The sequence below is a fragment of the Methylovorus sp. SPW-M1 genome (genome assembly GCF_053848825.1).
Genome location: NZ_CM132626.1, coordinates 920,815 through 1,151,500 on the forward strand (window position 1 = coordinate 920,815; position 230,686 = coordinate 1,151,500).

Here is a 230,686-nt window from a genome sequence, read left to right on the forward strand (position 1 = left end):
GCTGGATAACACCGCCAACGCGAGTGAAACCAACGCATGGACGGCATTTGTGCTCACCATTGGCTATCTTGTCGCCGCGACTGGCCCGCTGGCATTCGGCTATCTGCGCGATGTAACAGGCAGCTATGCCAGTTCGCTCTATATGCTGATTGGCATTTCCGGGTTAATGATAGGCATGGCCTGCTGGCTCAAGCCTGCCAGTGCTACAGCAGGATAAAATTCTCGGGCTTCTTCAACGGCGGCAACTCTTGCACGCCCATGGCCTGCAGCAGGTTGATTTCTATCTGGCGCGACAGCGCGTCGATGGGCAATGCATTGGGTTGCATGCTAAAGGGGGCTTCCAGCTCATCGCCCAGCGCATCCAGCCCAAAAAAGGTATACGCCGCCAGCGCGGAGGCAAAAGGCGTTACCCAGCCCAGGCTGTCAGCGAATCCAAATGGCAGCAAAAAGCAGAAGGTGTAGGCCGTGCGGTGCAGTAGCAGCGTGTAGCCAAATGGTACCGGTGTTGTCAGCAATCGCTCGCATCCGCTCTGGATGCGGGATAAATGGGCAATGGTCTGGTCAAGCAGCGAATAGGGGATATCGGTCAGGATGCCCTGGCCGCGCAAAGCGATGATTTCCCGCTGCATGTCTTCCAGGAAAGCTTCGGGCGAACCTGTCAGACTGCGGGTGGTGAGTTGTGTTTCCAGATCTTCGCTGGCCCGCAGCTGCTGGCGTAGCGCATGGGTGAAGCCGATGGCCATGCGGAGCAATCGATCGCGGGCTTCCGCCGAGGCGGCGGTGATGATCATGCTCTGCCGCGCCAGGGTACGGGTGGTGCTTACCAGCTCGCCCCATTGCTTGCGCGCTTCCCACCAGCGGTCGTAGCAGGCATTGTTTCTGAAGGCCAGAAACACCGACAGCGCGATACCCAGCAGGGCAAAAGGCGCGCTCTCGAAAGTGGGCAGCCAGTCGGGCCGCAGCCTGTGCGTCAGCACAATCAGCGCAGACATCACGGTAATCACCACAATACGCGGCAATATGCGCATCACGATGGAGCCGCGCACAATGAAAAACAGATGAATCAGGCTGGGGCGGTTGCGGATGATCATGGTTAGCGGCTCATAAAGATTCCATAAAGGCGAGCAAGTCGGCCAGTTCCTGCTTTTGCAGGCGTTCAATATAGGCTCGCGAAGCGCGGGCCTCACCATCATGCCAGTAAATGGCCTCAAGAAGACTTCTTGCGCGCCCATCATGCAAAAAACCGGCGCGTGGCTCGACGATGTTGGCGAGCCCTATGCCCCACAGCGGCGGCGTGCGCCATTCCGAACCGGATGCCATGAAATCGCGCCGGTGGTCTGCCAGGCCGGGGCCCATATCATGCAGAAGCAAGTCAGTGTAGGGGCGTATGGTGTGATTGGCGAGGGGCGTCAACACGTCCTTGCCGGTTTTAAGCTCAGGCACATGGCAAACCGAACAATGCGCCCGGCGAAAAATGCGGGCCCCGCGCATGACGGCGGCATCTGCGGTATTGCGTTGTGGCGGCACCGCCAGCATCTGCTGGTAAAACACCATGTCATCAAGCTGCGCCGCTTGCAGCTCAACAGTGGAAGACTGTGCCTGCAGGCACGTGGTCTGCAAGCGTCCGCAATTGCCGGTGGGGAACACCTGGCTGGTAATGCCCATATCACCCACCAAGGCGCTGGCAGTTTGCAGCCGCAAGCTGGCGGTGTTGGCTTTCCAGCCGAAGCGCCCGGCGACCATGCGCTGGCTTTCCGGGTCCCACACTCTATTCAGCCGGCCTTTGATGCCAGCGGGTTTTTTCTGCCTGGTCAATGCCTGCAAGGTGCTTATCGGGATAGCTTCCAGCAGGCCTGCGCCATGCAGCGGCGGGGCAATGCGGGCCGAGGTAAGAACGCCGGAGTTTGGGCCTGCGTTTGTCGGTTCCATCATCAGGGGTTCAAGCGCACCGTATGCCGGGTGCACAAATCGGATATGCGGCTGCCGCAGTTCCAGATTGCCAAGGGGTGTTGCCACGTGTCTGAAGGAATAGTGAAGGCTGGCCTCGCCTTCGCCGGGTAAACCCGGTACGCCAAACTCGTTCAGCTGATCGCCATAGAGTGGATGTGCCACCGGGCCGCCGTGCATGCCCACGCCGGGCACGCTCAATCGTACCAGCATGGTTTTGAGTGACTCCTCCGGACCATCGGGTGCATAGCCTCGTCCGTTTTTGGTGTGGCAGGCAATGCAGGCATTGCGGTTATAGAGCGGGCCCAGACCTGCGATGGCGGTGTCTTCTGAAGGCGGGATCACCCAGCTTTGCCGCACCAGCTGCCTGCCACGGTAAAAACGTTCGAGCTCGCTGGAGCTGAGTTGAGGAAGAGGCTGGGTATAAGCTTCCCGCAGATAAGCTGGTGCAGGCGCACGGGTCCGGTTATCTGTAGTGTCGGCAAGCGCTATGCCTGTCCAATATATCCCCAGGCATGTGCCCCACAACAAGACCCAGCGCTTCATGGACTTGCTTGTACGGTTGCCTGCTGTATCAGCGCCAGTGCGCGTGCATGGCGTTGCTGTATTTGCTGATCCCAGCGTGCTTCATATTGGGCGGCTTCCGCCTCATAGTCCGCGTTCTCCCGGCGGGCGCGGAACACGGTTTGCAGATGGGTATCTTCGGCTTCATGTTCACTGATTAATGGCATGGCGGCGAGGGACCTGGCTTCTATCAGGGCTGGGTTGGCGGCTGTTTGCTTGGCTTCGGCCCGGCGTAGCTGTTGCCACAGGCTATCCAGCGTGGCTTTGGGGCGCGTGATGCAGGCATCAAAGATGGCCGATGTCAGCGCCTGACGGCTTAATAATGCTTCCAGTGTGATCTGGTTGGCGGGACTCACCGCTTGCGCAAACGGATTGAAATATCCCGCTGGCGCCTGCCGATAGGCCGACGCCCTGACCGGCAGTTTGCGAATATCCGGATGAAACAGCAGCGCCTGACCTGTATCTGACAGCACGAACGCCACAAACGCCTCGGCTGCCGCCAGATGGCGTGAGGACTGCAGTATGCCGATATGCGCAGGGGAATATCCCACATGGTGCGGGTAAACGAAGTTGAGCGGCTGCCCATTGGCGATAGCGGCATTGGCGAAAAAGTCGATAGTCAGGCCGACAGCGAAATGGCCACTGCTGACATCGTCGGTCACGAAGGTGGAGCCTGCTGTGGCTAGCTTGGCCTGCGCGGCCATCTGCGTGATGACGCGCCAGCCTTCATTCCAGCCCAGTGCGCCCAATATGGACTCATACAGCCCGGGCGCAAAGCCCACCAGGGATGGAATGGGCAGAGTGACCTTGCCTGCCCAGGCAGGGGAGGCAATATCCGGCCAATCTGTCGGCAGTGGCAGTCCGCTCGCCTGTAACGTTTTTGGATTAACCACCATGCCATAGCCGGCAATCTCGGACGCGAAGACGCCATGGTCCGGGTCGGCGATCTGCGCGCCATTGATGCGCTCGGCGATGCCATCAACCGCTGGCAATTGACGCAATTGCGCCTGCTGGCGTAACTGCAGGAAGTTGCGCAATGCCGGGCTCCAGTAGACATCGACGCCACCATTGCCGGGCTCGGACAACAGTTTCTGCGCATCTGCCGATTGCCGCCAGATGACCTCCAGCCGGTATTCCGGATGCGCTTGCTCAAACGCCGCCTCAAACTGGCTGACCATCTCCTGCGGGTAACTGGTCAGCACCACAAGACGCTCTTCGGCGCGAGCTTGCAGGCTGATAGATGCGATGCCTAGCGCCAGCAGCCAAAGGCCAATTGGTTGGAATTGTTTGATCAAGCGCATATCCGACCTCAGAAACGACGGGTGACGTTAAAAAACATATTGCGGCCAGGCATGGGGTAGCCTTCAATGTAGGTGTAGTTGCGATCGAACAGATTGTTGATGCCGAACTCCCCACTCCAGAGAGCGGATGGCTGGTACACCACTTTGGTATTGGCAATGCCAAAGCCGCCCGAAACCCGGGTGCCAGTGGTGGAGCTATAGCGCGAGGAGTTAACTTCAGTGCTGGCTACCAGCGACCACATGTCATTGGCCTGCCATTTGCCATAGCCAAACAACTTCTCACGCGGGATGTCCGTCAGCTTGTCATCGCTGCTTTTGTTATCCCGGTCCAGATAGGTGTAATTGGCGCCGATTTCCAGAGCATCGGTGGGGAAGACGGCAAAACCGAGTTCCGTTCCCGAGGTAAGGACTTTGCCCACATTGCGGAACTGAGAGCACTGGCTGCCGCTAGAGCAGGCGCTATTCGGGAGGTTGACTGCCTGAATAAGGTCGGTGGTGTCGTAATAGAACACGCTCGCCATTAGTTTGAGTTTCGATGTCACAAAGCCGGAAGCCCCCAGCTCGTAGTTGGTGGAGAATTCCGTGTCGAGATCAGGATTGGGCACGGCACGGCCAAAGCGGCCAGAGTAGCGATCCTTCATGGTGGGGAAGCGGCTCTTGCGTGCGATGGTGGCGTGGACTTCATCCGTTGCATTGGGCTTGTAGAACAGGCCTGCTTGCGGATTCCAGGAATCGGCGTCGCCTTTCTTGAAATCGTAAAGCTGGTTGGCATTGTTCAGGCCTTCGGCCTCGAGTGTTTCGCGACGGTCGCGGCTCACCCCCAGCACCAGGGCCAGTTTTTCCGTAATCTGGTGCGTGTCTTCCACCGCCAGCGAGGTCGTTCTGTCTTCAAAATTCTGAACCGGGTTGCCCTTGTTGTGTTCCTCGTGTTTGTCCTGTTTGATGTGTAGCGCAAACTTCAGGGTGTTCTGCTGGTTGATGGTGGTGCCGAATTCGGTGCTGGCGCCATAGCTGTGGTCGTTGTAGATGCTGGTGAAGGCATAACTGCGCGTCATGGACGAGTAACGGGCATCGTCGTAGCTGTTCAGCACATTGCTGAATTTGTCGTAAAACGCGCGCACTTTCAGATAAGACGATTGGCCGATAGCGGTACGTGATATGAAGTAAAGGCTGTCTTTATCCCACTCGGGCCAGCGCCAGTAGCGGATGGACTGTGTGCTGTCTGAGCCGGCATATACCGGATTGCCTTTTGAGCCGCGCTGGCTGATGTAATTCAGGCTGTATTCATCGCCCTCACGCGGGGTAAAGCCGATTTTGAGGTTGATCTTGCCATCCTGCGTGTAGGAGTTATCGCGCACGCCGCCGTCCTCATAGGTGGTGGGCTTGAAGTCGGATGACATGCGGTAGCGGTTGGTGTCCAGCATGGAGCCACTGGCTTGCCAGTACCAGGTGCCATAGTTGCCCCCGGCATTGATGTCGGTGCGGTAACCGTTGTATTTGAAATCCTTGTCGGTCTTGAGCCCAACCGTAACATCACCTTCAAACTCTCTGGAGGGTTTGCGGCTGACCAGATTGATGGCTCCGCCCAAGGTATTGGGGCCATATAGCACCGAGCTGAAGCCTTTGGCGACCTGCACGCTGGCAAGGTCAAAGGTATTGAAGCGCGCCAGGTCCACATAGCCGTCATACGAGACATAGACCGGAACGCCATCAATGAAAACAGGCACTTGTCTTAAGTCAAAGCCACGCAACTGCAAGGTTTGCTCGTTGCGTGGACCGCCCTCGGAAAGAGCCACGCCGGGCAGGGTATTGACGGCGGTTCCCACGGTTTCGCGGTTCAGCAGACGCATCTGACTTTGAGTGACGGTGTCGCTGGAGCCGTTGACAGCGCTGTCGTTCGGGGCGGTGACCAGGACCTCCCCCAGGTTGAAAGTATTGATGTCTGCGGCTTGCGCTGTCAGCGCCATACCTCCCAGTATGGCGGCGGTCAGCCGTGCATGCTTGTTTCTGTTGAGCTTCATAGGATCCCCCTTTAAAAGTGACGTCATTCTAATAGGAGGTCTTTCGTTATGTCCAATTGAATATAACGAGTGATGTAAAGAGGGGTGTTTCAAGCTGTTTGCGATCGACATGCTGGGTCTGTCTTGGTCAGGGCGACATGATGGCATGCCGCCCCGATGACAATCAGTAGCTGACTTCGGCGGTCAGTTCCAGACTACGTGAGGGGCCGAAGATGAACTGGCTGGTGTCGTAATAGGTGCTGGCGTAGAGCTTGTCACCCAGATTGCGGGCGTTGAGGCGCAGGGTGGTGTGGCGGTTGGCACGCCAGGCAATGTTGGCGTCATACACGGTATAGCCGGGCATGACCGAGGTGTTGGCCGTGTCGGCGTAGCGTTGCCCTGTCAGTCGGGCCCCCGCGCCCATGGACCAGTCACCCAGCTGGTAGTAAACCCAGGCGTTGGCGACTTTCTCCGGTACATTGGTCGGCGTATTGCCTGCGCGTGAGGCACCGCTTTCCAGCAATTCGTCATAGCGCGCCTTCAGCAGTGCCACATTGGCGTCTACACGCCAATGTGCGCTTGGCAGCAGCAGGGTGGAAAGCTCCACACCGCGTGAAGACTGCTTGCCGCCTTGCACTGTCAGCCGCTGATCGGCAGGGTCGCGTGTCAGGATGTCGTCCTTGGCGATGTGGTACAGCGCCAGCGTCACTTCGCCTTTGCCCTGATCCAGCATGTGCTTGATGCCGACTTCGGCCTGCTTGGCGGTGGTCAGCTTGTAGGCTTTGCTGCCGGGACGTAAGGAGACGATGGATGATACCGGGTCCGAGCCCTGGCTGTATTGCCCATACACGGCCAGGCCAGGAGTAGCGGTGAACACCGTGCCCAGGCGATAGGAAAAGGGCGAGTAATCCTTGTCGAACGAAGCGCCGGTGATCAAGTTCTGATGATCGACATTGATCCAGTCCTGGCGCAAGCCTGCGGTGAGCTTCAGCTGCTCGGTCAGGTCCAGCGCATCTTCCACAAACAGCGCGTTTTGCAAGGTGCGTGCCTTGAATTCGGGGATGGTCGGGTCCAGCGCGGCATCGGAGTAGTAACCCGGCGCAAAACCCTTGGCCGGCACGGTGTTACTTCCATCCGTGCCATCATAAAAGTTGTCGATATAACGCAGATCCACGCGCGTGGTTTCCCAGCCCATGACCCAGCGGTTCTTGTGGCCGAAGGCATCGGCCACGCTGGCCAGTTCAAGGCGGTTGCCCAGCTGCTTGAGCTGGTGTTTGATCTCGGTATAGCCAGATCGCGTTACGGTATTGCTGGCACTATCGAGAGCATAGTATTCCAGGTTGCGCCAGTGGCGGCGGCTGTTAAACCAGTAGCTGATGTTGGTGAGTTTCAGGCTATCTGAAATATCCCATTCCACCTTGGCGCGCAGGCGGTCATCGGCAAAATCCATGGCACTGTCTTGCACGTTGTAATTCTGCTTGCGCAGGCTGCTGTCGATGCGGCCATCGCGCAAAGGGATGCCGGTGTATGTGGTCGGGGAGTCTTCGCTATGATCAAAGGTGAAATCGACGCGCAGATGATCGCTGGGCACCAGTTGCAGGCCGCTCATGAGCTTGCGGCTCTGATGCTCGCCACGGTCCACATAGCCATTGCCGCCGGTGGCGGAGGCATCAATGCGGAATGCGCCTATCTCGCCCACGGCCCCGGTGCCTCCCACGCCAGCGCGGTATTCGCCGCGGCTGCCCCAGCCGGTCAGTGCTTCAAATGAAGCATCCCGGCTCGGCGCCTTGCGTATGCTGTTGATGATGCCACCTACGGTGCCGGTGCCAAACAACACCGAAGCTGGCCCGCGCAGCACCTCGATGCGTTCATAGCCCCAGGTGTCGGAGGGAAACGTGATCGTGCTGGCGGCGGTCAAGAGCCGTACGCCATCTTCTGCCTGACCGATGGAATCATTGCCACTAAAGCCGCGCGCTGAATAGGCATTGCCCACGCCGAGATTGCTGATGTCGCTGATACCGGTGCTGCGTGATATGGCTTCACGGATACTGGTATCGCCGCGGCGGCGTATGGTGTCGGCATCCACGGCCTCAATGCTGGCGGGCGTTTCAAATGGCGTCAGGCCGAGGCGGCTGCCGGTGGAAAGTGGCTGTTTGAGGCGGGATTCGGGTTTGAGGCTTTGTGCGGATACTTCGACTTCTTCCAGCGGCTGAATATCTTCAGCGTAAGCGGACAAAGAAAAAAGCAAGCCGGTCAGGCTCGCCATGGCAGTACGTTTCATGGGCGTTTCCTAAATGTTCGCATGCGACCCCGCATGCCGATTCATCATGGAAAAACCACAGAGCCAGAGTATGAGATGGCTGACCAGCCTTGCCCAAACACCGCGCCCCGCGGTAGTTCCTTCGTGACTGGCAGGCCGGTCTCCGGGCTCGCGAGGCTTGATGCACCGCCTTCCCAGGCACAAGGCCCAGTGGCGTCGATGGCACATCCATACTCGCTTACCGTTGCGGGGGCAGCACAGGCATTTCACCTGTTTCCCGTTTCACCTTTCCCCTCGAGCGAGAGGGCAGGCACCTGGCAGTGTGCATAGATTATAAAGGGGAAGCTTGAATAAGTATTAAGAAATGTTAAGAGGTGCGCGCAGTGGGCCTTTGGCAGGAGAAGGTGACAATTCTGTCACCCCTGGATCGACGGATTTTGCATGGGCTGTATACTTTCTGCATAAGTCTTGATCTGGCTGCATGAGGCCTTTCAGCTCGTGAAACTCTCTTAATTATTGGGCGCATGAACCTTCTGTTTATATCCGCGAAGCTTGCCCGGCTGGTGCCGCTATTTGGCGCTGCCGGACTCCTGTTGACGCTATCGGCCTGCGACAAACTGCCCGGCTGGGCGGCTGCCTTGTTGCATACTGAGGTCAAGACCAGCCCACTCTCGGGGCCAGACAAAAACCGGGATGGCATACGCGATGATATTGAGCCGCTGATTGCGCAATCCTCCAGCTTGCCGCAGGTGGTTTCGGTCAGAACGACCTATGCGAAATCGCTGCAAAAGATCGTGGAGTTTGATTTTGAGCATGCCCAGATGCTGTCCGTGTTGAAGTCGGAATACTCCCGCAGCCTGGCTTGTGCCATGCTGGTGGACGATGGCTTTATCGACAAGCTGAATAGCGCGACTTTCAACACCCCGCAGCGGATTCAGCAGCAGGATGTATTTCAGAAGAGCATCAGCGGGCAGGCTTTTGATTTTGATTCTCTGTCCCGCTTGTGCAGTTAGCCGGGATATTGCATGGTGACGATGGCAGCGCTTAGCGCGCCAGCGCCTGATAGATCTTCTCCAGCGTGGCCTTGTTGGCTTTGATCAGTTTTTTAGCTTCCGCTTTCAGGTTTTCAATATTGCCCTTGGTGGCGTTATCCATGTCATCCGAGGCGATGCTCAATTCCGTTTGCAGCCGGTAGTAATGGTCGCCCAGTATCATCTGCATCTGATAATTGGCGGCATCGGCCACTCCATCAAACATGCAACTCAACAGCGGTAGCACCCAGCCAGCCTTGCCCCAGTCTTTCGCCTCATCAAAGGTAATCGGCCTGATCAGCTCGCCAGTGCCTAGCGAGACCAGCAGAAACTCGGTTTCATCCGGGAAAATGCGTTTGGCTTCGGCATAGGCCGATACCGAGGGCGAATTGATAAATACGCCACCATCCACCAGAGTTTTCAGCGAGCCCGCCACCTCGATCTGAGTCGGTTCAAAATAGGTAGGCGCGGCTGATGTGGCACGCGCCACGTGCTTAAGCAGCAGCGGTTTGTGTTCGTCTTTCCAGCTCTTGAAAAAGATAGGCTCGCGGTTTTGCAGGTCATAGCTGGTGATCAGGGTGTTGGTCAGGCAGTCCTGCAGCGCGTCATCTTCAAAATACTCCTGCAGCACCTGCTCAATGCCATCGGCGGAGTAAAGCTCATCGGCAATCCCGCCTATGGAGGACACGCCTTTCCACAGCGAACGCGAGAAGATCTCCTTGCCGCGGGTTTCATAGATATTCACCAGGTCTTTCGCCGCATATCTGGCTTTGCCCGAGGCATCTTTTCTGGCGCAGCCTATCGCCAGAATGCCGCCGGTCGACGTGCCCGCAATCAGGTCAAACAATTGCCAGACCGGCTTGCCCAGATGGGCCTCGATATCGGTCAGTATCAGTGCCGGGATCAAGCCGCGGATACCACCTCCATCAATGCTTAAAATTGTTTTCATCTCAATCCTCCTGAAAGTGTTGATCTGTAAAGCAGCTTCAAGTCTTGCGTATCGTTTTGCCCGGTGCGGTGCAACTTCTGTGCGTGTGCGGAAATGAGGAATGCAATGCATGCGCGCGCCCGGTTTATTTTTATATTATTCAGTTGCTTACTGCTGGTTGCCAGATGCATATTAAGCCTGTTTTGCAGCGAAGGGGAGTCAAATTATCCAGACCTTCGATATGCGGCCCTCAGGCTGCAAGTCTGGTCACCCCATATGCGATAAGTCATTGCTATTATTTGAATCGGCAATACAATCCTCCCATCCTTCAAATGTGATTCAAGACACAATTATTCAGGGTCAAGATTTAATCCTGCGGACCGTAAATTCATCACACGCCAGCGTGTTATGTAGCCAAAGTTGACTCGCGGTCTTAACGGCAAAACAAGAACTATTGAGTGCGGGATGCGACTAGCTAAATTCAAATATTCAGGACAGGCCATCACGGCAGGCTTTGCACTGCGCATGCTGATACAGAGCCTGCTGGCACTGGTATGCATTTCGGCCGCAGTTTATGCGGTCAGTGCAGAGCAACTGGAAAGTGGCGGCTTGCCCTTTGCCAGCAAGCCTTTGACCTCAGATACACTGGAGCTGACAACCCAGGAGTTCGCCTGGCTGAAGGCGCATCCGGTCATCAAGGTAGGTGTGCATCACGGCTGGATGCCGATCGAGTTCCTGTCGGAGGGCAACGAGTTTCGCGGCATCACCGTGGATTACCTCAAGCGCTTCGAGCGGCTTCTGGGCGTGCGTTTTCAACGCAGCGAATACTCCGAAAATCCGGCGACCGAAACTGCCGACATGCTATCCGGTATCGCCAGCGTCAAGTCGCTTAATGGCAGCCGCTTTGTGGCGCTGCCTGAGCCTGTGATTTCGGTGCCTTACACCATCTATATCCACAAGAAAAACGACACCATCCGCACCTTTGCCGACCTCCAGCACAAGCGCGTCGCAGTATTCAAGAATGGTCCCCTGGCTGGCTTGTTGACCAAGGATCAGCAGGGTATCGAGTTATTCAAGGTGGATATCGCCGAAGAGGCCTTTGTGGCGCTGGAAACCGGCAAGGTAGATGCCTACATAGGCAATCCGCTGGTGGTGGATTATGTCTCGAATGTGCAGGGCATACGCTATCTGGCCAAAGCTGGGTCCACGCCTTACAAAGCCAGCGTGAACATGGCGGTGCGCAAGGACTGGCCAGAGCTGGCCAGTATCCTGCAGAAAACACTGAAGCATCTGGAGCCAGAGCGTAGCGACATTCTGAATGACTGGCGCCTGCAGCCCGGCAGCAAAACCGGTTTATTGCCTTTTCTGCTGGCAGGCCTGCTGTTGCTGGCGACCATCATTGTGCTGCGCGGCTATCGGCTCAAGCGTGAAGTGGCAAGGCAAGCGGCAGCCTCGCAAAAACTGATCTGGAAACAGGCCAATTACGATTTTCTGACCGGCTTGCCCAATCGTCCCATGTTCCACAAACAGCTGGCGGAAGAAATCCATAAATCGCTGCAACACCAGCAGCCGCTGGTGCTGATGTTTCTGGATCTGGATAACTTCAAGCAGATCAACGATCAGCTGGGGCATTCCATCGGTGACAAGCTGCTGGTGGAAACCGGCGCGCGTATCGCCGCCGTCGCCCGCGATTGCACACTGCTGGCACGTCTGGGTGGCGATGAATTCACCATTGTGCTTTCCAATGTGCAAAACCAGCAGCAGGTGGAGTGGCTGTGTGAGCGCATTCTGCGCCAGGTATCGCTGCCATTCACCATTGAAAACCACGTGGTGTATGTGACCACCAGCATAGGCATTGCGTCTTTCCCCGAGCACAGCCGGGATGTGGAAACGCTGATGAAATATGCCGACCAGGCCATGTACGAGGCTAAACGTCTGGGCCGCAACCGTTACCAGTTTTTCTTGCCATCCATGCAGGAGCTGGCCGCACACAAGTTGCAGGTCAGCAATGATTTGCGGCATGCGCTCAACCGGCACGAGCTGGTGATGTACTACCAGCCGATTGTCGATCTGGCGACCAACGAGATACACAAGGCCGAAGCGCTGGTGCGCTGGCAGCACCCTGCACGCGGACTGGTGCCGCCCTTCGAGTTTATTCCGGTGGCGGAAGAGACCGGCATGATCAATCGCATGGGCGACTGGGTGTTCCGCCAGTCAGCACGCGATACGGTGACGCTGGTGCAGGAATCGCTGGCCTCGCGCCGTACGCCGCCTGATGGCAATGTGGTGGATGCGACCATCTTCCAGGTCAGCATCAATGTGTCGCCGCTGCAATTCCAGAGCAGCCAGGAGTTGCAGACCTGGCAAGCCTATCTCGACCAGATAGGCCTGCCTGCGGAGTGCCTGGCCATTGAAATCACCGAAGGCCTGCTGCTGGATGCGTCTGATCAGGTGAAAGCCACCCTGACCCAATTCCGTGATGCCGGTATTGCCACCTCAATTGATGACTTCGGCACCGGCTATTCCTCGCTGGCCTATCTCAAGAAGTTTCATATCGACTTTGTCAAAATCGACCGCTCCTTCGTGCAGAACCTGGGTGCCGGCAACGACGACATGGTGCTATGCGAAGTGATTGTGGATATGGCGCACAGACTGGGCATGCGCGTGATTGCCGAAGGCGTGGAAACCGAAGCCCAGCTGGAACTGCTGAAGCGCGCAGGCTGTGACTTTGCCCAAGGCTATCTGTTCTCGCCCGCCTTGCCGTTTGATCAGTTCATGACCTTTGTGCAGGACTGGCGCAAAGACGCTGCTAGTTGGCCTCGAGTCCATTAATGAAGCGAAGGAAAACATCTGATAATAGTGGTGTTATTGAGATTTTATCGCGTGAGCAACATCTAGACTTGCTCTTAAATTAATGCCAAAGCATTTACCCACTTGGATTAACTTTTGGTGTAAGTTGGAAACTTAAGAAGTCAAATTGTATTGATGTATGCAAAAGACTCTTGTCTTCGGTTTTTTTAAATGGGGGGATTTATGGTTACTACGCATTCCTGTATTGCTCTCTGCTTACATTGGCTTTCGCTAATTATATTAATCTTTTCATCAGGCTTTTGGATATACGCATGTTTCGCAAAAGTAATCGCAATAAATGATGAGTCAGTTAAGCCCTTTGACAGACAATTTAAAACTGATACAGATTTGTTAGGTGTTCAGACTGATTTAAATCGTCCTGAAGGTGAACGCCGTACTATTTACTACAATGCTTCATACCAGAAGCAAAGTTATTTCAATGCAATCGCGGCTTTTTTAACAGGCATAGGTATCTTGCTCCAAGTGTTATCAGAAATTATTTAAATTTGATGATGTGGTAAGAGCGGCTTGAAATAACAACTTTCCCACTACCGTTTAAAGCGAATGTCTAAGCTTGACGCGCTTGGTGTCGAGGTAATGCTGGTTATGGGGTCCGGCGACCATGCGCAACGGTTGCTGGCTGGGGGCAAAGCCGCTTTCTGCCAGGCATTGCAGTTTGTCCGGGTTGTTGCTCAGCAATTGTACCGAGCGCACTTGCAGGTCATGCAGTATGGCAATCGCCGCATCATAGCGGCGGCTATCCACCGGCAAGCCCAGGGCCAGATTGGCTTCTACCGTATCCAACCCCTGATCCTGCAGATGGTAAGCGCGTATCTTGTTCGCCAGGCCAATTCCACGGCCTTCCTGCCCGCGCAGATAGACCACCACGCCTAGTCCGGCATCGGCGATAAGCTGTTGCGAGCGTTGCAGCTGTTCGCCGCAATCGCAGCGGCTGGAGCCAAACACATCGCCAGTCAGGCATTCCGAGTGCAGGCGCACTAACACTTGCTGCTGACGTGCCACCTCGCCCGCCACCAGGGCCACATGCTCGATCCCGCTATCCGCTTCGCGGTAGACATGCAAATCAAACTGGCCATGCCGCGTGGGCAAAGGCGCGCTGGCGATGCGTTCCACGCGCTGGCCGGCGACAGGGGGAAAGCGCAGCGCCTCACTTGAGCGCATTGATCGCCCCCATCTTGATCAGCTTGGCCCGCACGATATTGCGGCTGATGCCGAGCAGCTTGGCGGTTTGTACCTGGTTGTTGTGGCAATGCTGGTAGGCGGTGCGGACGATGGTATCTTCCAGCTGCTCAAACAGGTCAGGCGCGCCGGTCTCAAAGTAGGCATGCAGCACTTCCTGCAATTGCGACTGATGGGCATCCCGCCCCGTGCTTTCGGCTTCGCGCGGGCGATGCAGCGAAATCGACGACAACTGCAGGTCTTCGCTGCGCACAATGTTGTTTTTGCAAATGAGCAGGGCGTGGTGAATGATGTTTTCCAGCTCGCGAATATTGCCCGGCCAGGCATGGCTCAACAGCTTGGCCTTGGCGTGCTCATCCAGCGTGATCTCGCCGTAGCCGAGTCGACGGCGGTATTCCGTCACAAAATATTCGGCCAGCGGCAGGATATCGCCGGGGCGGTTGCGCAGGGTGGGCAGCTCCAGATGGGCCACGCGCAGGCGGTAAAACAGATCCTCGCGGAAATGCCCGGCCAGCACGGCTTCTTCCAGCCGCACATTGGTGGCGGCTACCAGCCGCACGTCAATCGGCGTCGCCTTGCGGGCGCCGAGTCGTACCACTTCACGCTCTTGCAGCACACGCAGCAGCTTTACCTGAATGCTGGGTGGCAGGTCGCCGATTTCGTCCAGAAACAGGGTGCCGCCATTGGCCGCTTCAAACCAGCCAGCCTTGGCGCTGAAGGCACCGGTAAAGGCGCCTTTTTCATGGCCGAAAAGTTCGCTTTCGACCAGGCTTTCTGAAAACGCCCCGCAATTGACGGCAACAAAGGGCTTGCCCTTGCGCTGGCTCAGCTCATGCACATAACGCGCAATCAGTTCCTTGCCGGTGCCGGTTTCGCCGATGATCAGCACATTGGCGTCACTGGGCGCAATCATCTTGATGCGGGCCAGCAGCGCCACGGATTTGGGGTCTTCAAACACCTGGGCCGTCGCTCGAATCGAGGTGGTCAGCGCCTGCGAGTTCGGGAGTGTCAGTAAATTCATCGAGTCGTCCTTTACAGCCGTTTCTATCGGATCGTCCGGGAAATATTCAAAATGTCGTGTATTCAGCATATTCATGAGTAAAACGTGGGGGTGGGATACTGCTGTTTCAGTGCCCATTGCCCCAGCTCCTTTATCTTGTAATCCAGAGGGTCATGCAGGGTATGCGTGCGCAGGTTGCGCCAGTGGCGGTCCAGTCGCAATCCGGCATGCGTGGCACGTGAGCCTGCGACTTCAAACATGCGGCTGGTGATATCCAGCCCCACGCGGGTCGCCATCACTTTGGCCGTGCTGATGCTGACAGCCACATGGCCGCGTTCAACATCGCTTAACAGGTTTCCTTTGCTCCATGCTTCATCCAATCGTGTGGCGGCCAGATCGCACAAGGCGCGCGTGCTTTCCAGCCCGACCCAGAAATCGCCGTAATGCCCGAGGATATAAGGGTCGGCATCCGTGCTGGCAACATCAGCCCCTTGCCAGGGGCGTGCTTCGTGCAGGGTGTATTGTCTGGCGTCTTCAAACGCGCCTTCGGCAATGCCCAGGTAGATATTGGTCAGTATCAGCTGCGCGACCAATGGCCGCAGACACGAGAAAGGCGTGCTCAAGGGACCGGGGTCAGCCAGCACCTCGTGGGTTTCTACCCGCACCTTTTCAAAGTTGACGCTGCCGCTATCGGTCTGGCGCTGGCCGATGTTGTCCCAGTCCTGAATCACGGTGATGCCGCTGCGGCCGGTAGGCAGGGCGGCAATCACCAGCGCGCCGTCTGATTGCTCAATGGCCGAGGCAATCAGCATTTCCGAATCCAGCGCGCCCGAGCAAAAGCTCTTCTTGCCGGAAAACTCGCGCCAATGGCTGAAAGGGCGGCTCACCGTGCGGGTATCCAGCGGATTGAGCGCATTGCCCCAGAACCATTGCAGGCGGGCGGTTTGCTCAAACCAGCGTTCCCATTGCTCCTGCTGTGAAAACAGCCTGACCGTGGCCAGCATCAGATGCTGAAAGCCAAAGACGTGGGCGAGCGAGCTATCGGCCTTGGCAAATTCGCGTATGGCCTGCAGGGTTTGCTGCCAGTCGGCACCCAGACCTCCATATTGAGCAGGGATCGCCATGGCGAGCAAACCGCTGGCGCGGATAGCGTCGCGTTGTTCTTTCGGGGTGCCGCCAAGGTGGTCACGCTCAATGGCCGTCAGGGCGAATTCCTTCGCCAGGGCACGGGCGATTTCCAGCGGCGTTCTGGGTTCCAGCTCAGGGTAGAGCGCATGTACAGAAGGTTGATGTATAGCCAAAAGTTATATTCCTGCTTGCTGTTATATAAACCATACAGCACATAACATGCCAGCCCAAAATACTTGTTCGTCATATCGATATGCTGCTGTGGCAGCAACGTGGTCCGCATGCAGACTTTTCATCCTGTGCCTGGCAAACCCAGACGTGGCGCGGGTTGGCCTGCTGTGTCGCCAGAGTGGCCGTGTTTTTTACGCGACGGTCACATCCCTGAGCGCTGCAGGCAAATCCTGCCGAGTTGCTGCTCAGTCAGCACACAAGTCAATCCGCTGCTGATTTAGCAGCACATTTGCAACAGTTCTGCCTGAAATCCCCCATAAAACCGCGCTTATCCCCAATGGCATGCTCTTTGCTGAACACTGTGCAGCCATCCTGTTTTCGGATGTGCCCGGAATTCCCCATCATTTTGTATAGCCATACTTGTAAAGAAAGACACGCGATGCAGATATTCTGGTTTTTGCCCACGCATGGCGACCAGCGTTACCTGGGTACCTCTTACGGTGCCCGGCCCGCCACCTACAGCTACCTGAAACAGATCGCCCAGGCTGCCGATCGCCTGGGTTATGAGGGCGTGCTGGTGCCCTCGGGGCGCTCGTGCGAGGACCCGTGGGTGGTGAGCGCGTCGCTGGTGAACGAAACCCGTGATCTGAAATTCCTGGTGGCGGTGCGCCCGGGGTTCACCTCGCCCACCGTGTCTGCCCGCATGGCTTCCACGCTGGATCGCATCTCCGGTGGCCGTCTGCTGGTGAATGTGGTGGCCGGTGGCGACCCCGCCGAGCAGCAGGCCGATGGCAGCTTTTTATCGCACGACGAACGCTATGCCGAAACCGCCGAGTTCCTGCAGGTATGGAAGTCGGTGCTGCAAGGCGAGACCATCAGCCTGGAAGGTGACTATATCCATGTGAAGGATGCCAGCCTGCCGACCGGCGCTTTCCAGAAACCTTACCCGCCGCTGTTTATCGGCGGCTCATCGCAAGCGGCGATTGATCTGACGGCAGAACATATTGATGTCTATCTGACCTGGGGCGAACCACCTGCCGCCGTGGCCGAGAAGATTGCGACGGTGCGCGCCGCCGCTGCCGCCCGGGGCCGCAGCGTGAAGTTTGGCATACGCCTGCATGTGATCGTGCGCGAAACCTCCGAAGAAGCCTGGCAAGCCGCTGACCAGCTGATTTCGCATGTGACGGACGAAACCATTGCTGCCGCCCAGGCGGCGGTGGCGCGCTTTGATTCGGTCGGCCAGCAGAAAATGAGCGCCCTGCATGGTGGCCGCCGCGACCGTCTGGTGGTGTCCCCCAACCTGTGGGCTGGTGTCGGCCTGGTGCGCGGTGGCGCGGGCACCGCGCTGGTGGGCAGCGCACAGGAGGTGGCAGATCGCATCAAGGAATATGCCGATCTCGGCATCGACCATTTCATTTTCTCGGGCTATCCGCATCTGGAAGAGTCTTATCGTGTGGCGGAACTGTTGTTCCCCCTGCTGCCACTGTCCGTCAAGGCAGGCAGCGAGGCCGCCATCAAAACCAATCTGACCGGCCCGTTTGGCGAAGCACTGCCCAATCGCGGCCCTCAAGTCTCCGCTTCCTGAAAGATCTGCATGAATACGATAGCCAATGAAGTCAGCGTGCCCCCTGTATTTGAGGGGACGCCACAACATCGCGCCGACCAGCTTGCCGCCTATCTGGCAAAAACCGCGGCTGAACGCGATGTACAAGGCGGCACGCCCTACGCCCAGCGCGAGGCGGTGCGCCAGAGCGGATTGCTCAAGCTGCTGATCCCGGTGGAGTGGGGCGGCCTGGGCGGCGACTGGTCGCAGCTCTACCGCATTATCCGCACCATTGCCCGGGCCGATAGCTCCATCGCCCAGGTGTTTGCCTTTCAGTTTCTGATGCTGGCATCGGTGCGGCTGTATGCCACCGAGGCCCAGTGGCAACACCTGTGGCACGAAACCGCCGAGAAAAACCTATGGTGGGGCAATGCGCTCAACCCGCTGGATAACCGCACCATCGCTACCCCGCAGGGCGAGCATTACCTGTTCAGCGGCCAGAAGAGTTTTTGCTCAGGCGCGACCGATTCAGATCGCCTGATCGTGTCCGCCATTGAGGCGGATACCGGCCGGTTCCTGGTGGCGGCGGTGCCAACTGGCCGCGCTGGCATCAAACTCAATAACGATTGGGACAACATGGGCCAGCGCCAGACCGATAGTGGCAGCGCGGAATTTACCGAGTTGCGGGTGGAAGCCCATGAGCTATTGATGAATCCCGGCCCCTTGAGCTCGCCTTTTTCCAGCCTGCGATCGCTGGTGGCCCAGCTGATATTTACCAATATCTATCAGGGCATCGCCGAAGGCGCACTGGCCGAAGCCAGCCAGTACACGCGCCAGAGTTCGCGGGTGTGGTCGGGCTCCCTGGCCTCGTCCGTGCAGCAGGACCCCTACACCCTGCTGCATTACGGTGAATTCTGGGCCAGCCTCGAAGCCTCGCGGGTGCTGGCAGACCATGCCGCCAGCTTGCTTGATGCCGCCTGGGCCAAAGACCTGACGCTGGGCGATGAAGAGCGCGGCCAGGTGGCGCTGGCGGTGTTTGCCGCCAAGGTCAACATCACGCGCAGCGGGCTGGATGTCACCTCGCGCATCTTTGAGGTGGCGGGCGCACGCGCCACCACCGCACGCCTGCGGCTGGACCGCTACTGGCGCAACCTGCGCGTATACACCCTGCATGATCCGGTGGATTACAAACTGAAGGATCTCGGCGACTGGGCCTTGAACGGCCAGTACCCGACGGCGAGTTTTTACTCCTGATGCCTGCCCCATAAAACGAACCAGACCCGAAATCAAAGAAAGCACCATGACACAACCCATTATCGATATGCGTAGCCGTCCGGCGTACCTGCACGACTTTTTTGGCGCCACGCCCGACACGCCCGCCTATGACACGGCCAAATGGCTGAATCGCCGCGTCGGCTCTCACGACCCGGAGCACTTTCGCCGTTCTTACACCATAGAGGGCTATCTGGCCGAGATTGAGGCGGCCGGAGTGAGCAAGGCGGTGGTGGTGGGGCGCGAAACGCCCAGCCTCACCATCAGCAACGATGAAATCGCCACGCTGGTCGGCCATAGCGACAAGCTGATCGGCCTGGGCTCAGTGGATATTCAGCAGCGCGGCGAGAAAAGCGCGATTGAGGAAATCAACCGTGCCATCAATACCTTTGGCTTTCGCGCCATCAATATCGAGCCCGGCTTTGGCGAACCTGCCTTGCAGGCGGATGACCCGGTGTTTTTTCCGGTGTATGAAGAGTGCCTGCATTTTGACGTGCCGGTATGCCTGATGTCCGGCCCCACCACGCCCGATTTTGCCTATGCGCAACCGGCGGCGGTGGCCCGGCTGGCGCGGCGTTATCCGCTGCTCAAGATCATTTGCTTTCATGGCTATTACCCGTATGTAAATGAAATCGTTGGCGCGGCCTTCCGCTACGACAATATCTACCTGGTGCCGGATATGTATATCTTCCAGCCGGGGTCACAGTTGTATGTGGAGGCGGCTAACAGTTTCCTGGCAGACCAGCTGCTGTTTGGCTCGTCTTACCCGTTCCGCGCCATGCAACAGACCGTGCAGGACTTTGCAGCGCTGGGTTTCAAGGACGAGGTGCTGGACAAGGTGTTCTACCAGAACGCTGCCCGCCTGCTGGGAGTGGATTTATTGGCGGCATCGGCGCCGCGCCAGAAGACTGCAAAAGCAGCGAGCGCGGCGACGGCCTGATATGCCGATACCGGGCCGCATTTCGGCCCGGCATGGTGGGGTTAACTTGCTGTCTTGCTACGCTTCTGCCAGCGGGTTCTCAGCCACTGCTCGGCATCATCCACAAAGGTATACACGGCGGGAATCACGATCAGGCTGAGGATGGTGGATGTGATCAGGCCGCCGATCACCGCAATCGCCATCGGCGAGCGGAAGCTGGGGTCGGCCCCCAGTCCCATGGCAATCGGCACCATGCCAGCACCCATGGCCAGCGTGGTCATGATGATGGGGCGGGCGCGTTTGCGGCATGCATCAATCAGGGCCTCCAGCCGGGATGGCGGATGCTGGCCATCCTGCCGCTGCCCGCGCGCCATGATGGCGTATTCCACCAGCAGAATGGAGTTCTTGCTCACAATGCCCATCAGCATCAACAGCCCAATCAGCGATGGCATGGAGAAGCTTTTCCCGGTCAGCAGCAACAGCACAAAGGCGCCGCCTATGCTGAGCGGCAAGGCCATGAGGATGGTCAAGGGCTGCATGAAGTCGCGGAACAGCAGCACCAGCACGGCATAAATGCACAGCACGCCAATCGCCATCGCCAGGCCAAAGCTCTGGAACAGGTCATTCATGTTCTCGGCATCGCTGGAGGGGACGATGTGCACGCTGGGCGGCAGATTCTTGATGGCGGGCAATTGCATGGCCTCGGCATATACAGCGCCCAGTTCGCGCTGCCCCAGCTCCACCTCGATCGACACATTGCGCACGCGCTTGAAGCGGTCAATCTGCGCCGGGCCGCTGCCCAGGTGAATGTCGGCGATGTTGCCTATGCGCACCGGGCCATTGGTACCGCTGACAGTCAGGCGTGCAATCGCATCTATATCCGTGCGGAAATTCTCGGGAAACTGGATGCGGATAGGCACTTGCCGATCAGCCAGATTCAGCTTGGGCAGATTGATGTCGTAATCGCCCGCGGTGGCAATGCGCACCACATCGGCAATATCGCGAGTCGTCACGCCCAGGGCCGCTGCCCGTGCCGTATCCGGGCGTATGATGACTTCCGGCTGCACCAGGCTGGCGTTGGAATACACATTGCCGATATTGCGCAGGGTGCGCAGGCCGCGCATGACCTCGGTGGTGGCCTCGCTCAGCGCCAGCGGATCGTCACTTTGCAGGTTCAACACCATCTTGACGCCGGTATCCAGCGACCCCACCTTGATGCGCATGCCGGGCAACGCGCCCAGGGCCTCGCGCAACTCGCTTTCAATCTTCTGCTGGGTAATGCTGCGCTCCTTGCGGTGCACCATTACCACGGTCAGCACGGCCTTGCGCGTTTCGGCGGTGGAGCCTGCCGAAAAGCCCTGGCCTGAGGTGCCATTGCCTATGCTGCTGTATACATGGCGCACATTGGGGTTTTTGCTGACGAGCGCACGCACCTGTTCGGCCGCCTGGGCGGTCTCCTGCAGGTGGGCGCCCGGCGCCAGTTCAATATTCACCAGCGTCATGCTGCGGTCTGCGGGCGGCACAAAGCCCTTGGGCAGCAGTGGAATCAGCATGAGCGAACCCACGAAAAACAGCAGGGCCAGGCTGACCGTGATCCCGCGATGGCGCACCGACCACGCCACCAGCGCCAGATAGCGGCGGGTGATCCAGCCATCGGTTTCGGCTTTTTCTGGCTTGGGCTTGAGAAAGTAAGCGGCCATCATCGGCGTAATCAAACGTGCGACGGCCAGCGAGGCGAAAATGGCGAATACCGCGGTCCAGCCGAACTGCTTGAAAAACTTGCCAGCGATGCCCGACATGAACGCCGTCGGCAAAAACACCGCGATCAGGGCAAAGGTGGTGGCAATCACCGCCATGCCGATCTCGTCCGCCGCTTCCATGGCGGCTTCACGCGGCGATTTGCCCATGTTGAGGTGGCGGGCGATATTCTCGATTTCCACAATCGCGTCGTCCACCAGTATGCCCACTACCAGCGCCAGTGACAGCAGGGTGACGGTATTGATGGTGTAGCCAAACACGCTCATGCCGATAAAGGTTGGCAGCACACTGAGCGGCAGCGCCACGGCGGCAATGAAGGTTGCGCGGAAATCGCGCAGGAACAGCATGACGACCAGCACTGCCAGCACTGCGCCTTCATACAGCAGGTGCATGGAGCCATCGAAATTGTCCTGCACTGGGGTGACGTTTTCCCAGGCCGGGGTGATCTTGACGCCGGGGTGGCTGTCATTGAATTCGGCCACGGCCTTGTCGACCCGCGCCTTGAGGCCGGTTTCGCTCTCGCCCTTGCTGCGGGTGATTTCAAAGCCGATCACCGGCTTGCCATCCATGAGCGCGATATGACTGCGTTCGGCAATGGTGTCCTGCACATCGGCCACTTGTCCCAGTGTGACGTAAGTACCGGTCAGCGTGGGCAGTTGCAGATCGCGCAGCTGGCGGGCTTCCTTGACCGTGCCCAGTGTACGCACCTGCTGGCGTATGCCGCCAAGGTCGGTGCGGCCGCCCGAGCTTTCCAGCTGCATGCGGCGCAATTCTGAGGAGACGGTGGACGCGCTGACACCCAAGGCCAGCATTTTGTCCGGATCCAGCGAAATGCGTACCTCGCGATCCACACCGCCGACACGCTCAAACTTGCCGACGCCCACCACCGACAGCATTTTCTTGGCAATTTCATTATCGATCAGCCAGCTCAGGTCCCTCTCGTCCAGATCCTTGGCGGTGACGCTGTAATTGACGATGGCCGAGCCCGAGGTGGTGATGCGCGAGACGATGGGGTCCTTGGTATCCGCGGGCAGCTCGGAGCGCACCCGCGAGACGGCCGAGCGCACATCGTTTTCAGCGTCCGAGACGGATTTTTCCAGCTGGAATTGCACCGAGATTGTCACCTGGCCATCCAGTATCTTGGTGGTGATGTGCTTGACCATATCCACCGAGGCGATGGAGTCTTCGATCTTGCGGGCGACGTCGTTTTCCAGCTGGCTGGGCGAGGCGCCTTCCAGCGTGGCGGTGACGCTGACGGCCGGTAATTCGATATCCGGAAAATCCTGCACCTTGGTGGTTTTGAACGCAAACAGGCCGACGATGCTGAGCAGGCCAAACAGCAGGATGGCCGGAATCGGGTTGCGTATGGAATAGGCGGAAATATTCATGGCGGCCCCGTTATTGCGCTACGCGCACGATGTCGCCATCAATCAGGAAGCCCACGCCACTCTCAACATAGCGGGCCTTGGGGTCTATGCCTTCGCGAATGATGATGCGGTCACCGACATGGCCGCCGCTGACGACCTTGCGGCGCTCCACATGCTGCTGGTCACTTAGCGTGAACACATATTCATAGCCATCGCGGTTGAGCACGGCGCTGCTGGGCAGGCTGAGCCCGCGCTGCTCACCGACGGCAAAGCTGCCGCGCGCAAACATGCCGCTCTTGAGCGGGCCATCCACACCTTGCGGAATATCCACATACACCAGGGTGTTGCGGGTGTCCTGGTTCATGGTGGGGGCAATCACACGTACCTTGCCTGTTACCTGGGCCTGGCTGCCAGTCGGCGTCAGGGTCACGGCCTGGCCAGGCTTGACGCTGGCAAGCTCGGTGGCGCCGACTTCGCCGCGCCATTCCAGCCGGTCCTGCATCACCAGGCGGAACAGCTCCTCCCCGGCGTTGACCACGCTGCCCACGGTCGCCGTGCGGCTGCTTATGGTGCCAAACTCGGGCGCCACGATACGGGTGCGGCGCAAGCGCAGGCGCTGGCTTTCCAGCGCGGCCACGGCAGACTCAAACTTGGCCTTGGCGGTTTGCTCTGTGGTGAGGTATTGCACGACCTGCTGCTCGCTCAGGGCGCCTTTGGCCAGGCCTTTTACCCGGTTGGCATCCAGCTCGGCCTGGCGCAGATTGGCTTCTGCTTCGAGTGCGTCTGCTTCTTTCTGGGCGAGGTCAGCCTTGACCGTTTCATCGTCAAACTCGGCCAGCAGCTGGCCTTTTTTGACTTTGTTGCCAACATTGACGTACACCGCTTTCAGCCGCAAGCCGCTGACTTCGTTGCCGATAATGGCTTCTTGCCAGGCCAGGATGTTGCCATTGGCGGTGATGCTGGTGGCGGCTGCCGTTTCCTGCGGGCTGACCAGCCGTACGGTGAGCGCGGGTTTGGTTTCACCGGCCTCCGAGCCGGATTTGCCAGGCTGGCAGGCCGTCAGCAAGGCAGTGGTCAGCAACAGGGCCAGGGAAAGGTAAGGAGCGCGGTTTTTCATGGTTGTTTCTCGGTGGAATCGGGAGTGTTGGCGGCAAGTGGCGTATCAGCACCTTGCCAGCCACCACCCACGGCAATGTAGAGTTCAATCAGGGTAGTAATGCGGTTCTGGTTCAGCTGGGTGAGCGCATAGTCGGCTTCCAGCGCATTGCGCCGCGTGGTTTCGAGGTCGATGGCATTATCAAACCCCGCTTCATAACGCTGGCTGATGGCCTGCAAGGCTTGCGCGTAATTGTCGGCGGCCTGCTGCAGGCTGGGCTGGCGTGCGTTATAGCTTTGCAGTGTCAGCAGTTTCTGCTCGACTTCCTTGATGGCGGTGCGCGCCTTGCTGCGGTAATTGCTGTCCGCAGCACGCAGGCTTTCCCAGGCCGCGGAGACATTGGCCTTGCGCTGCCCCATGTCAAACAGCGGGATATCAATGGTGGGGCCGAAAGACCAGGTCAGGGCATTATTGGTGACACCGGAATTGAGGTAGCGCACCGGCGTGATATTGCCGCTGAGGGTGATCTTGGGGTATCTGTCGGCTTCCTTGACGCCCACCTGGGCGCTAGCGGCGGCCAGATCGCGTTCGGCGGCCAGCAGGTCGGGGCGCTGCTCCAGCAGCACAGCCGGTACCGAGGGCACATCAAAGCTGCCGGGTTGCAGCACCGTAAAGTCGCGCGGCGCCAGGCGTTCGCGCAGCTGTGGCTCGGCCATGCCGGTCAGCGCCACCATGGCCTTGATCTGCAATTCGCATTGCATCTGCTGGTCATTGAGGTCGCTGGCGGCCTGGGCCTGCGTGGCTTGCGCCAGCGCATTGTCCGAGTCGGACTTGAAGCCGTGTGCGGTGGCCGAGGCCGTCAACTCTGCGCTGCGGGTCTTGGATTCCAGATAACGCTCGTACAGCCGCACCTTCTGCTGGCAGAAGCGGTAGTCGTTATAAGCCTTGGCACTCTCCGCGGCGACGGACAGCCGCGCATCCTGCAGCAGATTGCGTTTGGCATCGTAATCGGCCAGTGAGGATTCGCGTTCGCGGCGCAGGCCACCAAACAGGTCGATCTCCCACGAGGTATCAAAGCTGATCTGCTGCTGCGTGAGCAGGGTGGGATCGCCGCCGAAGGAGAAAGCCTTGCGGCTGATCGATGGCGTGGCACTCAGGCCATCAAAACCCATGGCACGCGCCGCCACCAGATTGGCACGGGCAGACGCGATATTCTTGTAGGCATCGGCCACACTGGCGCTATTGCGCTCGGCAGCAGTGATGATCTCCAGCAGCACATCGTCATTGAATTGCCGCCACCAGTCCGCGGTCTGGGCGGCTGGCACGGGAGTCTGTACCTGCCAGCTATCGGGTGTCACCGTCTTGGGTTTCTGGTAATCGGGCCCCACCATGGGCCAGCCCTGGCAGCCTGCCAGCAAGCTCGCCATGAGCGCCGACAGGAGAATCTTGCGTGATGTCGTGCTCATGATGCTTGCTCCCCGGCGCCCGCGCGGCGGGCCTTTTCGTCCAGCACCATGGCCAGCGCATAGCGGCCATAGCGTTCCGCCATGCGGTCCAGCGCGGCATGGTTTTCCACCAGCTGTGGCGACATATGGCGAATGACCTTCTGCCCGATATACATATGTACGGCCATGCCAAAACAGGCCATCACCAGGCTGCGAATCTCATCATCCGGCTCATTTACGCCCAGGTGCTGGCAGAGCAGCTTCGCCATGGCGAGATGATGTGGTTTCACTTCGCATTCTATTTCCTGCTCCCACACGCCGGTCGGCTCCAGCATCTCGCGGTGGCGGAGTTTCACCACATCGTGCACCACATCGCCCATTTTCAGGGGCTGGAAGAACTCCACAAAGAACTGCTGCAAAGCGCTAGCCAAGGACAGGCCGGGGGCAGAAAAGGCAAATTCGCAGGGACGCGCAATCAGATCCGGCATGGAAAACACCGTGCGATACAAGCCCGCTTTATCCGTGAAGTAATAGCTGATGGCAGATACATTGACCTGCGCGGCCTGCGCAATCTGCCGCACGCTGGTTTTGGCATAGCCTTTTTCGGCGAACAGCTTGAGGGCGCAGAGCAGGATTTTCTGCCGCGCTTCCGCACCGTCGGTGCGGCTGGCTGTTTGAGGGGTGGGGGGTGACATGAGGCATCAACCAGACAATAGACGAGCTGGGATCATACATCAAACAAACGTTTGATCAATAAACTTTACAAAGATTTAAGTGCGGCCTTATGCAAGGCAGGTTTCCCCGCGTCAGCAAAAAAAACGCCTGGCCGGAATATCCCGCCAGGCGTCTGATCAGCCAGGGTTGCAGAACTGATGACGATGTTAAATCCAGGGGTGCCGCGGCGGATTCACTTTGTTCAGCACATAGTTGCCGACGGCATAGTATTTCCAGCGCACCGGATCATGCAGGGTGTGCGTACGCGCATTGCGCCAGTGGCGATCCAGGTTGTATTCACCCAGCGTGGACCGCGTACCCGCCAGTTCAAACAGCTTGCTGCCGGCGAGCAGGGCGGTTTCGGTGCTCAGCACCTTGGCTTCAGCCACGGCGATGGAGGCGGCGGCCACGGTGTCTTCGTTGGGGTTCTTCTGGGCAGCGTCAATGAATTCGCCTGCGCGCTTCAGCAGCGCATCGGTGGCATGCACGCGTATCTGGATATCGCCGATATCCTTGAGCGTGAGCGGGTCTTCGTAGCCATGCTCGAGGTCGGTATCTATCCATGGGCGGGTGTGGTTGCGCACAAAGTGCAAGGTATCGCGCAGGGCCGCGCGGGCAATGCCGGTATCCACCCCGGCCTGGATGATCTGCGCAATCGGGCCCATGGGGGTGGGGCGATCAAACGCCAGATGGTGCGGCAAGACGTATTCGCTGGGCACGAAGATATTTTCCAGCACCGTGGTGCCGCTGGCGGTGGTGCGCTGGCCAAAGCTGGACCAGTCGTCAATGATGGTCAGGCCCTTGCTGCCTTTCTGCACGAAGGCGACCACGGTGTTGTCATTTTCATCCTTGGCAACGACGGGAACCCAGTCCGCCAGCAGCGCACCGGACGAGTAAAACTTCTTGCCCGAAAGCAGGTAGCCGCCTTCGGTCGGGGTCAGGCGGGTTTTGACATCATTCACCGTGCGGGTGCCGATCTCGGAGAAGGCATTGCCGAAGCGCACGCCTTGCAATACCAGATCAAAGAAAAACTTCTTTTGCCATTCCGTGCCATCCAGACGCAGGCCTTCCACCATATAAAGATGGTTTTGCGGGATCTGGCCGATGCTGGGGTCGGCTTCCGCCACGATGGCAATCACCTCTGCCAGCGTGTTGTTGGAGACAAACGCGCCGCCGTATTCCTTGGGCACGGTAATGCCCCACAAGCCGCTTTGCGAAAAGTAATCCAGCTCTGCGCGTGGCAGGCGGCGCTCGGCGTCACGCACGGCGGCCTCTTTGGCAATGTGCGCGGCGACCTGGTGGGCGACGGCAATCGCTTCCTCGTCGGATTTAATGATATGGGCAAGGGGGCGAGACGCTATCGCGGCCTCTGTTTCCTTGTGCAATACCGATGCTGTTGTCATACAAACTCCTGATCATGAATAAACATAAGATAAAAATGTGGCTGTGAGGCCATCTGCATCAGGAATTGCACAGAGCGTGCCAGCAATTATGTCTATGATTTATAATGAATATTTTTGCAGGCGATGCTGTGAAGCGCGGCTGTAGCAGCAGGCTGCTGTCCGGGTGCTGCCAGATCAGCAGATTTCCCCGCATCCAGGGCGTTAAACCGCCAAATCTCTCCCGAAAACGCCAGAAAGTCCCCAGCCTTTGATCAGATTTCAGCAAAAACCTGCTGATTGAGCAGCAGCCGGTCAGCATGCAGGCGGCATATGCAACAGGTCAGGCAGCGCCGTATTTTTATTAAGTATATGAATTTAATAAAAAAATTAAGGTGGCACGGTTGCTGCTATTAGCTAGGGGAGTGTGGCTCTTTGTTGGAGCCGCGAACCTGACAATAGGAGTCACCATGAGCAAGAAACTGAAAGTCACGGCTGTTGCAGGCAGTACCAGCCGTCCCTCCCGTACCCTGACACTGGTCGAGGAGATCGCCGAGCGGCTGGGCAAGCACCTACCGATTGAACTCAAGCTGATTGAGTTGGGCGAACTGGGCCCCGACCTTGGTGCTTCGCTCAACTATGACAGCATCAAGCCCGCTGTGCGCAAGGCCATTGACGATATCGAGAGCGCCGACGTGCTGATCTTTGCCACCCCGGTCTACCGTGGTTCATACACCGGCCTGCTCAAGCATTTGTTTGACCTGGTGCATTACGAATCCCTGATTGATGTGCCCGTGCTGCTGGCCGCTACAGGCGGCAGCCTGCGTCACTCGCTGGTGATCGAGCACCAATTGCGCCCCATGTTCAGCTTCTTCCAGTCGCTGACCTTGCCAGTGGGCGTGTATGCCATCGAGAGCGAATTCACCAACTACAAGATCAGCAACGAAGCGCTGGACAAGCGCATCGACCTGGCCATTGAGCGCGCACTGCCTTTTTTGAAGCACCGCGAGCTGGCCACGCCTGAAGCGGCCGAAGCCACCGCCAAGCTGGTTGCCAGCGCTTCCTGATTTATTCGCATATCACGACCTTATTTACGAAAGGAATTCATTGTGAGCACACCTTCGCAACAAGCCCCCATCAAGTTCGCTTACTGGGTACCCAATGTCAGTGGCGGCCTGGTCGTCAGCAATATCGAGCAGCGCACCAGCTGGGATTTTGAATACAACAAGAAGCTGGCACAGATTGCCGAAAAAGCGGGGTTTGACTATGCCCTGAGCCAGATCCGCTTTACCGCCGGTTATGGTGCGGAATATCAGCATGAGTCCGTGTCGTTTTCGCATGCCTTGCTGGCCGCGACCGAGAAGCTGAATGTGATTGCCGCCATCCTGCCGGGACCGTGGGACCCTGCCGTGGTCGCCAAGCAGATTGCGACTATTGACCACCTCACCGGTGGTGGCCGTATTGCCGTGAACATTGTCTCTGGATGGTTCAAGGGCGAGTTTGTGGCGATTGGTCAGCCATGGCTGGAGCATGACGAGCGCTATCGCCGCTCGCAGGAATTCATCGAGGCGCTGAAAGGCATCTGGTCCAGGGATGATTTCAGCTATCACGGTGATTTCTACCGTTTCCACAATTACTCGCTGAAACCCAAGCCACTGAAGCAACCTGAAGTGTTCCAGGGTGGCAGCTCGCGTGCGGCACGCGACATGGCCGCCAAGGTATCCGACTGGTACTTCACCAACGGCAATACGGTGGAAGGCATCAAGGCGCAGGTTGACGATATCCGCGCCAAGGCTGCGGCCAATAACCACAGCGTCAAGATCGGCGTGAATGCCTTTGTGATTGCACGCGATACCGAAGAAGAAGCCAGGGCCGTGCTGGCCGAGATTATTGCCAAGGCCAACCCCGAGGCGGTCAATGCCTTTGGTGATGCTGCAAAGCAGGCAGGCAAATCCAGCCCTGAAGGCGAAGGCAACTGGGCCAAATCGACATTTGAAGACTTGGTGCAATACAACGATGGTTTCAAGACCAACCTGATCGGCACCCCACAGCAAATTGCCGAGCGCATTGTGGCACTGAAGGCCGTGGGCGTGGATCTGGTGTTGTCCGGTTTCCTGCACTTCCAGGAAGAGGTTGCCTACTTCGGTGAGAAGGTCTTGCCGCTGGTGCGTGAGCTCGAAGCTGGCAAGGTCGCCCTGGCCGCGTGAGCAGAAAAAGGCAGGCCTATTCCATGAGCAACGATACGCTACCCAGCCTGCTGCGGGCGCAGTCCGAGCAGCGCGGTGCCGATGTCGCCATCCGCCACAAGCAGCTGGGCATCTGGCATGCCTTGCGCTGGCAGGATGCGCAGCGCGAAGTGCTGCAGCTCGCTGCCGTCTTGCGTGAGCGCGGTTTCAACAAGGGCGATGCGCTGTTTCTGCTCAGCCATCCACGGCCGCAGGCCTTGCTGTTGCAGCTGGCGGCGCAATGGCTGGGCGGCTTTGCCGCGCCAGTGGACTTGCTGGTGGAGCGTGCGGTGACCGTACAGCTGCTGCAAAAGCTGCGTCCGGCCTTTGTGTTTGCCGAGGGCGAAGATGAAGTGGCGCTGCTGGCGGAGGCTGAGCTTGCTCCGCGGCTGGTGATTTACGCTGACCGTCGTGGGCTGGCGGGCGATGCGCAGGCGTCGCGTCTGGATTATGCCGATGCACTCAAGCTCGCGGCAGCGTCCTTGCACGAGGCACCGCTGGTTGCCCCGGTGGATCATGCCTTTGCCTTTCACCGGCTGGATGCGGGAGGTCTGGTGCACTTGCAGACCATCAGCCATCACGAGCTGCTGAATGAAGGCCGTCGCCTGCTGCGGCAGGAGAATCTGAGCGCAGCGGATGAGGCGCTGGCCGCGCGAGCATTTGCTGCCAGCGGTCACGCGCGCTATTTGCTGGCCCCCTGGTTGCTGGCCGGGTTCAGGTTGAATTTCCCGGAAAACCTGGCAACGCGCGATAACGACCGCCGCGAGCTGGGCCCCACGCTGGTGGCTGGCACGCGCGAAACCTATCAGCGGCTGGAATCACTGGTGCAGCAGCGCTTGCCGCAACCCGGTACCTGGCGGCGACGCCTGGTGGATTGGGCCCTGCGCACCTCAAGTGCCGCGCGCAATCCGCCGCCCATCTCGCTGAAGCCTGCAGCGAAGTCGAACCGACGCTTCAGTCTGTCGCTGACGCTGGCGAATTGGCTGGTGATCAGCCCGCTGCGCGATGTCATCGGCTTTAGCCGCACGCGCGTGCCCTTGCTGGTGGGCGAGCCTTTGCCGGAATCTTCACTGCGCTTTTTCCGTAGCCTGGGCATCGAGATTCGCAACTGGGAAGAGCATGCCTACTGGTATGTGCTGGAAGGCGGCCGGGCGCGCGTGGTCAAACGTGGTCCCTCATCGCTGCAAGTGCAAGCCAGTCCCAGCCTTGCGGCGGCTGCCATTAATACTGCGGGGATTCCATCATGAGCAGCCCTTTGCTTGAGCTGAACCATATCTCTCTGTCATTCAAAGGCGTGAAGGCGATTACCGACATCAGCTTTGCCGTGCGAGAGGGCGAGATTTGCGCCCTGATCGGCCCCAATGGCGCCGGTAAAAGCTCGCTGTTGAATGTGATCAATGGCGTGTATCAGCCGGATATCGGCGACATTACCTATGCCGGTACCCGTTTGCGTCGCATGCAGCCGCATGCGGCGGCGCGTCGCGGCATCGCCCGCACCTTTCAGAACATCGCCTTGTTCAAGGGCATGAGCGTGCTGGATAACGTGCTGACCGGGCGCAACCTCAAGGTACGTGGCAGCTGGCTGGAGCAGGCGCTGCATATCGGCCGGGCGCCGGGCGATGAAGTGATCCAGCGCCAGCGCGCCGAAGAGATCATTGATTTTCTGCGCATACAGCCCTGGCGCAACAGCATCGTCGGCACCTTGCCCTATGGCCTGCAAAAACGGGTGGAGCTGGCGCGTGCGCTGGCGGCCGAGCCCCGGCTTCTGCTGCTGGATGAGCCCATGGCCGGCATGAACCACGACGAAAAGGCCGACATGAGCCGCTTTATCCTCGATACCCAGCGCGAGTTCGGTACCACCATCGTGTTGATTGAACACGATATTGGCGTGGTGATGAATCTCTCGGACCACGTGGTGGTGCTGGATTACGGCAAGAAAATTGGCGACGGCACGCCGCAGGAAGTGCGCGAGAACCCGGACGTGATCGCGGCATATCTGGGGACATCGCATTAAGCAGGTTCATACACGATTGGTCACCCTCAGGGGAAAGTAAAACGAAATGGAATTTTTCTTTGAAGTATTGCTGGGCGGGCTATTGGCGGGCGTGATGTATTCGCTGGTCGCCATTGGCTTTGTGCTGATTTACAAGGCCTCGGGCGTATTCAACTTTGCCCAGGGCTCCATGGTGCTGTTTGCCGCGCTGACTTTTGTCAGCCTGCTGGAGCGTGGCATTCCGTTCTGGCTGACCTTTGCCATCACCCTGCTGACCATGGTGGTGCTGGCCTGGGCGATTGAGCGCTTCATGCTGCGCAAGCTGGTTAACCGGCCGCCGATTACGCTGTTTATGGCAACGCTGGGGCTGAGTTACATGATCGAAGGGCTGGCGCAGGCGGTGTGGGGCGCACAGGTGCACGGGCTGGAACTCGGTATCAGCGATGAGCCACTGGAACTGGGCGGCATGCTGCTGTCGCAGTTTGATATTTTTGCGGCAGGCGTGGCTGGCGTGCTGGTGATCTTTTTATCCTGGCTGTTCAACAAGACCCGCACCGGGATTTCCCTGCGCGCCGTGGCCGATGACCAGCTGGCGGCGTTGGCGGTGGGCATCAAGCTGCAGCGTATCTGGCTGATCGTGTGGGCGGTGGCCGGGTTTGTCGGGCTGGTGGCGGGCTTGTTATGGGGCGCGCGCCTCGGCGTGCAGTTCTCCTTGTCGCTGGTGGTGCTCAAGGCCTTGCCGGTGCTGATTATCGGCGGGTTTACGTCGATTGGCGGGGCGATTGTGGGTGGCCTGATCATCGGTGCCTCGGAAAAACTGGCGGAGGTCTTTATCGGCCCCATCATCGGCGGTGGCATTGAAAACTGGTTCCCGTATGTCCTGGCCCTGGTGTTTTTGCTGGTACGGCCGGCGGGTATTTTTGGCGAACGTGCCATCGAGCGCGTGTAGGAGAGCAGCATGCTGTATAGAGAATCCGGACAATTCATCAGCGATTACCGCGCCGATCGCCGCATCTTCCGCTTGTGGCAGGAGCGCCTGGGCTTTTACCTGCTGCTGGTGTTTGCCTTTGCCGTGGTGCCTTTCATTGCCAACGATTACTGGTTCAGCGCCATCCTCGTGCCTTTTCTGGTGCTGTCGCTGGCTGGGCTGGGGCTGAATCTGCTCACCGGTTATGCCGGGCAGTTATCGCTGGGCTCGGCGGCCTTCATGGCAGTGGGGGCCTTTGCTGCCTATAACTTCCATCTGCGCATTGAGGGCCTGCCCTTCCTGCTCAGCTTTGTGCTGGGCGGTATCACCGCCGCCGGGGTAGGCATACTGTTTGGCCTGCCGAGCTTGCGCATCAAGGGCTTTTATCTGCTGGTGTCGACCCTGGCAGCGCAGTTTTTCGTGCAATGGGTGTTGACCAGTTTTGGCTGGTTTTCCAATAACAACTCCTCCGGCGTGATTACCGCCCCGCCCTTGCTGGTGTTTGGTCGCGACTTCAGCTCGCCAGCCGGGCGTTACCTGCTCACGCTGGCCGTGGTGGTGGCCTTGGCATTGCTGGCGCGCAATATTGTGCGCAGCGAACTGGGCCGCCACTGGATGGCAGTGCGCGATATGGATACGGCAGCAGCGGTGATCGGCATTCCCATCCTCAAGACCAAGCTGCTGGCCTTTGCCATCAGCTCGTTCTTCCTCGGGGTGGCGGGGGCCTTGTGGGCGTTTACCTATCTGGGCACCGTGGAGCCGCATGGCTTTGATCTCACACGCTCGTTCCAGATTCTGTTCATCATCATCATCGGCGGTATGGGCAGCATACTGGGCAATTTTCTGGGGGCGGCGTTTATCGTGCTGCTGCCGATCCTGCTGTCGAATCTGTCCGGTACGGTGCTGGCAGGGCTGATCGACCCCGGCCAACTGGAAAACCTGCAAAAGATCATTTTTGGCGGGCTGATTGTGTTTTTTCTGATCAAGGAGCCGTTTGGTCTGGCCCGTCTGTGGCAGAACTTCCGTGAGCGCAGCCGCGTCTGGCCGCTACGGTACTGATTCCCGCGCTGGTGGCGCCGGTGATGTCAACATCTCCCGGCGCGGCCACGCACATACTTAGTCAATAGGGGGCATAGCATCATGTGTTGAATTCCGGCATTTGTGCGGTCTTTTATATAACTAAAAACGCTGTTGATTTATTTAATTAAAACCAAGGAGTCTATCTGATGTTACGAGTTGTCCAACAAGGCCTTAAGCTGGCCGCGGCCATTGGCCTGGGATCCAGTCTGTTAAGTGCGAGTCTGTTTGCAGGCAGCGCCCAGGCGGCAAATGAGCAGTATTTTCCCTTGCAGAGCTATCGCGTAGGCCCTTACGCCGCTGGCGGCACCGGTTTTTTCGGTGGCTTTATCGATTACCTGCAATACGTGAACACCAAGGAAGGCGGCGTTAACGGCGTCAAGTTCACCTGGAGCGAGTGCGAAACCGAATACGTGGTGGAAAAAGGCGTGGAGTGCTACGAGCGCCTGAAAAAAGGCCTGAACGGCGCTCCGGCTGCCGCGACCAATCCGCTCTCCGTCGGCATTGCCTATGCTACGCTGGAGCGCTCGGCTGCCGACAAACTGCCGCTGATCACCATTAACCATGGCCGCACGGATTCTACCGATGGCAGCGTGTTCCCTTATGTCTTCCCGCTGCAGTTGAACCCGTATAGCGAAGTGTCCGCCATCATCAACTACATCGCCACCAAGTCTGGCGGACTGGACAAGCTCAAGGGCAAGAAGATCGTGACGCTGTACCACGGCTCGCCCTATGGCAAGGAAACCAACCCCATCCTGGAATTGCTGGCCAAGAAATACGGCTTTGAGCTGACCCTGCTGGAAGTGCCACACCCTGGCAACGAGCAGCAATCGCAATGGCTCAACATCCGCCGCATCAAGCCGGATTGGGTGATCCTGCGTGGCTGGGGCGTGATGAACCCGGTAGCGCTGAAAACAGCCCAGAAGACGGGCTTCCCGGCGGATCACATCATCGGCAACATCTGGAGCAACTCGGAAGAAGATGCCGCACCTGCGGGCTCCGCTGCCAAGGGCTTTATCTCGATTACCACGCATCCTTCCGGCACCAACTTCCCGGTATTGCAGGATATCGACAAGGTCGTGCTGAAGGCGGGCAAGGGCAATCTGCAGGATCCCAAGCGCTTTGGCACCGTGTATTACAACCTGGGTGTGGTGAATGGCATTCTGAACGTGGAAGCCGTGCGCGTGGCACAGGCCAAATTTGGCAAACGTCCGCTGACCGGCGAAGAAGTGCGCTGGGGCTTTGAAAACATCCGTCTGGATGAAAAGCGCCTGAAGGAACTCGGTGCCTATGGCCTGGTGCAACCACTCAAGCTGTCTTGCTCTGACCACGAAGGCGGCGGTGCCGTGCGCTTCCAGCAGTGGGATGGCAGCAAATGGAATGTGATCTCGGATTGGGTGCAGGCAGACCGCAAGTTGCTGCGCCCTATCATCGAAGAGTCGTCGCACCAGTATGCCAAGGAAAAAGGCATTACCCCACGCGATTGCTCCAAGGAATCTTGATCGCCTGAGCTGAAAGGCACTGCGTGAGCCCCGCAGTGCTGTTCATGAAACAGGCTCGCGACGTGATCCCCCTTGGTTGCGTGACGTGAGCCTGATTCCGGTTGCGCCTTTGTTGCCGATGGCAATGAGGGCGCCTCCGAAATCATTACCTGATGGAGTGCGCCATGACGGCCCCTTTGCTGCAACTTGATAATATTGAAGTCATCTACGACAAGGTGATCCTTGCCGTGCGCAACATCTCGCTCAAGGTCGCGCCTGGCAGTATCGTCGCCTTGCTGGGCGCCAATGGCGCCGGCAAGAGCACCACGCTCAAAGCGATTTCCGGCCTGGCCAATGCCGAGCGCGGCGAGGTGGTCGATGGTCGCATTTATTACCTTAATCGCGACATCACCAGTGCCACGCCAGATAGCCTGGTGGAGCTGGGCCTGGTGCAGGTGCTAGAAGGCCGCCATTGCTTTGCGCACCTCAGCGTGGAAGAAAACCTGCTGACCGGCGGCTATGTGCGCCATCGCTCCCGCGCCAGACTCAATGAATCGCTGGAGAAGATTTACCATTACTTCCCCCGTCTCAAGCTGCTGCGGCGCAACCAGGCTGGCTATACCTCGGGTGGTGAACAGCAGATGGTAGCGATAGGTCGCGCGCTGATGGCCGAACCCAAACTGGTGCTGCTGGATGAGCCTTCCATGGGGCTGGCGCCGCTGGTGGTGGAAGAGATTTTCGAGATTGTGCATACGCTGAATCGCCAGCAGGGCGTGAGTTTTCTGCTGGCCGAGCAGAACGCCAGCATTGCCCTCAAGTATGCGGATGTGGGTTACATCATAGAAAGTGGCCGCGTGGCGGCGGAAGGTACCACGGCCGACCTGAAAAACCGCAGCGATCTGCAGGCGCTGTATCTGGGGCTGGAAGCCGCCTAGGCGCAGATGCCGTGCATGCTTGCATGGCTGGTTAAACGGGGGCTGGCTTGAAACGGGCTGGCTAAGTGGATACGGCAGGGGGAGGCCGCCTGGTTGGCATGGCGGGCTTGCTGGCCTGGGGTTCAGGCCTCAGACATACACATCAATAGGTGGATTCTGGCTGCGATCCACCTCTGAGCTGGTGGCTTTCTGCTTCAGCTCTTCGCGCATCTGATCCAGCAGCTTCTGCTTGTCTTCCGGGCTCATGGCCTCAAACTCTTCCTTGCTGATGCCGTGCGCGTTCATCCATGACCACTGCAGCTTTTCCGCGTACGACATCTTCATGTAATCCTGCAACTCCTGGGCGGGATCACTCTTGACTTGACTGTTCTCCAGTGGCTTTTCGGAGGCCACCACGCTGCTGGTGCTCTGCTGGGTACTCTCTTCGGCAGTCTGCGTGCTCAGCTCCAGCGCTTTCGCCTGGCTGCTCTCCACGCGCGTGCGATAAGCCGCCGCTGCTCCCAGCGGCGTGGCAGTGATGAATGGGCTGATACTCATGCAGGACTCCCCGACCTCTTGTTATTGGCTGATCGCATACATCATGCGTCAGCCTTGCATCATAGTCAGCGAGGCGGTCGGGCAAAGGCCGGAACAGAACGGATTTTGGCGGTTTGTTTGCGCGTATGGAGTGTGGGGCCCCGCCAGCGGCCCCGGGGTGGCTTACTGCGGATGACGGGCAGGCTGCGGCGTGTAGCTCCACTTGGGTATCCATAGCAGGGCCAGTAGCGACACCAGCGCGATGGCAATGCTGATCCACAACATGAGCGGATAGCTTGCCATGCGTTGCGGGTAGATATGCAGTACCGCGCCCAAGCCAATGGCATTGCCGCCCGCCACCAGCACGGCGGCGGCGTAATCCTGAAAGCGGCGGGCACGGTTGGCACCCTGCGCCCATTGGGGGTCGGTGTTGTAGCTGGGCAGGCCGTGGTCATCATTGCCCAGTTGCTCCAGCTGCGAGAGGAAACGGCGCAGATTGGTGATGGCACGCTCGGTTTTGTAATTCAGAAATGCCAGGCAGGTGGACGCCACGGGAAAGCCCAGCACCAGCCACTCTACCGGCAGGGTATCCGTGCCAGCGCCTGGCTTGAGCGCAACCAGCGCTGCCAGCAGGCTGACCGTGAGGGTGACATACAGCGTAAGCGCCTGCTGGCGCTGGTTGATGCGGGCATTGACCTCCTGATAGGCGGCAATAAAACGGTAATTGGCGTCTACATGATGCGGTTTGCTCATGCGATCTCCTTGTGATGTTAACCCGGACGGGCAGGGCGATGGTTTGCGCTTGCCCGCCGGGTGCGGATGGAATGGCTGGGTTTAAACCTGGCTCAGCGCTTGTTCCAGATCGGCAATCAGGTCATCCACGTGCTCAATGCCGACGGACAAACGCACCAGGTCTTCGCTCACGCCGGCTTTTTTCAGCTCTTCCGGGCTGAGCTGTCTATGCGTGGTGGTGGCCGGGTGGCACGCCAGGCTCTTGGCATCGCCGATATTGACCAGGCGGGTGAACAGCTGGAGCGCATCAATAAAACGTGTGCCACCTTCCCGGCCATGCTCCACCCCAAACGACAGAATGCCGGAGGCGCGGCCGCTCAGGTATTTGTCGACCAATGCGCGGTCAGGATGATCCGGCAAGCCGGCATAATTGACCCATTTCACCTTGGGGTGTTGCTGCAGGTATTGGGCAATGCGCAAGGCATTGTCGCTATGGCGCTCGATGCGCAGCGGCAGGGTTTCCAGCCCTTGCAATATCAGGAAGCTATTGAACGGGCTGATGGCGGCGCCGGTATTGCGCAGCGGTACCACGCGGGCGCGGGCAATATAGGCGGCGGCGCCCAGCGCTTCCACGTAATTCACTCCATGGTAGCTGGGGTCGGGCGTGTTCAGGCTGGGGAAGCGCTCGGCATGCTCACCCCAGGGGAATTTGCCGCTATCGATAATGGCACCGCCAATGGAGTTGCCATGCCCACCGATGTATTTGGTCAGCGAGTGCACCACGATATCCACCCCGTGCTCAAAGGGCCGCGCCAGAATAGGCGTGGCGACCGTGCTGTCGACGATCACCGGCACGCCATGGCGATGCGCATGGCGGCTGATGGTCTCAAGGTCGACCACATTGCCCAGCGGATTGCCTATGGTTTCGGCAAACACCAGCTTGGTTTTGCTATCGATCAGCTTTTCCAGCGAAGCCGGGTCGCGATAATCAAAAAAGCGCACTTCTATACCCTGCTTGGGCAGGGTGTGGGCAAAATAGTTATAGGTGCCGCCATACAGCGTGGAGACCGAGACGATGTTGTCGCCCGCCTCGGCGATGGTCTGGATGGCATAAGTAATCGCCGCCATGCCTGAGGCCAGCGCCAGCGCGCCTATGCCGCCTTCGAGCTGGGCCAGGCGTTCTTCCAGCACGGCGGTGGTCGGGTTCATGATGCGGGTGTAGATATTGCCCTGCACTTTCAGGTCAAACAGGTCAGCGCCATGCTGGGTGTTATCAAAGGCATAGGAGCTGGTCTGGTAGATCGGCACGGCCACGGCCTTGGTGGTGGGGTCGGGCGTGTAGCCAGCGTGGATGGCAAGGGTTTCCGGTTTCATGGTTTCTCCTGTTGCGTCGTTGTTGTGGCGTTACTATAAACCCGGCGTAAGGGCGGGGTTATAACGTTTGGTCAGATGCTTATAACCGGCCTGAGCGGGGATGTCTTACGGTGCCGATCAGTTGCCGGGTATACAAAAAGGCATATAAAAAAAGCCCGTTGCGTACAACGGGCAGTGAGAGGCTCGGTAATATCACAGGCGCCATGGCGTCCGGGGTTCGAATCCCCGTGGGGACGCCAATTAAGCGAGGGCGCCAGTGAATGTTCTAGAAAAAGTGCGCGACGTGGAAGATGACTTTCACACCGTCGATATCCGGCTGGTTATTGTCCTGCTGCTGCTTGAACCAGAAAGTATCAATACGCACATTGCTGCCCTTGATCAGGTAGCTGGCACCCAGGTCCAGGCGGCGGGTGTTGGTATTGGTGGTGTCATTATCAAAGTCCTGATACACGAACTTGGGCTGGATCTTGCCGATGCCTACCGTCTGCGCAAAGGCATAGCTGCCAGTGACAAAGTAGCCTTTGCCTTGTGGCGCGAGGGTATCGCCAGTGTTGTCATTGTTGTAGTTGTAATAGGAGGCTTCGGCACCGACGACGGCGCCATTCTCCAGGGGTTTTTCCAGGCGGCCGTCTACGTTCCAGTAACGGTAATCACCGGGATTGGTAATGGTGCCCGCGCCATCTTTCTGGAAGCGGTAAGAGCCCCCGACCGACAGGATGGATTTCGAGCCATCATAGCTCGCCAGATTGTAGAAACCAGGCTCGGTATCCCAGAAGTTGTACTGCAGGCGTCCGGCAAATGACAGGTTGTCTGACTGGTTGGAACCGCCATCGCGGCCCTTGAAGGCACCGATCTGGTATTTCAGTGCCTGGCTTTCGTTGGAACCCCAGACGGTAGCGCCATCATCACGACCACCAAAGCGGTTGGGCGCCTGCTCGACTAGCGGGAAGTCGAAGGTGGGCGGATACATGGGGGCCGACGCGGAAGCACGGCTGGCTGGCGGCAAAAAGCGGCCCACCCACACGTTGAAATACTTGTTCAGCTCCAGGCCAACGTGCGCATCCAGAATTTCGATCTGGTTATCGGCGGAATTGCGCGCAAAGTTGAATTCAAACGAGACATTCTCATGCACCTTGCCGTTGGTGTAGAGACGCGCTTCTTCCGTCTCAAAATCATTGGAGCGATCTTTGCCGTTAGGCGCAGCATCCTTGATCGAGCTATAGCTGCCACGGTAGGCCACGCCGATGTTGATGAACTGATCTTCATCGCGTTGAAAAGTGGGCGCCGCCAGTGCTGCCGCGCTGCTCCCCAGCAAGACTGCCGAAACTGCCAGTGTCGTCCAGTGTGATGTAAATAATGAGTTTTGCATTGTTATATACCCTGATAGTGATAGTGAAAACGTCATCGCCGCGGCCTGCAAATGCTGCGTTGCAGGCAAGCTGGCAAATCGAGGGTATATAGGCACGGAGCGTGCCATGTTTAAGCTTGTTTTAAATCAATAAGTTATTAATTTTTATGCAAAAATGACTTGCTGGTTGACCAGCAGGATGACGAATGGGTGCTGATGGGAAAGCAATGTTCTGCATCAGGCATATGCGTAAATAAACGGGATTGGGAATTCACTCCCAACCCCGTTCTTTGATGGGTAAGATTTCTGGTCCGGATTACTTAGCAGATGTATTCAGGTTCCAGTCCAGTGCCATTTTGCATTCCAGCACACCTTTCTTGCCTTCATCTTCACTCACGGTCTTGAGACCGGCACCACCTACGAATGCACCCAGTTTTATATATTGCTGAACAAAGTAATTGTTACCTTTTTCGACTACCAGAGACAGCTTGTTATCACTAAATTCCGATTCAGTGGACAGTTCGTGACTACCTGGTGTCAGTTCTCTGTAAAAATAAGTATTAGGGGCGCTCTCTCCAATGGGAACCCCGTCAATGCTCACTGTCTTTTTCAAGGCAGCGCCGAACGAAGAATTACGATAGATATATACGCCTGCTTTCCCTTCCGATGGAGCTGCAAATTCTTTTTTTGCTTTATCTGTCTCTGCAGGTGCCATTTGAACTGAGGCACAGCCACCCAGATGCAGAGATGCGAGTACGGCGATAGCACTTATTATTTTTTTAAACATGATGATGCAGACCCTTATGGTTAAGTTTTTTTGATTGGCCGTGATAGACCTTTACTCGGTCGTGAAGCGCCGCATAGAATCCCCTCTGCATCGTCACGACCCGGCTACATCATACTAAAAGTTGTTTAAACTGGCATGCCAGAACTTTGCCTGTTTCAAGTCAGAGATATCAGGCATCCAGCAGAACTCTTACCCACTTATACCAATCCCCCGTGCCATCAGCACTGCTAGCAAGGGAATAATCAGCAGCAGTAACATTTCCAGGCGGATGACCATGATGATGCTTTTGGGCACCACGATACTGGCCGCCGTGCTGTTTCGATGGCGCAACAGGAACAGCGTTGGGTGGATGGACAGCAGGCCGATCAGCACGAACAGCGTCACTTTGGCATGGAAGACGGGGTTGGCGGTGTAAAACGCCGCGGGCTTGCCGACGGCAAAGGCGAGCAGCAAGCCCGTCACCAGAATCACCCCGGCGGATATGCCGTATATCAGATCAATCAGGGCGACCTTTTTCAACGCTTCGGCGGACATGTCGGCCTTGAGCTGCACATGCTCGACCATGAGGGATGAAGCGAGGACCAGAATGCCGATGAAGTGCAGGTATTTGACGATGACGTAACTCATGCTGAGGGCCTTTTGCGTAAATGAATGTTGCGAAAAAATCAGGTGTCATTGATCTGAAGGTGATCGTACTGGGCAATGTGGCAGCTTAATGCAAACACCAGCGCGGTTGATGGTTTTTACACTAGGGGCAATAACGATTGAGCAGGTCATTCATGGGGCTGCTAGCCGTGATGGCTGTGCCCATGATGGCGTTCTCTGCCTGCTCTTGGCCAGTCACTGGCACGCCCTTGACGGTATGCGGGCCTGACCATATTTCCCTGCCGGTCTGGTCAAAATAGCGATGCCATTCCGGCCACCATTCTTCTTCACCACAGCTTAAAAACACACGCATTTCGTTGGTGTAATAGCGGTAGTTTTTGCCTTCGATGATTTCGGTCTGTGGCGCTTTGCACTCAGTGCGAAAGGTGATGCGCAGGTATTGATCCTTATCCAGGGTGACCTTTTCTACCATGGTGTTGCTGAAGACCTGGCAGCCATCCGGATTCTGGCCAAACGCCTGCCAGGCGGGTCCAGCGGCGAGAAGCAGGGGGCTGAAAAGACACAGGCAGAGCAGGGCAATGACGCGCATGACAGGTTTCCTGATACTGGTAGGCAATTTTAAATGGGTGTCTGGCGGCTCAATCGCCAGACATGTTCTTGCGCCGGAACGCGGCCTTTGAAGCCACCGGCAACTTCCGGGCTTTCTAAAAGATCAAGCGTGTAGTGCGACTGGTAATGCTGTTTTACCTCGGCATCCTCCATGGAAAACGGCGGGCCGGATAATTGCGACTGCTCGTAAACGTAGCAGATGAGCAGTTGCGGCGCGGTGTGGCTGATGGCCATGAGATGCGCGGCGTATTTCTCCCGCAGGGGCGCGGGCAGGGCAACCAGGGCAGCGCGGTCATAAACGGCATCTACCTGGCCCAGGATATCAGCCGTGAGATCAAAAATATCCCCGACAAAAATATCGATATGCTTCGCGTGGTAGTGTCTGAGTTGGCCGCGTTGCGTGATTTCCGGGGTGAGGCCTAGCTCGGCAAATAATTGCGTCACGGCAAGTTCACTCAGCTCGGCGCCAGCCACGCGTAAGCCCTGATTCAGCAGCCAGTGAATATCCAGCGTTTTGCCACATAGCGGGATAAATACGCGCGATTGCGGGGCCAGCGACAGGCTGGGCAAATGCTTTACCAGCAAGGCATTGGCGCTTGCTTCATGAAAGCCGATCTCGTTTCTTTCCCAGCGCTGATGCCAAAAGCTGGCTTCCATATCATCCCTTTGTGGTGGTGGCGGGTGTGATGGCCGCTTGATCAGGCCTTTTTAACAAATTCCGATTTCAGTTTCATGGCACCTACGCCATCAATCTTGCAGTCGATATTGTGGTCGCTATCGACCAGGCGGATGTTCTTGACCTTGGTGCCGACCTTGACCACCAGTGAGGAGCCTTTGACTTTCAGGTCCTTGATCACGGTGACAGTATCGCCATCTGCCAGCAGATTGCCATTGGCATCATGCACGACCAGGCCATCGGCCGCCGCTGGGGCTGCCTCACCGGGCGTCCATTCATGGCCGCATTCCGGGCAGACCAGCATATTGCGGTCTTCATAGCCGTAGATGGAACTGCATTGGGGACAGGGAGGGATTTGACTCATGTTGGATCTCTTATCGTTTTGATTTTATGGTGTTGATGGTGTGTGGCATCTATGCAGTCATTAGAGCGAGGACAGGGATGGCACGGTACAACGGCCCCCCTGTTGCCAACATGCCTACATATTCACATAGTTGGGCCCGCCGCCGCCTTCCGGCGTCACCCACACGATATTCTGCGTCGGGTCCTTGATGTCGCAGGCTTTGCAATGGATGCAATTGGCGGCGTTGATCTGCAGGCGCGGATCGGTGTTTTCTTCCACGATCTCATACACCCCCGCCGGGCAATAGCGTTGCTCCGGGGCGTCGTATTTGGCGAGGTTGACGGTGATGGGTACCGAAGCATCTTTCAGCGTCAGGTGAACAGGCTGGTCTTCATCGTGCTGCACGTTGGAGAGGAAGATGGACGACAGGCGATCAAAGGTCAGCACGCCGTCGGGTTTTGGATAAGCGATGCGCGTGGCCTGGTCTTTGGTTTGCAGGCATTCGTTGTCGGCCTTGCCGTGCTTGAGTGTCCATGGCGTGCGTATGCCAGCGCGGGCGAGCCACATTTCAAAGCCGCCATAAGCCGAGCCGAGCAGGCTGCCAAAGCGCGAGAGTGCGGGTTTGACATTACGCACGGCGTCGAGGTCTTGCCAGATCCAGGAGGCGCGCAGTTTTTCCTGATAGCTGCTGAGAATGTCGTGCGAGCGTTCGCTGCCCAGGGCTTCAAATACGGATTCGGCGGCCAGCATGCCGGATTTCATGGCATTGTGGCTGCCCTTGATGCGGGGCACATTCACCAGGCCCGCGGCGCAGCCGATCAGCGCGCCACCGGGGAACACCAGCGTGGGCAGCGATTGCAGGCCACCTTCGTTGATGGTGCGTGCGCCATAGCTGATGCGCTTGGCGCCTACCAGCATGGGGGCAATTTTCGGGTGCGTCTTGAAGCGCTGGAATTCCTCAAATGGGCTCAGATAAGGGTTGCTGTAATTCAGATGCACCACATAGCCGATGGCGGCGATATTGTCTTCCAGGTGATAGATGAAGGCGCCGCCACCGGTGTCGTTGTCCAGCGGCCAGCCTTGTGCGTGCATGACCAGCCCGGCCTTGTGCTGGCTGGGGTCAAGCTGCCACAGCTCCTTGAAGCCGATGCCGTACTTTTGCGGCTCCGCCTTGTCGCGCAGCTTGAATTGCTGCTCCAGCTTGCGGGTGAGCGAGCCGCGGGTGCCTTCGGCAATCAGGGTGTAATTGGCATGCAACTCCATGCCGGGCGCGAAGCCGGGCTTTTCGGTGCCATCGCGTGCCACGCCCATGTCGCCGGTGACAACGCCTTTAAGCGCGCCGGATCCGTCATAGAGGAGATCGTAGCCGGTAAAGCCAGGGTAGATTTCCACGCCCAGCGCTTCGGCCTGTTCGCCCAGCCAGCGCGTGAGGTTGCCCAGGCTGATGATGTAATTGCCGTGGTTGCTCATGAGCGGCGGCAGCAGTTTTTCCGGAATGGTAAAGCCGCCTTTTTCCGTCATAAACAGAAAGTGATCTTCGGTCACTGGGGTGTGCAAAGGTGCCCCCAGGGCTTTCCAGTCGGGGAAGAGTTCATTCAATGCGATGGGGTCGATGACCGCGCCTGAAAGAATATGGGCGCCCACTTCGCTGCCCTTTTCCAGGATGCAGATACTGATTTCGCGTTCTTCGGCGGCGGCCAGTTGCTTGAGGCGGATGGCGGCGGAGAGCCCGGCCGGGCCTGCGCCAACTATCAGTACATCGTAATTCATGACATCGCGTTGCATGGTGGTCTTTCAGTTAAATCAGTATTTAAATCAAAATGCTATTTGATAATGGGTAAGGCAATCTGGTCGCTGCGCCCCGCATCCACGGTAAACGCCCGACAGTAATCCAGAAAGGCGCGGATGCTGGCGGTGAGGTACTTTTTGCGGTGCCAGACAAACATGAACTGGCGACGCAGATCCAGCTCGGGCATCTCAATCGGCACCAGGCTGCCACGCCGGAAAGCATCGCGCAGCGCCAGGCGCGAGATGCAGCCTATGCCAAGGCCGGATTCCACCGCGCGTTTGATGGCTTCGGTGTGTTCCAGCGTCAGGCGTATTTTAAGCCTAGATTGATGATGGCGCATCGCATGGTCAAAAGTTTCGCGGGTGCCGGAGCCGACCTCGCGCAAAATCCAGGTCTCTTGCAGCAGGTCTTCCAGACTGACACCGGGCTTGTTTGCCAAGGGGTGATCGGGCGCGCAGAACACCACCAGTTCGTCATCCAGCCACGGCTCCACGGCAAGGTCAGGGTGCTGGCAATTGCCCTCGATGAGGCCCAGATCGAGGTCGTAATTGGCGACTTGCTGCAAAATTGCATTGGTATTTTGTACGTGCAGCTCAATTTGGCACTCATCATGTTGTTTCATAAAGGAACCGATGAGCAGAGTTGCGATATAATTGCCGATTGTCAATGTGGCGCCCACCCTGAGCAGACCCAGTGTGGTCTTGCCTTGCAGAACATGCTCGATTTCCGAAGCCTGATCGAGCAATGCGGCCGCCATTGGCAAAAGGCTACGCCCCAGATCGTTCAGCTTGAGCAATTTGCCAAGACGATCAAAGAACTGGCAATCAAACTGGCGCTCCAACTCGGCCAAGGCCGTGCTGGCAGCCGATTGCGACAGCGATAGCGCCTCTGCCGCCCGGGAGACATTCTCCAGGCGCGCGATGGCGACAAATACTTCCAGTTGTCTCAGGGTATAGCGCATATAGGTTTTGCAGATATAGATTATTAATATAATCAATTTAATAGATATTTTAGTGTCGTTTAAAATACACGGCAATATAGTCCAGGAGTATGTGCATGAAAATTATGGTGGCAGTGAAGCACGTGGTGGATTACAACATCGTGCCTCGCGTCAAGCAGGATGGCTCCGACGTCGAGATCAGCGGCGTCAAGATGGGCATCAATCCCTTCGATGAAATCGCAGTGGAAGAAGCGCTGCGCCTCAAGGAAAAAGGTATCGCCACGGAAATCGTGGCCGTGTCCATCGGCGCTGAAAACAGCAAGGACACCTTGCGTCACGCGCTGGCGATGGGTGTGGACCGTGCTGTGCTGGTGCAAGCCGAAGGCAAGCTGCAGCCACTGGGTGTGGCCAAGCTGCTGAAGGCAGTGGCAGGTCGCGAGCAGCCTGACCTGATTCTGCTGGGCAAGCAGGCGATTGACGACGATGCCGGTCAGGCAGGCCAGATGCTGGCCGCCTTGCTGGGCGTGGGCCAGGGCCTGTTCGCTTCTGAAATCAAGGTCAATGGCAACGAAATCGAAGTGAACCGCGAAGTCGATGGCGGTACCGAAACCGTGGCCTTGCAACTGCCCGCGATTGTGACGGCAGATTTGCGCCTCAATGAGCCTCGCTTTATCAAGCTGCCCAACATGATGATGGCCAAGAAAAAGCCGATTGACGTGATTGCAGGTACTGAGCTGGGCGTGGACTTTGCCTCGCACCTCAGCCTGCTGAATGTTGCCGAGCCTGCCCCGCGCAAGCCTGGTTTAATCGTCAACAGTGTGGCTGAGCTGGTCGAAAAACTGCGTATTGAAAAGGTATTGGCATGAGCGTATTGATTTTGGCCGAACACGATGGCCAGCATATTAAGCAATCCACCCGTCAGGCCGTGACCGCAGCGGCGGCGTGGCAACACCCCATCCACCTGCTGGTGGCCGGTGCCGATGTATCGGCCGTGGCTGCAGAAGCGGCCACTATTGCCGGTGTGGCCAAGGTAATCAAAGTGGAAGCACCGCACCTGGTGCACCTGCTGGCGGAAGATGTGGCGGCTGCTGTGCAACAGATCGCCGCTGAGTATCAGGTGATTGTGGCTGCGCACAGCACGCTGGGCAAAGGCGTGCTGCCACGCGTGGCGGCCCTGCTGGATGTGGGCATGGTGTCGGACGTGGTCGAGATTCAGGCGCCTGCTACCTATGTGCGCCCGATCTATGCTGGCAATATTCTGGCAACCGTGCAAAGCAGCGATGCCGTGCAGGTTGTCACCGTACGCGCGACCTCGTTTGAGGCTGCTGCAAATGGTGCCAATGCGGAAATTACCAGCGCTGCTGCGCCGGTCGCATTTGGCAAGGTGCGCTGGGTGAGCGAGCAACGCAACCTGTCGGACCGTCCCGAGTTGGCCACGGCAACCGTGGTGATTTCCGGTGGCCGTAGCCTGGGTGAGCAGTTCAACACCCTGCTGGAACCTGTGGCCCACAAGTTGAATGCCGCCATTGGTGCCACCCGCGCCTGCGTGGATGCCGGCTTTGCCCCCAACGACCTCCAGGTTGGGCAGACCGGTACTGTGGTTGCGCCTGAGCTGTATATTGCGGTCGGTATTTCCGGCGCCATGCAGCATCTGGCCGGTATCAAGGATAGCAAGGTGATCGTCGCCATTAACCACGATCCTGACGCCCCGATCTTCAAGCATGCGGATTACGGCCTCGTGGCCGACCTGTTCAAGGCCTTGCCTGAACTCAATGCCGCCCTTGGCTGATCGTTAATCAATTAACCATTTGAAAGATAAAGAACTATGAGCGCGTTTAATACCGAAAAAGTGTTGTCGGTAAAGCATTGGAATGACAGTCTGTTTTCGTTCACCACCACGCGTGACGCTGGCCTGCGTTTTGAAAACGGCCAGTTCGTCATGATCGGCCTGCAAGTGGATGGCAAGCCGCTGATGCGTGCCTACAGTATCGCCAGCGCCAACTACGCCGAAGACCTCGAATTCTTCAGCATCAAGGTGCCGAATGGTCCGCTGACCTCGCGCCTGCAACACCTGAAAGTCGGTGATGACATCCTGGTTGGCCGCAAGCCTACCGGCACGCTGCTGTTGTCTGACCTCAAGCCCGGCAAGAACCTCTACCTGTTGTCCACCGGTACTGGTCTGGCCCCCTTCATCTGCCTGATCCAGGATCCTGAAATCTACGAGAAGTTTGAAAAAGTGATTCTGGTACACGGTGTACGCCGCGTGAATGACCTGGCCTACGAAGACTTCATCACCAAGGAATTGCCAGAAAACGAATACTTCGGTGAGCAGGTCAAGAACCAGCTGATCTACTACCCCACCGTGACGCGCGAGCCTTTCCGCAACGAAGGCCGCCTGACCGACCTGATGGAAAACGGCAAGCTGTTTGCCGATATCGGTCTGCCACCGCTGAACCCCGAAACCGACCGCGCCATGCTGTGCGGCAGCCCGCAAATGCTGGAAGACACCTGCCGCATTCTGGATGCCGCTGGCTTGCAGGTTTCCAAGCGTATTGGCGATCTGGGCGATTACGTGATTGAGCGTGCGTTTGCTGAGAAGTAAGCTGCGACCAGTACTGACTTCCGTGAGCTGGCAATCTCAGTAAGCGGACAAGAATAAAAAAACAGGCCTTCAAGGCCTGTTTTTTTTATGTCTGCATCGCCATGTTTCACCAGTTGCACTAACCATTAATCTTAATAATATGATGGAATCCTGCCTATGGCAGGCAAGATCCCATCATCTCTTAAATGGTTAATTAAAAAGCATTCAAGGCTTTCTGGTGAAATGGCCAAAGTAAAAAAGGCTCTTTCAAAAGTTCAGCACCTGGTTGATAGGCTTAATGAATTGGAGACGTCACTGGATGCAGTCAATAACGCGCTAAAACTGCATGAAATCCAGATTGATACCCAGAGCATTAAGCCTATCAGACCTCACAAGGCACGATTAAAGTTCGGATACGGTGAAATCAACAACCTGATTCTGAGCTACCTCCGGTCAAGGATGGATGAGTCCCCAGTCTCAAGACTGGAAATTACCGAATATATCCGCCTCAAGCACTTAGAGATTGATCCGGCGCCACTTAACTCAGCACAACTTTCTCATTCCATCCAAGCTGGACTGAACAGGCTACATCAGTTGGGTTGCGTTTCCAGATGTCACGAGCCGGCCACAAACCAGATTGGCTTTTGGCAAGCAAAGAAGTGAACCTTGCTTTAACTAATACACATATTCGAAGCCTAATCTGTGCCCATGGTTATAGTTGCAGAACGCTTTAGACGTTTCACGCGTAAAAATACGTTTGAAGACATCTTCAAATTTCTGCCTCAGTGTCATATGCCGTGTGTCATTTCTCCATACAAACTCGGCTGCATAAAAAGCAAAATATTGGGGGCGCATCCCATTGTAAGTGCCAAATTCCCCTCGACGAATTCTTGAGAAGAAACACTCCGCCATGTTGTTGTTAACACCGTCAAAGCGAACATACTCTTCTGAGTGATTTACGCGTGCATGGGCAATACCCAGCTCTCGATACAATGGCTGAAATGCACTTCCACTGTCAGTCATGATCACGGCGTCCTGCGTTACATATTTTTTAATCAAAGGTAAGATCGATGCGGCGTTCTCAACCTTGAGCACGAACGTAATCGTACGATGTGAGCCGTGTCCCCTCGGCGCGTATGGATCAACCTCTGACATTGCTAACAATATCCTACGATTCTTTAGTTTCTCGAGGTTCCATGATTCCATATGCGTTCGCTTGTCTGGAACGATTGCATCTTTACGGTTTCGCAACCAATGATTCGCAACGAATGAATCTGTTTTTTTTCGTTGGTTTGCCCTTCGCGGTTTTCCGCAGAAATGTGCGCAATCTATGTGTACGATTCCTTGCAGCTTGGTTCGATTCATGGTCTCGAACAAGACCTCCCGGATTTTGGCAAAGTTATGGAAGGCAGTCTTAAGCGTAATTCCTACCCTGCAGTGAAACGAGTTAGAAGATTCGCCTTGCGCCCCCGAAATGAAAAAATACACTACCATTAGCAGCTTGCCATATGACATCTTACGATTACTGAATGGTGTGCCTGATGTGACGTTGAACCGATGTTGGCACTTCTTACAGGTCCATCGCTTTTGGTTTTTTATAAAGTGATGCTCGTCTTTTGCTGAACAGTCCGGGCACACGACTTCGTCGCCTTTACCCCATCTCATGGACTTTAGCATTTCCCACGCCTCTTGTTCGGACAAGCGGGCAATATCAAAAACAGTTAAGTCTCGGTATGCCTTTGTTTGTTGAAATCTGGTTGACGTTTTACTCCGTGATAGGTTTTTCTTGGTGTTTTCCATCATAAGTCCTTAAATTTTTGGGCGAAACATGCCCCTGCCGAAATCCGGCATTTGATTTTCAAGAGTGATGGGAACCCACACTGTCGGTATTGACAGGTGCTTTGGGAAAGCTGACAATGGTATTTCTCGAGTACCGAGTCAAGGCCGCTTCCATTCGTGGATGCGGCTTTTGGCTTTCTGGCTCCCGCTAATTGCAGCGGTCCAACTTCTTCTGTGTTTTCTTCCTGCTCGTCTCCTTCCTCAAGTTCAAATAAATCAAAAAAAATCCGAGAAATCGCTCTCTCGGAGGTCATAAACTCGGTAATCTAACCGATTTTTTATGGATGTACAAACCCCAAGAATGAGATGTATGATACTGATTTTAAATAGATATATATCATTTTAAATTTATGAAGATTCGCACTTTAATAGGCGCCATCTATAGCTGAGTTAAGCGAGTCAATTTGTCCGAAGGAAAGCAAAAGTGTCTTCTAGAAAAGTAAGCTGAATTATTCACATGAAGGCAAAATTGCGCCAATATCCCATGCTCCTAATATCCTGATGCTTCAGGAAATGTTAGATTTCTTTATTCGAAAGGAAAGTAAAATTCATATCCTGAAGTGCTGATTGGGTTAGACCTACTTACTAAGCGCTGGCAGACAGCGAAGATTGTCATTATCACTGCAGAAAAGGAAGTCGATGCAGTAGTGAGCATTAGAAAGAGGGATCAGCTCCCAACCAAGTTCGCTGCTAGGCTGGATGCTAAATCAAATATGAATTCAAGAGATTGAGAACTATTAATGAGTGATGCTGGAGCGTATTCAGATCGTGGGGATGATTACCAACGTGCTATTGCATTAAAGTTAATTATGCAAATGCTAGAGAGTAACGATATTTCGAGCATAGAAATACAAGCCACCTCACTAGCCTCTAACAATACTGAAATCACTATTGATGATATTGTCGTTTTCTATGCTGATGGAAAAACGAATTATATTCAGTGCAAAAAGAATCAGACCGATTGGAGAGAGTGGCGGACTTCGGATCAAACAATCAAAGACGAGCTTTTAAAAGCCAAAGAACAGCTTAATAATGATGTCGATGGTATTGTCAAATTTTTTTCTGAGTCTGAATTCGGTAAATTAAAGAAGCTTGCTGTCTACATATCTATTCGCCCTGACTATCAAGCATATATTGCTGGAGCAGCTACTGAAGTAAAAAAAACCTTAAAGGAAATTTCATCTTTATGGAATGAGAGAGATGAAACTACTTTCCAGCTGCTGAAAAGAGTGGAGTTTTCAAGGACAGATGGCTACAAGGATATCCTACAAAACGCTCATAGCCATCTACGTCGCACTTTTACTGGTAATGAAACCATCGTTCCCGTTTTACTGCATTTCATTAGTGAGATGTCTAGCAAAAGTTTAAACGTTCCTCATCGGTTTAGCGTTGCAGATGTAAAAGGTTTTTTATCTTCCAAAGGTATTCACCAAGCACCTGAATATAACGAACAAGAACTCCTTGATGAATTTCAACGAGCCTCTTTGATAGGTCGGCATTGGATACGGGAAATTGATGGGAAACGAATCTATAGAAAATCTCTTGATGTCCTTTTGGAGTTAATTGCTAGTAAAACAAAAACAATTCTGCTAACAGATGATCCTGGGAGTGGAAAGACGTGTGTCTTGCTAGATCTTGTCGAGCATCTTGAAACCTCAAGTTGCGCTTTGAATCGCCCCTACTATGCTAGACAGTCGCCAGCCCCTCGAAATAACGCTTCTCATACTCTACTGGCGATAGGCCATTATTGAAACTGTACCGACGCCTAGGGTTATAAAACATCTCGATGTAATCAAATACATCCCGACTAAAGAATTTATCGATCAAATTATAGTGCCTTTTCATTTGTGATGAATTCAGTACGCACGGTTTGCGGTGTTTTTCCCGTCCACCCTTGGAATGCTCTCGTAAATGAGTTCGCATCCTCGAACCCCAATAAAAACGATATCTCAGGGCCCGACATTTCTGTATGTCGCAGATAATGATGCGCTAGTGAATTACGCAAACTATCAAGCGTTTGCTGAAAGCTGGTACCTTCATCTTGAAGTTTACGTTGCAGCGTTCGCGTGCTTACAGCTAATTTTCGACTAATTGATTGCATTGAAACATCACCTGCTGGCAGAGCCTCAATCAATATACTGCGTACACGATCAACAATTGCGGCACTGCGATCAAGATCTGCTAGCCGTTGACGTAGAGACGGCTCAAAGAACAGCCACATCTTGTGGTTCTCAGTTAAAAATGGCTTTTCAACATCTGCGTGAGTGAACACCAGGGTTGTGAGAGGTGTACAACTGACCGGCACACCGAAAAACGTCTTATAAAGCTCTAAATCTGCCTCATGCCCAGACTTTAGTGGCAAGCCTACCTGGAGTGGCTGAATATTGCTACGAGTCGCCAACCGAGCTAGTTGGACAAAAAATACAAGCTTGAAGGCGAGAAACACATTTGGCGGCGTCTGCGTATTTTCTATAAAGTCTAAAGTTACTTTGGTTTGGCTTGCCGTATGCTCCACCCTGATGACCATCGGGGCAATGAGTTTGACATACTTAGCCAATCTCTCAAGCGCACATCGCATGTTCTCGCTGCAAAGTGCCGCAAACAATTCTGGTTCAAACCAGTCTGAAGTCATCACTTTCGCGATTCGCAAGGGCGTTGGCACGTCGGGATCAATCGAAGCAGACTCCGCATCAATCGCTTCCCACAACTTAAAGAAGTTTGTCGAATTCAAACGCACATTTTGACGCGCAAATAAATCACCTGGTAACTGCGCTCGACGAAGGACAGGTGCCGTTTGAATACCTGCATCTTGCATCACTAAACGCCAGCCGGGCCACACGGCATACTCTAAGGTATAGGGTTTACGTGAATTCTCTTTAGGTAATCGTTGATCGCTCATGGTAACAGTCTATCTTGCGAAACGCGCCACAGCAATCGCTAATACCGCCAAATTCAAAAATCCAAGGTTGGCGCGTTTCGCTGTTATGTTGGCGCCTTAAGCTAGTGATCTTGGCGCTTTTTGCAGGCAAAGTACGGCCTAACTCAGTTGCGGAGTTGTTGAGCAGTGCAGTAACAACCCTGAGTAATTAACCCTTATTTGCTTTCGGAGAACCGTCAATGATGAAGAACCTTAAACTAGCCGCAGCTTTGCTGGCTGCATCAGTCCTTACCATACCCAGCGCCTACGCTGACACAGCAGGTCCTAACAAAAATGCATCTGGTCAAATAGTGAGCAAAGTGGCGCAAAAAAGCACCATCAGTGTGGAAGTGGTATCGCCCGAAATTCGCAAAGTGAAATTCGCTAACCCACCATTGAATTTGATTGTGCCCGAGACATTGTCCTCTCTCAATGAGGTTGTGAAAACCTTGAGCGAGGACGAAAACGTAAAGGTGGTGGTTTTCACAAGCGATGTGGCGGGTTTTTTCTTCAATCACTTCGATATGAATGAATTTCCCAACTTTCTAAGTCAAGTTGGTGCGAATTCAAAACCATTGTGGGTTGAGCTGATTTCAAACTTGTCTAATGCTCCTTTTATCACCATTGCTTCTATCAATGGCCGCACGCAAGGGGGCGGTGATGAATTGGCATTGGCTTTTGACCTGCGTTACGCCAGTAAAGAAAAAGCCATTTTTGGTCAGCCTGAAGTGGGTGTGGGACTATTCCCAGGTGGGGGTGCCACCTATCATTTAACAAGACTTGTTGGTAGGGATCGTGCTCTGGAAGTGTTATTGAGTGCCGATGATTACAGTGCAGAAACCGCAGAAAAATTCGGTTGGGTTACTCGTGCAATGCCTGAGGCCCAGCTCGATGGCTTTGTTAACAAAATTGCCAGCCGTTTGGCAACCTTTGATAAAACTGCGCTGATCACCACCAAGAGACAGATTACCGCGATCACTTCTCCAACTGAGGCTGAACTGACCAGTTCTTTTGGGGAATTCACCAAATCGTTAGCTTGGCCGGGGTTGCAACAGCGTATGCCGCTATTTGGCAAAGTTATTCAAGAAATGGGCCCATTAAAGGTAGAAAACAATATGGGTTACTTCATAGGTGAAGGTAACAAGCAGTTATATCAGCAACAGCAGGCTGGTAAAAAATAATCCGCGCTCATTACATGTAACGCTGCCCGGTTCGGGCAGCTTTGATCAAAAAGGTGACCATATGAAAAAGACCGTTTTAATTACAGGGGCGTCGTCAGGCTTTGGGCTGATGCTTGCCAATCAGCTCCATCAAGGAGGTTACGAAGTGATCGGCACCAGCCGCGAACCAGAAAAGCATGCTGACAAAGTCCCGTTCAGGTTAATCCGACTGGATATTGGAGATGACGACTCCATCAAAGCCTTTACAACAGAACTATTCAAACATATCTCTAAGTTAGATGTCCTGGTTAACAACGCCGGCTACATGCTGACTGGCTTAGCTGAAGAAACGCCGATTGAACTTGGTCGCGAGCAGTTTGAAACCAATTTCTGGGGCACTGTGAAGGTGACCAATGCACTGTTGCCTCATTTTAGAGCACAAAAGAAAGGACAGATCATTACTGTCAGTTCAATTGTGGCCCTCATTGGACCGCCAAATTTATCTTTCTATACCGCATCAAAACATGCAGTTGAAGGTTACTTCAAATCTTTACGCTTTGAGTTGAGTCAGTTCAATATCAAGGTAAGCATGGTAGAGCCAATGTGGTTTAAAACTAATCTTGGCAACCATGCGGTGACAGCAGGAAACAACAGCATCAGTGACTATAACGCCTACCGCATACGTGCAAATGCCGCTACAAAGAAAGGCATGGATGATGCTGAAGCACCTGACGCCGTTGTAAAAATGATTAGCTGCTTAATCAAGGCAAAACACCCCCGATTCAGCAATCCCGTTGGGAAGATGACCGGTATGGTGCTTTTCTTACAAAACTACATACCTTGCATGTTTGAAAGTGCGATCCATAAAAGCGTGAAAACAGCTAGTTAGAAAGCGCCTGGTGTCAGCCCGCGTGGTCTTTCAATATAGCTGTTTTTAAGGAGAGATTATGAAGTATTACTTATGTAAGTTTATCCCCCCCAGAGATGACTTCTTGCCAACGTTATCTGCCGATGAGCAGCGTTGGATGCAGGAGCATGTTGTGTATCTAAACAAACTGTTGGATCAGAATATCATCGTTGCACATGGTCCCGTTATGGATCCGTCTGGAGGATACGGCGTTTCTTTATACCAAATAGCGGATGACCAAGACATTGCAGCTTTTACCTCAGAAGACCCCATCGTCAAAAATGGCGTTGGGCACTATGAACATCATCCCATGTTGCACCTAACGTTCAAGAGGGACATCGCTTAATTTAATTACAAATCCATTTGCATTCGATGCTATTCATTGATTGCAGCATAATTTAGGAGAATTTGAATGACAACCACCCTTATCACAGGCGCATCAAGTGGTATTGGCGCCGTTTATGCTAAACGTTTTGCTGCTCGTGGCCACAACCTTGTTCTGGTGGCGCGTGCAACTCATCGTCTCGAACTACTTGCGTCAGAACTGCGTAGCTCATATGGAATAAATACAGAAGTTATCACAGCCGATCTTACCGATGGTGCTCAACTAGAATCTGTACTAAACCGCCTTAAAGATAACCCAGCCATTGATATTCTTGTTAACAATGCGGGCGCGGGCTTGATTGGTGAGTTTGCCAGTGCAAATATAGCCGCATTGGGCAGATTGATAGAAATTAATGTGTTGGTTCCAACATTACTCGCATCCGCAGTTATCGGTAAGATGGTGGAACGGGGTAACGGCGCCATTATCAATATCGCCTCTGGCCTAGCTATTGCTCCTGAATATTCGCCCGGCATTTATGCTGCCACCAAGTCCTACGTGATGACCCTCTCACAAAGCCTGTCTGCAGAGGTCAGTGCGAAAGGGGTTTATATTCAGGCTGTATTGCCAGCTGCAACCCGTACTGAGATCTTTGAGCGTGCTGGGGGTGATATCAGTTTGGTGCCCGATGTCATGGAAGTTGAGGACATGGTTGATGCTGCTCTAGTTGGTTTTGATCGAAGAGAGCTGATTACTATGCCATCCCTGCATGACATTACACTGTGGCAAAATTTTGAACATGCCCGTGGACACCTAGCGCAAGGGTTTAGTAGCTCTCAACCGGCCCCAAGATATAAATAGCTTTTGTCTCTAGCAAACTCTTAAATAATCTGACTTTTATTTATAATTATCATAGGATTTGCATGGTAATTTCATAATGTTCAATTATTTTATGGGTTTGCTTTTAAGTTTGATTGCTTACTTTTTTGAGTGCAATGCTAATCTAGAGTTGATTTTTAGCCTGAAATTGGGGATATTACTTCACTTTTAGAATTCTTTAGTCGCCTGAGAAATTGTAACAACTCTTTATCTAGCCTGTCTTCGTAGTATTAAAGATGTGTAAATATTTTTGTGTAAATGGTCATTTGGCAGCGCCGTGAAAGTTCGCGGTTCCATGAACAGACGGTAGTAGCTAAAGACCTTGTCGCGTTAAACTAGTTTTCGTCTTATTCGTGTAATAAAATTATGACTTTAAAGAGCTTTATTATTTTCCTATTAAGTGCTTTTGTAATCGTAGGATGTACTACTGGCAAAATTGCCATGCAGGAAGACAACATAGATCAGAAAGTTGCTGGCTCACCCTTCATTAAACGTTATCCAAATAACAACTATTCTGTGAGAACTCCATCAGAGAGTATTGAGGTTTATTACAAAACCTGGAATGCACTTAATAGGCCTGAAGCTATAAGAGATTGGAAAATGCATTTTCAAATAGCAGAAGGTTCCGATCCAAAAAAGCGATATATCGAAATTGGAGAAATAACTTATTATCAAAAGGATCTGGATGATAAGAAAGCTATAGACTTTCTGAAAAATGCGGCCTCACAAGAGGGGGGCGATGCAATAGCTGATGCTTGGAGAAGACCGGTTATTGATCAAGTGCTTTCACCCTCCCGAATTGTGGGGTATCGCTTCAACGCTCTTATCATTAGGTATACAGAATTGTAGAATTGGTGCTGGGTTCAACTCCCAGAGCTGCCACCATTTACACAGAGACTCTGGATTAACACCTTGAGTCTTTTTTGTATTAGGGACAATGTCGTGGTTATTTCTTCTAGGCTTCTGGCCGAGCTTGTTGTTGAGCTTGATCCTGACGGTAGTGCTTTTTGCAATAATACGTTGATACTCAAGAATGGTATTGAGCTTACACAACTTAGCAATCAAATCCAACAACCTCATGATGCTTCTCAGATAAGCGCTTGCCTCATATAAATCCGATACGAGTACTTTCATTATTCCCAATAGGGACGTCTTTGATACAAAGATAGTCCCTGGCTGCAATTGCGGCTTGGCCGAATGCACTAAGCAGGCAGACTTTCATTCGTCTGGGATGCATACCTGCTAGTTTTTCTGCTACGTCAATACCTAGGCCTGGACTAAAGTGATCTCCCCATGGCCGGCTCTTCCTAATCGAGTTATAAATACTCTGCGCAATGGGGATTGATTCTTCCCGGGTAGGTGGTCGAATATAATGAACCATGGCACGGCTCAGGATAGGCTCAGGAATCAACCTTTCATCGTTGGCCGTCATCACCCAGATAATTCCTGAGGCATCAATAGGAAGTCCCCTAATCGATTGGTCTTCAAATCGTTTTGCCGTTTCCCGCTCCAGCAAACTATACAAGCCTCCTAAAGGATCAAATCGGGAATCTTTTGCTGCTTTGTCTAACTCATCGACTAGGACTACCGGATTGGCTGTTTTTCCGCTCGTCAGCGCCCTGAAGATCAGGCCAGTTTGGGTGTTGCCCCAGAATTCGCTACTCCCAGCAATTGTGGCTCCATTTTGCTCGGATTCAATGTGAACTTCTAAGAAGTCCGTTTTAATTAATGAAGCAATTTCGTTGGCGACTTGTGTTTTCCCAATGCCTGGTGGACCAATAAGTAGTAGTGGCGGGATTTCAAGCCGGCCGTCCCCAAGCTTAGCCAGTGCAACAGAGCTACACACTAACTCGATTGTTTCTTTGAAGTTAGGAAAACGTTGAATGAGATCAATGAATACTTTAGGTTCAGGCAGCTGGCAATATGGCCGGTAGCCTCCACGTTTGATCATTTCCTCGCATATGGCTTTAAGTCGATTGCGGCAGTCAGAATCTGCTGATCTGGTATTAAGAGAATCTTTTATACGGATGACATCTTCGACATTATAAAGGTGCATCAATGGGCCATCCGTCTCTGTAGGCAACACATTGATTGGAGCGGTCGCAGCTTTCTTGTCCTCCTCCGTTGCTTTAGTATCATCCTCTTCATCTAGTCCCTTGGGATCAAATTCATTTTCCTGTTTTTTCAAATTAATGTAGCGCCGTTGATCCTCGGAAAAATCACCGTCAAATTCGCGATGAGCTTCGCATGTGTATGCGGATCTAAAGAGCCCACGGCTGATATATACATGACCACATTTGGGACATGTGAGCTCGCTATCCAAGGCAGCGCTATCAATTAGATGATCAATCAGTTTGAGTCGACGTGGCGAGAGTTTTACTCCCTCAACAAAGATTTGGAGTTTAGAGCGAGTACCTGTATATAAAAACACCAAACGCGATTCCTCAATATCCTCTTTATTTAGAGAACTCTTTATTTTCGTCAATGTGTTATCGAGGAGATGGATCCAACCAGGCCGAATATCGAAAGAGTTGTCCTTAATAAGCCATGCATGCTTTTCCTGCAGGGCAACCTTGCGGCGATTGAACTCGCGTTTACTGATCAATTTTGGAGTTGTATTCTTAGATTTCATGGCAGCACCTTTCCTAGCTGCCATCAATAAAATTAGGCAGCCGGTATATAAGCGAAATAGTTGTAGAAACTTAGTGGACCGGTCGGAGTAGATCGACCGGTCGCACCGATTCGCTTCAGGTAAAGCGCTGGATGTTTTGGCATGTAAGTACACATGCCGGAAATGTTAGAGGATTATTGAAGATGTGACTTGTGCAACTGGTGAAACAGGGCGGTCTGCATGCACAAGCTAATGCGACTATTAAAGATAGTGCCCCAGCTTGGTCCGCTTGGTTTGCAGGTATTCGGCGTTATTCTGGTTGGGGGTGATCAGCAGCGGTACGCGACGGCTGACGGAAATGCCTGCTGCCTGCAGGCGGGTGACTTTTTCAGGGTTGTTGGTCAGCAGCTGGATGCGTTGCAGCCCCAGGTCGCGCAGCATGGCGGCGGCCAGTTCGTAGCTGCGGGCATCAATCGGCAGGCCTTGTTCCAGATTGGCTTGTACTGTGTCGCGCCCCTGGTCTTGCAGGGCATAAGCCTTGATTTTATGGGCTAGGCCTATGCCACGGCCTTCGTGTCCGCGCAGGTAGAGAATCACGCCGCAGCCGGCTTTTGAAATGGTTTCTTGCGACTTGGCGAGTTGTTCGCCGCAATCGCAACGTCTGGACCCCAGGACATCGCCGGTCAGGCATTCGGAGTGCAGGCGTACCAGCACTTCTTCCTGGCTTGGCTTCAGTTCGCCAGCAACAAGGGCCACCTGGTCTTGCAGGCCTTGCGGATCATTGTCTGATCGATAGATATGTAAGGTGAAATCCCCATGCGAGGTGGGCATGCGGGAGGTGGCGATTTTCTTGACGGTTTGCATAATGAAAAAAAGATGGGGGCTCAGCGGCTGGATTCAAGCTTGGCAAGCGAGCGACCAACGGCGACATAGGAGCCTAGCCAGCCCAGGGCGACCGGGATCAGGACGATGGCCAGACAAACAAACGGCTGTGGCATGCCGAGATGAAAATCACTGGCATACAGGGCGGCGATGTCGGCAATCGAATAATTAAAGAGCTCAATCACGCCCGCCAGCAGCAGCAGGGCGGCAATGCCGCCGCCAAGGCCATATACCATGCCTGCATACAGGAATGGGCGACGGATGAATCGATTGGTGGCGCCGATGAGCTTGCTGACTTCGATCTCCTCGCGTTGCGTGACGACTTGCAGGCGGATGGTGTTGCCAATAATGGCGAGCAGGGCAAAGCCGAGCAAGCCCACCAGCACCAGCAAGGCCTTCTTGCTCAGCTCCAATATCGCGTACAGGCGCTTGATCCAGGTGGCATCCATCTGCGCCAGTTCTACACTGGGCTGCTTTTGTATGCGGGATTGCAGGGCCTCAATTGCGGCCGGATCATGGTTGCGCGGAGCGACCTGGAAGGCATCAGGCAGGGGATTTTTCTCCAGATTGATGGCGCCAGCTGTTTCCTGCTGCAGCTGTTTCCAGGCGGCATCCTTGCTGATGAACGTAACGCGGGCTACATCCTTCTGCTGGGTGAGCCATTGCTGCAGGCGTGTAACGCTGCCCGGCTCGGCATCCAGTTTCATGAAGACGCTGATTTGCGGTTCGGTGCTGATATTGCCGGTCAGGCGGTTCAGGTTATCCACGATGACAAACAGGATGGCGGGCAGGCATACGGTCACGCCCATCACGCACCACATCACCAGCGTGGCGAGCAGGCGGTGACGCATGCGACCAAATACCAGGCGCAAAGCCTGCGTGTGCTGATTTATCCAATGTTTCATGCTGTCAGGGTTCCTTGCTCCAGGCGCAGCACGCGTGCCCCTGAGTTCGCGATTTCATGCTGGTCATGTGTCGCCACGATCACGGTGACGCCCACCTGCTGAAAGGCGTAGAAGATCGCCATGATTTCTTCGGCATAGCCTTCATCCAGGTTGCCGGTCGGTTCATCGGCAATCAGGATCGACGGCCGACTGACCACGGCGCGGGCAATCGCCAGCCGCTGCTGTTCGCCACCTGACAGGGTAATGGGCATGGCTTTTTCCTTGCCCAGCAGGCCGACTTTGTCCAGCGCGGCGCGTATGCGCTTGCCGGCTTCATGACCGGTAATGCCATTGATATAAAGCGGCAAGGCGACATTTTCAAAGCAGTTGCGGTCGTAAAGCAGTTTGTGATCCTGAAACACCAGGCCGAATTTGCGGCGCAAAAAGGGCAGCGCTGCGGCACGCAGCTTGCTGACATTCTGGTTGCCGATCAGGACGGTGCCTGAGGTTGGCCGCTCGGTGGCGGCGATCAGCTTGAGTAATGTACTTTTACCGGCACCTGACGCTCCCGCAACAAATACCAGTTCGCCTGGCTCAATACTGAAACTGACATTGCGCAGGATTTGCTCACTGCCGGGGTAGCGTTTGCTGACCTGGTCAAATTTAATCATCTCGGCTCCTGCGCAGCGTGTATGAAAAGCGCATCACGAAAACAGCGCATCTACAAATTCCTCTGCCTTGAACGGCCGCAGGTCGGCGATGCTTTCGCCCACGCCGATATAACGGATGGGGATGGGCCGCGCCTGGGCAATCGCCGCGATCACACCGCCCTTGGCCGTGCCATCCAGCTTGCTCAGCACCAGGCCGGTCACACCCAGGGCATCATCAAACGCCTTGACCTGGCTGATGGCGTTCTGGCCGGTGTTGGCATCCAGCACCAGCAGGATTTCATGCGGCGCGCCCGGCAATGCCTTGCCGATCACGCGCTGCACCTTGCGAATTTCTTCCATCAGATTGAGCTGGGTTGGCAGGCGGCCGGCGGTGTCGGCCAGCACGATATCAATATTGCGTGCCTTGGCGGAGTTCACTGCATCAAAAATCACTGCTGCCGGATCGCCACTTTCCTGGGCAACCACATGCACATTGTTGCGATCACCCCAGGCCTGCAATTGCTCGCGAGCGGCGGCACGGAAGGTGTCGCCGGCTGCGATCAGCACGGATTTGCCTTGCGCCTGAAACAGATTGGCCAGCTTGCCGATGCTGGTGGTTTTGCCTGCACCATTGACGCCGGCCAGCATGATGACAAACGGCTGGTGGGTGGTGGTTACCAGCGGTTTTTCCAGCGGGGCCAGTAATTCCAGCAGGGCGTCTTTCAGGGCCTGTTTCAGCTGGGTGGTGTCGCTCAGGCTCTGGCGCTTCACGCGCTGGCGTATCTGTTCCAGCAGGGCTTGCGTGGCGGCGACGCCAACATCAGAGGTGAGCAGGATGGTTTCCAGCTCTTCGTATACATCTTCATCGATCTTGCCGCCACCAAACAGGCTGGCCAGCTGATTGCCCAGCTGGCTGCGTGTTTTTGCCAGGCCGTTTTTCAGGCGCTCGGTCCAGCTCAGCTTGTTTTCAGCGGCAGATTCCGTGGGGGCTGGAGCGGCGGGAGTCTCGGGCGCAGGGGTGCTGGCTGGCACATCTGGCGTGGGAGGGGGGGTCTTGTCTTTTTTGAAAAAATCGAACATACGCTTCAACTAGAATTTCGCCTTATTTTAGTCGTATTCCGCCGCCCATGCACGAATCTATTCATGCCATCGCACCGCGAAACTAAGTCCCGGGGCATGGGTCAGACGCCTGTACGTTGCATGGCACAAGGCACGTCGGCTTGAAAGTTGGTCGGGCCGCCGGGTGCCTTGGCTATAATGATGCTGAAGAGCAAGGAACAGGTTCGCGCGAGGGGATAATGCCATGCATGCATGCATCGCGAGGCGTGTTCGCTGCTCTAATCAAAGGAGAACAATAAGGTGTTGAGTCGCAAATTAGTCAGGATCGTCATGCTGCTGGGCCTGGTGCCCAGTGTCACATTACCCGGCGTTGCCGCCGCAGAAACCCAGGAATTCAAGCTTAGCAATGGCCTGCGTCTGATCGTGCAGGAAGATCATCGCTCCCCGGTCGTGGTGTCGCAGGTGTGGTACCGCGCTGGTAGTATTGATGAAGTGAACGGCAAGACCGGCGTGGCCCACTTGCTGGAACACATGATGTTCAAAGGCACCAAAAACGTGAAGCCAGGCCAGTTCTCCCGCCTGGTGGCCGCGGCAGGTGGCCGTGAAAATGCCTTTACCAGCCGTGATTACACCGCGTATTACCAGCAGCTGGAAAAATCCAAGCTGCCACTGTCATTCAAGCTCGAATCTGACCGCATGGCCAATCTGCAATTGACCAAGGAAGAGTTCTCCAAGGAAATCAAGGTGGTGATGGAAGAGCGCCGCTGGCGCACGGAAGACAAGCCGCAATCCACCGTGGCCGAGCAATATCAGTCTGTGGTGTTTCAGGCGCACCCCTATGCCCGCCCGGTGGTGGGCTGGATGAATGACCTTGAAAACATGACCGTGGAAGATGCACGCGAGTGGTACAACAACTGGTACGCCCCCAACAATGCGACCGTAGTCGTGGTCGGTGATGTGAAGGCGCAGGAAGTCTACAAGCTCGCCCAGCAATATTTTGGCCCGCTGAAGCCGCGCAAATTGCCGGTACGCAAGCCGCAGCTGGAACCCGCACAAAAAGGTGAGCGTCGTCTGATCGTCAAGGCGCCAGCCCGCTTGCCTTATGTGCTGATGGGCTACCATGTGCCAGCCCTGCGTGATCCGGTGAATGACTGGGAACCCTACGCGCTGGAGATACTGGCCGGTGTGCTGGATGGCAATGCGTCGGCCCGCCTGACGCAGAATCTGGTGCGCAACCAGCAGATCGCCGTGGATGTGGGCGCAGGCTATGATCTTACCCAGCGCGGTGCGACCAGCCTGTTTGAGCTGGATGGCTCGCCCAGTGAAGGCAAGACGGCCGCTGACATTGAGGCTGCGCTCTTGCAGCAGATCGAGGATATCAAGCAATCCGGTGTTACCGAGGATGAGCTGAACCGCGTCAAGGCGCAGGTGATTGCGGCGGATGTGTACCAACGCGACTCCATGTTCAACCAGGCCATGCAGATTGGCCAGCTTGAAACCATCGGTTTCTCATGGCGCTTTCTCAAGGATTACCCCGAGAAGCTGAAGCAGGTGACACCGCAGCAGGTGCAGGAAGTGGCGCGCAAATATCTCACGCGTGACAACCTCACCGTGGCGACGCTGGATCCGCAGCCGATTGATCCTAACGCCAAGCCCAAGGGCCGGCCCAGCGATCATTAAGCCTATAGCGCGGACTTGGCGGTTTTCACGCCAGCCCGGACACTGAACTTACGGAATTCAAAGGTAACCCCATGTTGATCAAAAAACTTTACGCAAAATGCCTGACAGGCATGGCCGCCGTGCTGTTGAGCGTCTCTGCCCAGGCGGCGGTGAATATCCAGCAATGGAAAACCGCCAATGGCGCCGATGTTTACTTTGTTGAAAATCACGATTTGCCCATCATTGATCTCAGCGTCAATTTTGCTGCGGGCAGCGCGCGCGATGTGGCCGATAAATCCGGCCTGGCAGGCATGACGCGCTATCTGATGACCCTGGGCGCGGCCGGGATGAGCGATGAGGAAATCTCGCGCAAGATGGCTGATGTCGGTGCCATCATGGGCGGCGAGCTGGATGCAGACCGTGCCGCCTTCAAGCTGCGCACCCTGAGTCAGGCCCGCGAGCGCGAGCAGGCGCTGGATATCTTTGCCAAGGTACTGCAACAGCCGGATTTTCCACAGGCGACACTGGAGCGCGAGAAAGCCCGCGCCATTGCCGGTCTGCAGGAAGCGGCGACCCAGCCTGAAAGCATCGCCAGCAAAGCCTTCATGAAAGCCTTGTACGGCAAGCACCCTTACGCGCTGGATGACGGTGGTGAGCCGGAAACCATTGCCGCCCTCAAGCGGGATGATCTGCAGGCGTTTTACCAGCAGCACTACGGCGCTAAAGGCGCGGTGATTGCCATGATAGGTGACATGACCCGTGAAGAAGCGAACCAGATTGCCGAGCGCCTCACCGCCAAGCTGCCTGCCGTGGAGGCGCAACCGGCTTTGCCCGCAGTGACTTTCCCTGAGCGTGCCGTCGATGAGCGCATCCAGCATCCGGCCACCCAGTCCCATATTCTGCTGGGTTACCCTGGTGTCAAGCGCGGCGATGCGGATTACTTTCCCCTCTATGTCGGAAATTACATTCTCGGTGGCGGCGGCTTTGTTTCACGCCTGACCGAAGAAGTGCGCGAGAAGCGCGGGCTGGTCTACAGCGTGTATAGCTACTTCATGCCCATGGCCGAGCTGGGGCCATTCCAGATCGGTTTGCAAACCAAGCGCGAGCAATCTGCGGAAGCGATGAAAGTGGTGGAGCAGACCCTGGACAAGTTCATGCAGGGCGGCGTGACCGAAGCCGAGCTGGTGGCTGCCAAGCAGAATATCACCGGTGGTTTTCCATTGCGCCTCGACAGCAACAGCAAGATTCTGGATTACCTGGCAGTGATCGGCTTCTACAAGCTGCCGCTGACCTATCTGGAAGATTTCAACAAGAATATCAATAGCGTGACCACGGCCCAGATCAAGGATGCATTCAGTCGCCGTATTGATACCCACAAACTGGTCACGGTGGTGGTCGGTGGCAACTAAGGCTGTCAGCAAAGCGGGCGGAGTCAACAAGGTACGCATAGGCGGTGGCACCTGGCGCAGCCGCCTGTTGAGTTTCCCCGATGGCCCCGGTTTGCGCCCGACGCCAGATCGCGTGCGGCAGACCCTGTTCAACTGGCTGGGGCAGGATCTGCATGGCATGCGTTGTCTGGACCTGTTTTCCGGCACCGGTGCGCTGGGCTTTGAGGCGTTGTCGCGTGGCGCCCGTGAAGTGGTGATGGTGGAGAAATCCCTGCCCGCATTTCGCGCCTTGCAGGCGAGCAAAACCCTGCTAAGCGCCGATGGCGCCAGCCTGCTCAATGCCGATGCCGCGCAGCTGCTGAGTGCGCCATCCGCCAAACTGGAGGCTGGCAGTTTTGATGTGATTTTTCTGGATCCGCCCTACAACCAGGGCTGGCTGGACAAGCTGTTGCCAGCGGTTGCCACTTTGCTGGCACCCGATGGCCGGGTGTATGTCGAAGCCGAGTACGTGCTGGCAGACAGCGCGCCGTGGCAGGTGCTGAAAAGCGGCAAAGCGGGCAATGTTTGCTATCACCTGTTAAAATTGGCGGATGCAAACGAATGAATCTTCTGGCGGCCTGACCGTCGTCTACCCTGGCACGTTTGATCCCATCACCCGCGGTCATGAGGATATCGTGCGCCGCGCGGCGGGCCTGTTTGACCGGGTGATTGTGGCCGTGGCGCAAAGTCCGGGCAAGTCACCTTTCTTTGGGCTGGACGAGCGCGTCTCCATGGCCTCTGAGGTCTTGCAGGATTGCTCCAACGTCCACGTGATGGGCTTTTCGGGCTTGCTGATGGAGTTCGTGCAGGCGCAGGGTGCCCGTGTGGTGATACGCGGCTTGCGCGCGGTGTCTGACTTTGAATACGAGTTCCAGCTGGCGGGCATGAATCGCAATATGTTTCCCCAAGTGGAAACGCTTTTCCTGACACCAGCTGAGCAATACATGTTTATCTCTGCCAGTCTGGTGCGGGAGATCGCCCGGCTCAATGGCGATGTCAGCAATTTTGTCTCCCCGCTGGTGCAGGCGCATATCCAGCGCAAACTGGACCACGCGGCGGGTCGATAGGGTTTTTTTCCATGGCATTAATGATTACCGATGAATGCATCAATTGCGATGTGTGCGAACCGGCTTGCCCAAATGGCGCCATTTCCCAGGGCGCTGAAATCTACGTCATCAATCCTGCCCTTTGCACCGAGTGTGTGGGGCATTTCGATAAACCGCAGTGCCAGGATGTCTGCCCGGTCAGCTGTATTCCCCTGGATCCGGATGTCGTGGAAAACCGCGATCAGCTCTATCAGAAATACCTGAAGCTGGTCGGCAAAGCCTGAGTTCCTCCGTTTTATCCAGGCGGGAATTTTTCATAGAAGTAAACATTGTTAATCTTCAGGCATAATTTTTGCCTGCATACAGCCATATCGTCCATTGCACGGACTTCATTGCCTGGGATTAACATGACGCCGGTTTCCTCTTCGCTTACCTCTTATGAGGCGCCTGATCGCAGCGTATCTGCTGCGCCAGCGACGTCTGCCATGTCGACACGCCCGCCAGATGCCAACATCAGCATTGCCGGCCTGGGTGCGCGGCTCTCGCATCTGATGCGCCAATTGCTCAATACCGAAAGCACCCAGTCGGCGCGTTTTGTCGAAGTGGAGAACCGTGTTGGTGCAATGAGCATGGAAGTGGAGGCGGTCACCGAGCGTATGCAAACCAGCATGCACGAGGCCGAACAGCTGCGCGAGCAATCCCAGCAGGATTTCTCGCAAGCCAGCAGTGAGTTGTCGCAAGGCCTGTGGCAACTGGAGCAAAGTTTGTCAGAAAAACTGACCAAGGTGAATGAGGTGGTGCGTGGCCTGGAGCGCGTGGGCCGCGAACTGGAGCTGATTGCCGTCAATGCCGCCATACAGGCCGCGCACGCCGGCGAGGCCGGGCGCAGTTTCAGTGTGGTGGCGGATCATGTGCGCCAGCTGGCGCGGCATACCGTCCAGAATGCGAATGAAGTCTCGCAGATGCTGGATTTCAAGGATTTTCAGCAGCAGCTGATTGGCTTCGGGCATTCCAGCCGCGAAAACGTCGACCAGGTGGACAAGCAGACGGTGGCGGCGTTTTCCAAGGTGCAGCAGGCGTTTGGCGAGATACGCACTTCCATGCAGACACTGGTGGAGCATGGCAAGGTGATCGAGACCATGCACCATCTGGATCGCGGCAGTTACCAGGGGCAGCGCGTCAAAGTGGCCTGGGCCAGGGAGCTGGCTGAAGATTTGCAGAAAAGCGCTGGCGTCACCGAGCTGCAACTGCCCCTGCATCTGGCGCGTGTACTGCGCAAGGACGGCGGCTACAAACCTCAGGCTTATGATCGCCTGAACGATATTTTGCAGCGCGGGGTTTTGCGCGTGGCGATTGAGCCTTCATTCAAGGGCTTGTCGTTCCGGCTGCGCCCCGGCGAAGCATTGCGCGGACTGGATGTGGAATATGCTACGGCCTTTGCGCGTTACCTCGGCGTGCAGATCGAGTTTATCGAGCATGCCTGGGATCAATGCGTGGATTTGCTGCATATCGGCCGCAGTCGCGGCGAACCGGAGGCGGATCTGGTGTGGAGTGCCTTGCCGCCCAGTGCCAGCTATTACAAGGTCGCCTATTCCGATGCCTATACCTATCTGCATTACATGCTGGCGCGGCGGGCAGGGGATGAGCGCATCAGCGGCCTGGGCAGTCTGCAGGGCAAGGTGCTGGGCTGCATCAATGACCCTGGCGCCTTTGCCACGCTGGAGGCGGCAGGCCTGCGCTGGAGCAAACACAAGCGCGAGGAGCGCGGCACCATACGGCTGGCCAACCTGATTGCCTACACCGATCAGTCCATCATTCACGATGCGCTTGCCGACGGCAAGATCGACGCCTTTGCCGTAGACCAGCCCATCTTTGCCTGGGCCTGCAATGGCAAGGACAGTCCCTGGCATGGCCGCATTGAGTTGCTCAATGGCAATATCGCGCCCAGCCCCTGGTATTACACGGTGGCTGTCGCCGATGATCCGGCCAGCTATACCTTGCTGCAGCATGTGAATGCCTTCATCCGTGACTTCAGCCGCACGCGGGAGCGCGAGACGCTGGAGCTGCGCTGGCAGTTCTATCCCGTACATGGCACGGCAGGCTATCAGGGGGAAGCCGGAAGTTTGCGCGGTGAGCCTGAGCTTTATCGTGACTGGCTTCAGCAGCAGACCGCATAGGCCTATAAGTCTGCAAAGGCCTATAGCGAAGGCTTATAATAGGGCAGTTAATTCAACAATAAACTGCCATGAGGAGAGACCATGCGACTGTTACACACCATGCTGCGCGTCGGCAATCTTGATAAATCCATTGCGTTTTACACCCAGGTGCTGGGCATGCAGGTGTTGCGCAAACACGAATACCCGGACGGCAAATTCACCCTGGCGTTTGTCGGTTACGGCAACGAACAGGACAACACCGTGCTGGAGCTGACCTATAACTGGGGCACCGAAAGTTACGACAAGGGCAATGCCTATGGCCATATCGCCATCGAGGTGGACGATGCCTACAAAGCCTGTGAAGCCGTGAAGCAGGCAGGCGGCAAGGTTGTTCGTGAGGCTGGTCCCATGATGCACGGCACCACGGTCATTGCCTTTATTGAAGACCCCGATGGTTACAAGGTCGAGTTCATCCAGAAAGGCACTTTTTAATACGCCCTGATGGCGGATCGTCCGCCATACTGAAAAAAGGCTGGCCCGGCATGTGGCCAGCCTTTTCATTTCATTTACCACCTAAACGGCAAGATACGCCTACAAGCAAATCAGCCAGCGGCGGGCACCGCCTCGCGTTCAATGCCGCCACAATATCCCGATGCACCGCTACAAAAGCGGTTTTTCACCCTGTGATGGAGAGATATTGTGAACATACTTGATCCCTTGATTAAACCCTTTACACAAGACCCATACCGCGGGATGGACCCTGAAACGCGTGCCTTTTTGCAAACATTGGCCGATGCTGATAGCACCCCCATGGAGAAGCTGAGCCCAGCCGAAGCACGGCAGGTGCTGGAACAGGCGCAACAGGAAACCGTGGTCGACCTCAGCGGCATCGACACCCGGCAACTGACGATCGATTGCGAAGGCCACGTCATCGAGCTCGATATCGTACGCCCCGCGGCCTCCGGCACGGCGCCTTTGCCGGTGGTGATGTTCTTTCACGGTGGAGGCTGGGTGCTGGGCGATTTCCCTACGCATAAACGCCTGGTACGTGACATTGCCGTGCTGTCAGGCTGTGCGGTGGTGTTCGTCAATTACACACGGTCGCCCGAGGCGGAGTATCCGACAGCGGTGATTCAGGCCTATCTCGCTACCAAATGGATAGCTGAAAATGGATACGAGGTAGGGCTGGATGGTCAGCGGCTGGCCGTCGCTGGCAATAGCGCCGGCGGCAATATGGCCACCGCAGTCTGCCTGATGGCAAAAGACCGTTTCGGCCCGACCATTCGGCATCAAACCTTGTTCTGGCCGGTGACCGATAGCAATTTCGATACCGGCTCATACGACGATTTTGAAGATGGCTATTTCCTCACGCGCAACATGATGAAGTGGTTCTGGGACAATTACACGACCAATGAGGAATCGCGCGCCGAGGTCTATGCATCGCCCTTGAGGGCTGATCCGGAGCAGTTGCAGGGCTTGCCGCCTGCCTTGATCCAGACCGCAGAATGCGATGTGCTGCGCGATGAAGGCGAAGCCTATGCCCGGCTGCTGAATGAGGCGGGTGTAAAAGTCACCGCCACCCGTTATATAGGCACCATACATGATTTTGGCTTGCTGAATGCCCTGGCCCTGACGCCACCAACCCGTGCTGCCCTTAATCAGGCAGCGCAGGAAATCCGCAAGCATCTGGCCTGATAGCGTTTTTTGCTGTTTGACGCATGGCGGCAGATTGATTAAGATGCTGCCATGCGTCAAATTTTGAACATCTCCGCACTCTCCTTGCAGCTGGCCGACCTCCTCGGCCTGCGACTGCTGCGCGTCGCGCGCATCTAAATTCTCCCCCTATTGTTGGCTTTACCCGCTGCCCGTCTCGTGTGAGACCGGGGCTGATCCATCGCTATTTCAGAAAGAGCGACCCCATGTTGAATATTGTGTTTTTGCTTTGCGAACGACTAATGACCGGTTGTCAGGCCATGTGCCGGTGGCTGCCTGACAACCTGTGTGCCACAGACTACGTCTTTGTCTAGTAACGAATTATCAAGAACAGGAATGACCATGATGTTGAAGCAACCAAATAAGAAATACCGGCCATTTACGCCGGTGGCACTGGCTGACCGGCAATGGCCAGGCAAGACCATTACCCATCCTCCCATCTGGATGAGTACCGACCTGCGCGATGGCAACCAGGCCTTGTTTGAGCCCATGAACGCCGAGCGCAAGATGCGCATGTTCAAGATGCTGGTGCAGATCGGCTTCAAGGAGATTGAAGTCGCCTTTCCCTCGGCCTCGCAAACCGATTTTGACTTCGTGCGCAGGCTGATCGAAGAAAAGCATATCCCGGACGATGTCACCATTGAAGTGTTGACGCAGGCGCGTGAAGACCTGATTCGCCGCACTTTCGAGGCCTTGCGTGGCGCGCGGCGTGCCATTGTGCATGTCTACAACGCCACGGCTCCTGAGTTCCGGCGCATCGTGTTCCGCATGGATAAGCCACAGGTCAAGCAGCTGGCGGTCGACAGCGCTCGCCTGATTCGCGAATTGGCCGAGCAACAGCCGGAGACGGAATGGGTATTCCAGTACAGCCCGGAAACCTTTACCGCCACCGAACTCGACTTTGCCAAGGAAGTCTGCGACGCCGTGACCGAGACCTGGGGCGCCACGCCCGAGCGCAAAGTGATCCTGAATCTGCCCGCGACGGTTGAAGTCGGCACGCCGAATTTCTACGCAGACCAGATTGAGTGGATGCACCGCAACCTCGCCCGCCGCGATAGCGTGATTCTGAGCGTGCACCCGCACAACGACCGTGGCACGGCCGTCGCCGCTGCCGAGCTTGCCGTGATGGCTGGGGCGGACCGTATCGAAGGCTGTTTGTTTGGTCATGGCGAACGCACGGGCAATGTGGACTTGGTCAGCCTGGCCTTGAATCTCTACACCCAGGGCGTGCATCCCGGGCTCGATTTCTCCAATATCAATGCCATTGCGCGCACGGTGGAAGACTGCACCCAGTTGCCGGTGCATCCGCGTCATCCTTATGCCGGTGACCTGGTGTTTACCGCGTTTTCCGGATCACATCAGGATGCGATCAAGAAGGGTTTTGCCGCGCAACAACCGGATACCTTGTGGGAGGTCCCATATCTGCCGATAGATCCGCATGATGTCGGCCGCACTTATGATTCCATCATTCGCGTCAACAGCCAGTCCGGCAAGGGCGGCATTGCCTATCTGCTTGAGAGCGGTTACGGCCTGTCCATGCCGCGCCGCATGCAGGTGGAGTTCAGCGCCGCGGTGCAAAAGCTGACCGATGCCACCGGGCAGGAAGTGTCAGCCGAAGGGATCTGGCAGCTGTTTGAAGCCGAGTACCTGTTTGCCAGGGAGCCCTTGCATTATGTCGGTCACGAATTGACCGAGCATGCTGGCCGGCAACATATCAAGCTCACCGTGCGCCTGCATGGCGAAACCGTGGTGCGTGAAGGCGAGGGCAATGGGCCGATAGATGCACTGGTGCATGCCTTGGGTTACCCGGTGAATATTCTGGATTACGAAGAGCGTGCCATGACCGGTGGCGCCGATGCCCAGGCTGTGGCATTTGCTGAACTCGGCATGACAGGCATCGCAGGCAGCGTCTATGGCGCAGGCCTGCACCAGAATCTCGTCACCTCATCCATACTCGCCGTGGTCAGCGGTATCAATCGCATGTACGGCAAGCTGGATGCGCAGGGGCGCCAGCAGTTGCTGGACAACGTTCAGTAGAAATAGCGCTAATGTCCCTGAGCTAACAGAATCCCGAATCGTGAACGCGGTTCGGGATTTTTTTATGTGCTGTCTTTGTCACTTCCAGCCCGCCATCACGCGGCTGTCATCTTTCTGACGTCAGCCCGCAATAAAGCCTGCCTATAGTGTGCGGCAGTCGTGCGCAGGTCGATGTCTAGTGTCGGCCTTGTTCACATGCTGACCATGCATATCCAAGGCACCCATGAAATGAGCACCTCCGTTAATCCCATCGTCGTCTGGCGTCTGCTGGATGGAAAGCCCGGGCACGAAACCCAGACGCTGGGCTTGGTCAAATCCCTGCAGCGCCATCAGGCCTGCGAGTCGTTTGATATACGGGTGAGCGGGCAAGTGGAATCGCTGTTCAACGTTGCCAGCGCGACCTGGCCATTTGCGCGTGGCTTGCCTTTGCCGGATCTGATCATCGGCGCCGGGCATCGCACTCACCTGCCCATGCTGGCGGCGCGACGCGCTTATGGCGGCAAGGCCGTGGTGCTGATGCAACCCAGTCTGCCGGTTGCCCTGTTTGATCTGTGCCTGATTCCCCAGCATGACCGTTATCGTGGCGGCGGCAATTACATCGAAACACGCGGCGTACTGAATCCCTTGCATGCCGAAGGCCGGCATGAGGAAAACAAAACCCTGATCATGATAGGCGGGCCCTCGCGCCATTACGGCTGGGATACTGTGAACATGTTGTCCCAGATTCGCCAGTTGCTCGCCCATCGCCCATGGATGCAGTACACCTTGACCACCTCGCGTCGCACGCCGGCGGATTTCATCGTCGGTCTGCATAGCCTGTCAGCCCCCAATCTGCGCGTGGTGCCTTTCAGCCAGACCCAGCCGGGCTGGGTTGCCGAGCAGCTGGCGCAGTCTGCCACCGCCTGGGTCTCGGAAGATTCGGTTTCCATGGTCTACGAAGCACTGACGGCGCAAGTGGCGGTGGGGCTGCTGAACTTGCCTCTGAAGCAGGAAAACCGGGTATCGCGCGGCGTGGAGCACTTGCTGCAGCAAGGCATGATCGTGCGCTTTGATAGCGATGCCCACTATCAGCAGCGCCTGCACCCGGTCGCCGGTTTTACCGAAGCGGACCGCTGCGCCAACTGGATACTGCGTCGCTGGTTGCAGCCAGTGCCAGCCTCCGTGCCACAGGTGGCGACAGCAACCATCGCCTGAGCTGTTTCGCATGACCCACAAAAGACTCACCGTGCTGCAAGTGCTGCCTGCGCTGGAATCTGGCGGCGTGGAGCGCGGCACGCTGGAGCTGGGGCATTACCTGGTGCAGCAGGGCCACCGTTCGCTGGTGATGTCCGCTGGCGGCCGTCTGGTAGAGCAGCTGGAACAGCAGGGCAGCGAACATGTTCAATGGCCGGTCGGCCACAAATCCTTTTTAAGCCTGCGTCTGGTGCGGCCATTGCGCCACTTTCTGCGCGAGCATGCCGTGGATATTCTGCATGTGCGTTCGCGTTTTCCGGCCTGGATCTGCTATCTGGCATGGAAGGGCATGGACCCTGCCAAACGCCCGCGCCTGGTGACCACAGTGCATGGCACCTATTCGGTGTCTGCCTATAGTGCGGTCATGACCAAGGGCGAGCGCGTGATCGTCATTTCCAACATGATCCGCGATTATGTCTTGCAGCATTACCCGGTGGATGCGGGCCGATTGCGCCTGAATTACCGGGGCGTGGACCCTGACGTGCATCGCCATGGCTATCAACCCAGGGCCGATTGGCTGGAGGCGTGGTATCGCGATTATCCTGAAACCCAGGGGCGCCAGCTGCTGACCTTGCCTGCCAGGCTCACCCGCTGGAAAGGCCAGGAGGATTTCATTACCTTGCTGGCGCAGCTCCGGCAGCAAGGTGCCAATGTGCACGGTCTGGTGGTGGGCGATGTGCAGGCGGGCAAGGCAGCGTATCTGGACGAGCTGAAGCTGCAGGCCCAAGGTCTGGGTATCGCAGACTGCATCACCTTTACCGGCCATCGGCAGGATATCCGCGACATCATGGCGATGTCGCATATGGTGTTTTCCCTTTCCCGGCAGCCGGAAGCGTTTGGCCGGGTGAGCATGGAAGCACTCAGCATGGGCGTGCCGGTGATTGCCTATGCGCATGGCGGCGTGGCCGAGCAGCTGGCCGCGTTGCTGCCACAGGGCGCGATAGCCGTGGGCGATCTGGATGCGGCGCTGAGACTCAGTCTGGCATGGCTGCAACAGCCACCGCAGGTGCCGGAAAACCGGGTGTTCCGCTTGCAGACCATGCTGGAAAACACCTTGGCGATTTATCACGAACTCACCAGCTTGCCACAGCAGGTAGCGCCCGCATGAATATCTGCATGGTCATGGCAAGCCGTGGCAATGGCGGGCTGGAAAAGCATGTGCGTGAACTCGCCAGCGAACTGGTGCGTCAGGGGCATGACATCACCGTTGCCGCACCCGCCGCCTTTCTGGCAAGTTTGCCTGCCAATATCGGACGGATGCCGATACCCGCGCATCTGGGCCGCTATCACCCATGGTTGCTGTTAAAGCTCCTGCTGGCCTTGCGTCGCGGCGGCTATGATCTGGTGCATGCCCAGGCCAGCAAAGCCGCCTCTCTGGTTAATCAGTTGCGGCCATGGTTAGCCTTGCCCGTACTCGCCACCCTGCACAATATCAAGCGCGATGTGCGTCTCTATGCCCGATTCGATCATGTCATCGCGGTCAGCCGGCAATTAGCCGCGTCGCTGCCGCCGGAAAAAACCTCCGTGGTGTATAACGGCATTGTTGCACCTGAGGCCGCAGCGCTGGATATCAGGCAACAATTTGCATTGCCGGCAGATTACCCCGTGCTGGTCGCAGTGGGTCGCCTGGTACAAGCCAAGGGCTTTGATCTTTTGCTGGAGGCGGTGGACGGCTTGCCACTGGCGGTGCTGATTGTGGGTGACGGGCCGGAGCATGCACGACTGACAAAGCGCGCGCAGAGCTTGAACACCATTACACGATGCGTTTTGACCGGCCACCGGGACGATGCGCCCAGCCTGATGCGATCAGCCGACGCCGTGCTGATTAGCTCACGGCGGGAGGGTTTTTCCTATGTCTGCAACGAGGCTTTGTTGCTGGGCACATGCGTGTTAGCTACGGATGTGCCTGTTGCCAACGAAGTGCTTGCCCCTGACTTTATTGTACCCACGGAAGATGTTGCCAGCTTGCGCTCGCGCCTCTGCCACTGGCTGAGCAGGCGCACAGAATGGGCGGCCTTGCAGCAACCTGCCCGAGAGTTTGCCGCCCGGCAATTGACATTGCCCGTCATGGCGGCCAATACATTGGCGGTCTACCGCCGCCTCGTCCGCTATGCATAAGCTTGCCTGGCGACTCCATCACGGCATGGCGGGGGTGGCATGACCAGACCCATCCGATCCGGGCACATACTGATCATCAAGCATGGCGCATTCGGCGATCTCATGCAGGCCGAAGGTGTGTTGCACGATATCCGCCAGCATTTTCCGCATGCGCATCTGGCCCTGCTCACCACGCCCGGTTTTGTCGGGCTGATGCAGCGCTGCCCGCATATTGATGAAGTGCTGGTGGATACCCGGGCACCGCTATGGAATCTGCCCCGGCAATGGGACTTGTATCGGCGTTTGCGCGCGGTGCGGTGGGATACCGTGATCGATCTGCAAAACTCCACGCGCACGTCTGTTTATCGTCGGAGTATGTTGCGTCATGCCCATTGGATAGGGCGTTTGCGCGGCCCGGCACCGGTGACGGGTTTGCGCGGCCAGCAGTATCTGCTGCAGGAAGCAGGGATTGATGCCAGCCATGCCATGCAGCCGAATTTGAGCTGGATGGCAGCCAATGTGGAGAGCTTGCTCACACGGCATGGCATTACCCGGCCTTATGTCGCGCTTCTTCCCGGGTCTTCGGCACGGCATCCGGAAAAGCGCTGGCCGCATTATGCCGAGCTGGCGGCCGCGCTGCAGCGTGAAGGCCATGCTTGCGTCAGCATATTGGGTCCGGATGAAAAAGACCTGGCGGCGGGCTTTGCCTGCAGCGTATTGCAAGGTCTGGACTGGTTCAGCCTGGCTGGCGTGCTGCAGCAGGCCGGCGTTGTGGTGGGGAATGATAGCGGGCCCAGCCATGTGGCATCTTGCCTGGGGCGGCCCGGACTGGCTTTGTTTGGCGCCTCCACTTCACCTTTGCGCTCCGAGCTTGCACGTGGGCGCTTTGAAACCCTGCAGGTGGATGCCCTGGAAAGTTTGCCTGTCAGCCAGGTCATGGACAAGCTGCGTCCCAAGTTGCCCGTGTTGGCTTGAGTGCGATACCGCCGTGTGCCGGGTTAACTGAGATCAGCAGCGCGTATTCCGCATGGCCAACACCCAGCCCACGCCCAGCCAGGCCAGGGCGGCTACCCAGTTGTTCAGAAGGCTGATGCCGCCGATCAAAGGCCAGAAGCAGACGCTGAGTACAGAAAAAGACAGGGCGGCCAGCAACCAGCGCTTGTGACGCATGAGCGGAGCAAGCGCTGCCCAGTAGATGGCGCCCAGCATGCATGCGAAAAGCAATAACCCGGTCACACCCGTTTCGGCAGCCAGTTGCAGATAGAGGTTGTGTGCGTGGGTACAGGTCATGCCCAGCGTTGCCAGCAGCCCCATCTGTTCGCACACCTGCCGATAGGCATGAAAACCATGGCCGAACAGAGGCGCCTCTTGCCAGGCAGCATAGGCGGCACGGAACACTTTGCCATAGTCAGAATCGGCAAAATGCCCCAGCTTTTCAAAGATACTGAAAACGCTTCTTTCCGCCGTGGCTGGGGCCAGCAGCATGACCAGCCCAAGCAATAGCACAAAGCCGATAAGCGCCAGCCATAGCCGGGAATGATGGCTGCGCGGCTCGGCATTGCCTGAGCGCTTGTTCAGCCAAAGACCGCTCAGTGTGACCATACTGGCTGCGATGAACAGCATGAAGGCCATGCGCTCGCCGGTAATGAACATGAAGAGCATCCCGATCGCCAGCATGAGCATGATGAATGCCTGCCGCCGCGAGGCGGGCATGGCGGGGAGCAACAGCAAGGGCGCAAACATGGCAATAAACCATACCCTCAACAGCGTAATGCCAGGAATCGGGCTGTTATAAGGCCCCGTCAGCCTGTTCTCCGTGAACATGGGGCGGCCAAATACATCATGCCCCAGCAGGTATTGCATCGCGCTATCAACAACAATCAGTGCGCAAGCGGCAAGTAACACCCACAGAAAATTGCGCTGACGGGTGTGGTCTGCCAATAGCCAATAGCCGAGCGCGGCGGCAAACAGCGGCCAGCGCAGAAAAGTCAGCCCATACAGCACACTGGCTTGCGGGGCTATGCTGAGAGGCGCGTTGATCAGCAGCACATAGCCTGCAAACACCAGTGCCAGCCTGAACCAGGGCTGGCTCGCCCATTGCCAGTCCTGCAGTCGATAGGCGCGGTATAAAAACAGCAGGCATACCATCACCACGCTGATATCTGCCAGTGTGCGCGAGCTGAGCAATAGCACAGGCAGCAGCCACGGCAATATGCGCTCTGCCCATGTCAGGACATTGGCGGGAGCGGGGGTAAGCAGAGTGGGGGATATGGACATCGCAAAGCTAGCCTATGGAGTGAGAGTTAATGACAAGGGGAATCGCCCGTAGGCGCATTCGGCAAGGCGAGTATAGGCCGCTTAAATGTCATCAAAATTAAACATCACTGACACAGACTGAAATGATGCTGTTATTCATGAAAAAGACGCTGATCCTGCACCCGATTCGCCACATGAAATACTTGTTCAGCCAGTGGTTGCCTCGCTTTTGGACTCAGACGCCGGGAGAGCATCTCGCTGACCAGTTCACGGTACAGCGGATTCTTCTGGTGAGTCTTTCCAACATTGGCGATGCGGTGTTGACTACGCCGTGCTTGCAGGCCCTGCATCATCAGTATCCGGACGCGGTCATCGATATTGTCAGCGACCCTCGATCGCAGGCGATTTTCAGCGCTTGCCCCTATCTGGGACGCTTGTTTGTGCTGGATAAAAAGGCAGGCGGGCGTGGTCGCCTGGCGTTGATGCTGTTGCTGCGCCGCCAGCGATATGATCTGGCGATAGATTTGCGATCGGACTGGATGCTTTATTTCATTCGAGCGCGCCGCAAGTTGGGCAAGCTTTCCAGTCGGGCAGGGCGTGATCTGCATAGTGCCGAGAAGCATGCGGCGGCGCTGAAGCCGCTCGGCATCCAGGTGACGCCGGAAACCCGGATATGGATCAGTCCGCGGGATAGGCGCTTTGCTGCAGGGATGCTGGCTGGCTGGACAGAACGGCGCATTCTGGCGCTGGGCCTGGGGGCGAATTTCGAGGGCAAGATATGGCCGGTCGCGCATTTCATTGCCTTGGTGAATATGCTGGCGGATAGTTTTGATGGCGTGCTGCTACTGGGCAATCAACAGGATGCAAGCCGTGCCGAGGCGTTTTCTGAGGGTTGTCGCTTGCCGGTGATTCATGCCTGCGGTCTATGCAATCTGCTTGAAACTGCCGCCTTGCTGGAGCATGCGGGGCTGTTTGTGGGTAACGATTCCGGGTTGGGGCATATGGCGAGCGCCATGGGCACGCCGACCATGACCCTGTTCGGGCCTGGCTTGCCTGCGCGATATCGTCCCTGGGGGCCATCCGCCGGCTGGCTGCAGAGTCAGGATGGCACCATGCAATCGCTAACGCCAGCAGAGGTGGCGGCTTATATCCGGCGAAAGTGGGCATGGGTGCGACCATGATTGCGGCCATCAGCTGATGGGCCAGGCCCGGCTCAGGTCAGGGCAAATACGTTTATCAGGCATAAAAAAACCGGAAACCACACTTGCAGTTTCCGGTTTTGGGTATTAACAGGCTTTATTGCTGAAAGCGTTACTGAAAGAAATCCTTGACCTTGTCCATCCAGCCCTTGGCGCGTGGGCTGTGCTTGTCCGAGTCTTGCAGGTTGATCTCTTCCATCTCGCGCAGCAGTTCCTTCTGGCGTTCGGTCAGCTTGATCGGCGTCTCGACCACCACATGGCACATCAGATCACCTGGATCATTGCTGCGCAATGGCTTGATGCCCTTGCCGCGCAGGCGGAAGGTGGCGCCGGTTTGCGTTTCGGGTGGAATCTTCATCTTGGCGTGCCCATCCAGCGTGGGGATTTCGATTTCCCCACCGAGCGCTGCCGTGGTGAAGCTGATCGGCATTTCGCAATGCAGATTGCCGCCATCGCGCTGGAAAATATCGTGTTGCTTCAAATGCACCACGACATACAGATCACCAGGCGGGCCGCCATTGACACCGGCTTCGCCTTCGCCTGACAGGCGGATGCGATCGCCTTCATCTACCCCGGCCGGAATCTTGACCGACAGGGTCTTGTGTTTCTTGACGCGGCCAGCGCCGTGGCAGCTTGGGCATGGCTCTTTCACCATCTTGCCGCTGCCATGGCACTTGGGGCAGGTCTGCTGTACCGAGAAAAAGCCTTGCTGCATGCGCACCTGGCCATGACCGCCGCAGGTGGTACATGTTACGGGCTGGGTGCCAGGACGGGCGCCGGAACCATGGCAGGTCTCGCATTCGGACATAACCGGAATGCGGATCTTGGTTTCGGTGCCGCGCGCAGCGTCTTCCAGCGAGATTTCCATGTTGTAGCGCAGGTCAGCCCCGCGATACACGTTGGAGCGACGATTGCCGCCGCCACCGCCGAAGATGTCGCCAAAGATGTCACCAAAGGCATCGGCAAAGTTGCCAAAGCCCTGACCACCGGGGCCCGGGCCTGCACTGGGATCGACACCGGCATGGCCGTACTGGTCGTAAGCCGCACGCTTCTGCTCGTCGGACAGTACTTCATAAGCCTCTTTGGCTTCCTTGAAGCTTTCTTCCGCCTTGGGATTATCCGGGTTGCGATCCGGGTGGTATTTCATCGCCAGCTTGCGATAGGACTTTTTGATTTCCTCATCGCTGGCGTCGCGATTGACACCCAGAACTTCGTAGTAATCTTTTTTTGCCATATCAATTCAATCGTCTGATTATCAATACTGCGTCGGAAGGACGCCGTAGACCAGCATGCTGAAGGGAAGCCCTTGCTGGGAGCTGATGTTTGATCAAATCCCGGTTTGGACTTCCCCTCTGGCAAAGGTACTTAACTATTACTTCTTGTCGTCTTTCACTTCTTCAAACTCGGCATCCACCACATCGGCATCTACCGTTTTTTCGCCTTGTGGCTGCGCTTCTTCGGCGCCGCCGGCCTGGCCTTGCTGCTCAGCGTAGACTTTCTCGCCCAGCTTTTGTGAGGCTTCCATCAGGGCGTTGGTCTTGGCTTCGATGGTTTCCTTGTCGTCGCCCTTGATCGCATCTTCCACATCCTTGATCGCGGCTTCGATTTTTTCCTTCTCGCCAGCATCCAGCTTGTCGCCATGTTCGCTCAGCGACTTCTTCACGCTGTGCACCATGCCGTCGGCGCTGTTACGGGCATCGACCAGTTCACGCAGCTTGCGGTCTTCATCGGCGTAGGCAGCCGCATCTTCTTCCATGCGCTTGATCTCCTCTTCGGACAAACCGGAGTTTGCCTTGATGGTGATCTTGTTTTCCTTGCCGGTGGCCTTGTCTTTGGCAGACACGTGCAGAATACCGTTGGCGTCGATATCAAAGGTCACTTCAATCTGTGGCATGCCACGAGGTGCAGGTGGAATGTCGGACAGGTTGAACTGGCCCAGGCTCTTGTTGCCGGCGGCCATTTCGCGCTCACCCTGCAACACCTGAATGGTCACGGCGTTCTGGTTGTCTTCAGCGGTAGAGAACACTTGCGATGCCTTGGTCGGGATCGTGGTGTTCTTCTTGATCAGCTTGGTCATCACGCCGCCCAGGGTTTCAATCCCCAGTGACAATGGCGTTACGTCCAGCAGCAGCACGTCTTTCACGTCGCCTTGCAGCACGCCACCCTGAATCGCAGCACCTACGGCTACGGCTTCGTCCGGGTTCACGTCCTTGCGTGGCTCCTTGCCGAAGAATTCCTTTACCTTTTCCTGTACCTTGGGCATACGGGTCTGACCACCGACCAGGATCACGTCCTGAATGTCGGACAGCTTGACGCCAGCATCCTTCAGCGCGACTTCGCAAGGCTTGATCGAGCGTTCGATCAGGTCTTCCACCAGGCTTTCAAACTTGGTGCGGGTGATCTTCACCACCAAGTGCTTGGGACCAGTGGCATCTGCCGTGATGTAAGGCAGATTAACTTCGGTTTGCTGTGCGGAAGACAGCTCGATCTTGGCTTTTTCTGCGGCTTCTTTCAGACGTTGCTTGGCCAGCAGGTCATTACGCAGATCCAGGCCGTTTTCCTTCTTGAATTCATCAGCCAGGAAGTCGATCAGGCGATTGTCAAAGTCTTCGCCACCGAGGAAGGTGTCACCGTTGGTGGACAGCACTTCAAACTGGTGTTCGCCATCGATTTCGGCAATTTCAATGATGGAGATATCGAAGGTACCGCCACCCAGGTCGTAAACGGCGATCTTGCGATCACCTTCCTGCTTGTCCAGGCCGAAGGCCAGCGCAGCAGCGGTTGGCTCGTTGATGATGCGTTTTACTTCCAGACCGGCAATACGGCCTGCATCCTTGGTTGCCTGACGCTGGCTGTCGTTAAAGTAAGCCGGAACGGTAATTACGGCTTCGGTCACTTCTTCGCCCAGGTAATCCTCGGCGGTCTTCTTCATCTTGCGCAGCACTTCAGCGGAAATTTGTGGAGGGGCCATTTTCTGACCGCGCACTTCCACCCATGCATCGCCGTTGTCTGCCTTGGTGATGGTGTAAGGCATCAGGCCGATGTCTTTCTGAACTTCTTTTTCTTCAAAACGACGGCCGATCAGACGCTTTACCGCATACAGGGTGTTCTTGGGGTTGGTGACGGCCTGACGTTTGGCAGGAGCACCAGCCAGAATTTCGCCATCGTCCTGATAGGCGACGATGGACGGAGTGGTACGGGTACCTTCTGCATTTTCAATCACACGTGGCTTGCCACCTTCCATCACTGCAACGCAGGAGTTGGTGGTGCCCAAGTCAATACCAATAATTTTAGCCATAGATGTTTTCCTTTTTTAATCCTTGAGTAACCGCTGCTGGCAGTGCTGGCAATACGCGAGGTGTCGGTATTGTCCTGATGTCTGCTACTGCGGTAATGCCTGTTTCATAAGTAAGGGTATTTATCGGGAATTCAAGATTTCCCATGGAGATTTTTGCGATTTATGCGCAAATTCTCCGTTTTTAGCGCTGTTTTCAGCTTTTTGCCTTGGCAACGGTCACCAGTGCCGGACGTAAAACGCGCTCATTCAGGGCATAACCCTTTTGCAGCACGCTGATCACGCTGTTGGGTTCCTGATCGGATTCCAGCATGCTGATCGCCTGATGCTTGTTCGGGTCAAACTTCTCGCCCAGCGGATTGATTTCGGTGATGTGGAATTTCTCGAACACGCTCAGCAATTGCTTGGCGGTGAGTTCCACGCCGCTCTTGTAGCTTTCCACGGTGGCATTTTCCACGACCAGGGCAGCATCCAGACTGTCTTTGACGGCCAGCAGCTCGCTGGAGAATTTTTCCAGGGCAAACTTGCGTGCCTTGTCGATATCTTCAGCTGCACGACGGCGAATGTTTTCGCCTTCAGCTTTCACATACAGCACATTGGCCTGCTGCTCTGCCAGTTGCGCCTCAAGCTCGGCAATCCGCGCATCCAGCGAGCCTGCTGCACCCGCGTCCTGGGCTTCTGAAATTTCGTCCTGTTCAGGATGTTGATTTTCTTCTTGCATGGAATTCCCTTTGTTAAATAACTGCCATACGCAGGCAAATTGGGGTGGCTTTGGATATTTCAAGCGCGCGTCATGATTTTTTTGCGCGCCGTTTTTTTATTCGGTGGGCAACATGGATTGTAATGTCATAAGCACCACGCTGACGGGGGTCTCGGCACCGCGGCCGCCGAGATTTTCCGCGCGGGCTTTGGCCCCAGGGTAAAGCCCGGTTTTGGTCGGGTCGGTATCGGTGTAGATGGCAATGGTGGGAATATTCAGGGCGACCGTAAGATGGGCCAGGCCGGTATCCACGCCAATGGCGGCGCGAGCGCCAAGCAGAATGGGCGCCAGCGCGGAAAGGGAAAGCCTGGGCAGCACCAGGCTGCCGGGTACTTGCGCGGCAATGCGTTTTGCCCGCATCTCTTCGGTGGCATTGCCCCAGGGCAGCACCAGCATCATGTGCTGGCTGGCAAGGGCCTGGCCCAGAGCGATCCAGTTGGGCTCCGGCCATAATTTGCTATCGCGGCTGGTGGCATGCAGGCCTACGACATAAGATTGGCCGCCAGTAAATGCCGGGCTTGGCTGCATGCCATTGGCAATGCCGTAATCCGGTGCGGTAATCGGTGGCGGGTAGCCCAGTGCTTCTGCGGCCAGCGCGCGGTTGCGGATGACGGCATGCAGGCGGCGATCAACGCCATGGGTATGCTTGTACAGAAAAGAGGCGAGCCGTTCGCGCGCAGAGCAGCGGTTGTAACCGTGGCGTTCTCCCTCGGCGAGGTGCGAAATGACGGCGCTTTTCAGCAGGCCTTGCGTATCAATGATGTAATCGTAGCGATCTTTTTTCAGCAGGCGGCGCACATCGCCGATTTCTTCCCATGTCTCATTGCGCTGCAGGTGTTTGCGCCAGCGGCGCACCGCGACCGGAATAATGCGGGTCACCCCGGGATGCATGGCGGGAATGTCTTGAAAACTCTCTTCCACCACCCAATCAATCACCGCATTGGGCACATGGGCGTGAATGTCGGAAATGACGGGAAGATTATGAATGACATCGCCCATGGACGATGTTTTGACGATCAGGATACGCGGCATAAATGCCATTTTCGCATACAATCGCGTATTGGCGCATGCCGCCGTCATGATCATGACATGGCCGGAAAGGCCGGGGCATGAAGCCCGGCAGCCCTGTCGCAGATGAATCAAGGATAACGGGTACCCCTTCGTGAAATTCGCTTTTATCGTATTTAAATATTTCCCATTTGGCGGCATGCAGCGCGATATGTTGCGCACGGCCAGCCATCTCGCGAGCCAGGGGCATCAGGTCGATATCTATACGCTGTCGTGGGAGGGCGATATCCCCCAGGGCATACACGTGCATGTGATCCCGGTGCAGGCGTGGTTCAATTTTCAGCGCTATCAGCGCTTCATTGATATCGTGCATGCGCGCCTGAAAGAGCAGGGCGATATTGATTGCGTGGTCGGCTATAACCGTATGCCGGGGCTGGATGTGCATTTTGCCGCCGACCCCTGTTTTGTTGAACGCAGCCGCCAGCAGCGCAGCTGGCTTTATCGGTTTACGCCGCGTTACCGCTGGTTTGCCGCCGCCGAGCGCGCGGTATTTGACCGCGCTTCCGATTGCCAGATACTGATGGTGGCCAAGACCGAAATGCCGCTATTTGCAAAATGGTATGGCACCCAGCCCGAGCGCATGCACTATATTCCGCCTTTCCTGTCGGCCGAGCGGCTGGCATTAAAGGATAGGTCCGAGATGCGGGCGCATCTCTGCCAGGCCTTCCAACTCAACCCGCAGCATCGTATCGCGTTGCTGGTCGGTTCCGGCTTCCACATGAAAGGGCTGGACCGGGCGATCCAGGCCCTGGCGGCACTACCGGAGGCGCAACGCCTGCAAACGCGGCTGGTGGCGATCGGGCAGGATAAGCCAGGCCCTTTCATGCGCATGGCGCAAAAGCTGGGCGTCGCAGACCAGCTGGTGATTGCCAAAGGCCGCGCCGATATTCCGTGGCTGATGCAGGGCGCTGATCTTTATGTGCACCCCGCGTATCGGGAAAATACCGGGCTGGTAATTCTGGAAGCGCTGGCGGCCGGCTTGCCAGCCTTGGTGACCGAAACCTGCGGTTACGCCCACCATGTGCTGGATGCCGATGCTGGCATGGTGGCCGCCGCGCCGTTTGACCAGCAGGCCTTCAATACCTTGTTTGCCCAAATGCTGGTTTCACCGGAGACCGAGCGCTGGCGCCAGAATGGCATTGCCTATGCCAGCAAGCTCATGCAAGCCAACGATGGCCGTGCGGAGGCCAATATCTTGCTGGCGCTCGCCAGCAAGAAACGGAAGCACACCGCATGAGCTGGCTGAAAACCCAGGTGCTGGACGTGCCAGACTGGCTGCGCTCAAAGCTCGGTAATCCCGTATTCGATGCCATCATGCGCTTGCAGGGGCAAGTATTCCGCGATGTGCCGGGCCGCAAAACCATACGCTGCGAGCTGGATGGCAAACCGTATTTCATCAAGCAGCATTTTGGTGTGGGCTGGGGCGAGATTTTCAAAAATCTGTTCAGCCTGCGCTGGCCCATTATCAGCGCCGCTACCGAATGGCAGGCCATCCAGAAACTGGGGGAGGTGGGTATCCCCACCACGCCAGGCGTGGCCTATGGCTGGCGCGGCCTGAATCCTGCCAGTCGCCAGTCATTCGTGGTGACGCGCGATCTGGGCGATATTATTTCTCTGGAAACCTTGTGTGCCCCCTGGAGCGAAACGCCGCCAGACCCTGCATTCAAGCGCAGGCTGATTCTGGAAGTCGCCCGGTTGGCCAGGCTGTTGCACGACAATGGCATGAACCATCGCGATTTTTATATCTGCCATTTTTGCCTGGACCAGCCCCGCTGGCAGCAGCATAACGAGATATATCTTTACCTGATTGATCTGCATCGCGTGGGCATACGCGCACGCATCCAGCCTGTAGCCCGCATGAAAGATATTGCCGCCCTGTATTTTTCCGCGATGAATATCGGCCTGACTCGCCGCGATATATTGCGCTTCTTGCGCGCTTATCGCGCCCAGCCGCTGTGCCAGACCTTGCAGCAGGAGCGCGCTTTTCTTGAGCAAGTGACAGCCCGCGCGCAACGTTTGTACGTCAAGTTCCATGGCAAAATGCCATCCCAGCTGGATGACTGAATTTTAAGCATGATGGGTGTTGACCATGACTGATTTTATCGCGCCACAATGGCGAGCCTTGCTGGCTGAAAATGCGCTCGACAGCGTAGATGCCGCATGGACGCGTGAGGTGGCGTGGGTCGAGGCGCCGAATGATGGTCGAGGTGGCTTGAGCGGCGTAGGGCGGGTGAATCTGTCATCGGCGCAAGGCGATACGACAGGCGCCTTTCTCAAGCGGCAGCAGAACCATACGCGGCCATCGTGGAAACACCCTTTGCGCGGCGAGGCTACCTTCAACCGCGAGTTTGATATGGTGCAACATCTGCAGGCGCATGGCGTGCCCACGCTGGAACCCATGCTGTTTGGCGAGCGCCATGTGGCAAACGACGTGCGAGCGGTACTGATGACCGTGGCGCTGGATGGCTATCAGCCGCTGGATGCCCTGGTGGCCAGTGAGGAATTCAACCGTATGCCGCCCGCCGAGAAACGCCAGTTGCTGGCCGCCACCGCGCATACGGTGCGGCAGATGCATCTGGCCGGTGTGCAGCATCGCTCGCTGTATGCCAAGCATCTTTTTGCTGCCAGGCAGGGCGCAGGTTACCGGGTGGTGGTGATTGATCTGGAAAAATCCCGTTTCAATCGCGTGCCTGTGCTGCGTACCGTGCATGATCTGGTGACCCTGAACTATCGTACTACCGGCTGGAGTCGCTCGCAACGGCTGTATTTTTTCAAGCAGTATTACGCGACCAGCGCGCTCAGTGGCTGGCAGCGGGCAGTGTGCAAGCTGATCGCCAGGCGCTCGCGCGCCAGGCTCAAGCCCAGAGCAAAATAAACCAGCAGTAATAACCCAGCAGTAATAAACCAGAGGTAAACAGCGCGGCGGGTTGTCGGGAAGACGTCACGCGCTGATGAAGATTGGATAAAAAGGTATCGCATTCAAATGAATACTGAACATACACCCGTATCCGGGGAGGGGCGTCTGGCTGATTTCAGCATTGCGCTGGTCAATTACAAGACGCACGAGGTGACTTCGCTTTGTCTTGACCTGCTGAAAAAAGCCCTGGGGGATAATGCCGTGCCAGTGTGGGTGGTGGATAACAATTCTGCCGATGAAAGCACGGAATACCTGAAGTCCATGGACTGGATCAATCTGATCGAGCGCAAGGCGGAGGCGCCGGAAAAAGGTTTTATGGCACATGGCCGGGCGCTGGACCTGATCCTTGAGCGGGTGCAAACGCCTTATCTGTTGCTGATGCACACCGATACGCTGATCTATGACGTGGATATTCTGCGGCAGATGCTGGCGTATATGCGCACGGGTGACAGGGTGGCCGCGGTTGGCTGCCTGGAGCAAGTGCGCCGCACCCGCCTGGAAACCGCCTGGCGCATCTTTATACGCGCAACCAAGTATTACTATCGCCGCGCCAAGGTGGCGCTGGGTCTGGATACCCGCGAACCACGGCTGTTTTATGAAATCTACCTCAAGAGTTTCTGCACCTTGTGGAACGTCGACATCATTCGCCAGCAGGCATTGAGTTTTGCCATGACGGAGCGCATCCCCGGTTACGAAATGCAGGACAGATTGAAGGCGGCGGGTTACCGCTTCGTCGCCATTCCGCCGCAGCATATGTTCGAGTATCTGGATCACGTGGAAGCTGGCACGGTGTCGCTGGTCAATGGCCTGGGCAAGGATCATAAACGCGTAAAAAACTACCAGCGCATCATGGCGCGGGTGAAGGCCAAGTAGTGGGGGTGATGGTTTAATGGAGACCAGCGCAACATGAGCATCGCAATGAATGTCACGCTGGCAATTAATACAGAGCTGATGCTGGCGGATGGCAGCAGCTTGCGTATCGGCCAGCATCTGCGGGTGTTGCCCGGCCGCCGACTGGTCTGCTTTGGTGAGTGGCAGGGCAAGCAAGTACTGGCCAAGGTTTTCATGGGCAAGCGCGCAGCGCATTACGCCGAGCGTGACGCCAATGGCGTAAAGCGTCTGCTGGAAGCCCATCTCGCCACGCCGCCCCTGCTGGCACAGACATCCAGTCAGGCGGGCGATATGCAGGTCTTGCTGTATGAGGCACTGACGGGGGCCGAAAATGCCGAGCAGGCCCTGCAGGCTGCCGATGCATCGGGACGCAGTGCCATCACTCGCCAGTTGGTCGAAGCCGTTGCCGCCCAGCATGAAGCTGGGCTGGTGCAGACCGATATGTATCCCAAGAATTTCCTGATTGAAAACACGACAGTGCATGCGATCGACGGCGATGGCATTCGCCCATTGGGTCGTTTTTATTCGTCATGGCGTGCCTGGCATAATCTGGCGGTATTGCTCGCCAAACTTGACCCGGAAGTGCTGGATCGTGACTTGCCTGCACTGGTGCAGCGCTACCGTGAAGTCAGGCAGTTGGGCGCGGGATCGGTCTCGCCTTTGCTGCGCCGCCTGATCGATGCTTGCCGCTGGTATGCCAGTTATCAATATGCCGACAACAAGGTCCTGCGCACCTGCTCTGACGTCATCGTGCACAAGACCTCCGCGCTGTTTACTGCGCTCAACAGACAACCGCCGATGAGCCTGCTGGCCGTGCCATCGCCTGTCGAACTGGACGGCTGGATCAGCCAGGTGGCAAGTGCAGAAGCCCTGAAGCGGGGTAACACCAGCACTGTAGTCAGGCATGATCTTGATAACGTGCCGGTGGTGATTAAAAGGTACAATATCAAGAATTTCTGGCATGGCATTGGCCGTGCCTGGCGCCAGAGTCGCGCAGCGGTATCCTGGCGCAATGGCTTTCGCTTGCAACGGTATGGCATAGGCACGCCGAAGCCGCTAGCCTTGCTGGAAGAGCGCTGGGGGCCATTTCGCCGCCGGGCTTATCTGCTGGCAGAGTATCTGGATGCGCCGGATGTCAGTGGGTATTTTGAGCAGCCGAATCTGAGTGATGAAGACTATCTGCAGGCATGCCGTCATATTGCCCGGATGTTTTATCAGCTGAAATTGCTTAAAATCTCGCACGGTGATTGCAAGGCAAGCAATATCAAAATGGTGAATACCACGCCATACCTGATTGATCTGGACAGTATGCAGGAGCATGCGTCCTGCTACCGATTTGCGCGATACCACGCGCGCGATTTACGCCGCTTTATGCGAAACTGGCCGCCGCAATCCCGGGTTTACCGGATGCTGGCGCATGCCTTTGCCGACATTTATTGTGACGCCGCTTTTCTGAAAAAAGCTGGCATCTCCATCAACTAAGCGAACCAACATGATTATTTTAGGATTATCCGGTGCTCTCGGGCACGACTCTTCAGCGGCCATTATGGTGGACGGCAAGATCATTGCCGCTGCCGAAGAAGAACGTTTCATACGCGACAAGCACGCCAAGAACAAATTGCCGCTGGAAGCCGCGCGCTACTGTCTGAAAGAGGCGGGTGTCCGGCCTGATCAGGTCGATGTGGTGGCCTTTCCCTACGGCGAGATTCCGCTTAGCTCGGCAGCGCGCTGGCATTACGCCAAGCGCCACTGGTATGCGCCTGATCGTGCGCTGGATGCGCTGTTCAACGGCAATCGCCGCTACCGCCGTAACCGCGACAAGGCCATGCAGCTGATGCGCGATCTCGGCATCAATAAAGCCGAGTTTGTGCCGGTGGAGCACCATCTGGCACACGCCAGCAGTGCCTATCACCTGAGTGGTTTCAAGGAAAAAACGGCGATTGTCGGCATTGATGGCAAGGGCGAATACGCGACCACCTTCTTTGGCTACGGTGAAAACGGCAAGATCCACAAGATCAAGGAATTCTACGATCCGGATTCGCTGGGCGGCATGTATGGCGCGATTACCGAATACCTGGGCTTTGAGATGCTGGATGGCGAATTCAAGGTCATGGGCATGGCGCCGTATGGCGATCCCACCAAATACGATCTTTCAAGATTGGTCGAGTTTGATGGCGACGATCTCAAGGTCAACACCAAGCTGGTGAATGTGGTGGGTTTGCGTCGCTACAAGGAAAAAGGCAAGGGCTATTACTTTACGCCCGAACTGGTGGAGTGGCTGGGCCCCAAGCGCGAAGGTGATGAGATCGATGATCCTTACATTCACTACGCTGCTTCTGTGCAGGCTTTGCTGGAAGACATTGCGCTGAAGATGATTGATCACTATGTGGGTGACATCATTCGCGAAACCGGCCGTATATGTATGGCGGGTGGCGTGGCGCTCAACGTCAAGCTGAATCAGCGCATCATCGCCATGCCGGGCGTTAAAGAGCTGTTTGTGCAACCCGCTTCTGGCGATGCCGGTACGGCGCTGGGCGCGGCCAGTTTTGTGGCAGCCGAGCGCGGTGAGCCGGTGCAGGCCATGCAGCATGCTTACCTTGGCCCATCCTTTACCACCGAAGAATGTATTGCCGCTTGCGAAGTGCATCCGGCCAAACCTACGTTTTACCGTATTGAAAATGCCGCTCAAAAGGGCGCCGAACTTCTCGCCGCGGGTAATCCGCTGGCATGGTTCCAGGGCCGCATGGAATTTGGTCCGCGTGCGCTGGGTTGCCGCAGTATCCTCGGTGACCCCAGCCATCCTGGCGTGGCAGACCGCATTAATGCCCAGATCAAATACCGTGAGCGCTGGCGTCCATTTTGCCCCAGCATGCTGGATCGTGTGGCAGTGGATCTGTTGCAGACCGAGCATCCCGCGCCTTACATGACCTTCACCTTTGACGTGGCGGATCACTGGAAGCCGCGTATACCCGAGGTGGTGCATGAGGATGGCACCGCACGTGCCCAGGTGGTGACGCGGGAAACCAATCCGCGGTATTACGCCCTGATCGAGGAACTGGAGCGCTTGCGCGGCGTGCCTGTGGTGTTGAATACATCGCTTAATCGCCGTGGCGAGCCCATGATCTGCAGTCCCGCCGATGCCCTGAACATGTTTTACGGCTGTGATCTGCAGTACCTGATCATGGAAGATGTACTTGTCGTCAAGGAAACAGCAACTCCCTGATTTTTCTTCATGTCCTGTGCGATTATCCCTTGATTTATGGCGGGTTTTGCATGCCCTTTCATTTGACGGGGGCATGCGCTTTGAGGATAATCCAAGGCTGATCCCACTTTATAAATAGCGCCCAACATCTAATGAAACAAATACTCAACGAGGTTACGGAACGCATTCGCGAACGCAGTGCGCCCACCCGTCAGGCATATCTTCAACGTATCGATCAGATCATTCAGCGCCCACGTGGCGCAGATCGTCTGGGCTGTGCCAATGTGGCACACGCGTTTGCGGCCCTGCCCAACAACGACAAATTCCGTGTGGTGGCCGAGAAGGCCCCGCACATCGGCGTGATCACCGCCTACAACGACATGTTGTCAGCGCATCAGCCTTACGAAACCTATCCCGATATCATCCGTGATGAAGCGCGCAAGCATGGCGCCACCGTGCAAGTGGCAGGCGGCGTGCCAGCCATGTGCGACGGCATCACCCAGGGCGAGCCCGGCATGGAGCTGTCACTGTTTTCGCGTGACACCATTGCCATGGCAACCGCTATCGGCCTGTCGCACGATGTGTTCGATGCAGCCCTGCTGCTCGGCGTCTGTGACAAGATTGTTCCAGGTCTGCTGATCGGCGCCCTGCATTTCGGCCACCTGCCCTGTGTATTCGTGCCTGCGGGCCCGATGAGCACCGGCATTGATAACACCTCCAAATCCAAGGTGCGTGAGAAATACGCCCAGGGTCTGGTGGGCCGTGAAGAGCTGCTGGCGTCCGAGTCTGCGGCTTACCACGGCGCCGGTACCTGTACCTTCTACGGCACCGCCAACAGTAACCAGATGCTGCTTGAAGCCATGGGCCTGCATGTGCCAGGTGCCGCGTTTGTGCATCCGCATGAAGGCATGCGTGAATCGCTGACCCGCGAAGCAGTGAAAACCGTGCTCTCGATTACGCAGAACCAGCGCTTTACCCCGATTGGCCGTCTGGTCGATGAACGCGTGATTGTGAATGCGATTGTGGCCTTGCTGGCCACTGGCGGCAGTACCAACCATGTCATTCACTGGGTGGCGGTGGCTCGTGCTGCTGGCATCATCATTGACTGGTCCGACTTCTCCAAATTGTCGCAATCTACCCCATTGCTGGCCCGTGTTTATCCAAACGGTACGGCTGACGTGAATGAATTCCAGAATGCTGGCGGTCCAAGCTTCGTGATTCGTGAACTGGTTGAAGGCGGTTACATGCATGACGACGTTTCGTCTGTGGTGCTGGGTGGCCTGCGCGATTTCTGCAAGAAGCCTGAGCTGTCTGACAACGGCCTGATCTGGGTCGACCTGCCAGTGGAAAGCGTGGATGAAACCATCGTGCGTACGACCAGCAAGCCATTCAGCGCATCTGGCGGTTTGCGCCTGCTGACAGGCAATCTGGGCCGTTCCGTGATCAAGACTTCTTCTGTGCCTGAAGATCGCCAGGTGATCGAAGCGCCAGCGATTGTCTTCAACGGTCAGGAAGAACTGCTGGCGGCGTTTGAACGTGGCGAGCTGGAAAAAGACTTTGTGGCCGTGGTGCGATTCCAGGGGCCACGTGCCAATGGTATGCCTGAGCTGCACAAGCTGACACCGCCATTGTCCGTCTTGCAAGCCAAGGGCTTCAAGGTGGCGATTGTGACGGACGGCCGCATGAGTGGTGCTTCAGGCAAGGTGCCTGCGGCCATCCACTTGAGCCCGGAAGCCCTGGCGGGTGGTCCGATTGGCAAAGTGCGTACCGGCGACATGATTCGCCTCAACTCCATCGTCGGCACATTGAATGCGCTGGTGGATGAAGATGAATGGCAATCACGCACCCAGGCGGTGATGACCGAAGCGCACAAGCACAACAACGGCCATGGCATTGGTCGCGAACTCTTCGGTGGCATGCGCAAGAATGTGCACAGTGCCGAAGAAGGTGCCGTTACCTGGATTTGATCTGATCACTGATCCGTATGCCTTGGGTATGCGGATCAGTCACCGGTTTTGCGAGCCTGCACTCTGGCCGCAACTCTTTTCTTGATATCAATGTGGATGTGAAATGAACACTTTAGACTTAGCTAATCACGGCCCGGTCATTCCGGTTATCGTCATCAACAAGGTGGAAGATGCCGTGCCCATGGCAGAAGCCTTGCTCGAAGGCGGTATCAAGGTGCTGGAAGTCACCCTGCGTACGCCGGTAGCGCTGCAGGCAATGGAAGCCATTGCCAAGGCTGTGCCCGATGCCATCCTGGGTGCCGGTACCGTGCGCAGCATCAAGGATGCACAAGCATGCAAGGATGTTGGTTGCCAGTTCGCGGTGAGCCCTGGCTACACCAGTCAGCTGGGTCTGGCTGCCCGTGAAATCGGTTTGCCACTGCTGCCAGGTGTTTCTACCGGCAGTGAAATCATGCAGGCCAATGCCGATGATTACTACTTCCTCAAGCTGTTCCCAGCGGTCGCTGTGGGTGGCATCAATCTGCTCAAGGGCTTTTCTGGTCCATTCGGCGATGTGAAGTTCTGCCCTACGGGCGGCGTGACGGTAGAAAGTGCACCGCAATTCCTGGCGCTGCCTAACGTAGTGGTGTGTGGCGGTACATGGCTGACCCCTGCGGATGCGGTCGCATCCAAGAACTGGGCTCACATTACCAAACTGGCCCGCGAAGCCAGCGCGATCAAAGCAGCATAATGCAGTCGCGGCCCTGATCGGGGCCGCCTGCTAAATTTTGGAAATTGTCGCGGCTGATTGACGATCCCCCGGAGGTCAGCCGCGATGCCCATCCGCTCAGGCTCAACATGAATATAGCGCGATATCAAAGCCTGGTCTTTGATTGTGACGGTGTCATCCTCAATTCCAATTTCCTGAAAATTGAGGCTTATTTCGCGACTGCCAAAAACTTTGGCGCCAATGATCAGCAAGCGCAAGCGCTGGTCGATTACCACATCAAGCTCGGCGGCATCTCCCGCTTTGTCAAATTCGAATACTTCCTCACCGATATTCTTCACCGGCCTGCCAGCCGCAAGGATGTTGACTTTCTGTTGGCCGACTTTGGCCGAGAAGTGCGTAAGCGGCTCTCTACCTGCGAAATCGCGCCAGGCTTGCCAGCGCTGCGCGAACAGACATCCAGCAGCAACTGGCTGGTGATTTCGGGTGGCGATCAGGAGGAGCTGCGGGCCATTTTTGCCGAGCGCGGTATATTGGACTTGTTCGACGGCGGCATTTTCGGCAGCCCGGATAACAAGGATCAGATCCTCGCCCGCGAACTGGCGACGGGCAATATCCGGCAGCCGGCCTTGTTCATGGGCGATAGCCGTTATGACCATGAATCCTCTACCCGGGCCGGGCTGGATTTCGTGTTCATGCACGCGTGGACCGATTTCCCTGAGTGGGAAAGCTACACCCAGCAGCATGGTATTCGTGTTGTCGCACAGTTAGAACAACTTATTCCTGCAGCATGATCCATCGCATATCCAGCCTGTTTGGGCGGCAGAGTGAAGCGCTTTCCGCGCAGGATTTCGAACAGCTGCGCGCCCAAGCCACGATCCTCGAGCAGGATGCCCGGGGCGATAAAGTTCTGCAATTGTCCGACGGCCGCATCTTCAAGCTGTTTCGGGTGCGCCGTTTGCTCAGTCTGGCGCGTATTTATTCTTATGCCAGGCATTTTTGCCGTAATGCAGATGGCCTGGCAGGACTGGGGATTCCTACGGTCAAGGTCGTCCGCCTTCTGCATTTTACCGGGAGCGCAGATACGGCCGTTCTGTATCAGCCATTGCCAGGCAGGACCTTGCGTCAGCTAGCGCAGGCCGGCGAATTGGACAACAAGTTGATGGCGGATTTTGGGCGCTTTGTGGCAGATCTGCATGCACGGGGTGTCTATTTCCGCTCCCTGCATTTTGGCAATGTCGTGCTTACGCCAGACAACGCATTGGGCTTGATTGATATTGCCGATCTCAAGCTGTACCGCCATCGACTGCATGTGGGGCATCGTGCCCGCAATTTTCGCCACCTGCAGCGGCTCAAGCACGACTGGGACATGGTGGCTACGGAGGCGGTGCAAGCATTCATCGAGGCTTATTTTGCCGCGAGTGATCTTTCCGCGCGCGATCAGGCTACATTGAGATCAAAATTCAGATATCTGCCCAAGACCTGAACCCATGAATATCCTGCATATCTGCCATAGCTACTATCCGCCTTTTCTGGATTGCACGCGTCAATACGCTGCCTTGTTCCATGGTTCTCCTTACAAGGTGGTGACCGTATATCTCACAGGCAAGCCGGATCCCGAGGTCGTGCGCGGCAGTGCTTCTGATGAGGTGATTTTTTTAGGCTTCAGCAGCAAGCAGGTGCGCGGACTCAAGCTGGCGGCGATTGCCAAGGTACGCAAGCTGGTGGCCGAGCGCGACTTTGTGATGTGCATTGCACACCGCGCCAAGCCTACCTATGTAGCGCTGCTGGCGACCTCGCTGCCCGTTGTCAGTATTCATCACAATTACAATGACTTTGGCCGTTTCTCGCGCCGCTTGCTCGTTAATCTCTGCCGCAAACGCCTGTTAATGCTATGTGTTTCAGATTCCGTGCGCGATGAGATGCGTTCCCATCTTTCCCATTGGCCAGCTGAGCAGATTGAAACCCTGTATAACCGCATCGATGTGGAGGCTGTTACCTCCGCGCTGGTCCCTCGCGATCAGGCGCGCCAAGCCCTGCAATTGCCCGAGGATAGGTATGTGATCGCCAATGTCGGGCGCCTGCACCACGACAAGGATCAGGCCACGCTGTTGAAAGGCTATGCCAAGGCATTGCCAGAGCTGCCTGCCAACACCGAACTGGTGATACTGGGTAAAGGCCCACTGGAGCGTGAACTCAAGGCGCTGGCCGATAGCTTGAATATTGCCGATCGCGTGCGCTTCCTCGGCGTCATCCCCGACGCACGGCGCTATTTCCGTGCTTTTGATCTGTTTGTCCTGACCTCGGACCATGAACCTTTTGGCATGGTCCTGCTTGAAGCCATGGCTGCTGACCTCCCCATTATCTGCAGTAACAGTGGGGGCGGGGCGGAAGTAGTAGAGGGCGTGGGCACCTTATTCCCGCTGGGGGATGTCGAGGCGCTTGCTTCTTGCATGTTAAGTGTAAAAGATCACAAAATATCCCGTTACTCTCTTGTCACGCAAGAGCTCTTGGCCCATCGTTTCTCCGATGAGGCTGCACGAACTTCTTTTTTCTCCTTACCGTTCATCCAGCGCATTATCAATCAATTGTAATTCCGGGTTGGATTTGCCATGACGAACAAGATTCTGATACTGGATGGTATCAGTGGGGTGCCTTTGGCCCGCGAGATTAGTGATACATGCAGCGCGCTGGGGCGTGATGCATGTTATGTTGATCTCGCAGCATTGGATAAAATCCCACTGTACAGACTGCGATCCATGTTTACAAAAGCTGTAAATCGACAGCAAGACACTGACGCTTTTTATCATTTACCGCGCGCGCAGCACAAAGAGCTGGAGTGCATCGTCAAGCGTGAGCGCCCTAGCCATATTCTGGTCGTGGGGTTTATCTATCGCTTTATCAGTCCTCTTGTTTTACGTCAGTTGGCCGATCGCTATCAAATAAAGCTCTATCTTTACGATACGGATAGCTGCAATATCTATTCGAAGAGAAGGGAATTTGTTTTCTTTCTGAAAAGCGAATTGCCGGTTTATGACGGCATATTTTCTTTTTCCCAAGTGATGACAGACTTTTTCTGCCGCACGTCACAACCCAACACTCGCTACATGCCGTATGGCGCAATGCCCATACATCTTCCCGCGCCTTCTGGCGAGTCGCATGATGTTCTGTTTGTGGGCAGCGGTGATCTGAGACGCATATTTCTACTTGAGCATATCCGGGATCATCTATCGATTTACGGTAGTCGCTGGGAGCGCAACCAGGGCCTGATGTCGACCCAGCTACAAGAAAAGATCACGAATAAAACGGTGTGGGGCACTGAGCTGTTCCAGTTATTTGCGGACACCAAGATCATACTCAATATCACGCGCTCCCAATTTTATGGAGCCGAAACAGGCATTAATCTGCGTATTTTTGAAGCGTTGTCTTCAGGCCGTTTTCTACTGACGGACTATTGTGATGAGGTTTCCGAACTCTTTGAATTAGGTCAGGAACTAGAGACCTTTAAAAGCTCAACAGAGCTGAAGGAAAAAGTCGAGTTTTACCTCCAGCATCCTGAAGAGCGTATGAGGATTGCAGAACGTGGCCATCAGGCATTTCAGCAGCGCTTTACCTGGGAAGTCCGGACGCAAGCGCTGCTGGAGGCGATGCAAGTTTAAGCAGAGGCTTTCAATGTGCGATCGGCATATGTCTGCCTGAGCTGTTGCGCAATCAGTAGCGCCAGCGGCAAGTGAAAGACGAGCCAACGCTGGCTGGGGCTATGCACCAAACTGCTGCCATCAAAGCACAATCCGAGTACACCGACCGCAAGATACCATCCTGCCCATGACCCTGCACGCAGTCCCTGGGTAATCGCCAGAATGGTCAGTGCCAGCAGCGGGATCACCCCAATCAATCCAGCTTTATAAAACTGCGTAACGAACACACTGTGTGGATGGACCATGACATTTCCATCGCGAGAGATGTATTGAAACGCATGTTCCGGTCCGCAGCCCATCCATATCCCGCAGCGCAAGGTTTCTGCGATGTAACCATGCCAGATTTCCGGCCGATAAAAATTCCGCTGCAGCAGACTTGCACCAATTGGCGTATAGATCAGCAGCAAAGTGATGGCGATGACGACGGCAAGGGCAATGCTGATGATGATGAAGGTCGCACGCTTGCTTTTCTGGTGATAGAAATTGAAATAGGTGAGCAGCATGATCAGTGCCCAGACCCCAATGATACTGCGCGTTTGCAAAATGGTGAGCGCTACCAGCAGTACCAATAGGTGAGCAGTAATCACGGCACGATATTTTTTCGCACGCATGCCAAGCAAAGTGATCACTGCCAGCATGCCCCCCATGGTGTTCGTTACATAAATCACATTTTCCAGTTTGGCATTAAGGTCGCCCAAGCGCATTCCAGGCACCCAGGTCCCATGCCCATATTGCATGACCATATTCACCAGAACATATACCGTTATCAGGCCAAGAAATGCCCAGGCTGCTTTATATACGGTGTCTTCATTCAATAGTGGCAAGCGAGCCACTGCCAGATAAAGAAGTAAAACAATGGCCCCGAATTTGGCCTGCTGCAGTGGCGAGCCGTCTCCCAGAATGGCTGCGAGGATCAAGGTCGCAATCATCAGGAGCAGTAATTGCCCGAGCCGATTTCTGAAAAAATCCTGCACCTCCTGAAAACGCAAGCTCACCAGCGTGGGCAATATCAGGATCAGGTAACTTACATTGTTATGCGCCTGCGAACCCGTGATGACGAGGAAGCTGACCATCCATGCGGCGACGGCATAGATGGCAAATTGAGGGCTGCGCAGGTAATTGAGGAATTTCATCTAGCCTTACTTTCTTAAGATGGACGCAAGGTGTTGCGTGATGAGCTGATAATAGTGTCGGCGGTAATCTTCAATCGCGTGGTGCTGGGCAAGATAATGGAAAGCCTGCTCTCCTTTTGCATGGAGGCTTGCCAGATCCAGAGCCAGATACTGACGCAGGGCTTGGGCGAGACCGGAGACATCTTTAGGCAAGACAGCGATTCCGCCTGCACCTACGATCATGTCGTGCATTTCGGGAATGTCGGAGGCGATTACCGGCAGATGGCCGCTTATTCCCTCCATCAGCGCGAGTGGCAAGCCTTCTTTGAGCGAGGGCATGGCAAAGATATCAAAGGCTTTGACGTATTGCAGACCGTTATCTCTGAACCCTAGCAGATGCACTCGTCCTTCCATTCCCAGGCTGCTAATTTGCTCTTCAAGGGCGGACTGGTTAGGGCCTTTGCCTATGATGGCAATGTGCGCATCAGGAAACTCATCCTTGATGCTGGCGAGGGCCGAAATCAGGTAGTGATGGCCCTTACGAGCAGAAAGAACACCGATCGCCCCAATAATTCGCTTGTCCAGAGGCAAGCCCAGTCTGGCTCTTGCGGTTGCTTGATCAAGCTGCGATACCTCGGCTTTTCTTATATCAATGGCATTGGAAATGGCATGGGTATTTTGCCCGGTAAAGCCGCTTTTATAGCCAATCAGGTAATTGCGCACAGCGTCTGATACGCCGACGAATTGCCAGTGACGATCTGCCAGCCATTTCACCTGCCAGCGACGATAGGGACGATTGTATTCATTCAGCACATGCGAAATGCCGACGCACAGCGGGATGCGCAATAATTTATTCAGTTGCAGCATCAGGCTGACTATTTTGAAGCGATTGCATATGACCACATCAAACTGCTGTGCTTTGCAGAAACGGTAAACTTTCCATAAAACGCCCAACCGCAATCCGCGCATATCCGCATCAGGAATATTGAAATAATGCACATGCTCGGCAAGGCTGCGCGGCTGATCTGTCCGCGGCTCACCACTGATATAGGCGGATGTTATTTCAAACTGGTCTTGCGGCAGGGCTTTGATAATTTGCTCCGCCAGGTCTGATACATCACTGGTTCTGACGTTGTAGTCCGGGTGAAGCTGCAAGACCTTGATTCTATTTTTCATGGGTGATCGCTGGCAGTAAATGGGATGTTACCTTGGCAGGTGAAATCATCTTCAGGCAGTTCAAATGTCCCAGCGGACATTCGCGCTTGAAGCAGGGGCTGCATGACAGGCCGAGGTATTCGATGATGGCTTTGCTGCTCATGGGCGGGGTGTGGTGCGGGTCGGAGGAGCCGTAAAGGGCGATCAGTTTTTTATCCAGAGCGGCGGCGACATGCATCAGGCCTGAGTCATTGCTGACGACGGCAGTGCATAAGGCCATCAGGTCTATGGCTTCGCCAAGTTGGGTTTTTCCGCCCAGGTCCAGGCAGGCCATATTGCTCAAGCGGTTGATCTCGTGCGTGACGGGAATATCTTTAGCCGAGCCGAACAACCAGACCTGCCAGCTTTGGGCCGTCGCGGCACGGGCGACCTCCGCATAGTATTCCACTGGCCAGCGCTTGGCTTCGCCATATTCGGCGCCTGGGCAAAGCGCCAATACGGGCACTTGCGGCAGGGTATGGCCTAACTTGCCAAGCGCAGCCTGCGCTTGCTCCGGGTTGGCTTGCAGGCTGGGGTTGCTGATGACAAGTGGGCGCTGTGTTGCTGTATCGCGCGGCTGGCTCAGGGCCACAAAACGGTCCACCGTACGGGGTAATTGGTGCTTGTCCAGCGGGCGGATGTCATTGAGCAGGCCATAGCGCTGTTCGCCCAGAAAACCGGTACGCTGCGGTATGCCCGCCGCAAAAGGCAGGATCGCGGATTTCAACGAGTTGGTGAGCATGATGCTCTGGGTGTAATGCCCCTGACGTAGCGCGCGGCCGAAGCGTATGCGCTCAAGCAGCGCGAGTTGCCCATGCTTGAAGGGCAGGGCGATGCCCTGGTTGACTTCGGGCATGCGCTCCAGCAAGGGGAGTGTCCAGCTCGGGGCGGCGACGTCGATGATGACATCAGGGTCCTGCTGGCGCAGGGCTTTGAACAGGCTTTGCGCCAGCACCATGTCGCCCACCCAGGAGGGGCCCATTACCAGGATTTTATTCACTGCCATGACCAAGCCTAACTGGCGATTTTTTCCAGGATTCCACTGGTGCTGCGACCGGGGACGACCGGGATGAGCGCGATCTCGCCACCCCAGGATTTGACTTCGGCGCCGCCCACTACCTGGTCCTCACGGTAATCACTGCCTTTGACGATCACATCGGGGCGTATGGCCTTGATGAGTTCAAGCGGGGTGTCGTCGTCAAACAGGATCACGGCATCGATGGCTTCCAGCGCGGCCAATACACGTGCGCGGTCCATCTCGTGGATAACGGGGCGGGTAGGGCCTTTGAGCGCGCTCACGGAGCGATCGGTGTTCAATCCCAGAATCAGGCGGGTGCCGCGCTTGCTGGCGGCCTCCAGATAAGTCACATGCCCTGCGTGCAGGAGATCAAAACAGCCATTGGTGAAGACGATTTTTTCACCAGCCTGGCGCCAGGCCGCTACTCTTGCCAGCAGGGTTTCCATGTTGCACACCTTGTCGGCCTGACTGGCGGTTTCAGCGCTCAATAAAGTGTTCAGCAGCTCTTCACGTGAAATGGGCACGGTGCCGACCTTGCCGACCACGATGCCCGCCGCGATATTTGCCAGCTGCAATGCCTGGTGCGGTGGCAATCCGTGCATCATGCCTGCGGCCAGCGTTGCGATAACGGTATCGCCCGCGCCAGAGACATCGAATACCTGTTTGGCGGTGGCGGGAATATGGCTGGTGGCGTCCGCCTCTATCATGCTGATGCCCTCTTCCCCGCGGGTAACCGCGAGAAAATCCAGCGCCAGCGTGTTGCGTAATTCTGCGGCGGCTTGCAGCAATGCCGCATTGTCCTGCCCGCTGACATTGCAGGCTTCGGCGGTTTCACGCTTGTTCGGGGTCAATGCCGTGGCGCCGCGATATTTGCTGTAATCGCGTCCCTTGGGGTCTACCAGCAGGGGGATGCCGTGCTGTTTGGCGTGCTTGATGACGTGCTGCGCCAATTCGGCACCCAGCACGCCCTTGGCGTAATCGGAGAGAATGATCATGGCGGGCTGCTGCGCAAGCAGATCATCGACCTGCTGTTGCAGCTGTTGCTTTTCATCGGCACTGAAGGCGGCGCTGCTTTCCTGATCCAGACGCATCATTTGCTGTATGCCACCCAGCACCCGCGTTTTGGTAATGGTCGGGCGCTCGCCGCTGTGCATCACGCCCGTCGTGCCAATGTTGGCCATCTGCATCAGTGCCAGCAGGGTTTGCGCTTCCACGTCATGTCCCACCACACCACAGATGCGGGTCGGAATGCCGAGCAAAGCAAGATTGGCGGCGACATTGGCCGCACCGCCAGCGCGTTCGTTGCGCTCTTTCAGCAATACCACCGGTACCGGGGCTTCCGGCGAGATGCGCTGTACTTCGCCTATCAGGTAGCGATCCAGCATGAGATCGCCAATGACAAGCGCCCAGCCGTCGCCTTGCCCAAAGCGCTCTTTGACGGTGCTGATCAGTAAGTTCGACATTGCTAATCGGCTTCCAGCAGATCGCACAGGCTATGGCCAATAAAAATATGGGCTTCCTGAATGCGGGGCGTATCGGATGACGGCATGGTCAGGCAATAATCGCAGAGCGCAGCCAGTTTGCCGCCACTGCCGCCGGTCATGCCGACGGTCTTGGCGCCGATGGCCTTGGCCGTTTCAATGGCGCGGACCACATTGGCGCTATTGCCCGAGGTGGAAAAGCCGACGACCACATCCTGCGGCAGGCACAACGCCTCGACCTGACGCGAGAAAATGAAATCAAAGCCATAGTCATTGCCCACCGAGGTCAGGATGGAGGTATCGGTCGTCAGGGCAATGGCGGGCAGGCCTTTGCGTTCTTTCTTGTAGCGGCCAACGATCTCCGCCGCCACGTGCTGGCTGTCGGCGGCACTGCCGCCATTGCCCATGAACAAGATCTTGCCGCCATTCGCCAGGCAGTCGCGCCAGGCCTGGGCTACTTCGGCGATTTTGGGCAGCATGGGTTCCAGCTGTGCCATCACGCTGGCATGCTGGGACAGGGCTTGCTGTAAATTTTCAATGGGAGTCATATTGCTCAGCCTTATGCGTAAGGGTCTGCCTGAAGCAGATAATTCTGCACGTAATCGCGTACGCCTTCTTCCAGCGTATGGAAAGCGCTGGTATAACCCGCAGCCTGCAGTTTCTGCATGCTGGCTTCGGTAAAGTACTGATACTTGCCGTGTAAATCCTGCGGCATGTCGATGTAGGTGATGGAAGGCGTTTTGCCCATGCTGGTCATGACATTGGTCGCCAGGTCGCGGAAGGCGCGTGCCTTGCCGGTGCCAATGTTGTAAATGCCGGAAGCACCACCCTGCAGCAGGAAGTGGGCAACCACGGCTGCAGCGTCCTTCACATAGACAAAGTCACGCAGCTGCATGCCATCGGCATAACCTTCGACGTGGCTCTTGAACAGCTTGACCGTGCCGTGTTCGCGGAACTGGTTAAAGGTATGGAACGCCACACTGGCCATGCGTTCCTTATGGTACTCATTGGGGCCGTATACATTGAAAAACTTGAAGCCTTGCCACTGCGGTGGCACGGCTTGTTGTGTGCGTACCTGACGCAGTGCCCATTGATCAAAAAACTGCTTGGAATAGCCGTAACCATTCAGCGGGCGCAAGCTATCGATGGAGGACTCATCGTCCACATAGCCTTTTTCACCACCGCCGTATGTCGCTGCGGAGCTGGCATAGAGAAAGGGGATGCCCTTGTCGGCGCAATACTGCCAGAGGGCTTGGCTGAAGTGGATGTTGTCCTGGACCAGCTTGTTGAAATCGCGCTCGGTGGTGGCGCTGATAGCCCCCATGTGGATCACCGCCTCGACCTTATGGCCTTGCTCCAGCCAGCCGGCAATTTCGTCCTTGTCCAGATACTGGGCGTACTTTCGGTGCACCAGGTTCTGCCATTGTTCGGGATGATGCAGGCGATCAACGATGACCAGGTCATCGCGACCTGCCTGGGTATTGAGGTGCCAGGCAATCATGCTGCCTATCATGCCGGCGCCGCCGGTAATTACTATCATGCGCTATGTATCCAATTCTGCGAGGTTGGGGCACACGGTGAATGTCACCGCATGTCCGGGGTGGCGGGTGAGGTTTCTAACCTGCCAGTCAGCCGGGGTCTGGGCGTGGCGACAGCGGCGCTGCCCATGCGACTTGCCTGCAAGGTTGCAAGTATAGCAAACCGCTCACTGGCAGGGACTGCCGCAAGCTTCAGTGAAGCTCAGACATCCGCCTTGCTTTCGCTTAATGCCTGGGCGCGCAGGGCGGTTTTCAGGCCTTCCTGGCGCGCATGCTCGGCATCCCATTCGGTACTTACCCAGCCATGGAGATTATCGAGGGCAATGTCGCACATGGCGTGTATCCAGCTCTCGCGGCTATTCAGGGCGGGAATGTAGTGGTATTCGCCCCCACCGTTATGCTGGAAAATCTCCTTGCCTTCCATGGCAATTTCTTCCAGGGTTTCCAGACAGTCACTGGAGAAGCCAGGGCAAACCACATCAACACGTTTGACCTGATCTTTACCCAGTTTTTCAAGCGTGGCAGCCAGATAGGGTTTTAGCCATTCTGCTTTGCCGAAACGCGACTGGAATGCGATCAGGTACTGATCCTTGCTTAGTCCCAGAGCCTCTGCCAGCAGGCGGCCCGTTTTGTGGCATTCGCAATGGTAAGGGTCGCCTTTATCCAGTGTGTAACGTGGCACCCCATGAAAACTCATGACCAGTTTTTCCGGTTTGCCATTGATAGACCAGTATTCGCGCACGCTATCTGCCAGCGCTTTGATGTAAGCCGGATGATCATGGTAATTGCGTATGGTGCGAATCGCCGGCACGTTGCGTGTTTGCTTCAATGTGTCCCAAACCGCATCCAGCGCCGAGGCGGTGCTGCTTGCCGCGTATTGCGGATAGAGCGGAAACACCAGAATGCGCGTGCAGTTTTGTGCTTGTAATTTGGCAATGGCGGAGGCAATGGACGGATTGCCATAGCGCATACCCAGTTCCACAGCGTAAGGCGATGCAATGCGCTGGCTCAGGAAACCCTGCAGCAGTGCCGTTTGCTTGCGGGCATTTGCCAGTAGCGGCGAGCCTTCGCTAGTCCATATTTGCGCATATTTTTCAGCGGATTTGCGCGGGCGCAGATTCAGGATGATCAGGTTCAGGATCAGCCACCAGATAATGCGCGGGATTTCCACCACGCGCCGGTCACTCAGGAACTGCTTGAGATAAGGGCGCAAGGCTTTGGCGGTAGGCGCATCCGGGGTACCCAGATTGGCGAGGAGGATGCCGGTTTTCGGCAGGGTGGCATGATCAAAGGCCCCCATGGTTTTTTTCATGCGGTGTTATCCGAGTTGAATGTTGGAAATGGATTGCAGGATGAAGTTCTGCAGCAGGATTTTCTGCTGGTAGGGGATGTCATCGAACTCCAGACCCTGCTGTACGACCAGCTTGCCACTGTCGGTCTGCACGGTGCGCTGGCTGCAGATATGGCTGGGCAAGCTGAAAAAAGTTTCCGTGCCGTTGATGTGCAGCTTGAAATTGCATTCCAGTTCGTGCCCGACCTGGCCCACGCCTTCGGTAGATTCGACCAGTGCACCGCCCATGCTGATATCAACCAGCATGCCCGATGCCTTGCTCTTGAGCAGGGTGGAAAGGTTGGTGAAAGAGGTGATGATGTTGACCTGAATGCGTTGCGAGCGCCGTATTTTCGACATGGTCACCGTGCGTGGGTAAGCCAGGTGCATATGGGGATAGGGTCGGCTAAACACCACCTCGGCCGTGGTGGTAAAGGCATACACATTGCGGCCGCTGAACAGCGATACCGAAAAGGCGCTGCCTTCCTTGATGAACATGACACGATCATTCACTACCGGCAGGCTGCAGACGATGCTGCGCTGGGCTAAGCCGCCAAGAAACTTGACGAAGAAGGCGTCCTGGCTGCCGGACGTGGTCAGGAATTTAAGCTGGATGTTGTCGCCGATTGCCAGCTGGCGCGTGATATTTTCCTTGCTGGCATCCACGGTTTCCACCTTGATATCCTTGCCGTTTTTCTGCATGGATTCGATGGGGTTCTGGTCGCCACTGATCTCGCTGTCGACGTAGAGATCTTTCGCGCGCAACTCGTCCAGCATGGCAGCATCCTGAATCACCTGGCCCGCAGGCGATACCAGCAGTCCCTTGGCGTCAAACAGCGGGTGCCGGATGGTGGCCCCTATGTGCAAGGTGGATTTGTTCAGTAACTGAAAGCTGGAGGGGCGCGACATGGTTATTTCATGGACAGGCCGCTGGAAAGCAGCTTGGCTGTAATATCAACAATCGGAATGACGCGTTCGTAAGCCATGCGAGTGGGGCCAATGACGCCCAGCGTGCCGACGATCTGGCCATTGGCCTCATAGGGTGCGGTCACCATGCTGCATTCATCCAGCGGCAGGTAACCGGATTCGCCACCAATAAAAATCTGGATGCCTTCGGCGCGCTGGCTATTGTCCAGCAACTGCATCAGCGATGTGCGGCGCTCGAATATCTCGAACAGTTTGCGTAGCGAGGTGACATTGGTCGATAGCTCGTCTACCTGCAGCAGGTTGCGTTCACCGGAAATCACCACATTGTCGCGATCTTCATCCAGCGCCTTGCTGCTGGCATCCAGTGCGGCGGCCATCAGGCGGTTCATGTCCGACTGCATCTGTTTCAATTCTTCGTGCAGCTTTTTCTGCACATCCTCAAACGTGCTGCCCGAGTAATTGGCATTGAAGAAGTTGCTGGCCTGTGTGAGCTCAGCCGCGCTGTAGACCTTGTCGGTGACTATGATGCGGTTCTGCACATTGCCGTCAGAAGTGACGATAATGACCAGCAGCCGGGTATCCGAAAGCGGCAGGAACTCCAGGTGCTTGAAGGCAATCGACTTGCGACGGGGGATCATGACCACCCCGGCAAACTGCGTCAGGCTGGATAGCAGGCCCGCCGCAGATGAAATCAGCTCTTGTGGGTCGGGCGAGGAAAGCTCGCTTTCCAGCCGCTGGATTTCCTGTGTTTGCAGCGGTTTGATGGTGAGCAGCGTATCAACAAAGAAACGGTAGCCACGGTGAGTGGGAACGCGGCCCGCCGAGGTATGCGGACTGGCAATGAAGCCCATTTCCTCAAGGTCGGACATGACATTGCGCACTGTGGCGGGGCTGAGGTCCAGCCCGGAGCATTTTGAAAGCGTGCGCGATCCCACGGGCTGACCATCGCTGATGTAATGTTCAACCAGCGTTTTAAGCAGAATTTGTGCGCGTTTATCCAGAGTAGTCACTTGTACCGAATGTCTGTGGCGGGCGGGTTGCCCATCATTGAAAATTATCCGGTACAAGCAGGAGGAGCGCAATAAGTATTACGCACCCCTGGCAGGCTTATTGCGGCTTGGGATGCTCTTTTACCATGTAGCGCGATAAATCCTGCATGAGCTGCAGCGTGGCAGGCTGCTTTTGCTGGGTGATGCGGGCTACCTGCTCAATCGGAATCGGTCTATCGTCGGCGGTGGTGATGCGGTTGCCCGCATAACCATCAATGCTGACGGGCTGGGTGATTTTGACATCCTGATCGATGTAGGTGATCTTGCTCCAGTCCGATACATACGCATAAGTACGCTGTTGTTCACCAAACAGGTTGTAGCCTATGGCGTAATCCGACACGGGATTACTCACACCGAGTAATGGCATCAGGGTGGGGACGATGTCCATATGACTGGTCATCTTGTCGGATACCTGTGCGGCTTGCCCGGGCACCCACAGTACCAGCGGTGTGCGGATCTGCTGATCTACGAATGTTGAGTTGTGACCCCAGTAGCCGTGTTCCATGAACTCTTCGCCATGGTCACCTACCAGTATCACGATAGTACTATCCAGTAACTGATGCTGTTTCAGGTAATCAAACACCCGCGCAAACTGGCTATCCAGATGATGCACCGAATTGAGGTAGCGATTCTTGATGCCAAGCATGTTTTTTTTCAGGGTGGCCTTGTCTAGCGTGGCGTAATTGATGTCATCTTCGTAAGGCCGACGAATGACGCTTTCCGGCGGGAAGTAGTAGCGTGCATGTGGCGACTCAAAAAACATGAAAGTAAAGAACGGTTTGCCGGGGTCACGCTTGTCGATGAAGTTGAGCATGTCCGTTACATTGGTGCGGTCATTTTCCCAGCCTGGCTTGCCGTTTTTTTGCAGCGCATGCAGTTTTTCAGTGGCGACATGGCTGAAGATGGTTTTCTCAAATTCGGGATACGAGAACATGGCGCTGGTGTACAAGCTCATCTGGTAATGCTCTTGCTGCAGCACATCGATGATGGCGGCGCCACGTTGCTCTTTCAGGAAGGTGAACCAGTAATTGCCGGGAATGCCGGTAAACATGGAAAACACGCCCATGCGCGTGCCGTTGCCGCCGCTGTAGTTGTGGGTAAAACGGGCCGCCTGACCAGCAAACTGCCAGGTGGCGGGCATGATTTCCGGATTCAGCATATCAGCGCGCCAGGATTCTGAAGTCAGCCAGACAATATTGTAGGGCTTGGCGGGCGCGGTGATCTGCAACGGGGCCATGGGGTAATTGAGTCGGCCTTTGACATCCAGCTTGGGGCCGCGCTTGATTTCATAGCCCAGCTTGGCGAAGAAGTGGCGGCTGGTCACATGCTGGAAAAACGGAATGGTATCGGTCAGCGACATGATGGCATTGCGTCCGAATGCGTCATTGGCTGCGTAAGTGAAGTGGATGCCAAAAGTGGTCAGCGCCAGCATCGCCAGCGTGTAAAGATACATGCGTGCGGGCAGCCATTGATGTTGCAGTGTGCGCAGATAGCCCCACCGGATCAGCCAGAAAAGCCCACCCTGCACTGCAAAAAAACCCACAGCGATCAAGCCAAAGCCGGCGTTGGAAGCGCCGCTGCCACCCAGGGATAGCAAGCCGCCCGGTGTCATCACCAGATTAATGATGAAGCCATTGATAAACATGCCATAAAGCGCAAATACCTTGGCATTGGCAAACAGCAGCAGCAAGGTGGTGCCGGTCGTGAGGATGGCGACCAGGCTGGATGCTAGCGTGCTTGCCTCTTGGTCGGGCTGGCGTCGCCAGTTGCTGAGGCTGAACGTCAGCCGGGTGAGCACGATGGCGGGAAGAAGATAAAGCCCGCCATAGCAAAGAAAGGCCACCGTGATGAAGACCAGCGCGCCCGGACTGGTGGCGTAAGCGGTATCAAAGGCGATCGAGTCAACAGATACCAGCAGCACCATCAGGTAACTTAATAGCAGAAAATGCGATAACAGCCTGGACTGGTGGCGTTTGCTGAGACTCATGCGGGGTAACCTGTTCAATGTTTATTTGGGTGGCGGTTACCATGCAAGGCCTGTGCTTGCTGAGCACAATTTTTTTATGTTGATGAATTCATGTCAGTTTTTGGTTGTTCAGGAAGGCGAGGCCAGCATGAGCGGGGGGTAAAGTACGCAAAGTTGGGTAGCCGGCCTCTGTACTGCATGCAATGTTTGCACGCTTAGGATGGGGAAATTTCAGCGGTCGGTTGACGCACATCGTACCGGCGCTCTTCTGTGCTTATCTTATCTATGATTAAATGCATGCCATGAAAAATGCATTCCAAACGGTAGCGCTGATCGGGAAATACATGAACCCCGAAATGCGCGAGCAGATACTCGCGCTGGCCCGGTTTCTCGCGGAGCGGCAGATTGGTATTTTCATTGAGGAAAAAACCGCCGAGCAATCCCAGATCAAAGGCTACACGACGGTGCATATCAATGCGATCGGCGCCTATGCTGACCTTGCCGTGGTGCTTGGTGGCGACGGCACCATGCTGAGCGTGGCGCGGTCGCTGGTGGATTATCAGATTCCGCTGGTTGGCGTGAATCGTGGCCGCTTCGGGTTTTTGACAGATATCACGTCTGAATCCATGTGCGAAGCCATGAGCCTGATTCTGGCAGGCGAATATCAGACCGAGCAGCGCATTTTGCTGTCGGCCACGGTCATGCGTAACGGTGAACCGGTGCATCAGGGGCGGGCGCTGAATGACGTGGTCATCAATAAAAATGGCATGGCACGGCTGATTGAGCTGGAGGTGCATATCGATGGCCAGTTCGTGCATCGCCAGCGCGCCGACGGCTTGATTCTGGCGACCCCCACAGGCACGACGGCATACTCATTGTCTGCCGGTGGTCCGATTCTGCATCCTATGCTGGATGCCATTGCGCTGGTGCCGATTTGCCCCCATACCTTAAGTAATCGGCCCATCGCCATCAGCAGCCATAGCAAAGTGGAAATTACCGTGGTGCAAGCGCCGGACGTGCGCATGCATCTGGATGGCCAGATGCAGTTTGAATTGCAGCAGGGCGACAGGATACTGGTAGAGCGGGCGAAAAAAACCGTCACGCTTCTGCACTTGCTTGGCCACAGCCATTACGACATGCTCAGGGAAAAGCTCAACTGGGGTTGATTCCCACCCATCATCGCAGCAGGACACCATGTTACAGACACTCACTATCCGCGACTTCGTCATTGTCGATCAACTCAACCTCGAGTTTGATCGCGGCTTTACCGTATTGACCGGCGAAACCGGTGCGGGCAAATCCATCCTGATTGATGCGCTCTCTCTGGCACTTGGTGCAAGAGGCGAGGGTGGCGTGACCCGTAGTGGGTGTGATCGCGCCGATATCAGCGCCAGTTTTGACATTGCGGGTTTGCCTGATTTGCAGCAATGGCTGGATGAACATGAGCTGCCGTCGGATGACCAGCAGCTGTTGTTGCGCCGTGTGATTTATGCCGATGGTCGCTCCAAGGCTTTTATTGGCGGCATGCCGGCAACCGTGCAGCAATTGCGTGAGGCGGGCGAATTTCTGGTCGATATTTACAGCCAGCATGCCCATCATTCGCTGCTCAAGACCAGTTATCAGCGCCAGACCCTGGATCTGTATGCCGGGCAATCGGCCTTGGCGGCAGATGTCGCACAGCACTTTCATGCATGGCATGCCTTGCATGAGCGGCGCCTGGCGGCCGAGCACAATGCCGCAGCTTATGCTGATGAACTGGCGGAGCTGCGTGATCAGCTCCGCGAGCTTGGCCAACTTGCGCCGGTGGCCGATGAGTGGGAGCCCTTGCAGCAGGAGCATGCACGGCTATCCAATGGTGCTGGCCTTATTGCTGGCGGGGAGGCGTGTCGGCAGATATTGAGTGAAGGTGAATATTCCGTCATGCCGCAACTCAGCGCATTGCAGCATAAATTGCAGGCGCTGGTCGAGCTGGATGAAACCCTGAAGGAAGCGGCCGATACGCTGGATTCCGCCATCATTCAGCTGGAAGAAACTGACCGATCATTGAATCGCTATTTGCAGCGTACCGAGCTGGATCCTGAACGCCTGGCCGAGGTGGAGTCGCGCATTCAGGCCTTGCACGGCATGGCGCGCAAACATCGCGTCCGGCCGGAAGAGTTGACCGATCTGATGGCGCAATGGCAGCAGCGCATGGCCGAGCTTGAATTGATGGTCGATGATGGTCAGCTGGCGCAGCAGGAAAAGGCCGCGTGGCAGTCTTATCATGACCTGGCTCAGCGCTTGAGCAAGGAACGTCAGGTGGCGGCGCAACGTCTGTCCGCATTGATCAGTAACGAAATGCAGCGGCTGTCGCTTTCTGGCGGACGCTTCGAGGTGGCGCTTGCTGAGCAGCAGGCATCTGCGCAGGGGTTGGAGCAGGTGGAGTTTCTGGTCGCCGGGCACGCCGGTACGGCGCCAAGGCCATTAAGCAAAGTGGCATCTGGCGGTGAATTGTCACGTATCAGCCTTGCCATTCGCGTGGTGACTGCGCAACAAGGCGATATTCCCACCATGATTTTTGACGAAGTGGATGTCGGTATTGGCGGTGGGGTGGCGGAAATAGTCGGCCAGTTACTGAAGCAGCTGGGGCAGGAACGTCAGGTGCTGGTGATTACCCATCTTCCACAGGTCGCCGCCCAGGGGCAGCAACACCTGCGCGTGAGCAAGCGTCAGCAGGATGGATTAACCCTGAGCCGGATTGATCCTTTGAGTGCGAATGAACGTATCAGTGAAGTGGCGCGCATGCTGGGTGGCGTGGATATTACCGAAACCACCTTGCAGCACGCGGCCGAGATGCTGGCTAAAGCCTAGCAATTACTTGGGTTGGCAGGGCTGTTTGGTGCAGACGCCATAGATGTACAAGGAATGGTCCTGAATGGTAAAACCGCGTTCGGTGGCGGCCATTTTCTGACGCTTTTCAATTTCTTCATCAAAAAACTCTTCTACACGGCCACACTTGATACAGACGATGTGGTCGTGGTGACCGCCCTGATTCAGTTCAAACACGGCCTTGCCGCTTTCAAAGTGATGGCGGATCAGCAGGCCAGCCTGCTCAAACTGGGTAAGCACGCGGTAGACGGTGGCGAGGCCTACATCTTCACCAGTGGACAGTAATATCTTGTAAACATCTTCTGCGGACAAGTGACGGTCTTTGCTGTTTTCGAACAGGCTCAACACCTTCAGTCTCGGCAGGGTCGCCTTCAGTCCGGCATTTTTTAATTCATCGGGTTCACGCATGATTTCGGTACTCAACTAGTATTTGGGATGTTGGTGTTCTGGCGTCTGGCTGTCATGGTATATTAACGCCATTTCCAGCCAAAGTCATGGTAATGCGCTACACAATTCTCTTACTGACCTTTTTATGTGCCGCCTGCAGTTCGGCATTTCCGTCGTTCAAGCCCTATCGCATGGACATTCAGCAGGGCAACATTGTCACCTCCAAAATGTTGATGCAATTGAAGCCCGGCATGAGCAAATCGCAAGCGCGATTTGTGATGGGGACCCCGCTTTTGCAGGATAGTTTTCACGGCGATCGCTGGGATTACTTCTATCAATATCGCAAGGATGGAAAGATCATTCAGCAGCGTCGCGTCATTCTTGAGTTTGAGAACGAACAGCTGAAGCGTGTTCGTGGCGATACTATCCCGGCAGGTGTTGATCCCACGGTGCCTGAGTTGCAGCGTCGCTCAGTGGAGCCAGAAAAAGGCTTGTGGGACCGTCTGAAATTCTGGAAGTCGGATGAAGCTGCCACGGCTGGCGCTGCAGCTGCGACTGCCCCCGCCGTGGCCGAGACGCCATCCAGCAAGGATGCGCTTGACCCCATGCTGGTCAATCCACCTGCTTCGTCGCCAGCCCGCCCATCCGATGTAAGTGACCCGGCTGAGCCTATTGCACCAGCGGTAGTGCAGGATGCACCTGCTGCCGCACCGGCGCCAAGCAAGCAAGTGCCAAGCAAGCCAGCGGCAGCAGCTCCCGCCGCTACTCAGGCTGCCCCTGCCAAGCAGGCTGCCCCGGCGGCCTCGGGCAATGCGACTTCAGCGCCTGCTGCCAAGTCTGCACCTGCCAAGGCGGCTCCAGCAGCAGCTTCCAAGCCTGCGCCTGAAGAGGATTTGCCGCCAGAAGAAGACCCTGGCTACTTTGAGCGCATGCTGGAAAAGATTGGTTTCTAATACGCTTCGCCACTAGCGTGGCGGCATTAATGTGTAATTTGGGCAGACCTCCGACGGGAGGTCTGTTTTGTTTTGTGAGGATGTCATGAAAAAACTGAATGTAGTGATCGCGGGTTGCAGTGGGCGTATGGGCTATGCCCTGCTTGAAGGGGTGTTTGCCGATGAGGCTTTGCAATTGCATGCCGCTCTTGACCGCTCGGACAGTCCTCAGTTGGGGCGTGACGCAGGCGAACAATTCGGCCGTAAAACCGGTGTGCTGATCAGTCACGATATTGCGGCAGCATTGGCCGGGGCAGATGTGCTGGTGGACTTTTCGCGTCCTGAGCCCAGCTTGCAGTATTTGCAAGCTTGCCGTCAGGCAGGGGTTGCCATGGTGATTGGCACGACCGGATTTACACCTGAGCAAAAACAGCAGATTGAAGCGGCTTCGGCGGATATCGCGGTGGTATTTGCTCCCAATATGAGCGTGGGCGTGACGCTGCTGATCAATCTGGTCAAGGAGGCAGCCAAGGTGCTGTCCGAAGGTTACGACATTGAAGTTATCGAGGCACACCATAGACACAAGGTGGATGCGCCGTCTGGCACGGCCTTGAGGCTGGGCGAAGCCGCGGCCGAGGCGTTGGGGCGCGATCTCGCGAGTTGTGCGGTGTATGGCCGGGAAGGCGTGACAGGCGAGCGGGATCCCAGCACCATTGGGTTCGCCACCGTGCGTGGCGGTGATGTGGTTGGTGATCACACCGTATTGTTCGCCGGTATCGGGGAGCGTGTGGAGCTGACGCACAAGGCGAGCAGTCGCGCCACCTTTGCGCTGGGTGCGTTGCGCGCAGCCAAATTTCTGACGGGGCGCAGTAGCGGCTTGTTTGATATGCGGGATGTCTTGTCGCTCAAGTAAGCAGGCACCGCGCACGTATTGCCTCTTTTTGCGCAGTGTTGACCGGGTTTGAGCAAGCCCACTGCAAGAAGCTGCTAATTCATGTTGAAGTGAAAGGTCGCGTTGAAGAGAGTAGCCTTTTAGGCTATAATCTTGAAACTTTACAGGCGGGATAAGTTCGAACTTGTCCCGCTTTGCACATCCGCTGTTATCTTAGCGTCAACATTGAAAAACAAGGGGTTAGAACGTGCCGCAACACACACCAGCCATGTTGGTTCTTGCTGATGGAACTGTGTTTCGTGGTATTTCGATTGGTGCCCAAGGCCATACGGTTGGCGAGGTGGTGTTCAACACTTCCATTACGGGCTATCAGGAAATCCTCACTGATCCTTCCTACACCAAGCAGATCGTCACCCTGACTTATCCGCATATCGGCAACGTCGGTGTTAATACCGAAGATGTCGAGTCCGGTCAGGTATATGCCAGTGGATTGATCATCCGCGACCTTCCTTTGACGGATAGCTGCTGGCGCAGTCAACAAACACTTTCCGATTATCTGGCTGCCAATAATGTGGTGGCGATTGCCGATATTGATACCCGCAAACTGACACGCATTCTGCGTGAAAAAGGCGCCCAGGCTGGTTGCATTATTACCGGCGAGGCTGATGAAGCCAAGGCGATTGAATTGGCACGTGCTTTCCCTGGCCTTGCTGGCATGGACCTCGCCAAGGTAGTCAGCTGTACCCAGTCTTATACCTTTGATGAGGGGGAGTGGGTGCTGGGTTCGGGGTATGCCAAGCCTGAGGCCAGCCGTTACCATGTGGTCGCGTTCGACTATGGCGTCAAGCGCAATATCCTGCGCATGCTGACGGCCCGCGGTTGCAAGGTGACGGTGTTGCCAGCACAGGCTTCTGCAGAAGATGCTTTGGCTCTGAATCCTGACGGTATTTTCCTTTCCAATGGCCCTGGTGATCCTGAGCCTTGCGATTATGCGATTGAGGCTATCCGTACCGTCGTTGATCGTGGTGTGCCCACGTTCGGCATCTGCCTTGGCCACCAGTTGCTGGCTTTGGCGAGTGGTGCGCGTACCTTGAAGATGAAGTTTGGCCATCATGGCGCCAACCATCCTGTGCAGGATGCCGACGACCAGCGCGTATTCATTACCAGCCAGAATCACGGCTTTGCGGTGGATGCCAGCTCGCTGCCGGCTAACCTGCGGGCTACGCATGTATCACTGTTTGATGGCAGTCTGCAGGGCATTGCCCGTACTGACAAGCCAGCATTCAGTTTCCAGGGGCACCCGGAAGCAAGCCCGGGCCCTGTGGAAATGTCCTACCTGTTTGATCGATTCATCAACATGATGGAAAAGCAAAAAACAAATTAACCGCCGGGCTGCGCCACGCATGCCAGAAACCGGCGTGCAGTGGTGGGTTTCGGCGCTCACCAGCGGTTTAAAGAACATATGGCAAAACGTACAGACATCAAATCCATCCTCATCATAGGCGCTGGCCCGATCGTGATCGGCCAGGCTTGCGAGTTCGACTACTCTGGCGCTCAGGCTTGCAAGGCTTTGCGTGAAGAGGGTTACCGCGTCATTCTGGTGAACTCGAATCCTGCCACCATCATGACCGACCCGGAAATGGCGGATGCGACGTATATCGAGCCCGTCACCTGGAAAATGGTGGAAAAGATCATTGCCATTGAGCGTCCGGATGCCTTGCTGCCGACAATGGGTGGGCAAACGGCCTTGAACTGTGCCTTGGATCTGGCCAAACATGGCGTGCTGGAAAAATACAATGTTGAGCTGATTGGCGCTTCAAAAGAAGCGATCGACAAGGCGGAAGACCGCGAGAAATTCAAGACAGCCATGACCAAGATCGGTCTGGGCTCTGCGCGTTCATCGGTTGCCCATAGTCTGGAAGAGGCATTGCAGGTACAAGCCAGTATTGGCTACCCAGCGATCATTCGTCCATCGTTCACCATGGGCGGCAGCGGCGGTGGTATTGCTTATAACAAAGAAGAGTTTCTTGCCATATGTGAACGCGGTCTTGAGGCATCGCCTACGAGCGAGCTGCTGATTGAAGAATCGCTGCTGGGCTGGAAAGAGTACGAGATGGAAGTGGTCCGCGACAGCAAGGACAACTGCATCATCATCTGCTCCATCGAAAACCTGGACCCTATGGGCGTGCACACGGGTGACTCCATCACCGTGGCACCAGCGCAAACGTTGACTGATAAAGAATACCAGATCATGCGTAACGCCTCGCTGGCGGTATTGCGCGAAATTGGTGTAGACACTGGCGGCTCCAACGTACAGTTCGCCATCAATCCTGACGACGGTCGCATGATCGTCATCGAAATGAACCCACGCGTATCGCGCTCCTCTGCCTTGGCCTCCAAGGCAACGGGCTTCCCGATTGCGAAAGTGGCTGCCAAGCTGGCGGTGGGTTTCACGCTCGACGAACTGCGCAATGAAATCACCGGTGGCGCGACTCCAGCCTCGTTTGAGCCCTCGATTGACTACGTTGTCACCAAGATCCCCCGTTTTGCCTTTGAGAAATTCCCGCAGGCCGATTCACGTCTGACGACGCAAATGAAGTCTGTTGGTGAAGTCATGGCCATTGGCCGTACCTTCCAGGAGTCTTTCCAGAAAGCCCTGCGCGGCCTGGAAGTAGGTGTTGATGGCCTGGACGAAAAAACAACCGATACAGACCAGATCAACAAGGAGCTGGGCGAGCCTGGTCCTGAGCGCATCTGGTATGTGGGCGATGCATTCCGTGCTGGCATGACCGTAGAGCAGGTGCATCAGCTTTCCAAGATTGATAAGTGGTTCCTGGTGCAGATTGCCGATCTGATCGCGCGCGAAGAGGCACTGAAGGGCAAGGGCCTGGCGGATCTGGACAAGAATCTGCTGTTCCAGCTCAAGCGCCGCGGCTTCTCTGACCGTCGCCTTGCCAAGTTGCTGGGCACCGATCAGCACGCGGTGCGTGCCTATCGCCAGGCACTCAATGTGCGCCCGGTCTACAAGCGCGTGGATACTTGCGCTGCCGAATTCGCGACTGATACCGCTTACATGTACTCGACGTATGAAGATGAGTGCGAAGCGCAACCGACCAGCAACAAGAAAATCATGGTGCTGGGTGGCGGTCCTAACCGTATCGGTCAAGGCATCGAGTTTGATTACTGCTGTGTGCACGCGGCGTTTGCCATGCGTGAAGATGGTTACGAGACCATCATGGTCAACTGTAATCCGGAAACCGTTTCTACCGACTATGACACCTCTGATCGTTTGTATTTCGAGCCGCTGACGCTGGAAGATGTGCTGGAAATCGTGGCACTGGAAAAACCGGTTGGCGTGATCGTGCAATATGGTGGCCAGACACCACTGAAGCTGGCACGTGATCTGGAAAAAGCCGGTGTGCCGATTATCGGCACCAGCCCTGACGCCATTGACCGTGCTGAAGACCGTGAGCGCTTCCAGCAAATGCTGCAGGAACTGGGCCTCAAGCAGCCGCCTAACCGCACTGCACGTACACCGGAAGAAGCCATTCGTCTGGCGCAGGAAATTGGTTACCCATTGGTTGTGCGTCCATCCTATGTGCTGGGCGGCCGTGCCATGGAAATCGTGCATGAGCAGGCGCAACTTGAGCGCTATATGCGCGAAGCCGTTAAAGTTTCCAATGAATCCCCCGTATTGCTGGATCGCTTCCTGAACGATGCATTGGAAGTGGACGTGGACGCGCTGTCGGATGGTGAAGATGTGATCATCGGCGGCATCATGGAGCACATTGAGCAGGCAGGCGTGCATTCTGGTGACTCCGCCTGTTCGCTGCCGCCTTACAGCCTGACCCAGGCGATGCAGGATGAACTGCGCGTGCAGACCGTGCAGATGGCCAAGGCTCTTGGCGTGGTCGGCCTGATGAATGTGCAGTTCGCGATTCAAGGCGATGTGGTTTATGTGCTGGAGGTGAATCCACGTGCTTCGCGTACCGTGCCTTTCGTCTCCAAGGCCTGTGGCTTGCAACTCGCCAAAGTGGCTGCGCGCTGCATGACGGGCGTGACCCTCAAGCAGCAAGGTGTCACCAAGGAAATCGTGCCGCCGTATTACTCCGTTAAGGAAGCGGTATTCCCCTTCATCAAGTTCCCTGGCGTCGATACCATCCTTGGCCCGGAAATGAAGTCGACGGGTGAGGTCATGGGCGTAGGCAAGACCTTTGCCGAGGCGTTTGTGAAATCCCAGCTGGGTTCCGGCACCAAGTTGCCCAAAGCGGGCAAGGCCTTCATCAGCGTGCGTCGCGAAGACCGTGAGAAGGTCATCGAGATTGCACGCTCACTGGCAAACCTCGGCTTTCAACTGGTGGCGACTAAGGGTTCTGCGGCAGCGCTGGCTGACGCTGGCCTCAAAGTCACTCCCGTCAACAAGGTGGCCGAAGGTCGTCCGCATATTGTCGACATGATCAAGAACGGCGAGATCAGTTTTATTGTCAATGTGACGGAAGACAAAAAAGCCGTGGCGGATTCCTATGAAATTCGTCGCAGTGCCTTGCAGCAAAAGGTAACGTATTACACCACCCTGGCCGGTGCCAAGGCTGCGTGTATCGGCATGGCGCATATGCAGGAACTGGAAGTACAGTCCTTGCAAAGCTTGCATCAGCAGCTTACTCAGTCATAATATAGACCTACACAAAACCACGCCTTCGCCTCCAGGCTGAAGGTGTGGTTTTTGTTTTATAGTTTGCAATGGTAGAGAAAAGAATATGAATCAAATCCCAATTACAGTAAACGGCGCGGAACTGCTCAAGCAGGAGTTGCAACGCCTTCGCAGCGTTGACCGTCCCAATGTGATTCAGGCAATTGCCGAAGCGCGTGCCCAGGGCGATTTGTCGGAAAATGCGGAATACGATGCCGCCAAAGAGCGTCAAAGCTTTATTGAAGGTCGTATTGCCGAGATCGAAGCCAAGCTGTCGAACGCCATGGTTATTGATCCCAAGACGCTGAATGCGGAAGGTCGTTGCGTATTTGGCGCTACCGTAGAACTGGAAGACCTGGATAACGGCGATGTATCCACCTACCAGATCGTGGGTGATGACGAAGCGGATATCAAGAAGGGCAAGATTTCCATTGGTTCCCCCATTGCACGTGGTTTGATCGGCAAGACCGCAGGCGATGTTGCTGAAGTGATGGCACCTGGTGGTTTGCGCTCTTACGAAGTGCTGGATGTTCAATACATTTAAGGGGCGGGAGCGCTAGATGGGTGCCTGGTCAGACAAGCTTGCATTACTGGTGATTACCCTGTGGGTAGGCGCCTTATGGGCAGTCGGCTATCTTGTAGCCCCTACGCTATTCAGCGCCTTATCTGATCGTCAGCTGGCAGGTAGCCTTGCTGGCAAAATGTTCACACTGGTGGCTTACATCGGGGTGGGCAGTGCGTTTTATCTGTTGATTCATCGCCTGGCGAACTTTGGTACCACTGCGCTCAAGCAAGGTTTTTTCTGGGCGGTGGTTGTGATGCTGATACTGACCCTGTTCGGCCACTTTGGTATCCAGCCGCTGATTGCCCAATTGAAGGCGCAAGCCATGCCGGCAGATGTCATGCACAGCATTTTTGCCAGCCGTTTCAAAGCATGGCACGGCATTGCCAGTATTGCTTACCTGATTGAAAGTCTGCTGGGCCTGGTACTGGTGTTGAAGGCCAGAGAGTAATCCCCGGCCTTTGTGTTTCGGCTAATCAGGCGAAGCTGATTTTCGGATTTTCGCCCTGGCGATAGATCACCAGTTGCTTGCCGATATGATGGATGGCGGTGGCATTGGTTTTTTCGCAGATTTCTTGCAGCATGCTGACGCGGGCTGCCCGATCATCCCCGAATACCTTGATCTTGATCAACTCATGCGCCTTGAGGCTGACTTCGATTTCCTTGAGGACGGTGTCAGTCAGGCCATTGTTGCCTATCATCACAACCGGGTTCAGGTTGTGACCCAATGCGCGCAGATGGCTAATTTGTTTGGAGTTCAGTTCAGGCATATCATCTCGTGATGTTGGCGGAATACACGCTCCATCCAGAGGGTATCCCTTTGATTCAAAAAGGCCCGCAGTCTATCACATGCCATCATTCCTACCAAGAAGTACTATGCTTACACCATGAAAAGAACCAGAACCAGCAAGGGCTGGATGCAGGAACATGTCAACGACGAGTTCGTGAAACGGGCACAACGTGACGGTTATCGGGCACGCGCGGCCTACAAGCTCATGGAAATCGATGACAAGGATCAGCTGATCAAGCCTGGCATGACCATCGTTGACCTCGGGGCGACCCCTGGCAGCTGGTCACAAGTGGCGGTGCAGCGTTTGAAAGGGCAGGGCCGCATCATTGCGCTGGACTTGCTTGAAATGGCGGCAATTCCGGGTGTGGACTTTATCCAGGGCGATTTTCGTGAAGACGCTGTGCTGTTGCAACTGGAAGAAAAATTAAATAATCGTCCCATAGACCTTGTAATTGCCGACATGGCCCCAAATATATCCGGTATAAGTTCTGTCGATCAGGCGAATGCGGCTTATTTGACGGAACTTGCTCTGGAATTCAGCCTGAAATGGCTGAAACCGGGGGGTAATTTTCTGGTCAAAGTTTTTATCGGTTCGGGGTTTGACGAGATCATGAAAACCATGCGACTCGGTTTCGATAAGGTGGTGACCCGAAAACCAAAGGCCTCTCGTGATCGTAGCAGTGAAGTCTATTTGCTCGGATTGAAGCGCAAAGCCGATTGATTGGCGCCTGCGCAAGCGATCAAAATAGGTTTAGAATGAAGTTTGCTGCCTTTATTAGTTAAGGATGTGATTTTGAACAACATCGTCAAGAATATTGCAATTTGGGTGATTGTCGCCCTGGTGCTAATGACTGTCTTCAACCAGTTTGGCTCCAAGACCACTGCAGACAGTCAGGTTGTCTACTCGCAATTCATCGACCAGGTTAAACAGGGCCAGATTGCCAAAGTGACGATTGAAGGCCGCGTATTGCGCGGTGTCACCAACGAAGGCCGCAAATTCAATACTTATGCGCCTTCTGATCCATGGCTGGTGTCCGATCTGCTGAAGAATAACGTCACCGTTGAAGCCAAGCCGGATGAAGAGCCATCGTTGCTCATGAATATTTTCGTGTCATGGTTCCCCATGCTGCTGCTAATTGGCGTCTGGGTGTTCTTCATGCGCCAGATGCAAGGCGGCGGCAAAGGCGGTGCTTTCTCTTTCGGCAAGAGCAAGGCGCGCCAGCTGGATGAGGCCTCCAACCAGACCACCTTCGCCGATGTCGCAGGTTGCGATGAAGCCAAGGAAGAAGTTTCCGAGCTGGTTGAGTTCCTGCGTGATCCTACCAAGTTCCAGAAACTGGGCGGCCGTATTCCCCGTGGCGTATTGATGGTGGGCCCTCCTGGTACTGGTAAAACCTTGCTGGCCAAGGCGATTGCCGGTGAAGCCAAAGTACCATTCTTCACCATCTCCGGTTCCGATTTCGTTGAGATGTTTGTCGGTGTAGGTGCGGCACGTGTGCGTGATATGTTTGAGCAAGCCAAGAAAGCTGCTCCCTGCATCATCTTTATTGATGAAATTGATGCCGTAGGTCGTCATCGTGGCGCCGGTACCGGCGGTGGTAACGATGAGCGCGAGCAGACACTTAACCAGATGCTGGTCGAGATGGATGGCTTTGAGCCTAACTCGGGCGTGATCGTGATTGCCGCGACCAACCGTGCGGATGTGCTGGACAAGGCATTGCTGCGTCCAGGCCGCTTTGACCGTCAGGTCATGGTGGGGCTGCCGGATATTCGTGGTCGCGAGCAGATCCTGCTGGTGCATATGCGCAAGGTGCCGATTGATGCGGATGTGAAGGCCGATATTCTTGCCCGTGGTACCCCTGGTTTCTCCGGTGCGGATCTTGCCAATCTGGTGAACGAAGCTGCCTTGTTTGCCGCTCGCCGTAACAAGCGCACGGTAGATATGCAGGACTTTGAAGATGCCAAGGACAAGATTTTCATGGGTCCCGAACGCAAGTCTATGGTCATGCGTGAAGAAGAGCGTCGCAACACCGCTTATCACGAGTCCGGCCATGCGGTGGTAGCCAAGCTGCTGCCCAAGGCTGACCCCGTGCACAAAGTCACCATCATGCCGCGTGGCTGGGCGCTGGGTTTGACCTGGCAGCTGCCAGAGCATGACCGCATCAGCAACTACAAGGACAAGATGCTGGAAGAAATTTCCATCCTGTTTGGTGGCCGGATTGCAGAAGAAATCTTCATGCATCAGATGTCCACTGGTGCGTCGAATGACTTTGAGCGTGCCACCAAGATGGCCCGTGACATGGTGACGCGTTTCGGTATGTCCGATACCCTGGGCACCATGGTGTACGTGGATAACGATCAGGATTCCATGTTTGGCCGCATGTCCGCCAAAACGGTTTCTGAAGCCACGCAACAAAAGGTGGATGCTGAAATCCGTCGTATTCTCGACGAGCAATATGCAGTTGCACGCAAGCTGCTGGAAGATAATCGCGACAAGGTGGAAGCCATGACAGCCGCGTTGCTGGAGTGGGAAACCATTGATGCCGAGCAGATCAACGACATCATGGCAGGCAATGCCCCACGCCCACCCAAGGTATTGCCGACGGTGAACCGCCATACCACCAGTGATACTGGCAGCTCTGGCCCAACGGCAACACCTGCACCACAGCCTGCGGCCAAGTCCGAATAGTTTTCCTTCATTGTCAAAGCCATATTCTTCGCAAGTGGAATATGGCTTTCTTATTTTTTAGCTTATGAAATTTATCTGCGGTCGTTACCAACTGGATCTTTCGCGCCCCCATGTCATGGGCATCGTCAATGTCACGCCTGACTCTTTTTCGGATGGTGGCAAATACTCCTCTACCGAGCTCGCGGTAGCGCATGCCATTGAACTGGTCGAGCAGGGGGCAGACATCCTTGATATAGGCGGCGAATCCACCCGCCCGGGGGCAACGCCAGTCTCGCTGGAGGATGAACTGCAGCGCGTGTTGCCAGTGATCGAGCAATTGGCAAAGCGCGTGGATGTGCCGCTTTCGATTGATACCTACAAGCCGGAAGTCATGCGGGCCGCTATCGCCGCCGGCGCCGATATCGTGAATGATGTCCGTGCCCTGCAGGAGCCACATGCGCTCGAGATTGTGGCGGCAAGCAATGTTGGCGTTTGCCTCATGCATATGCAAGGCACGCCGCAGACCATGCAACTGGAACCGCAATATGAGGATGTGGTGGCTGAGGTCGCCGGTTTTCTGCAAAGCCGCTTGCAGGCGGCTCAGGCAGCCGGGATAGCAGCCGAGCGCATCACGCTGGATCCGGGCTTTGGTTTCGGCAAGCGTACTGTGCATAATATTGCCCTGCTGCAGCAATTACCGGTATTGCAGGCGCTGGGCTATCCTTTGCTGGTTGGTCTTTCGCGCAAATCTGTGCTGGGCAAAATTACAGGTGAGGATGTCGACTCCCGTCTGTATGCCAGTCTCGCTGCCTCCGTGATTGCCACCATGAAAGGTGCTGCCATTGTGCGGGTGCATGATGTCAAAGCCACCGCGGAAGCTCTGAAAGTGGTGGCAGCCGTCCGCTAGACTGATGCCCTGGATCATGTTTCAGCTGTGGCTGACAGGTATTAGTTGCAAAGCATGCTTCACGATGACGTTTTACATGCGTCAGGTTTTTTGAAAGTTTAGGGAATGACAAGAAAATATTTTGGTACCGATGGCATACGTGGTCGTGTAGGGGATGCCCCCATCACGCCGGATTTTGTCATGCGATTGGGCTATGCCGCTGGACGGGTGCTGACTGGCCTCGATAGTCACCTGGCAAAGGATGCCCATCCGACCGTATTGATCGGTAAAGACACGCGGATTTCCGGTTACATGCTGGAGTCCGCCTTGCAAGCCGGTTTGTCTGCTGCGGGCGTGGATGTATTGCTGACCGGCCCCATGCCAACGCCAGCTGTGGCGTATCTGACCCGTGCCTTGCGCGCGCAGGCGGGCATTGTGATCTCGGCCTCGCATAATCCCTTTGAAGACAATGGCATCAAGTTTTTCTCCGCCGAGGGCACCAAGCTGCCGGATGAGGTTGAGCTGGCGATTGAAGCGGCGCTGGATCAGCCATTGCAGGTGATGCCATCGGCCGGTCTGGGCAAAGCCAAGCGCATCACCGATGCTGCGGGCCGCTATATTGAATTCTGCAAGAGCACCTTCCCTGCGGCGCTGGATTTGCGCGGTCTGCGCATAGTGCTGGATTGTGCCAATGGCGCGACCTATCACGTCGCCCCGCCCGTGTTTCACGAGCTGGGGGCCGAAATTGTCACCATCGGCTATCAGCCAGATGGCCTTAACATCAATCTCGACTGTGGTTCTACCCACCCGCAAGCCTTGTGCCGTGCGGTGATTGAGCACAAGGCGGATCTGGGCATCGCGTTTGATGGCGATGGCGACCGGGTGGTGATGGTGGACAGCCAGGGCCGTCTGCTGGATGGTGACCAGTTGCTGTATATCATTGCCAAGCAGCGCAAGCAGCGCGGCCGTCTGGACGGGGGCGTGGTAGGCACGCTGATGACCAATCTGGCGCTGGAACATGCCCTGGCAAAGGCCGATATTCCTTTCCTGCGCGCCAAGGTCGGCGACCGCTATGTGCTGGAACTGCTGAATGAGCAGGATTGGCAACTGGGCGGCGAAAACTCCGGCCATATCCTCTGCCTGGACAAGCATAGCAGCGGTGACGGCATCATTGCCGCCTTGCAGGTGCTGCATGCCATGCGTACCGCTGGCTGCAGTCTGGATACACTAGGCGCAGGCCTGACGCTGTATCCGCAGGTGCTGATCAATGTCAAGGTCGCCGGCAAGGTGGATCTGGCGGCACAGCCTGCCATCCAGCAAGCCGTGGCAGATGCCGAGCAGCAATTGCAAGGGCGCGGCCGCGTGCTGTTGCGCCCATCGGGTACCGAACCCAAAATCCGCGTGATGGTGGAAGGCGAAGACGGTGCGCTGGTGCAGCGTCTGGCCGAGCAGATCGCCGCTGTAGTACAAGCCCAGTTAGCCTGATAGACATGGCCTGGCCGACATGCAGTGATGCTGCGTGTCGGCTTGTTGCCGGCGCTGCCTCAGCCAGCGCTGCATCGTCTTTCATTCATCACTGGTGATGGTCAACGCATTTACCGTCATCATCCCGTCATACTTGCATGACATGCTTGCCCACGTAAAACCAAGTTAAATCATCATTAACCTCGGTGAAGTGGAGGTCAACATGCAAAGAATGCATCTGGTCATAGACCGATTCAACAAACTGGATAGTCGCCTGTGTGTGCGAGCCAATCGCACCTCGCGCTTTATGGGCGTGCGACTCTTTTTCCGCCTGGTCAGTCGGCTGGGCGATGGTGTTTTCTGGTACACCGTCATGCTGGGCATCGTCTTGAGTCACGGTGCAGATGGCATTCTGCCCGCCTTGCACATGGCGCTGGCAGGGCTGACAGGTACCTGCGTATACAAATGGCTCAAGGGCAAAACCCTGCGTCCACGTCCTTATGAAGTGCATCAGGATATCTGGTTGACCGGCAAGCCGCTGGATCGCTTCAGCTTTCCTTCCGGACATACCCTGCATGCCGTGGCGTTTTGCACGGTGGGCCTGTTCTACTACCCGGCGCTGATGCCCTTGCTGTTGCCGTTTACGCTGATGGTCGCCTTGTCACGCGTGGTATTGGGCTTGCACTACCCTAGCGATGTACTGGCTGGTGCCGCGATTGGCGCCACCATCGCGATGATCTCCATCGCTATCGTTTAGCGCATCGTTTACCGCAACACTGAAGCACAAAAAGCGGCGCCTCATGCGTCGCTTTTTGCTTTTGCAGCTTGCGCCTGGGCCTTGAGTGCTCGGGGTGATACACCGTACTTTCGTTTGAATGCGCGGCTGAAATGCGATAAATCGTTAAAGCCCCATTTCATCGCAATGTCGGAAACTGCCAATCCCGTCTGGCGGGCGCCAAGAACATCCTGATGCGTTTTTTCCAGCCGCCGCTCCCATACATAGCGCATGAGCGAGGTCTCTTCTGCCGCCAGCAATTCGTTGATATAGCGGGAAGACAGCCCGGTGGCCTGCGCGATCATCTGGCTATCCAGCTGCGGATGGGCCAAGTGTTTTTCCACGCAGGATTTGATGTTGTAAAGCGAGAGTGAGCGACTGCGCGATAGCTGGCTGGCGGGTGGCCTTATTTCCTGCAAGGCCAGGGTAAACAGATCGAGCGCATTATCCGAGAGCGCATCAAATGCCAGCTGCGACATGCCCGTTGCCTGACTTGCGCTGGCACGCATGAAGTCGGCGGCCACGGCACCTATGCCCTTGCTTCCCGGGATTTTTATGGCGGTACAATGTTCAACGCCCGCCAGCTTTTGCCGCATTAATTCTCTGGGGATGGAAATGATCAGCTTGGAAAAGCTGCCCGGGCAGGTGATACGGTGTGGCCTGGTCGCATCGTAAATCGTCATGTCACCGGGACTCAGGAACACTTCGCGCCCTGCTTGTTCCAGCATGTATTCGCCGGAAAGCAGGACCACGCCGAAGTAGGCATCCTGACTGGAAAGCAGGGGCTCTTGCGGCAGGCGTTTCAGCTTGATGGCATTGGAGCGAATGCAGGACAGCCGCAGTTGCTTCCAGGTGTAAATGTCCATCTCATTCAGCAGCGGCACATTGCGTGGTGGGGTGATGTCAACATGGGCATATTCCCGGCCGATGATCTCTTTTAGCCACTCATGCCTGTGCCAGGGCGAGATATCCTCGGTGGACAAATGGATGGCCGTTGGCGGTTGCAGGCTCTCTGTCTCAGCGTCATGCGGTTTCACTCGGCGACCTCATCCTGTTGATGTTCTGTAGATGGTAAGCATGCTCCGCATGTCTGTAAATTGCCATACCACCGTTGCAGTCAAGTTTTGCATCCTTTGCAGCAAAGTATGCCGCAACAAGCTTGATTACACTTTGCGCTATCTAAAACAGCACAGGGACGAGATACATCATGCAACAACAAGATGCACGACATGCCGGCAATATCGTATTGCTCCGGGGCGCCTGCCTTTGGCTATTGATGGCCCTTTTGCTGGCCTGGTGCATGGTCGGCTTGAATTTTGGCGTAGACCCGCTGAAAGCGATCTTTGCCGGGAAGTTTACGCGGCTGTTGCAGGCGCATATTGATTTTCTGCTGATGACGGCGCTGATACTGGGCGTATACGCAGCGCGCGTCAGCTTGCCATGGACTGTGCGCTGGGCCATGGTGGTGGGAGCATTTACCAATTCCAGCCTGTTTTTGCTGATGGCGATTTTTCCGGTGCTGGATAATCCTAATCAGCCGCCACCGATGATATTCACCGTTTACCTGCTAGCCAGTGTATTGACCACCAGTTATGGCTTCGGCAAAGCAGCGGTGCTGGTATTGCGATCTACCTTTAAGGAGTAGTCTGCTCCCTGGGTGCAGCGATGATGGCTGGATTAATCCCCGGCCAGTTTGCTGAAATACGTGATGGGAGCAGGGTGCAGATGTTCCAGATGCTGCCGGCAGGCGGCGCGCCATGCATTCAGCTGCGCTGCATCCAGGTGGCGCAGCTCGGCCTCCCAATGCGGCTGTATGCCTTGCAGCACGATATGGATATCCTGAATCGCCGTTTGGGTCTTGGCGATGTAATACACAAAGTGCTTGAACACGCGTCTATCCAGCATGCGCATGCTGCGGTAGATCATGCCTGGCAGCCTTGAAAATCGCAGCAACCTGTCTGCCTTGCCCAGTCGCCGCAAGGCTTTCTCGGTATGCTGTGGCTCACAGCCAAAGCTGGGGGAAATAAAGGCGGCCAGCGCGTTGGCGTGGCAATCAAGCAGTTTGCCCGGCGTATGGGCCATCAAGGGTGCCAGGTGGGCGTCCATCGCCCATTCCGAGGCAATGTGCGTCATCATGCTGTTTTCCATCCACATGGCTTCGTGCGCCGGTACAAAGTGATTGTGCGCGATGACATCCACATACAGGTGGCTGGCATAGCCGATCGCGATGGCGGTTTCTTCATCGGTGCGGGCGCGGCTCAGCAGCCCATAGGCATGGCGCCACTGGTGGGTTTCTCTAAAGGTAGGAGACACTAGCGACAGATCAGGCAGGCAGGCACCGGCCATGACCAGCTCGGGAAAACGTTGTATGGCCTGACGCAGACGCGGGTCAAGCAAGGGCATGGCCCAGAGCAGGGAGTGGGCGAAATACAGGTGGGTCACCAGACCCCAGGCATTGGCATCCTGTGATTGCAAAACCAGGGGCAAAAGCCAGAAGACCTTACCAAGATTTGCGTGCCTTTTCATGCTGCCTAATGTCGCTTCAGGGCATGATGGCCTTGTGACAATTATATGATTTTATTGTGACAGGCCTTTGCGGGCGTTCGGGTTTGCTATACTGCCGCGCTGATGTCTGTTACGCATCATTGATGATCGCTCGCTAAGGAAAGCAACATGGAAAGTCCATACAAGGGAAAAACCGGATTACGCCGCCTGACCAATGCATTCGGCTACTCCATGGCCGGGCTGAAGGCCGCCTACACCAATGAAGATGCCTTCCGTCAGGAAGTGCTGATGACCATTGTCCTGGTGCCGCTGGCCCTGTATCTGGGCGAGAGTGGCATTGCCAAGGCTGCCATGATCGCCAGTGTGTTGCTGGTTGTGATTGTCGAGCTGCTCAATTCGTCCATCGAAGCCACGGTGGATCGCATCTCCCTCGAAAACCACATGCTTGCCAAGCGCGCCAAGGATATCGGCAGTGCGGCGGTACTGATCAGCCTGATCAATCTCGCCGTGGTCTGGCTGCTGATTCTGCTAGGCTAAACGCTTCAACTCTCCCGGCTGTCTGGCTGAATTAATGCCAGAGCTGGGGGCTTAATAACCGCAGGCCCACGCTGAGCCAGCGATCCTCATTGCCCTGGTCCATGCGGTTACCATACGTCGTGTCTATCTGCACACGCTCTCGCACCAGCCAATAGCGCAAGCCTACCTGATAAAAAGGGTGCTCACGGTCATCCCCAAATACTTCCGCGATGGCCTGCAATCGTTCGTTCAACCGCGTTTCTGACCCCACTCCCCAGGTCAGCTTGTTCTGGTGCTCGGCTTTTTCATGCAGCCAGCCCAGATTCACATGCAGTATCAGCGCATCATTTGCCAGTGAGAAACTGGCAGGCATATACGCATAGGCATCGCCCAGCATGCTGGATTTCTCATCCACACTGGGATGACGCGCATGCCCCACCACCAGACCGATGCCGTAATTGTTGGTTGTGAGCGGGCGAAAAAGGGTTTTGGCCTGCAGAATGACATCCGTGGTATTGGAGTCGCCATCTGCGCGGGTCAGGGCGCCGCCATAGGTCAGCTCCAGGTTCTCGCCGACATTGCAGCCTGGCAGCGCCCAGTATTCGTCACTGTTGGCATTATGTTTGGTCCAGGTTTCCAGCTGACAGCTGCGCGGGTCCACGACGCGCGCATCGTCGGTGATCATGGGGCGGGCTGCGTGGGCGGCTAGCGGTAACACCAGCAGCACTGCTAGCAAGGGGCGGAGTCGTTTCATGTTGGAATTCCCTGATAAGCGGCTGCATTATAAACATGCAATATGACGTCTGCATTGCAATTCACATAAGCGTCATAAATCCTCTGTATCTTGCCAACAAAGCGTTATATGCGTGTTGCGAGAGGCAGATGTGAAGATTTTATTTATTTCCGATGTGTATTTTCCCCGTATCAATGGGGTGTCGACGTCCATCCGGACCTTTGTCGGGCAGTTGCAGGAACTGGGTCATGAGGTGCATCTGATCGCCCCGGATTATGGCGTGCAAACGGAAGATGAGCACTGGATACGCCGTATCCCCGCGCGTACCATTTATTTTGATCCGGAAGATCGTCTGATGAAATATGGCGCCGCGCTGGACAAGCTTATGGAACTGCGCGCCGAGAATTACGACCTCATCCATATCCACACGCCATTTGTGGCCCACTACCTGGGGCTGAAGCTGGGACGTTTGCTGGATGTGCCTTGCGTGGAAACCTACCACACTTTTTTTGAAGATTATCTGCATCACTATCTGCCATGGATACCCAAGGCCATGGCAAAAGGGCTGGCGCGCATGGTGTCGAGACAGCAGTGCAATGCGGTGCAGGCCATTGTGGCGCCTTCGCGGCCCATGCTGGATGTACTGCGCCAATATGGCATCAACAGCACGGCCGAGGTGATACCCACCGGTTTGCAACCCCATAGTTTTGCGGATGCCGATGGCGCAGCATTTCGCACTAAATATGGCATCGCCCAGGGCCGTCCGGTCGCGCTGTTTGTGGGGCGTGTGGCCTTTGAGAAAAATATCGCCTTTCTGGTCCGCATGCTCACGCATCTGCGTCAGCAACAGCCCGATGCCTTGCTGGTGATTGCCGGAGAAGGCCCGGCAGAGGATAGCTTGCATGCCATGAGCAAACAGCTGGGCCTGCAGGACAATATCCAGTTCATCGGCTATCTGGATCGTGAGAAAGAACTCAATGCCTGCTATCGGGCGGCGGATGTCTTTGTATTTTCATCCAAAACCGAAACCCAGGGCCTGGTGCTGCTGGAAGCCATGGCACAAGGCACGCCGGTGGTCGCGTTGGCGGAGCTGGGTACCAAATCCATCCTGATCGAAGGCGAGGGCGCCTTGATTGCGCCGGAAGATGAACAGGTGTTTGCCGAGAAAGTACGCTGCCTGTTCAGTGACGAGGTCAAGCGCAAGCGCCTGGGCGAGTCCGCCCGGCAATATGCGGCCAAGCGCTGGACCTCGCGCACGCAGGCAGAACGCATGCTGCAGTTTTACGAACAGCTGATTTCGGCCTGAGACTGGCAGCTTGCCTATAACGGCTGGGGCGGCGCTGACGACCCACATGCAAAAATAGATTGATCGCCAGCCCTTAAGCTTGCTCTAATCAGGGTGAGGATTACACAGGGGTTAGGTATGCATGTGATTGTTATTGGCGGGGGTGTCATCGGGGTAACGACCGCCTATTATCTGGTGCAGGCCGGGCATCAGGTCACGCTGCTTGAGCGTGAAGCGGGCCCCGCCTTGCAAACCAGTTTTGCCAATGCGGGTCAGGTTTCGCCGGGCTACGCTTCGCCGTGGGCAGCCCCCGGCGTTCCACTCAAAGCCTTGAAGTGGATGTTCATGCGGCATGCTCCCTTTGCACTTAAACCTGATGGCTCACTGGCGCAGATCCAATGGCTGTGGCAACTCTGGCGCAACTGCGATGCCCGCCATTACCAGCAGAACAAAGAGCGCATGGTGCGGCTGGCGGAATATAGCCGCGATTGCCTCGATGCCTTGCGCCGCGATACCGGGATTCCATATGAAGGCCGCCAGCTCGGCACCTTGCAGGTGTTTCGTACCCAGCAGCAGCTGGATGCCGCTGGCCGCGATATCGCCGTGCTGCATGAGGCTGGCGTGCCATTCCAGCTTCTATCCAATGCCGAACTTGCGGGTGTTGAACCTGCGCTGCAACACGCCAGCCGTTTAACCGGCGGTTTGCGCTTGCCGCACGATGAAACCGGCGATTGTTACCTGTTTACCACCCGCCTTGCCGCCATGGCAGAGTCCCTGGGGGTGAAGTTTGAATACGCAGCCACTGTCCGCGCCATTGAGGTGGAAGGTGGGCGCTTTGCCAGCGTGCATACCCATCAGCGGCGGATCAGCGCGGATGCCTGCGTGCTCGCTGCCGGTGTTTACAGTGCAGATCTGCTGAAGGACATCGCCAGGATTCCGGTATATCCGGTGAAAGGGTATTCGCTGACACTGCCCATTCTGGATGCCAGCCTTGCCCCGCAGTCCACCATTCTGGACGAAACCTACAAGATTGCACTGACGCGCTTTGAGCAGCGCATACGCGTCGGTGGCATGGCAGAAGTGGTCGGTTACGATACGCGCTTGCGCGCACGCCGCCGCGCCACGCTGGAAATGGTGGTGCAGGATTTATTCCCCGGCGCAGGTGATACGGCCCAGGCGAGCTTCTGGGCCGGTTTGCGCCCCATGACGCCGGACGGCACGCCATTGGTGGGCGCAACGCATATCCCCAACCTCTTTCTCAACACTGGCCATGGCACTTTGGGCTGGACCATGGCTTGCGGTTCAGCTAAGTTGCTGACGCACCTCGTTTCCGGGCAGGCGACGGAAATACGCCATGACGACCTGTCGCTCATGCGCTACCACCAGTCTTGAGCCTGTGAGCGCCCATGAAAAAGCCCGGGATTACCCCGGGCTTTTTCACTGCAAGAGTGGCCTGTTTGGCAGGCCACCAGAGGATGGCATTAACCGAACTTGCCGGTAATGTAGTCTTCTGTTTCCTTGCGGGTAGGGCGGGTGAAGATCATGTCGGTATCGCCGTACTCGATCAACTCACCCAGGTACATATAAGCGGTGTAGTCAGACACACGGGCTGCTTGCTGCATGTTGTGTGTTACCACCAGAATCGTCAGCTTGTTGCGCAGCTCGGACATCAGCTCTTCGATGTTGGCCGTCGCAATTGGGTCCAGCGCAGAGGTCGGCTCGTCAAACAGCATGATTTCAGGATCAGTTGCCAGGGCGCGGGCAATGCACAGACGCTGTTGCTGACCACCGGATAGGTTGAATGCCAGATCGTGCAGGCGGTTTTTCACTTCGTCCCACAGGGCGGCACCTTTCAGTGCTTCTTCTACCTTGTCATCCACCACGCGCTTGTTGTTTTCACCGCGTACACGCAGGCCGTAAGCCACGTTTTCGTAGATGGACTTGGGGAAGGGGTTAGGCTTCTGGAACACCATGCTGATGCGCATGCGCACTTCAATCGGGTCGACGCCATTGGCCAGTACATTGGTGTTGTCCGGATGCATGATGATCTGGCCGTCATAACGGTTGCCAGGGTATAGATCATGCATGCGGTTGAAGCAGCGCAGGAACGTCGATTTGCCACAGCCGGATGGGCCGATCAGGGCGGTGATCTTCTTCTCATACAGCGGCATGGTGATGCCCTTGAGCGCCTTGTGACCACCGTTGTAGTAGAAATTCAGATCGCGCGATTCAGCTTTAATCGGAGTTGAGGTTGTCACCATTTGATTAGTTTCCTGATTCTTAAATTAGTCTGTTCAGCCAGTAAGCGGGGAATGTCCCGATTACCACTTGATATTCTTGCGGATGCGGTAGCGCAGCCAGATTGCAGTGCCATTCATCAGCAGGGTAACTACGATGATGAGCGCGCCGGTGGCCGCTGCATTCATGTGGAATGCATGGTCAGGGCGGGACAGCCAGTTGAACATCTGGATCGGCATCACGGTAAAGCCCGAGCTCAGCCACTCAAAATTGAGGAAGGGTGGCGTATCCGTAATCGGTGATGGTGGCAGGAAGGCAATAAACGTCAGTGCACCAATCGTAATCAGAGGCGCTGTTTCACCCAGTGCGCGAGCCATGCCGATAATCACGCCGGTCAGGATGCCGCCGAAGGAGTAGTGCAGCACATGATGCAGCACGACTTGCCATTTGGTGGCGCCCACTGCGTAGGCTGCTTCGCGAATCGCAACAGGAATGCCACGCACGGCCTCACGTGTTGCCACAATCACAACTGGCAGGATCAGCAGACCTAATGTCAGGCCAGCGGTCAGTATGCTTTGCCCCAGGTCCAGGATGTAAACAAACAGACCCAGTGCCAGCAAACCATACACAATCGAAGGTACACCCGCCAGGTTGGTCACGTTGATTTCGATCAGGTCAGAGAACCAGTTCTTGGGGGCATATTCTTCCAGATAGAGACCCGCTGCCACACCCATCGGCACGGCGGAAAGAAAGGTCACGATCATCACCAGCAGCGAACCTATCCAGGCCGACAACAGGCCGGCATGGGCTGCGCGGCGTGAAGGGTATTCGGAGAGGAACTCAAACGTGAAGCGTGGGTAACCATCCATCACCAGGTCGACAAACAGCGTCAACAGGGTGAGGAGGCCGATCATCAGCGCGATCAGGCCGATAATCGAGAATACGTAGTCATTGAATTTGTGCCGGCGAATCATCGCCCGCACTTCTTCCAGATTGTCCAGTACGGATGCTTGGTTACTCATGGCTTAATAAGTCTCTCTGAATTTCTTGCGGGTAAGGTGGCCCAGAATATTGAAGATCAGGGTCATTAGCATCAGCACCAGACCTGCAGCAAAAATACTCTGGTAACCAATGCTGCCGTGGGGCAAATCGCCCATGGCAACCTGCACGATGTAAGCCGTGATGGTGGATGCGCTTTCCATCGGGTTAAAGGTCAGGTTAGGTTGCTGGCCAGCCGCAAGTGCTACTACCATCGTCTCACCCACCGCACGGGAAATACCCAGAATGTAAGCGGCGATAATGCCGGAAATCGCAGCCGGTGTTACCACACGAATGGCAGTCTGAAAGCGCGTGGCGCCCATGGCGTACGAACCTTCACGCATGCTCATTGGTACGGCACGCATGGCATCTTCAGCGACCGAGCTGATATAAGGCACGATCATGATGCCCATCACGATACCTGGGCCCAACATATTGAAGCCAGGCAGGCCGGGGATGAATTTTTGCAGCAACGGTGTCACGAACAGCAGCGCAAAGTAGCCAAATACCACGGTTGGCACGCCAACCAGCAGTTCCAGGATAGGTTTGACGGTTTCGCGTGTCTTGTGCGATGCAAACTCGGACAGGTAAATGGCGCCAACGGTGCCAATCGGAATCGCCACCAGCAAGGCAATGGCCGAGGTGGTGAGGGTGCCGGAAACCAGAGGCAGAATGCCGTAGTGCGCATCTTCAAACAGTGGCGTCCATTGGGTATCCGTCAGGAAGTCAATAATGGAAACATGTTCAAAAAAGCTTAAGGATTCGTAAAGCAGAATGGCGACAATCGCCAGAGTGGTTGCTACTGCCGACATGGCAGCCAGCATAAGAAGGAATTCAATCACGCGTTCAACAAAATGTCTGCGGACGTTTTTTGCCAAACGTGCACTGATTTTCAGTTCAGTCTGATTTGGTAGCACTTGAGTAGCCGTGTTCACTTGATTTAGACCCGTGCATTGTAACGGAATTGAAGGGAGGGATGCGACATCGGGCAGGCAATAATGCCGCCCGATGTCGCAAGCCATTACTTGATGCGGCTCAGCAGTTCAGGAATCTTCACGCCTACTTCTGGCACACCACCAAAGCCAGTACCTGGCTTCAGAGACTTCCAGTGTTCAACCACGGCAGCGTACTCGCTGGCTGGCAGGGGAACGTACTTCACTTCCTTGGTCAGGGCAGCAGCATTGGCAAGGTAGAAGTTGATGAACTCTTTGACTTCAGGCTTGAAAGCGCCAGCCGTTGCGTTCACATAGATGAACAGCGGGCGGGACAATGGCTGGTAAGTGCCGTTCATCACCGTTTCAGGAGATGGGCTGACAGCTGGAGCGCCAGTCTTGGCAACGATAGGCACAGCGCGCAGTTTGTCGCGGTTTTCGTCAAAGTAAGCATAACCAAAGTAACCCAGGCCGCCGATGTCGCTGGATACACCTTGTACCAGAACGTTGTCATCTTCAGAGGCAGTAAAGTCACCACGGCTGGACTTGGCCTTGCCAACCACAGCTTCGGTAAAGTAGTCGAATGTACCCGAGTCAGCACCTGGGCCGAACAGCTTCAGAGGCTTGTCTGGCCAAGTGGCATTCACTTGCTTCCAGGTCTTGACGCTGCCTTGTGCAGCAGGTGCCCACATCTTGTTCAGCTCTTCCACGGTAATGCTTTTGATCCAGTCATTCTTTGGATTCACAACCACGGTCAATGCGTCATATGCCACAGGCAGTTCGATGTATTGAATGCCAGCTTCCTTACAGGCGTCCATTTCCTTCTTCAGGATAGGGCGGGAAGCTTCGGAAATATCAGTCTCACCACGGCAGAACTTCTTGAAACCGCCGCCAGTACCGGAAATACCCACGGTAACCTTGATGGCGCCTTTTTTAGCTTTCTGGAATTCTTCAGCGACCGCTTCGGTAATCGGATAAACCGTGCTGGAGCCGTCGATCTTGACGATCTTTTCAGCTGCGTGAGCAGTGGGGATAGCGAACAGAGATGCGACAACAGCCGCCAGACCCATGCTTTGTACAAACTTCGATTGCATATAACCTCCATGGTGTGAATAAAATCCGCGCTGCAGACGTCAGCTTCCGAGAGCGGGGGTACATAACTTGGGAGCACTTTAAAGCCTCTATGTTACAAGTTTGTGACAATGATGACGAAAGCTAAATTTAGTTGCTGAAAATGAGCTGTGGGGCTTTGATGTATAATCTCGTTTTTATTAGGTTTTATGGTAATGGAAGCAGAACAACTCAATCTGATCGCCCACCGCCTGGCAGATCTTTCTGAACGTAATCATGCCCTTCGGGGGTATCTTTGACTTCGAGACCAAGCAGCAACGCCTGGAAGAAGTCTCGCAATTGCTGGAGGATCCCAGCATCTGGAACGATAACGAACGCTCGCAAAAACTAGGCAAGGAACGCCGCGAACTGGAGTTCGTGGTCAAGTCGCTGACCGAGGTGGATAACAGCCTGCGTGACAGTGCCGAGCTGTTTGAAATGGCGCGCGAAGAAAACGATGATGCCACCTTGCTCGGTATTGATGCCGATAGCAAAGCCCTGGAAAAACAGGTGGAGGAAATGGAATTCCGCCGCATGTTTGCCAACCCCATGGATGGCAATAACTGCTTTATCGATATCCAGTCCGGCTCGGGCGGTACCGAAGCGCAGGATTGGGCCTCCATGCTGCTGCGCATGTATCTGCGCTATTGCGAGCGCCGTGGTTTCAAGGTGGAAGTGCTGGAAGAATCTGAAGGCGATGTCGCCGGGCTCAAGAGCGCTTCACTGAAAATCTCGGGCGATTACGCTTATGGTTATCTGCGTACGGAAAGTGGCGTGCACCGTCTGGTGCGCAAGTCGCCATTTGACTCGGGCAATCGTCGCCACACGTCATTCGCCAGCGTGTCGGTCTTCCCGGAAGTGGATGACTCGATTGAAGTTGAAATCAACCCGGCCGATTTGCGCATTGATACTTACCGGGCGTCCGGTGCCGGTGGTCAGCATATTAACAAGACCGACTCCGCCGTGCGTATTACCCACTTGCCGACCAATACCGTTGTGCAATGTCAGAATGACCGCTCACAGCACCGTAACAAGGCTGAGGCCATGAACATGCTGAAAGCGCAGCTGTATCAGCTGGAGCTCAACAAGCGCAATCAGGAAAAGCAGGCGCTGGAAGATGCCAAGACGGATATTGGCTGGGGGCACCAGATTCGCAGCTATGTGCTGGATCAGTCGCGCATCAAGGATCTGCGCACCAACGTTGAAATTGGCAATACCCAGGGCGTGCTGGATGGCGATCTGGATCCATTCATATCAGAAAGTTTAAAGCAGGGAGTGTAGTAGTGAGCGAAGCACAACAGCCGATTGAGGCGACACAACAAGACGAAAACCATGTGATTGCCGAGCGCCGCGAAAAGCTGAAAGCGATCCGGGCTCAGGGCGTGGCCTTTCCCAATGATTTCAAGCCTGAGCACGCGGCAGCAGAACTGCATGCCCAATATGACGAACAGGACAATGAAACGCTGGAGCCCGCCAATGTGCAGGTGAGCGTAGCGGGTCGCATGATGCTGAAGCGTGTCATGGGCAAGGCCAGCTTTGCCACCCTGCAGGATAAAAGCGGCCGTATCCAGCTCTTCATCTCCAAGGAGAGCATAGGCGAAGAGCTTTACGATGCCTTCAAGAAATGGGATATGGGCGATATTCTCGCCGCCCGTGGCGTGGTGTTCAAAACCAAGACTGGTGAACTGTCGATCAAGGTGAGCGAGCTGCGTCTGCTCACCAAGTCCTTGCGTCCGCTGCCTGAGAAATTCCATGGACTGTCTGATCAGGAGACCAAGTATCGCCAGCGCTATGTTGATCTGATTGTGTCGGACGATACCCGCCAGACCTTTATTGCTCGCAGCAAGATTGTGGCCGCTATTCGCAGCTTCATGCTGGGCAATGCGTTCCTGGAGGTGGAAACGCCCATGCTGCATCCGATTCCTGGCGGTGCGTCGGCCAAGCCTTTTATTACGCATCACAATGCGCTGGATATGCAGATGTACATGCGTATTGCGCCTGAGCTTTATCTCAAGCGCCTGATCGTGGGCGGCTTTGAGCGCGTATTCGAGATCAACCGCAATTTCCGTAACGAAGGCGTCAGCGTCCGTCACAACCCCGAATTCACCATGATGGAGTTCTACGCGGCCTATACCGATTACAAGTGGCTGATGGACTTCACTGAAAACTGTATCCGTGCGGCCGCTATCGCCGCCCGTGGCACGGCTGTGCTGGAATATCAAGGCCGTACGCTGGACCTCAGCCAGCCATTCCAGCGCTTGACCATTGTCGGTGCGATTCAGAAATATGCGCCGGCCTATACATTGGAGCAGCTGAATGATGCTGCTTTCCTGCGCACCGAATTGAAGAAGTTTGGGGTCGAGGCTTTCGCACATGCTGGGTTGGGTGCGCTGCAACTGGCGCTGTTTGAAGAAACGGCCGAAAGCCAGTTATGGGAGCCAACCTATATCATTGATTACCCGGTGGAAGTCTCGCCGCTGGCACGCGCATCGGATACCAATCCCGAGATTACCGAGCGTTTTGAGCTGTTTGTCACTGGCCGCGAAATTGCCAACGGTTTCTCGGAGCTAAATGATGCTGAAGACCAGGCAGCACGTTTCCATGCCCAGGTAGCCGCTAAAGAGGCGGGCGATGACGAAGCCATGTATTACGATGCTGACTTCATACGGGCGCTGGAATATGGCATGCCGCCTACCGGTGGTTGCGGTATCGGCATTGACCGTCTGGTGATGCTGTTGACCGATAGCCCCAGCATTCGCGATGTGATTCTGTTCCCGCATATGCGTCCCGAAGCCTGAATCTGAATGCGATCCCTGCTGCGGTTTGTTGCGGCAGGGCGACAAGATTAGCTCTTTAAAAACAATCGCTTGTTTTTTAAACAACGGATGAGCGTCTCCTGAGGGAGACGTTTTTTTTGGTATTTACCCCTGATTCTTGAAAATTCACCAACAGATTTTTGTAAGTACATGATTCTTTTGGTGTAGTTGTTTCCGGCATGGTCATTGCTCTAACTGCTCTGGTAAATGTGATGTCTGCATTTCGACATTTTTTACCATCATGAAAGAGGATTACCCATGTTAAACAAGCAAGGTCTTTTCAATCGAGGTGCCCAACCTTCTCCTGCACAATCCACGCCCGCTAGCCGCCCTTCCACTTCACCTTTATCTGCCAGCACAACGACGACCAGCGCGCCTTATCCTGCCGCTACCTCTTCTGCCACGGCAGCCTCCGCAGCATCTGATATTAAAACGGACACTGACAACAAAGAGATCTCGGGTAGCCGCCTGATTGTGGGGCCGGATGTCAAACTCAAAGGCGCGGAAATCCAGGACTGCGATACCCTGGTAGTAGAAGGGCGCGTCGAGGCCACCATGGATAGTCGTGTCATCCAGATTGCCGAAGCTGGCGAATTCTCCGGCAAGGTGGGTATCGATGTCGCCGAGATATATGGCAAGTTTGAAGGCGAACTTACCGCACGTAGCCAGCTCATCATTCATGCCAGTGGCCGGGTTAGCGGCAAAATTCGCTACGGCAAGATTTTTATTGAAGAAGGTGGAGAGTTGTCTGGTGATATCGCTTCCATCTCCACCGAAAGCGCCAACAACAAAGCCAGCCCATTGCGCGCAGCCAGCGCAGGTCACGCTTAAGCTCCCTCCGAGCTCCAATGGTTGACGTTGTTGGAGCCATCTTATCGTCACGTATGGGTTGTTGTATTTTTGCAACGCCTGCGTGACGAATTCATGATTCGTCATCAATCTGTCACATTGCATCCCCAGAATCGCTTCCGTGTTGAAACTCAACAAAACGAATTTATAGTTTTTTAACCGGGAGCAATCTAATGAAAAGTATCAAGCTGCGCGGCGTCTGTGCTGCAGTTTCTGGGGCACTACTGTTCGGCTTTGGCGCCAATGCCATGGCTGATTCCACTGTTGACATCGTCAATGCGCTGGTGAGCAAGGGCGTATTGACTGAAGAAGAAGGCAACCTGCTGACCAAAGGCCGCGAAGGCGAAAAACTGGGTCAGGAAAAAGCCATGAAATCCGCTGGCAAGATCAAGATTTCTGACGTGATCGATAGCGCTACTGTATATGGTGATATCCGTGCTCGTTACGAATTCCGTAACGGTGAAGATACTGCGGATAACGGTGAAGATCGTTCACGTGGTCGTTACAAGATGCTCTTGGGTGTGAAGACCGAAGCAGGTGATTTCTATTCGGATATCGCTTTGTCCATGGGTGCAGGTGGCCGTTCCGATAATGCCACTTTCGGTAATACTACTAACGTTGCTGGTGCCCCTACAAACGGTTCAAACAGCAAGGAATCTGTCTATATCAAGCGCGCCATGCTGGGCTGGAAAGCTACTGACTGGCTGAAGCTTGAAGCAGGTCGTGTGGCTAACCCGCTGTATACCACCTCCATGGTATGGGATGCTGACCTGACATTTGAAGGTCTGGTTGAAAAAGTAGACTTCAAGACCGGTAATATCAACTGGTTCGGTAACTTCGCCCAATCTCAATACCGCGGCGACCGTCAGGATTTCTACAATATCGATACCACCTCTGAGCGTAAAACCAACACCCTGTTGGCTTTCCAGGGCGGTGCGAAGTTTGATATTACCGATACGGTGTCTGCCAAGGCTGCATTGACTTACACCACATATACGAATGATAACGGCACTGGTACCGGTGCTTTCGTACCGGGTTTGGGTACAAATACTGGCGTGAGTACCTCGCTGGGCTCTAACCTTGCCTCTACCAACGATATCCGCACCATTGAAATCCCGGCTGAACTGGGCTTCAAACTGGCAAACAACATGAAGCTGAATGTGTTCGGTGACTACGTAGTCAACCTGGATGGCGATGATCGCTTTGACGCTGCTGTCGCTGCTGCTACGGCCGGTACTGCCCGTAACACTATCCGCGCAGCTGGTAACGATGACAAAGCCTGGCTGGTGGGTTTAGGCCTCGAACAAAAGCAGGACAAGAACCCCAAGAAGGGTGACTGGTCTGCCAAACTCTGGTACCAGGACGTAGGTGTTTACGCATTGGATCCTAACGCTGTTGACTCTGACTTCATGGATTCCAAAGTCAACCTGAAGGGTATCGTGTTCAAGGGTGAATACCTGATGCGTGATAACGTATTCCTGAATCTGGCTGCTGGTCACGCCACTCGCAAGAATGACCGTCTGGCCGCTACTGGCTCAGGTGATATTCCTCTGAACCTCGACAGCTACAACCTGTACCAACTGGACGTTACTTACAAGTTCTAAGCTGATAAGTGCCGAGCATGCCAATAAAATGGCATGCGTATCCTGAAAAAACCCGCCATGAAAATGGCGGGTTTTTTTACGCTGAAAGCAAATCGAGTTGGCCAGGGTTTTAAAGGCTATGCGAAGCCTGACGGGGGCTGCAGCCAGACGGTTAAACCCCTTTTAGTAATAGGCTTTTTGGCGTTTGTTGTGTACGATTACATAAAAATTCATATTATAAATCAGGGAAATGTACACCAGTCTCAACACTCGGCCGCGGCCGCTGTCTCTCCGCAATATCGTTAAACTCAGCATTATTGTTTTTGTTTATTGCTTGCTTGGCAGTCTTAATCTCTGGATTCCCATTCCGGATGCCTGGGCGACCTTAATCAGCCCCACAGCCGGCTTCTCGCTGGCGATTCTTCTGGTCTTTGGTTATCGCGCATGGCCTGCCATTTTTATGGGCTCCCTGTTTACCCATTGGCATGCCACCGTGTATTACGTGGCTGCCACCATGGCCGTGGGCGATACACTGGAAACCCTGCTGGCCTGTTATCTGTTGAAGCAGGTGGCGCGTTTTGATCCGGCGCTGATACGCCTGCGTGATTTCCTGACGCTGGTGTTTTTCGCTGTCGGTATCAGCCCGCTGGTCAGTGCATTGATCAATGTGCTGATGCTGGTGGTCGTCGGTGCGGATACCACCGCGCTCGCTAACAGCTTTACTAATTCCTGGCTGGAAGACGCTTTCAGCTATCTCTTGTTTACCCCGGCCGTGCTGGCGTTCTATCACTATGAGCCCATACGCTGGAGTTGGGCGCGAGTGGGCGAAGCCTTGATACTGGCCGGTCTGGTGGTGTTCAGTTGTCTGTTGACCATGCTGGGTGCCATGGATAAATCCATGTCGCAGTTGATGCAGCCTCAGGCTTTCATGCTGTTTCCGCTCATCATGTGGGCGGCGCTACGCTTTCATCAGCGCGGTGCGGCGCTGAGTGTGCTATTTGTTGCCATGACGGCGTTGTGGGGTGGGGCGCATGGCTTGGGTACCTTTGCGCATGATTTTGCCCAGTCCAATCTGCTGGATTACTGGATGTATGTGCTCGTGCTTTCGTCAACCGGTGTTGCCTTGTCTGGCTTGAATGCCGGGCGTATCCGTTCGGAGGCGCGACTCAAGGAGCAGCTGGATACCTACGATGCCTTGCTGCACGCACAGGCGGATGTGAATGAAGGCGTGGCGATTATACATCGTGGCAAGATCGTCTATGGCAACGATGCCTTGTGGCGCATAGGAGGTTACAGTCCCGGTGACATTCCATTGGGGTCGGATTTCTTCAGCCTGATCCATCCGTCTGATCGCAAGCGCGTGAGCGAGATTTACCAGCAACGCCTGCAGGATATGGATGTGCCTACGCGCTATGAAGCGCTGGGCCTGGGGAAAAACGGCAGGGCCATTCATATCGAGATTGCGGCTGCCCAGTATCGGGATGACAGTCAGCGCATCGTGACCTTGATCATTGACATCAGCAGCCGCAAAAAAGCCGAAGCCGAGCTTGTAAAAAGCCAGCAGGACTACCGCGAACTGGTGGAATCGGTGCAGGCGATTGTGTGGCGGGCGATTCCTGGTGGCAAATTTACCTTTGTCAGTAAAGAAGCGGAAGCTTTGCTGGGGTATCCCCTGGCGCAGTGGACGACGGACCCCGGCTTCTGGGTGGACAAGATTCACCCGGACGACCGCGACTGGGTGGTGGAGTATTGCCGTACCGAATCGCTCAAACTGCAAAGCTTTGATTTTGACTACCGCATGATCGCGGCGGATGGGCGCGTGGTCTGGATGAAAGACATCGTCAAGGTGATTCCGAATATGTCCAACACCCGTCCGGCCGAGCTGGTAGGGGTCATGCTGGATATCACCGCCAGCAAGGCTGCGGAAGCAGATCTGCGGCTGGCACGGCAGGTATTCGACAACACGGCAGAAGGCATTGTCATTACCGATCCTGCTTTCCGCGTGCTGGAGGTCAACCAGGCATATCAGCAGATTACGGGTTATGACAAAGAGGAAATCATCGGCAAGCTGCCATCGGTCATGCAGGCTGGCTTGCACGAGGCTGCTTACTATGAGGGCATCTGGCAAACCTTGCGACGCGAAGGTCAATGGGTAGGCGAAATCTGGAATCGGCGCAAATCCGGCGAGAGTTATCCTGAGTGGTTATCCATCAGCCAGGTCGCTGATGCCAAGGGCAGCGTGCAGAATTATGTGGCCGTGTTTACAGATATAACCCAACGCAAATTATCCGAAGAGCGCCTGCAGTTTCTGGCCAATCATGATGCGCTGACGCATCTGCCCAACCGCGCCTTGCTGCAGGAGCGTATCGACCAAGCCTTGTTCCGCGCCCAACGCAACAAGACCGCGATTGCCGTCTTGTTCATTGATCTTGACCGTTTCAAGATCATCAACGATACGCTAGGACACCAAACCGGCGACATGCTGCTGCAAGAAGCCGCCAAGCGGCTTAAAGAATGTTTGCGCGAAACCGATACCGTTGCGCGCCAGGGCGGCGATGAGTTTGTGGTACTGGTGGAAGACTGTGGCGATACCGACTATCTCAATACCATCGCCCGCAAGATCATGGCCACCCTGGCGCAGCCTTTTATACTGGTCGGGCGCGAGCTTTTTATCAGCGCCAGTATCGGCATCAGCGTATATCCGGACGATGGCCTCGATACCGCCAGCCTGCTCAAGCATGCCGATGCCGCCATGTATCGCGCCAAAGAGTCCGGCAAAAACACCTTCCGCTTTTATGCGGCAGAAGCCAATACCAATAGCGTGGAATTATTGACGCTGGAAAACAACCTGCGCCGCGCCGTGGAGCGCAATGAATTCGTGCTGCATTACCAGCCCAAGGTAGACTTGCGCTCGCAGAAAATCATCGGCGCCGAGGCGGTCGTGCGCTGGCAGCATCCTGAGCTCGGCATGCTGTCACCCATGCAGTTTATCCCCTTGGCGGAAGAGACCGGCCTGATTATCGATATCGGCGCCTGGATCATGCGTGAATCCTGTCGGCAAGCCGTGGAATGGCAACAGCTCACCGGACAGAACGTTCGGGTTGCCGTTAATCTCTCCGCCCGCCAGTTCCGCGATGAGACCCTGCGGCAAACCATCGCCGATGCACTGACGGAAAGTGGCTTAACGCCAGACTGCCTGGAACTGGAAATTACGGAAAGCATGATTATGCACAATGCCGAGCGGGCTCGGGAGGTGTTGCAACACTTCCACGACCTGGGCGCCCATGTGCTGATTGATGACTTTGGCACCGGCTATTCTTCGTTCGGCTATCTCAAGCACTTCCCGATTGATTCGCTCAAAATCGACCGATCCTTTGTGCGCGATATCCCCGATGATGTGGACGACATGGCGATTACCCAAGCCATTATTGCCATGGCGCACAGCCTGCAAATCAAGGTGGTGGCCGAGGGCGTGGAAACCCAGGAGCAACTCGCCTTCCTGAAAAAACAGGGCTGCGACCAGATTCAGGGATTCCTGTTCAGCGAACCGCTGCATACCCACGACTTTGTCCGCATGCTGAAACTACAGCCCATGCTCAGGCTGCAACTGGGTGAGGCGGCGGTAGCCTGAGCGCTTAAGCCTTTTATGCGTCTGCGGTGGGCTGGTGATAGGCCTGCAAGCGCATTACTTCATGCCGGGCACCCATGATGACTGGTACACGCTGATGCAGTGAGCCCGGCTGCACTTCCATCATGCGCTGATCGCCCGTGGTCGATAAACCACCTGCCTGCTCCACCAGAAAACTCATGGGATTGGCTTCGTACATCAGGCGAAGCTTGCCGCCTTTATCGCGCAGTTCCCGATCCGTGGGGTAGATGAAAATCCCGCCGCGTATCAGCAGGCGATGCACCTCGGCCACCATGGCTGCCATCCAGCGCATGTTGAAGGTTTTTCCCAAAGGACCTTCCATGCCTTGCAGGCATTCGCTGATATAGCGTTTTACCGGGGCATCCCATAGTTTCTGGCGCGACATGTTGATGGCAAATTCCTGGGTGTCGGCCGGAATTTGCATGGCATGGTGTGTCAGCACAAAGTGTTGTTTCTCCTCATCCAGCGTGAAGCCATGGGTGCCAAAGCCTGTTGTCAGCACCAGCATGGTGGAGGTGCCATACAAGGCATAGCCCGCGCATACCTGGGCGTCGCCTGCTTGCAGAAAATCCGCCATCTGCGGGCTAGCCTTGCCGTGGTGACTGAGGATGGAGAAGATGGTGCCGACCGGGGCATTCAGGTTGACATTGGAGGAGCCATCCAGTGGATCAAACAGCAGCAGATACTTGCCCGCATTGCCATACTCCGCCGGAATTTCATAAGGCAGCTCCATTTCCTCCGAGGCCATGCCGGCAAAGTGTCCTGAGCGCTGGTTATGTTCAAGGAAGATGGTATTGGTGATGACATCCAGCTCTTTTTGCGTTTCGCCTTGTATGTTTTCTGAGTCTAGGCTGCCCATGTTGCCGGTGAGCGCGCCACGGTTGACCGCGCGTGCAATCTGCCGGCAACTCTCCGCGATACTTTGAAGCAGGTCTGTAAACTCCGCGTCGGGCAGGTGCCCTTGTTGCTGTTCGTGTTGCAGGAAGTCGTGCAGGGTCATTGCATTCATGATGTGCCTTTGTTCATGGGTGAGCGTACTGGCTTACCACCAGCCTTCAAGTTGCAGGCCAACGGTCATGCCATGGTTGGCATTGCCAAACACGCCATTGGGGGAAAGCGTTGCCACCGCTGGATCCGTGGAACCGATAGCGGCATCGCGTGCCGCATCATTCCAGCGCGCATAGGTGCAAAAAAGACGCAGCTCGGGGCGCGCCCAGAAGTTGCTGGCCACCGCCCAGGTTGGCGCGATGGTGAGCTTGGTCAGCGAGCGGGTGGCTTCACCTGCAGGCTGAACCCAGTCTTGCCCCAGCTCTGCCTGCATCTTGAAGTGCTGTGATACGCCGTAGGTGACACGGCCGCCAGCAGAGGTCCAGGTCTGACGGCTGTCGCGGCTTTCATCGCGCTGATATACCGCGGTCAGCATGCCGCCTACGCGGTCGGTGAGCTGTGCGTAGATACTTTCGACGATACGTGCCCGCCGAACATCATTACCGCTATCCAGTGACCCGGTGCCGCCCAGTCCGATGCCGGGGCCTACTCCGTATTGCAGCGCCAGCTTGTTGACGCCATCTCCGAGAATACGCTGCTGACGATGTTGTACCGTGACAGCCCAGCCCGTATCTCCCGTGCCGGAATAACCACTCTTGGGCAGATAGCTGAGCCCAAGTTCCAGCTCGCCATTCGGATTCACGGCTATGCCACGCAACTGAACGTCATACCGGGTGGCTTTGGTGGTCTGATCCTGATTGTCATCGCGAAAGATGGCGTAACTCAGCTTCAGCGTATCGCCTATGCCGATCTGGTCTACCCCGGCTCCCAGCCCTTGCGGATTCCAGTAGAAGAAGTCGGTGACATGCACATCCTCGCGTTTGTAATAACGTCGCCCCGCCCAAAAGCTGCCGCCATTTAGCGCGGGCAGCTTGTTCCATGCGAGATAAGCCTGGGCAAAGCGCATGGTGGTTTCGCGGTCAGGCTGCATGCGTTCATCCGCCATCGATTGATAGCCGCTGACCATGACATAGCCTTTGACTTCCGAGCCATCGTCAAACTGCTGGAACTGCTGCCCCACGCGAAACTCGCCGTAGACCTCACACTCATTGCCCATGCGGTACTTGGATCCCGCGCCAGCCAGCTTGAAACAGGCGGCCGAGCCTTGCCCGCTGTTGCTTCCCGCCAGGGCGCGGATATAGCCGTATAACTCTGCTGCCTGGATATTCAGGCAAAGACATCCCAGCATGGCTGGCAAGAGCCATTTCATGACTGCTTTCATGGTGTTATCTCCCGGCGAGTGGTCTTTTGGTCAGCATCAGCAAGCTGGTGGTCACGATGGCCCCAGCGCTTATCGCCGCCGCGTAGAGCAGCAGGTGATTGACCGCATTGGGAATCGCCAATACGAAGATGCCGCCATGCGGTGCATGCAACTCACAGCCAAAATACATGGAAAGCGCACCGGTCACGGCCGCCCCCGCCACGCACGGTGGGATAACGCGCAGCGGATCTTTGGCCGCAAACGGAATGGCGCCTTCGGTAATGAAGGCAATCCCGAGCACGGCGGCGGCTTTGCCCGCAATCTGCTCGTCGGCGGTGAAGCGTTTTTTGCTGAGCATGGTGGCCAGGCCCAGCCCCAGCGGCGGAATCATCCCTGCCGCCATCACCGCTGCCATGGGCAGAAAGGAGTTGCTCGCCAGCAGTCCGACGCCAAAGGTATAGGCAGCCTTGTTAATGGGGCCGCCCATGTCGATCGCCATCATGCCGCCCAGTATCAATCCCAGCATCAGCGCATTCGCGGTTCCCATGTTCTGAAGTGCCTGGGTCAGGCCATCCATCAAGGCTTTGGCCGGTGCGCCGATCACATAGATCATCAGCAGGCCCACAATCAGCGTGGAAAGCAGCGGGATTACCAGCACGGGTTTCAGCCCTTCAAAGCTGACCGGCAGGGTGATGTACTGGCGTAACCAGCGCGCGACATAACCGGCGGCGAAGCCGGCCACAATGCCACCGAGAAAACCGGCCTGTAACTGGCTGGCCAGCATGCCGCCGATCAGGCCGGGTGCGAGGCCGGGGCGGTCAGCGATGGAGAAGGCAATAAATCCGGCCAGCACCGGGATCATCAGTGCGAATGCGGCGCCACCGCCAATATCCATCAGTGCTGCCGCCAGCGTGCCTTTTTCTTTAAATGCCTCAATGCCGAACACAAACGACAGCGCAATGATCAGCCCGCCTGCCACCACCAGCGGCAACATATAGGAAACGCCCGTGAGCAAATGCTTATAGGGGCCGTCACTCTTGGCCGCCGAAGCGGCTGCTGGGCTATGGGCGGGGGTGCCAGCGGCGAGTGGCTGGGCTTGCCAGGCCTCCTGCATGACCTTGTCGGTTTCCTTCAGCGCGCGCCCGACCGATGTCTTGTAGACGGCTTTGCCACTAAAGCGGGCGGTATCCACATGCGTATCGGCCCCGATTACCACCACATCGGCCTCTGCGATTTCTTCGGCCGTCAGCAGGTTTTTTGCCCCGACCGAGCCTTGGGTTTCTACGCGGATATCGCAATCATGAGCGGCCGCCCATTTTTTGAGGGCTTCTGCCGCCATGAAGGTATGCGCAATGCCAGTGGGGCAAGCGGTAATGGCGACGATTTTTTTGCGTACATTGGCGGCAGGAGTTTCTGCGACGGCATCCGCTGGGGACAGGCTTTTGATTCCGGCCAGCGCCAGTGCTGCTGCGATCACATCCTGTGTATGCCGGATCGCTTCGCTAGTGCTGGTGGTGTAGATGATTTTGCCGCTGAAGCGGGACATATCCAGATGAATATCCGCCGCGATAATAACGACATCTGCCGCTGCAATGACATCGTCCGTCAGCGCTGGTGTTGACCCTGTGGCTCCCAGCGATTCCGTGCTGATCGTGTGCCCCATGGTAGACGCGGTTTTCTTCAGGGCTTCTGCGGCCATGTAAGTGTGGGCGATACCGGTAGGGCAGGCCGTGACGGCAATGAGATTTGCCATAATGATCTCCTCTCCTCATTAAGTTGTTATCGCTTCAGGGGATTTCCCGAAGCGTGACTTGTCGTACATGGGATTTGATGATGGCCGCTGCGGGCAAGCGTGGCCCGAGCTCGGCGAGCGTGCCTACTGCGCTGGCGGTGGCCAGCCTGGCGCAATCCGCCATGAGCATGTTGCGCTGGGTTGATGCAATCAAACCTGCCACCATGGCGTCGCCTGCGCCCACGGTGCTTTTCACGACAGTGGCGGGTAAGTGCGCCAGCAAACATTGCTTGCTATCGGCGAAAATGGCGCCTTGCTCACCCATGGATACCACCACTTTTTCAATGCCACCTGCGATCAGCTCGCGCGCGGCGCTGACCACGGCTTTTTCTGAGGTCAGGGGTTTACCCAGCAACTCTTCAAGCTCAACAATATTTGGTTTGAGTACATGGGGCTTGGCCGCCAGACTCGCTGCCAGGGCAGGGCCGCTGGTATCCAGCAGAACTTTTTTTCCGGCATGCTTCAACTTCAGGATGAGATCATGGTAAAAGTCCACCGGAACGCCATCTGGCAGGCTGCCCGAGAGTACAAACCATGCGTGATGCGCAATCAGCGATTCCAGCTTGCTGTTCAATAGCTGCATATCACTGGCGCGGACCACCGGGCCGGGGAAATTGACATCGGTGATGCGATGCTGCTTGTCATCGATGATCTTGATGTTGACCCGGGTTTTGCCGGGCAGCCGCACAAACGCATCGCTAATGGATTTTTGCAGGAACATCCCTTCAAACATGCTGCTGTTTTCAATGCCAAGCAGGCCACATGCCGTGCTGGCAACGCCCAGGTCTGCCAGAAAGCACGAAACATTGACGCCTTTTCCACCAGGGTCAGACTGCTCGCTTTCCACCCGGTTGACTTCCCCGGCCTGAAAGCCGGGGATGATCAGGCTCTGATCAATCGCCGGATTCAGCGTCAGGGTGACCACATTGGGCTGGTTTTTCATACAAATATCCTTAACTATTCAGAGGGCACGCACTTCAGCGGCGGTTTTGCAGCGCAATGCGGTTTGCGCCAGCTGCTGGTTGTCCCGGCTGCTGAGCTTGCGCAAGCGGGCCTTGATGGATGAGACGCTGGAAATGCTGACGCTGAGTTCGGAGACGCCCAGGCCGCTCAGGATGGCGGCGCCCTTGGGGTCGCCAGCAATGCCACCACACACGCCCACCCAGATGCCTGCCTCGCGAGCCGCTTTGACCGTGAGGTCTATCATGCGTAACACGGCCGGGTGCAAGGCATCTGCCTGCCGCGCCAGATGGGGATGCATGCGATCCATCGCCAGCACATACTGGGTAAGGTCGTTGGTGCCGATGGAGAAAAAATTCACGTGCCGCGCCAGCTCTGGCGCCATCATTACGGCGGATGGCACTTCTATCATGATGCCGAACTCCACGTTGGGCGCGTGCAATTCCTTGCGCACTTCTTCTGCTATTTCCTTGGCGGCCAGCAGTTCTTCAATGGAGGCAATCATGGGGAACATGATGCGGATGGGCCCGGTATTGGTCGCCCGGTAAATGGCGCGCAGCTGCGTACGAAACAGCTCGGGCTTGGCAAGGCACAGCCGGATGCCGCGCATGCCAAGAAATGGATTTTGCTCTGGCGGCAGCTGCAGATAAGGCGCTTCCTTGTCGCCACCGATATCCAGTGTGCGGATGATGAGGGGCAGGCCATTCAGTGAGCGCGTCATGGCGTGATAGGTGGCAAATTGCTCATCTTCCGTGGGCGGTGCATCGCGATGCAGGAATAAAAATTCAGTACGCAACAGCCCGATGCCTTCCGCGCCAGCCTGGATCGCCAGTTCCACTTCCTGTGCCGAGCCGGCATTGGCCACGACCTCAATGCGCTGACCATCGGTGGTAAAGGCGGGCTGGTAACAGGCGAGGGCTTCCATGTGGCGGATGGCTTGCCGTTGCTGACGCGATTTTTCTGCGCGCTCAATATCCTCAGCAACTGGCGAGATATAGCATTTGCCATTGTCGCCATCCAGAATGCATAGCGCGCCTTCGGGCAAGGTGAGTACAGTGTCGCCCGCACTGACGACGGCGGGAATGTCCAGCGAGCGGGCGATAATCGCTGTATGGGCTGTGGGGCCGCCAGCCGCGGTGAGTATGCCCAGCACGCGGGTAGGGTCTAGCTTGGCGGTGTCGGATGGAGAGAGGTCTTCTGCCACCAGTATCACGGGGGTATCGGGCATGCAGGAGGCCTGGTCCTTGGCATGGGCGAGCAGGCGCAGTACCCGGCTGCCAACATCCCGCAGATCGGCAGCCCGTTCTCTCAGCAAGGCATCTTGCAGGCTTTCGACTTCGGCAGCTTTTTGCTGGACGCTGAGATTCCAGGCCCAGCCCGCACTATGGCCAAGGTGGATGGTGCGTATGGCTTCGGCCAGCAGGTCGGGTTCGCCCAGCAGTTCCTGATGCGCCAAGAAAATGGCGGCCTGCTTGGCGCCACTGCGCGCGTTCACTTCTTCATGCAAGGCCTGAAGCTGCCGCATACCGGTGGCGATTGCCTGCTTCAGTCGCTCGGTTTCATGCTGTGGGTCGTCTGCCATGGCAGCAAACTCCAGCGTTTCGGGGTGGAAACGATGCAGGGGAGCGATGGCAATGCCAGGTGATGCAGCAATGCCAGTGATTGCGGGGGTGGTTAGTTCCAGTACCGGTGTGGCATGGGCGGCCTGGCTGTCTTGCTCCGTGAGTTCTTCTTCGTCTTCAAGGCCATTGCGCACGGCTTCGGCCAGAGCTGCTACGGCACGGGTTTCGTCCTTGCCCTGCGCCATGATACGTAATGTGGATTGCGTCTCGGCCCCCAGTTTTAGCAGGGCAAGCATGCTCTTGCCATTGGCGACTTTGCTGCCGCAGCGTACCCGTATGTCGCACTCAAATTGGCGTGCAATATCCACAAAGGCAGTGGCTGGCCTGGCATGCATCCCGGCTTTACCTCTCAGCACCACATCCTCATGGCAGGCAAAATCATCTGGCAGCGGCTCGTCGCTGGCCGCTGCGCTGCCCAGGGTCAGGCGCTGGATGATGTGCATGGGATCAGTGGTATTCGCCAGATGCTGGATGGCGGCGACATCGTCCAGGATATGCGTGAGATTGGCGAGCAATTCAATATGCTCATCCGAGCGCGCCGCGATGCCTATCACCAGATACACGGTTTCGCCGGTATTCCACTCCAGCCCCTGTGGAAATTGGGCGATGGCGATGCCAGTCTCGTGGATTAGCTCCCTGTCGCTCGCGAGCCCGTGCGGAATGGCAATGCCGTTACCCAGATAGGTGTTGGAAACCTGTTCCCGTTGCAGCATGCTCTGGATATAGGCTGGCTGCATATTGCCATTGCCCACCAATAGTTGCCCCACCACCGAAATGGCTTCGGCTTTGCTGTTTGCAACGGCATTGAGCTGAATGCTCTGTGTTTCTAACTGAATCATGACGCTCTCCTCAGGTATTCGTTCTGCATGTTCCCTTGGTAGTCGGGATTTCTTGTGCGATGCAAATAAGGGCTAAATGCCTTCCGCAAACAGCAACTCGATATTGGCTGCCTGCGCCGATGCCACGCCCTGTGCCGAGAGGCCGTGATCCACCACCCAATGGGAGACCTCGCCAAAGGGGACGATGTGTGCATAGGATGGATTTCCCCATTTGGAACTGTCAGCCAGGGCACATACGTGCTGGCTACGATCAATGACGGCACGCTTGATCACCGCTTCCACATGGTTGGAATTGCTCCAGCCCATCGCTTGATCCACGCCTACTGCTGCCATGAAGAAAAGATCGATATTCAGCGCCTTGATCTGGGCCAGTGCCGTGGGGCCGACCGTGCTCAGGGCATTCTGATAGACATCGCCGCCGATCAATTGCAGGCTGTAAGGGGTTTGCCCCGCCAGCTCTGTGGCGATGGTGATGCCGTGAGTGATGATGGTGAGATCGGTGAGGTGTGGCACGCCATTGCGAATGGCACGCGCCAGTTCCAGCGTGGTGGTGCCTGCATCGATGTAGATGGTCTGGCCGCTTTTCAGCATTCTGGTCGCGGCCAAGCCGATAATCTGTTTCTGCAACTGATCGTGCTGAAGGCGCTGGGAATACTGAACATCGCTATTGAGCAGCACCGCTCCGCCGTGAACGCGTTTAAGCAATCCGCGTTTTTCCAGGGTATGCAGATCACGGCGTACCGTGATTTCAGCAAGATTGAACTGCTCGGCCAACTGTGCGGTGCGGCACTGGCCGCGTGCCCGCAGGGCGGAGATGATCAGTTCCAGGCGATGCTCGGCGAGGTGTTTTGTCATGTCATTCTCGTGGGTTACATGAAAATTCAGCCAGACATAATTTCGATGTCCTTGCTCTGTGAACCTATTAAAACAGATAAAAGATCATTTATCAAACAAAAACGAACAAAAACGAACATTTTGTGATGTGGAAAAGAACAGGCGGGCATAAAGACCTGTATTTAATGGGTTTTTATCATGCGCGATTTACACGTAGGAGGGGGTACGCGACTTGGTGTGTTAATGACAGGATGGGGATAGGCAAAGACGGGCAAGATTGCCCATGGCTAAAAATAGAAGGCTAATGGGGACAGTGAAAGAAAGTCGCACAATGTGTGCTAGACCTGGCCCTGATTATTTGAATTGCATAACGTTTGAAATCAGGGGCGTCGTTAGGCGCCCCGATTGATTGCTGGGTTGGAGTAAGTTATTTAAGCTCTAATTTGAAACTACCTACGGGAGAGTGAGAAATTTGATAGGTATTTCGAAACTCACCGTACACTGATCCTTGAGCTATAGTAGCTTCAGTCGTGGAAAGTAGTTCGACATCAGTTGTGGAAATTATCAAAAACTTATCAAGATCAGAGTTCACTTTAAATTCGCCTTCCAAACGATTATTTTCTCCAAATGAATCTGCATGATGAAAAGTAAATACATCAGGAGATATGGTCCTTATAATATTCATTTTATTATCTAAAATTTGAACTGTTGGTTTAAACACATAGCCATTTTTAAAATAATGTTGGCCGCCTCGAATAAAGTAGCTTCTGAGTATTAAGGTTTTATTTCCATCAATTTGTTTTAAGTTGATGGCTTTATAAAAACTCTTTCCTGTACTGAAATTATAGGATCCACTAGTTTTATCTATTCTAAAAGTCTCAGGTTTTTTAAATTGAAAAGTTTCAAAGGTCATATCTGAAATTTTATTGCAACATATTTTAGAATAACTTAAGTCACTATTTACGCTATCAATTGAGGCTTCGGGCGCTGGCCCTAAACCTGCACATGAACATAATATGAAAGAGACTGTGAGTAGATATTTTTTCATGTTTTCTGGTTAAATATTGTTAACGATTAATACAAGGGGCGCGCTTTAGCGTGCTGCTTGTAGGCCGTAAGGCCAAACGAACTTGATGGACGTGTTGCCTTGACTTTGTCTGGAACCGACGTACTAGTTTTAAGCAAGTCCGATTGCAAGGTTACCTGATTTCGTTAGTTGGTTGCTATTGGGTTGCTACGTTTTTTTGCTGGTGGTGTAGGGCGGCGAACTTGGTTGGTGGCATAAGCTTGCGGCTGCTGTGCGGCCTGACCTCGTTGTAATACTTTTGCCAGTCTGTGATGGGTACTATGCCTTCTAGCAGTATCTCAAACCAACGATCATTCAGATCAACGAGTAGGCGATTACGCAACTTAGCTTGCCGATGACAAGACGGTGATGGGAGCGCCGGGCCAGATTATTTAGGCTAAGGATAGAACACGAATGGGGGTCCCCTGATGTGCCAGCACATCAGGGGCGGTATTGCGTCTAGCGGTGGCCTTCTTTGGCCATATTAATGGAGTACTTGGGGATTTCGACGACCAGATCTTCTTTACCGACAATGGCCTGGCAGGAAAGACGCGAATTGGGTTCCAGGCCCCAGGCTTTATCCAGCAGGTCTTCTTCTTTTTCTTCAGGGGCATTCAGCGATTTATAGCCCTCGCGCACGATCACGTGGCAGGTGGTGCAGGCGCATACCTTGTCGCATGCGTGATCAATATCAATGTCCTGCTCCAGCAGGTTATCGCATACCGACATGCCGGGCTTGGCGTCAAAGGCGGCGCCATCCGGGCATAGCTCCTGATGGGGTAATACGATGATTTGCGGCATATCAGATTTCCAGTGAGTTAAGGTTTTGACCGGCAAACGCCTGCTTGACCGACGCGTCCATGCGGCGGGCGGCAAAGGTTTCGGTGGCATGATTCAAGGCATCGACGGCCCGGGTGATGGCATGGCTGTCGTCTTGCGAAATCAATGTTTGCAAGGCCTGCATTTCCTCCTCGATGGCGGCGCGCTCTTCCGAGCTCAATAGCGTATCCCCATCCTGCTGCAGTGCGGCCGTAATGGCTTCGAGCAGGCGTTGGGCATCCACCTGGGCTTCGCGCAGGGCACGAGCCTGTTTATCGCTTTCGGCGGCGGCAAACGAGGATTGCAGCATGCCGGTGATGGTGTCTTCGCTCAAGCCATAAGAGGGTTTGACGACAATGTGCGATTCAACGCCGCTGGTTTGTTCGCGAGCAGTGACGGAGAGCAGGCCGTCGGCATCCACCTGAAAGGTCACGCGAATGCGGGCGGCACCGGCTGCCATGGGCGGAATCCCGCGCAATTCAAAGCGGGCCAGGGAACGACAGTCGCTCACCAGTTCACGCTCGCCTTGCACCACGTGAATGCTCATCGCGGTTTGACCATCCTTGAAGGTGGTGAAATCCTGTGCGCGGGCGACAGGCAGGGTGGAATTGCGTGGAATGACTTTTTCCACCAGGCCGCCCATGGTTTCGAGCCCTAGCGACAGGGGAATCACATCCAGCAGCAAGAGGTCATCATCACTGCGATTCCCTGCCAGTACATTGGCCTGAATGGCGGCACCGAGGGCGACGACTTTATCGGGATCCAGATTGGTCAGCGGCTCCTGACCGAAGTATTCGGCGACCGCCTGGCGTATGTGCGGCATGCGTGTGGCGCCGCCCACCATGACCACACCCTTGATGTCTTCCAGCGTCAAACCAGCATCGCGCATGGCTTTGCGCGTGGGGTTCAGTGTTTTGGTGACAAGGTGGGACGTCAGCTCAACAAATTCCTCGGCGGTGAGATGCAGGTTAATGACATCGCCATTGCTCAGCACACTGGTAATTTGCACTTCATGATGTTCAGTCAGCCATTCTTTGACTTCGCGCGCCTTGGTTAGCAGCAGGCGCGTGTCTTCGGCATTGAGCGGTGGCAGCTTGGCCTGTTCGAGTATCCAGCAGAAAATGCGGCGGTCAAAATCATCACCACCCAGTGCAGAATCGCCATTGGTGGCAAGTACTTCAAATACACCTTTGGACAGGCGCAGGATGGAGACATCAAACGTGCCGCCGCCCAGGTCATAAATGATGTAAACCCCTTCAGAGCCGTTATCCAGCCCATAGGCGACGGCGGCAGCGGTGGGTTCATTCAGCAGGCGCAACACAGTGATGCCCGCGAGTCGCGCGGCATCCTTGGTGGCCTGGCGTTGGGCATCATCAAAATAGGCTGGCACGGTAATGACGGCGCCGGTGAGTTCGCCACCCAGGGCTTTTTCCGCGCGCAAGCGCAAGGCTTTGAGGATTTCTGCGGAAACTTCCACCGGGCTTTTGATGCCAGCGCGGGTTTCAATCTGCACCATGCCGGGGGCGTCAATAAAGCGGTAAGGAATATGCGCCTGATCGGCGAGGTCGTTCAAGCCACGGCCCATAAAGCGCTTGACGGAAACAATGGTGTTTTGCGGATCACGGCTCTGCTGTGCCTGGGCGGCATAGCCCACTTCAATGGCGCCATCGGCCAGATAACGCACCACGGATGGCAGCAGCGCATGGCCTTTTTCATCATGCAGGACGGTACTCATGCCGCTGCGTACGGTGGCGACAAGTGAGTTGGTGGTGCCGAGGTCTATGCCCACTGCCAGCCGGTGCTGGTGAGGGGCCGCGCTCATGCCCGGTTCTGCAATTTGTAATAAGGCCATAAGGTGATGAGTTCCTGATTTGTATGTAGCGTGTTTTACGCTTCCAGTTTTTCCATGCTCTGCAGGATATCTTCACGCAGTTTATCGACAAAGCTGAGCTTGCGAACCGAGCCGGCGGCGGCCGTTAATTCTGCCGATTCTGCGCCCAGTTGCTGCTCTAGGTCTTGCTGTAATGATTTGGCGGCCGCCTGGATGTCCTTTAACAGGTTATCCAGCGCATCCAGGTCTTTTGCATCGCGTGCTTCCTCAATTGCCTCGCGCCACTCCATCTGTTGCATCAGAAAATCAGTCGGCATGGCGGTATTGTTCTCTTCATCGGTGTGTACACCTTGCAATTCCAGCAAATACCTGGCGCGCGCTGTGGGATTTTTTAGCGTGCGGTAAGCTTCATTGGCCGAAGTTGCCCATTGCATGGAGCGCAGCTTCTCGGTGCTGCTCGCCGCGGCAAACTTGTCAGGATGCACTTCGCTTTGCAGCTGGCGGTAGCGCTGATCAAGCAGGGCGGTATCAATGGCAAAGGCGGCAGGCAAGCCGAACAGGGCAAAGTGGTTTGTGCTGGAATCTTGCATGATGGAAAGAGGGCTGGAGCAGGCGATAATGTATGCTAAGGCTCCCTGATGGGAGCCTTAGGCATCAAATGGTAAAGCTCTCCCCGCAACCACATTCGTCCTTGACGTTGGGGTTGTTGAATTTAAAGCCTTCGTTCAGGCCTTCCTTGGTGAAATCCAGCTCGGTGCCGTCGATGTAGACCAGGCTTTTCGGGTCCACAATCACCTTCACGCCGTGGCTTTCAAAGGCCATGTCTTCCGGGTTGAGGTCATCGACGAACTCCAGGGTGTAAGCCATGCCGGAACAGCCGGTGGTCTTTACACCAAGGCGCAGGCCTATGCCCTTGCCGCGATTGGACAAGAATTTCTGTACGCGGCTGGCCGCAGTTTCAGTCAGGGTAATTGCCATGGTACGTCCCTTATGCGGCTTCCTGGGTATTGCCCTGCTTGGCCTTGAGGTCGGCTACTGCGGCACGGATGGCGTCTTCTGCCAGTACCGAGCAGTGGATCTTGACCGGGGGCAATGCCAGTTCTTCGGCGATGTCCGAGTTCTTGATTTCCATGACTTGATCCAGGGTTTTGCCCTTGATCCATTCGGTGACCAGCGAGCTGGAAGCAATGGCAGAACCGCAGCCATAGGTCTTGAATTTGGCGTCTTCAATAACACCTGCCTCATTGACCTTGATCTGCAGCTTCATCACGTCGCCACAGGCCGGGGCACCCACCATGCCAGTGCCCACGCTAGGGTCGTTCTTGTCCAGGGTACCCACGTTACGTGGATTCTCGTAGTGATCCAATACTTTGTCTGAATATGCCATTTTGTTGCTCCTTTTAGTCACACAGCGAAAAATGCAGCCTGCGTTCAGGCTTCATCCTTCACGTATTAATGGGCTGCCCATTCCACCTTGCTTAAATCCACGCCTTCAAGGTGCATTTCCCATAATGGAGAAAGCTCGCGCAGCTTGCCAATCTTGCTTTTCATCAGGTTGATCGTGTAGTCGACCTCTTCTTCGGTCGTAAAACGGCCAATGGAGAAACGAATCGAGCTATGTGCCAGCTCATCCGAGCGGCCCAGGGCACGCAGTACATACGATGGCTCCAGACTGGCAGAGGTACAAGCCGAACCACTGGAAACCGCGATATCCTTGACCGCCATGATCAGCGATTCGCCTTCAACAAAATTGAAGCTGATGTTGAGGTTGTGCGGTACGCGCTGCTTCATGTCACCATTGACATACACTTCATCAATTTCTTGCAGACCGGTCAGCAGGCGATCGCGCAGACGGCGAATGCGGGCGTTTTCCAGGTCCATTTCTTCGCGTGCGATGCGGAAAGCTTCGCCCATGCCCACAATCTGGTGGGTAGCCAAGGTGCCGGAGCGCAGGCCGCGTTCGTGACCACCACCGTGCATCTGGGCTTCCAGGCGTACGCGGGGTTTGCGGCGCACATACAGGGCACCAATGCCTTTGGGGCCATAGGTCTTGTGGGCCGAGAAGCTCATCAGGTCTACCGGCAGCTTTTCAAGGTCGATATGTACCTTGCCCGTGGCTTGTGCAGCATCCACGTGAAAAATAATGCCTTGTTCGCGGCAGATATTGCCCAGTGCTTCAATATCCTGAATCACGCCGATTTCGTTGTTGACCAGCATGACGGAGGCCAGCACGGTATCCGGGCGCAGCGCTGCGCGGAATTTTTCAATATCCACCAGGCCATTGGGCTCAGGTGCCAGATAGGTGGCTTCAAAGCCTACACGTTCCAGTTCGCGCACGGCATCCAGCACGGCTTTGTGCTCGGTCTGAATGGTGACAATGTGCTTACCCTTGCCGCTGTAGAAGTTGGCGGCACCCTTGATCGCCAGGTTGTTGGACTCGGTAGCGCCAGAGGTCCAGACGATCTCGCGTGGATCGGCATTCACCAGCTTGGCGACTTCTTCACGTGCATTTTCCACGGCTTTTTCAGCGGTCCAGCCAAACGGATGGCTGCGCGATGCCGGATTGCCGAAATGCTCGGTCAGGAACGGAATCATCTTTTCCGCCACGCGCGGGTCAGTCGGCGTAGTAGCCGAGTAGTCCAGGTAAATCGGGGTATGTACAGTCATCTTCTTCCTCACACTGCAATCGCAGTTAATTTTCTTAAACGTTGTAGCTCACCCTTGAGCGTGAGCAAAAATGCGTCCACTTCCTGCATGGTATTCGTGTAGCCCAGGCTGACCCGCACAGAGCCGCGCGCCAGATCCGGGTTTACATCCATGGCCAGTAATACGTGGCTGGGCTCGGTACTGTCGCTGGAGCAGGCGGAGCCACTGGCAACGGCGAATCCCTGACGGTCCAGTGCCATGACCAGGGTTTCGCCTTCAATGCCTGCAAAGGCAAAGAAGCTGGTGTTCGGCAAGCGCGGTGCATGCGCTCCAAAAATAACGGCACCCAGTTCGCTCAAGCCTTGTTCGAGCCGTGCCCGCAGTTTTTCCATATGTTCGCGACGAGGAGCAAGGCCGCTAGCGCTCAACTCGGCCGCCATACCAAATCCGACGAGGGCAGCCAGGTTTTCACTGCCACTGCGCAGCCCTTTTTCTTGTCCGCCACCATAAATCAGCGGACGGATATCCACACGCTTGTCCAGAATCAACGCCCCCGCGCCTTGCGGGCCGTGAATCTTGTGCGATGAAAGCGTCATCGCATGCACATTCAGTTCGGCAAAGTCGACTGGGATTTTGCCCAAGGCCTGCACGGCATCGGTGTGCATCCAGGCCTTATGCTTTCGCGCGATCTCTGCCAGCTCACTAATCGGCTGTATAACGCCAGTTTCGTTATTGGCCAGCATCACGGAGACCAGTCCCACCGGCTTGCCAGCTTCGGCGATGGCAGTCTCAAGCGCTGAGGGCTGGATCAAACCATTGTTATCAGCGGCGATCAAACCTGTTTTGATGCCTTGCCATTGCAAGGCATGGGCTGGTCGACTGATGGCGGGATGCTCAATGGCGCTGATCAGCACCTGTTCCACGCCATTCGCAGCAGCAATGCCATGCATCGCCAGATTGTCCGCCTCGGTGCCACTGCCGGTAAATACTACTTGCGAGGGATATGCCCCGACAGCAGCGGCTACTTGTTCTCTTGCCTGTTCAATTGCCTGGCGGGCGGTACGGCCCGCACTATGGCGGCTGGTGGCATTGCCCGACTGCTCGGCCATAAAGGGCAGCATGCGCTCAAGCACCCGGCTGTCGAGGCGGGTAGTCCCGTTATGATCAAAGTAAGTCGCGATTTGCATGCTGCGATCCGTCTCAGGCAGTCATGACTTCCACTGCGGATGAGGACTTGATGCTCTTCTTGGCATCAATTCGGCTCGAAATGGTAATGGCGCGCTCATCCGATTGCGATGCCACCAGATCTTCCAATGACACAGCAGAAAGGTAGTCCAGAATTTTGGCATTCAAGGTCGACCACAGTTCATGCGTCATGCATGGCTTTTCGCCACGGCAGTTTTTATGGCCGCCGCACTGGGTAGCGTCAATCAACTCGTCGGCTGCCGCAATGATGTTGGCGACGGAGATTTCACCTGGTTTTTTTGCAATCAGATAACCACCACCTGGACCACGCACACTGGTGACCAAGCCGCTACGACGTAGACGGCTGAAAAGTTGCTCGAGATAAGAGAGCGAAATATTTTGCCGTTCACTGATGCCCGCCAAGGTGACGGGGCGATTTTCTTCAGCCATCGCCAAGTCGAGCATGGCGGTGACGGCAAAACGTCCTTTGGTCGTTAATCGCATGAGTTAATCCTAGAGTGTTCTGGTTGAGTAATTGGCGCTGAAAGCCAGTCGTGGCGTGCCTTCTGAGGCTGCGAGCGGACTCTCTAAACAGGCCTAAACTTTATAATACCCTAACACTTTAGTCAACTATTTTGTTGAGATAGTTCACATCAAATGCCTTGCCCACTTCGGCGTCTGTTTCTACGTCCGCGCCGAGTTTTGCCAGCTGTTGCATCACCTCTTGCAGCTGCTGATCCTGCTTGGCGGCATGGTCCAGCAAAGCGTGGATGGCCTTGATCATGGGGTCATTCATATTGTCGCTGACGGCATAGGCAGAGAAGCCGATTTTGGCGGCCATGTCATCGCGCTGGCGGTGTTTTTCCTGGTCATCCAGAATGCGGGCAGGAATGCCGACGGCAGTGGCGTTCGGCGGTACATCTTTAACTACCACGGCGTTGGAGCCAATCTTGGCTTCTGCCCCTATGGTAATGGGGCCCAGCACTTTGGCGCCCGCGCCAATGACGACACCACGTTCCAGTGTGGGGTGACGCTTGCCTTTATTCCATGAGGTGCCGCCCAGCGTCACGCCATGATAAAGGGTGCAGTCATCGCCGATGACCGCGGTTTCGCCAATGACGACGCCCATGCCGTGATCAATAAACACGCGGCGGCCAATTTGCGCACCTGGGTGAATTTCAATGCCGGTAAACCAGCGGGCAAGGTGGGAGCTGAAACGGGCCAGCCAGTAAAACCGTTGCTTCCAGATCCAGTGCGACAGGCGATGCATGATCAGCGCATGCACGCCTGGGTAGGTGGTGAGAATTTCCCAGCGCGTGCGTGCCGCCGGGTCACGCTCGAATACAACGGCGATGTCTTCTTTGAATCTATCCAGCATGGTGTATGTCCGTCATGGTGCTTTATTCCTCAGGGGGGCGTGGGTGCTGAGTCAGGGTCAGTATCCCGCGCAAAATATTGACTTCCTCTTTCTCCAGCGCAGTTCTTGCATACATCCGGCGCAGGCGCTGCATGAGACGCCGGGGCGAGTGCGGGTTGAGAAAGCCAATCTCCGTTAATGTTTGTTCCAGGTGGCGATAAAACATCTCCACTTCGTCATTGGTGGCTGGTGTTGCTTTCAGGCCGGCATGGGGCAGGGGTTGCTGCTCGTCCAGCAAGGCCATGCGGACTTCATAGCACATCACCTGCACGGCAGCGGCCAGATTGAGCGACCAGTAGCCGGGGTCTGTCGGTATCATCGCCAGCAACTGGCAGCGATCCAGCTCTGCGTTAGACAGCCCGCTCATTTCGGTGCCAAACACCAGGGCGATCTTGCTATCCTGATCTGCGGACTGCAGCAATAACTCGCGGGCTTCGGTCGCAGCTTCCCGCACGCTGACCAAGCGGTGGGAGAGCTGGCGTTTGCGCGCACTTAATCCAATCGCCAGGGTGCATCCCGTCAGTGCTTCTTCCAATGTGGAGCAAACCTGCGCGTTTTCAAGGATATCGACGGCACCGCATGCCAGCGCATTGGCTTCGTTGTCGGGGAATTTTTCAGGATTGACCAGTTTCAGGTCATGCAGGCCCATCACTTTCATGGCGCGTGCTGTGGAGCCAATATTGCCCGGATGACTGGGTTGGCAAAGCACGACGCGAAAGCGGGAAAGTAAATGAAGTTTGGAAGTCATGGAGTTACACATTAAAATGCTATTTTAACAGTTCTTTAAAAAGTGCATTTGTGTAGTTTCTGCACAAGGCCATCCCATTGGAAACGATCTAAATACTATGCATCCTATACTTATCAATGCCGTTAAAGCCGCTCGCCGCGCTGGCGGGATCATCACCCGCGCATCTCAGGATGTGGGCTCGCTCAAGGTGCGCAGCAAGACCTACAATGACTTCGTGAGCGAAGTTGACCACGCTGCCGAGGCCGCCATTCTCGATGTGCTGAAAGATGCATACCCTACGCATGGCTTTATTGGGGAAGAAACTGGCAATGACAATATTGATGCCGAGAATGTCTGGATCATTGATCCGCTGGATGGCACCACCAACTTTTTACATGGCTTTCCACAGTATTCCATTTCAATTGCGCTGATGCAGCAAGGTCAACTGACCCAGGCTGTGGTCTACGATCCTAACCGTAATGACCTGTTTACCGCTACCCGTGGTCGTGGTGCTTTCCTTAACGACAAGCGTATCCGTGTAAGCAACCGCGCCAAGTTGCAGGAGTCTATTATTGGCACAGGCTTCCCATTCCGTGACTTTAGTCATCTGGATACTTATATGGGCATGTTCAAGGATATGGTGCGCAAAACCTCTGGCCTGCGTCGTCCGGGTTCGGCTGCATTGGATCTCGCTTACGTTGCTGCTGGGTATTTTGATGGTTTCTGGGAAATCGGCCTCTCCAAGTGGGATATTGCCGCGGGTGCGCTGCTGATTCAGGAGGCCGGTGGTATTGTGGGTGACTTTGAAGGCAATGAGAGCTGGATTGAGTCTGGCAATATTGTCGCCGGTAACCCGAAAGTGTTTTCGCAAATGCTGCAAACGCTTGCCCCGCATCTGACCGATAGTCTGCGTAGCAAGCCGGTTTAACAGGTAAAGTTAAGTCAAGAAATGTAAATTCCCACTGAAAAAAGTTAATAAATCAATGTAAATCAACGTATTAGATGGTGTTAGTTCTTTCGGACTATTGAGTGCTTGATCCATTCAGCATTTAATGGGCACCAGTGAGAAGGCATTATTGATTGTCAACTTTTTAATTCGGGGGAATATCATGACTTTAGGTTACAAAAAACTGTTTGCTTCTTTGGTTCTGGCTGGTGTGGCTGGTCTGTCTTCAATGAGCGCAAGTGCTGGTACTTTCGCAGCAACTGCAACTTCAGAAGGCTACTCTATCGATTACACTGCCACTACTGGTGCTTTTAAGGATTACTGGTCTTTTGACGTTGTAGCTCCTACGACTATTTCGGCATCTGTTTCCGGCACTTCCTCATCTGCTTTTTCTTTCACTTCATTCAACTTGGTAGAATGGGTTGTTGATAAGTACGTTCTGGTTGCCGCAGGTAATGTAGGCAATCTGACTGCCAAGATCAGCTTTGGTGGTGTTGAAGCGGATGATCTGGGTGGCAAATACTTCCTGGAAGTTATTGGTACCGGCAAGGGCGGCTACAGCGGCACTATCAGCGTCTCTGCTGTTCCAGAAGCTGAAACATACGTAATGATGCTGGCTGGTGTTGGCCTGATGGGCTTTGTTGCTCGTCGTCGCAAGACTGCTTACTCAGCTGCATAATTGCTAGCTGTTTAAGTTGTAAAAAACCCCGCAGATGCGGGGTTTTTTTTGCCTGCATTTTCTGGTGCTGGCAAACATCATGCGAGTCTCAGTGCAATTTCTTTCTTAGCAGGTTGTATTGCTGTGGTTAGTCTATGAGGCTTGAGTTCACTAAGTCCACAAGGGGTATGGTCTTGGAGGGCTATATGGGGCTTTGTAAAGATTACGTCTCATGAGAAGACGTTGATAAGAAGGGGGAGTTTGGAATAATGATGGGATGACTACGCAGGTCTTCCCATCTATTTGGATTGACTATTCATGCATGCGTCAAGGATGAACGACTCCTTTACTCTAGTAAGCGTTTTTCTCACCGGTAAACACCACGCTGACTGTTTTATAAATGATGTACATGTCCAGCTTTGGCGTCCAGTTACGCAAATAGTCGATGTCGTAGTCGATGCGTGCCTTCATTTTATCCAGGGTTTCAGTTTCCCCGCGCAGGCCATTCACTTGCGCCCAGCCTGTAATGCCAGGTTTTACCTTGTGCCGGATCATGTAGCCTTTGATCAGCTTGCGATACATCTCGTTGTGGGAGACGGCGTGAGGGCGGGGGCCCACGACACTCATACGCCCTTGCAGCACATTGATGAATTGCGGCAGTTCATCCAGCGAGTTGCGGCGCAGGAAGGCGCCAAACTTGGTAGTGCGCTGGTCATTTTTCGTCGCTTGCGTCACTTTTGCGCCATCTTCGCATACCGTCATGGAGCGGAATTTGTAGACAAGAATCTCTTCGCCATCAAGCCCATAACGGCGCTGTTTGAAAATGACTGGGCCTGGCGAACTCATCTTCACGCCAATCGCGATTGCCAGTAGTACGGGCGAGATAAGGATAAGGATCAGCACCGAGAAAGCAATGTCGGCAGAGCGTTTCAGCAGACCATCAAAGCCGGTAAATGGGGTTTCACATACGCTGACCACCGGGATGTTTTCTACCTGATCGACACGCCCTTGTATCAGGTCTGTCATGAAAATATCCGGGACAAAGTAAATGGACGCCGTGGTGTCTTTCAAATCATCCAGCAACTTCATGATGCGTGGTTGGCTGGCCATGGGCAGTGAAAGGTAGATGGTGTTGATGTGATGTTCTTTCACATACTCCGCCATGCTGTCGATGCGGCCAAGAATGGGGTAATGCAATTCTGAATTGAGTCGGTCTACACTGCGATCCTCAAAGAAGCCTTGTAACTCTGTTGGATGGTAGTGGCTACGCTGCAAGCGTTCTGCCAGGGCCAGGCCCTGTTCATTCATACCCGCAATCACCGCACGTCGCATGGGCCCTTGCATCTTGATGAGCAGCGGTGCCGCCATGCGTAAACCGAGGGTTGCTGCGATAAGCAGGGTAGGGGTCAGCCAGAGCCATAAGGTAATCGAGGCTTTGGGGAAGATATAGATGTATTCAGAAGCATATCCAAACGCCATCAATAGCCCGGCCAGGACAAACCATGCCAGCAGTGTGTTTTGAATAACTGAACTGATAGGCTGGCTGATTTTGGTAGTGCTGGGGAACATCAGCGAAAACAGAATCAGCGACATGATCAGGTAGTGAGGTGGCAGATCGTTTTCATAAACAAACGCCACGATCCACAGTGAGATGACGACGACAAGCGGATCAAGCAGGGCTTCAACACCGTGCAGAATATTGTCACGTGCAAAGGTAATGCCAGCGAAGGTTTTTCGAGAAGTCGGCTTGGTGGCGGCTAATATTGGTTTCATGAGGCCCGTGGAGTCTGCTTGAATTTGGAAACGGCCTGCGCTCTATTCAGAACATCAAGCTTTTTAAATATGCGTTGCAAATGGTTTTTGACGGTAAATGAACTAATGTCCAGGATCATGCCGATTTCCTGATTGGTTTTGCCGTTGCGCACCCATTCCATGATTTCGATCTCACGGGAAGAGAGCTGCTCCAGCGCTTCGTTTTCTTCTTCGTGCAGATCTTCACTGGCTTCTTTATCTGCCGGGTGCTGCACAGGCAAATGCTCCAGTTGCCTGAGCGCGCTATCAATATAAGGTAGTAATGACTCCAGCATGTACCGTGACGTATTCGGCATGGTGGGGGTTGAATTCAGCAATATGTAAAGGCAGTCATGGCGCCCACGGAAATCCTTGATGCCGTGCACCAGCGCTGACTTCATGTTTTTCAGATGGCTGTTCACTTCCGCTGGCAGTACATCGCAGTCCTGAAATACGCCATTCTCCGCCGATAAGGTAAACGGCGCTTTGGTATGACTAAGCCAGTAATTGAATAGCCGTTTGAGCAATGGATTCAGATCGCCACTTGATATCTTCTCGGTACGTACTCCGGGGAGCGGCGACACAATATTGAAATAGATGACACCCATGGAGAAGTCGCCCCAGGCGGTGATCATGATTTCGTGTGGTAAAAACTGCTGAAGCTTGCCTTGCATCCAAAGGAAGAACTCGAAGTGCGAGCGGATTCGCAAAGACTCGTGCATCAAGTCAATAAGCTGTGCCTTCTCAATATCGGTTAGTTCTTTGGTAATAAACATAGCCGTTCAAATATAAAAAATCATTTACGTTGCAAACACTTGTCTTTGAGAGCAATTATTGGGCCAGCTGCAAGGGCGCCAGTGCTGTCCAGCAGTAGATCCTCCACTCAAATTGTGGGACATGCTGAAAAGGATATTTGCTCATGTGTTTGTAGGTGGCCATTTTATATTTGGATCAAGCGTGGAATCCTAGCGTATTGTTGTGTGTGACGGCTGTCACTATGATAAAACTTTTGCCTACATCAGTGGTAGTTCTTTTGGACTATTGTTGTCACCCTCTACAGTCCATACACTGCGGTACATAATGGCGCTGGATCGTAGTTTCGCCGGCTGGAAGGCATTCATGTCTGGTCGTGATCACACTTTCCATGGTGACTGTGGATTGTCATGCGCTGATACCTCAGCGAATCCCTTGGTGGCTGTGCCGATAGCAACCATAACAACAGGCTGTCTACGTTCATAACTTGCTTAACGTTAGCGTCACAAATCATTGAAAGTTTTTGTTTATCCATGTACTCTGATTTAATAAATTTAGGCGGGGCAGATAAGTACGTAGATGAAGTGCTGGAAATAATCAACAGCATCAAGCTGCTTGACGATTTCAGCGCAGATGAAGTTCGCTATCTATGTGCCTATATGCAGTGCTATGCAGCGCCAAGAGACTATCCGTTATTAGTCGAGGGTGCTGGTGGCGACTACCTGCTATTGATATTAAGTGGGGGGGTAGACGTGTTTAAAAATGATGCATCCGCAGAGGGTCGCCATATGGTGGCTCGACTTGGCATTGGCGATACCATCGGGGAAATGTCCCTGATCGACGGCTATCCCAGATCCGCCACCTGTATTACCACACATCCCACCGATTTCGCGGTATTTTCGCGCAGCAGCATGCAAGAGCTCTTGGTGAATATGCCCAAATTGGGCAACAAGATTCTCATTAAACTATTGCAGCTAATGACCGAGCGTCTCCGTGATACCTCGGATAAGCTGCCATACGATATGTTTAGCAGTTTTGTTTAAAAGCTGATGCGGGATATGTTGAAACAAAAACAGAGCACGAGCCTTGGTCTCGGGTTGATATTAGCGCTTATATATCCATCATCAGTGCTGGCTGATGCGAAAGATGTGTTGAATTTCAACTTCGGCTATTCAGCGACTTACGATGACAATTTATTCAGGCTTGACTCGGGTCAGCGCCCATCGGCAAGTACCTATGGCAGTTCAAAACGCGGTGAGTTAATAACATCCACAACCTATGGTGTCAGTCTGAACAAATATTACGGATTGCAACAGTTCAAGGCAGATGTCACTCAGATAAATTATAACTACAAGAACTTTGGCTTTCTGGATTTTGAAGGCACTAACTACGATTTACAGTGGCGGTGGTCTGTTACGCCATTCTTGACGGGGGCATTTATTTTTGATCGTCAACAACGGCCAAATACGTTCTCTGACATACGTAATATCAACCCGCTTACCACTAACACGACCACGGTCAAGAACAACCGAGCCGAGATCGATTTCAGCCCTTACAACAGTTGGCATGTCTATGCATCTATCGGGGAACTCAGCGTGGTCGCTGACAACTCCGCCCCAGGGCAAGATGTGATTGACTTCACCTTTGATCAGACCTCGTTGCGCTCTGGTGTTCGGTATATTTTCGCGAATGGCACCATTTTTGATTACGCCCATACAAAGTCGAATGGTGAAAATCAAGCCAGTTTTTTCAATCCCACCCTGGTCACTGATCGGGGATATGAAGAAACCCGAGATGACTTTTTAATGGGCTGGTCTATTACTGGTAAATCCAGAGTTGATGCTGTGGCTACCTACCTATCTCGAAAGAATGACACTTTTAGTCAGCGTGATGTGGACGGTTGGATGGGTAATGTAAACTACCAATGGGATATCACGGGGAAAACGGGGGTGGCCTTCTATCTGGGGTCTGTTATTTATCCCACGCAGTCCACAGGGAATAGTTATTTACGTGAAAACATGTTTGCGATTCGTCCGTCATGGTCCATCACCAGTAAAACCAGATTAAGTGGTGAGTTGGCATTCAAGGACCGGAAGTACGGCGGATTTGCTCCGTTTCCCACGGCTGAGCAACGTGAGGACTCCATTCAGTCTGGCAGTATCAGCCTTTCTTGGGCGCCCAGAAGATTTGTAACTTTTCAAATGGCATTGAGGCGAGAGCTTCGAGACAGTAACTTTGCCAATTTTGATTACACCACCAATAGTGCAACGCTGAGTGCGTCACTTCTTTTTTGAGGCTTAAAAAAATGAATAAATCGGTTACGGCGCTCTTAGTTCTTGCCATTGGGCTCACCGCATGTGGTAAGTCCGATGAGAAGCAGGCGTCGGGGCAGGTGATTGCAAAAGTGGATGGCAAGGAAATTTCTTTGCTACAGCTTAACCAGGCGATTAAAAACGTTCCCAACGTAAATTCCAGCAACGTAGATCAAGTGCGCAAACAATTGCTGGATAAGCTGATTGATCAGCAGATCGTGCTTAACGTTGCCCTTGAGCAAAAAATTGATCGCTCAGCAGATGTGGTGGCTTCCATAGAAGCAGCTAAAAGAGAAATCATCGCCAGAGCGTATCTCACTAATTTGGTTACCTCGCGAATAAAGCCCACACCGCAACAAGTTAAACAATATTTCGATACTCACCCAGAGCTTTTCTCAGAACGTAAGGTCTATAACTTACAGGATATTTCTTTGCCGGCTGAGACTGAAATCTCTCCGGCGCTCACGGATAAAGTAAACAGCAGCAAAAGTTTGCAGGATATTGCCGAGTGGCTTAAAACACAGAATGTGAAATTTGGTGCTTCCAGCTATAGCAAGCCTGCGGAGCAGATGCCGCTGGATGCGCTATCAACTCTTAAGAGCATGCGGGATGGCAGTGTTTCCTTGCTTACGATGGACGGTAGTCATCATATAGTCCGATTGGTTGCAGCCGTTTCTGCGCCTATGTCTTATGAGCAGGCAAAGCCGATGATTCAGATGTATTTGGTGAATTCTGAAGGTCAGAAATTGATCAAATCTGAGATTACCCGACTGAAAGAAAAGGCAAAGGTGGAGTATGTGGGGGCATTTTCCAAGAGCGAGACCCCTGCACCCAAACCTGCAGAGGTGCCGGCTAAACCTGCCGAAAAAAATAATAGCCATATTGAGAAGGGTGTCGTCGGGTTGGATTGACCCGCGGCCTTCACATCAACTAAACCATAATCAAACAGGGAAATATCATGATCAAATGGTGCATGAGTTTAATAGGCGCATTCTTGATGCTGAGCGTTTTTAACGCAGCTGCGGCAGAGGAGTATGCCTTGGGCGCGGGGGATGTTATACGTGTTCAAGTGTTCCAGAATCCAGACTTAACGACTGAAGCCCGGGTGTCTGAATCCGGTGACATTAGTTTCCCTTTGCTTGGCTCTGTCAATGTAGGCGGAGCTGGGATTGCTCAGGCTGAACGCAAGATTGCGGATGGTCTTGTACGCGGTGGTTTTGTGCAAAAGCCCCAAGTCAATATTGTCTTGCTTCAGGTGAGAGGTAATCAGGTTGCTGTGCTGGGGGCAGTCGGTCGGCCTGGACGTTTTGTCATCGAGACTTTTGATACGCACCTCAGTGAAATGCTGGCGACGGCTGGCGGGGTGCTGAATGGCGCGGGCAGTGGCAAGGCAATCCTGACTGGGGTTCGCGATGGCAATACATTCCGCAAGGAAATCGATCTGGCAGAAGTGTTTCTGCAGGACAAAAAAGAGTCCGATATCCTGCTGATGCGCGGTGATGTGATTTATGTTATCCCAGGTAACCAGATCTCTATTCTGGGTCAAGTGAACCGTCCGGGGCGTTATCCATTGGAAAATGCCACCATGAAGTTTTCTGATGCGATTGCCATGGCAGGCGGCGTCAGTTCTTCTGGGGATGATGTGGCGATTGTTCAAGGCACACGTGATGGGCAACCATTCTCCAAGAAGGTTGACCTGGCTTCCATTTATCTGGATGAAGACGCTCCAGTTAATCTGGATTTGATGGCGGGTGATTCTGTCTATGTTCACCGCGCCGGCACCTTCTACATTTATGGTGAAACACAGCGCCCAGGTTCTTATCGTGTTGAACGCAACATGACGGTAAGACAGGCGCTCGCACAGGGCGGTGGTCCTACAGCACGTGGTACGCAGCGCGGTATAACATTACAAAGAAGAGCAGCCTCAGGCGTTGTGGAAAAATCTTGCCCAGGGCTGGATGATCTGATTCAGCCTGGTGATGTACTTTATGTCAAAGAAAGCCTTTTCTAGGATAAGTTGATGAATCTGAATCAAATTTTTCTTATCATGCTCGCGCGTTACCGCATTGTTGCGGTAACGCTAGTATTGACCATGGTGACGGTATTGGTGCTTGGTTTTCTTCAAAGCAAAGTGTATGTCGCCACTACTTCTGTTGTGCTTAATTACAAGGGTGTGGATCCGGTAACAGGCTTGGTAGTGCCTGGACAAATGGTGCCTGGTTATGTGCCGACGCAGATTGATATTATCAAAAGTCAGCATGTTGCCCTGAAGGTGGTCGATGAGCTACGCATGGCCGAAAACGAAAATGTGAAAGCTAAATTTGAAGAGGAAACGAAAGGTCAAGGCGACTTGAGATATTGGCTGGCCGACTTGTTGTTACGCAAACTCACCGTTACTCCTGGCCGCGATAGCAGTGTTCTTGCGATTACTTTTGAGGGGTCGGATCCTGACTTCGTGGCTTTGGTAGCGAATGCTTTTGCAAACGCCTATCAGGAAACGAATGTTGAAATGAAGGTTGAACCTGCCAAAAAAGCAACGGAATTTTTTGCTACCCAAATTCAAAAGATGCGGGATAACCTTTCACAGGCTCAAGCTAAGCTTTCCGAGTTTCAACGCGAAAAAGGGTATACGAATGCCGATGAGCGGATGGATGTTGAGGTTTCCCGCTTGAATTGGTTGTCAGAGCAACTTGTTTCAGCGCAGGGGCAATCTATCGAGGCGTCATCACGTTCAGGCATCAGTAATAAAAATAGCTCAGAATCACCGGATGTGATGGCAAGCCCGATCGTTCAGAACATCAAAATTAATCTGCTTAATGCGGAATCCAAGCTGACTGAAATTTCAGGACGCCTTGATAAAAATCATCCTCAGTACCAAGCAGCATTGGCTGAGGTGCAAAACCTCAGGGCCCAACTTGCGGCTGAGACAAAGGCGACTACTGACAGTATTGGTGGTGGTGCTCGTATGCAAAAGTCGCGCGTTGCAGAACTGCAGCAGCAGGTAGACAAGCAAAAGAATCTCTTGATCGAGATGAACCGCTCGCGGGATGAAATGCTCGTGCTGCAGAAAGATGTCGAAATGGCTCAGCAGGCAATTAATGGCGCGATGCAACGTTACGGTCAAACCACCATTGAGGCAGGTTCAAACCAAAGCGATATCTCCATTCTGAATACTGCCACTGTTCCACTTCATGCATCTGGCATACGGTTGTTGTTGAAGCTGGCATTCGGCGCTGTGATAGGACTCTTGCTCGGACTCGCTCTGGCATTCATTTCTGAAATGATGGATCGACGCATCAGAAGCCGTGCGGATGTTTCTGCACTGCTAGGGGCCCCTGTGTTCGCTTTGGTGGATGGTTTGCCCCCTGCCAAAGGCCTGAAGTCACTGCCCGCTAATATGATTCGATATCTGCCAAGCGCCTAAAGGATTTGTTAAGCATGGATTTAACTAACGAAGTATCACCGATTGTCCAAAATGCCAAGCCGAACAAGAAGGAGGCCAACATTGGCAAGCTGCTTCTTGATTCGGGTAAATTAACTGCAGATGAGGCAGAGCGAGTCATCCGCTTGCAAAAGCAGGAAAATATCCGATTTGGCGATGCTGCCTTAAGACTTGGATTTGTCGATGAGAATGATATCCGGCAAGCGCTTTCAATTCAGTTTGACTACCCTTATTTACAGCCGAATGAAGGGGGATTCTCAAATGACTTGGTCGCCGCATATCAGCCTTTCTCCAAACAGGTGGAATCATTAAGGGCACTTAGAACACAACTTATTCTACGGTGGTTTAGCGAAGGTAACAAAGCCATTTCAGTGCTGGCTTCGCAGCGTGGCGATGGGGCAAGTTATATAGCTGCAAATCTCGCGATTGTTTTTTCTCAACTGGGAGAAAAAACCCTGTTGATTGATGCAGACTTGCGCAATCCATCTCAAAGCCGCAACTTCAACTTATCTGAGCCCAAAGGCCTTTCGGATATTTTGGTCGGAAGAGCCGGGCTTGAAGTTATTACTTTCCTCAGTGCGTTCGAAAATCTGTCAATACTAGGGTCCGGCACTATTCCGCCCAATCCGCAAGAGTTATTGGGTAGGGCTACTTTTTCTGATTTGTTGAATCAACTAATGAATGAATATGATGTGATCATTGTTGATACACCATGTACAGCTGAATCGTCTGACGCTCAGGCCGTGGCAGGAAGATGCAGGGGTTCGCTGGTCGTCACTCGCGTCAATGAAACCAAGTCGCATGATCTTGAGGTGTTAAAAGAAATGCTGAGCGGTGTCGGTGTTCGTATTGTCGGTGCTGTTGCCAATCAATTCTAATCTTATCCAGGCAGGTTGAGCGAAACGCTCAAATCTAGAGGCAATATGACATCGAGCGCCAATTGGATTCAAAATAAGTGGAATATTGCGAAGGCAATGGATGCCAGGATTTACATCATTGCCGCCGCCTTGATTTTTACTTATTTTGCAACATTCTGGGATTTGTTTCATGGAATTTGGGGTACGGAACGCCATGCCCATGGACCGATTGTTTTTGCGGTTGCCATTTGGTTTTTCTACTTCAAATTCAATCAGCTAATCAAGTCTGGAGTTGTTTACAGTAGCCACCCAATCTTAGGCGGTAGTCTATTTGGCATCGGCCTGCTCATGTTTGTTCTAGGCCGATCGCAATCGCTCTTGCTTTTCGAGGTAGGCTCACTGTTACCCGTGCTGCTTGGCCTAACCCTGATCTACCTGGGAAAGCAGACTGCAAAGTATTTATGGTTTGCATTCTTCTTTCTTTTGTTCGTTATTCCGCTGCCTGCGTTCATGGTGGATGCCGCGACGTTGCCAATGAAAATGGCTGTTTCGTATGCGGCTGAACATATACTTTTCGCATTGGATTATCCGATTGCGAGAACGGGAGTCATGTTAACCATAGGCCAGTATCAGCTGTTGGTGGCAGATGCCTGTGCGGGCTTGAATTCGCTGTTTACGCTTGAAGTGCTCGGACTCCTTTACATGAACGTCACACATCACGAATCTCCCCTACGCAATTTCCTGTTGGCGGTCATGATCATCCCTATTTCATTCGCTGCGAATGTTACTCGGGTGCTGGTATTGGCATTGATTACGTTTTATTGGGGCGATGAAGCGGGACAGGGGTTTTTGCATGAGTTTTCAGGCTTGGTCTTGTTCCTTACCGCACTAATATTGGTGATTCTGACAGACAGTTTGTTGAGACTCATTGCTACCAAGTGGAATGCCAGGCAGTTGAAAAAATGACAACTCAAAAGCCCAAATTCATGAAGGCTACCATCGCTATTGCCAGTTTGCTGGTGATCAGTTTTCTGCTTTCCATTGTCCTGAAACCGGTCATTCCATCATCCCAGGCGGTTGTCAATTTTGATGAGGTATTTCCAAAGAAAATAGGAAAATGGACCGAGGAGTCCAGTCCCTATTTGCAAGTGGGACTAGTTGCAAAAGGCCAATATGAGGATGAGAAGTCGCTTGAGCAACCATATGATCAAGTATTGATGCGTAGCTACCGTCATGAAGATGGCACTATCGTCATGCTGGCTCTCGCCTATGCCAAACAACAAACGCAAGATGTGAAGATTCATCGCCCTGAAGTTTGTTATGAGGCACAAGGATTTCACATTCTTAACAAGAGCAACTCCATCTTCAAGGCAGAGGATATCCAGAGTCCCATCAACATGGTCAGGTTGTTGGTCGCATCGGATGATCGTACGGAAGCTATCAGTTACTGGATAAGAATAGGCAATGCATATCCGACATCTCCGCTAGAGATGCGAAAAAAAATATTTATGGATGGCCTGAGTGGTCAAGTAGATGATGGCATTCTGGTTCGCGTTTCCACTATTGTGGAGGATCCATCGAATGTTGAGGCTTCCTATAAAAAGCAGGAGGATTTTTTGCAAGAATTGCTTGAAGCCACGCCCAAGACCAATGCATCCATTCTTGCTTTTTGATGGGTCACAATTTTTGAATAAAAACTAGCGCCAAAACGTCGCATTTTATTCATTTCAACATACCAGTAAAGAGATGCAATTGCAGAAGTTGAATCCAAAAAATATGGCATTTAGTGCCGTCGTGCTTGTAATGTGGGGACTGCTCATCCTGATTGCTGGCGCATTTTCCTCTGCATTTGTGGATATCGCAGGCAACAAATATGCATTGCTGTTGGCTGTGCCTGCTGCCATCCTGCTTGGCATCTTGTTCGTTGTCGATAAATACCTCCTTTTACTCCTCATCCTTATTTTCCGGTCTGGGCTAGATGCGATTCTGGACAATACCAAGCTAGGCCCATTCGGGCTGGGTGCAGTATTAAATGCCCTGGTTCTGATTATTGGTTTGTTCGCCATGTACCGTATGGAAAAATCACAAAGAAAACTGGTGGTGGTCGTCTGGTTGCCGTTTCTTATTATGTATGGGATCGGCGTGGTTAAAGCTCCAGAGATCTTTCTTTCCGTCAAACTTTACCTATCCTTGATATCGACTGCTGCTGTTTTTGCATTGGGTATTTATCTTGTTAAAACGCATCAGGATTTTTACAAATGGATGAAAGTTATCGTAATGTCCAGCCTTATTCCAGTGGGCTATGGCCTGCTCAGTATTGCCTTGCATTTGAAGGGCTTTAATGGAAATCGTCTGGAAAGTACATTTGACCATCCTAATATTCTGGCTTTCTATCTTACATTGATCATCTCGGTAGGCTTTTATCTATGGAAAGCAGATGCTCAAGTCTTTGGACCAAGAGTAAAAAAGCTATTCCCTTTTTATTTGATCGTATTGATTGGAATGTTGCTTGCGACCCAGACCCGCAGTGCCTGGATAGGATTCGGTACGGGGCTAGTGCTATATGGCTTGTTCTTTGAGCGTAAATATCTGTTCGTTGTGATTACCCTTCCGATTATTGCCTTTATGATTCCCGAAGTCCGAGATCGAATTCTGGATCTGAATTCGGGTAATGAGGTCGTGGCGTATGCCAAGCTGAATTCGTTTGCCTGGCGTAAATACATATGGGAGTCGGCTATAAACTGGATGGAACCAGCCAAGTACCTTACTGGATACGGCTCAGAGGGCTTCATGTATTACTCGGTAATTTTCTTTCCCTTGTCGGGAGGATTTAAAACCGGTGCGCATAATGTATACGTCGAGCTATTTTTTGACTTGGGTATATTTGGTGTGCTGGCCTATATCACGTTGTTTGCAGCCTCTGCCGTTAAAATTTTTCCATTAAGAAAAGCTAAACTGCTATTGAGCGGTATTGCGATATTGCAGCTGCTGCAGTATTGCCTGTATTCCTACTCGGACAATATGCTTTTTTACCTGAGCTTTAACTGGTACTTCTGGTTCTTTATCGGTTTGGTAGTCGGGTTGAATACGTTAATTAAAAAAGAGCGTGATTCTGAAAGTATTCAACCTACGCCACAGTTTTGACATGCTGGAAGTGGCCCGCTTTAGCCCATTTATATTTTTCATTAATCCATCCATCAAGAGCATTCATGCATCTAGCTTATTTCATTAATCAATATCCGAAAGTGAGCCATAGTTTCATACGGAGAGAGATTCTTGCCCTTGAAAAACAGGGACACCAGGTAACGCGTATCGCGCTCCGAGGCTGGGATGCTGAGCTGGTAGATGAAGAGGATGTTTCCGAGCGCGATAAAACGCAGTTCATCCTCAACCGTGGTTTGCTGCCGATGATGAAAACCATGGCAGGTCTTTTTCTGGAAAACCCAGTCAGATTTTTGAAGACGACCATGCTGGCTTTACGTCTTGGCCTACGCGCTGATCGGTCATGGCCATATCACCTGATCTATTTGATGGAAGCATGCCAAGTGGTGGCCATTACGCGTGCAAAAAACGTCGCGCACGTGCATGCCCATTTTGGGACCAATTCTGCTGAAGTCGTCATGCTGTCTTATTTGCTGGGGGGGCCGGCGTACAGTTTTACCGTGCATGGTCCTGAAGAGTTCGACAAGACTACCTTCATTCACTTACGCGACAAAATCCGGCATTCCCGCTTTGTTGCCGCAATCAGTTCTTACACCCGGAGTCAGCTATACCGCTGGGCAGATTTTGAAGACTGGGGAAAAATTCATGTTGTTCATTGCGGACTTGAAGAAAGCTTTTATTCAGTACCTGCGGTTGCATTGCCCCAGCGCTCAAGGTTGGTTTGCGTTGGCCGCATATGCGAGCAAAAGGGCCAGCTACTGCTAATACAGGCGACGTATCTGGTCAAGGAGATGGGGCTGGATTTTGAGCTGGTGCTGGCAGGGGATGGCGAGATGCGTGCTATTGTCGAACAGCAGATTGCAAAATTAGGCTTGCAAGAACAAGTAAAAATTACTGGCTGGATTAGCGGTGATCAAGTACGAGAAGAGATCCTTAATGCCAGTGCGTTGGTGCTTCCGAGTTTTGCTGAAGGCCTTCCGGTCGTCATCATGGAGGCTCTGGCGCTTAAGCGGCCGGTTCTTACCACTTATGTAGCCGGCATTCCCGAGCTGGTGGTACATCATGAAAATGGCTGGCTGTTCCCTGCTGGCGACGTATATGCACTGCGCGATGCCATTGTCGACTTTTTAAACACTCCTGTAGATAAACTGAATGCCATGGGCGAAGCAGGTTTCACTCGCGTAATACAGCGCCATGCCATCGATGCTGAGGTTCAAAAATTGGATAAGCTGTTTCAACAGGGATGAGTGAGGCGAGTCTCTCGCCTGGCTGGAGAAGCATATCCAAGATGATTCTTGAGTCAATGGTCATTGTGTCACCATGTTAGTTTCATTGATGGAGTCGCACGTCCACCTAGGTATCGCTACGCAGTCATCATCGTTCGCAGATATTGTTAATTGTCTGATCGGCTGAGCCATCTAATAGTTGATGGCACACTCACACTATCTCGCATTTGCCAGATTCGGGCCTGTATTGACAGGTGAAAATTAATCTTCGAGGAATATGTTATGTGGATTGTTTCCGCAGTTTTCCTGCTAGTTCTTTTGCTGTTATCTATCCCTGTGTTGGTATTTCTTATTCAGGTTGTCGCTTCCTTTTTTTTACATGAATCGCGGCAGGGGCATTCAGGAAAGGCGCTTTCCATTGCGGTTCTTGTGCCAGCACACAATGAAGGAGAAAATCTTCTTCCTACCTTGCATAGTCTCCAGCAACAGCTCAAACCACAAGACCAACTGATCGTCATTGCCGACAATTGCAGTGATGACACTGCGCAACAGGCCCAAGCTGCAGGGGCGCATGTGCTCGTGCGTCAAAATGAAACATTACGTGGTAAAGGTTATGCCCTAGATCATGGTGTTCGCTATCTTGAATCACACACAAGGCCAGAAGTCGTCATTGTCGTAGATGCGGATTGTTTGCTTAAGCCTCGTGCACTCGAAGTACTGGCTCAACAAGCATTTGAAACACAAAAGCCTGTGCAGGCTTTATACCGCATGTACTCGCCCCAAGGTGCTGGTTTGAAGACGCGCATTGCTGAGTTTGCCTGGGAAGTTAAAAACTATGCACGCGCCTCAGGCTATCTGGTGCTGGGTTTGCCTTGTCAACTAATGGGGACTGGCATGGCCTTTCCCTGGGCATTGATACAGCAGGCTAATCTTGCCAGTGGGCATATCGTGGAAGATTTAAAGCTGGGATTGGAGCTTGCGTCCGTTGGTAAGGCGCCATTATTTTGTCCTGAAGCGGAAGTGACCAGTGTTTTTCCTCTGAATAATGAGGGTCTCAAAACACAGCGCACTCGCTGGGAGCATGGGCATCTTGGCATGATAGTAAAAGAGGCACCCGCCATGATTTTTCGAGGCCTAGTGACCCTTAATCCTGGCTTGCTGGCGCTGTCCCTGGATATGGCGGTTCCGCCACTGGCTTTATTAACCCTGCTGGTAACTGCGATGGCGAGCTTGTCCATCATCGTGCTTATTTTCAGCACCGGACTCATGCCTTGGGTGTTGGGGCCAGTTTTATTCGTGCTGCTTGGGATTGGCGTTTTTCTTGCTTGGCTTAAGTATGGGCGACATATTTTGTCATTATCCAATCTGGCATATGCACCACTTTATGCTCTGGCAAAAATACCGTTGTATGTAAAATTCCTGATCAAACGTCAGGTGAACTGGGTCAGGTCCAAACGTGATTGATAATAAGGAATACATGCGTGCAGGGTAATCGCTTTCAAGCCTTGGATGGATGGCGGGGAATGAGTATTCTTATCGTCCTTGCATGCCATTTGTTACCTTTGGGGCCACACGCATGGCTATTGAACTTTGCTGCCGGCTTATTAGGTATGTCACTTTTTTTTACCTTGTCGGGGTTCCTGGTTACCAACATCCTAATTAAAAATCAGGATGTTGTTGGTTTCCTTATACGGAGGTTATTCCGCATATTGCCGCTTGCGTGGTTGTATATGGCAGTTTCGCTGTTGATTTATTCGGCCGACATGCAAACCTGGCTGGCTCACTTTCTGTTTTATGCCAACTATCCACCCAAGCCATTTATCCCTCACATAACAGAGCATATGTGGAGCCTTTGCGTGGAGATTCATTTTTATCTTGGCGTGGCATTGTTGGTGGCGCTACTCAAGAAAAAAGGGTTATTGTTAATTCCGATACTCTGCGTTTTGATCACCTTGCTACGTCTTAGCCAAGGCATGTATTCCTCTGTAATTACCCATTTTCGCGTAGATGAAATTTTGACTGGGGCCACCCTTGCATTGGTGCTCGGAGGTCATCTGGGAAATAAAGTCAGAGACCTGATGACACGCACCAATTTTTGGCTGATCGCCATTCTATTGCTGATTTCATGCCATCCTTCCGGAGGGCCTCTGAATTACCTCAGGCCTTATTTTGCTGCGCTGCTTGTGGGCATTTCTCTGACCAATCCTGACAAGCTTTACACCCGCTTTTTGTACCATCGGTGGCTTTTTTACGTGGCTAGTATTTCTTATGCCCTGTATGTTGTTCACCCCCTGTTGGCTGATACATGGCTGGGCACCGGTGACACATTGTTAGAAAAGTACATGAAGCGCCCTTTGCTGTTTGCAGCGATTTTTCTGGTGGCGCATATTTCGACCAAATACTATGAAGGCCCGGCCATGCGCTTAGGCAAATCACTTAGTGAACGGTGGGGGAAAAAATCCAAGCCAGTGGCAGATCAGGTGTCTCAAAATGGAGACAAGATCAATATTTCTTAAGTAAATGATTGCAAACAGATGAGCTTGAGATTGAGGATTGGGTAATACGTGAGTAATGCAGATAAAACGGTAGAAATTGCAAACTATCCGGTTTTGGAGACAAACCCGGAGCGGCTGTCAGCACAAATATATGCACGAATAGCTGCTGGACATCAAACATTGCTGTTTTATTCCAATACCAACTTTATTGTGCAATGTGATCATCTAAGGCAACGCCTTGATAATCAGGATGTCATTATTGTGAACGATGGTATCGGTATGGATATTGCTAAGTGGCTTCTGACCGGAAAACGTTTTTCATGCAACCTGAATGGGACAGATTTCACGCCATATCTGCTTAGCCATGCTAGCAAGCCCATGCGGGTATTTTTGCTTGGTGCCAAACCAGAAGTTGTAGAAAAAGCGGCCATGCATGTCAGCCAGAACCTGAACCAACTGGTTACCGGATATGCGGATGGATATGCAAGCATGCGCGATGAGCAAAGCCTGATTGCCCGGATAAAGGCAGCTGCGCCAGATTTGCTGCTGGTTGCGATGGGTAATCCCAAACAAGAGGAATGGATACTGCAACATGCTCACCAACTTGATATCCCCGTTATTTCAGGTGTGGGTGCATTGTTTGATTTCTGGTCTGGGACCAAAGCGCGTGCGCCACTATGGGTGCAAAAAATACGCATGGAATGGTTTTACAGGCTATGCCTTGAGCCTAAAAGGCTAATCAAACGATATTCGGTGGATATAGTGAAATTCTTCTATATATTGCGTGTGAATCGCAAAACAAGGAAGTAGTAATCGAATGTCTACTCCTTGATGAGTGCGTTAAATACAATAGTATTGTAAGAGAATTGAATCATCATAAAAATTAATTGCGAGACGCATATGACCATAGTTCCAATTATTCTGTCAGGGGGATCCGGCACCAGATTATGGCCCCTCTCCAGACAGGCGTTGCCGAAACAGTTATTGCCACTGACCTCTGGCTATTCGATGTTGCAGGAAACCTTGCTGCGTCTCGGGGGCGTAAAGTCGATAGGAGCGCCTATTGTTGTATGTGGAAATGATCACCGTTTTCTGGTGGCGGAGCAGCTGCTCGAGATAGGTAGCAAACCAAGAGCCATTATTTTGGAGCCTGCCGGACGCAACACCGCACCAGCTATTGCGGTTGCCGCAAGTTGTCTGCAAGAGGATGCGGCAGATGATCTCATGATGTTGGTCTTGCCTGCGGATCATGTTATCCAAGATCATGCAGCATTTGCTGCAGCAATTGACATTGCTGCTGAGGCCGCGCAGCAAGGCCGCCTGGTAACATTTGGCATTAAACCAACTATTCCTGAAACCGGTTACGGCTATATTAAGGGCGGCGCAGCGCTTGCCAGTTGCCCCGGCAGTTTTGAGCTTTCCCGCTTTGTTGAAAAACCCAATCTTGAAACAGCCAGGGAGTATCTTGCTTCGGGGGATTACTACTGGAACAGCGGCATGTTCCTGTTCAGTCCCAAGCAATACATGGAAGAGCTCACCCAATTTGCTCCGGAGATCGCCAGCAAGGCCAGCGAGGCACTGGAGCAGAGCTACACTGATCTCGACTTTGTGCGCTTGCATGAAGCCAGTTTCAAGGAATGCCCATCGCAATCGGTCGACTATGCGGTGATGGAGCACACGCGCAACGCCGCCGTAGTGCCTGTAGATATTGGTTGGAGTGATGTTGGCTCCTGGACGGCACTCGCCGATGTGCTGGACAAAGATGATGCGGGCAACGTCACGGTCGGGGATGTTTACCTCAATGGCGTCAAAAACTCCATGGTGCGCAGTGAAGGCCGCATGGTCGCTGCGCTGGGTGTAGAAAATCTCATCATCGTGGAAACCAGCGATGCCGTCCTCGTTGCACATAAGGACGCTGCGCAGGATGTGAAAAAGATTGTCGATTACCTGAAAGAGCAAGGGCGCAAGGAGCACGAGTACCATTCGCGCGTATACCGCCCTTGGGGTTGGTATGAAGGTATTGATGCGGCTGAGCGTTTTCAGGTCAAGCGCATTATGGTCAAGCCCGGCGAAAAGCTCTCGTTGCAAATGCACCACCATCGGGCAGAGCACTGGGTGGTGGTCAGCGGTACTGCTATTGTGACCAAGAATGGTGAAGCCGAAATGTTATGTGAAAACCAGTCTACTTATATTCCGATCGGCACTACGCACAGACTAGAAAATCCCGGCAAGCTGCCTTTGCACCTGATCGAAGTGCAATCGGGTGGTTACCTTGGTGAGGATGACATTGTGCGTTTTGAAGATACATATGGCCGCAAATAAGAATTTTAAAAGAACGGGAAGAAAGGGTAGGCGATGAAAGTTTTGGTGGTAGGTGGTGCCGGGTATATCGGTTCGCACATGGTGAAAATGCTGCTGAGTGAAGGCCATGATGTCATCACGTTTGACAATCTGTCGTCTGGCTATCGTGATGCAGTGGTGGGCGGCACGTTTGTAGAGGCGGACTTGGCTGACAAGGCGGCGCTGGATGAGGTGTTTGTGAAACACACGCCCGATGCCGTCATGCATTTTGCCTCCTATATTCAGGTTGGCGAGTCGGTGCGGCACCCGGACAAGTATTACCTCAATAACTTTACCAACACCATGAATCTGCTGGATGCGATGGTGAAGCATGAGGTGAATTACTTTATTTTCTCATCCACTGCGGCTGTCTTCGGCGAGCCGGAATATGTGCCGATCGACGAAGCGCATGCCAAAAACCCGCTGAATCCCTATGGCCGTTCCAAGCTGATGGTGGAGCAGGCGTTGGGCGATTATGAGCGCGCCTATGGCATCAAGTCGGTTTGCTTGCGCTACTTCAATGCGGCAGGGGCTGATCCTGAAGGCCAGCTCGGTGAGCGTCACGAGCCTGAGACGCATCTGATTCCGCTGGTATTACAGGCAATCTCCGGCCGTCGTGACAACATTACGGTATTTGGTCGCGATTACGATACGCCAGACGGTACCTGCATCCGCGATTACATTCATATTGTCGACTTGTGCAGCGCGCACTCGCTAGCTTTGCGCAAATTGATGGAAACCAACATCAGCCGCCGTTATAACCTGGGTAATGGTGCTGGCTTCTCTGTGCAGGAAGTGATTGCCGCGGCGCAAAAAGTGACGGGCAAGCCGATCAAGGTGGCTGAAGGCGAGCGCCGTGAGGGTGATCCGGCCAGACTGGTGGCGGATGCCTCACTTGCGCGCAGTGAGCTGGGGTGGAAACCGGTGTATGCCGATCTGGACACCATCATCCAGCATGCCTGGCAGTGGGAGTCCAAAACAGTTGGCAAGCCTGTTTGATTGGTCCTTAAGGGCTATTTAATATTTCGGTCATTGGTGTACATTACATTAATGATTTTTATCACGATGATCGCAACCCCTTTTCAGCGATCATCCAACCTGTTGGGAGATTAAACTCAAATGCGTCAAAAAAATGTCACTAAGGCAGTCTTCCCGGTCGCGGGCCTGGGTACGCGTTTTCTGCCGGCTACAAAAGCCAATCCCAAGGAAATGTTGCCTGTCGTCGACAAGCCATTGATTCAATACGCGGTTGAAGAAGCGGTTGCTGCTGGCATCACCGACCTTATTTTCATTACCGGCCGTAACAAGCGCTCCATCTCTGACCACTTCGATATGGCCTATGAGCTTGAAAACGAGCTGGAACGCAATGGCAAGAAGCAATTGCTGTCTGTGGTGCAGAATATTGTTCCCAAGAATGTGAACTGCATCTACATCCGCCAAAACCAGGCGCTGGGCCTGGGCCATGCGGTCAAGCTGGCAAAGCCTGTGGTGAATGATGATCCATTTGCCGTGATTCTGGCGGATGACTTGATTGATGCCAAAGTGCCTGTGGTCAAACAAATGGTAGATGCCTACCAGTATTACCGTTGCTCACTGCTCGGCGTGCAGGAAGTGCCGCGCGATCAAACCAAGAGCTACGGGATTGTGGCAACACACCCGATGAGCAATGGCATTGAGCAAGTGGCTGGTATCGTGGAAAAGCCTAAGCCAGAAGAAGCGCCTTCCAATCTGGGTGTGGTCGGCCGTTATATCCTGACGCCCCGTATTTTCCATCATCTGGAAAACCTGCAAGCCGGTTCCGGTGGCGAGCTGCAATTGACCGATGCGATTGCCAGCTTGCTGAGCGAAGAACAGATTCTGGCATACCGCTTTGAAGGTACGCGTTACGATTGCGGCTCCAAGTCCGGCTTCCTGGAAGCGACCGTGCGTCTGGGTCTGAAGCATCCTGAGTGCGGCAAGGATCTGCGTGCCTTGCTGGAAGCCATCGCCGCTGAAGGCCTGGTTGGCAAGAAGAAGTAATGAGATAGCTTACCGCTGCGACGTCATGCGGTAACTTTTCAAGGTCGAGGGCGCCAATGTGGTGCCCTCGATGTATTTTCGGGGCTGGTTTTGTGGCTGTTTTTTGATGGATTTGCCGCTGAGCTTTTCATATTGCGCCATTACCTTGGGCACATAAGCCTGGGTTTCTGCATAAGGCGGAATCTCGTTACCGTATTTTTCCACCGCACCTTCACCCGCGTTGTAGGCCGCAATCGCCAGGTCCAGCCGGCCGGGATATTTCTTCTGCAGCAGGCTGAAATAACGCGTGCCAGCCTTGAGATTGGCGCTGACCGAGCTTGCACTATTCGTCACACCAAACCGATTACCAGTTTCGGGCAGGACCTGCATTAAGCCGGTGGCGCCCTTGTTGGAGATGGCATCCTGCCGATAGCCTGACTCTATTGAGATCAGGGCATGCACCAGGCAAGGGTCCAGCCCGGAACTGCGGGCGGCGGAGAGGATGGATTTGGCATGGGGCTTGGCGGAGAGCGTTTGACGCTGTTGGGCGAGCGCATCGGCAGAGGGCTGCAATTGATAGGGCGTCGTTACGCCGCAGGGGATGGACTCAGTTGACGCACCATCGCCTGCCCATGCCACAGGCAGGGCAGAGATAAAAAAGGCGGAAACCGCCATGTTTAATCTGCAAATAAATGGCATACGATTTAAAATATTGCCAGTTCAGAGAGCATGCTTTGCATGTTAACAAGAAAATGCGGCTTTAACAGCGCACTAACTCCGCTACGGAATCACTGCTCAACCCATGACCACCACTGCTGTCGATACGCCAAGCCCATCTGCTGAAAATCATACGCCCATGATGCGCCAATATCTGGGGATCAAGGCGCAATATCCTGACATGCTGCTGTTTTATCGCATGGGCGATTTTTATGAGCTGTTCCATGATGATGCCGAGAAAGCTGCCAGGCTGCTGGGCATTACTCTCACCAAGCGTGGTGCTTCCAATGGCGAGCCCATACGCATGGCCGGTGTGCCTTATCATGCCGCTGAGCAATACCTGGCCAAGCTGGCCAAACTGGGCGAGGCGGTGGCGATTTGCGAGCAGATCGGTGACCCGGCCAAGAGCAAAGGTCCGGTAGAGCGGCAAGTCACGCGCATCCTGACGCCAGGCACCCTCACCGATAGTGCCTTGCTGGATGACACTCGCGATAATCTGCTGGTCGCCGTATCGGCCGGGGAGGGGATTGTCGGTCTCGCCCGCATTAACCTGGCTGCCGGGCAACTTGTGCTCACTGAAGTTGCCCCAGGTCTTTTGGCGCAGGAACTGGAGCGTATTGCTCCTGCTGAATTGCTGCTGGCTGATGGATACCAGCACCCCAGCATTGAAGCGCTGAAATGCCCGAAAAAACGCCTGGCGCCATGGCAATTTGATCTCGACTCCGCCACGCAGTTGCTCACGCAACAATTCAATACGCATGACCTCGCTGGCTTTGGCTGTGCCGACCTGACCCAGGCCATCTCGGCCGCAGGCGCCTTGCTGGATTACGTGCGGCACACACAGCGGAGTAGTTTGCCGCATATCAATGCCTTGTCGGTGGAGCAGAGCGGCGAATATATTCAGTTTGATGCTGCGAGTCGTCGCAATCTTGAGATAGACCAAACCCTGCGTGGCGAACCCGCGCCCACCCTGTATTCGCTGCTGAACACCTGCCGCACCGCCATGGGCGCACGCTTGCTACGGCACTGGCTGCATCACCCCCTGCGGGATCATGCGGCGATACAGGCACGTCTGGAGGCCGTTGCTGCGCTATTGCAAGGCGATGCTCTGCAAGCCCCCCGGCGCCTGCTTAACAACATTGGCGATATCGAACGTATTACCGCGCGCGTGGCCTTGAAAAGCGCGCGTCCACGCGATCTTTCCGGCCTGCGCGATAGCCTGCAGCAATTACCGGAACTTCAGCAGTCTCTGTCCGGCTTGCCATCCGCACTATTGCAGCAGGCGATGGCCTTGCTGCAGCCGCCCGCCGAGGTGACATCCTTGCTTGCTGCAGCTATACGCCCCGAGCCCTCATCCGTGCTGCGTGAGGGCGGGGTGATTGCCGATGGCTATGATGCAGAGCTGGATGAACTGCGTGGCATACAAACCAATTGTGGTGAATTCCTGCTCAAATTTGAGGCAGAAGAACGCGCCCGCACCGGCTTGACCAACCTCAAGGTGGAATACAACAGCGTTCATGGCTTTTACATTGAAATCAGCCGCGCGCAGGCCGAGCATGCCCCTGCCGAATACCGCCGCCGGCAGACCCTTAAAAACGCCGAGCGTTTTATTACGCCCGAGCTCAAGACCTTTGAAGACAAAGTGCTCTCCGCCAATGAGCGTGCGCTGGCGCGCGAAAAAGCGTTGTATGACGCTTTGCTTGATGCGCTGGCGCCCTATATTCAAGCCCTGCAAGCCAATGCCCACGCCGTGGCCCAGCTGGATGTTATCGCCACCTTTGCCGAGCGCGCTCAGGCTCTGAACTATGTGCAACCCGAATTTACCGCTGAAGCGGGTATTCAGATCACCGCTGGCCGTCACCCGGTGGTGGAGCAACTGGCGCAACCCTTTATCGCCAACGATGTGCAGCTAACGCCATATCGGCAGTTGCTGTTGATCACCGGCCCCAATATGGGCGGTAAATCGACCTATATGCGGCAGACTGCGCTGATTGTGCTGCTGGCGCATTGCGGTTGCTTTGTCCCCGCCAAGGCCGCGCGTATCGGGCAAGTGGATCGCATCTTTACCCGCATAGGCGCTTCGGATGACCTGGCCGGTGGTCGCTCGACCTTCATGGTGGAAATGACCGAAACCGCCAACATCCTGCATAACGCCACCGAGCACAGCCTGGTCTTGCTGGATGAAATCGGGCGAGGCACCTCGACGTTCGACGGCCTCTCGCTGGCCTGGGCCGTCGCCCGCCAACTGCTGGAGCGCAATCGCAGCTACACTTTGTTTGCTACTCATTACTTTGAGCTGACGCGGCTCGTGGAGGATTTCAAGCAAGCCGCCAATGTGCATCTGGATGCGGTAGAACATGGCAATGGCATCGTTTTCCTGCACGCCGTGCAAGAAGGTCCAGCCAGCCAGAGTTACGGTCTGCAAGTCGCCCAACTGGCGGGTATTCCACGCTCCGTAGTCAATGCAGCCAAACGCAAACTGGTGCAACTTGAGAAGCAGAATATACAGGCAGGCCCGCAAAGCGATATGTTCAGCCAGCAAGCTGCCGCCGAGCCTCAAGTGGAAGTATCGCCCGCACTGGCTGAACTGGAGCGCCTTGACCCTGATGATCTGACGCCCAAGCAGGCGCTGGAGGCGCTGTATCGCCTGCGAGCTATGCTCTAACCGGGGTGTGCTTACCTCATGGTCACATTACGCCACATGATGCATCGTATCTGTTTAATTAACGATAGCCGTCATAGGAAATCTGTTAAGTAATAATGCTTTAATCCCTTATTCATGCCCCTATTTCACTACCTCTAAATATGATCAATAAATTCCGTACTGATATTAATTTTTTACGTGCATTCAGTGTGTTGATGGTGATTTTTTACCACTTCAAAATGCCGCTTTCTCAGGGAGGATTTATTGGGGTCGATGTGTTTTTTGTGATCTCTGGATTCTTGATGACACAGATCATTGTTACGGGAAAAGAAAGTAACACTTTTAATTACTCCCAGTTTTTAATGTCGCGCGTTAAACGTATATGGCCGGCAATGGGAGTGATGTTGCTGACTCTTTTAATAGCCGGCGCTGTAATTTTGCCTCCATGGGATGCAATGATTCTTGCTAAACAGGTCCTCTATGCGGTGTTGTTTATCTCAAACCATTATTACCTTGGCTCTTCAGGATATTTTGCAGGAGACGATGATACTCGATGGTTACTCCATACCTGGTCACTGTCGGTCGAGTGGCAGTTTTATATGATTTACCCCTTCATTATCGGCTTAATTTATACGGGTTTATCCAGAAGAAATTTAACAAAAGCCATTAGCATTCAACGCGGAATGTTTACATCACTAGTTGTTCTATTTCTGGTCTCATTTGTATTTTGCATTGTCTATTCCCAGAAAAGCCCATCTACTGCTTTTTTTGCATTGCCATTGCGCGCCTGGGAAATGATCGCAGGCGGGCTTGCATTTATCGGTTTTCGACATGTTGAATTTTCAAAGCGACAACGTAGTTTTCTTGGATTGTTGGGAATCGCCATCATCATCCTTTCATTTTTTGCGGTCAGGCAATTCAAACTTGAGCAATTCTGGCCCAGTTTCTATGCGTTTTTTCCCGTGTTTGGGGCATTCGTGCTGTTGATCGCAAAAGATAGAGATAATGTGCTGTTTAATAACCCAATCTTGCAAAAAATAGGCTTATGGTCATATTCGATTTATTTATGGCATTGGCCCTTAGTGATTGCCTTTACAATCACCTTGGTATTAGAAAAATATACTGGTCTTGCAAAAATTTCCGGTGTTCTTATATCGATACTTTTAGGTTTTTTATCGTTTAATTATGTTGAGAAATACTTTAGTAAGAAGAACCCCGTCAGTCAGATATCTATAGTAAAGAAGTCTCTGGCCCTTATCATTGTTCCTGGCATCATGGCGTTTGGCTTAAGCCTCACTAACGGTCTCGATATCAGGGTAAGAGATAACGCCGATTTTTACGCACAACTGCAGAGTAAATCTGAATCACTCAAACTGCCAAAGCCCTGCGGAAATGATCGAAAGCCTGCTAATCAATTAACAGCGTGTACCATTGATAAAAGTACAAACAAAAAAGCACTCGTGATTGGGGACTCCCACGCTCAGCATTTGTATCCATGGTTTCTAAAGAAAGCTCCGTACACGACAGATTTCTTTATCTCCCTTGGTTGCCCTACCGTGCCAGGGTTCAATAGAACTGTTCCGGGATTTTTCTGCGATCAATATTCTACTGCGGCATGGAGTAAAGCGCTCTCCGGCAAATATGATGTCGTATTTGTATCAGCGAATTGGGCAGGGATTTCAAAGAACACGACAGGAATGTGTTTGGTCCAGGGCGATCGTTGCTTGGCCACCATCGGTCTTCCTGCCGACGAGTCGCCTATCGCGGTACTGCGAGCAGAGCTTGAAAAGGCGGCTGAACGAAATATTCATATTGTCATGATAGGTGGTACGCCAAGTTTTCCGCACTCGGTGCCACAATATATCTACCGCAAAATGTATTGGAACACTAACGCCAATGTGCTGATCGACAAACAACATTTTCAGGAGGAAATAGCCGAGTTCTCATCTCTTTTTGATGAGTATGCACAAAAGTATCCCGGTATTATTTCATCTGAATCATTACTTGAGAACTTGTGTGCGGATAACACATGCAAGATTTACGATGAAGAACTCAAGATGCAGGTATTTCATGATAAGGATCATTTTTACCCCAAATGGATTATCCAGCGTGGGGATGTCCTAAGCCGTTATTTTTAAGGCTTCAATATCTCCAGCACTCGCTCAGCGGGCCTGCACAAGCGAGTGCCATGAGGCGTAACGACAATAGGCCGGTTAATCAGCACAGGGTGGCTAACCATAGCGGCGATTAAATCCTCATCTGATAATGAGAGGTCACTCAGATTCAATTCCTGATAGATTTCTTCATTAGTACGCAACAAGTCCCTTGCTTCCATACGGCTGTCTTTTAGCCATTGCTCGATGGTTGTACTGTCTGGTGGTGTATTCAGGTACTCAATTACATTGGGCGAAATACCTGCATTTTGAATCAACGCCAGGGTTTCTCGCGACTTACTGCATTTAGGATTGTGGTAAATAATGACGTTGATCAAAGAAATTCTCCAAATTTACAAAAGAGCGTGCTTGCCTATTCACTCTGAGTTTTTATGGTGGAAATTAAGACTAATTTAATTAGGGCTTTTTTTTCTGGATTCAATGATTTTATTTACAAGTTCAGCTGAATCGTCTCTGAACTTTCTTGCGAAAAATATCTCTCCTCCACCGTAAATTGAATTATCAGAAAATTTTGGATCAGTAGTTAAAAATGGAAGATGTTTTTCTGATATAAACTCCGGGCTTGCTTTTCCTGCACTCCAGTCAGCGTATGTGAAATTCCTTTCAATTTTTTCTTTAAATCTTGAGTTACCCAAAATGGTGTGAAAGAAAGTTTCGTCTGAGCAGCCAGTGTGCTGAAAAAACTTAACAAACCCCGGGTTTCTTTTACAGTAATCAAGCACATATTGGCAGGCATCCATCGTCAGAGCCCACCAATTGGAGCCAGCATAAGGGATTAAACCTTGAAGGTGTTTTGTGTGATCGCGGTGTAAGGGAAATATTCTTAAGGTATATAACAGTCTATGAATTACTCTGATCACGAGATTACGTTTGGGGCGCAATCTGTACTCATCGAGCCTGGCTGTTGATTTGTCTGCACCAGGAGTGTTCATGGCTACAAATTCAATAAACTCCTTGTCAGGGTTGGCAGCAAAATGAGATTCAATATACTCTCTTGATCTCACAGGGTAGTCTGCTCCGCTAAGTAATACCAATCGATCAACCCTAGTAGGAGATTGCAACGCGTCTCTGATCAGGCTCAAAGTGGCTTCCACTTGGGAAAAGTCACCCCAAAATACATCAGTGCGATGTGAAGTAAATTGGATGTGCGGATGTGCGATGTCTGAATATTTGTTCATATCAGATTTGGCATCAAGGTGTATAAAGAAATATGCATCATCGCTTGCAAGAGCCTCTATCAGCCTTTTTAGATGGTGAGGCGTATTATGAGCCAAAATAAGATAGGCAATTTTCATGGCGTGCATCCTGAACTTCTTTATTGATTAGAATTAAATGGCTTTATTTATCCTACGCGTTACATTTTTGCATGGCGGTCGCTATTTTTGTGATAAATCAGGGATTTTTTAGCGCAAATACATTCAAGGCGCCTCCGCCTGGCGCGGCATTGTATTTCGCGAGGTCGCGGAATGCGCCTGCCGTGCCAGCGCCGTCTGAATCCTGGGTAAGCCCTTGATTCAATGCAATGCCTGCCCAGCCGCCGATGCCTGAATACACACCGATGTATTGCTTGCCATGATGGGCGTAGGTCATGGCATTGCCCACCACGCCCGAGCCCACCTGAAACTGCCATAGCAACTTCCCATTGCGCGCATCCAGGGCTTTGAACCAACGATCCAGCGTGCCGTAAAACACCAGATTCCCTGCCGTTGCCAGCGCTCCGCCCCATACGGGATAAGGTTCGCGGTTATACCATTTGGGCTGACCTTTCAGTCCATCCCACGCCATGAAGCCCCCCATGACACCATCCGGTCCGGGGAACATGGTCAGGCTGGCGCCAGCCCAGGGTTGCCCGGCGACGTACTTCGCTTCGACGGCTTCATACCGCATGCAAAGGTGATTAAGCGGGACATAAAACAGGCCGCTTTTCGGAGAATAAGCCGCAGGCTGCTCGTCTTTCGCCCCGAGGGCTGCGGGGCAAATGTTGGCAGTCTCCTGATCTTCATGCGTGGAGTAGCGCGGATCTTTTTGCGGCACGCCCGTAGCGAGGTCTACATGCGTTGCCCAATTAACAAAGGGATGCATTTTGGCAGCAACGAGCAAGGTGCCATCACGTCTATCCAGTGTGTAGGCAAAGCCATTGCGATCAAAATGCGTCGCCAGTTTTTGCTTGCCGTGATCCCATAAAATGACCTCATTTACGCTGTCATAATCCCATTCGTCATGCGGGGTGAGCTGATAGCCCCATTTCGCCATGCCAGTATCCAGATCGCGGGCGAACAGCGTCATTGCCCATTTGTTATCGCCGGGCCGCACATCGGGATTCCATACCGAGGGGTTGCCGGTACCGTAGTACACCAGATTGAGTGCCGGATCATACGAAAACCATCCCCAGACTGGCCCACCGCCATGCTCCCAACCATTGCCTGCGGCTTGTGGCTTCAGCCAGGTGCGTACGCCAAGATTTTTTTCCTGGTATGCCAGCCGATCTTTGCTTAAGGCCTTGAAGGCGCCGCCTTCCTTGTTGCCGCCATTCACATCCTCGTAAACGGAGAGGGCACTGTAATGCGGATTAGCCTGATTGAAATCGGGGCCTATGCGAACATCCTCATCCGGCCCCATGCTGTAGGCTTTCCAGACCTCACGCCCATCCTTGATGGCGTAGGCCGCCAGAAAGCAGCGCACACCAAATTCACCACCGCTACAGCCCGTCAGTACTTTATCTTTGAATACATAAGGGGCGTTGGTGTTGGTGGCTCCAGTTTTGGGATCATTGACCTGCTTTTCCCATACCTTTTGTCCGCTATGACTATCCAGTGCGACCAGCATGCCATTGTTCTGCTGCAAAAAAATCTTGTTGTCGCCATAAGCCAGGCCACGACTGACATTGTCGCAGCATAGGATGCCCTGTATATCGTCCGACTGCTTGGGAAAATAAGACCAGAGGATTTTCTGCTGATGGTTCAAGTCCAGTGCATAGACGTTATTGGGGAATGCCGTGTGCACATACAGAATATTGCCGATGACCAAAGGTGCCCCTTCATGCCCGCGCGTGATGCCGGTGGAGAAGGTCCAGGCCAGGTTCAACTGAGAAACATTGGCGTTCGTCAACTGAGAAAGATGGCTATACCCCTGGTTATAGCTATCACCTCGAGGTGATGGCCACCAGCGGGCATATTGTCTCTTATCAACAGCATTTGCAGAAGAAATGCCGCATGCAAGCACGATAATGAGAGCTGACCATTGATATTTCATTGGAAGTTAAAACGTACGGAGTTAAAAAACGATGACATCATATGCTGATAATATGTACTTGAAGGGTTTTAGCATTTTTACTACTTTGTCAATAGACCGTCTTAACCATACTGGTTTGGCATTAACTGGTGTAATTTGGGAATAATAATTGCTTGAATCATCAACATCAAAGCGCAGCTTAATAGTTTCTCATACCATGAATGTTCAAATGTCTCAAAATATAGCCGAAAGAAGAGTGGCATTTTATCCAGAAAACGATAAAACAAATGCCTATATCTCGAGAATGAAAGGTTTAATCTCAAAATATGCAAAGATTGAAGCAATGCCCAGTCTTAAGCTAGCGCTTATAAAAGCATTTCAAGGAAATTTTTCTGTTTATGATACGGTTTGGTTTAATTTCATCGAAAATGATTTTATTAAATCAAATGGAAAATTGGCTGTATTTAAGACTGCCAAAATATTTATCAAGACATTCCTCATTAGTAAGTTGGCGCGCAGATCAGTCTTTGTTCGTCATAACCATTATCCACATGCAACAGCTTCAGAGCACGCAGAGCTCTTGAAAAGAATCATTGACGTGTATGAAAGACTTTTTGATTGCATCATCACGCATTCAGGTGCGGAGGCGGAAGGAGCAAAAATATATTGTCCGCATCCATTATATGAAATAAGACCTATAACAAAAACTCCTGTTTTGGACTACGCATTACCTCAAAATTATTTTGTGGTATTCGGACGAATTGTTCGATACAAGAAAATAGAAGAGCTCATTAAGCATTTCCCCGATAATCAATGCCTTTTGATAATCGGCTCTGTTGGAGATGAGTTGTATGCGAGGGAACTGGAGGGCGAATTAGATTTAAAGTCTAATGTTATATTTAAACCAGGTTTTATTGATGACGACATCGCTCAATATCTTATTGAGGGATCAAAGGGGCTCGTTCTATCTCATTCAGATGATGACATGGTGGTAAGTGGCAGTTTTTTTTATGCGCTTAGTATTCATAAAAAGGTCTTTGCGGTGAGTACAAAATTTCTTGAGTGGGTTCAGCCAGTTGTCGGTGAAGATATGCTTCATGTCGAGCCAGACTTACCTTCTCTTTGTACCATTATCAGTTCTATGAATTATTCTAGAGATTTCGTCAAAGATGATTCTAATATAATTGAAAATTTTGGGGATGCACGGGTTTGTAAGTCTATTGTTATGGCATTAGGTATCAACGACATTTGATAAAATCTTTTAAGATGTTTTTGATTTCCACAAGAGTTTAATCATATTGTCGAGTGATTGATTGAATACTTTTATCAGAAGTAAAAAATATATTAATGCACCCGTAATGCTGATTAATGCAACAGTTAATATGGATGGATAACCTTTGCTGATCATTATTAAAGTAAGAGGGTAAGTGATAAGGCCCATCATGCTTGCTGAAAGGATGGGAGCTTTAATTGTGTTAATAAGTTCTTTGAGTGAACTTGAAAGCGTTTTTACAGTAAAGTGGCTACACACAATCGCATTTAAAAAATTCCCCACAAAGTAGAAGAACGCTAGTTCTACCAGGCCGTATTGGGCGCCGATCAAAAAGGACGTAACATTAATAACTGTGCCGAGTAAGCCCAGTTTAAACATAAGATTGGTTTTTCCATAAGCAGTGAAAACGGTGCCAGTAGTACTAACTGCAGACTGAATTAGGCCGACAGGTGCAAGCCACGCCAGAATAGCGACTACAGCTGTCCACTTTGGTCCAAATGCAACGGCAACAAAAGGCTCACGCAGTACCCATAGGCCCACCATCATTGGTGCTGTTAGCGTAACAATCATGTTTAATGATTTTAGATAAAGCGTTTTTGCTTCGTCTTTATTATTTTGTAATCTGCTTAAGGTGGGAAGAAGTACACGATTCACCACCCAAGTTAAGTTCTGTACTGGGAATAGCATCAATTTATATGCCATTGAGTATGTACCCAATGCTACTGAACCTAACATGCGACCAATTACCATGCTGTCGGCATTGCGGGAAAAATAATTTACAAAATTAAATGCGGTTAGGTTTCCTGTGAAATGGAGCAGAACTTTAAATTCATGGGTACTCCATAGCAGCCGCGGAGTCCAGCCTGAATGTGACCATAACCAAACACTGGAAATCAATGAAGTTACGATGGCTGGAATAACAAAGCTATATACTCCGGCACCATTAAGCGCTGCAATGATGGCAACACCCAGTCCGGCTGCCTGTGTCATCAAATCCATAATTGTCAGCACCTTAAATTTTGATGATCTTTCTAAAAGGGCTTGGTGAACAGTGGTTGAGCTGCTGATGGGGAAAATGATGGCCATTAATGTCAAAACCCCGACAAGTTGAGGCTCTTTAAAAAATATGGCAATCAGTGGGCTTGTCAGCCAAAGGACAAGCCCTAAAACAGTTCCCATGGCCATATTTAGCCAAAATACTGTCGACATGACCTCCGGAGTGAGTTCCTGCTTTTGAATGATCGCTGTGCCAGTTCCCATCTCGCGTAACATCCCTGCTAGAGTGGTAACTACAGAGGCCATTGCCATCACCCCATAATCGGATGGGGGTAACAATCTTGCCAGGATAGCCATACTTGCTAGCTGAAACAGTATTTTTGAGGCTTGGGATATCCCCACCCATCTAACGCTGCTTATTAATTGGCTCATTTTGATAAATATTCAATATTCTACTGGGTTTGGGTTCAAAAAATGATGGTAAGCTTCTACCCTTTAGATAATATATTATATGTATACAGGTAATGGTAATTTTATTAATACTGAAAACAAAAATACATATAATTTACAAAAATATTTTTCATGTGTTAGTTGATTAGTAGATATCAATAATGAAGATTACAGTTAATTAAAACAAGGTCTTGTAAATGTTAAATGCAGATTTTTTAGTATCGGTAATCATTCCAACATACAATCGATATGACTCTACTTGCAGGGCCGTTAAGAGTGTTTTAAATCAAACATATAAAAATATCGAGATTATAGTCGTTGATGATCGTTCCAAAGATGATAGTTATGAGCGATTGGGGCATTTTTTCAAGGATTATAATCAGCAGGTTATATTAATTCAAAATCCTGAGAATTCAGGGGCGGCAACTGGCCGTAATAACGGCGTGAAGTTAGCTAAAGGGGAATTTGTCGCTTTTCTCGATAGTGATGATGAATGGTTTCCAAAAAAATTGGAAGTCCAGCTTCAAAAGCATTTAGAGCGAGAGGTAAGCAATCAACCTATTATTTCTTATGCTACAGCAAAATTAGAATACCCTATTAATGGTCACAAACAAAATCCAGTTCGAAACTTAAAAAGTGGAGAGAAGCTGGAGGAGTATATTTTTCTTGACAATCAGGATGTGCAAACTAGTGGTTGGTTAATGCGAAAAGAGCTTTTCAATCGCATCAAATTTACTGATAAATTGCCAAGACATCAAGACTTGGATTTTGTATTCAGAGCTCAGGCGCAGGGGGTCAGTTTTTATCTTCCCGTGCTTGATCCTTTGTATGCACGAGGACATGGGGATAAGAATCAGCATGTGGGCATTATTAAGGATGATGGCTTTACCTTGAAATGGTTGAAGTCTGTTGAACTTCTTATTTTACCTAGGGCATATCATTATTTTATTATGGATAATATCTTCCCCTTGGTACTTAACCGTTCAGTAAAAGGTGCATTTATATTGCTTTTTGAAGCAGCGATTTCTGGACAATTCTTTTTAGGAAAGTTTAAATATTTGGTAATTAAGGTAATAAAAAATCTTTTTAATACCCGATAAATTAACCATTTTATGAACAAAGATATGCAAAATATTGAATACACGGCCCTTATCCGCACATATAACAGTGCGCCCCTTGTTTTTGATGTTATTGAAAAGTTAAAGAAGCAGACTGTGCCTCCTGCTTACATTATGGCAGTAGATAGTGGCACCTCGAATGAAGCATTGCATGAGCTAAGCTCAAAGGTCGATCAACTGGTCGATATTTCTGACAATGAGTTTAATTTTTCTAGGGCAATCAACTTAGGAATAGCACAATGCAAGACTAAATATGTGTTAATTATCAGTTCACATGTATTATTAAACTCACCTCATGTCATTGAAAATTTGCTTACTTCTCTTCAGCAGAATGAATGCGAGGTTGGTTGCATAAGTTGGGACCCTGTGGCAGACAATAAATGGGTGGTGCGTGTCGTTACGCCATCAAATTTCAACGGCGAAAATGCTCTTAATAATTCATGCAGTTTTATGCCGGTAGAGTATGCAAAAGAGCTTCCTTTTCGAGAAGAGGTCTTTTCAGCGGAAGATCAGGAGTGGTCTGTGCGTTATTTTAAACGCTACAGAAAGCCTATTGTCGCTGTTCATAGTTCACACGTGGCTTATCTCAATGCCAGATTTAACTATACAAAGAAATTGAATGAGGAAATTGCATTGGCATATTATGTCGATCCATCTAGAAGATCATTGAAAAATGTAGGTTTGTGGCTACTGAAAGTAATGTGGTCCATAGGTCGTCGTGATTTTCCTAAAGCATTATTTCGATTAAAAGTAGCTTTTCAATTAATTCTAATGAGATTAAGGCCTCCCCATAAATCCTCTCGCTATTTTTAATAGTTGGTTAAAAATCGTTAGTTTTATGGAAATAAAAAGGACATGTGTGTGGCAAAATTTGATGTGTTGATGCCAGTTAAAAATGGCGAAGCTTTTATTCGTGAGGCCATTGATAGCGTTATTAATCAAACTGAAAAAAATTGGCGTTTACTGGTTCTTGATCATGGTTCCACTGATGAGACTTTAAATATCGTCAATGCGTTGATTAAGGTAGATAAACGCATTGAGCTATATTCATTCCCTGATGCGGTGGGACTTTCAGGATTGCTGAATGAAGGTCTTAAGATTTGTAATGCTGCGTATGTCATGCGACTGGACTCGGACGATGTGGCACTTCCATCTCGTATGGAGCTCACGGAGCGAGCTTTTCTTGCCCATCCTGACATTACGGTGGTAGGCGGCCAGGCGCTCAAGATTGATGGGACGGGCAAGTCACTCGGTAAACATAAAGTGGCGGTAGGTGTTGAGGCAATATCAGCTGCTATCTTCTTCTATAACCCCGTTATTCATCCTACGGTTAGCATGCGTTTATCGCATATTCAACAAGAGCACATCCGGTATGGGGAGGACTTTCTCAAATGTTTACCCAACGAAGATCAAATCCATGTGCCTTCCCTAGCGGAAGACTACTTCTTGTTTGGTTTGCTCGCCATCAGCAAGCGCTGTTTAAATCTAGACGAGCCGTTAATTCTATACAGGTGGCACGGACAGAATGTCTCTATTAGCAAAGCTGTCGATCAGCGTAAGGTGGCCTTGCAGATATCACAATATCTTGCCAAAAATGCGGCCATTCGCTATCAGATCCCTTTGTTTGATCCTGTGCCTTATTCCAATCACGGATGCAAATTGGAAAGTGATGCAAAATGGGGAGATACAGCAGATCAGCTGTTTGATGCGCTGTCGGGTGTAATTGATAAGGGCTCAGTTGAACGTGAGCGTGCATTCCGTAAGGCGATATTTACTAACAATATCCTTACTTATGTACTGAAGTATGCATGTTTCAGATTGCGTTATCGAGAGGAACGTACAGATGAAACGGTCACTTTCAAACACCAGTTGAAGAAACGTTTAGTCTGGTGGAAAAAATAATGCTGTACAGCCTTTTTTATTTTTTGAATACATAAAAGTTGGCAATCGAGAAATTAAGGATCATGCCTGCACAACTGCCTATGGCTACAGCTATCCATGGATTCCCTTTTAGATAAGGGAGAAAGTGGAAAGCAAGAACAGATACCATGGCATTGATGATTGCACCGGGGAGTTGCGATAAAGCGAATTTCCCCAATTCTCCTAGGCTGGCTTTTTTGTGGGAGTATTGGAACGTGAAACTACGATTCAATAGCCATGAAAAACATATGGAAGCTGATACGCTTATGACTCTTGCCAGGAGGGGTGAAGATATAATGAATAACAGCAACCAGAAAGTCAGAGCATCAAATCCTAAAACGATCACACCAACAACACCAAATTTTATAAATTTTAAAGGAAATGTGTTGTTAGTCATGGGTTTGCCAACATTATTAATTCATTTTTAGATATTGAAAAATATGTACATTGAAGACATACGGAGATGGTCACATGTTTTATTCATTAGATAAATCTATCCGTATTCATGTAGGCTAATTGTTTAACCTCTTTTCTACCTTGAGTCACTGTGGCTAATATTAAGCCGCTCATTAAGCTCAATATCGAAAGTGCCATTACTAAACCAGATAGAATGGCGGTAGGGAAACGAACTACAAGTCCGGTATTTAAATAGTCGATGAATACGGGGTAGAACAGAACAACTGAGGCAACGAAAAAGAGAACGCTTAGTGAATAGAAAAATAGAGATGGGCGCTCAAGTTTGATTAGCTTGATGATCATCCACAAAATCTTGAAGCCATCTTTGTAGGTGCTGAGTTTGCTGGTTGAACCCTCGGGCCGGGCACCATAGTTTGTTTCGACATCCATACTGCGCATTTTTAGTTCCAGGGTATGGACTGTCAGTTCGGTTTCAATCTCAAAACCAGAGGCCGTTACAGGAAATGACTTGACGAATCTGCGCGAGAAAACCCGGTATCCGGTGAGCATGTCTTTGGTGGATTGCCCGAACAGTTTCGCTACCATGGTAGTCAGCATCCAGTTACCGAAGCGATGACCATTTCTGTAGGATTCATCGACCTCGGATATCCGCACACCGTTCAGGGTATCCAGGTCCTCATCAATTAATAAGCGGACCAGTTGCGGGGCGATAAATGCATCATAGGTATCGTCGCCATCCACCATGATATAGACATCCGCCTCGATGTCGGAAAACATGCGTCTGACGACATTGCCTTTGCCTTGAAGATGTTCTTTTTTGGTAATGGCACCAGCGGCTTGCGCTTTGGCAAGGGTGTCATCTTTTGAATTGTTGTCGTAAACGTAGATGTTGGCGGAGGGGAGTGCTTTTTTAAAGTCGGTGACGACTTTGGTGATGGTTAAACCTTCGTTGTAGCACGGCACCAGCACGGCTACTGATAAAGCTTCAAATGTCTTTTCCAAAATAATTCCGCTGTTACATTTAAAGTCATAGTGCAGAGTATCAAAGGGGGCCATCAATACCGCGTTGCACTATTGATGGCTGGCTGAGTTGGGAGGCTTAGTGGTGATGGCCGCCGGCGCCATGCACGTGACCGTGCTCGACTTCTTCCTTGCCTGCTTCGCGCACGCCGGTTACCGTACACTTGAATAGCACGCGCTCGCCTGCCCATGGGTGGTTGCCATCGACGATGACTTTGCCGTTTTCGATGTTGGTGATGGTGTAGAGGATCACTTCGCCGGTTTCGTCTTCACCTTCAAACTGCATGCCAACCTTGAGGTCTTTGCTGGGGAATGCCGAGGCGGGTTCCATTTGCACCAGCTCTTCGTCATAGTCGCCGAAGGCATCGGAGGGCTCGAGGGTAATTTCTACGGTATCGCCCACGGATTTGCCGTGCAGCTCTTCTTCAACACGCGGGAAGATGTTGTCATAACCGCCATGCAAATAGCTCACGGGGTCGGTGCTGGACTCCAGGATTTCGCCTTCGCTGTTGCGAAGTTCGTAGGTCATGGAGACAACAGTGTTCATGGTAATTTGCATAGCGGTTCTTTCAGTCCAAAGTTTTGATAATGTTCAGTATTTCCAGTGCATGGCCTTTGGCCGTGACACCATATTGCATGTGACGCAGTACACCTTTGGCATCAATAATGAAGGTAGAACGTACTATCCCCATTTTTTTGATGCCGTCTTTCTCTTTTTCTTGCCATACCTTGTATTTTTCGCAGACTTTACGTTCTTCATCGGCGAGTAGCGTGATGGCGAGTCCGTGTTTGTCGCGGAATGTGGCGTGGCTGAGACAGTCGTCTTTGCTGACACCGACAATCAAGGTGTTATAGCGGGCAAAATCCTCTTCGTGGTCGCTGAATTCGATGGCTTCCACGGTGCAGCCCGGCGTATCATCCTTGGGATAGAAGTAAAGGACGATGTTTTTGCCGCGAACATCGGAGAGCTTGAAAAGCTCCATGTCTGCGTCAAAGAGGGAAAAATCAGGAGCCGGTGCACCAAGCTGCAACATCTTGACCTTGCAGTAAATGAGTGTGATCAAATTCTAACCTATTTTTTATTGGCAAGTCGCTACACAGTAGGATGATTGGATGAAAAAAACAGATAAAACGCCCCAGACAGGCGAGCAGCCACTGGCCTTGCTGGGCGGCATTTCCGCAGAAACATTCCTGGCGGAGTATTGGCAAAAAAAACCGTTGCTGATTCGCGGCGCCATCCCCGACTTTGCGGGTTTGCTCAGCCCGGATGAACTGGCGGGTCTGGCTTGCGAGGAGGATGCCCAGGCGCGCCTGGTCAGCCAGGTGAAGGGGCAATGGCGTTTGCGTCAGGGCCCTTTTGCGGAAGAGGTGTTTGCCAAGCTGCCGCAAAAAAACTGGACGTTGCTGGTGCAGGGCGTCAATCATCATTTGCCATCGGCCATGGCGTTGCTGCAGCAATTTTCTTTTATTCCTCATGCCCGGCTGGATGATTTGATGGTGAGCTATGCGCCCAGTGGCGGAGGCGTTGGGCCGCATTTTGATTCATATGATGTTTTTTTGCTGCAGGGGCAGGGTAGTCGCCTCTGGCGCATCAGTGAGCAGCGGGATCTGGCCATTGTCGAAGGCGCACCACTGCGCATATTGCAGCGTTTTGATACTGCCCAGGAGTGGGTGCTGGAAGCCGGTGACATGCTGTATTTGCCACCTCATCTGGCGCATTGGGGTATTGCCGTTGGCGATTGCATGACCTATTCAATTGGCTTCCGCGCTCCCTCTGCACAGGAGCTGGGCAGTGAGTTTCTGGCGTATTTGCAGGAGCGTCGTGCGTTGGAGGGCATGTACGCAGACCCCGACCTCAGCCTGCAAGCCCATCCTGCAGAAATCAGCGTTGGCATGCTGAATCGGGTAGCCAATATGCTGGAGCCACTGCGCTGGCAACCGGAAGACATTGCGCATTTTCTGGGGTGTTATCTGTCGGAGCCCAAGCCACATGTGGTGTTTGATGTGCCGCCCACCATGCGTCCTGCTACATTCGCCAAAAAACTGCAAACACACGCACTGGCGCTTGATCTCAAAACGCAGATGCTGTTCTTTCGCGATGCTTTGTTTATCAATGGCGAAAAGGTGGATATGCATGAGCCAGCGCGCCCGCTCCTGAGTTCACTGGCAGATCGACGGCAGATTGAACCACAGGAGATCAAAGACGCTGAGCTGCTCTCGCTGTTACATGATTGGTACCAGGCGGGTTACGTCGGGTTTCTATAGCGCACTTCACAGGGGAGGATGCCATGAGTTCTTTACCAGAAAACACGGTATTAACCAGCAGGCGCGAGTATGAAGCAGCGCTGACGGCAGTGCTGGCGCATGCCCAGCACAAGCTGTTTATTTTTGACCCTGATCTGACCTTTGGCGGATTTGAAGCCGCCGACAATGTTTCACGTCTAAGAGACTTGCTGGTGAGACAGCCCGCTGCCAAGGTGACATTGGTGCTGCAGGATACCCGATACCTGCTGGATCGCTGTCCACGGCTTCTCGGTTTGATGCGGCAATATCAGCATGCGATGACAGTCTATGAGACGAACGACGAGGGTAAACGCGTGAGTGACAGTTTTGTATTGGCGGATGATCATGCTTACTTGCGGCGATTCCATGTGGACCAGGTGAGGTTCAAATTCAGCTTGAACGATACTGCTACGGCCAGATTGCTTGGCTTGCGGTTTGAGGAACTGTTGCAGCTCACTCATCATCAGATCAGTACCACACCCCTGGGGTTATGAAATATGACGCGAATATTGGCTAATTTTCGAGGCGCAGGCACGAACGTCATAACGTTGCTGCTGCTGATGGGGCTTTTCAGTGCCTCTCCTGCGTGGGCGGGAACCGAGTTCAAAATGATCACCTTGCAGCATCGCTTTGCGCAGGAGCTGGTACCTATCGTGGCGCCGATGGTGGGCGAGGATGGCAATGCCAGTGCCATTGACAACCACCTCGTCATCCGCGCATCCCCCGAGCGCATGCAGGCGATAGAAGAGATGGTGGCCAAACTCGACACGGCACGCCGCAACATGCGCATTACGGTCTCGCATGAAGACATGCAATCGGGTAATCAGCAGAATATTGGCGCGAGTGGCAATGTGCGGATAGGGCAAGGGCAGGTAATCGTGCAGCGACGCATGCCGGGAGACCTCCCACCGGAAAACAATCTGAATATTGATCTGGATCAGCGCGAGCACAGCAGGTCGCAGCAAGGCAGTGAGTTTGTTAATGTGGCAGAAGGTGAGCGGGCATTCATACAGGTGGGTCAGCGTGTGCCTTATACCCAGCAATGGCTAGTGCTAACCCAGTCATATGCGCAGCGTATTCGTAATACCCAGTTTCAGGATATTACGACCGGATTCGCGGTGAGGCCGCGTGCGCTGGGCGATCAAGTCGAAGTTGAAATCACGCCCCGAATTGCGCAAGCGGGGGCAGGTGGGGTGATTGATTTCGAGGAGCTTTCCACCATTGTGATGGTGAGGCCGGGTGAGTGGCTCGATATCGGCGGCACCATGCAATCTCGCGATGATGTCAGTCGTGCCATTCTGAATAGTCAGTCTGCAAGCGGCAGTGGCTATAGTCGTCTCATGATTCGGGTCGACTGACTGCGCTCGCGCGAAAGGTATTTTAAATTAAAGTTAAATTAAGCTGAGGATGATAAAAACAGTGGTTTTTTTTTTCGGAGGTGGTAGAATTTTTACCACTCGGCTTCTTTCACAGGTTTGCCGTACTGGTTTAACTTATAGACTATATTGTTAAGGGATACAAAAATGACTCGTTCCGCTCTGCTTGCCGCTTTGCTCGCTTTGGCTCTTACCGCTTGCGGTCAAAAAGAAGAAGCTCCCGCTGAGGCTCCTGCTGTTGAAGCACCAGCTGCTGAAGCTCCTGCCGCTGAAGCACCAGCTGCTGAAGCTCCTGCCGCTGAGGCACCAGCTGCTGAAGCTCCTGCCGCTGAAGCTCCTGCTGCACCAGCTGAAGAAGCTAAGTAAGTCTTTCTAGTATTTACTAGCAAAGTAAAAAGGCCAACTGCAAAGTTGGCCTTTTTGTTTGTCTGTACTCTTGCTAATGCATTGATAAATTTACGATAAACAAGCGCTAATTTTAGGCTGTTGCTTGCATTCATCACAGAATTAGCGTGGTAAAGATCACATCTCTAACCCGTCATGGGTAGATAGTTTTCCTGCTTAAAGCTAGCGAATATCCCGCCAGTCAAATCCCAGTTCCTGATCAGCAATGCTGATCCAATCGCGTTCACAATTGAGTGCCGAAGATAAACAGTCAATGACCAAATCCGGGTGATTGTTCTTGGCACTTAGATGAGCCGCAAGCAAATGTTGCAGATGGCTCAAATCCAGATTGGCAAGAATAGCGGCCGAGGTTGTATTGTCCAGATGGCCCAGCCGCCCACTCACACGTTTTTTCAGAGGCCAGGCGTAAGGCCCGTTCATGAGCATATCCAGATCATGATTGCACTCCAGCACCAGGCCATGACAGCCAGACAGCATGGCTTCGATATGCGGCGTGGAGGTGCCGGTGTCGGTTAATACGCCCAGCTTGGTATTGCCATCATCAAAGGTATATTGCACGGGTTCACGTGCGTCATGCGGGACGGGAAAGGGGTTAACACCCAGGTCTTGTATGGTGAATGGTACGTGACTGTCGATGACATGGAGTTCAAACCCGCGCTGTTTGGGCATGAGTCTCTCGACCATGGTAAATGTGCCATGCGTTAGCCATACCGGGATGCCGAATTTGTTGGCGAGTTTGAAAACGCCGCCAGCATGGTCATCATGCTCATGGGTGACCAAGATGCCATTCAAACTCTCGGGGGATATGCCTGCACGTTGCAGGCGATGAATGGCGTCGCGCAGGCCAAAGCCACAATCCAGCAGCAGGGTGGTATCGCGAGATTGAATCAGCAGTCCGTTGCCGGAGCTGCCGCTTCCTATGGAGCTGAAACGCATCATGATGCCATGGAGCTTAGCGCCCCATGGCCTGGAAGATCAAGTGCAAACTTATTTCAGTTGTTCGAACAGCAGGTTCATGATGCGTTTGGCGCTGGCAGACTTGCTCGGCACACCGTCTTTGTCGGTCACAGAGACTTTGGAGCCCGTGCCGTCATCTTCCACCTTCACGCGGTATTGACGTTCTGCTTCCTGCTTGGCTTTGTCCTTGTCGCTGCCCCAGAATTTCAGCTTGTCGGTAATGCCCTTGTCATCGGCGGGCTTGGCGGCAGCATCTTTCTTGGCTTCATCATCCTTGTCATCACCCCAGAATTTCAGGCTGTCGATCAAACCTTTTTTCTTTTGAGGCGTGTCATCAATGTCCACATCGGAATAGCGCACGTAGAAAATGCCACTGGAGCGGTCGCGGTCTTCTACCACAAAGCCTACGCGGTCCAGTGCCAGGCCGACACGGCGCCAGGCGCGGTCAAAGCTGTCATTGACGGCAAGCGAGACGGTGCCATCGCTATTCTGGTTAAGCTTGGCTCTGACTTCGGTATTGGATGTCGTGATAATGGTGCGCGATTTCTTTTCTTCCACGCCCAGTTTCACCATCAGGCGACGCAGCAATTCAGCGTCGATATCTTCTGCATCGGCGCGTGCTTCTTCTTTCTTGCTGCGCTTGTAGCCCATCTCAACCACGCCGGCGCTGGTGACGACGCGTTCTTTGTTATCGTCCGGAGCATCGCTGACTGAGCGGTGGCTCATATAAATTTCAGTGGTGCCAGTTTCGGTACCGTTATCCAGACGGGTACGGAATTTCTGGCGGTTTTGCAGGGTATTCAGCTTGTCGAGCCAGCCCTGGAATTTATCCAGGTAATTGCCCTTGTCATCCTTGGTCAGGGTGCTGGGGTCTACCCATTCGGTTTCCATCACGCCGGTTTGTGGATTCTCCACACGGACGGAAAAGCCGAGGTCTGCCCAGAATTCACGAACAACCGGCCAGATTTTCTCCGGAGGCGCCTGAACAACCAGCCAACGCTGGGCACCCGCGCGCTCCAGACGCACATTGTCGGGGTTGGCTAATACTTTGACCTGTTCCTCACCTTGCTCAGATTGCCCCTGGGTGTAGTTGGAATAGGTGGTGGAGCCAGGAACGGCATAGGTGTCGTTTGACGAAATCGAGGTCAGATCCGGCGGCACTTCAAGCGGGCGTGAACGGCCAGCTGCCTTGTAATCGGATGAAGTGTCGATAAAAGGGATGGAGTCGCAGGCGCTGACAGTCAGCGCAAGTAAGGTCGCGAGTACAAGCGGTTTCAAAGTGAATCGATTCATGCGGTTTCTCGTCAACTTTCGAGTCAGTGAGTTAGATAGAGGCGTTGCCCATGGCGGCACGCAGCGTCTCGTGATGCTGCGCGGAAAGAGGGACCAGTGGCAGGCGGATGCCTGGGCCTATCAGTCCCATTTCGCCCAATACCCATTTGACCGGGATGGGGTTGGCTTCGACAAACAGTTTTTGGTGGAGTGCAAACAACTTGGCATTAATGCTGCGTGTGGTAGCCACATCACCCGCGAGGGCGGCCTTGCACATTTGCTGCATCAGGCGCGGTGCCACATTGGCCGTCACCGAGATGACACCATGCGCGCCCATCAGCATCAAGGCAGCGCCAGTGGCGTCGTCGCCGCTGTAAATGGCAAAGCCGGCAGGGGCGCGCAAAATCAGGTCGGTACCGCGTTCCAGGCTGCCAGTGGCATCCTTGATGCCTACAATATTCGGCAGTGCTGCCAGCCGCAAGGCGGTTTCATTGCTGATATCGCAGCCGGTGCGGCCAGGTACGTTGTACAGGATTTGCGGAATATCGACAGCCTCGGCCACGGCCTTGTAATGCTGATACAAGCCTTCCTGGGTGGGCTTGTTGTAATAGGGAGCCACCAGCAGGCAGGCGTCAGCGCCCAATTCCTTGGCCTTGCTTGTCAGGTAAATGGCCTCGCTGGTCGAGTTGGCACCCGTACCAGCGATCACGGGGATACGGCCTGCCACTTGCTCAATGGCAGTTTTGATCAGCAGGCAATGTTCATCAAAATCCACGGTAGGCGATTCGCCGGTGGTACCGACAATCACGATACCGTCGGTGCCTTCCTGCACATGAAAGTCGATTAGGGAACGTAATGCCTGAATATCAAGACCACCATCCTCATGCATGGGGGTGGCGATGGCAACAAGACTGCCTTGCAGCATGATCAACCTGACAATATGAATTAAATCAAAACATTTTAACTTAAAGTAGCCTCTGTAGAACACGCTTTTTGCATCTGCTTACATCATATTTGAGCATATGGCGGCTCTGGTTTGGCATAAGGCTGGCGTGAGCAGGCCCGATATTAGCCATGGTCTGTTACCGCTTAATTAAAGGGCTCAAGCCTGTATAATCCGTTTCATATCATGTCTGTATCCAAGCCTACTTCCCCCCCGATCTTGCAGCGCCTGCGTCGACTAGTCGTGGGCAAGCCCATTCCATCCAGTGCCAATACACTGCCTGCGCAGGGTGAAACCAGTTCGCTGGTGGCAAGCATCGATGCCATTTTGCCCCAGACACAATGCACGCAATGTGGCTATCAGGGTTGCAAGCCCTATGCTGAAGCGATTGCGCGGGGCGAGGCCAATATCAATCAATGTCCGCCAGGCGGCGATGAGGGGATACGCGCACTCGCCAGTTTATTGCAGCGACCTTACATTCCGCTGAATCCCCAGCATGGCGTACAAAAACCCAAACACGTTGCCTTCATCGATGAGCAAACCTGTATCGGCTGCACGCTGTGCATACAGGCGTGCCCGGTGGATGCGATTCTGGGCGCATCCAAACAGATGCATACCGTGATCGCAGACGAGTGCACCGGCTGCGAGCTTTGCATTGCGCCTTGTCCGGTGGATTGCATCACTATGCAGCCGCCACCCGTCACGCAAAGCCCACGCTGGCGTTATCCTGAATTTACCCTGCATGCGCCTGCCGGGCCGCTGGATGTGCAGGCGGCCAATATCGCGCGCGAACGCCATGCATTCCGTGTGCAGCGGCAAGCGCGTGAACAGGAGGAGCGGGCACGCAAGCTGGCGCAGCGCCGCGCTGCCAGTGCCGCGAATAGCACCACGCAAGATCCGGCCGCTGAACAGGCAGCATTGGCGAAAAAAGCCGCCATTGCTGCGGCCATGGCCCGGGTGCAGGCACAAAAAGCCGCCTCGGCACCCCGCAACACCGAGGTGCTTAGCCCTACCGTGGCGGCCGAGATTGCGGCCATTGAGGCAAGACGTGCGCAGATGAAAAAGACCGATGACAGTGCAGATTGAATTTTTAAAACTGCGTCAGCAAACACCATGAGCGCAACCCCATGAATGCAGAAAAAAGACACGAGATATTCAGGCGCTTGAGTGAGGCCATACCAGAGCCTAAAACCGAGCTGACGCATACATCCACATTTGAATTGCTGATTGCGGTGATTCTGTCGGCCCAGGCCACCGACAAGGGTGTCAACATTGCCACGGCAAAGCTGTTTCCGGTGGCCAATACACCACAGGCGATTGTCGATCTTGGGCTGGAAGGGTTGGAAAGCTATATCAAGACCATAGGCCTCTACCGCAGCAAAGCCAAAAATGTGCTCGCCACCTGCCGCATGCTGGTCGAGCAATACAACAGCGAAGTGCCGCGCACGCGTGAGGCGCTGGAAAGTCTGCCCGGCGTGGGGCGCAAGACGGCCAATGTGATCCTCAATACGGCATTTGGTGAGGCCACCATTGCCGTTGATACGCATATTTTCCGGCTAGGCAATCGCATAGGGCTGGCCCCCGGCAAAACCCCTCTGGATGTGGAAAAGAAGTTAATGAAGACCGTCCCCAGGGAATACATGCAGGATGCTCATCACTTGCTGATCCTGCACGGGCGCTATGTGTGTGTGGCACGCAAGCCAAAATGTGCAGCCTGCGTGATCTACGATCAATGTGAATACAAGGAAAAAACCGCTTGAATGAAGTCGCGACGGGTCTGGCAGTCGGCAATACGGCACGCCCCGAACTTGCTGCCGAAGCCGTGCAGCAGGCCATGCAAAAACTCGGGGATCGCGTTCCGAATAGCGTCTTGCTGTTTTTGACGGAAGAATTCGCCGCCGATCCGCAGCCTGCCATCCGGGCTGCCGCGGCGGCGTCCAGTTGCCTGCAGGTCATGGGCTGTTCGGCCCCCGGCATTTTTACCGAGCAGGATTGGGTGCTGGATACGCCCGCGGCGGCGGCCATGGTATTTAGTGGTGATGTGACCATGCTGCCCAAACCGGAGGGCCCGGAACTGCGGATGGCACTCACCGCTCCCAACGCGCTCAATACGGTCTGGTTGCAATCACCCGCCTTGCGCTTTGGCGGGGTCTCCGGCGATGCCACGGGCCAAGGCCCTTTCTCCGTATGGCAGCACGCCAAGGGTACGCCGGTCGGGCATTGCGAAGCTGCGTTTCGCGGCGTCAATGCTGCGGTACTGGTGTCGCATGGGTTGCGTATATTGACCTCCATCCAGACCATTGATGCCGCCAGCGATTACGATCTCCTGCAGTTAAATGCGCAAGCCGCATTGCCGATGTTTCACCTGTCCTTTCCGGATACGGCGCCTTCATCTCACTTGCTGATGGCCATGGTGGCGGATAGTGAAGCCCGGTTGTTGGCGGGCGATTTTCAGCTGGCGGGTATCGTCTCGGAAAATGCGGCGCAGCAATCGCTGACGCTGACAAAGCCCTTGCGCGCAGGCCAAGTGGTGTGCTGGGGCGTGCGTGCCGCCGATGCCGCCGAAGCCGAGCTGCAAGGCCTTATCTCCAATCAGCTTGCCGCCTGGGCGCGCCAACCTGCGTTTGGATTGTTTTTCAGCTGCCTCGGGCGCGGGCCTTATCTGTATAACGGCATGGATAGGGATCTGGATGCATTGCGGCTGCGTTGCCCTGGCATGCCCTTGATTGGTTTTTATGGCAATGGCGAAATTGCCCCGCATGGACAGGGCAGTGAACTGCTCGAATATTCGGCCGTACTCGGCCTGTTTGCCAAGGATTAGTCATGGCCTTATTCAATCCCTCCCGCGATGAAGTCCGGCGTTTCTTTTTTGATAGCTGGGCCAAATATCGCCAGCAGGCAGCATTGACGCCGTTGGAGGCGTTGGCGCTGCAGGTGATGCAGTTGCATCCGGAATACCATGCGGTGCTCGATGCGCCCGAGCGTTATCTGGAGCAGGCGTATTTTCCCGAAATGGGAGAAACCAATCCCTTTTTGCACATGAGTTTGCATTTATCGGTGCTGGAGCAGCTCTCCATCGACCAGCCGCCCGGCATACGCCTGGCCTATGAGACGCTCAGGCAACGTCACGGCAATGAAATGGATGCGCAGCATGATCTGATGGACTGTCTGGCAGAAACCATCTGGCGGGCGCAACGCGATCAGCAGCCGCCGGACGGCATGGCCTACATCGCCTGTTTCCAGGCCAAGGCCAGGGCAGACTGACTAAGTATTGTCCAAGCCAAGGCTTACTTGATGCGAGGTATCAATGCAGGCTTGCGATGGCCGGATTTGCCAGCCACTGCTGGCATGGTGCAAACCCTGCATTTCGTGATTGAATAGCGCATGAAAAAAACAGACCCCCATGCCTGGCTTGCCGAACACGGTGATTATCTTTACCGCTTCGCACTGGCGCGCTTGCGCGATACCCATCAGGCGGAAGATGTGGTGCAGGAAACCTTGCTGGCCGCCATGCAAAGCGCCAGCTATGCCGGGCAATCTGCCCCCCGCACCTGGCTGGTGGGCATACTCAAGCACAAGATTATTGACCTGATTCGCAAGCAAATGCGCGAGCAACCGGTGGAAGGGTTGGGAGAGGATTTGCCCGATGAGCCAGGCATGGATGAGTTTTTTGACGAGGACAACCGTCACTGGAACGACAAACCCCAGAGTTTTGGCATGCCGGAAAACAGCTTGGAGCAAAAGCAGTTCTTGACGATTTTGCAGGACTGCATGGATCGTTTGCCCAAAAAACTGGCCGCACTTTTCATGCTGCGCGAAGTGCAGGAAGAAGAAAACGAAATAATTTGTAAGGAACTGGATATTAGCTCGACCAATGCTTGGGTGATGTTGTATCGCGCCCGAATGGGATTACGCAAATGTCTTGAACTGCACTGGTTGGGGCGCTAGAAAATGAGCGCTTGTTACCTGAATAGAGAAAAGGGAGGAACGGTATGCTGAGTTGCAAACAAGCCAGCAGGCTGTTGTCCCAGTCGCTGGACAGGCGTCTGACGTGGCGTGAACGGACTGCGCTGCGTCTGCATTTGACCATATGCGATGTGTGCAGGCGGTTTGGGCGGCAGCTGATGTTGCTGCGTGAAGCTGCCAAACGCATGGTCAGGCTGACCGAGCAGAATGAGACCCTGCAGTTATCCCAGGAGGCGAAGGCGCGTATTGCCAGTGCCCTTGATCTTGAGCGTCAGTGATTTAACGCTGGATTGATGCGCAGGACATGGGGCTGATGCTATTCACTAGTTGAGCTATCCACTTAAATTTTAGGAGAAATAAAAATGAACACTTCCAAGAAAACCCTGAGCCTGATGGTCGGTACTGCATTCGTTGCTTCCATGGCGGCCGCCAATGTCCAAGCTGCTGAAAATCCGTTTGCAATGAAGACCCTGTCCTCCGGCTACATGGTGGCTGAGGCCGACAAGATGAAAGACGGCAAGTGTGGCACGGGCAAGTGCAGTGCTGAAATGAAAGCCAAGATGGCCAAGGAAGGCTCATGCAGCGCCGATAAAAAAGCCGAGGGTTCCTGCAGCGCTGACAAGAAAGCCAAAGAAGGTTCTTGCAGCGGTGACATGAAGTCCAAGGAAGGTTCCTGCCACGCCGACAAGAAGTAATATGGAACAGGCGCAATCGCATCATCCCATCAAGGGGGCGGGTCTGGGCCTCAAGCGTGAGCTGTTGCCGCAGATTCAGGCAGCTTACGGCACCAGCCTGACCGCTCACCTTGATTTTGTTGAGATTGCGCCTGAAAACTGGATAGGCGCCGGTGGCAAATATGCCAAGCAATTGGCCTGGTTCACCGAGCGCTATCCCATCGTTTGTCATGGACTGTGCCTGTCGCTGGGCGGGCCGGATCCACTGAATGAAGATTTTCTGCATCAGGTAAAACAGTTTCTCGATCAGCACCATATTCCCCTCTATACCGAGCATTTAAGTTACTGCACCGATGGTGGCTATTTGTATGATCTGCTGCCCATCCCCTTTACCGAAGAGGCCGTGCACCATGTGGCTGCGCGTATCCGCCGCACGCAGGATATTCTGGAGCGGCGCATTGCGGTAGAAAATGCCTCGTTTTATGTGGCTTCGCCCATCGCCGAGATGGATGAGGCCAGCTTTATCCGCGCCGTATTGCAGGAGGCGGATTGCGATTTGCACCTCGATCTCAACAATATCTACGTCAACAGTGTCAATTTTGGTTTTGATCCACATGCGTTTCTGCGTGAAATGCCGGGCGAACGTATCGTCTATGCGCATATCGCCGGGCATGATCACGAGGCTGAAGACCTGATTATCGATACCCATGGACAGGATGTGATTGATCCTGTCTGGCAGTTGCTGCGTGAGGCTTATGCGATGTTTGGTGTTTTCCCCACCTTGCTGGAGCGCGATACCAATATTCCGCCGCTAGCGGATGCCATGCGCGAGGTGAATAAAATTGCTGAGCTGCAAATGGCGCAGCAAGCTATTGCCAGACAGCAGCCAGCGGATCCCATCAGCCGCAAGCGGGCGTCGGCATGAGTGATACTGAATCCTCATTGCCGCTATTTCAGCAATATCAGCTGGCATTCACCGCGCATATTCGCCATCCGCGTCAGCATGCGCGCCCGGCAGGGGTGCAGGCCAAGCGCATGCGTGTCTATAACGAAATCGTATTCAATAATCTGCAGTCTGCCGTTGGCGCCTGTTATCCGGTTTTGCAGCGAGTGTTGGGCAAGCGTGCCTGGCAGGCGCTGCTGCGCCGGTTTTTTGCCGAGCATCAGGCGAGCAGCCCTTTTTTTCGTGATATTCCTCAGGCCTTTCTGGAATTTCTACCGCAGGTGGAAACATTGCCGCCTTACGCAGTCAGTCTCGCCCATTATGAATGGATGGAACTGGCGATTGCTTCGGCGCCAGCAGAAGCGCCAGAGCTGGCTGTAGAGGGCGATCTTATGCTGGGCGTGCCCGTTCTGGCCCCGGCGTTGGCGGTGCTGGCCTATGATTATCCAGTGCAGCAGATTTCAGTCCGTTACAAGCCGCGTCAGGCCTTGCCTGAGCCTGTGCATCTGCTGGTGTTTCGCAACCAGCTGGATGAGGTGAAATTTGTCGAGATGAATGCCATGACGGCGCGCTTGCTGGCGCTATTGCAACCGGGTGAGCTAACGGGCAGAGCCGCCTTGCAACAGTTGGGCCTGGAGATGGGGCATGCGGATCCTGATTCCCTGATGCACTTTGGCGGGGCACTGCTGGAAGAGTTGCGCCAGCAGGATATCGTCTGGGGCATTGCGGTTAGCGATGAGGCTGGTATCAGGTCCGACGCATCCTGACCTGATATAAGGGAAGGCGGATCAGCCTGGCAGATCTGTCACGCTGTGGATGGTCCAGTGCTGGTTGCCCGCCCGAGTGATGGAGCATCCCAGGCTTGCACTGGGGTGTTCGCGATCAAGCACATGTTTGGTATGGTCGGGCGTCTGCTTGTCCAGATACCAGCGGTCTACCCAGACCACTTTGCCGGATTGCGGTTGCGTATTGGTCAGCGTGATCAGTTTTCCATCATTTATCGCACAGTCTGCATCCTCCACTTCGATCAATTGCACGGCAGCAGTCGAGCTGCTGTCTGCCTGCGAATGCTGTGGGGCGAGGAAAGCCGCGATCAGCGCGGCAGATAGCCAGGTGTGTTTCATGAGCAAACTTTCGTCTGAATCTAATGTGTTGCCTTGGTGCGGCGTGCCGGTTTTTTCAAACTCGTCACCTCGTGATGTCCATGATGGCGATCCAGCAGGCTGTAGTAATTGGATGGCGTCAGCACGGTAGGAATCGCATCCGGCAGCATGTCAGGGTAATCCTTGCTGTAGTGCAGACCCCGGCTCTCATGCCGTTCCATGGCGCTATTCACGATCAGCTCCGCCACCTGCAGCAGGTTGCGCAGCTCAATGAGATTATTGCTGATGCGGAAATTGCTATAAAACTCATGCACTTCATCGCGCAGCAAGTGTATGCGGTGCAGGGCGCGCGTCAGGCGCTTATTGGTGCGCACGATACCCACGTAATTCCACATGGTGCGGCGTAGCTCGCTCCAGTTGTGGGTGATGATGATTTCTTCATCGGCATCGGTCACGCGGCTTTCATCCCAGTAGGGCAGCTTGACCGGGCGGTTATTGGGTTTGGCCAGAATATCCTGCGCAGCGGCCTGACCGAACACCAGGCATTCCAGCAGCGAATTGCTGGCCAGGCGGTTGGCGCCATGCAGGCCGGTGCAGGCGGTCTCGCCGATGGCGTACAGCCGCGGAATATCGGTGCGGCCGATGTGGTCGGTCATGACGCCGCCACAGCTATAGTGAGCGGCCGGCACTACCGGGATAGGCTCGCGCGTAATGTCGATGCCCAGCTCCATGCAGCGGCGATAAATGGTGGGGAAATGCGAAAGCACAAAATCGGCTGGCTGGTGCGAGATATCCAGATACACGCAATCAATACCCCGCTTTTTCATTTCAAAGTCAATCGCGCGTGCGACGACATCGCGTGGCGCCAGCTCGCCACGCGAGTCATGTTCCAGCATAAAGCGAGTGCCATCGGGCAACAGCAGGCGACCACCTTCGCCGCGTACGGCTTCCGTGATCAAAAATGACTTGGCCTGTGGATGGTACAAACAGGTGGGGTGGAACTGGATGAACTCCATGTTGGCCACGCGGCAGCCCGCGCGCCAGGCCATGGCAATGCCATCGCCGGTGGCGACATCCGGATTGGTGGTGTAGAGGTAAACCTTGCCCGCGCCGCCCGTGGCCAGCACGGTATTCTGGGCGGCAATGGTGAGTACCTTGCCGCTCTGGTTATCCAGCACATAGGCGCCCAGGCATTCCGCACCTTCAATTTTGACCTTGCGTGCCGTGATCAGGTCCACGGCAATATGGTCTTCCAGCAGGGTGATGTTGGGGTGATTGCGCACTTTTTCGGCCAGCGTTTTTTGCACGGCATGCCCGGTCGCATCGGCGGCGTGAATGATGCGACGATGACTATGACCGCCTTCACGCGTCAGGTGAAAGCCGCTATCGTCGTCTTCACGGGTAAACGGCACGCCCTCGTCAATCAGCCATTGCACGGTTTCACGGCCATGCTCGGCCACCAGGCGGGTGACCTCGGCATCACAGAGTCCGGCGCCGGCAATCAGGGTGTCCTGAATGTGAGCCTCAATGGAATCGTCGTCGGTGAGCACCGCAGCAATGCCGCCTTGTGCCCAGTTGCTGGAGCTATCATTGATGCTGCGCTTGCTGACCAGACATACTTTTTTGTCTGCTGCCACTTTCAAGGCCAGGGTGAGACCCGCCAGCCCGCTACCAATGATCAATACATCAAATTGCTGCATATATATCCGTCAGGTGAAACTTTAATCAGTGTAGCGCTGTCTTCAACACTAAGCTAGTCGACACCAAGCTGGGAGAAACACAATGATTAATGCAAAAAATATGGGAGAATTTTCGCGCCTCGGTTTCGTAGACACTACGATGCAAGGGTATACTCCGAAAATTAACAATATGCAGACAGGGAGCGCTGGCCCCATGGTGGGCAACCGGGAGATAGATCAGGAATTGGTTGAGCGTGCTCAGCGCGGCGACAAGCGCGCCTTTGGCATGCTGGTGGACAAATACCAGCGCAAGCTGGGACGTTTATTGTCCAGACTGATTCGTGACCAGGCCGAGGTTGAGGACGTGGTACAAGAGTCCTTCATCAAGGCCTATCGTGCCTTGCCTAACTTCCGGGGTGAAAGTGCTTTCTACACTTGGTTGTATCGTATTGGCATCAACACCGCCAAGAATTATCTGGTGGCCATGGGCCGTCGTCCACAGGTATCCAACGACATCGAAATCGAAGATGCAGAAAACTTCGAGGACGGTAACGAGTTGCGTACCATGGACACGCCTGAAACAGAGTTAATGACCAAGGAAATCGCCCGTACCGTCAACGATACCGTTGCGGCACTTCCTGATGAATTACGGACGGCGATTACCCTGCGCGAAATCGAAGGTTTGAGCTACGAGGAAATCGCGACCCTGATGAACTGCCCGATTGGTACGGTGCGTTCACGTATTTTCAGGGCTCGTGAAACCATTGCGCAGAAACTGCGCCCGCTGCTGGATACGCCTCAGGACAAGCGCTGGTAAGTAACAGGAGAAAGTAATGAAAGATCAAGTTTCTGCTCTCGTTGACGAAGAGCTGTCTCTGGAAGACTCCGAGTATCTATACACGGCCATTCGGTCCAGCGAAACCCTGTCCGATTCCTGGACCACATACCACCTGATTGGGGATTGCATGCGTGGCAGTCCCATTTTCAAGGCGGATTTGACCGACCGCATCATGCAGCAACTGGAACAGGAGCCGGTGGTACTGGCTCCCAAGGCCAAAAAAGCGGTCTACAAGACGCCTACACTCTGGTCGGTCGCTGCTTCGGTCGCTGCCGTCATGTTTGTCGGCTGGATGGTATTGCAACAACAGGTGCAAACACACGGCGAAGCTGCACCTGCCGAAATCGCACAGAATGTCGCCTCCGAGTATCTGCTGGCCCATCAGTCCATGGCCCCAAGCAACTCCGCTTACTACATTCAGCCTGCGTCCTATTCTGAAAGCGAGAAGTAATGAAGCGTGGGGTGCTGGGTTTTTTGCTTGTCAGCCATGTTGCGCTTGCAACAGCGGCGGGAGAAGCCACTGGTGACCCCTGGATGGTCTTGCAAAAGGCTGCTCAGGCTGCCCGCGAGCTGAGTTATCAAGGCGTATTTGTTTATCAGTCTGGCACAGGTTCACGCTCGGTACAGATCACCCACATGAATTACGGGCAGGGCGAGTATGCCCGCATTGTGGTGCTGGATGGCACCCCGCGTGAGGTATTGAGCCAGGGCCGCGATGTAGTGATTTTCAGCCCACGCAATGAGAAAGTCGTCATCGAAAAGCGCCGGGGGCAGAATATGTTCCCCGCGGTTTTGCCGTCCAACCTGGATGCGATCAAATCCAGTTATGACGTCAAGTTTGGCGGCACGGAGCGTATAGGCGGGCGGGATGGCCAAATGGTGATTCTCTCCCCCAAAGATAAATTCCGTTATACCTACAAGTTCTGGGCAGACCGTGAATATGGCCTGCTGCTCAAGTCCATGTCAGCGAACGAACGCAACGAGCCCATGGAGCAATTTGCGTTCAACCAGCTGACCTTGATGAACAGCCAGAAAATGGACTGGTTTCAACCCAATGTCAGTCCGGAAAAGCAATACGTGATGGAAGAGCCCGGTGCAGGTCGCTCTGCACCGGTGGATGCCATTACCTGGAGTGTTGACCAGCTGCCTTCCGGCTATCGCAAAGTGGATGAAATCACACGCCTGGTCCCAGGCAAGCCAGCACCCGTTACCCAGATCGTCTATTCCGATGGTCTTGCCTCGGTGTCGCTGTTTATCGAGCCTTTGCTCAAAGGCATGGCACCCAAAGTCGGGCATAGCGCTTTTGGCGCCACCCATTTCTATGCCAATGTCCTTGAGGGACACCAGGTTGTGGTGGTGGGGGAAGTGCCCGAAGCTACCGTAACCCAGATCGCCAACACCATTCATTTCAAGAAATAACTCCGTATGGATTTTCCTTGCAGCATGCAGTGCCAGCGTGGCAACGCGTGTTGCTGCCACGCTGCTTATCCATGCGTGATCGATGCATCTTTATCTAGTGTTATTAGGGGAACAGGCATGACGGCGCGATGTCTTCAACCATACGCAGCTCATGCTTGGGGTATGACTGTCATTTAACCGATGTACGAATGAGGTGTATGCATGCTTAAGAAAATAATCGCCACTTGCGCGATCCTTATTACAGTGTCAGGAACCGCGTCGGCCAAGGATTTGCCCGACTTTACCGAGCTGGCGGAAAAGCAAGGGCCAGCGGTTGTCAATATCAGCATCACGCAGGTGATGCATGGTCAGGCGGAAGGCACAGTGCCATTCCCCGGCATGCCAGATGATCCGGCGCTGGGCGAATTTTTGCGTCGCTTCGGCATCCCCGGCATGCCAGGTCAGGGTAATGGCGCTCCGCAACAGGATTACAAATCGCAGTCGCTGGGTTCGGGCTTCATCATCAGCAATGATGGTTATATCCTGACCAATGCGCATGTGGTCAATGAAGCCGACGAAGTGCTGGTGAAGTTGTCCGACAAGCGCGAATTCAAAGCCAAGATCATAGGCTCTGACCGTCGTACCGATGTCGCACTGATCAAGATTGATGCGACCAACCTGCCCAAGGTGACCATCGGCGACCCCAATCAGCTGAAGGTTGGCGAATGGGTAGCGGCCATCGGCTCACCCTTCGGTCTGGAAAACACCATGACTGCCGGTATCGTCAGCGCCAAGGGCCGTGCCTTGCCGCAGGAAAACTTTGTTCCTTTCATTCAGACCGACGTGGCAATCAACCCAGGTAACTCCGGTGGCCCGCTGTTCAATCTGCGTGGCGAAGTGGTGGGCATCAATTCCCAGATCTACAGCCGTAGCGGTGGCTCCATGGGCCTGTCATTCTCCATCCCGATTGATGTGGCGATCGATGTGTCCAACCAACTGAAAGCCAACGGCAAGGTGACCCGTGGCTGGCTGGGTATCGGCATTCAGGAAATCACCAAGGATCTGGCAGATTCATTCGGCATGAAGAGCACCAACGGTGCGCTGGTTGCGGGTGTGGAAAAAGGCGCTCCTGCAGAGAAGGGTGGTCTGGAAGCGGGCGATGTCATCGTCAAGTTTGATGGCAAACCTGTACTGACTTCCTCTGACCTGCCGCGTATTGTTGGCGCTACCAAGCCTGGCAAAACCGTGCCGGTTGAAGTATTGCGCAAGGGTAGCACCAAGACCCTCAACATCACCGTGGGCGAAGCGCCTACTGAGAAAGATGGCGTTGCGCCAACGCCCAAAGGCTCGGCCAAACCAGAAGTGAACCGTCTTGGCCTGGTGCTGCGCGAGCTGACGCCAGTGCAGAAGCGCAAACTCAGTGGCAAGAATGGCCTGCTGGTGGTAGATGCACAAGGCGCTGCTGCTCAGGCAGGCATACGCCGCGGTGATGTGGTGCTTGGTCTTAACAACACCGAAGTGCAGAGCCTTGAGCAGTTCAACAAGCAACTCGCGGGTGTGGCTGGTGGTAAAACCGTGGCGCTGCTGGTACAGCGCGATGACAACACCTTGTATGTACCATTGAAGCTCGCTGCGGATAAATAGCCGTGATCAGCAGTGCTATTAGGCCTGCTTTACGGTAAAATCACGTACTAGTGAATGTAAGAGGGCGCTTCGGCGCCCTTTTGCTATATTCGCGGCAGGCTGAATCAGTTATGCCGCGAGCAGGCTTGCTGATTTGAAACAGGCTGAAAGTCCCGACCGGCAGCGCTTTCCGCACGCCGGTACTGGTGGCGGCCGAGCGGTCTGACCTCAGTGTCGATCAGGCTTGGACGCATGGACTTTCCTCGCTATATATTGCAAACGGACCTCATGAAAAATATTCGTAACTTTTCCATCATTGCCCACATTGATCACGGTAAATCCACGCTGGCTGACCGCATCATTCAGCTGTGCGGCGGTCTTTCGGATCGCGAAATGGAAGCGCAGGTGCTGGATTCCATGGATCTGGAACGTGAGCGTGGCATTACCATCAAGGCGCAGACTGCAGCCCTGCAATACAAGGCGCTGGATGGCCAGATCTACCAGCTTAACCTGATTGATACCCCAGGGCACGTCGACTTCTCCTATGAGGTGAGTCGTTCGCTGTCTGCCTGTGAGGGGGCCTTGCTGGTGGTGGATGCATCGCAGGGCGTGGAAGCGCAGAGTGTGGCCAACTGTTACACCGCGATTGATCTCGGTGTTGAGGTGACAGCGGTACTGAACAAGATCGACTTGCCCTCGGCAGACCCTGAGCGCGTGATTCAGGAAATCGAGGACGTGATTGGTGTAGAAGCCACCGATGCCGTGCGTTGCTCGGCCAAGACCGGCGAAGGCGTGCGCGATGTGCTGGAAGCCGTCGTTGCGCGTATTCCGCCACCTGAGGGCGATCCAACCAAGCCATTGAAAGCGCTGATCATCGACTCCTGGTTTGATAACTATGTGGGCGTGGTGATGCTGGTGCGGGTGATTGACGGCACCCTCAAGCCCAAAGACAAGATTCGCATGATGGCCACACGGGCTGTGCATCTGTGCGAGCAGGTCGGTGTGTTTACCCCCAAGTCACGCCAGAAGGAATCCTTATCCGCGGGTGAAGTGGGTTTCATCATTGCCGGCATCAAGGAACTGACCAGTGCCAAGGTGGGTGATACGGTGACCCTGGCCGACAAGCCTGCTGCCGAAGCGTTGCCTGGCTTCAAGGAAGTAAAGCCGCAAGTGTTTGCCGGCTTGTATCCGGTGGAATCCAATCAGTTTGAAGCCTTGCGTGATGCGCTGGAAAAGCTGCGCCTGAATGATGCTTCGCTGCAATTCGAGCCGGAAAACTCCACTGCCCTGGGCTTTGGTTTCCGTTGCGGTTTCCTCGGTCTCTTGCACATGGAAATCGTGCAGGAACGGCTGGAGCGCGAGTACGACATGGACCTCATCACCACGGCACCTACCGTTGTGTATGAGCTGTTGCTGAAAAACGGCGAGGTCGTGCAGATCGAGAATCCATCGCGCCTACCTGAGCCCTCGCGCATTGATGAAATCCGCGAGCCGGTCATCAACGTTAACCTGCTGATGCCACAGGATTATGTGGGCCCGGTGATGACGCTGTGCAATGGCAAACGCGGCGTGCAGCGCAATATGCAGTACATGGGCCGTCAGGTCATGCTGAGCTACGAGATGCCATTGAACGAAGTGGTGCTCGATTTCTTTGACAAGCTGAAATCCGTATCGCGCGGCTATGCGTCCATGGATTACGAATTCCTCGAGTTCCGTGCGGCCGATCTGGTCAAGCTGGATATCATGGTCAACGGTGACCGCGTGGATGCGTTATCCCTGATTGTGCACCGCGCCAACAGTATCTACCGTGGTCGCCAGTTGTGTGCCAAGATGCGCGAGCTGATTCCGCGCCAGATGTTTGATGTGGCGGTGCAGGCGGCCATTGGCGCCAACATCATTGCCCGTGAAACCGTGAAAGCCATGCGTAAGAATGTGCTGGCAAAATGCTATGGTGGCGATATTACCCGCAAGAAAAAACTGCTTGAGAAACAAAAAGAAGGTAAAAAACGCATGAAGCAAGTGGGCAATGTGGAAATTCCACAAGAAGCATTCCTGGCGATTCTGAAAGTAGAAGACAAATGATGTTCGCACTGTTTATGGTGGTTATCCTGGCTGTCACCGGCCTGATCTGGTTGCTGGATATTCTGGTGCTGAAAAAGCGCCGCCCGGCAGGCAAGGCAGACCCGGTGCTGGTGGAATATTCCAAAAGCTTTTTCCCGGTGATTCTGGTGGTGTTCATGATCCGCTCCTTCGTGGTCGAGCCCTTCAAGATTCCATCCGCGTCCATGATGCCTACCCTGATCGCAGGCGACTTCATCCTGGTGAACAAATTCATCTACGGCCTGCGCGTGCCTATTCTCAACAATACCTTTCTCGAGATCCGCCATCCGCAACGTGGCGAAGTCTTCGTGTTCCATTATCCAAAGGACCCTTCGATTGATTACATCAAGCGTGTGGTCGGCGTGCCTGGCGACAAGATTGCCTATCGCGACAAGCAGCTCTACATCAATGGCAAAAAGCTGGATGTGAACTACGCGGATGACTACCAGTATGTTGGCTCCGGCCTCAGCATGGTGGTGACCAAGCGTTACCAGGAGCAATTGGGCGAGCACAAGCACGATATCCTGCTGGAAGAGGAAAAGCCCTCGCTGGATGGCGAAGTGGAAGTGCCGCCAGGACATTATTTTGCCATGGGCGATAACCGCGATAACAGCAATGACAGTCGCTTCTGGGGCTTTGTGCCTGAAGAGAATCTGGTCGGCAAGGCGTTTTTCATCTGGTGGAATTTTGATAATTTCGGCAGAATTGGCAACACCATCAACTAGGGGCTGATCAACATGAACCGTCAACGTGGTATTACCTTTATCGGGCTGGTGCTGCTTATTGCCGCGGGGCTGTTCGTGGTCATGGTGGGCATGAAGCTGACGCCTGCCTATGTTGAATATTTCACCATCAAGAAAACGCTGAAGAAAATCAGCCAGGAACCTGGCTTTGAGAGCATGAGCCGCAAGGAAATCATGGATGTCTATACCAAGGCGGCGATGATAGACGAGATCGGCGATGTGAATGCCAAGGATCTGGTGGTGGGCAAGAATGCCGCGGGTCAGAACACGGTGTCCATTGATTACCAGAAAGTGATCCCGATTATCGCCAATGTCAGCGTGCTGATTGATTTCACTGCTTCTACCGATGCTTCGGCATCGCCCTGATCCGGATGTCACAAACCGGACTGGAACGGCTGCTAGGCCATGATTTCACCAATGGGCAACTGCTGACGCAGGCACTGACCCATCGCAGCCATAGTGCGCGTAACAACGAGCGTCTCGAATTCCTCGGCGATGGTGTGCTGAACTGCATTATCGCCAACCAGCTTTTCCAGCGTTTTTCCAAACTGCCAGAAGGCGACCTCAGCCGTTTGCGCGCGCATCTGGTCAAGGAGCCAACCCTCTGCGAGATTGCCCAGCGCCTGCAACTGGGTGACATGCTGAAATTGGGCGAGGGCGAATTGAAAAGCGGTGGCTGGCGTCGTCCATCTGTGTTGGCCGATGCGCTGGAAGCCATTATCGGCGCAGTGTTTCTCGATGCTGGCTTTATTGCTGCCGAAGCGCTGGTGGTCAGGCTATACACGCCTTTGCTCGAAGCCATAGACCCCAAATCCATAGGCAAGGATGCCAAATCCCTGCTGCAGGAATACCTGCAAGGCCGCAAGATCGCCTTGCCCGAATACACCGTGACAGCCACCGAGGGCGAGGCACATTGCCAATTGTTCAAGGTGGATTGCACCATCCCCAAACTCAAGCTGGTCACCCATGGTGAAGGCTCCAGCCGCCGCGCGGCCGAGCAACAGGCCGCCGAGCGTGCCTACCAGCAACTTACAGCTACCTCGTAGCGAAAAGACTTTATATGACCACTGAAAATACTCCTGCTTCTCCCTTTCGCTGCGGTACCGTGGCGATTGTGGGCCGTCCCAACGTCGGCAAATCCACGCTGCTCAACCACATTCTCGGGCTCAAGCTCAGCATTACCTCGCGCAAGGCGCAGACCACGCGCCACCGCCTGCTGGGCATTCATACCACCGACGATACCCAGTACCTGTTTGTGGATACCCCGGGTTTTCAGCAAAAGCATGTGAATGCCCTGAATCGCAGTCTGAACAAGACTGTGACCCAGGTGCTGGCCGAGGTGGATGTGGTGCTGTTCGTGATCGAACCCATGCATCTGGGCGAGGCTGACCGCCTGGTGCTGAACATGCTGCCGCGCAACAAGCCGGTATTGCTGGTGGTCAACAAGGCTGACCTGATGGGCGACAAGGGCAACCTGCTGCCGCTGATCCAGGATTTTGATCTTGAATTTCCGTTTACCGCCATCGTGCCCGTCAGCGCCAAGAAAAACCTGTATCTGGATGAACTGCTGCAGGCCGTGCGCCAGCATCTGCCAGAGCAGGAGGCCATTTATGGCGAAGATGAGCTGACCGACAAGAATGAGCGTTTTCTGGCAGCCGAACTTCTGCGTGAGAAAGCCTTCCGCTTCCTGGGCGATGAAGTGCCTTACAGCATTGCTGTTGAAATTGAAAAATTTGAAATGGAAGGCAATCTGCGCCGCATTCACGCTGCGTTTATTGTCGACAAGGAAAGCCAGAAGCCCATGCTGATAGGCAAGGGTGGCGCCAAGCTCAAGCAGATTTCCACCGAAGCGCGGCAGGATATGGAAAACCTGTTTGGTGGCAAGGTCTGGCTCGAAACCTGGGTCAAGGTCAAAGGCGGCTGGGCGGATGATGAGCGCGCCCTCAAGTCCCTGGGCTATTGATCGTCATTGATGATCAATAGCCCCGGCATTGCCGCCAAGCGGTGACTGCCTCGGTTTTCCGCGAGCCTGCAGGCTGCGGATGCCCGGTGTGGTGGTTGCCCCTGAATCCATCTGATTTTATTCGCAGTTAATTCTTCTTATGGCCGTCCTCCACAAACAAGACAATCAGCCGGTATACGTGCTGCATACCTATCCGTTCAAGGAAACCAGTCTGGTGGTGGAGCTGTTCAGCCGTGATTTTGGTCGCGTGGCGGCGGTGGCAAAAGGCGCGCGTCGTCCGCGTTCCGCCATGCGCGGCATGCTGCAATCCTTTCAACCCCTGCTTGCCACCTGGTCAGGCAAGGCGGAGCTGAAGACCCTGCATAGCCTGGAGTGGGGCAGTGGCCTGCTGCTGTTGCAGGGCGATGCCCTGATGTGCGGCTTTTACATGAACGAGCTGCTGCTGCGCTTGCTGCCGCGTGAAGATAGCCACGATGCGCTGTTTGCGTATTACGGCGATACCTTGCGTACCCTGTCGCAAAGCACCGAACATGCCACCAGCCTTCGCCGCTTTGAGCTGCGCATGCTGCAGGAGATGGGCTATGCCGTTCCCCTGCTGAACGATGAGCGCGACCAGCCGGTAGAGGCGGAGCGCATCTATGAATACGTAGCCGAGCGTGGCGCCTGCACCGGAGCCACTCCACTGCCTGCGGCCAATCGCGTACAATTGCGTGGCAAAACCCTGCTGGACATGGCGCGGGATGATTACGCCGATAGCCAGACCCAGCAGCAAAGCAAGCAATTGATGCGCATGCTGCTGGCGCATTATCTCGGTGACAAGCCGCTGCATACGCGGCAGTTGCTGATCGACTTGCAAGGCCTGTAGTGCCTGGCAGCCCAGGCTGTCTCTTACTGTCATCAATGAAAGTTACTCCATCATGATTAAACTCGGGGTCAATATTGACCATGTCGCCACGCTGCGCCAGGCGCGTGGCACCCAGTACCCCAGCGTGGTGCAAGCCGCGTTGCGCGCGGAAGAGGCGGGCGCCGACAGCATCACCATTCATTTGCGTGAAGACCGCCGCCATATTCAGGATGCCGATGTGTTTGCCCTGCGGCCCTTGCTGCAGACCAAGATGAACCTGGAAATGGCGGTGACCGAAGAAATGCTGGGCATTGCCTTGCAGGTGAAACCGCAGGATGTCTGCCTGGTACCAGAGCGGCGTGAAGAACGCACCACCGAGGGCGGCCTGGAAGTAGCGGGCAATCTGGCGGCGGTGAGCCATGCCTGCCAGGTATTGCGCGATGCGGGCATTCGCGTGTCATTGTTCATCGCCCCTGATATTGCGCAGATTGATGCCGCCAAAGCGGCAGGTGCTCCGGTGATTGAAATCCACACCGGGACCTTTGCCGATGCAGAAACACCGGAAGAGCAGGCCCATGAACTGGCCCGCGTGCAGGCCGCCGTTGCGCATGGGCGCAAGCTGGGTCTGGTGGTCAACGCCGGGCATGGCTTGAATATTCACAATGTGAATTTGATCGCGGCGATCCCGGGTATTGAAGAACTGAACATCGGCCACGCCATTGTGGCGCATGCCATTTTTGTCGGGTGGGAATACTCGGTGCGTGAAATGAAAGCCTTGATGCTGCAGGCGGCCAAAGCCGAATGATCTGCTCCCAGCATTTGCCGATGCAGCAGGGCGCGCAATGATCTTCGGCATAGGTACCGATATCGTTGAGGTATCGCGGATTGAGGATTCGCTGGCGCGCTTTGGCGATGCATTTGCCGAGCGCATATTGACCGCTGCCGAGTATGATGAGTACCTTGCCAGCAAGACCCGTGCGCGGTTTCTCGCCAAGCGCTTTGCCGCCAAGGAAGCCTTTGCCAAGGCACTGGGGACCGGTATCCGCGGGCCTGCGGCGTTCGAGAATATTGGGGTCGGCCACGATGCGCTGGGCAAACCCATATTGGTGCTGGCGCAAGAATTGCAAAGCTTGCTTGATGCCAAAGGCATCGTGCACAAACATTTATCAATCAGCGATGAAAAAGCCCTGGCGGCTGCGTTTGTCGTTTTGGAAAAGGCGTGATGGTGAATTCTCGATTACTCAAGCTGGTGTTTTCCCTGCTGTCCCTGGGCCTGGTCATGCCTGCCCAGGCCGCCAACTGGAATCTTCTGGGCGAAAGCAGCTTTGGCAAGCATTACATCGATATCGGCACCCTGGAATGGGAAGCCAGCAAGACCGCATTCACCATCAGTACCCGCGTGGTGCAGCCTGACAGCGCCGAGTGGCTGACGACCATACGCGTGGACTGCAAGGACAGCAGCTACGCCTATCTGAGCGGCAGCAAAACCCAGGATGGCCAGGTGCTGAGCGAATTTGAGACGCCCAAGCCGGCCAGCGCCATTGTGCGTGATTCCATGCCTGACCAGCTGAAAGGCAGTTTCTGTGGCGTGCGCTCCATTGCAGGCCAATGGGAGTCCATAGGCAAAAGCAAGGTATCCGAAGTCTTTTACAATCGGCAATCCATCAAGCAATACGCCGACGGCAGCCATTTCATGGTCGATACCCGGGTCGTGCCCTTCGATAAAAGCCAGGAAACCCTGAGCACACTGTCGTTTGATTGCGATGCCAGCTCCTTCATCATGACCCGCATGAGCACGCTCAAGGATGGCAAGCTGACGCAGGTGTTCGACAAGCCCAAGCCCACGACCATGGTCAGCAAGACGGCGACGCTGGAAGCCTTGTCCCGGAAATTCTGCGTGGAAATCCCCATTATCAATGACTGGCAGCAACTGGACGTGGGGGGCAAAAGCCGCTTGTACCTCAGTAACCAGAGCGTGCGCTGGAATACCGACCGCAGTTTCTTCTCCATCATGCTGAAGTCGACCTATGACGAGGGTAGCGAAATGCTCAACCATGTGTCGATTGATTGCGATAAAAACACCTCGACCTTTCTTGGCGGCACGCTCAAGGTCAACGATGTGATCGAAAACCTCGGTGCCGAGCCGCCCAAGACCATCCTGGCCAACACACCGTTTGCCACCATCAAGCGCCTGTATTGCGGGCAGTAGGCCATGGCATTGGGTTCGTCTACCAACCAGTCTGATGCCGGACAGGGCGCAATCCCTGGTACGCAGGATGTGGATATGGAGCGACGCTTTGGTGGCGTACGCCGTCTGTATGGCGCAGACGCGCTGGCGCGTTTTCAGGCGGCGCATGTCTGCGTGATCGGCATAGGCGGCGTTGGGTCCTGGGCCGCCGAGGCGCTGGCGCGCAATGCGATTGGCCGTATCACGCTGATTGACCTCGACAACATCGCTGAATCCAATATCAATCGCCAGCTGCATGCGCTGGATGGCGAGCTGGGCAAGGCCAAGGTTACGGCCATGGCGGAGCGCATCCAGCGGATTAATCCATGGGCGCAGGTGGCGCAGATAGAAGATTTTGTCACGGTGGAGAATGTAGACGCCATGCTTGGACAGGGCTTTGATGGCGTGATTGATGCGATTGATGATGCACGCGCCAAAGTGGCGATTGCCGCCTGGTGCCGCCGCCATAAGCTGCCTTTGGTGGTGACAGGTGGTGCTGGTGGTCGCCTGGATCCCACCCGCATCCGCCATGCTGATCTGGCCCAGGTGCACGGCGATCGACTGCTTGCCAAGGTGCGCAACAGCCTGCGGCGTGACCATGGCTTTCCCCGCGCGCCTTCTGGCAATAAAGCCCCCACCAAATTTGGCATTCCCTGCATTTACTCCGATGAACCCATCCAGAAGCCGGATGCAAGCTGCGAGGCGGATGGCGGGCTGAGCGGCCTTAATTGTGCCGGCTATGGCTCCTCCGTTTGCGTGACTGCGCCATTTGGCATGGCCGCTTCCGCGCTGCTACTGAAGCTTCTCTCGGCCTGAGGCATGCACCATGCCTTCCAGGGAATTCAAAGGCAATAAGGCCTACCTCCCCAGCAAACCCTGCGTGCAATGTGGCCGCACCATGACCTGGCGTAAAGCCTGGGAAAAAAACTGGGATAGCGTCAAATACTGTTCAGATGCCTGCCGCCGCGCGGCTAAGAGCAAGGGCTGAAACCCAAACGACCCGCTGCTCGATCCCTTACCAAGTCTGGCTCAGGCAATCCGCAGGCTTAATGCCCGCTAACGCTGAATTTCGGATTCGTATTCCGGAAAGTAGCGCGCAATCACGGAAAGATCAAAGCTGCGCAGGATGCTGGTGTTGGATTCACGCGCCAGCAAAAACTCGAAGGAGCGCTTGATGAGTTCTGCGGTAGTGAATTTGCCGTGGGTCAGTTGGGCCGCGTATTCGGTTGAAACGGTTACGCGATGCGTGGTCGGGGAGGAGGCTTGGATGCTGACTTCAAAGTGCTGCTCGTCCAGCTGATGAATGGTCATCGTCGTCATCGCCTAAATTCCCCTGTGCTCGCCGTAAGCC

General features: G+C 54.2%; 214 protein-coding genes, 2 pseudogenes and 1 riboswitch (1 of these 217 cut by a window edge). Of the genes and pseudogenes, 124 read left to right on the top strand and 92 right to left on the bottom strand.

All coding sequences use genetic code 11. From position 1 onward, the window contains the following. Nucleotides 1-217: the end of an MFS transporter gene (locus ACWWD9_RS04340; protein WP_455867828.1), read on the top strand. 980 nt of this gene lie to the left of the window's left edge; only the last 217 of its 1,197 coding nucleotides appear in the window; its start codon lies off the left edge, out of view; its stop codon occupies nt 215-217. Here the strand turns inward: ACWWD9_RS04340 and ACWWD9_RS04345 are convergent. From ACWWD9_RS04345 to ACWWD9_RS04365, 5 genes are all read right to left on the bottom strand, one after another. Beyond that, nucleotides 204-1,091: a bestrophin family protein gene (locus tag ACWWD9_RS04345; protein ID WP_455867829.1), complete on the bottom strand. Its 888-nt coding sequence runs from the start codon at nt 1,089-1,091 to the stop codon at nt 204-206. The two genes, ACWWD9_RS04340 and ACWWD9_RS04345, sit on opposite strands and share 14 nt — an antisense overlap. A 10-nt stretch (nt 1,092-1,101) precedes the next feature. Beyond that, a complete protein-coding gene (locus ACWWD9_RS04350) occupies nt 1,102-2,493 on the bottom strand; it encodes a di-heme oxidoreductase family protein (RefSeq protein ID WP_455867830.1) in 1,392 nt (463 codons plus the stop codon). Beyond that, on the bottom strand, nt 2,490-3,806 hold the full coding sequence (locus ACWWD9_RS04355) for an ABC transporter substrate-binding protein (RefSeq protein WP_455867831.1): 1,317 nt from the start codon (nt 3,804-3,806) through the stop codon (nt 2,490-2,492). Before ACWWD9_RS04355 ends, ACWWD9_RS04350 begins: the two co-directional genes overlap by 4 nt. Before the next feature lie 14 nt (nt 3,807-3,820). Continuing rightward, nucleotides 3,821-5,833 carry a TonB-dependent receptor plug domain-containing protein gene (locus ACWWD9_RS04360; RefSeq protein ID WP_455867832.1) on the bottom strand — a complete coding sequence of 671 codons (2,013 nt, stop codon included), beginning with the start codon at nt 5,831-5,833 and terminating at the stop codon, nt 3,821-3,823. A 163-nt stretch (nt 5,834-5,996) separates the two neighbouring features. Next, complete coding sequence (locus tag ACWWD9_RS04365) at nt 5,997-8,093, bottom strand: TonB-dependent receptor (RefSeq protein WP_455867833.1); 2,097 nt, start codon at nt 8,091-8,093, stop codon at nt 5,997-5,999. Nucleotides 8,094-8,209: 116 nt separating this feature from the next. Continuing rightward, a riboswitch (cobalamin riboswitch) is annotated at nt 8,210-8,405 on the bottom strand. Between the two features lie 191 nt (nt 8,406-8,596). On the opposite strand from ACWWD9_RS04365, the gene ACWWD9_RS04370 reads away from it, so the two are divergent. Beyond that, entirely contained in the window at nt 8,597-9,085 is a 489-nt protein-coding gene (locus tag ACWWD9_RS04370) for a hypothetical protein (protein ID WP_455867834.1), read from the top strand. Between the two features lie 31 nt (nt 9,086-9,116). Here ACWWD9_RS04370 and ACWWD9_RS04375 read toward each other — a convergent pair whose 3' ends face one another. Further along, entirely contained in the window at nt 9,117-10,052 is a 936-nt protein-coding gene (locus ACWWD9_RS04375; RefSeq protein ID WP_455867835.1) for a patatin-like phospholipase family protein, read from the bottom strand. A 444-nt stretch (nt 10,053-10,496) separates the two neighbouring features. Between ACWWD9_RS04375 and ACWWD9_RS04380 the strand changes: the two genes are divergently transcribed. Then, nucleotides 10,497-12,863 (top strand): EAL domain-containing protein, encoded by a 2,367-nt coding sequence (locus ACWWD9_RS04380; RefSeq protein ID WP_455867836.1) that lies wholly within the window; start codon nt 10,497-10,499, stop codon nt 12,861-12,863. 201 nt (nt 12,864-13,064) lie between these two features. Further along, entirely contained in the window at nt 13,065-13,385 is a 321-nt protein-coding gene (locus ACWWD9_RS04385; RefSeq protein WP_455867837.1) for a hypothetical protein, read from the top strand. 51 nt (nt 13,386-13,436) lie between these two features. On the opposite strand, the gene ribA (ACWWD9_RS04390) is transcribed toward ACWWD9_RS04385, so the two are convergent. From ribA (ACWWD9_RS04390) to ACWWD9_RS04400, 3 genes are all read right to left on the bottom strand, one after another. Beyond that, complete coding sequence (gene ribA / locus ACWWD9_RS04390; RefSeq protein ID WP_455867838.1) at nt 13,437-14,063, bottom strand: GTP cyclohydrolase II; 627 nt, start codon at nt 14,061-14,063, stop codon at nt 13,437-13,439. Next, entirely contained in the window at nt 14,050-15,102 is a 1,053-nt protein-coding gene (locus ACWWD9_RS04395) for a sigma-54 interaction domain-containing protein (protein ID WP_013442750.1), read from the bottom strand. Before ACWWD9_RS04395 ends, ribA (ACWWD9_RS04390) begins: the two co-directional genes overlap by 14 nt. 71 nt (nt 15,103-15,173) lie before the next feature. Continuing rightward, nucleotides 15,174-16,382, bottom strand: coding sequence for an acyl-CoA dehydrogenase family protein (locus ACWWD9_RS04400; protein ID WP_455867839.1), 1,209 nt, complete (start codon nt 16,380-16,382; stop codon nt 15,174-15,176). A gap of 437 nt (nt 16,383-16,819) precedes the next feature. On the opposite strand from ACWWD9_RS04400, the gene ssuD reads away from it, so the two are divergent. Genes ssuD through ACWWD9_RS04415 form a run of 3 tightly spaced genes read left to right on the top strand, consistent with a single transcriptional unit; the run spans nt 16,820 to nt 20,135 of the window. Next, nucleotides 16,820-17,965: an FMNH2-dependent alkanesulfonate monooxygenase gene (gene ssuD / locus ACWWD9_RS04405; protein ID WP_455867840.1), complete on the top strand. Its 1,146-nt coding sequence runs from the start codon at nt 16,820-16,822 to the stop codon at nt 17,963-17,965. 9 nt (nt 17,966-17,974) lie between these two features. Further along, nucleotides 17,975-19,177, top strand: coding sequence for an acyl-CoA dehydrogenase family protein (locus ACWWD9_RS04410; RefSeq protein WP_455867841.1), 1,203 nt, complete (start codon nt 17,975-17,977; stop codon nt 19,175-19,177). Between the two features lie 46 nt (nt 19,178-19,223). Further along, complete coding sequence (locus tag ACWWD9_RS04415) at nt 19,224-20,135, top strand: amidohydrolase family protein (RefSeq protein ID WP_455867842.1); 912 nt, start codon at nt 19,224-19,226, stop codon at nt 20,133-20,135. 41 nt (nt 20,136-20,176) lie between these two features. Here ACWWD9_RS04415 and ACWWD9_RS04420 read toward each other — a convergent pair whose 3' ends face one another. From ACWWD9_RS04420 to ACWWD9_RS04440, 5 genes are all read right to left on the bottom strand, one after another. Then, complete coding sequence (locus ACWWD9_RS04420) at nt 20,177-23,260, bottom strand: efflux RND transporter permease subunit (protein ID WP_455867843.1); 3,084 nt, start codon at nt 23,258-23,260, stop codon at nt 20,177-20,179. A gap of 10 nt (nt 23,261-23,270) precedes the next feature. Then, nucleotides 23,271-24,356, bottom strand: a complete 1,086-nt coding sequence (locus ACWWD9_RS04425) for an efflux RND transporter periplasmic adaptor subunit (RefSeq protein ID WP_455867844.1) — start codon at nt 24,354-24,356, stop codon at nt 23,271-23,273. After that, a complete protein-coding gene (locus ACWWD9_RS04430) occupies nt 24,353-25,801 on the bottom strand; it encodes an efflux transporter outer membrane subunit (RefSeq protein WP_455867845.1) in 1,449 nt (482 codons plus the stop codon). Before ACWWD9_RS04430 ends, ACWWD9_RS04425 begins: the two co-directional genes overlap by 4 nt. After that, nucleotides 25,798-26,475: a CerR family C-terminal domain-containing protein gene (locus ACWWD9_RS04435; RefSeq protein ID WP_455867846.1), complete on the bottom strand. Its 678-nt coding sequence runs from the start codon at nt 26,473-26,475 to the stop codon at nt 25,798-25,800. Before ACWWD9_RS04435 ends, ACWWD9_RS04430 begins: the two co-directional genes overlap by 4 nt. A 186-nt stretch (nt 26,476-26,661) precedes the next feature. Further along, nucleotides 26,662-27,897: an SfnB family sulfur acquisition oxidoreductase gene (locus tag ACWWD9_RS04440; protein WP_455867847.1), complete on the bottom strand. Its 1,236-nt coding sequence runs from the start codon at nt 27,895-27,897 to the stop codon at nt 26,662-26,664. Nucleotides 27,898-28,343: 446 nt separating this feature from the next. On the opposite strand from ACWWD9_RS04440, the gene msuE reads away from it, so the two are divergent. From msuE to ACWWD9_RS04480, 8 genes are all read left to right on the top strand, one after another. Beyond that, nucleotides 28,344-28,940 (top strand): FMN reductase, encoded by a 597-nt coding sequence (gene msuE, locus ACWWD9_RS04445; protein ID WP_013442739.1) that lies wholly within the window; start codon nt 28,344-28,346, stop codon nt 28,938-28,940. Nucleotides 28,941-28,982: 42 nt separating this feature from the next. Then, nucleotides 28,983-30,080 carry a dimethylsulfone monooxygenase SfnG gene (sfnG, locus tag ACWWD9_RS04450; RefSeq protein WP_455867848.1) on the top strand — a complete coding sequence of 366 codons (1,098 nt, stop codon included), beginning with the start codon at nt 28,983-28,985 and terminating at the stop codon, nt 30,078-30,080. Between the two features lie 23 nt (nt 30,081-30,103). Continuing rightward, nucleotides 30,104-31,345 carry an AMP-binding protein gene (locus ACWWD9_RS04455; RefSeq protein WP_455867849.1) on the top strand — a complete coding sequence of 414 codons (1,242 nt, stop codon included), beginning with the start codon at nt 30,104-30,106 and terminating at the stop codon, nt 31,343-31,345. After that, complete coding sequence (locus tag ACWWD9_RS04460; RefSeq protein ID WP_013442736.1) at nt 31,342-32,112, top strand: ABC transporter ATP-binding protein; 771 nt, start codon at nt 31,342-31,344, stop codon at nt 32,110-32,112. The genes ACWWD9_RS04455 and ACWWD9_RS04460 overlap by 4 nt, the downstream gene beginning before the upstream one ends. A gap of 46 nt (nt 32,113-32,158) precedes the next feature. Continuing rightward, nucleotides 32,159-33,040, top strand: a complete 882-nt coding sequence (locus ACWWD9_RS04465; RefSeq protein WP_015830544.1) for a branched-chain amino acid ABC transporter permease — start codon at nt 32,159-32,161, stop codon at nt 33,038-33,040. Between the two features lie 9 nt (nt 33,041-33,049). Beyond that, nucleotides 33,050-34,117 (top strand): branched-chain amino acid ABC transporter permease, encoded by a 1,068-nt coding sequence (locus tag ACWWD9_RS04470; RefSeq protein ID WP_013442734.1) that lies wholly within the window; start codon nt 33,050-33,052, stop codon nt 34,115-34,117. Between the two features lie 167 nt (nt 34,118-34,284). Then, nucleotides 34,285-35,637 carry an ABC transporter substrate-binding protein gene (locus tag ACWWD9_RS04475; protein WP_230336749.1) on the top strand — a complete coding sequence of 451 codons (1,353 nt, stop codon included), beginning with the start codon at nt 34,285-34,287 and terminating at the stop codon, nt 35,635-35,637. A 164-nt stretch (nt 35,638-35,801) separates the two neighbouring features. Beyond that, on the top strand, nt 35,802-36,551 hold the full coding sequence (locus ACWWD9_RS04480; RefSeq protein ID WP_013442732.1) for an ABC transporter ATP-binding protein: 750 nt from the start codon (nt 35,802-35,804) through the stop codon (nt 36,549-36,551). A gap of 129 nt (nt 36,552-36,680) precedes the next feature. Here the strand turns inward: ACWWD9_RS04480 and ACWWD9_RS04485 are convergent, their stop codons facing one another. From ACWWD9_RS04485 to ACWWD9_RS04535, 11 genes are all read right to left on the bottom strand, one after another. Continuing rightward, entirely contained in the window at nt 36,681-37,088 is a 408-nt protein-coding gene (locus ACWWD9_RS04485; RefSeq protein ID WP_455867850.1) for a hypothetical protein, read from the bottom strand. Between the two features lie 162 nt (nt 37,089-37,250). Continuing rightward, nucleotides 37,251-37,820 carry a hypothetical protein gene (locus ACWWD9_RS04490; protein WP_015830541.1) on the bottom strand — a complete coding sequence of 190 codons (570 nt, stop codon included), beginning with the start codon at nt 37,818-37,820 and terminating at the stop codon, nt 37,251-37,253. Between the two features lie 81 nt (nt 37,821-37,901). Further along, nucleotides 37,902-39,173 (bottom strand): O-acetylhomoserine aminocarboxypropyltransferase/cysteine synthase family protein, encoded by a 1,272-nt coding sequence (locus tag ACWWD9_RS04495; protein WP_455867851.1) that lies wholly within the window; start codon nt 39,171-39,173, stop codon nt 37,902-37,904. A 265-nt stretch (nt 39,174-39,438) separates the two neighbouring features. After that, on the bottom strand, nt 39,439-40,542 hold the full coding sequence (locus tag ACWWD9_RS04500; protein ID WP_041362272.1) for a porin: 1,104 nt from the start codon (nt 40,540-40,542) through the stop codon (nt 39,439-39,441). Between the two features lie 295 nt (nt 40,543-40,837). Next, nucleotides 40,838-41,308: a DUF2846 domain-containing protein gene (locus ACWWD9_RS04505; RefSeq protein WP_455867852.1), complete on the bottom strand. Its 471-nt coding sequence runs from the start codon at nt 41,306-41,308 to the stop codon at nt 40,838-40,840. Nucleotides 41,309-41,497: 189 nt separating this feature from the next. Then, entirely contained in the window at nt 41,498-41,935 is a 438-nt protein-coding gene (locus tag ACWWD9_RS04510) for a DUF2214 family protein (RefSeq protein WP_455867853.1), read from the bottom strand. 121 nt (nt 41,936-42,056) lie between these two features. Then, complete coding sequence (locus ACWWD9_RS04515) at nt 42,057-42,503, bottom strand: hypothetical protein (protein WP_455867854.1); 447 nt, start codon at nt 42,501-42,503, stop codon at nt 42,057-42,059. A 29-nt stretch (nt 42,504-42,532) separates the two neighbouring features. Next, nucleotides 42,533-43,180 (bottom strand): thiopurine S-methyltransferase, encoded by a 648-nt coding sequence (gene tmpT, locus ACWWD9_RS04520; protein WP_455867855.1) that lies wholly within the window; start codon nt 43,178-43,180, stop codon nt 42,533-42,535. A 41-nt stretch (nt 43,181-43,221) separates the two neighbouring features. Then, nucleotides 43,222-43,563 (bottom strand): zinc ribbon domain-containing protein YjdM, encoded by a 342-nt coding sequence (locus ACWWD9_RS04525; RefSeq protein WP_455867856.1) that lies wholly within the window; start codon nt 43,561-43,563, stop codon nt 43,222-43,224. Nucleotides 43,564-43,677: 114 nt separating this feature from the next. After that, nucleotides 43,678-45,327, bottom strand: coding sequence for an electron transfer flavoprotein-ubiquinone oxidoreductase (locus ACWWD9_RS04530; protein WP_455867857.1), 1,650 nt, complete (start codon nt 45,325-45,327; stop codon nt 43,678-43,680). Between the two features lie 38 nt (nt 45,328-45,365). Continuing rightward, on the bottom strand, nt 45,366-46,292 hold the full coding sequence (locus tag ACWWD9_RS04535) for a LysR family transcriptional regulator (protein WP_455867858.1): 927 nt from the start codon (nt 46,290-46,292) through the stop codon (nt 45,366-45,368). A 95-nt stretch (nt 46,293-46,387) separates the two neighbouring features. Between ACWWD9_RS04535 and ACWWD9_RS04540 the strand changes: the two genes are divergently transcribed. The 4 genes from ACWWD9_RS04540 to ACWWD9_RS04555 all read left to right on the top strand — a co-directional run bounded on the left by ACWWD9_RS04540 (nt 46,388) and on the right by ACWWD9_RS04555 (nt 49,515). Next, nucleotides 46,388-47,137: an electron transfer flavoprotein subunit beta/FixA family protein gene (locus ACWWD9_RS04540; protein ID WP_455867859.1), complete on the top strand. Its 750-nt coding sequence runs from the start codon at nt 46,388-46,390 to the stop codon at nt 47,135-47,137. After that, entirely contained in the window at nt 47,134-48,060 is a 927-nt protein-coding gene (locus ACWWD9_RS04545) for an electron transfer flavoprotein subunit alpha/FixB family protein (protein WP_455867860.1), read from the top strand. Before ACWWD9_RS04540 ends, ACWWD9_RS04545 begins: the two co-directional genes overlap by 4 nt. A gap of 36 nt (nt 48,061-48,096) precedes the next feature. Next, nucleotides 48,097-48,873: a ferredoxin--NADP reductase gene (locus tag ACWWD9_RS04550; RefSeq protein WP_159355295.1), complete on the top strand. Its 777-nt coding sequence runs from the start codon at nt 48,097-48,099 to the stop codon at nt 48,871-48,873. A gap of 156 nt (nt 48,874-49,029) precedes the next feature. After that, complete coding sequence (locus tag ACWWD9_RS04555; protein WP_455867861.1) at nt 49,030-49,515, top strand: hypothetical protein; 486 nt, start codon at nt 49,030-49,032, stop codon at nt 49,513-49,515. 12 nt (nt 49,516-49,527) lie between these two features. Here ACWWD9_RS04555 and ACWWD9_RS04560 read toward each other — a convergent pair whose 3' ends face one another. From ACWWD9_RS04560 to ACWWD9_RS04570, 3 genes and pseudogenes are all read right to left on the bottom strand, one after another. Further along, nucleotides 49,528-50,655 (bottom strand): IS1595 family transposase, encoded by a 1,128-nt coding sequence (locus tag ACWWD9_RS04560; protein WP_455867862.1) that lies wholly within the window; start codon nt 50,653-50,655, stop codon nt 49,528-49,530. 1,722 nt (nt 50,656-52,377) lie between these two features. Further along, nucleotides 52,378-52,494 (bottom strand): annotated as a pseudogene (locus ACWWD9_RS04565) (IS3 family transposase); the annotation flags it as partial. A gap of 25 nt (nt 52,495-52,519) precedes the next feature. Continuing rightward, nucleotides 52,520-53,590, bottom strand: a complete 1,071-nt coding sequence (locus tag ACWWD9_RS04570; RefSeq protein WP_455867863.1) for an AraC family transcriptional regulator ligand-binding domain-containing protein — start codon at nt 53,588-53,590, stop codon at nt 52,520-52,522. A gap of 218 nt (nt 53,591-53,808) precedes the next feature. On the opposite strand from ACWWD9_RS04570, the gene ACWWD9_RS04575 reads away from it, so the two are divergent. The 5 genes from ACWWD9_RS04575 to ACWWD9_RS04595 all read left to right on the top strand — a co-directional run bounded on the left by ACWWD9_RS04575 (nt 53,809) and on the right by ACWWD9_RS04595 (nt 57,725). Then, nucleotides 53,809-54,789, top strand: a complete 981-nt coding sequence (locus ACWWD9_RS04575) for an enoyl-CoA hydratase/isomerase family protein (RefSeq protein WP_455867864.1) — start codon at nt 53,809-53,811, stop codon at nt 54,787-54,789. Nucleotides 54,790-54,850: 61 nt separating this feature from the next. Beyond that, complete coding sequence (locus tag ACWWD9_RS04580; RefSeq protein WP_455867865.1) at nt 54,851-55,657, top strand: SDR family NAD(P)-dependent oxidoreductase; 807 nt, start codon at nt 54,851-54,853, stop codon at nt 55,655-55,657. A gap of 58 nt (nt 55,658-55,715) precedes the next feature. Next, the gene (locus ACWWD9_RS04585) at nt 55,716-56,021 is read left to right on the top strand and encodes a YciI family protein (RefSeq protein ID WP_455867866.1); all 306 of its coding nucleotides are present in this window, start codon (nt 55,716-55,718) and stop codon (nt 56,019-56,021) included. Between the two features lie 66 nt (nt 56,022-56,087). After that, complete coding sequence (locus tag ACWWD9_RS04590) at nt 56,088-56,858, top strand: SDR family NAD(P)-dependent oxidoreductase (RefSeq protein ID WP_455867867.1); 771 nt, start codon at nt 56,088-56,090, stop codon at nt 56,856-56,858. 384 nt (nt 56,859-57,242) lie between these two features. Next, nucleotides 57,243-57,725 carry a hypothetical protein gene (locus ACWWD9_RS04595; protein ID WP_455867868.1) on the top strand — a complete coding sequence of 161 codons (483 nt, stop codon included), beginning with the start codon at nt 57,243-57,245 and terminating at the stop codon, nt 57,723-57,725. A gap of 256 nt (nt 57,726-57,981) precedes the next feature. On the opposite strand, the gene ACWWD9_RS04600 is transcribed toward ACWWD9_RS04595, so the two are convergent. The 5 genes from ACWWD9_RS04600 to ftsY form a co-directional block, all read right to left on the bottom strand. Further along, on the bottom strand, nt 57,982-59,508 hold the full coding sequence (locus tag ACWWD9_RS04600) for an AAA family ATPase (protein WP_455867869.1): 1,527 nt from the start codon (nt 59,506-59,508) through the stop codon (nt 57,982-57,984). Between the two features lie 240 nt (nt 59,509-59,748). Further along, complete coding sequence (ribA, locus tag ACWWD9_RS04605) at nt 59,749-60,351, bottom strand: GTP cyclohydrolase II (RefSeq protein ID WP_455867870.1); 603 nt, start codon at nt 60,349-60,351, stop codon at nt 59,749-59,751. Nucleotides 60,352-60,371: 20 nt separating this feature from the next. Then, a complete protein-coding gene (gene ftsX, locus ACWWD9_RS04610; RefSeq protein ID WP_455867871.1) occupies nt 60,372-61,274 on the bottom strand; it encodes a permease-like cell division protein FtsX in 903 nt (300 codons plus the stop codon). Further along, a complete protein-coding gene (ftsE, locus tag ACWWD9_RS04615; protein ID WP_159355296.1) occupies nt 61,271-61,924 on the bottom strand; it encodes a cell division ATP-binding protein FtsE in 654 nt (217 codons plus the stop codon). The genes ftsX and ftsE overlap by 4 nt, the downstream gene beginning before the upstream one ends. 33 nt (nt 61,925-61,957) lie before the next feature. Further along, complete coding sequence (gene ftsY, locus ACWWD9_RS04620) at nt 61,958-62,983, bottom strand: signal recognition particle-docking protein FtsY (protein WP_015830528.1); 1,026 nt, start codon at nt 62,981-62,983, stop codon at nt 61,958-61,960. A 309-nt stretch (nt 62,984-63,292) separates the two neighbouring features. Here ftsY and ACWWD9_RS04625 point away from each other — a divergent pair, with 309 nt between their 5' ends. From ACWWD9_RS04625 to ACWWD9_RS04685, 13 genes are all read left to right on the top strand, one after another. After that, entirely contained in the window at nt 63,293-64,642 is a 1,350-nt protein-coding gene (locus ACWWD9_RS04625; protein WP_015830527.1) for a M16 family metallopeptidase, read from the top strand. 71 nt (nt 64,643-64,713) lie between these two features. Then, nucleotides 64,714-66,030: a M16 family metallopeptidase gene (locus tag ACWWD9_RS04630; RefSeq protein ID WP_455867872.1), complete on the top strand. Its 1,317-nt coding sequence runs from the start codon at nt 64,714-64,716 to the stop codon at nt 66,028-66,030. Continuing rightward, entirely contained in the window at nt 66,020-66,613 is a 594-nt protein-coding gene (gene rsmD / locus ACWWD9_RS04635) for a 16S rRNA (guanine(966)-N(2))-methyltransferase RsmD (protein ID WP_455867873.1), read from the top strand. Before ACWWD9_RS04630 ends, rsmD begins: the two co-directional genes overlap by 11 nt. Further along, on the top strand, nt 66,600-67,115 hold the full coding sequence (coaD, locus tag ACWWD9_RS04640) for a pantetheine-phosphate adenylyltransferase (protein WP_159355298.1): 516 nt from the start codon (nt 66,600-66,602) through the stop codon (nt 67,113-67,115). Before rsmD ends, coaD begins: the two co-directional genes overlap by 14 nt. 11 nt (nt 67,116-67,126) lie before the next feature. After that, nucleotides 67,127-67,378, top strand: coding sequence for a YfhL family 4Fe-4S dicluster ferredoxin (locus ACWWD9_RS04645; RefSeq protein ID WP_015830523.1), 252 nt, complete (start codon nt 67,127-67,129; stop codon nt 67,376-67,378). 123 nt (nt 67,379-67,501) lie between these two features. Continuing rightward, nucleotides 67,502-69,271 carry a methyl-accepting chemotaxis protein gene (locus tag ACWWD9_RS04650; RefSeq protein ID WP_455867874.1) on the top strand — a complete coding sequence of 590 codons (1,770 nt, stop codon included), beginning with the start codon at nt 67,502-67,504 and terminating at the stop codon, nt 69,269-69,271. Nucleotides 69,272-69,352: 81 nt separating this feature from the next. After that, nucleotides 69,353-69,742: a lactoylglutathione lyase gene (gloA, locus tag ACWWD9_RS04655; protein ID WP_159355300.1), complete on the top strand. Its 390-nt coding sequence runs from the start codon at nt 69,353-69,355 to the stop codon at nt 69,740-69,742. Between the two features lie 207 nt (nt 69,743-69,949). Next, nucleotides 69,950-70,945, top strand: coding sequence for an alpha/beta hydrolase (locus ACWWD9_RS04660; protein ID WP_455867875.1), 996 nt, complete (start codon nt 69,950-69,952; stop codon nt 70,943-70,945). A 363-nt stretch (nt 70,946-71,308) separates the two neighbouring features. Beyond that, nucleotides 71,309-73,000, top strand: coding sequence for a 2-isopropylmalate synthase (leuA, locus tag ACWWD9_RS04665; RefSeq protein ID WP_455868135.1), 1,692 nt, complete (start codon nt 71,309-71,311; stop codon nt 72,998-73,000). A gap of 228 nt (nt 73,001-73,228) precedes the next feature. Then, entirely contained in the window at nt 73,229-74,194 is a 966-nt protein-coding gene (locus ACWWD9_RS04670; RefSeq protein ID WP_455867876.1) for a mitochondrial fission ELM1 family protein, read from the top strand. Nucleotides 74,195-74,204: 10 nt separating this feature from the next. Further along, nucleotides 74,205-75,341 (top strand): glycosyltransferase family 4 protein, encoded by a 1,137-nt coding sequence (locus tag ACWWD9_RS04675; RefSeq protein ID WP_455867877.1) that lies wholly within the window; start codon nt 74,205-74,207, stop codon nt 75,339-75,341. After that, complete coding sequence (locus tag ACWWD9_RS04680) at nt 75,338-76,351, top strand: glycosyltransferase (protein WP_455867878.1); 1,014 nt, start codon at nt 75,338-75,340, stop codon at nt 76,349-76,351. Before ACWWD9_RS04675 ends, ACWWD9_RS04680 begins: the two co-directional genes overlap by 4 nt. 39 nt (nt 76,352-76,390) lie before the next feature. After that, a complete protein-coding gene (locus ACWWD9_RS04685) occupies nt 76,391-77,305 on the top strand; it encodes a glycosyltransferase family 9 protein (RefSeq protein WP_455867879.1) in 915 nt (304 codons plus the stop codon). A gap of 33 nt (nt 77,306-77,338) precedes the next feature. Here the strand turns inward: ACWWD9_RS04685 and ACWWD9_RS04690 are convergent, their stop codons facing one another. Continuing rightward, a complete protein-coding gene (locus ACWWD9_RS04690) occupies nt 77,339-78,607 on the bottom strand; it encodes an O-antigen ligase family protein (RefSeq protein ID WP_455867880.1) in 1,269 nt (422 codons plus the stop codon). A gap of 137 nt (nt 78,608-78,744) precedes the next feature. Here ACWWD9_RS04690 and ACWWD9_RS04695 point away from each other — a divergent pair, with 137 nt between their 5' ends. Continuing rightward, nucleotides 78,745-79,767 carry a glycosyltransferase family 9 protein gene (locus ACWWD9_RS04695; RefSeq protein ID WP_455867881.1) on the top strand — a complete coding sequence of 341 codons (1,023 nt, stop codon included), beginning with the start codon at nt 78,745-78,747 and terminating at the stop codon, nt 79,765-79,767. 130 nt (nt 79,768-79,897) lie between these two features. On the opposite strand, the gene dnaJ is transcribed toward ACWWD9_RS04695, so the two are convergent. From dnaJ to waaC, 4 genes are all read right to left on the bottom strand, one after another. Then, nucleotides 79,898-81,019 carry a molecular chaperone DnaJ gene (gene dnaJ, locus ACWWD9_RS04700; protein WP_013442696.1) on the bottom strand — a complete coding sequence of 374 codons (1,122 nt, stop codon included), beginning with the start codon at nt 81,017-81,019 and terminating at the stop codon, nt 79,898-79,900. A 138-nt stretch (nt 81,020-81,157) separates the two neighbouring features. Beyond that, complete coding sequence (gene dnaK / locus ACWWD9_RS04705) at nt 81,158-83,083, bottom strand: molecular chaperone DnaK (protein WP_013442695.1); 1,926 nt, start codon at nt 83,081-83,083, stop codon at nt 81,158-81,160. 193 nt (nt 83,084-83,276) lie between these two features. Then, nucleotides 83,277-83,801: a nucleotide exchange factor GrpE gene (grpE, locus tag ACWWD9_RS04710; protein ID WP_013442694.1), complete on the bottom strand. Its 525-nt coding sequence runs from the start codon at nt 83,799-83,801 to the stop codon at nt 83,277-83,279. Between the two features lie 96 nt (nt 83,802-83,897). Then, nucleotides 83,898-84,872 carry a lipopolysaccharide heptosyltransferase I gene (gene waaC / locus ACWWD9_RS04715; protein ID WP_455868136.1) on the bottom strand — a complete coding sequence of 325 codons (975 nt, stop codon included), beginning with the start codon at nt 84,870-84,872 and terminating at the stop codon, nt 83,898-83,900. Between the two features lie 130 nt (nt 84,873-85,002). On the opposite strand from waaC, the gene ACWWD9_RS04720 reads away from it, so the two are divergent. The 12 genes from ACWWD9_RS04720 to ACWWD9_RS04775 all read left to right on the top strand — a co-directional run bounded on the left by ACWWD9_RS04720 (nt 85,003) and on the right by ACWWD9_RS04775 (nt 98,250). After that, nucleotides 85,003-86,145, top strand: a complete 1,143-nt coding sequence (locus tag ACWWD9_RS04720; protein ID WP_455867882.1) for a glycosyltransferase family 4 protein — start codon at nt 85,003-85,005, stop codon at nt 86,143-86,145. Beyond that, a complete protein-coding gene (gene rfaP, locus ACWWD9_RS04725; protein ID WP_455867883.1) occupies nt 86,142-86,972 on the top strand; it encodes a lipopolysaccharide core heptose(I) kinase RfaP in 831 nt (276 codons plus the stop codon). Before ACWWD9_RS04720 ends, rfaP begins: the two co-directional genes overlap by 4 nt. 25 nt (nt 86,973-86,997) lie before the next feature. Beyond that, complete coding sequence (locus ACWWD9_RS04730; protein WP_455867884.1) at nt 86,998-87,783, top strand: lipopolysaccharide kinase InaA family protein; 786 nt, start codon at nt 86,998-87,000, stop codon at nt 87,781-87,783. A gap of 108 nt (nt 87,784-87,891) precedes the next feature. Further along, nucleotides 87,892-88,698, top strand: a complete 807-nt coding sequence (locus tag ACWWD9_RS04735; protein ID WP_455867885.1) for a glycosyltransferase — start codon at nt 87,892-87,894, stop codon at nt 88,696-88,698. Between the two features lie 33 nt (nt 88,699-88,731). Further along, the gene (locus ACWWD9_RS04740) at nt 88,732-90,198 is read left to right on the top strand and encodes a lipopolysaccharide kinase InaA family protein (RefSeq protein ID WP_455867886.1); all 1,467 of its coding nucleotides are present in this window, start codon (nt 88,732-88,734) and stop codon (nt 90,196-90,198) included. 10 nt (nt 90,199-90,208) lie between these two features. Continuing rightward, a complete protein-coding gene (locus ACWWD9_RS04745; protein WP_159355315.1) occupies nt 90,209-91,939 on the top strand; it encodes a carbamoyltransferase family protein in 1,731 nt (576 codons plus the stop codon). Between the two features lie 131 nt (nt 91,940-92,070). Then, nucleotides 92,071-93,885: a phosphogluconate dehydratase gene (gene edd, locus ACWWD9_RS04750; RefSeq protein ID WP_013442686.1), complete on the top strand. Its 1,815-nt coding sequence runs from the start codon at nt 92,071-92,073 to the stop codon at nt 93,883-93,885. Between the two features lie 103 nt (nt 93,886-93,988). Continuing rightward, complete coding sequence (gene eda / locus ACWWD9_RS04755) at nt 93,989-94,615, top strand: bifunctional 4-hydroxy-2-oxoglutarate aldolase/2-dehydro-3-deoxy-phosphogluconate aldolase (protein WP_455867887.1); 627 nt, start codon at nt 93,989-93,991, stop codon at nt 94,613-94,615. 107 nt (nt 94,616-94,722) lie between these two features. Further along, nucleotides 94,723-95,385, top strand: coding sequence for an HAD family hydrolase (locus ACWWD9_RS04760; protein WP_455867888.1), 663 nt, complete (start codon nt 94,723-94,725; stop codon nt 95,383-95,385). Then, nucleotides 95,382-96,077, top strand: coding sequence for a toluene tolerance protein (locus ACWWD9_RS04765; protein ID WP_455867889.1), 696 nt, complete (start codon nt 95,382-95,384; stop codon nt 96,075-96,077). Before ACWWD9_RS04760 ends, ACWWD9_RS04765 begins: the two co-directional genes overlap by 4 nt. A gap of 4 nt (nt 96,078-96,081) precedes the next feature. Further along, nucleotides 96,082-97,185 carry a glycosyltransferase gene (locus tag ACWWD9_RS04770; protein WP_455867890.1) on the top strand — a complete coding sequence of 368 codons (1,104 nt, stop codon included), beginning with the start codon at nt 96,082-96,084 and terminating at the stop codon, nt 97,183-97,185. Nucleotides 97,186-97,203: 18 nt separating this feature from the next. Beyond that, on the top strand, nt 97,204-98,250 hold the full coding sequence (locus ACWWD9_RS04775; RefSeq protein ID WP_455867891.1) for a CgeB family protein: 1,047 nt from the start codon (nt 97,204-97,206) through the stop codon (nt 98,248-98,250). Here ACWWD9_RS04775 and ACWWD9_RS04780 read toward each other — a convergent pair. The 10 genes from ACWWD9_RS04780 to ACWWD9_RS04825 all read right to left on the bottom strand — a co-directional run bounded on the left by ACWWD9_RS04780 (nt 98,247) and on the right by ACWWD9_RS04825 (nt 109,925). Beyond that, the gene (locus ACWWD9_RS04780) at nt 98,247-99,422 is read right to left on the bottom strand and encodes a hypothetical protein (RefSeq protein ID WP_455867892.1); all 1,176 of its coding nucleotides are present in this window, start codon (nt 99,420-99,422) and stop codon (nt 98,247-98,249) included. The two genes, ACWWD9_RS04775 and ACWWD9_RS04780, sit on opposite strands and share 4 nt — an antisense overlap. A 6-nt stretch (nt 99,423-99,428) precedes the next feature. Then, complete coding sequence (locus ACWWD9_RS04785) at nt 99,429-100,577, bottom strand: glycosyltransferase (RefSeq protein ID WP_455867893.1); 1,149 nt, start codon at nt 100,575-100,577, stop codon at nt 99,429-99,431. Further along, nucleotides 100,567-101,601, bottom strand: coding sequence for a lipopolysaccharide heptosyltransferase II (gene waaF / locus ACWWD9_RS04790; RefSeq protein WP_455867894.1), 1,035 nt, complete (start codon nt 101,599-101,601; stop codon nt 100,567-100,569). Before waaF ends, ACWWD9_RS04785 begins: the two co-directional genes overlap by 11 nt. Nucleotides 101,602-101,609: 8 nt before the next feature. Further along, entirely contained in the window at nt 101,610-103,076 is a 1,467-nt protein-coding gene (gene rfaE1 / locus ACWWD9_RS04795; RefSeq protein ID WP_455867895.1) for a D-glycero-beta-D-manno-heptose-7-phosphate kinase, read from the bottom strand. Nucleotides 103,077-103,078: 2 nt separating this feature from the next. Continuing rightward, nucleotides 103,079-103,642, bottom strand: a complete 564-nt coding sequence (locus ACWWD9_RS04800) for a D-sedoheptulose 7-phosphate isomerase (RefSeq protein WP_455867896.1) — start codon at nt 103,640-103,642, stop codon at nt 103,079-103,081. Nucleotides 103,643-103,653: 11 nt separating this feature from the next. Beyond that, nucleotides 103,654-104,634 (bottom strand): ADP-glyceromanno-heptose 6-epimerase, encoded by a 981-nt coding sequence (gene rfaD / locus ACWWD9_RS04805; RefSeq protein ID WP_455867897.1) that lies wholly within the window; start codon nt 104,632-104,634, stop codon nt 103,654-103,656. Between the two features lie 200 nt (nt 104,635-104,834). Then, nucleotides 104,835-105,944, bottom strand: coding sequence for a ferrochelatase (hemH, locus tag ACWWD9_RS04810; RefSeq protein WP_455867898.1), 1,110 nt, complete (start codon nt 105,942-105,944; stop codon nt 104,835-104,837). 6 nt (nt 105,945-105,950) lie between these two features. Beyond that, nucleotides 105,951-106,871 carry a flagellar brake protein gene (locus ACWWD9_RS04815; protein ID WP_455867899.1) on the bottom strand — a complete coding sequence of 307 codons (921 nt, stop codon included), beginning with the start codon at nt 106,869-106,871 and terminating at the stop codon, nt 105,951-105,953. Nucleotides 106,872-106,873: 2 nt separating this feature from the next. Further along, a complete protein-coding gene (hrcA, locus tag ACWWD9_RS04820) occupies nt 106,874-107,890 on the bottom strand; it encodes a heat-inducible transcriptional repressor HrcA (RefSeq protein ID WP_455868137.1) in 1,017 nt (338 codons plus the stop codon). 106 nt (nt 107,891-107,996) lie between these two features. After that, a complete protein-coding gene (locus tag ACWWD9_RS04825; RefSeq protein WP_455867900.1) occupies nt 107,997-109,925 on the bottom strand; it encodes a sulfatase-like hydrolase/transferase in 1,929 nt (642 codons plus the stop codon). A gap of 281 nt (nt 109,926-110,206) precedes the next feature. On the opposite strand from ACWWD9_RS04825, the gene ACWWD9_RS04830 reads away from it, so the two are divergent. Next, on the top strand, nt 110,207-111,070 hold the full coding sequence (locus tag ACWWD9_RS04830) for an NAD kinase (RefSeq protein WP_041362253.1): 864 nt from the start codon (nt 110,207-110,209) through the stop codon (nt 111,068-111,070). Nucleotides 111,071-111,098: 28 nt separating this feature from the next. Further along, nucleotides 111,099-112,754 (top strand): DNA repair protein RecN, encoded by a 1,656-nt coding sequence (gene recN, locus ACWWD9_RS04835; protein WP_455867901.1) that lies wholly within the window; start codon nt 111,099-111,101, stop codon nt 112,752-112,754. A gap of 3 nt (nt 112,755-112,757) precedes the next feature. On the opposite strand, the gene fur is transcribed toward recN, so the two are convergent. Then, the gene (gene fur, locus ACWWD9_RS04840; RefSeq protein ID WP_013442667.1) at nt 112,758-113,180 is read right to left on the bottom strand and encodes a ferric iron uptake transcriptional regulator; all 423 of its coding nucleotides are present in this window, start codon (nt 113,178-113,180) and stop codon (nt 112,758-112,760) included. A 92-nt stretch (nt 113,181-113,272) separates the two neighbouring features. Here fur and ACWWD9_RS04845 point away from each other — a divergent pair, with 92 nt between their 5' ends. From ACWWD9_RS04845 to ACWWD9_RS04870, 6 genes are all read left to right on the top strand, one after another. Continuing rightward, the gene (locus ACWWD9_RS04845) at nt 113,273-114,112 is read left to right on the top strand and encodes an outer membrane protein assembly factor BamE (protein ID WP_455867902.1); all 840 of its coding nucleotides are present in this window, start codon (nt 113,273-113,275) and stop codon (nt 114,110-114,112) included. 85 nt (nt 114,113-114,197) lie between these two features. Beyond that, nucleotides 114,198-115,004, top strand: a complete 807-nt coding sequence (gene dapB, locus ACWWD9_RS04850; protein WP_455867903.1) for a 4-hydroxy-tetrahydrodipicolinate reductase — start codon at nt 114,198-114,200, stop codon at nt 115,002-115,004. 247 nt (nt 115,005-115,251) lie between these two features. After that, nucleotides 115,252-116,367 carry a glutamine-hydrolyzing carbamoyl-phosphate synthase small subunit gene (gene carA / locus ACWWD9_RS04855; protein WP_369750486.1) on the top strand — a complete coding sequence of 372 codons (1,116 nt, stop codon included), beginning with the start codon at nt 115,252-115,254 and terminating at the stop codon, nt 116,365-116,367. 78 nt (nt 116,368-116,445) lie between these two features. Next, nucleotides 116,446-119,655 (top strand): carbamoyl-phosphate synthase large subunit, encoded by a 3,210-nt coding sequence (gene carB, locus ACWWD9_RS04860; RefSeq protein WP_015830490.1) that lies wholly within the window; start codon nt 116,446-116,448, stop codon nt 119,653-119,655. Nucleotides 119,656-119,740: 85 nt separating this feature from the next. Then, nucleotides 119,741-120,217, top strand: coding sequence for a transcription elongation factor GreA (greA, locus tag ACWWD9_RS04865; protein ID WP_455867904.1), 477 nt, complete (start codon nt 119,741-119,743; stop codon nt 120,215-120,217). A gap of 16 nt (nt 120,218-120,233) precedes the next feature. Next, complete coding sequence (locus ACWWD9_RS04870; RefSeq protein ID WP_013442661.1) at nt 120,234-120,686, top strand: DUF4149 domain-containing protein; 453 nt, start codon at nt 120,234-120,236, stop codon at nt 120,684-120,686. Nucleotides 120,687-120,711: 25 nt separating this feature from the next. On the opposite strand, the gene yhbY is transcribed toward ACWWD9_RS04870, so the two are convergent. After that, nucleotides 120,712-121,005, bottom strand: a complete 294-nt coding sequence (gene yhbY / locus ACWWD9_RS04875; RefSeq protein ID WP_455867905.1) for a ribosome assembly RNA-binding protein YhbY — start codon at nt 121,003-121,005, stop codon at nt 120,712-120,714. 117 nt (nt 121,006-121,122) lie between these two features. Between yhbY and ACWWD9_RS04880 the strand changes: the two genes are divergently transcribed. The 5 genes from ACWWD9_RS04880 to ACWWD9_RS04900 all read left to right on the top strand — a co-directional run bounded on the left by ACWWD9_RS04880 (nt 121,123) and on the right by ACWWD9_RS04900 (nt 126,800). Next, nucleotides 121,123-121,746, top strand: coding sequence for an RlmE family RNA methyltransferase (locus ACWWD9_RS04880; protein ID WP_041362249.1), 624 nt, complete (start codon nt 121,123-121,125; stop codon nt 121,744-121,746). A 72-nt stretch (nt 121,747-121,818) separates the two neighbouring features. Then, the gene (ftsH, locus tag ACWWD9_RS04885; protein ID WP_455867906.1) at nt 121,819-123,714 is read left to right on the top strand and encodes an ATP-dependent zinc metalloprotease FtsH; all 1,896 of its coding nucleotides are present in this window, start codon (nt 121,819-121,821) and stop codon (nt 123,712-123,714) included. Between the two features lie 64 nt (nt 123,715-123,778). Continuing rightward, a complete protein-coding gene (gene folP, locus ACWWD9_RS04890; protein WP_455867907.1) occupies nt 123,779-124,600 on the top strand; it encodes a dihydropteroate synthase in 822 nt (273 codons plus the stop codon). A gap of 105 nt (nt 124,601-124,705) precedes the next feature. Beyond that, nucleotides 124,706-126,064 carry a phosphoglucosamine mutase gene (glmM, locus tag ACWWD9_RS04895; protein WP_455867908.1) on the top strand — a complete coding sequence of 453 codons (1,359 nt, stop codon included), beginning with the start codon at nt 124,706-124,708 and terminating at the stop codon, nt 126,062-126,064. Nucleotides 126,065-126,266: 202 nt separating this feature from the next. Further along, entirely contained in the window at nt 126,267-126,800 is a 534-nt protein-coding gene (locus ACWWD9_RS04900) for a phosphatase PAP2 family protein (protein ID WP_015830484.1), read from the top strand. 41 nt (nt 126,801-126,841) lie between these two features. Here ACWWD9_RS04900 and ACWWD9_RS04905 read toward each other — a convergent pair whose 3' ends face one another. Next, on the bottom strand, nt 126,842-127,855 hold the full coding sequence (locus ACWWD9_RS04905; RefSeq protein WP_455867909.1) for an AraC-like ligand-binding domain-containing protein: 1,014 nt from the start codon (nt 127,853-127,855) through the stop codon (nt 126,842-126,844). Nucleotides 127,856-128,025: 170 nt separating this feature from the next. On the opposite strand from ACWWD9_RS04905, the gene ACWWD9_RS04910 reads away from it, so the two are divergent. Further along, nucleotides 128,026-128,463, top strand: a complete 438-nt coding sequence (locus tag ACWWD9_RS04910; RefSeq protein ID WP_015830482.1) for a hypothetical protein — start codon at nt 128,026-128,028, stop codon at nt 128,461-128,463. A 32-nt stretch (nt 128,464-128,495) separates the two neighbouring features. On the opposite strand, the gene ACWWD9_RS04915 is transcribed toward ACWWD9_RS04910, so the two are convergent. Further along, nucleotides 128,496-129,344, bottom strand: a complete 849-nt coding sequence (locus ACWWD9_RS04915) for a zinc dependent phospholipase C family protein (protein ID WP_455867910.1) — start codon at nt 129,342-129,344, stop codon at nt 128,496-128,498. 147 nt (nt 129,345-129,491) lie between these two features. On the opposite strand from ACWWD9_RS04915, the gene ACWWD9_RS04920 reads away from it, so the two are divergent. Beyond that, nucleotides 129,492-129,860: a diacylglycerol kinase gene (locus ACWWD9_RS04920; RefSeq protein ID WP_455867911.1), complete on the top strand. Its 369-nt coding sequence runs from the start codon at nt 129,492-129,494 to the stop codon at nt 129,858-129,860. Between the two features lie 31 nt (nt 129,861-129,891). On the opposite strand, the gene ACWWD9_RS04925 is transcribed toward ACWWD9_RS04920, so the two are convergent. After that, a complete protein-coding gene (locus ACWWD9_RS04925; protein WP_455867912.1) occupies nt 129,892-130,593 on the bottom strand; it encodes a hypothetical protein in 702 nt (233 codons plus the stop codon). 130 nt (nt 130,594-130,723) lie between these two features. Here ACWWD9_RS04925 and ACWWD9_RS04930 point away from each other — a divergent pair, with 130 nt between their 5' ends. Both ACWWD9_RS04930 and ACWWD9_RS04935 read left to right on the top strand, forming a co-directional pair. Next, on the top strand, nt 130,724-131,878 hold the full coding sequence (locus ACWWD9_RS04930) for a glycosyltransferase (protein ID WP_041362244.1): 1,155 nt from the start codon (nt 130,724-130,726) through the stop codon (nt 131,876-131,878). Between the two features lie 117 nt (nt 131,879-131,995). After that, a complete protein-coding gene (locus tag ACWWD9_RS04935) occupies nt 131,996-133,249 on the top strand; it encodes a D-amino acid dehydrogenase (RefSeq protein WP_455867913.1) in 1,254 nt (417 codons plus the stop codon). A gap of 89 nt (nt 133,250-133,338) precedes the next feature. Here the strand turns inward: ACWWD9_RS04935 and pstB are convergent, their stop codons facing one another. The 4 genes from pstB to ACWWD9_RS04955 form a co-directional block, all read right to left on the bottom strand. Further along, nucleotides 133,339-134,118, bottom strand: a complete 780-nt coding sequence (gene pstB / locus ACWWD9_RS04940; RefSeq protein WP_013442647.1) for a phosphate ABC transporter ATP-binding protein PstB — start codon at nt 134,116-134,118, stop codon at nt 133,339-133,341. 60 nt (nt 134,119-134,178) lie between these two features. After that, nucleotides 134,179-135,117 (bottom strand): phosphate ABC transporter permease PstA, encoded by a 939-nt coding sequence (pstA, locus tag ACWWD9_RS04945; protein ID WP_013442646.1) that lies wholly within the window; start codon nt 135,115-135,117, stop codon nt 134,179-134,181. 3 nt (nt 135,118-135,120) lie between these two features. Further along, a complete protein-coding gene (gene pstC / locus ACWWD9_RS04950; RefSeq protein WP_049821897.1) occupies nt 135,121-136,068 on the bottom strand; it encodes a phosphate ABC transporter permease subunit PstC in 948 nt (315 codons plus the stop codon). A gap of 86 nt (nt 136,069-136,154) precedes the next feature. Beyond that, complete coding sequence (locus ACWWD9_RS04955) at nt 136,155-137,159, bottom strand: PstS family phosphate ABC transporter substrate-binding protein (RefSeq protein WP_013442644.1); 1,005 nt, start codon at nt 137,157-137,159, stop codon at nt 136,155-136,157. A gap of 192 nt (nt 137,160-137,351) precedes the next feature. Between ACWWD9_RS04955 and prfB the strand changes: the two genes are divergently transcribed. From prfB to ACWWD9_RS04980, 5 genes are all read left to right on the top strand, one after another. Next, a protein-coding gene (gene prfB, locus ACWWD9_RS04960; protein WP_148211171.1) for a peptide chain release factor 2 occupies nt 137,352-138,456 on the top strand; the annotation gives its coding sequence in 2 pieces (ribosomal slippage) (nt 137,352-137,432 and nt 137,434-138,456; 1,104 coding nt in all). A gap of 2 nt (nt 138,457-138,458) precedes the next feature. Beyond that, nucleotides 138,459-139,973 carry a lysine--tRNA ligase gene (gene lysS, locus ACWWD9_RS04965; protein WP_455867914.1) on the top strand — a complete coding sequence of 505 codons (1,515 nt, stop codon included), beginning with the start codon at nt 138,459-138,461 and terminating at the stop codon, nt 139,971-139,973. 276 nt (nt 139,974-140,249) lie between these two features. Continuing rightward, on the top strand, nt 140,250-140,822 hold the full coding sequence (locus ACWWD9_RS04970; protein WP_013442641.1) for a bactofilin family protein: 573 nt from the start codon (nt 140,250-140,252) through the stop codon (nt 140,820-140,822). 191 nt (nt 140,823-141,013) lie between these two features. Continuing rightward, nucleotides 141,014-142,444 (top strand): putative porin, encoded by a 1,431-nt coding sequence (locus ACWWD9_RS04975; RefSeq protein ID WP_455867915.1) that lies wholly within the window; start codon nt 141,014-141,016, stop codon nt 142,442-142,444. A gap of 313 nt (nt 142,445-142,757) precedes the next feature. Beyond that, on the top strand, nt 142,758-146,054 hold the full coding sequence (locus tag ACWWD9_RS04980) for a bifunctional diguanylate cyclase/phosphodiesterase (protein WP_455867916.1): 3,297 nt from the start codon (nt 142,758-142,760) through the stop codon (nt 146,052-146,054). A gap of 13 nt (nt 146,055-146,067) precedes the next feature. Here the strand turns inward: ACWWD9_RS04980 and ACWWD9_RS04985 are convergent, their stop codons facing one another. From ACWWD9_RS04985 to ACWWD9_RS05070, 18 genes are all read right to left on the bottom strand, one after another. Continuing rightward, a complete protein-coding gene (locus ACWWD9_RS04985) occupies nt 146,068-147,084 on the bottom strand; it encodes a class 1 fructose-bisphosphatase (protein WP_455868138.1) in 1,017 nt (338 codons plus the stop codon). 30 nt (nt 147,085-147,114) lie between these two features. Then, nucleotides 147,115-148,341: a carbohydrate porin gene (locus tag ACWWD9_RS04990; RefSeq protein ID WP_455867917.1), complete on the bottom strand. Its 1,227-nt coding sequence runs from the start codon at nt 148,339-148,341 to the stop codon at nt 147,115-147,117. Nucleotides 148,342-148,345: 4 nt separating this feature from the next. Beyond that, entirely contained in the window at nt 148,346-150,073 is a 1,728-nt protein-coding gene (locus ACWWD9_RS04995) for a PTS fructose-like transporter subunit IIB (protein WP_455867918.1), read from the bottom strand. Nucleotides 150,074-150,107: 34 nt separating this feature from the next. Beyond that, complete coding sequence (pfkB, locus tag ACWWD9_RS05000; protein ID WP_455867919.1) at nt 150,108-151,055, bottom strand: 1-phosphofructokinase; 948 nt, start codon at nt 151,053-151,055, stop codon at nt 150,108-150,110. 18 nt (nt 151,056-151,073) lie between these two features. Next, the gene (ptsP, locus tag ACWWD9_RS05005) at nt 151,074-153,533 is read right to left on the bottom strand and encodes a phosphoenolpyruvate--protein phosphotransferase (protein ID WP_455867920.1); all 2,460 of its coding nucleotides are present in this window, start codon (nt 153,531-153,533) and stop codon (nt 151,074-151,076) included. Between the two features lie 72 nt (nt 153,534-153,605). Continuing rightward, on the bottom strand, nt 153,606-154,388 hold the full coding sequence (locus ACWWD9_RS05010; RefSeq protein WP_455867921.1) for a DeoR/GlpR family DNA-binding transcription regulator: 783 nt from the start codon (nt 154,386-154,388) through the stop codon (nt 153,606-153,608). Nucleotides 154,389-154,794: 406 nt separating this feature from the next. Then, nucleotides 154,795-155,415: a MalM family protein gene (locus ACWWD9_RS05015; protein ID WP_083801063.1), complete on the bottom strand. Its 621-nt coding sequence runs from the start codon at nt 155,413-155,415 to the stop codon at nt 154,795-154,797. A gap of 175 nt (nt 155,416-155,590) precedes the next feature. Then, nucleotides 155,591-155,776: an integrase core domain-containing protein gene (locus ACWWD9_RS05020; protein ID WP_369750485.1), complete on the bottom strand. Its 186-nt coding sequence runs from the start codon at nt 155,774-155,776 to the stop codon at nt 155,591-155,593. A 116-nt stretch (nt 155,777-155,892) separates the two neighbouring features. Continuing rightward, nucleotides 155,893-156,234: an ISC system 2Fe-2S type ferredoxin gene (gene fdx / locus ACWWD9_RS05025; RefSeq protein ID WP_013442631.1), complete on the bottom strand. Its 342-nt coding sequence runs from the start codon at nt 156,232-156,234 to the stop codon at nt 155,893-155,895. 1 nt (nt 156,235) lies between these two features. Beyond that, nucleotides 156,236-158,104 carry a Fe-S protein assembly chaperone HscA gene (hscA, locus tag ACWWD9_RS05030; protein WP_455867922.1) on the bottom strand — a complete coding sequence of 623 codons (1,869 nt, stop codon included), beginning with the start codon at nt 158,102-158,104 and terminating at the stop codon, nt 156,236-156,238. Between the two features lie 35 nt (nt 158,105-158,139). Then, nucleotides 158,140-158,673, bottom strand: coding sequence for a Fe-S protein assembly co-chaperone HscB (gene hscB / locus ACWWD9_RS05035; RefSeq protein WP_013442629.1), 534 nt, complete (start codon nt 158,671-158,673; stop codon nt 158,140-158,142). Nucleotides 158,674-158,737: 64 nt separating this feature from the next. Further along, nucleotides 158,738-159,061 carry an iron-sulfur cluster assembly protein IscA gene (gene iscA, locus ACWWD9_RS05040; protein ID WP_013442628.1) on the bottom strand — a complete coding sequence of 108 codons (324 nt, stop codon included), beginning with the start codon at nt 159,059-159,061 and terminating at the stop codon, nt 158,738-158,740. Nucleotides 159,062-159,071: 10 nt separating this feature from the next. Next, nucleotides 159,072-159,470, bottom strand: a complete 399-nt coding sequence (gene iscU / locus ACWWD9_RS05045) for a Fe-S cluster assembly scaffold IscU (RefSeq protein ID WP_013442627.1) — start codon at nt 159,468-159,470, stop codon at nt 159,072-159,074. A gap of 65 nt (nt 159,471-159,535) precedes the next feature. Beyond that, entirely contained in the window at nt 159,536-160,750 is a 1,215-nt protein-coding gene (locus tag ACWWD9_RS05050) for an IscS subfamily cysteine desulfurase (protein ID WP_013442626.1), read from the bottom strand. An 8-nt stretch (nt 160,751-160,758) separates the two neighbouring features. Further along, nucleotides 160,759-161,916, bottom strand: a complete 1,158-nt coding sequence (locus ACWWD9_RS05055) for a cysteine desulfurase family protein (RefSeq protein WP_455867923.1) — start codon at nt 161,914-161,916, stop codon at nt 160,759-160,761. Nucleotides 161,917-161,929: 13 nt separating this feature from the next. Beyond that, a complete protein-coding gene (locus ACWWD9_RS05060; protein ID WP_013442624.1) occupies nt 161,930-162,418 on the bottom strand; it encodes an Rrf2 family transcriptional regulator in 489 nt (162 codons plus the stop codon). A 118-nt stretch (nt 162,419-162,536) separates the two neighbouring features. Further along, entirely contained in the window at nt 162,537-163,292 is a 756-nt protein-coding gene (cysE, locus tag ACWWD9_RS05065; protein WP_013442623.1) for a serine O-acetyltransferase, read from the bottom strand. Nucleotides 163,293-163,314: 22 nt separating this feature from the next. Continuing rightward, nucleotides 163,315-164,079: an RNA methyltransferase gene (locus tag ACWWD9_RS05070; protein ID WP_455867924.1), complete on the bottom strand. Its 765-nt coding sequence runs from the start codon at nt 164,077-164,079 to the stop codon at nt 163,315-163,317. A 97-nt stretch (nt 164,080-164,176) separates the two neighbouring features. Here ACWWD9_RS05070 and ACWWD9_RS05075 point away from each other — a divergent pair, with 97 nt between their 5' ends. Both ACWWD9_RS05075 and ACWWD9_RS05080 read left to right on the top strand, forming a co-directional pair. Beyond that, a complete protein-coding gene (locus ACWWD9_RS05075; protein ID WP_013442621.1) occupies nt 164,177-164,986 on the top strand; it encodes an inositol monophosphatase family protein in 810 nt (269 codons plus the stop codon). 124 nt (nt 164,987-165,110) lie between these two features. Continuing rightward, nucleotides 165,111-165,683 (top strand): FxDxF family PEP-CTERM protein, encoded by a 573-nt coding sequence (locus ACWWD9_RS05080; RefSeq protein ID WP_013442620.1) that lies wholly within the window; start codon nt 165,111-165,113, stop codon nt 165,681-165,683. A 330-nt stretch (nt 165,684-166,013) separates the two neighbouring features. On the opposite strand, the gene ACWWD9_RS05085 is transcribed toward ACWWD9_RS05080, so the two are convergent. Both ACWWD9_RS05085 and epsA read right to left on the bottom strand, forming a co-directional pair. After that, nucleotides 166,014-167,435 carry an undecaprenyl-phosphate glucose phosphotransferase gene (locus tag ACWWD9_RS05085; RefSeq protein ID WP_013442619.1) on the bottom strand — a complete coding sequence of 474 codons (1,422 nt, stop codon included), beginning with the start codon at nt 167,433-167,435 and terminating at the stop codon, nt 166,014-166,016. Continuing rightward, a complete protein-coding gene (gene epsA / locus ACWWD9_RS05090; RefSeq protein ID WP_013442618.1) occupies nt 167,432-168,229 on the bottom strand; it encodes an XrtB/PEP-CTERM-associated transcriptional regulator EpsA in 798 nt (265 codons plus the stop codon). Before epsA ends, ACWWD9_RS05085 begins: the two co-directional genes overlap by 4 nt. A 510-nt stretch (nt 168,230-168,739) precedes the next feature. On the opposite strand from epsA, the gene ACWWD9_RS05095 reads away from it, so the two are divergent. The 16 genes from ACWWD9_RS05095 to galU all read left to right on the top strand — a co-directional run bounded on the left by ACWWD9_RS05095 (nt 168,740) and on the right by galU (nt 186,059). Next, nucleotides 168,740-169,249 carry a Crp/Fnr family transcriptional regulator gene (locus tag ACWWD9_RS05095; RefSeq protein WP_013442617.1) on the top strand — a complete coding sequence of 170 codons (510 nt, stop codon included), beginning with the start codon at nt 168,740-168,742 and terminating at the stop codon, nt 169,247-169,249. A gap of 15 nt (nt 169,250-169,264) precedes the next feature. Further along, nucleotides 169,265-170,500: an XrtB/PEP-CTERM-associated polysaccharide biosynthesis outer membrane protein EpsL gene (gene epsL, locus ACWWD9_RS05100; RefSeq protein WP_168088812.1), complete on the top strand. Its 1,236-nt coding sequence runs from the start codon at nt 169,265-169,267 to the stop codon at nt 170,498-170,500. A gap of 11 nt (nt 170,501-170,511) precedes the next feature. Next, a complete protein-coding gene (locus ACWWD9_RS05105; RefSeq protein WP_455867925.1) occupies nt 170,512-171,429 on the top strand; it encodes an EpsD family peptidyl-prolyl cis-trans isomerase in 918 nt (305 codons plus the stop codon). Between the two features lie 47 nt (nt 171,430-171,476). Further along, nucleotides 171,477-172,529: an SLBB domain-containing protein gene (locus ACWWD9_RS05110; RefSeq protein WP_013442614.1), complete on the top strand. Its 1,053-nt coding sequence runs from the start codon at nt 171,477-171,479 to the stop codon at nt 172,527-172,529. A gap of 9 nt (nt 172,530-172,538) precedes the next feature. Then, on the top strand, nt 172,539-173,942 hold the full coding sequence (epsF, locus tag ACWWD9_RS05115; RefSeq protein ID WP_013442613.1) for a chain length determinant protein EpsF: 1,404 nt from the start codon (nt 172,539-172,541) through the stop codon (nt 173,940-173,942). A gap of 14 nt (nt 173,943-173,956) precedes the next feature. Beyond that, a complete protein-coding gene (gene epsG / locus ACWWD9_RS05120; RefSeq protein WP_013442612.1) occupies nt 173,957-174,838 on the top strand; it encodes a chain length determinant protein tyrosine kinase EpsG in 882 nt (293 codons plus the stop codon). Nucleotides 174,839-174,883: 45 nt separating this feature from the next. Next, nucleotides 174,884-175,783, top strand: coding sequence for an exosortase B (gene xrtB, locus ACWWD9_RS05125; protein WP_013442611.1), 900 nt, complete (start codon nt 174,884-174,886; stop codon nt 175,781-175,783). Further along, on the top strand, nt 175,780-176,490 hold the full coding sequence (locus tag ACWWD9_RS05130) for an exosortase C-terminal domain/associated protein EpsI (RefSeq protein WP_013442610.1): 711 nt from the start codon (nt 175,780-175,782) through the stop codon (nt 176,488-176,490). Before xrtB ends, ACWWD9_RS05130 begins: the two co-directional genes overlap by 4 nt. 79 nt (nt 176,491-176,569) lie before the next feature. Beyond that, a complete protein-coding gene (locus tag ACWWD9_RS05135) occupies nt 176,570-177,961 on the top strand; it encodes an O-antigen ligase family protein (RefSeq protein WP_455867926.1) in 1,392 nt (463 codons plus the stop codon). Nucleotides 177,962-178,026: 65 nt separating this feature from the next. After that, entirely contained in the window at nt 178,027-179,226 is a 1,200-nt protein-coding gene (locus ACWWD9_RS05140; RefSeq protein WP_013442607.1) for a glycosyltransferase family 4 protein, read from the top strand. A gap of 261 nt (nt 179,227-179,487) precedes the next feature. Then, nucleotides 179,488-180,669 carry a glycosyltransferase family 2 protein gene (locus ACWWD9_RS05145; protein WP_455867927.1) on the top strand — a complete coding sequence of 394 codons (1,182 nt, stop codon included), beginning with the start codon at nt 179,488-179,490 and terminating at the stop codon, nt 180,667-180,669. Between the two features lie 17 nt (nt 180,670-180,686). Further along, complete coding sequence (locus ACWWD9_RS05150; RefSeq protein ID WP_255348594.1) at nt 180,687-181,721, top strand: acyltransferase family protein; 1,035 nt, start codon at nt 180,687-180,689, stop codon at nt 181,719-181,721. 48 nt (nt 181,722-181,769) lie between these two features. Further along, nucleotides 181,770-182,510: a WecB/TagA/CpsF family glycosyltransferase gene (locus tag ACWWD9_RS05155; protein ID WP_455867928.1), complete on the top strand. Its 741-nt coding sequence runs from the start codon at nt 181,770-181,772 to the stop codon at nt 182,508-182,510. Between the two features lie 90 nt (nt 182,511-182,600). Next, entirely contained in the window at nt 182,601-184,022 is a 1,422-nt protein-coding gene (locus tag ACWWD9_RS05160; protein ID WP_455867929.1) for a mannose-1-phosphate guanylyltransferase/mannose-6-phosphate isomerase, read from the top strand. 33 nt (nt 184,023-184,055) lie between these two features. Continuing rightward, complete coding sequence (gene galE, locus ACWWD9_RS05165) at nt 184,056-185,039, top strand: UDP-glucose 4-epimerase GalE (RefSeq protein WP_455867930.1); 984 nt, start codon at nt 184,056-184,058, stop codon at nt 185,037-185,039. Nucleotides 185,040-185,159: 120 nt separating this feature from the next. Further along, nucleotides 185,160-186,059 carry a UTP--glucose-1-phosphate uridylyltransferase GalU gene (galU, locus tag ACWWD9_RS05170; protein ID WP_013442599.1) on the top strand — a complete coding sequence of 300 codons (900 nt, stop codon included), beginning with the start codon at nt 185,160-185,162 and terminating at the stop codon, nt 186,057-186,059. A gap of 9 nt (nt 186,060-186,068) precedes the next feature. Here the strand turns inward: galU and ACWWD9_RS05175 are convergent, their stop codons facing one another. After that, entirely contained in the window at nt 186,069-186,713 is a 645-nt protein-coding gene (locus ACWWD9_RS05175) for a lytic transglycosylase domain-containing protein (protein WP_455867931.1), read from the bottom strand. Nucleotides 186,714-186,840: 127 nt separating this feature from the next. Between ACWWD9_RS05175 and mutS the strand changes: the two genes are divergently transcribed. Together mutS and ACWWD9_RS05185 are read left to right on the top strand one after the other, a co-directional pair. Beyond that, on the top strand, nt 186,841-189,420 hold the full coding sequence (gene mutS / locus ACWWD9_RS05180) for a DNA mismatch repair protein MutS (RefSeq protein WP_455867932.1): 2,580 nt from the start codon (nt 186,841-186,843) through the stop codon (nt 189,418-189,420). Between the two features lie 140 nt (nt 189,421-189,560). Then, the gene (locus tag ACWWD9_RS05185) at nt 189,561-191,537 is read left to right on the top strand and encodes an acyltransferase family protein (RefSeq protein ID WP_455867933.1); all 1,977 of its coding nucleotides are present in this window, start codon (nt 189,561-189,563) and stop codon (nt 191,535-191,537) included. Here ACWWD9_RS05185 and arsC read toward each other — a convergent pair. The 3 genes from arsC to ACWWD9_RS05200 all read right to left on the bottom strand — a co-directional run bounded on the left by arsC (nt 191,534) and on the right by ACWWD9_RS05200 (nt 194,825). Then, nucleotides 191,534-191,890 carry an arsenate reductase (glutaredoxin) gene (gene arsC, locus ACWWD9_RS05190; RefSeq protein ID WP_455867934.1) on the bottom strand — a complete coding sequence of 119 codons (357 nt, stop codon included), beginning with the start codon at nt 191,888-191,890 and terminating at the stop codon, nt 191,534-191,536. The two genes, ACWWD9_RS05185 and arsC, sit on opposite strands and share 4 nt — an antisense overlap. A 75-nt stretch (nt 191,891-191,965) precedes the next feature. Next, a complete protein-coding gene (locus tag ACWWD9_RS05195) occupies nt 191,966-192,868 on the bottom strand; it encodes a beta-1,6-N-acetylglucosaminyltransferase (protein ID WP_455867935.1) in 903 nt (300 codons plus the stop codon). Nucleotides 192,869-192,965: 97 nt separating this feature from the next. After that, the gene (locus ACWWD9_RS05200; protein ID WP_455867936.1) at nt 192,966-194,825 is read right to left on the bottom strand and encodes a methanol/ethanol family PQQ-dependent dehydrogenase; all 1,860 of its coding nucleotides are present in this window, start codon (nt 194,823-194,825) and stop codon (nt 192,966-192,968) included. Nucleotides 194,826-195,033: 208 nt separating this feature from the next. Here ACWWD9_RS05200 and ACWWD9_RS05205 point away from each other — a divergent pair, with 208 nt between their 5' ends. Further along, nucleotides 195,034-196,056, top strand: coding sequence for a hypothetical protein (locus ACWWD9_RS05205; protein WP_455867937.1), 1,023 nt, complete (start codon nt 195,034-195,036; stop codon nt 196,054-196,056). Nucleotides 196,057-196,065: 9 nt separating this feature from the next. On the opposite strand, the gene ACWWD9_RS05210 is transcribed toward ACWWD9_RS05205, so the two are convergent. Beyond that, entirely contained in the window at nt 196,066-197,505 is a 1,440-nt protein-coding gene (locus tag ACWWD9_RS05210; RefSeq protein WP_455867938.1) for an MOP flippase family protein, read from the bottom strand. A gap of 215 nt (nt 197,506-197,720) precedes the next feature. On the opposite strand from ACWWD9_RS05210, the gene ACWWD9_RS05215 reads away from it, so the two are divergent. The 3 genes from ACWWD9_RS05215 to ACWWD9_RS05225 are packed head-to-tail and all read left to right on the top strand — an operon-like array spanning nt 197,721 to nt 200,543. After that, nucleotides 197,721-198,623, top strand: coding sequence for a glycosyltransferase family 2 protein (locus tag ACWWD9_RS05215; protein ID WP_455867939.1), 903 nt, complete (start codon nt 197,721-197,723; stop codon nt 198,621-198,623). A 24-nt stretch (nt 198,624-198,647) separates the two neighbouring features. Continuing rightward, on the top strand, nt 198,648-199,454 hold the full coding sequence (locus ACWWD9_RS05220) for a glycosyltransferase family 2 protein (RefSeq protein WP_455867940.1): 807 nt from the start codon (nt 198,648-198,650) through the stop codon (nt 199,452-199,454). A 48-nt stretch (nt 199,455-199,502) separates the two neighbouring features. Continuing rightward, nucleotides 199,503-200,543 (top strand): glycosyltransferase, encoded by a 1,041-nt coding sequence (locus ACWWD9_RS05225; RefSeq protein WP_455867941.1) that lies wholly within the window; start codon nt 199,503-199,505, stop codon nt 200,541-200,543. 16 nt (nt 200,544-200,559) lie between these two features. On the opposite strand, the gene ACWWD9_RS05230 is transcribed toward ACWWD9_RS05225, so the two are convergent. The 4 genes from ACWWD9_RS05230 to ACWWD9_RS05245 all read right to left on the bottom strand — a co-directional run bounded on the left by ACWWD9_RS05230 (nt 200,560) and on the right by ACWWD9_RS05245 (nt 203,032). Beyond that, nucleotides 200,560-200,958 carry a GtrA family protein gene (locus ACWWD9_RS05230; RefSeq protein ID WP_455867942.1) on the bottom strand — a complete coding sequence of 133 codons (399 nt, stop codon included), beginning with the start codon at nt 200,956-200,958 and terminating at the stop codon, nt 200,560-200,562. An 86-nt stretch (nt 200,959-201,044) separates the two neighbouring features. Beyond that, nucleotides 201,045-202,034 (bottom strand): glycosyltransferase family 2 protein, encoded by a 990-nt coding sequence (locus ACWWD9_RS05235; RefSeq protein WP_455867943.1) that lies wholly within the window; start codon nt 202,032-202,034, stop codon nt 201,045-201,047. Nucleotides 202,035-202,077: 43 nt separating this feature from the next. Next, nucleotides 202,078-202,557: an FKBP-type peptidyl-prolyl cis-trans isomerase gene (locus ACWWD9_RS05240; RefSeq protein ID WP_013442585.1), complete on the bottom strand. Its 480-nt coding sequence runs from the start codon at nt 202,555-202,557 to the stop codon at nt 202,078-202,080. A 10-nt stretch (nt 202,558-202,567) separates the two neighbouring features. Beyond that, nucleotides 202,568-203,032 carry a peroxiredoxin gene (locus ACWWD9_RS05245; protein ID WP_455867944.1) on the bottom strand — a complete coding sequence of 155 codons (465 nt, stop codon included), beginning with the start codon at nt 203,030-203,032 and terminating at the stop codon, nt 202,568-202,570. 79 nt (nt 203,033-203,111) lie between these two features. Here ACWWD9_RS05245 and ACWWD9_RS05250 point away from each other — a divergent pair, with 79 nt between their 5' ends. The 4 genes from ACWWD9_RS05250 to ACWWD9_RS05265 all read left to right on the top strand — a co-directional run bounded on the left by ACWWD9_RS05250 (nt 203,112) and on the right by ACWWD9_RS05265 (nt 206,023). Continuing rightward, entirely contained in the window at nt 203,112-204,263 is a 1,152-nt protein-coding gene (locus ACWWD9_RS05250; protein ID WP_455867945.1) for a ribosomal protein uL16 3-hydroxylase, read from the top strand. 23 nt (nt 204,264-204,286) lie between these two features. Continuing rightward, nucleotides 204,287-204,775 (top strand): DUF7931 domain-containing protein, encoded by a 489-nt coding sequence (locus ACWWD9_RS05255; protein WP_455867946.1) that lies wholly within the window; start codon nt 204,287-204,289, stop codon nt 204,773-204,775. Nucleotides 204,776-204,889: 114 nt separating this feature from the next. Then, on the top strand, nt 204,890-205,639 hold the full coding sequence (locus ACWWD9_RS05260) for a secretin N-terminal domain-containing protein (RefSeq protein WP_455867947.1): 750 nt from the start codon (nt 204,890-204,892) through the stop codon (nt 205,637-205,639). Between the two features lie 165 nt (nt 205,640-205,804). Next, nucleotides 205,805-206,023, top strand: a complete 219-nt coding sequence (locus ACWWD9_RS05265; RefSeq protein ID WP_041370090.1) for a hypothetical protein — start codon at nt 205,805-205,807, stop codon at nt 206,021-206,023. A 201-nt stretch (nt 206,024-206,224) separates the two neighbouring features. Here the strand turns inward: ACWWD9_RS05265 and ACWWD9_RS05270 are convergent, their stop codons facing one another. The 3 genes from ACWWD9_RS05270 to dapA are packed head-to-tail and all read right to left on the bottom strand — an operon-like array spanning nt 206,225 to nt 209,216. Continuing rightward, nucleotides 206,225-206,998, bottom strand: coding sequence for an MBL fold metallo-hydrolase (locus ACWWD9_RS05270; RefSeq protein WP_455868139.1), 774 nt, complete (start codon nt 206,996-206,998; stop codon nt 206,225-206,227). A gap of 51 nt (nt 206,999-207,049) precedes the next feature. After that, a complete protein-coding gene (gene bamC / locus ACWWD9_RS05275) occupies nt 207,050-208,312 on the bottom strand; it encodes an outer membrane protein assembly factor BamC (RefSeq protein ID WP_455867948.1) in 1,263 nt (420 codons plus the stop codon). 31 nt (nt 208,313-208,343) lie between these two features. Continuing rightward, nucleotides 208,344-209,216, bottom strand: coding sequence for a 4-hydroxy-tetrahydrodipicolinate synthase (dapA, locus tag ACWWD9_RS05280; protein ID WP_015830430.1), 873 nt, complete (start codon nt 209,214-209,216; stop codon nt 208,344-208,346). A 204-nt stretch (nt 209,217-209,420) separates the two neighbouring features. Between dapA and rsxB the strand changes: the two genes are divergently transcribed. The 9 genes and pseudogenes from rsxB to ACWWD9_RS05325 all read left to right on the top strand — a co-directional run bounded on the left by rsxB (nt 209,421) and on the right by ACWWD9_RS05325 (nt 215,584). Next, entirely contained in the window at nt 209,421-210,320 is a 900-nt protein-coding gene (gene rsxB, locus ACWWD9_RS05285; RefSeq protein ID WP_455867949.1) for an electron transport complex subunit RsxB, read from the top strand. 41 nt (nt 210,321-210,361) lie between these two features. After that, nucleotides 210,362-210,994: an endonuclease III gene (gene nth / locus ACWWD9_RS05290; protein WP_159355384.1), complete on the top strand. Its 633-nt coding sequence runs from the start codon at nt 210,362-210,364 to the stop codon at nt 210,992-210,994. Further along, entirely contained in the window at nt 210,991-212,055 is a 1,065-nt protein-coding gene (locus ACWWD9_RS05295) for an FIST C-terminal domain-containing protein (RefSeq protein WP_455867950.1), read from the top strand. Before nth ends, ACWWD9_RS05295 begins: the two co-directional genes overlap by 4 nt. 2 nt (nt 212,056-212,057) lie before the next feature. Continuing rightward, on the top strand, nt 212,058-212,498 hold the full coding sequence (locus ACWWD9_RS05300) for a DUF1841 family protein (RefSeq protein ID WP_015830426.1): 441 nt from the start codon (nt 212,058-212,060) through the stop codon (nt 212,496-212,498). Between the two features lie 120 nt (nt 212,499-212,618). Then, entirely contained in the window at nt 212,619-213,182 is a 564-nt protein-coding gene (locus ACWWD9_RS05305; RefSeq protein WP_013442572.1) for a sigma-70 family RNA polymerase sigma factor, read from the top strand. Nucleotides 213,183-213,226: 44 nt separating this feature from the next. Then, nucleotides 213,227-213,310 (top strand): annotated as a pseudogene (locus ACWWD9_RS05310) (zf-HC2 domain-containing protein); the annotation flags it as partial. A gap of 252 nt (nt 213,311-213,562) precedes the next feature. Further along, nucleotides 213,563-213,895, top strand: coding sequence for a hypothetical protein (locus ACWWD9_RS05315; RefSeq protein ID WP_455867951.1), 333 nt, complete (start codon nt 213,563-213,565; stop codon nt 213,893-213,895). A 1-nt stretch (nt 213,896) separates the two neighbouring features. Beyond that, nucleotides 213,897-214,799, top strand: coding sequence for an HvfB family MNIO-type RiPP peptide maturase (locus tag ACWWD9_RS05320; protein WP_455867952.1), 903 nt, complete (start codon nt 213,897-213,899; stop codon nt 214,797-214,799). Then, the gene (locus tag ACWWD9_RS05325; RefSeq protein ID WP_455867953.1) at nt 214,796-215,584 is read left to right on the top strand and encodes an HvfC family RiPP maturation protein; all 789 of its coding nucleotides are present in this window, start codon (nt 214,796-214,798) and stop codon (nt 215,582-215,584) included. The genes ACWWD9_RS05320 and ACWWD9_RS05325 overlap by 4 nt, the downstream gene beginning before the upstream one ends. A 21-nt stretch (nt 215,585-215,605) precedes the next feature. Here the strand turns inward: ACWWD9_RS05325 and ACWWD9_RS05330 are convergent, their stop codons facing one another. Both ACWWD9_RS05330 and nadB read right to left on the bottom strand, forming a co-directional pair. Continuing rightward, entirely contained in the window at nt 215,606-215,941 is a 336-nt protein-coding gene (locus ACWWD9_RS05330; RefSeq protein WP_455867954.1) for a hypothetical protein, read from the bottom strand. 20 nt (nt 215,942-215,961) lie between these two features. Then, the gene (gene nadB / locus ACWWD9_RS05335; protein WP_455867955.1) at nt 215,962-217,620 is read right to left on the bottom strand and encodes an L-aspartate oxidase; all 1,659 of its coding nucleotides are present in this window, start codon (nt 217,618-217,620) and stop codon (nt 215,962-215,964) included. A gap of 169 nt (nt 217,621-217,789) precedes the next feature. Between nadB and rpoE the strand changes: the two genes are divergently transcribed. From rpoE to ACWWD9_RS05410, 15 genes are all read left to right on the top strand, one after another. Next, a complete protein-coding gene (rpoE, locus tag ACWWD9_RS05340; RefSeq protein WP_369750483.1) occupies nt 217,790-218,416 on the top strand; it encodes an RNA polymerase sigma factor RpoE in 627 nt (208 codons plus the stop codon). Nucleotides 218,417-218,432: 16 nt separating this feature from the next. Next, the gene (locus ACWWD9_RS05345; protein WP_015830420.1) at nt 218,433-218,888 is read left to right on the top strand and encodes a sigma-E factor negative regulatory protein; all 456 of its coding nucleotides are present in this window, start codon (nt 218,433-218,435) and stop codon (nt 218,886-218,888) included. Beyond that, nucleotides 218,888-219,856: a MucB/RseB C-terminal domain-containing protein gene (locus ACWWD9_RS05350; RefSeq protein ID WP_455867956.1), complete on the top strand. Its 969-nt coding sequence runs from the start codon at nt 218,888-218,890 to the stop codon at nt 219,854-219,856. The genes ACWWD9_RS05345 and ACWWD9_RS05350 overlap by 1 nt, the downstream gene beginning before the upstream one ends. A 201-nt stretch (nt 219,857-220,057) precedes the next feature. Continuing rightward, complete coding sequence (locus ACWWD9_RS05355; RefSeq protein ID WP_455867957.1) at nt 220,058-221,479, top strand: DegQ family serine endoprotease; 1,422 nt, start codon at nt 220,058-220,060, stop codon at nt 221,477-221,479. Between the two features lie 267 nt (nt 221,480-221,746). Further along, the gene (lepA, locus tag ACWWD9_RS05360) at nt 221,747-223,540 is read left to right on the top strand and encodes a translation elongation factor 4 (protein WP_015830417.1); all 1,794 of its coding nucleotides are present in this window, start codon (nt 221,747-221,749) and stop codon (nt 223,538-223,540) included. Next, on the top strand, nt 223,537-224,283 hold the full coding sequence (gene lepB, locus ACWWD9_RS05365) for a signal peptidase I (RefSeq protein ID WP_013442560.1): 747 nt from the start codon (nt 223,537-223,539) through the stop codon (nt 224,281-224,283). The genes lepA and lepB overlap by 4 nt, the downstream gene beginning before the upstream one ends. 12 nt (nt 224,284-224,295) lie before the next feature. After that, the gene (locus ACWWD9_RS05370) at nt 224,296-224,667 is read left to right on the top strand and encodes a DUF4845 domain-containing protein (protein WP_013442559.1); all 372 of its coding nucleotides are present in this window, start codon (nt 224,296-224,298) and stop codon (nt 224,665-224,667) included. A gap of 5 nt (nt 224,668-224,672) precedes the next feature. Then, nucleotides 224,673-225,347 carry a ribonuclease III gene (gene rnc / locus ACWWD9_RS05375; RefSeq protein WP_013442558.1) on the top strand — a complete coding sequence of 225 codons (675 nt, stop codon included), beginning with the start codon at nt 224,673-224,675 and terminating at the stop codon, nt 225,345-225,347. A 14-nt stretch (nt 225,348-225,361) separates the two neighbouring features. Further along, nucleotides 225,362-226,264 (top strand): GTPase Era, encoded by a 903-nt coding sequence (gene era, locus ACWWD9_RS05380; protein ID WP_013442557.1) that lies wholly within the window; start codon nt 225,362-225,364, stop codon nt 226,262-226,264. A 139-nt stretch (nt 226,265-226,403) separates the two neighbouring features. After that, on the top strand, nt 226,404-227,129 hold the full coding sequence (gene recO, locus ACWWD9_RS05385; protein ID WP_455867958.1) for a DNA repair protein RecO: 726 nt from the start codon (nt 226,404-226,406) through the stop codon (nt 227,127-227,129). A 52-nt stretch (nt 227,130-227,181) separates the two neighbouring features. Next, a complete protein-coding gene (pdxJ, locus tag ACWWD9_RS05390; protein WP_455867959.1) occupies nt 227,182-227,913 on the top strand; it encodes a pyridoxine 5'-phosphate synthase in 732 nt (243 codons plus the stop codon). A 37-nt stretch (nt 227,914-227,950) separates the two neighbouring features. Continuing rightward, nucleotides 227,951-228,331 (top strand): holo-ACP synthase, encoded by a 381-nt coding sequence (gene acpS, locus ACWWD9_RS05395; protein ID WP_455867960.1) that lies wholly within the window; start codon nt 227,951-227,953, stop codon nt 228,329-228,331. Continuing rightward, nucleotides 228,331-229,317, top strand: a complete 987-nt coding sequence (locus tag ACWWD9_RS05400) for a hypothetical protein (RefSeq protein WP_455868140.1) — start codon at nt 228,331-228,333, stop codon at nt 229,315-229,317. Before acpS ends, ACWWD9_RS05400 begins: the two co-directional genes overlap by 1 nt. A gap of 3 nt (nt 229,318-229,320) precedes the next feature. After that, nucleotides 229,321-230,151 (top strand): tRNA threonylcarbamoyladenosine dehydratase, encoded by an 831-nt coding sequence (locus tag ACWWD9_RS05405; protein WP_455867961.1) that lies wholly within the window; start codon nt 229,321-229,323, stop codon nt 230,149-230,151. A 10-nt stretch (nt 230,152-230,161) separates the two neighbouring features. After that, the gene (locus tag ACWWD9_RS05410) at nt 230,162-230,323 is read left to right on the top strand and encodes a DUF2256 domain-containing protein (RefSeq protein WP_159355393.1); all 162 of its coding nucleotides are present in this window, start codon (nt 230,162-230,164) and stop codon (nt 230,321-230,323) included. Between the two features lie 68 nt (nt 230,324-230,391). On the opposite strand, the gene ACWWD9_RS05415 is transcribed toward ACWWD9_RS05410, so the two are convergent. Then, entirely contained in the window at nt 230,392-230,655 is a 264-nt protein-coding gene (locus ACWWD9_RS05415; protein WP_455867962.1) for a hypothetical protein, read from the bottom strand. Nucleotides 230,656-230,686: the final 31 nt, after the last annotated feature.

Excerpts from the sequence above, each read along its gene's own strand:
- ACWWD9_RS04345 (WP_455867829.1), bottom strand. The coding sequence starts at position 1,091 with ATGATCATCCGCAACCGCCCCAGCCTGATTCATCTGTTTTTCATTGTG.
- ACWWD9_RS04350 (WP_455867830.1), bottom strand. The coding sequence starts at position 2,493 with ATGAAGCGCTGGGTCTTGTTGTGGGGCACATGCCTGGGGATATATTGG.
- ACWWD9_RS04360 (WP_455867832.1), bottom strand. The coding sequence starts at position 5,833 with ATGAAGCTCAACAGAAACAAGCATGCACGGCTGACCGCCGCCATACTG.
- ACWWD9_RS04365 (WP_455867833.1), bottom strand. The coding sequence starts at position 8,093 with ATGAAACGTACTGCCATGGCGAGCCTGACCGGCTTGCTTTTTTCTTTG.
- ACWWD9_RS04370 (WP_455867834.1), top strand. The coding sequence starts at position 8,597 with ATGAACCTTCTGTTTATATCCGCGAAGCTTGCCCGGCTGGTGCCGCTA.
- ACWWD9_RS04375 (WP_455867835.1), bottom strand. The coding sequence starts at position 10,052 with ATGAAAACAATTTTAAGCATTGATGGAGGTGGTATCCGCGGCTTGATC.
- ACWWD9_RS04380 (WP_455867836.1), top strand. The coding sequence starts at position 10,497 with ATGCGACTAGCTAAATTCAAATATTCAGGACAGGCCATCACGGCAGGC.
- ACWWD9_RS04385 (WP_455867837.1), top strand. The coding sequence starts at position 13,065 with ATGGTTACTACGCATTCCTGTATTGCTCTCTGCTTACATTGGCTTTCG.
- ribA (WP_455867838.1), bottom strand. The coding sequence starts at position 14,063 with ATGCGCTCAAGTGAGGCGCTGCGCTTTCCCCCTGTCGCCGGCCAGCGC.
- ACWWD9_RS04395 (WP_013442750.1), bottom strand. The coding sequence starts at position 15,102 with ATGAATTTACTGACACTCCCGAACTCGCAGGCGCTGACCACCTCGATT.
- ssuD (WP_455867840.1), top strand. The coding sequence starts at position 16,820 with ATGCAGATATTCTGGTTTTTGCCCACGCATGGCGACCAGCGTTACCTG.
- ACWWD9_RS04410 (WP_455867841.1), top strand. The coding sequence starts at position 17,975 with ATGAATACGATAGCCAATGAAGTCAGCGTGCCCCCTGTATTTGAGGGG.
- ACWWD9_RS04415 (WP_455867842.1), top strand. The coding sequence starts at position 19,224 with ATGACACAACCCATTATCGATATGCGTAGCCGTCCGGCGTACCTGCAC.
- ACWWD9_RS04420 (WP_455867843.1), bottom strand. The coding sequence starts at position 23,260 with ATGAATATTTCCGCCTATTCCATACGCAACCCGATTCCGGCCATCCTG.
- ACWWD9_RS04425 (WP_455867844.1), bottom strand. The coding sequence starts at position 24,356 with ATGAAAAACCGCGCTCCTTACCTTTCCCTGGCCCTGTTGCTGACCACT.
- ACWWD9_RS04430 (WP_455867845.1), bottom strand. The coding sequence starts at position 25,801 with ATGAGCACGACATCACGCAAGATTCTCCTGTCGGCGCTCATGGCGAGC.
- ACWWD9_RS04435 (WP_455867846.1), bottom strand. The coding sequence starts at position 26,475 with ATGTCACCCCCCACCCCTCAAACAGCCAGCCGCACCGACGGTGCGGAA.
- ACWWD9_RS04440 (WP_455867847.1), bottom strand. The coding sequence starts at position 27,897 with ATGACAACAGCATCGGTATTGCACAAGGAAACAGAGGCCGCGATAGCG.
- msuE (WP_013442739.1), top strand. The coding sequence starts at position 28,344 with ATGAGCAAGAAACTGAAAGTCACGGCTGTTGCAGGCAGTACCAGCCGT.
- ACWWD9_RS04455 (WP_455867849.1), top strand. The coding sequence starts at position 30,104 with ATGAGCAACGATACGCTACCCAGCCTGCTGCGGGCGCAGTCCGAGCAG.
- ACWWD9_RS04460 (WP_013442736.1), top strand. The coding sequence starts at position 31,342 with ATGAGCAGCCCTTTGCTTGAGCTGAACCATATCTCTCTGTCATTCAAA.
- ACWWD9_RS04465 (WP_015830544.1), top strand. The coding sequence starts at position 32,159 with ATGGAATTTTTCTTTGAAGTATTGCTGGGCGGGCTATTGGCGGGCGTG.
- ACWWD9_RS04470 (WP_013442734.1), top strand. The coding sequence starts at position 33,050 with ATGCTGTATAGAGAATCCGGACAATTCATCAGCGATTACCGCGCCGAT.
- ACWWD9_RS04475 (WP_230336749.1), top strand. The coding sequence starts at position 34,285 with ATGTTACGAGTTGTCCAACAAGGCCTTAAGCTGGCCGCGGCCATTGGC.
- ACWWD9_RS04480 (WP_013442732.1), top strand. The coding sequence starts at position 35,802 with ATGACGGCCCCTTTGCTGCAACTTGATAATATTGAAGTCATCTACGAC.
- ACWWD9_RS04485 (WP_455867850.1), bottom strand. The coding sequence starts at position 37,088 with ATGAGTATCAGCCCATTCATCACTGCCACGCCGCTGGGAGCAGCGGCG.
- ACWWD9_RS04490 (WP_015830541.1), bottom strand. The coding sequence starts at position 37,820 with ATGAGCAAACCGCATCATGTAGACGCCAATTACCGTTTTATTGCCGCC.
- ACWWD9_RS04495 (WP_455867851.1), bottom strand. The coding sequence starts at position 39,173 with ATGAAACCGGAAACCCTTGCCATCCACGCTGGCTACACGCCCGACCCC.
- ACWWD9_RS04500 (WP_041362272.1), bottom strand. The coding sequence starts at position 40,542 with ATGCAAAACTCATTATTTACATCACACTGGACGACACTGGCAGTTTCG.
- ACWWD9_RS04505 (WP_455867852.1), bottom strand. The coding sequence starts at position 41,308 with ATGTTTAAAAAAATAATAAGTGCTATCGCCGTACTCGCATCTCTGCAT.
- ACWWD9_RS04510 (WP_455867853.1), bottom strand. The coding sequence starts at position 41,935 with ATGAGTTACGTCATCGTCAAATACCTGCACTTCATCGGCATTCTGGTC.
- ACWWD9_RS04515 (WP_455867854.1), bottom strand. The coding sequence starts at position 42,503 with ATGCGCGTCATTGCCCTGCTCTGCCTGTGTCTTTTCAGCCCCCTGCTT.
- tmpT (WP_455867855.1), bottom strand. The coding sequence starts at position 43,180 with ATGGAAGCCAGCTTTTGGCATCAGCGCTGGGAAAGAAACGAGATCGGC.
- ACWWD9_RS04525 (WP_455867856.1), bottom strand. The coding sequence starts at position 43,563 with ATGAGTCAAATCCCTCCCTGTCCCCAATGCAGTTCCATCTACGGCTAT.
- ACWWD9_RS04530 (WP_455867857.1), bottom strand. The coding sequence starts at position 45,327 with ATGCAACGCGATGTCATGAATTACGATGTACTGATAGTTGGCGCAGGC.
- ACWWD9_RS04535 (WP_455867858.1), bottom strand. The coding sequence starts at position 46,292 with ATGCGCTATACCCTGAGACAACTGGAAGTATTTGTCGCCATCGCGCGC.
- ACWWD9_RS04540 (WP_455867859.1), top strand. The coding sequence starts at position 46,388 with ATGAAAATTATGGTGGCAGTGAAGCACGTGGTGGATTACAACATCGTG.
- ACWWD9_RS04545 (WP_455867860.1), top strand. The coding sequence starts at position 47,134 with ATGAGCGTATTGATTTTGGCCGAACACGATGGCCAGCATATTAAGCAA.
- ACWWD9_RS04550 (WP_159355295.1), top strand. The coding sequence starts at position 48,097 with ATGAGCGCGTTTAATACCGAAAAAGTGTTGTCGGTAAAGCATTGGAAT.
- ACWWD9_RS04555 (WP_455867861.1), top strand. The coding sequence starts at position 49,030 with ATGGCAGGCAAGATCCCATCATCTCTTAAATGGTTAATTAAAAAGCAT.
- ACWWD9_RS04560 (WP_455867862.1), bottom strand. The coding sequence starts at position 50,655 with ATGATGGAAAACACCAAGAAAAACCTATCACGGAGTAAAACGTCAACC.
- ACWWD9_RS04570 (WP_455867863.1), bottom strand. The coding sequence starts at position 53,590 with ATGAGCGATCAACGATTACCTAAAGAGAATTCACGTAAACCCTATACC.
- ACWWD9_RS04575 (WP_455867864.1), top strand. The coding sequence starts at position 53,809 with ATGATGAAGAACCTTAAACTAGCCGCAGCTTTGCTGGCTGCATCAGTC.
- ACWWD9_RS04580 (WP_455867865.1), top strand. The coding sequence starts at position 54,851 with ATGAAAAAGACCGTTTTAATTACAGGGGCGTCGTCAGGCTTTGGGCTG.
- ACWWD9_RS04585 (WP_455867866.1), top strand. The coding sequence starts at position 55,716 with ATGAAGTATTACTTATGTAAGTTTATCCCCCCCAGAGATGACTTCTTG.
- ACWWD9_RS04590 (WP_455867867.1), top strand. The coding sequence starts at position 56,088 with ATGACAACCACCCTTATCACAGGCGCATCAAGTGGTATTGGCGCCGTT.
- ACWWD9_RS04595 (WP_455867868.1), top strand. The coding sequence starts at position 57,243 with ATGACTTTAAAGAGCTTTATTATTTTCCTATTAAGTGCTTTTGTAATC.
- ACWWD9_RS04600 (WP_455867869.1), bottom strand. The coding sequence starts at position 59,508 with ATGAAATCTAAGAATACAACTCCAAAATTGATCAGTAAACGCGAGTTC.
- ribA (WP_455867870.1), bottom strand. The coding sequence starts at position 60,351 with ATGCAAACCGTCAAGAAAATCGCCACCTCCCGCATGCCCACCTCGCAT.
- ftsX (WP_455867871.1), bottom strand. The coding sequence starts at position 61,274 with ATGAAACATTGGATAAATCAGCACACGCAGGCTTTGCGCCTGGTATTT.
- ftsE (WP_159355296.1), bottom strand. The coding sequence starts at position 61,924 with ATGATTAAATTTGACCAGGTCAGCAAACGCTACCCCGGCAGTGAGCAA.
- ftsY (WP_015830528.1), bottom strand. The coding sequence starts at position 62,983 with ATGTTCGATTTTTTCAAAAAAGACAAGACCCCCCCTCCCACGCCAGAT.
- ACWWD9_RS04625 (WP_015830527.1), top strand. The coding sequence starts at position 63,293 with ATGCTGCTGGGCCTGGTGCCCAGTGTCACATTACCCGGCGTTGCCGCC.
- ACWWD9_RS04630 (WP_455867872.1), top strand. The coding sequence starts at position 64,714 with ATGTTGATCAAAAAACTTTACGCAAAATGCCTGACAGGCATGGCCGCC.
- coaD (WP_159355298.1), top strand. The coding sequence starts at position 66,600 with ATGCAAACGAATGAATCTTCTGGCGGCCTGACCGTCGTCTACCCTGGC.
- ACWWD9_RS04645 (WP_015830523.1), top strand. The coding sequence starts at position 67,127 with ATGGCATTAATGATTACCGATGAATGCATCAATTGCGATGTGTGCGAA.
- ACWWD9_RS04650 (WP_455867874.1), top strand. The coding sequence starts at position 67,502 with ATGACGCCGGTTTCCTCTTCGCTTACCTCTTATGAGGCGCCTGATCGC.
- gloA (WP_159355300.1), top strand. The coding sequence starts at position 69,353 with ATGCGACTGTTACACACCATGCTGCGCGTCGGCAATCTTGATAAATCC.
- leuA (WP_455868135.1), top strand. The coding sequence starts at position 71,309 with ATGTTGAAGCAACCAAATAAGAAATACCGGCCATTTACGCCGGTGGCA.
- ACWWD9_RS04670 (WP_455867876.1), top strand. The coding sequence starts at position 73,229 with ATGAGCACCTCCGTTAATCCCATCGTCGTCTGGCGTCTGCTGGATGGA.
- ACWWD9_RS04675 (WP_455867877.1), top strand. The coding sequence starts at position 74,205 with ATGACCCACAAAAGACTCACCGTGCTGCAAGTGCTGCCTGCGCTGGAA.
- ACWWD9_RS04680 (WP_455867878.1), top strand. The coding sequence starts at position 75,338 with ATGAATATCTGCATGGTCATGGCAAGCCGTGGCAATGGCGGGCTGGAA.
- ACWWD9_RS04685 (WP_455867879.1), top strand. The coding sequence starts at position 76,391 with ATGACCAGACCCATCCGATCCGGGCACATACTGATCATCAAGCATGGC.
- ACWWD9_RS04690 (WP_455867880.1), bottom strand. The coding sequence starts at position 78,607 with ATGTCCATATCCCCCACTCTGCTTACCCCCGCTCCCGCCAATGTCCTG.
- ACWWD9_RS04695 (WP_455867881.1), top strand. The coding sequence starts at position 78,745 with ATGAAAAAGACGCTGATCCTGCACCCGATTCGCCACATGAAATACTTG.
- dnaJ (WP_013442696.1), bottom strand. The coding sequence starts at position 81,019 with ATGGCAAAAAAAGATTACTACGAAGTTCTGGGTGTCAATCGCGACGCC.
- dnaK (WP_013442695.1), bottom strand. The coding sequence starts at position 83,083 with ATGGCTAAAATTATTGGTATTGACTTGGGCACCACCAACTCCTGCGTT.
- grpE (WP_013442694.1), bottom strand. The coding sequence starts at position 83,801 with ATGCAAGAAGAAAATCAACATCCTGAACAGGACGAAATTTCAGAAGCC.
- waaC (WP_455868136.1), bottom strand. The coding sequence starts at position 84,872 with ATGCCGCGTATCCTGATCGTCAAAACATCGTCCATGGGCGATGTCATT.
- rfaP (WP_455867883.1), top strand. The coding sequence starts at position 86,142 with ATGAGCTGGCTGAAAACCCAGGTGCTGGACGTGCCAGACTGGCTGCGC.
- ACWWD9_RS04730 (WP_455867884.1), top strand. The coding sequence starts at position 86,998 with ATGACTGATTTTATCGCGCCACAATGGCGAGCCTTGCTGGCTGAAAAT.
- ACWWD9_RS04735 (WP_455867885.1), top strand. The coding sequence starts at position 87,892 with ATGAATACTGAACATACACCCGTATCCGGGGAGGGGCGTCTGGCTGAT.
- ACWWD9_RS04740 (WP_455867886.1), top strand. The coding sequence starts at position 88,732 with ATGAGCATCGCAATGAATGTCACGCTGGCAATTAATACAGAGCTGATG.
- ACWWD9_RS04745 (WP_159355315.1), top strand. The coding sequence starts at position 90,209 with ATGATTATTTTAGGATTATCCGGTGCTCTCGGGCACGACTCTTCAGCG.
- edd (WP_013442686.1), top strand. The coding sequence starts at position 92,071 with ATGAAACAAATACTCAACGAGGTTACGGAACGCATTCGCGAACGCAGT.
- eda (WP_455867887.1), top strand. The coding sequence starts at position 93,989 with ATGAACACTTTAGACTTAGCTAATCACGGCCCGGTCATTCCGGTTATC.
- ACWWD9_RS04760 (WP_455867888.1), top strand. The coding sequence starts at position 94,723 with ATGAATATAGCGCGATATCAAAGCCTGGTCTTTGATTGTGACGGTGTC.
- ACWWD9_RS04765 (WP_455867889.1), top strand. The coding sequence starts at position 95,382 with ATGATCCATCGCATATCCAGCCTGTTTGGGCGGCAGAGTGAAGCGCTT.
- ACWWD9_RS04770 (WP_455867890.1), top strand. The coding sequence starts at position 96,082 with ATGAATATCCTGCATATCTGCCATAGCTACTATCCGCCTTTTCTGGAT.
- ACWWD9_RS04775 (WP_455867891.1), top strand. The coding sequence starts at position 97,204 with ATGACGAACAAGATTCTGATACTGGATGGTATCAGTGGGGTGCCTTTG.
- ACWWD9_RS04780 (WP_455867892.1), bottom strand. The coding sequence starts at position 99,422 with ATGAAATTCCTCAATTACCTGCGCAGCCCTCAATTTGCCATCTATGCC.
- ACWWD9_RS04785 (WP_455867893.1), bottom strand. The coding sequence starts at position 100,577 with ATGAAAAATAGAATCAAGGTCTTGCAGCTTCACCCGGACTACAACGTC.
- waaF (WP_455867894.1), bottom strand. The coding sequence starts at position 101,601 with ATGGCAGTGAATAAAATCCTGGTAATGGGCCCCTCCTGGGTGGGCGAC.
- rfaE1 (WP_455867895.1), bottom strand. The coding sequence starts at position 103,076 with ATGTCGAACTTACTGATCAGCACCGTCAAAGAGCGCTTTGGGCAAGGC.
- ACWWD9_RS04800 (WP_455867896.1), bottom strand. The coding sequence starts at position 103,642 with ATGACTCCCATTGAAAATTTACAGCAAGCCCTGTCCCAGCATGCCAGC.
- rfaD (WP_455867897.1), bottom strand. The coding sequence starts at position 104,634 with ATGATAGTAATTACCGGCGGCGCCGGCATGATAGGCAGCATGATTGCC.
- hemH (WP_455867898.1), bottom strand. The coding sequence starts at position 105,944 with ATGAAAAAAACCATGGGGGCCTTTGATCATGCCACCCTGCCGAAAACC.
- ACWWD9_RS04815 (WP_455867899.1), bottom strand. The coding sequence starts at position 106,871 with ATGTCGCGCCCCTCCAGCTTTCAGTTACTGAACAAATCCACCTTGCAC.
- ACWWD9_RS04825 (WP_455867900.1), bottom strand. The coding sequence starts at position 109,925 with ATGAGTCTCAGCAAACGCCACCAGTCCAGGCTGTTATCGCATTTTCTG.
- ACWWD9_RS04830 (WP_041362253.1), top strand. The coding sequence starts at position 110,207 with ATGAAAAATGCATTCCAAACGGTAGCGCTGATCGGGAAATACATGAAC.
- recN (WP_455867901.1), top strand. The coding sequence starts at position 111,099 with ATGTTACAGACACTCACTATCCGCGACTTCGTCATTGTCGATCAACTC.
- fur (WP_013442667.1), bottom strand. The coding sequence starts at position 113,180 with ATGCGTGAACCCGATGAATTAAAAAATGCCGGACTGAAGGCGACCCTG.
- ACWWD9_RS04845 (WP_455867902.1), top strand. The coding sequence starts at position 113,273 with ATGCGCTACACAATTCTCTTACTGACCTTTTTATGTGCCGCCTGCAGT.
- dapB (WP_455867903.1), top strand. The coding sequence starts at position 114,198 with ATGAAAAAACTGAATGTAGTGATCGCGGGTTGCAGTGGGCGTATGGGC.
- carA (WP_369750486.1), top strand. The coding sequence starts at position 115,252 with ATGTTGGTTCTTGCTGATGGAACTGTGTTTCGTGGTATTTCGATTGGT.
- carB (WP_015830490.1), top strand. The coding sequence starts at position 116,446 with ATGGCAAAACGTACAGACATCAAATCCATCCTCATCATAGGCGCTGGC.
- greA (WP_455867904.1), top strand. The coding sequence starts at position 119,741 with ATGAATCAAATCCCAATTACAGTAAACGGCGCGGAACTGCTCAAGCAG.
- ACWWD9_RS04870 (WP_013442661.1), top strand. The coding sequence starts at position 120,234 with ATGGGTGCCTGGTCAGACAAGCTTGCATTACTGGTGATTACCCTGTGG.
- yhbY (WP_455867905.1), bottom strand. The coding sequence starts at position 121,005 with ATGCCTGAACTGAACTCCAAACAAATTAGCCATCTGCGCGCATTGGGT.
- ACWWD9_RS04880 (WP_041362249.1), top strand. The coding sequence starts at position 121,123 with ATGAAAAGAACCAGAACCAGCAAGGGCTGGATGCAGGAACATGTCAAC.
- folP (WP_455867907.1), top strand. The coding sequence starts at position 123,779 with ATGAAATTTATCTGCGGTCGTTACCAACTGGATCTTTCGCGCCCCCAT.
- glmM (WP_455867908.1), top strand. The coding sequence starts at position 124,706 with ATGACAAGAAAATATTTTGGTACCGATGGCATACGTGGTCGTGTAGGG.
- ACWWD9_RS04900 (WP_015830484.1), top strand. The coding sequence starts at position 126,267 with ATGCAAAGAATGCATCTGGTCATAGACCGATTCAACAAACTGGATAGT.
- ACWWD9_RS04910 (WP_015830482.1), top strand. The coding sequence starts at position 128,026 with ATGCAACAACAAGATGCACGACATGCCGGCAATATCGTATTGCTCCGG.
- ACWWD9_RS04915 (WP_455867910.1), bottom strand. The coding sequence starts at position 129,344 with ATGAAAAGGCACGCAAATCTTGGTAAGGTCTTCTGGCTTTTGCCCCTG.
- ACWWD9_RS04920 (WP_455867911.1), top strand. The coding sequence starts at position 129,492 with ATGGAAAGTCCATACAAGGGAAAAACCGGATTACGCCGCCTGACCAAT.
- ACWWD9_RS04925 (WP_455867912.1), bottom strand. The coding sequence starts at position 130,593 with ATGAAACGACTCCGCCCCTTGCTAGCAGTGCTGCTGGTGTTACCGCTA.
- ACWWD9_RS04935 (WP_455867913.1), top strand. The coding sequence starts at position 131,996 with ATGCATGTGATTGTTATTGGCGGGGGTGTCATCGGGGTAACGACCGCC.
- pstB (WP_013442647.1), bottom strand. The coding sequence starts at position 134,118 with ATGGTGACAACCTCAACTCCGATTAAAGCTGAATCGCGCGATCTGAAT.
- pstA (WP_013442646.1), bottom strand. The coding sequence starts at position 135,117 with ATGAGTAACCAAGCATCCGTACTGGACAATCTGGAAGAAGTGCGGGCG.
- ACWWD9_RS04955 (WP_013442644.1), bottom strand. The coding sequence starts at position 137,159 with ATGCAATCGAAGTTTGTACAAAGCATGGGTCTGGCGGCTGTTGTCGCA.
- ACWWD9_RS04970 (WP_013442641.1), top strand. The coding sequence starts at position 140,250 with ATGTTAAACAAGCAAGGTCTTTTCAATCGAGGTGCCCAACCTTCTCCT.
- ACWWD9_RS04975 (WP_455867915.1), top strand. The coding sequence starts at position 141,014 with ATGAAAAGTATCAAGCTGCGCGGCGTCTGTGCTGCAGTTTCTGGGGCA.
- ACWWD9_RS04990 (WP_455867917.1), bottom strand. The coding sequence starts at position 148,341 with ATGAAAGCAGTCATGAAATGGCTCTTGCCAGCCATGCTGGGATGTCTT.
- ACWWD9_RS04995 (WP_455867918.1), bottom strand. The coding sequence starts at position 150,073 with ATGGCAAATCTCATTGCCGTCACGGCCTGCCCTACCGGTATCGCCCAC.
- pfkB (WP_455867919.1), bottom strand. The coding sequence starts at position 151,055 with ATGAAAAACCAGCCCAATGTGGTCACCCTGACGCTGAATCCGGCGATT.
- ptsP (WP_455867920.1), bottom strand. The coding sequence starts at position 153,533 with ATGATTCAGTTAGAAACACAGAGCATTCAGCTCAATGCCGTTGCAAAC.
- ACWWD9_RS05010 (WP_455867921.1), bottom strand. The coding sequence starts at position 154,388 with ATGACAAAACACCTCGCCGAGCATCGCCTGGAACTGATCATCTCCGCC.
- ACWWD9_RS05015 (WP_083801063.1), bottom strand. The coding sequence starts at position 155,415 with ATGAAAAAATATCTACTCACAGTCTCTTTCATATTATGTTCATGTGCA.
- fdx (WP_013442631.1), bottom strand. The coding sequence starts at position 156,234 with ATGCCGCAAATCATCGTATTACCCCATCAGGAGCTATGCCCGGATGGC.
- hscA (WP_455867922.1), bottom strand. The coding sequence starts at position 158,104 with ATGGCCTTATTACAAATTGCAGAACCGGGCATGAGCGCGGCCCCTCAC.
- hscB (WP_013442629.1), bottom strand. The coding sequence starts at position 158,673 with ATGCAAGATTCCAGCACAAACCACTTTGCCCTGTTCGGCTTGCCTGCC.
- iscA (WP_013442628.1), bottom strand. The coding sequence starts at position 159,061 with ATGGCAATTACCCTGACTGAAACTGCGGCCAGCCGCGTACAGAAATTC.
- iscU (WP_013442627.1), bottom strand. The coding sequence starts at position 159,470 with ATGGCATATTCAGACAAAGTATTGGATCACTACGAGAATCCACGTAAC.
- ACWWD9_RS05050 (WP_013442626.1), bottom strand. The coding sequence starts at position 160,750 with ATGACTGTACATACCCCGATTTACCTGGACTACTCGGCTACTACGCCG.
- ACWWD9_RS05055 (WP_455867923.1), bottom strand. The coding sequence starts at position 161,916 with ATGCAAATCGCGACTTACTTTGATCATAACGGGACTACCCGCCTCGAC.
- ACWWD9_RS05060 (WP_013442624.1), bottom strand. The coding sequence starts at position 162,418 with ATGCGATTAACGACCAAAGGACGTTTTGCCGTCACCGCCATGCTCGAC.
- cysE (WP_013442623.1), bottom strand. The coding sequence starts at position 163,292 with ATGCTGGATAGATTCAAAGAAGACATCGCCGTTGTATTCGAGCGTGAC.
- ACWWD9_RS05070 (WP_455867924.1), bottom strand. The coding sequence starts at position 164,079 with ATGACTTCCAAACTTCATTTACTTTCCCGCTTTCGCGTCGTGCTTTGC.
- ACWWD9_RS05075 (WP_013442621.1), top strand. The coding sequence starts at position 164,177 with ATGCATCCTATACTTATCAATGCCGTTAAAGCCGCTCGCCGCGCTGGC.
- ACWWD9_RS05080 (WP_013442620.1), top strand. The coding sequence starts at position 165,111 with ATGGGCACCAGTGAGAAGGCATTATTGATTGTCAACTTTTTAATTCGG.
- ACWWD9_RS05085 (WP_013442619.1), bottom strand. The coding sequence starts at position 167,435 with ATGAAACCAATATTAGCCGCCACCAAGCCGACTTCTCGAAAAACCTTC.
- epsA (WP_013442618.1), bottom strand. The coding sequence starts at position 168,229 with ATGTTTATTACCAAAGAACTAACCGATATTGAGAAGGCACAGCTTATT.
- ACWWD9_RS05095 (WP_013442617.1), top strand. The coding sequence starts at position 168,740 with ATGTACTCTGATTTAATAAATTTAGGCGGGGCAGATAAGTACGTAGAT.
- epsL (WP_168088812.1), top strand. The coding sequence starts at position 169,265 with ATGTTGAAACAAAAACAGAGCACGAGCCTTGGTCTCGGGTTGATATTA.
- ACWWD9_RS05105 (WP_455867925.1), top strand. The coding sequence starts at position 170,512 with ATGAATAAATCGGTTACGGCGCTCTTAGTTCTTGCCATTGGGCTCACC.
- ACWWD9_RS05110 (WP_013442614.1), top strand. The coding sequence starts at position 171,477 with ATGATCAAATGGTGCATGAGTTTAATAGGCGCATTCTTGATGCTGAGC.
- epsF (WP_013442613.1), top strand. The coding sequence starts at position 172,539 with ATGAATCTGAATCAAATTTTTCTTATCATGCTCGCGCGTTACCGCATT.
- epsG (WP_013442612.1), top strand. The coding sequence starts at position 173,957 with ATGGATTTAACTAACGAAGTATCACCGATTGTCCAAAATGCCAAGCCG.
- xrtB (WP_013442611.1), top strand. The coding sequence starts at position 174,884 with ATGACATCGAGCGCCAATTGGATTCAAAATAAGTGGAATATTGCGAAG.
- ACWWD9_RS05130 (WP_013442610.1), top strand. The coding sequence starts at position 175,780 with ATGACAACTCAAAAGCCCAAATTCATGAAGGCTACCATCGCTATTGCC.
- ACWWD9_RS05140 (WP_013442607.1), top strand. The coding sequence starts at position 178,027 with ATGCATCTAGCTTATTTCATTAATCAATATCCGAAAGTGAGCCATAGT.
- ACWWD9_RS05145 (WP_455867927.1), top strand. The coding sequence starts at position 179,488 with ATGTGGATTGTTTCCGCAGTTTTCCTGCTAGTTCTTTTGCTGTTATCT.
- ACWWD9_RS05160 (WP_455867929.1), top strand. The coding sequence starts at position 182,601 with ATGACCATAGTTCCAATTATTCTGTCAGGGGGATCCGGCACCAGATTA.
- galE (WP_455867930.1), top strand. The coding sequence starts at position 184,056 with ATGAAAGTTTTGGTGGTAGGTGGTGCCGGGTATATCGGTTCGCACATG.
- galU (WP_013442599.1), top strand. The coding sequence starts at position 185,160 with ATGCGTCAAAAAAATGTCACTAAGGCAGTCTTCCCGGTCGCGGGCCTG.
- ACWWD9_RS05175 (WP_455867931.1), bottom strand. The coding sequence starts at position 186,713 with ATGGCGGTTTCCGCCTTTTTTATCTCTGCCCTGCCTGTGGCATGGGCA.
- mutS (WP_455867932.1), top strand. The coding sequence starts at position 186,841 with ATGACCACCACTGCTGTCGATACGCCAAGCCCATCTGCTGAAAATCAT.
- ACWWD9_RS05185 (WP_455867933.1), top strand. The coding sequence starts at position 189,561 with ATGATCAATAAATTCCGTACTGATATTAATTTTTTACGTGCATTCAGT.
- ACWWD9_RS05195 (WP_455867935.1), bottom strand. The coding sequence starts at position 192,868 with ATGAAAATTGCCTATCTTATTTTGGCTCATAATACGCCTCACCATCTA.
- ACWWD9_RS05200 (WP_455867936.1), bottom strand. The coding sequence starts at position 194,825 with ATGAAATATCAATGGTCAGCTCTCATTATCGTGCTTGCATGCGGCATT.
- ACWWD9_RS05205 (WP_455867937.1), top strand. The coding sequence starts at position 195,034 with ATGTCTCAAAATATAGCCGAAAGAAGAGTGGCATTTTATCCAGAAAAC.
- ACWWD9_RS05210 (WP_455867938.1), bottom strand. The coding sequence starts at position 197,505 with ATGAGCCAATTAATAAGCAGCGTTAGATGGGTGGGGATATCCCAAGCC.
- ACWWD9_RS05215 (WP_455867939.1), top strand. The coding sequence starts at position 197,721 with ATGTTAAATGCAGATTTTTTAGTATCGGTAATCATTCCAACATACAAT.
- ACWWD9_RS05220 (WP_455867940.1), top strand. The coding sequence starts at position 198,648 with ATGCAAAATATTGAATACACGGCCCTTATCCGCACATATAACAGTGCG.
- ACWWD9_RS05230 (WP_455867942.1), bottom strand. The coding sequence starts at position 200,958 with ATGACTAACAACACATTTCCTTTAAAATTTATAAAATTTGGTGTTGTT.
- ACWWD9_RS05235 (WP_455867943.1), bottom strand. The coding sequence starts at position 202,034 with ATGGCCCCCTTTGATACTCTGCACTATGACTTTAAATGTAACAGCGGA.
- ACWWD9_RS05240 (WP_013442585.1), bottom strand. The coding sequence starts at position 202,557 with ATGCAAATTACCATGAACACTGTTGTCTCCATGACCTACGAACTTCGC.
- ACWWD9_RS05245 (WP_455867944.1), bottom strand. The coding sequence starts at position 203,032 with ATGTTGCAGCTTGGTGCACCGGCTCCTGATTTTTCCCTCTTTGACGCA.
- ACWWD9_RS05250 (WP_455867945.1), top strand. The coding sequence starts at position 203,112 with ATGAAAAAAACAGATAAAACGCCCCAGACAGGCGAGCAGCCACTGGCC.
- ACWWD9_RS05255 (WP_455867946.1), top strand. The coding sequence starts at position 204,287 with ATGAGTTCTTTACCAGAAAACACGGTATTAACCAGCAGGCGCGAGTAT.
- ACWWD9_RS05260 (WP_455867947.1), top strand. The coding sequence starts at position 204,890 with ATGATCACCTTGCAGCATCGCTTTGCGCAGGAGCTGGTACCTATCGTG.
- ACWWD9_RS05265 (WP_041370090.1), top strand. The coding sequence starts at position 205,805 with ATGACTCGTTCCGCTCTGCTTGCCGCTTTGCTCGCTTTGGCTCTTACC.
- ACWWD9_RS05270 (WP_455868139.1), bottom strand. The coding sequence starts at position 206,998 with ATGCGTTTCAGCTCCATAGGAAGCGGCAGCTCCGGCAACGGACTGCTG.
- bamC (WP_455867948.1), bottom strand. The coding sequence starts at position 208,312 with ATGAATCGATTCACTTTGAAACCGCTTGTACTCGCGACCTTACTTGCG.
- dapA (WP_015830430.1), bottom strand. The coding sequence starts at position 209,216 with ATGCTGCAAGGCAGTCTTGTTGCCATCGCCACCCCCATGCATGAGGAT.
- rsxB (WP_455867949.1), top strand. The coding sequence starts at position 209,421 with ATGTCTGTATCCAAGCCTACTTCCCCCCCGATCTTGCAGCGCCTGCGT.
- nth (WP_159355384.1), top strand. The coding sequence starts at position 210,362 with ATGAATGCAGAAAAAAGACACGAGATATTCAGGCGCTTGAGTGAGGCC.
- ACWWD9_RS05300 (WP_015830426.1), top strand. The coding sequence starts at position 212,058 with ATGGCCTTATTCAATCCCTCCCGCGATGAAGTCCGGCGTTTCTTTTTT.
- ACWWD9_RS05305 (WP_013442572.1), top strand. The coding sequence starts at position 212,619 with ATGAAAAAAACAGACCCCCATGCCTGGCTTGCCGAACACGGTGATTAT.
- ACWWD9_RS05315 (WP_455867951.1), top strand. The coding sequence starts at position 213,563 with ATGAACACTTCCAAGAAAACCCTGAGCCTGATGGTCGGTACTGCATTC.
- ACWWD9_RS05320 (WP_455867952.1), top strand. The coding sequence starts at position 213,897 with ATGGAACAGGCGCAATCGCATCATCCCATCAAGGGGGCGGGTCTGGGC.
- ACWWD9_RS05325 (WP_455867953.1), top strand. The coding sequence starts at position 214,796 with ATGAGTGATACTGAATCCTCATTGCCGCTATTTCAGCAATATCAGCTG.
- ACWWD9_RS05330 (WP_455867954.1), bottom strand. The coding sequence starts at position 215,941 with ATGAAACACACCTGGCTATCTGCCGCGCTGATCGCGGCTTTCCTCGCC.
- nadB (WP_455867955.1), bottom strand. The coding sequence starts at position 217,620 with ATGCAGCAATTTGATGTATTGATCATTGGTAGCGGGCTGGCGGGTCTC.
- rpoE (WP_369750483.1), top strand. The coding sequence starts at position 217,790 with ATGCAGACAGGGAGCGCTGGCCCCATGGTGGGCAACCGGGAGATAGAT.
- ACWWD9_RS05345 (WP_015830420.1), top strand. The coding sequence starts at position 218,433 with ATGAAAGATCAAGTTTCTGCTCTCGTTGACGAAGAGCTGTCTCTGGAA.
- ACWWD9_RS05350 (WP_455867956.1), top strand. The coding sequence starts at position 218,888 with ATGAAGCGTGGGGTGCTGGGTTTTTTGCTTGTCAGCCATGTTGCGCTT.
- ACWWD9_RS05355 (WP_455867957.1), top strand. The coding sequence starts at position 220,058 with ATGCTTAAGAAAATAATCGCCACTTGCGCGATCCTTATTACAGTGTCA.
- lepA (WP_015830417.1), top strand. The coding sequence starts at position 221,747 with ATGAAAAATATTCGTAACTTTTCCATCATTGCCCACATTGATCACGGT.
- lepB (WP_013442560.1), top strand. The coding sequence starts at position 223,537 with ATGATGTTCGCACTGTTTATGGTGGTTATCCTGGCTGTCACCGGCCTG.
- ACWWD9_RS05370 (WP_013442559.1), top strand. The coding sequence starts at position 224,296 with ATGAACCGTCAACGTGGTATTACCTTTATCGGGCTGGTGCTGCTTATT.
- rnc (WP_013442558.1), top strand. The coding sequence starts at position 224,673 with ATGTCACAAACCGGACTGGAACGGCTGCTAGGCCATGATTTCACCAAT.
- era (WP_013442557.1), top strand. The coding sequence starts at position 225,362 with ATGACCACTGAAAATACTCCTGCTTCTCCCTTTCGCTGCGGTACCGTG.
- recO (WP_455867958.1), top strand. The coding sequence starts at position 226,404 with ATGGCCGTCCTCCACAAACAAGACAATCAGCCGGTATACGTGCTGCAT.
- pdxJ (WP_455867959.1), top strand. The coding sequence starts at position 227,182 with ATGATTAAACTCGGGGTCAATATTGACCATGTCGCCACGCTGCGCCAG.
- acpS (WP_455867960.1), top strand. The coding sequence starts at position 227,951 with ATGATCTTCGGCATAGGTACCGATATCGTTGAGGTATCGCGGATTGAG.
- ACWWD9_RS05400 (WP_455868140.1), top strand. The coding sequence starts at position 228,331 with ATGGTGAATTCTCGATTACTCAAGCTGGTGTTTTCCCTGCTGTCCCTG.
- ACWWD9_RS05405 (WP_455867961.1), top strand. The coding sequence starts at position 229,321 with ATGGCATTGGGTTCGTCTACCAACCAGTCTGATGCCGGACAGGGCGCA.
- ACWWD9_RS05410 (WP_159355393.1), top strand. The coding sequence starts at position 230,162 with ATGCCTTCCAGGGAATTCAAAGGCAATAAGGCCTACCTCCCCAGCAAA.
- ACWWD9_RS05415 (WP_455867962.1), bottom strand. The coding sequence starts at position 230,655 with ATGACGACGATGACCATTCATCAGCTGGACGAGCAGCACTTTGAAGTC.